General features: G+C 28.9%; 209 protein-coding genes and 4 tRNA genes (2 of these 213 cut by a window edge). 122 read left to right on the top strand and 91 right to left on the bottom strand.

Translation table 11 applies throughout. The features are described from left to right. The 17 genes from NAB20_RS10495 to NAB20_RS10575 form a co-directional block, all read right to left on the bottom strand. Positions 1–628, bottom strand: partial view of an aminopeptidase gene (locus tag NAB20_RS10495; RefSeq protein ID WP_375605104.1) — the 5' end (the start) only. It extends 2177 nt beyond the left edge of the window; only the first 628 of its 2805 coding nucleotides appear in the window; the start codon lies at positions 626–628; its stop codon lies off the left edge, out of view. A gap of 923 nt (positions 629–1551) precedes the next feature. After that, positions 1552–4359: an excinuclease ABC subunit UvrA gene (uvrA, locus tag NAB20_RS10500; protein WP_375605105.1), complete on the bottom strand. Its 2808-nt coding sequence runs from the start codon at positions 4357–4359 to the stop codon at positions 1552–1554. Between the two features lie 726 nt (positions 4360–5085). Next, positions 5086–5721, bottom strand: a complete 636-nt coding sequence (locus tag NAB20_RS10505; RefSeq protein WP_105196433.1) for a LysE family transporter — start codon at positions 5719–5721, stop codon at positions 5086–5088. Between the two features lie 32 nt (positions 5722–5753). Further along, positions 5754–6776: a D-alanine--D-alanine ligase gene (locus NAB20_RS10510; RefSeq protein ID WP_375605106.1), complete on the bottom strand. Its 1023-nt coding sequence runs from the start codon at positions 6774–6776 to the stop codon at positions 5754–5756. Then, a complete protein-coding gene (locus NAB20_RS10515) occupies positions 6776–7486 on the bottom strand; it encodes an NRDE family protein (protein ID WP_105196436.1) in 711 nt (236 codons plus the stop codon). The genes NAB20_RS10510 and NAB20_RS10515 overlap by 1 nt, the downstream gene beginning before the upstream one ends. Further along, complete coding sequence (locus NAB20_RS10520; RefSeq protein WP_105196437.1) at positions 7474–7962, bottom strand: hypothetical protein; 489 nt, start codon at positions 7960–7962, stop codon at positions 7474–7476. Before NAB20_RS10520 ends, NAB20_RS10515 begins: the two co-directional genes overlap by 13 nt. Next, a complete protein-coding gene (locus NAB20_RS10525) occupies positions 7959–8360 on the bottom strand; it encodes a DoxX family protein (protein ID WP_105196439.1) in 402 nt (133 codons plus the stop codon). Before NAB20_RS10525 ends, NAB20_RS10520 begins: the two co-directional genes overlap by 4 nt. 609 nt (positions 8361–8969) lie before the next feature. Then, a complete protein-coding gene (locus tag NAB20_RS10530) occupies positions 8970–9995 on the bottom strand; it encodes a YncE family protein (RefSeq protein ID WP_105196440.1) in 1026 nt (341 codons plus the stop codon). 198 nt (positions 9996–10193) lie between these two features. Then, the gene (locus NAB20_RS10535) at positions 10194–10589 is read right to left on the bottom strand and encodes a co-chaperone YbbN (RefSeq protein ID WP_105196441.1); all 396 of its coding nucleotides are present in this window, start codon (positions 10587–10589) and stop codon (positions 10194–10196) included. A 16-nt stretch (positions 10590–10605) separates the two neighbouring features. Then, positions 10606–11196: a peroxiredoxin-like family protein gene (locus tag NAB20_RS10540; RefSeq protein WP_127823120.1), complete on the bottom strand. Its 591-nt coding sequence runs from the start codon at positions 11194–11196 to the stop codon at positions 10606–10608. Positions 11197–11281: 85 nt separating this feature from the next. Next, positions 11282–11902 (bottom strand): Crp/Fnr family transcriptional regulator, encoded by a 621-nt coding sequence (locus NAB20_RS10545; protein ID WP_240668940.1) that lies wholly within the window; start codon positions 11900–11902, stop codon positions 11282–11284. 565 nt (positions 11903–12467) lie between these two features. Continuing rightward, the gene (locus NAB20_RS10550; RefSeq protein WP_127823119.1) at positions 12468–12989 is read right to left on the bottom strand and encodes a superoxide dismutase family protein; all 522 of its coding nucleotides are present in this window, start codon (positions 12987–12989) and stop codon (positions 12468–12470) included. Between the two features lie 174 nt (positions 12990–13163). Continuing rightward, positions 13164–13688, bottom strand: a complete 525-nt coding sequence (locus tag NAB20_RS10555) for a hypothetical protein (RefSeq protein WP_127823118.1) — start codon at positions 13686–13688, stop codon at positions 13164–13166. Positions 13689–14177: 489 nt separating this feature from the next. Beyond that, positions 14178–15974 carry an acyl-CoA dehydrogenase family protein gene (locus tag NAB20_RS10560; RefSeq protein ID WP_375605107.1) on the bottom strand — a complete coding sequence of 599 codons (1797 nt, stop codon included), beginning with the start codon at positions 15972–15974 and terminating at the stop codon, positions 14178–14180. Positions 15975–16184: 210 nt separating this feature from the next. Beyond that, on the bottom strand, positions 16185–17366 hold the full coding sequence (locus NAB20_RS10565; RefSeq protein ID WP_127823117.1) for an acetyl-CoA C-acyltransferase: 1182 nt from the start codon (positions 17364–17366) through the stop codon (positions 16185–16187). A 101-nt stretch (positions 17367–17467) separates the two neighbouring features. Next, positions 17468–19858: a 3-hydroxyacyl-CoA dehydrogenase/enoyl-CoA hydratase family protein gene (locus NAB20_RS10570; protein ID WP_088393783.1), complete on the bottom strand. Its 2391-nt coding sequence runs from the start codon at positions 19856–19858 to the stop codon at positions 17468–17470. Positions 19859–19865: 7 nt separating this feature from the next. Then, the gene (locus NAB20_RS10575; RefSeq protein WP_105196454.1) at positions 19866–20309 is read right to left on the bottom strand and encodes a MarR family winged helix-turn-helix transcriptional regulator; all 444 of its coding nucleotides are present in this window, start codon (positions 20307–20309) and stop codon (positions 19866–19868) included. A 160-nt stretch (positions 20310–20469) separates the two neighbouring features. Between NAB20_RS10575 and NAB20_RS10580 the strand changes: the two genes are divergently transcribed. The 7 genes from NAB20_RS10580 to NAB20_RS10610 all read left to right on the top strand — a co-directional run bounded on the left by NAB20_RS10580 (position 20470) and on the right by NAB20_RS10610 (position 27788). Beyond that, positions 20470–20760, top strand: coding sequence for a putative quinol monooxygenase (locus tag NAB20_RS10580; RefSeq protein WP_105196456.1), 291 nt, complete (start codon positions 20470–20472; stop codon positions 20758–20760). Between the two features lie 14 nt (positions 20761–20774). Continuing rightward, positions 20775–21563: an AraC family transcriptional regulator gene (locus tag NAB20_RS10585; RefSeq protein ID WP_105196457.1), complete on the top strand. Its 789-nt coding sequence runs from the start codon at positions 20775–20777 to the stop codon at positions 21561–21563. A 21-nt stretch (positions 21564–21584) separates the two neighbouring features. Continuing rightward, the gene (locus tag NAB20_RS10590) at positions 21585–22256 is read left to right on the top strand and encodes a type 1 glutamine amidotransferase domain-containing protein (RefSeq protein WP_105196459.1); all 672 of its coding nucleotides are present in this window, start codon (positions 21585–21587) and stop codon (positions 22254–22256) included. A gap of 245 nt (positions 22257–22501) precedes the next feature. Further along, positions 22502–23224 (top strand): toxin-antitoxin system YwqK family antitoxin, encoded by a 723-nt coding sequence (locus NAB20_RS10595; protein WP_105196461.1) that lies wholly within the window; start codon positions 22502–22504, stop codon positions 23222–23224. A gap of 28 nt (positions 23225–23252) precedes the next feature. Next, positions 23253–24443 (top strand): tRNA 2-thiouridine(34) synthase MnmA, encoded by a 1191-nt coding sequence (mnmA, locus tag NAB20_RS10600; RefSeq protein ID WP_105196463.1) that lies wholly within the window; start codon positions 23253–23255, stop codon positions 24441–24443. Between the two features lie 487 nt (positions 24444–24930). Further along, the gene (locus tag NAB20_RS10605; protein ID WP_375604946.1) at positions 24931–26256 is read left to right on the top strand and encodes an IS110 family transposase; all 1326 of its coding nucleotides are present in this window, start codon (positions 24931–24933) and stop codon (positions 26254–26256) included. Positions 26257–26849: 593 nt separating this feature from the next. Then, on the top strand, positions 26850–27788 hold the full coding sequence (locus NAB20_RS10610) for a nitronate monooxygenase family protein (RefSeq protein WP_088394720.1): 939 nt from the start codon (positions 26850–26852) through the stop codon (positions 27786–27788). A gap of 21 nt (positions 27789–27809) precedes the next feature. On the opposite strand, the gene NAB20_RS10615 is transcribed toward NAB20_RS10610, so the two are convergent. Continuing rightward, positions 27810–28493 (bottom strand): NAD-dependent deacylase, encoded by a 684-nt coding sequence (locus NAB20_RS10615; RefSeq protein ID WP_105196465.1) that lies wholly within the window; start codon positions 28491–28493, stop codon positions 27810–27812. A 114-nt stretch (positions 28494–28607) separates the two neighbouring features. Here NAB20_RS10615 and NAB20_RS10620 point away from each other — a divergent pair, with 114 nt between their 5' ends. From NAB20_RS10620 to NAB20_RS10635, 4 genes are all read left to right on the top strand, one after another. Next, complete coding sequence (locus tag NAB20_RS10620) at positions 28608–29285, top strand: RNA methyltransferase (protein ID WP_088394716.1); 678 nt, start codon at positions 28608–28610, stop codon at positions 29283–29285. A 223-nt stretch (positions 29286–29508) separates the two neighbouring features. Then, complete coding sequence (locus NAB20_RS10625) at positions 29509–30069, top strand: 1-acyl-sn-glycerol-3-phosphate acyltransferase (protein ID WP_164849076.1); 561 nt, start codon at positions 29509–29511, stop codon at positions 30067–30069. A gap of 178 nt (positions 30070–30247) precedes the next feature. After that, a complete protein-coding gene (locus tag NAB20_RS10630) occupies positions 30248–31393 on the top strand; it encodes a M14 metallopeptidase family protein (RefSeq protein WP_375605108.1) in 1146 nt (381 codons plus the stop codon). Between the two features lie 60 nt (positions 31394–31453). Next, positions 31454–31933, top strand: a complete 480-nt coding sequence (locus NAB20_RS10635) for an Lrp/AsnC family transcriptional regulator (RefSeq protein ID WP_014165284.1) — start codon at positions 31454–31456, stop codon at positions 31931–31933. A gap of 61 nt (positions 31934–31994) precedes the next feature. Here NAB20_RS10635 and NAB20_RS10640 read toward each other — a convergent pair whose 3' ends face one another. Next, positions 31995–32468 (bottom strand): DUF4348 domain-containing protein, encoded by a 474-nt coding sequence (locus NAB20_RS10640; RefSeq protein WP_375605109.1) that lies wholly within the window; start codon positions 32466–32468, stop codon positions 31995–31997. A gap of 300 nt (positions 32469–32768) precedes the next feature. On the opposite strand from NAB20_RS10640, the gene NAB20_RS10645 reads away from it, so the two are divergent. After that, complete coding sequence (locus tag NAB20_RS10645) at positions 32769–33899, top strand: hypothetical protein (RefSeq protein WP_375605110.1); 1131 nt, start codon at positions 32769–32771, stop codon at positions 33897–33899. Beyond that, on the top strand, positions 33877–35595 hold the full coding sequence (locus NAB20_RS10650; protein ID WP_375605111.1) for a hypothetical protein: 1719 nt from the start codon (positions 33877–33879) through the stop codon (positions 35593–35595). The genes NAB20_RS10645 and NAB20_RS10650 overlap by 23 nt, the downstream gene beginning before the upstream one ends. A gap of 46 nt (positions 35596–35641) precedes the next feature. On the opposite strand, the gene NAB20_RS10655 is transcribed toward NAB20_RS10650, so the two are convergent. Continuing rightward, positions 35642–39073, bottom strand: a complete 3432-nt coding sequence (locus NAB20_RS10655) for a methylmalonyl-CoA mutase family protein (RefSeq protein ID WP_375605112.1) — start codon at positions 39071–39073, stop codon at positions 35642–35644. 130 nt (positions 39074–39203) lie between these two features. Here NAB20_RS10655 and NAB20_RS10660 point away from each other — a divergent pair, with 130 nt between their 5' ends. From NAB20_RS10660 to NAB20_RS10720, 13 genes are all read left to right on the top strand, one after another. Next, a complete protein-coding gene (locus NAB20_RS10660; protein WP_088394123.1) occupies positions 39204–39926 on the top strand; it encodes a DUF4197 domain-containing protein in 723 nt (240 codons plus the stop codon). A gap of 361 nt (positions 39927–40287) precedes the next feature. Continuing rightward, entirely contained in the window at positions 40288–41658 is a 1371-nt protein-coding gene (locus NAB20_RS10665) for a hypothetical protein (RefSeq protein WP_375605113.1), read from the top strand. A 286-nt stretch (positions 41659–41944) separates the two neighbouring features. Continuing rightward, positions 41945–42082: a hypothetical protein gene (locus tag NAB20_RS10670; protein WP_164849063.1), complete on the top strand. Its 138-nt coding sequence runs from the start codon at positions 41945–41947 to the stop codon at positions 42080–42082. A gap of 841 nt (positions 42083–42923) precedes the next feature. Beyond that, complete coding sequence (guaA, locus tag NAB20_RS10675; protein ID WP_105196976.1) at positions 42924–44453, top strand: glutamine-hydrolyzing GMP synthase; 1530 nt, start codon at positions 42924–42926, stop codon at positions 44451–44453. Positions 44454–44549: 96 nt separating this feature from the next. Then, positions 44550–46436, top strand: a complete 1887-nt coding sequence (locus NAB20_RS10680) for a LysM peptidoglycan-binding domain-containing protein (RefSeq protein ID WP_375605114.1) — start codon at positions 44550–44552, stop codon at positions 46434–46436. Positions 46437–46827: 391 nt separating this feature from the next. Then, a complete protein-coding gene (locus tag NAB20_RS10685; RefSeq protein WP_375605115.1) occupies positions 46828–48744 on the top strand; it encodes a LysM peptidoglycan-binding domain-containing protein in 1917 nt (638 codons plus the stop codon). After that, positions 48744–49148 carry an OsmC family protein gene (locus NAB20_RS10690; RefSeq protein WP_088390919.1) on the top strand — a complete coding sequence of 135 codons (405 nt, stop codon included), beginning with the start codon at positions 48744–48746 and terminating at the stop codon, positions 49146–49148. Before NAB20_RS10685 ends, NAB20_RS10690 begins: the two co-directional genes overlap by 1 nt. A gap of 215 nt (positions 49149–49363) precedes the next feature. Continuing rightward, positions 49364–49588 (top strand): DUF3820 family protein, encoded by a 225-nt coding sequence (locus NAB20_RS10695; protein ID WP_088390917.1) that lies wholly within the window; start codon positions 49364–49366, stop codon positions 49586–49588. 141 nt (positions 49589–49729) lie between these two features. Continuing rightward, the gene (locus NAB20_RS10700) at positions 49730–51343 is read left to right on the top strand and encodes a CTP synthase (protein ID WP_088390915.1); all 1614 of its coding nucleotides are present in this window, start codon (positions 49730–49732) and stop codon (positions 51341–51343) included. Positions 51344–51414: 71 nt separating this feature from the next. Further along, positions 51415–53295: a membrane protein insertase YidC gene (gene yidC, locus NAB20_RS10705; RefSeq protein WP_105196972.1), complete on the top strand. Its 1881-nt coding sequence runs from the start codon at positions 51415–51417 to the stop codon at positions 53293–53295. A 203-nt stretch (positions 53296–53498) separates the two neighbouring features. Continuing rightward, the gene (locus NAB20_RS10710) at positions 53499–53807 is read left to right on the top strand and encodes a hypothetical protein (protein ID WP_123901236.1); all 309 of its coding nucleotides are present in this window, start codon (positions 53499–53501) and stop codon (positions 53805–53807) included. Beyond that, positions 53808–54140, top strand: a complete 333-nt coding sequence (locus NAB20_RS10715) for a hypothetical protein (protein ID WP_105196971.1) — start codon at positions 53808–53810, stop codon at positions 54138–54140. A 112-nt stretch (positions 54141–54252) separates the two neighbouring features. Further along, entirely contained in the window at positions 54253–55386 is a 1134-nt protein-coding gene (locus NAB20_RS10720) for a glutathionylspermidine synthase family protein (protein ID WP_105196977.1), read from the top strand. A 101-nt stretch (positions 55387–55487) separates the two neighbouring features. Here the strand turns inward: NAB20_RS10720 and NAB20_RS10725 are convergent, their stop codons facing one another. Next, on the bottom strand, positions 55488–56399 hold the full coding sequence (locus tag NAB20_RS10725) for a glycosyltransferase (RefSeq protein ID WP_088390907.1): 912 nt from the start codon (positions 56397–56399) through the stop codon (positions 55488–55490). Between the two features lie 3 nt (positions 56400–56402). Then, a complete protein-coding gene (locus tag NAB20_RS10730) occupies positions 56403–57233 on the bottom strand; it encodes a glycosyltransferase family A protein (protein WP_375605116.1) in 831 nt (276 codons plus the stop codon). A 105-nt stretch (positions 57234–57338) separates the two neighbouring features. Between NAB20_RS10730 and NAB20_RS10735 the strand changes: the two genes are divergently transcribed. After that, positions 57339–57743 carry an FdtA/QdtA family cupin domain-containing protein gene (locus tag NAB20_RS10735; RefSeq protein ID WP_105196970.1) on the top strand — a complete coding sequence of 135 codons (405 nt, stop codon included), beginning with the start codon at positions 57339–57341 and terminating at the stop codon, positions 57741–57743. Here NAB20_RS10735 and NAB20_RS10740 read toward each other — a convergent pair. Genes NAB20_RS10740 through rlmH form a run of 3 tightly spaced genes read right to left on the bottom strand, consistent with a single transcriptional unit; the run spans position 57727 to position 60019 of the window. Beyond that, positions 57727–58677 carry a glycosyltransferase family 2 protein gene (locus tag NAB20_RS10740; protein WP_127823101.1) on the bottom strand — a complete coding sequence of 317 codons (951 nt, stop codon included), beginning with the start codon at positions 58675–58677 and terminating at the stop codon, positions 57727–57729. The genes NAB20_RS10735 and NAB20_RS10740 overlap by 17 nt on opposite strands. Next, positions 58659–59546, bottom strand: a complete 888-nt coding sequence (locus NAB20_RS10745) for a glycosyltransferase (RefSeq protein WP_127823100.1) — start codon at positions 59544–59546, stop codon at positions 58659–58661. The genes NAB20_RS10740 and NAB20_RS10745 overlap by 19 nt, the downstream gene beginning before the upstream one ends. After that, complete coding sequence (gene rlmH, locus NAB20_RS10750; protein WP_375605117.1) at positions 59546–60019, bottom strand: 23S rRNA (pseudouridine(1915)-N(3))-methyltransferase RlmH; 474 nt, start codon at positions 60017–60019, stop codon at positions 59546–59548. The genes NAB20_RS10745 and rlmH overlap by 1 nt, the downstream gene beginning before the upstream one ends. A 94-nt stretch (positions 60020–60113) precedes the next feature. Between rlmH and NAB20_RS10755 the strand changes: the two genes are divergently transcribed. The 6 genes from NAB20_RS10755 (at position 60114) to NAB20_RS10780 (ending at position 68306) form a co-directional block, all read left to right on the top strand. After that, a complete protein-coding gene (locus NAB20_RS10755) occupies positions 60114–61157 on the top strand; it encodes a quinone-dependent dihydroorotate dehydrogenase (protein WP_375605118.1) in 1044 nt (347 codons plus the stop codon). 21 nt (positions 61158–61178) lie between these two features. Beyond that, complete coding sequence (locus tag NAB20_RS10760) at positions 61179–62048, top strand: hydroxymethylglutaryl-CoA lyase (RefSeq protein WP_088390927.1); 870 nt, start codon at positions 61179–61181, stop codon at positions 62046–62048. Between the two features lie 114 nt (positions 62049–62162). Then, a complete protein-coding gene (locus NAB20_RS10765) occupies positions 62163–63359 on the top strand; it encodes a DUF4856 domain-containing protein (protein WP_375605119.1) in 1197 nt (398 codons plus the stop codon). Positions 63360–63444: 85 nt separating this feature from the next. Further along, a complete protein-coding gene (locus NAB20_RS10770) occupies positions 63445–64557 on the top strand; it encodes an imelysin family protein (RefSeq protein WP_375605120.1) in 1113 nt (370 codons plus the stop codon). Next, on the top strand, positions 64547–65902 hold the full coding sequence (locus tag NAB20_RS10775) for an HTTM domain-containing protein (protein ID WP_105197119.1): 1356 nt from the start codon (positions 64547–64549) through the stop codon (positions 65900–65902). Before NAB20_RS10770 ends, NAB20_RS10775 begins: the two co-directional genes overlap by 11 nt. Then, the gene (locus NAB20_RS10780; protein ID WP_105197118.1) at positions 65883–68306 is read left to right on the top strand and encodes a TonB-dependent receptor domain-containing protein; all 2424 of its coding nucleotides are present in this window, start codon (positions 65883–65885) and stop codon (positions 68304–68306) included. The genes NAB20_RS10775 and NAB20_RS10780 overlap by 20 nt, the downstream gene beginning before the upstream one ends. Before the next feature lie 315 nt (positions 68307–68621). Here the strand turns inward: NAB20_RS10780 and NAB20_RS10785 are convergent, their stop codons facing one another. From NAB20_RS10785 to NAB20_RS10795, 3 genes are all read right to left on the bottom strand, one after another. Beyond that, entirely contained in the window at positions 68622–69512 is an 891-nt protein-coding gene (locus NAB20_RS10785) for a Ppx/GppA phosphatase family protein (protein ID WP_105197117.1), read from the bottom strand. 10 nt (positions 69513–69522) lie between these two features. Then, the gene (gene ppk1, locus NAB20_RS10790; RefSeq protein ID WP_105197116.1) at positions 69523–71637 is read right to left on the bottom strand and encodes a polyphosphate kinase 1; all 2115 of its coding nucleotides are present in this window, start codon (positions 71635–71637) and stop codon (positions 69523–69525) included. 376 nt (positions 71638–72013) lie between these two features. Continuing rightward, a complete protein-coding gene (locus tag NAB20_RS10795) occupies positions 72014–72799 on the bottom strand; it encodes an RNA methyltransferase (RefSeq protein WP_105197115.1) in 786 nt (261 codons plus the stop codon). A gap of 107 nt (positions 72800–72906) precedes the next feature. On the opposite strand from NAB20_RS10795, the gene NAB20_RS10800 reads away from it, so the two are divergent. The 4 genes from NAB20_RS10800 (at position 72907) to NAB20_RS10815 (ending at position 77448) form a co-directional block, all read left to right on the top strand. Beyond that, positions 72907–73845 carry a FemAB family protein gene (locus NAB20_RS10800; protein WP_105197114.1) on the top strand — a complete coding sequence of 313 codons (939 nt, stop codon included), beginning with the start codon at positions 72907–72909 and terminating at the stop codon, positions 73843–73845. Between the two features lie 48 nt (positions 73846–73893). Then, the gene (locus NAB20_RS10805) at positions 73894–75006 is read left to right on the top strand and encodes a DegT/DnrJ/EryC1/StrS family aminotransferase (protein WP_375605121.1); all 1113 of its coding nucleotides are present in this window, start codon (positions 73894–73896) and stop codon (positions 75004–75006) included. Positions 75007–75099: 93 nt separating this feature from the next. After that, positions 75100–76620, top strand: coding sequence for an oligosaccharide flippase family protein (locus tag NAB20_RS10810; RefSeq protein WP_375605122.1), 1521 nt, complete (start codon positions 75100–75102; stop codon positions 76618–76620). 333 nt (positions 76621–76953) lie between these two features. Next, on the top strand, positions 76954–77448 hold the full coding sequence (locus NAB20_RS10815) for a DUF7000 family protein (RefSeq protein ID WP_088394359.1): 495 nt from the start codon (positions 76954–76956) through the stop codon (positions 77446–77448). A 256-nt stretch (positions 77449–77704) separates the two neighbouring features. Here the strand turns inward: NAB20_RS10815 and NAB20_RS10820 are convergent, their stop codons facing one another. Continuing rightward, a complete protein-coding gene (locus tag NAB20_RS10820) occupies positions 77705–78898 on the bottom strand; it encodes a cytochrome-c peroxidase (protein ID WP_375605123.1) in 1194 nt (397 codons plus the stop codon). Between the two features lie 160 nt (positions 78899–79058). On the opposite strand from NAB20_RS10820, the gene fabG reads away from it, so the two are divergent. Together fabG and NAB20_RS10830 are read left to right on the top strand one after the other, a co-directional pair. Next, positions 79059–79805 carry a 3-oxoacyl-[acyl-carrier-protein] reductase gene (gene fabG, locus NAB20_RS10825; RefSeq protein WP_088394363.1) on the top strand — a complete coding sequence of 249 codons (747 nt, stop codon included), beginning with the start codon at positions 79059–79061 and terminating at the stop codon, positions 79803–79805. Between the two features lie 119 nt (positions 79806–79924). Beyond that, positions 79925–81952 carry a hypothetical protein gene (locus NAB20_RS10830; RefSeq protein ID WP_375605124.1) on the top strand — a complete coding sequence of 676 codons (2028 nt, stop codon included), beginning with the start codon at positions 79925–79927 and terminating at the stop codon, positions 81950–81952. A gap of 253 nt (positions 81953–82205) precedes the next feature. On the opposite strand, the gene yaaA is transcribed toward NAB20_RS10830, so the two are convergent. Beyond that, a complete protein-coding gene (gene yaaA / locus NAB20_RS10835; protein ID WP_088394613.1) occupies positions 82206–82964 on the bottom strand; it encodes a peroxide stress protein YaaA in 759 nt (252 codons plus the stop codon). A gap of 358 nt (positions 82965–83322) precedes the next feature. On the opposite strand from yaaA, the gene NAB20_RS10840 reads away from it, so the two are divergent. Further along, complete coding sequence (locus NAB20_RS10840) at positions 83323–84078, top strand: LytTR family DNA-binding domain-containing protein (RefSeq protein ID WP_105197091.1); 756 nt, start codon at positions 83323–83325, stop codon at positions 84076–84078. Between the two features lie 271 nt (positions 84079–84349). On the opposite strand, the gene NAB20_RS10845 is transcribed toward NAB20_RS10840, so the two are convergent. The 3 genes from NAB20_RS10845 to NAB20_RS10855 form a co-directional block, all read right to left on the bottom strand. Beyond that, on the bottom strand, positions 84350–85204 hold the full coding sequence (locus NAB20_RS10845) for an OmpA family protein (RefSeq protein ID WP_088394611.1): 855 nt from the start codon (positions 85202–85204) through the stop codon (positions 84350–84352). A 6-nt stretch (positions 85205–85210) separates the two neighbouring features. Then, positions 85211–86212, bottom strand: a complete 1002-nt coding sequence (locus NAB20_RS10850) for a glycosyltransferase family 2 protein (RefSeq protein WP_235877932.1) — start codon at positions 86210–86212, stop codon at positions 85211–85213. Positions 86213–86433: 221 nt separating this feature from the next. Then, positions 86434–86883: a type I restriction enzyme HsdR N-terminal domain-containing protein gene (locus tag NAB20_RS10855; RefSeq protein WP_105196921.1), complete on the bottom strand. Its 450-nt coding sequence runs from the start codon at positions 86881–86883 to the stop codon at positions 86434–86436. Between the two features lie 77 nt (positions 86884–86960). On the opposite strand from NAB20_RS10855, the gene holA reads away from it, so the two are divergent. The 3 genes from holA (at position 86961) to ettA (ending at position 89956) form a co-directional block, all read left to right on the top strand. Beyond that, positions 86961–87965 carry a DNA polymerase III subunit delta gene (gene holA, locus NAB20_RS10860; RefSeq protein WP_375605125.1) on the top strand — a complete coding sequence of 335 codons (1005 nt, stop codon included), beginning with the start codon at positions 86961–86963 and terminating at the stop codon, positions 87963–87965. Positions 87966–88025: 60 nt separating this feature from the next. Next, complete coding sequence (locus NAB20_RS10865) at positions 88026–88202, top strand: CAL67264 family membrane protein (RefSeq protein ID WP_014164682.1); 177 nt, start codon at positions 88026–88028, stop codon at positions 88200–88202. A 65-nt stretch (positions 88203–88267) separates the two neighbouring features. Continuing rightward, the gene (ettA, locus tag NAB20_RS10870) at positions 88268–89956 is read left to right on the top strand and encodes an energy-dependent translational throttle protein EttA (protein ID WP_105196923.1); all 1689 of its coding nucleotides are present in this window, start codon (positions 88268–88270) and stop codon (positions 89954–89956) included. Positions 89957–90644: 688 nt separating this feature from the next. Here ettA and NAB20_RS10875 read toward each other — a convergent pair. The 3 genes from NAB20_RS10875 to NAB20_RS10885 all read right to left on the bottom strand — a co-directional run bounded on the left by NAB20_RS10875 (position 90645) and on the right by NAB20_RS10885 (position 92689). After that, complete coding sequence (locus tag NAB20_RS10875) at positions 90645–91028, bottom strand: hypothetical protein (protein WP_105196924.1); 384 nt, start codon at positions 91026–91028, stop codon at positions 90645–90647. A 271-nt stretch (positions 91029–91299) separates the two neighbouring features. Further along, positions 91300–91635 (bottom strand): DUF4377 domain-containing protein, encoded by a 336-nt coding sequence (locus tag NAB20_RS10880; RefSeq protein WP_105196925.1) that lies wholly within the window; start codon positions 91633–91635, stop codon positions 91300–91302. 67 nt (positions 91636–91702) lie between these two features. Next, positions 91703–92689, bottom strand: a complete 987-nt coding sequence (locus NAB20_RS10885) for an endo alpha-1,4 polygalactosaminidase (RefSeq protein WP_105196926.1) — start codon at positions 92687–92689, stop codon at positions 91703–91705. Between the two features lie 548 nt (positions 92690–93237). Between NAB20_RS10885 and NAB20_RS10890 the strand changes: the two genes are divergently transcribed. Genes NAB20_RS10890 through NAB20_RS10900 form a run of 3 tightly spaced genes read left to right on the top strand, consistent with a single transcriptional unit; the run spans position 93238 to position 94912 of the window. After that, positions 93238–93810: a TetR/AcrR family transcriptional regulator gene (locus NAB20_RS10890; RefSeq protein WP_105196927.1), complete on the top strand. Its 573-nt coding sequence runs from the start codon at positions 93238–93240 to the stop codon at positions 93808–93810. A 46-nt stretch (positions 93811–93856) separates the two neighbouring features. Continuing rightward, positions 93857–94489 (top strand): NAD(P)H-dependent oxidoreductase, encoded by a 633-nt coding sequence (locus tag NAB20_RS10895; protein WP_105196928.1) that lies wholly within the window; start codon positions 93857–93859, stop codon positions 94487–94489. A gap of 6 nt (positions 94490–94495) precedes the next feature. Further along, positions 94496–94912: an organic hydroperoxide resistance protein gene (locus NAB20_RS10900; protein WP_088394890.1), complete on the top strand. Its 417-nt coding sequence runs from the start codon at positions 94496–94498 to the stop codon at positions 94910–94912. Positions 94913–95355: 443 nt separating this feature from the next. Here the strand turns inward: NAB20_RS10900 and NAB20_RS10905 are convergent, their stop codons facing one another. The 6 genes from NAB20_RS10905 to NAB20_RS10930 all read right to left on the bottom strand — a co-directional run bounded on the left by NAB20_RS10905 (position 95356) and on the right by NAB20_RS10930 (position 101752). Continuing rightward, on the bottom strand, positions 95356–95967 hold the full coding sequence (locus NAB20_RS10905) for an IS630 family transposase (protein WP_105196716.1): 612 nt from the start codon (positions 95965–95967) through the stop codon (positions 95356–95358). Further along, a complete protein-coding gene (locus tag NAB20_RS10910) occupies positions 95933–96457 on the bottom strand; it encodes a transposase (protein WP_375605126.1) in 525 nt (174 codons plus the stop codon). The genes NAB20_RS10905 and NAB20_RS10910 overlap by 35 nt, the downstream gene beginning before the upstream one ends. Positions 96458–97057: 600 nt before the next feature. Beyond that, positions 97058–97918 (bottom strand): hypothetical protein, encoded by an 861-nt coding sequence (locus NAB20_RS10915; protein ID WP_088391023.1) that lies wholly within the window; start codon positions 97916–97918, stop codon positions 97058–97060. A gap of 320 nt (positions 97919–98238) precedes the next feature. After that, positions 98239–98694, bottom strand: coding sequence for an ankyrin repeat domain-containing protein (locus NAB20_RS10920; protein ID WP_088391021.1), 456 nt, complete (start codon positions 98692–98694; stop codon positions 98239–98241). An 80-nt stretch (positions 98695–98774) separates the two neighbouring features. Further along, on the bottom strand, positions 98775–100268 hold the full coding sequence (locus tag NAB20_RS10925; protein ID WP_105196929.1) for a catalase: 1494 nt from the start codon (positions 100266–100268) through the stop codon (positions 98775–98777). Between the two features lie 14 nt (positions 100269–100282). Next, entirely contained in the window at positions 100283–101752 is a 1470-nt protein-coding gene (locus tag NAB20_RS10930) for a catalase (RefSeq protein ID WP_375605127.1), read from the bottom strand. 374 nt (positions 101753–102126) lie between these two features. Between NAB20_RS10930 and NAB20_RS10935 the strand changes: the two genes are divergently transcribed. From NAB20_RS10935 to NAB20_RS10945, 3 genes are all read left to right on the top strand, one after another. Continuing rightward, positions 102127–102762 carry a peroxiredoxin gene (locus NAB20_RS10935; protein WP_088391015.1) on the top strand — a complete coding sequence of 212 codons (636 nt, stop codon included), beginning with the start codon at positions 102127–102129 and terminating at the stop codon, positions 102760–102762. A gap of 221 nt (positions 102763–102983) precedes the next feature. After that, positions 102984–103292, top strand: coding sequence for a co-chaperone YbbN (locus tag NAB20_RS10940; RefSeq protein WP_088391013.1), 309 nt, complete (start codon positions 102984–102986; stop codon positions 103290–103292). 14 nt (positions 103293–103306) lie between these two features. Further along, entirely contained in the window at positions 103307–103564 is a 258-nt protein-coding gene (locus NAB20_RS10945) for a DUF6952 family protein (RefSeq protein WP_105196931.1), read from the top strand. Positions 103565–103902: 338 nt separating this feature from the next. Here NAB20_RS10945 and NAB20_RS10950 read toward each other — a convergent pair whose 3' ends face one another. Further along, a complete protein-coding gene (locus NAB20_RS10950) occupies positions 103903–104544 on the bottom strand; it encodes a class I SAM-dependent methyltransferase (RefSeq protein WP_127823087.1) in 642 nt (213 codons plus the stop codon). Between the two features lie 959 nt (positions 104545–105503). Between NAB20_RS10950 and tpx the strand changes: the two genes are divergently transcribed. From tpx to NAB20_RS10985, 7 genes are all read left to right on the top strand, one after another. Continuing rightward, positions 105504–106001: a thiol peroxidase gene (gene tpx / locus NAB20_RS10955; RefSeq protein ID WP_088391025.1), complete on the top strand. Its 498-nt coding sequence runs from the start codon at positions 105504–105506 to the stop codon at positions 105999–106001. After that, positions 106001–106375, top strand: a complete 375-nt coding sequence (locus tag NAB20_RS10960) for a diacylglycerol kinase family protein (RefSeq protein ID WP_375605128.1) — start codon at positions 106001–106003, stop codon at positions 106373–106375. Before tpx ends, NAB20_RS10960 begins: the two co-directional genes overlap by 1 nt. A gap of 39 nt (positions 106376–106414) precedes the next feature. Then, entirely contained in the window at positions 106415–108919 is a 2505-nt protein-coding gene (locus NAB20_RS10965; protein WP_105196622.1) for a DNA translocase FtsK, read from the top strand. Between the two features lie 5 nt (positions 108920–108924). Next, on the top strand, positions 108925–109563 hold the full coding sequence (locus tag NAB20_RS10970; protein WP_088391003.1) for an outer membrane lipoprotein carrier protein LolA: 639 nt from the start codon (positions 108925–108927) through the stop codon (positions 109561–109563). 8 nt (positions 109564–109571) lie between these two features. Next, the gene (locus tag NAB20_RS10975; protein ID WP_105196623.1) at positions 109572–111032 is read left to right on the top strand and encodes an LptF/LptG family permease; all 1461 of its coding nucleotides are present in this window, start codon (positions 109572–109574) and stop codon (positions 111030–111032) included. Then, complete coding sequence (ribB, locus tag NAB20_RS10980) at positions 111013–112146, top strand: 3,4-dihydroxy-2-butanone-4-phosphate synthase (RefSeq protein WP_375605129.1); 1134 nt, start codon at positions 111013–111015, stop codon at positions 112144–112146. The genes NAB20_RS10975 and ribB overlap by 20 nt, the downstream gene beginning before the upstream one ends. A gap of 92 nt (positions 112147–112238) precedes the next feature. Beyond that, a tRNA-Ser gene (locus NAB20_RS10985) sits at positions 112239–112323 on the top strand. A 202-nt stretch (positions 112324–112525) separates the two neighbouring features. Here NAB20_RS10985 and NAB20_RS10990 read toward each other — a convergent pair. The 3 genes from NAB20_RS10990 to NAB20_RS11000 form a co-directional block, all read right to left on the bottom strand. After that, positions 112526–112801, bottom strand: a complete 276-nt coding sequence (locus NAB20_RS10990; protein WP_375605130.1) for a hypothetical protein — start codon at positions 112799–112801, stop codon at positions 112526–112528. Positions 112802–112827: 26 nt separating this feature from the next. Beyond that, positions 112828–114516 (bottom strand): S8 family serine peptidase, encoded by a 1689-nt coding sequence (locus NAB20_RS10995; RefSeq protein WP_105196626.1) that lies wholly within the window; start codon positions 114514–114516, stop codon positions 112828–112830. Between the two features lie 310 nt (positions 114517–114826). Further along, a complete protein-coding gene (locus tag NAB20_RS11000; protein WP_375605131.1) occupies positions 114827–116596 on the bottom strand; it encodes a helix-turn-helix domain-containing protein in 1770 nt (589 codons plus the stop codon). Positions 116597–116792: 196 nt separating this feature from the next. Between NAB20_RS11000 and NAB20_RS11005 the strand changes: the two genes are divergently transcribed. The 5 genes from NAB20_RS11005 to NAB20_RS11025 all read left to right on the top strand — a co-directional run bounded on the left by NAB20_RS11005 (position 116793) and on the right by NAB20_RS11025 (position 118289). Continuing rightward, complete coding sequence (locus NAB20_RS11005) at positions 116793–116963, top strand: hypothetical protein (protein ID WP_235877923.1); 171 nt, start codon at positions 116793–116795, stop codon at positions 116961–116963. Between the two features lie 164 nt (positions 116964–117127). Further along, positions 117128–117460, top strand: coding sequence for a carboxypeptidase-like regulatory domain-containing protein (locus NAB20_RS11010; RefSeq protein ID WP_375605132.1), 333 nt, complete (start codon positions 117128–117130; stop codon positions 117458–117460). A gap of 75 nt (positions 117461–117535) precedes the next feature. After that, entirely contained in the window at positions 117536–117727 is a 192-nt protein-coding gene (locus NAB20_RS11015; protein WP_375605786.1) for a hypothetical protein, read from the top strand. 13 nt (positions 117728–117740) lie between these two features. After that, a complete protein-coding gene (locus NAB20_RS11020) occupies positions 117741–117968 on the top strand; it encodes a carboxypeptidase-like regulatory domain-containing protein (RefSeq protein WP_235877921.1) in 228 nt (75 codons plus the stop codon). A gap of 51 nt (positions 117969–118019) precedes the next feature. Continuing rightward, the gene (locus NAB20_RS11025) at positions 118020–118289 is read left to right on the top strand and encodes a hypothetical protein (protein ID WP_235877920.1); all 270 of its coding nucleotides are present in this window, start codon (positions 118020–118022) and stop codon (positions 118287–118289) included. Positions 118290–118496: 207 nt separating this feature from the next. Here NAB20_RS11025 and NAB20_RS11030 read toward each other — a convergent pair whose 3' ends face one another. Continuing rightward, a complete protein-coding gene (locus NAB20_RS11030; protein WP_258929345.1) occupies positions 118497–118826 on the bottom strand; it encodes a transposase in 330 nt (109 codons plus the stop codon). 391 nt (positions 118827–119217) lie between these two features. Between NAB20_RS11030 and NAB20_RS11035 the strand changes: the two genes are divergently transcribed. The 4 genes from NAB20_RS11035 (at position 119218) to NAB20_RS11050 (ending at position 121832) form a co-directional block, all read left to right on the top strand. Next, a complete protein-coding gene (locus tag NAB20_RS11035; RefSeq protein WP_375605133.1) occupies positions 119218–119730 on the top strand; it encodes a hypothetical protein in 513 nt (170 codons plus the stop codon). Position 119731: 1 nt separating this feature from the next. Then, a complete protein-coding gene (locus tag NAB20_RS11040) occupies positions 119732–120559 on the top strand; it encodes a deaminase domain-containing protein (protein ID WP_375605134.1) in 828 nt (275 codons plus the stop codon). A 24-nt stretch (positions 120560–120583) separates the two neighbouring features. Then, complete coding sequence (locus tag NAB20_RS11045; protein ID WP_375605135.1) at positions 120584–121033, top strand: SMI1/KNR4 family protein; 450 nt, start codon at positions 120584–120586, stop codon at positions 121031–121033. 217 nt (positions 121034–121250) lie between these two features. Beyond that, complete coding sequence (locus NAB20_RS11050) at positions 121251–121832, top strand: outer membrane beta-barrel family protein (protein ID WP_375605136.1); 582 nt, start codon at positions 121251–121253, stop codon at positions 121830–121832. A 618-nt stretch (positions 121833–122450) separates the two neighbouring features. On the opposite strand, the gene NAB20_RS11055 is transcribed toward NAB20_RS11050, so the two are convergent. Beyond that, positions 122451–125444: a M4 family metallopeptidase gene (locus NAB20_RS11055; protein ID WP_375605137.1), complete on the bottom strand. Its 2994-nt coding sequence runs from the start codon at positions 125442–125444 to the stop codon at positions 122451–122453. A 170-nt stretch (positions 125445–125614) separates the two neighbouring features. On the opposite strand from NAB20_RS11055, the gene NAB20_RS11060 reads away from it, so the two are divergent. The 16 genes from NAB20_RS11060 to NAB20_RS11135 all read left to right on the top strand — a co-directional run bounded on the left by NAB20_RS11060 (position 125615) and on the right by NAB20_RS11135 (position 141063). Continuing rightward, positions 125615–126796 (top strand): molybdopterin molybdotransferase MoeA, encoded by a 1182-nt coding sequence (locus NAB20_RS11060; RefSeq protein ID WP_105196637.1) that lies wholly within the window; start codon positions 125615–125617, stop codon positions 126794–126796. Between the two features lie 71 nt (positions 126797–126867). Continuing rightward, the gene (locus tag NAB20_RS11065; protein WP_375605138.1) at positions 126868–127605 is read left to right on the top strand and encodes a sulfite exporter TauE/SafE family protein; all 738 of its coding nucleotides are present in this window, start codon (positions 126868–126870) and stop codon (positions 127603–127605) included. After that, positions 127606–128190: a molybdenum cofactor guanylyltransferase gene (locus NAB20_RS11070; protein WP_127823077.1), complete on the top strand. Its 585-nt coding sequence runs from the start codon at positions 127606–127608 to the stop codon at positions 128188–128190. Then, positions 128180–128422, top strand: coding sequence for a MoaD/ThiS family protein (locus tag NAB20_RS11075; RefSeq protein WP_105196640.1), 243 nt, complete (start codon positions 128180–128182; stop codon positions 128420–128422). The genes NAB20_RS11070 and NAB20_RS11075 overlap by 11 nt, the downstream gene beginning before the upstream one ends. A 4-nt stretch (positions 128423–128426) precedes the next feature. Then, the gene (locus NAB20_RS11080; protein ID WP_127823076.1) at positions 128427–129518 is read left to right on the top strand and encodes a HesA/MoeB/ThiF family protein; all 1092 of its coding nucleotides are present in this window, start codon (positions 128427–128429) and stop codon (positions 129516–129518) included. Further along, positions 129499–129939, top strand: a complete 441-nt coding sequence (locus tag NAB20_RS11085; RefSeq protein WP_105196642.1) for a molybdenum cofactor biosynthesis protein MoaE — start codon at positions 129499–129501, stop codon at positions 129937–129939. Before NAB20_RS11080 ends, NAB20_RS11085 begins: the two co-directional genes overlap by 20 nt. A gap of 1 nt (position 129940) precedes the next feature. Further along, on the top strand, positions 129941–130849 hold the full coding sequence (gene moaCB / locus NAB20_RS11090) for a bifunctional molybdenum cofactor biosynthesis protein MoaC/MoaB (protein ID WP_375605139.1): 909 nt from the start codon (positions 129941–129943) through the stop codon (positions 130847–130849). Positions 130850–130855: 6 nt separating this feature from the next. Beyond that, positions 130856–131845, top strand: a complete 990-nt coding sequence (moaA, locus tag NAB20_RS11095; RefSeq protein ID WP_127823075.1) for a GTP 3',8-cyclase MoaA — start codon at positions 130856–130858, stop codon at positions 131843–131845. Positions 131846–131929: 84 nt separating this feature from the next. Further along, positions 131930–133402 carry a nitrate/nitrite transporter gene (locus NAB20_RS11100; RefSeq protein ID WP_375605140.1) on the top strand — a complete coding sequence of 491 codons (1473 nt, stop codon included), beginning with the start codon at positions 131930–131932 and terminating at the stop codon, positions 133400–133402. Positions 133403–133417: 15 nt separating this feature from the next. Beyond that, positions 133418–135010 (top strand): MFS transporter, encoded by a 1593-nt coding sequence (locus tag NAB20_RS11105; RefSeq protein ID WP_375605141.1) that lies wholly within the window; start codon positions 133418–133420, stop codon positions 135008–135010. A gap of 18 nt (positions 135011–135028) precedes the next feature. Beyond that, entirely contained in the window at positions 135029–136081 is a 1053-nt protein-coding gene (locus tag NAB20_RS11110; RefSeq protein WP_105196647.1) for an MFS transporter, read from the top strand. Between the two features lie 12 nt (positions 136082–136093). Further along, positions 136094–138310, top strand: a complete 2217-nt coding sequence (locus tag NAB20_RS11115) for a molybdopterin oxidoreductase family protein (protein ID WP_375605142.1) — start codon at positions 136094–136096, stop codon at positions 138308–138310. Positions 138311–138323: 13 nt separating this feature from the next. Beyond that, on the top strand, positions 138324–138896 hold the full coding sequence (locus NAB20_RS11120) for a 4Fe-4S dicluster domain-containing protein (protein ID WP_375605143.1): 573 nt from the start codon (positions 138324–138326) through the stop codon (positions 138894–138896). Between the two features lie 10 nt (positions 138897–138906). Continuing rightward, the gene (locus NAB20_RS11125) at positions 138907–139416 is read left to right on the top strand and encodes a ubiquinol-cytochrome c reductase iron-sulfur subunit (protein WP_105196650.1); all 510 of its coding nucleotides are present in this window, start codon (positions 138907–138909) and stop codon (positions 139414–139416) included. Between the two features lie 10 nt (positions 139417–139426). Then, the gene (locus NAB20_RS11130; RefSeq protein WP_105196651.1) at positions 139427–139684 is read left to right on the top strand and encodes a DUF6755 family protein; all 258 of its coding nucleotides are present in this window, start codon (positions 139427–139429) and stop codon (positions 139682–139684) included. Between the two features lie 533 nt (positions 139685–140217). Beyond that, the gene (locus tag NAB20_RS11135) at positions 140218–141063 is read left to right on the top strand and encodes a DUF2911 domain-containing protein (RefSeq protein ID WP_105196912.1); all 846 of its coding nucleotides are present in this window, start codon (positions 140218–140220) and stop codon (positions 141061–141063) included. A 368-nt stretch (positions 141064–141431) separates the two neighbouring features. Here the strand turns inward: NAB20_RS11135 and NAB20_RS11140 are convergent, their stop codons facing one another. The 10 genes from NAB20_RS11140 to NAB20_RS11185 all read right to left on the bottom strand — a co-directional run bounded on the left by NAB20_RS11140 (position 141432) and on the right by NAB20_RS11185 (position 150970). After that, complete coding sequence (locus tag NAB20_RS11140) at positions 141432–141677, bottom strand: cytochrome C oxidase subunit IV family protein (protein WP_105196772.1); 246 nt, start codon at positions 141675–141677, stop codon at positions 141432–141434. A 3-nt stretch (positions 141678–141680) separates the two neighbouring features. Continuing rightward, entirely contained in the window at positions 141681–142262 is a 582-nt protein-coding gene (locus tag NAB20_RS11145; RefSeq protein WP_105196771.1) for a cytochrome c oxidase subunit 3, read from the bottom strand. A gap of 38 nt (positions 142263–142300) precedes the next feature. Continuing rightward, positions 142301–144055 carry a nitric oxide reductase activation protein NorD gene (locus tag NAB20_RS11150; protein ID WP_375605144.1) on the bottom strand — a complete coding sequence of 585 codons (1755 nt, stop codon included), beginning with the start codon at positions 144053–144055 and terminating at the stop codon, positions 142301–142303. Position 144056: 1 nt separating this feature from the next. Further along, entirely contained in the window at positions 144057–144836 is a 780-nt protein-coding gene (locus NAB20_RS11155; protein WP_127823070.1) for a CbbQ/NirQ/NorQ/GpvN family protein, read from the bottom strand. A gap of 103 nt (positions 144837–144939) precedes the next feature. Next, positions 144940–145518, bottom strand: coding sequence for an SCO family protein (locus NAB20_RS11160; protein WP_105196768.1), 579 nt, complete (start codon positions 145516–145518; stop codon positions 144940–144942). Between the two features lie 4 nt (positions 145519–145522). Further along, positions 145523–146368, bottom strand: coding sequence for a formylglycine-generating enzyme family protein (locus NAB20_RS11165; RefSeq protein ID WP_375605145.1), 846 nt, complete (start codon positions 146366–146368; stop codon positions 145523–145525). Positions 146369–146396: 28 nt separating this feature from the next. After that, positions 146397–147836, bottom strand: coding sequence for a copper-containing nitrite reductase (gene nirK / locus NAB20_RS11170; protein WP_127823068.1), 1440 nt, complete (start codon positions 147834–147836; stop codon positions 146397–146399). 32 nt (positions 147837–147868) lie between these two features. Next, positions 147869–149125 carry an alginate export family protein gene (locus tag NAB20_RS11175; protein ID WP_375605146.1) on the bottom strand — a complete coding sequence of 419 codons (1257 nt, stop codon included), beginning with the start codon at positions 149123–149125 and terminating at the stop codon, positions 147869–147871. 73 nt (positions 149126–149198) lie between these two features. Next, entirely contained in the window at positions 149199–150521 is a 1323-nt protein-coding gene (locus tag NAB20_RS11180) for a cbb3-type cytochrome c oxidase subunit I (protein ID WP_105196764.1), read from the bottom strand. 14 nt (positions 150522–150535) lie between these two features. Further along, positions 150536–150970, bottom strand: coding sequence for a cytochrome c (locus NAB20_RS11185; protein ID WP_105196763.1), 435 nt, complete (start codon positions 150968–150970; stop codon positions 150536–150538). Between the two features lie 239 nt (positions 150971–151209). Here NAB20_RS11185 and NAB20_RS11190 point away from each other — a divergent pair, with 239 nt between their 5' ends. From NAB20_RS11190 to NAB20_RS11215, 6 genes are all read left to right on the top strand, one after another. Continuing rightward, positions 151210–151641 (top strand): DUF542 domain-containing protein, encoded by a 432-nt coding sequence (locus tag NAB20_RS11190; protein WP_375605147.1) that lies wholly within the window; start codon positions 151210–151212, stop codon positions 151639–151641. A gap of 148 nt (positions 151642–151789) precedes the next feature. Then, on the top strand, positions 151790–153487 hold the full coding sequence (locus NAB20_RS11195; RefSeq protein WP_105196762.1) for an OstA-like protein: 1698 nt from the start codon (positions 151790–151792) through the stop codon (positions 153485–153487). Between the two features lie 59 nt (positions 153488–153546). Then, positions 153547–154737: an aspartate aminotransferase family protein gene (locus NAB20_RS11200; protein ID WP_105196761.1), complete on the top strand. Its 1191-nt coding sequence runs from the start codon at positions 153547–153549 to the stop codon at positions 154735–154737. Between the two features lie 106 nt (positions 154738–154843). After that, complete coding sequence (locus NAB20_RS11205) at positions 154844–156241, top strand: tetratricopeptide repeat protein (RefSeq protein ID WP_127823038.1); 1398 nt, start codon at positions 154844–154846, stop codon at positions 156239–156241. Positions 156242–156253: 12 nt separating this feature from the next. Then, positions 156254–156991, top strand: a complete 738-nt coding sequence (locus tag NAB20_RS11210) for a shikimate dehydrogenase (protein ID WP_105197140.1) — start codon at positions 156254–156256, stop codon at positions 156989–156991. A 117-nt stretch (positions 156992–157108) separates the two neighbouring features. Further along, positions 157109–157666: a DUF4494 domain-containing protein gene (locus NAB20_RS11215; RefSeq protein ID WP_088395115.1), complete on the top strand. Its 558-nt coding sequence runs from the start codon at positions 157109–157111 to the stop codon at positions 157664–157666. A gap of 218 nt (positions 157667–157884) precedes the next feature. Here NAB20_RS11215 and NAB20_RS11220 read toward each other — a convergent pair whose 3' ends face one another. Then, on the bottom strand, positions 157885–158922 hold the full coding sequence (locus NAB20_RS11220) for a PLP-dependent cysteine synthase family protein (RefSeq protein ID WP_105197139.1): 1038 nt from the start codon (positions 158920–158922) through the stop codon (positions 157885–157887). A gap of 49 nt (positions 158923–158971) precedes the next feature. Then, a complete protein-coding gene (locus NAB20_RS11225) occupies positions 158972–161032 on the bottom strand; it encodes a S9 family peptidase (protein ID WP_127823062.1) in 2061 nt (686 codons plus the stop codon). Positions 161033–161112: 80 nt separating this feature from the next. Here NAB20_RS11225 and NAB20_RS11230 point away from each other — a divergent pair, with 80 nt between their 5' ends. Both NAB20_RS11230 and NAB20_RS11235 read left to right on the top strand, forming a co-directional pair. Beyond that, entirely contained in the window at positions 161113–161436 is a 324-nt protein-coding gene (locus NAB20_RS11230; RefSeq protein WP_105197137.1) for a YbaB/EbfC family nucleoid-associated protein, read from the top strand. 140 nt (positions 161437–161576) lie between these two features. After that, complete coding sequence (locus NAB20_RS11235) at positions 161577–163433, top strand: DUF349 domain-containing protein (protein WP_105197136.1); 1857 nt, start codon at positions 161577–161579, stop codon at positions 163431–163433. Between the two features lie 428 nt (positions 163434–163861). On the opposite strand, the gene NAB20_RS11240 is transcribed toward NAB20_RS11235, so the two are convergent. Together NAB20_RS11240 and NAB20_RS11245 are read right to left on the bottom strand one after the other, a co-directional pair. Then, positions 163862–163942: transfer RNA gene (locus NAB20_RS11240), tRNA-Tyr, on the bottom strand. Between the two features lie 387 nt (positions 163943–164329). Further along, on the bottom strand, positions 164330–164704 hold the full coding sequence (locus NAB20_RS11245) for a hypothetical protein (protein ID WP_127823061.1): 375 nt from the start codon (positions 164702–164704) through the stop codon (positions 164330–164332). Between the two features lie 4 nt (positions 164705–164708). Between NAB20_RS11245 and NAB20_RS11250 the strand changes: the two genes are divergently transcribed. Further along, positions 164709–165155 (top strand): helix-turn-helix transcriptional regulator, encoded by a 447-nt coding sequence (locus tag NAB20_RS11250; protein ID WP_375605148.1) that lies wholly within the window; start codon positions 164709–164711, stop codon positions 165153–165155. An 11-nt stretch (positions 165156–165166) separates the two neighbouring features. Here NAB20_RS11250 and recG read toward each other — a convergent pair whose 3' ends face one another. The 3 genes from recG to NAB20_RS11265 form a co-directional block, all read right to left on the bottom strand. Further along, the gene (gene recG, locus NAB20_RS11255) at positions 165167–167269 is read right to left on the bottom strand and encodes an ATP-dependent DNA helicase RecG (RefSeq protein WP_105197039.1); all 2103 of its coding nucleotides are present in this window, start codon (positions 167267–167269) and stop codon (positions 165167–165169) included. A 29-nt stretch (positions 167270–167298) separates the two neighbouring features. After that, on the bottom strand, positions 167299–168039 hold the full coding sequence (locus NAB20_RS11260) for a diphthine--ammonia ligase (protein ID WP_105197040.1): 741 nt from the start codon (positions 168037–168039) through the stop codon (positions 167299–167301). A gap of 635 nt (positions 168040–168674) precedes the next feature. Then, positions 168675–170294 carry an ABC-F family ATP-binding cassette domain-containing protein gene (locus tag NAB20_RS11265; protein ID WP_088394127.1) on the bottom strand — a complete coding sequence of 540 codons (1620 nt, stop codon included), beginning with the start codon at positions 170292–170294 and terminating at the stop codon, positions 168675–168677. Positions 170295–170396: 102 nt separating this feature from the next. On the opposite strand from NAB20_RS11265, the gene NAB20_RS11270 reads away from it, so the two are divergent. The 5 genes from NAB20_RS11270 (at position 170397) to NAB20_RS11290 (ending at position 176783) form a co-directional block, all read left to right on the top strand. After that, positions 170397–171122 (top strand): prolipoprotein diacylglyceryl transferase family protein, encoded by a 726-nt coding sequence (locus NAB20_RS11270; protein ID WP_375605149.1) that lies wholly within the window; start codon positions 170397–170399, stop codon positions 171120–171122. Further along, the gene (locus tag NAB20_RS11275) at positions 171112–172497 is read left to right on the top strand and encodes a radical SAM protein (protein WP_375605150.1); all 1386 of its coding nucleotides are present in this window, start codon (positions 171112–171114) and stop codon (positions 172495–172497) included. Before NAB20_RS11270 ends, NAB20_RS11275 begins: the two co-directional genes overlap by 11 nt. A gap of 84 nt (positions 172498–172581) precedes the next feature. Then, positions 172582–172812 carry a hypothetical protein gene (locus NAB20_RS11280; RefSeq protein ID WP_123901354.1) on the top strand — a complete coding sequence of 77 codons (231 nt, stop codon included), beginning with the start codon at positions 172582–172584 and terminating at the stop codon, positions 172810–172812. A gap of 278 nt (positions 172813–173090) precedes the next feature. Continuing rightward, positions 173091–174476, top strand: coding sequence for a thioredoxin-like domain-containing protein (locus NAB20_RS11285; protein WP_240668936.1), 1386 nt, complete (start codon positions 173091–173093; stop codon positions 174474–174476). A 192-nt stretch (positions 174477–174668) separates the two neighbouring features. After that, positions 174669–176783, top strand: coding sequence for a M1 family metallopeptidase (locus NAB20_RS11290; RefSeq protein ID WP_375605151.1), 2115 nt, complete (start codon positions 174669–174671; stop codon positions 176781–176783). 20 nt (positions 176784–176803) lie between these two features. On the opposite strand, the gene NAB20_RS11295 is transcribed toward NAB20_RS11290, so the two are convergent. Both NAB20_RS11295 and NAB20_RS11300 read right to left on the bottom strand, forming a co-directional pair. After that, complete coding sequence (locus NAB20_RS11295; RefSeq protein ID WP_088393467.1) at positions 176804–177664, bottom strand: bestrophin family protein; 861 nt, start codon at positions 177662–177664, stop codon at positions 176804–176806. A gap of 6 nt (positions 177665–177670) precedes the next feature. Continuing rightward, entirely contained in the window at positions 177671–179647 is a 1977-nt protein-coding gene (locus NAB20_RS11300; RefSeq protein WP_105197047.1) for a KUP/HAK/KT family potassium transporter, read from the bottom strand. A gap of 98 nt (positions 179648–179745) precedes the next feature. Here NAB20_RS11300 and NAB20_RS11305 point away from each other — a divergent pair, with 98 nt between their 5' ends. Beyond that, positions 179746–180795: a WD40/YVTN/BNR-like repeat-containing protein gene (locus tag NAB20_RS11305; RefSeq protein ID WP_375605152.1), complete on the top strand. Its 1050-nt coding sequence runs from the start codon at positions 179746–179748 to the stop codon at positions 180793–180795. Between the two features lie 4 nt (positions 180796–180799). Here the strand turns inward: NAB20_RS11305 and NAB20_RS11310 are convergent, their stop codons facing one another. Together NAB20_RS11310 and NAB20_RS11315 are read right to left on the bottom strand one after the other, a co-directional pair. Continuing rightward, positions 180800–181108 carry a DUF6787 family protein gene (locus NAB20_RS11310; RefSeq protein ID WP_375605153.1) on the bottom strand — a complete coding sequence of 103 codons (309 nt, stop codon included), beginning with the start codon at positions 181106–181108 and terminating at the stop codon, positions 180800–180802. Positions 181109–181517: 409 nt separating this feature from the next. Beyond that, positions 181518–181643: a hypothetical protein gene (locus NAB20_RS11315; protein ID WP_375605154.1), complete on the bottom strand. Its 126-nt coding sequence runs from the start codon at positions 181641–181643 to the stop codon at positions 181518–181520. A 62-nt stretch (positions 181644–181705) separates the two neighbouring features. Between NAB20_RS11315 and NAB20_RS11320 the strand changes: the two genes are divergently transcribed. Beyond that, positions 181706–183616 carry a DUF294 nucleotidyltransferase-like domain-containing protein gene (locus NAB20_RS11320; RefSeq protein ID WP_127823056.1) on the top strand — a complete coding sequence of 637 codons (1911 nt, stop codon included), beginning with the start codon at positions 181706–181708 and terminating at the stop codon, positions 183614–183616. Between the two features lies 1 nt (position 183617). After that, complete coding sequence (locus tag NAB20_RS11325; protein ID WP_105197051.1) at positions 183618–184181, top strand: exonuclease domain-containing protein; 564 nt, start codon at positions 183618–183620, stop codon at positions 184179–184181. 126 nt (positions 184182–184307) lie between these two features. Here the strand turns inward: NAB20_RS11325 and acs are convergent, their stop codons facing one another. Next, complete coding sequence (gene acs / locus NAB20_RS11330; protein ID WP_105197052.1) at positions 184308–186215, bottom strand: acetate--CoA ligase; 1908 nt, start codon at positions 186213–186215, stop codon at positions 184308–184310. Between the two features lie 297 nt (positions 186216–186512). On the opposite strand from acs, the gene NAB20_RS11335 reads away from it, so the two are divergent. Together NAB20_RS11335 and NAB20_RS11340 are read left to right on the top strand one after the other, a co-directional pair. Further along, the gene (locus NAB20_RS11335; RefSeq protein ID WP_375605155.1) at positions 186513–187946 is read left to right on the top strand and encodes an MBOAT family O-acyltransferase; all 1434 of its coding nucleotides are present in this window, start codon (positions 186513–186515) and stop codon (positions 187944–187946) included. After that, positions 187946–188821, top strand: coding sequence for a hypothetical protein (locus NAB20_RS11340; RefSeq protein ID WP_375605156.1), 876 nt, complete (start codon positions 187946–187948; stop codon positions 188819–188821). Before NAB20_RS11335 ends, NAB20_RS11340 begins: the two co-directional genes overlap by 1 nt. A gap of 341 nt (positions 188822–189162) precedes the next feature. Here the strand turns inward: NAB20_RS11340 and NAB20_RS11345 are convergent, their stop codons facing one another. Continuing rightward, positions 189163–189993, bottom strand: coding sequence for a universal stress protein (locus NAB20_RS11345; protein ID WP_105197055.1), 831 nt, complete (start codon positions 189991–189993; stop codon positions 189163–189165). A gap of 427 nt (positions 189994–190420) precedes the next feature. On the opposite strand from NAB20_RS11345, the gene NAB20_RS11350 reads away from it, so the two are divergent. Both NAB20_RS11350 and NAB20_RS11355 read left to right on the top strand, forming a co-directional pair. Next, a complete protein-coding gene (locus NAB20_RS11350; RefSeq protein ID WP_105197056.1) occupies positions 190421–191131 on the top strand; it encodes an AAA family ATPase in 711 nt (236 codons plus the stop codon). 5 nt (positions 191132–191136) lie between these two features. Continuing rightward, complete coding sequence (locus NAB20_RS11355) at positions 191137–191871, top strand: YggS family pyridoxal phosphate-dependent enzyme (protein WP_127823053.1); 735 nt, start codon at positions 191137–191139, stop codon at positions 191869–191871. Positions 191872–192268: 397 nt separating this feature from the next. On the opposite strand, the gene NAB20_RS11360 is transcribed toward NAB20_RS11355, so the two are convergent. Continuing rightward, positions 192269–192919 (bottom strand): HAD family phosphatase, encoded by a 651-nt coding sequence (locus NAB20_RS11360; RefSeq protein ID WP_088394373.1) that lies wholly within the window; start codon positions 192917–192919, stop codon positions 192269–192271. A gap of 96 nt (positions 192920–193015) precedes the next feature. Between NAB20_RS11360 and NAB20_RS11365 the strand changes: the two genes are divergently transcribed. The 4 genes from NAB20_RS11365 to NAB20_RS11380 all read left to right on the top strand — a co-directional run bounded on the left by NAB20_RS11365 (position 193016) and on the right by NAB20_RS11380 (position 196104). Next, on the top strand, positions 193016–193558 hold the full coding sequence (locus NAB20_RS11365; protein ID WP_235877889.1) for an RNA polymerase sigma factor: 543 nt from the start codon (positions 193016–193018) through the stop codon (positions 193556–193558). 30 nt (positions 193559–193588) lie between these two features. Continuing rightward, on the top strand, positions 193589–193975 hold the full coding sequence (locus tag NAB20_RS11370) for a hypothetical protein (protein WP_375605157.1): 387 nt from the start codon (positions 193589–193591) through the stop codon (positions 193973–193975). Between the two features lie 17 nt (positions 193976–193992). Next, on the top strand, positions 193993–194436 hold the full coding sequence (locus NAB20_RS11375) for a sensor of ECF-type sigma factor (protein WP_375605158.1): 444 nt from the start codon (positions 193993–193995) through the stop codon (positions 194434–194436). 183 nt (positions 194437–194619) lie between these two features. Next, positions 194620–196104 (top strand): aminotransferase class V-fold PLP-dependent enzyme, encoded by a 1485-nt coding sequence (locus NAB20_RS11380; protein WP_105197061.1) that lies wholly within the window; start codon positions 194620–194622, stop codon positions 196102–196104. A gap of 232 nt (positions 196105–196336) precedes the next feature. Here the strand turns inward: NAB20_RS11380 and NAB20_RS11385 are convergent, their stop codons facing one another. The 3 genes from NAB20_RS11385 to NAB20_RS11395 all read right to left on the bottom strand — a co-directional run bounded on the left by NAB20_RS11385 (position 196337) and on the right by NAB20_RS11395 (position 198643). Beyond that, positions 196337–197107, bottom strand: coding sequence for a patatin-like phospholipase family protein (locus NAB20_RS11385; RefSeq protein ID WP_105197062.1), 771 nt, complete (start codon positions 197105–197107; stop codon positions 196337–196339). Between the two features lie 138 nt (positions 197108–197245). Then, positions 197246–197944, bottom strand: a complete 699-nt coding sequence (locus NAB20_RS11390; RefSeq protein WP_105197063.1) for an SIMPL domain-containing protein — start codon at positions 197942–197944, stop codon at positions 197246–197248. A 57-nt stretch (positions 197945–198001) separates the two neighbouring features. Continuing rightward, positions 198002–198643, bottom strand: coding sequence for a rhomboid family intramembrane serine protease (locus NAB20_RS11395; RefSeq protein WP_105197064.1), 642 nt, complete (start codon positions 198641–198643; stop codon positions 198002–198004). Between the two features lie 106 nt (positions 198644–198749). On the opposite strand from NAB20_RS11395, the gene NAB20_RS11400 reads away from it, so the two are divergent. Beyond that, positions 198750–199619: a lysophospholipid acyltransferase family protein gene (locus NAB20_RS11400; RefSeq protein WP_105197065.1), complete on the top strand. Its 870-nt coding sequence runs from the start codon at positions 198750–198752 to the stop codon at positions 199617–199619. Between the two features lie 153 nt (positions 199620–199772). Here the strand turns inward: NAB20_RS11400 and NAB20_RS11405 are convergent, their stop codons facing one another. Further along, on the bottom strand, positions 199773–201233 hold the full coding sequence (locus NAB20_RS11405; protein WP_105197066.1) for an aminoacyl-histidine dipeptidase: 1461 nt from the start codon (positions 201231–201233) through the stop codon (positions 199773–199775). Positions 201234–201400: 167 nt separating this feature from the next. After that, on the bottom strand, positions 201401–203377 hold the full coding sequence (locus NAB20_RS11410; protein WP_375605159.1) for a thiamine pyrophosphate-dependent enzyme: 1977 nt from the start codon (positions 203375–203377) through the stop codon (positions 201401–201403). 172 nt (positions 203378–203549) lie between these two features. Here NAB20_RS11410 and NAB20_RS11415 point away from each other — a divergent pair, with 172 nt between their 5' ends. The 8 genes from NAB20_RS11415 to NAB20_RS11450 all read left to right on the top strand — a co-directional run bounded on the left by NAB20_RS11415 (position 203550) and on the right by NAB20_RS11450 (position 209467). After that, positions 203550–204503, top strand: coding sequence for an isopenicillin N synthase family oxygenase (locus NAB20_RS11415; RefSeq protein ID WP_105197068.1), 954 nt, complete (start codon positions 203550–203552; stop codon positions 204501–204503). A gap of 78 nt (positions 204504–204581) precedes the next feature. Beyond that, positions 204582–204911 carry a translation initiation factor gene (locus NAB20_RS11420; protein ID WP_105197069.1) on the top strand — a complete coding sequence of 110 codons (330 nt, stop codon included), beginning with the start codon at positions 204582–204584 and terminating at the stop codon, positions 204909–204911. A gap of 158 nt (positions 204912–205069) precedes the next feature. Further along, a complete protein-coding gene (locus NAB20_RS11425) occupies positions 205070–205936 on the top strand; it encodes a nucleoside phosphorylase (RefSeq protein ID WP_105197070.1) in 867 nt (288 codons plus the stop codon). A 16-nt stretch (positions 205937–205952) separates the two neighbouring features. Further along, complete coding sequence (locus tag NAB20_RS11430) at positions 205953–206477, top strand: GNAT family N-acetyltransferase (protein WP_105197071.1); 525 nt, start codon at positions 205953–205955, stop codon at positions 206475–206477. A 10-nt stretch (positions 206478–206487) separates the two neighbouring features. Beyond that, positions 206488–207090, top strand: a complete 603-nt coding sequence (locus NAB20_RS11435) for a GNAT family N-acetyltransferase (RefSeq protein ID WP_105197072.1) — start codon at positions 206488–206490, stop codon at positions 207088–207090. Further along, complete coding sequence (locus NAB20_RS11440) at positions 207083–207619, top strand: hypothetical protein (RefSeq protein WP_127823047.1); 537 nt, start codon at positions 207083–207085, stop codon at positions 207617–207619. Before NAB20_RS11435 ends, NAB20_RS11440 begins: the two co-directional genes overlap by 8 nt. 37 nt (positions 207620–207656) lie before the next feature. Further along, a complete protein-coding gene (locus tag NAB20_RS11445) occupies positions 207657–208502 on the top strand; it encodes a substrate-binding domain-containing protein (protein ID WP_105197074.1) in 846 nt (281 codons plus the stop codon). Between the two features lie 17 nt (positions 208503–208519). Next, the gene (locus NAB20_RS11450; protein WP_105197075.1) at positions 208520–209467 is read left to right on the top strand and encodes a transglutaminase; all 948 of its coding nucleotides are present in this window, start codon (positions 208520–208522) and stop codon (positions 209465–209467) included. 2 nt (positions 209468–209469) lie between these two features. On the opposite strand, the gene NAB20_RS11455 is transcribed toward NAB20_RS11450, so the two are convergent. Next, the gene (locus NAB20_RS11455; protein WP_105197076.1) at positions 209470–210135 is read right to left on the bottom strand and encodes a uracil-DNA glycosylase; all 666 of its coding nucleotides are present in this window, start codon (positions 210133–210135) and stop codon (positions 209470–209472) included. A gap of 88 nt (positions 210136–210223) precedes the next feature. Between NAB20_RS11455 and NAB20_RS11460 the strand changes: the two genes are divergently transcribed. Both NAB20_RS11460 and NAB20_RS11465 read left to right on the top strand, forming a co-directional pair. Beyond that, entirely contained in the window at positions 210224–211612 is a 1389-nt protein-coding gene (locus NAB20_RS11460) for a hypothetical protein (RefSeq protein WP_375605160.1), read from the top strand. A gap of 8 nt (positions 211613–211620) precedes the next feature. Beyond that, positions 211621–213102: an MBOAT family O-acyltransferase gene (locus NAB20_RS11465; protein ID WP_375605161.1), complete on the top strand. Its 1482-nt coding sequence runs from the start codon at positions 211621–211623 to the stop codon at positions 213100–213102. A gap of 327 nt (positions 213103–213429) precedes the next feature. Here NAB20_RS11465 and NAB20_RS11470 read toward each other — a convergent pair whose 3' ends face one another. Continuing rightward, a complete protein-coding gene (locus NAB20_RS11470; RefSeq protein ID WP_375605162.1) occupies positions 213430–214680 on the bottom strand; it encodes a GDSL-type esterase/lipase family protein in 1251 nt (416 codons plus the stop codon). 169 nt (positions 214681–214849) lie between these two features. On the opposite strand from NAB20_RS11470, the gene NAB20_RS11475 reads away from it, so the two are divergent. The 4 genes from NAB20_RS11475 (at position 214850) to NAB20_RS11490 (ending at position 219076) form a co-directional block, all read left to right on the top strand. Next, the gene (locus NAB20_RS11475) at positions 214850–215302 is read left to right on the top strand and encodes a glucosaminidase domain-containing protein (RefSeq protein WP_105197087.1); all 453 of its coding nucleotides are present in this window, start codon (positions 214850–214852) and stop codon (positions 215300–215302) included. 97 nt (positions 215303–215399) lie between these two features. After that, positions 215400–217568, top strand: a complete 2169-nt coding sequence (locus NAB20_RS11480) for a DNA mismatch repair protein MutS (protein WP_105197080.1) — start codon at positions 215400–215402, stop codon at positions 217566–217568. Between the two features lie 11 nt (positions 217569–217579). After that, the gene (locus NAB20_RS11485; RefSeq protein ID WP_088391090.1) at positions 217580–217993 is read left to right on the top strand and encodes a thiol-disulfide oxidoreductase DCC family protein; all 414 of its coding nucleotides are present in this window, start codon (positions 217580–217582) and stop codon (positions 217991–217993) included. Between the two features lie 9 nt (positions 217994–218002). Continuing rightward, positions 218003–219076, top strand: coding sequence for a DUF3810 domain-containing protein (locus tag NAB20_RS11490; protein ID WP_375605163.1), 1074 nt, complete (start codon positions 218003–218005; stop codon positions 219074–219076). A 430-nt stretch (positions 219077–219506) separates the two neighbouring features. Here the strand turns inward: NAB20_RS11490 and rpe are convergent, their stop codons facing one another. The 7 genes from rpe to NAB20_RS11525 form a co-directional block, all read right to left on the bottom strand. Continuing rightward, on the bottom strand, positions 219507–220169 hold the full coding sequence (gene rpe, locus NAB20_RS11495; RefSeq protein WP_088391094.1) for a ribulose-phosphate 3-epimerase: 663 nt from the start codon (positions 220167–220169) through the stop codon (positions 219507–219509). A 79-nt stretch (positions 220170–220248) separates the two neighbouring features. After that, positions 220249–221229: an acyl transferase gene (locus NAB20_RS11500; protein WP_105197083.1), complete on the bottom strand. Its 981-nt coding sequence runs from the start codon at positions 221227–221229 to the stop codon at positions 220249–220251. A 317-nt stretch (positions 221230–221546) separates the two neighbouring features. Next, positions 221547–221622, bottom strand: a tRNA-His gene (locus NAB20_RS11505). 36 nt (positions 221623–221658) lie between these two features. Further along, positions 221659–221734: transfer RNA gene (locus NAB20_RS11510), tRNA-His, on the bottom strand. Positions 221735–221819: 85 nt separating this feature from the next. Beyond that, entirely contained in the window at positions 221820–222536 is a 717-nt protein-coding gene (bshB1, locus tag NAB20_RS11515; protein ID WP_105197084.1) for a bacillithiol biosynthesis deacetylase BshB1, read from the bottom strand. Between the two features lie 30 nt (positions 222537–222566). Beyond that, on the bottom strand, positions 222567–223634 hold the full coding sequence (locus NAB20_RS11520) for an isochorismate synthase (RefSeq protein ID WP_235819711.1): 1068 nt from the start codon (positions 223632–223634) through the stop codon (positions 222567–222569). Between the two features lie 47 nt (positions 223635–223681). Further along, entirely contained in the window at positions 223682–224107 is a 426-nt protein-coding gene (locus NAB20_RS11525; protein WP_375605787.1) for a PaaI family thioesterase, read from the bottom strand. A gap of 118 nt (positions 224108–224225) precedes the next feature. Between NAB20_RS11525 and NAB20_RS11530 the strand changes: the two genes are divergently transcribed. After that, a complete protein-coding gene (locus NAB20_RS11530; RefSeq protein ID WP_127823044.1) occupies positions 224226–225758 on the top strand; it encodes a hypothetical protein in 1533 nt (510 codons plus the stop codon). Positions 225759–226089: 331 nt separating this feature from the next. On the opposite strand, the gene guaB is transcribed toward NAB20_RS11530, so the two are convergent. From guaB to NAB20_RS11555, 5 genes are all read right to left on the bottom strand, one after another. Then, the gene (guaB, locus tag NAB20_RS11535) at positions 226090–227562 is read right to left on the bottom strand and encodes an IMP dehydrogenase (protein ID WP_088393811.1); all 1473 of its coding nucleotides are present in this window, start codon (positions 227560–227562) and stop codon (positions 226090–226092) included. Between the two features lie 190 nt (positions 227563–227752). After that, positions 227753–227932: a hypothetical protein gene (locus NAB20_RS11540; protein ID WP_088393810.1), complete on the bottom strand. Its 180-nt coding sequence runs from the start codon at positions 227930–227932 to the stop codon at positions 227753–227755. Between the two features lie 199 nt (positions 227933–228131). Continuing rightward, complete coding sequence (gene trxA / locus NAB20_RS11545) at positions 228132–228437, bottom strand: thioredoxin (protein ID WP_375605164.1); 306 nt, start codon at positions 228435–228437, stop codon at positions 228132–228134. A 200-nt stretch (positions 228438–228637) separates the two neighbouring features. Continuing rightward, positions 228638–230050 (bottom strand): rhodanese-like domain-containing protein, encoded by a 1413-nt coding sequence (locus NAB20_RS11550; protein ID WP_127823042.1) that lies wholly within the window; start codon positions 230048–230050, stop codon positions 228638–228640. A gap of 146 nt (positions 230051–230196) precedes the next feature. Continuing rightward, positions 230197–230686 carry the 3' portion of a Crp/Fnr family transcriptional regulator gene (locus NAB20_RS11555; protein WP_105196935.1) on the bottom strand. The gene runs 137 nt beyond the window's last position, so 490 of the gene's 627 nt are visible here — the last part of the coding sequence; the start codon falls outside the window, past its right edge; the stop codon is at positions 230197–230199.

Consider the following 230686-nt stretch of genomic DNA (forward strand, 5'->3'; position numbering starts at 1 on the left):
AAGTAATGCTGTATTGATTGGGTATTTCAAATGAAAAAAGTAATTCGTTAACCGTTTCATAGGTTGCATCTTCTGTGTTTTCATTACTATATAAAATGCCTGTATGCCTGTCTATTTGTTTGTTGATTAGTAAAAAACAATCTTTTAGATAAAAATCTTCTTTGTTTGTTCCCCATCGGGTAAATTTACTATTAGGTATTTTTAGTTCATAGTCCAATTGAATTTTTATAGAATCTCCTGATTTTAAAAGAGGGATATCTATTGAAAATAAATCTATTTGATTGGGGATCCTTTCTGGTTTGATCTCTGTATTGTTTACTGTAATAGAATTTATATAGGTTTCACCTCTTTCATTTTTATTAGATAAGTGGAAATTCCGAACAAATTGATCCGATAGTTTTTTTCCAAGTGGTGTTTGCCTATTAGAAAAACTATTATTCCAATCATTAAAAATTAATCTATCAATAGAATAAGGGTATTGGTTTTTATATGTAATTTTTTGATGAACAATTATTTTTTTTGAATGAGGCTCTAAAGAGACTTTGCAATCTAATGATTGTTGACTGTATAGAGAGTTTACATTCGTTAATGTAAAAAATAAAATAATGAATAAGAGTTGTTTCTTCAAAGTTTTGGTTTTATTGCAATATAAATAAAGAATTTCAAATTATATAAATTATATAGATAGTTGAAATTAAATTTTAGTTATCTCTTGTTATTATAAAAGCTTTCTTGTTTTAAAAATATGAATTATTCCTGTTTTTGTGTGGATTTTAAGATGCTTTTATGATTTAAAATAGATGTTTTATAGCGTGTTTGTTTTAAAAGAGGAGATGAATAGTTATTTGAACGGAGAAATGAAAGTAAAAATCATGTAGAATGATATACATAGTAAAAAATTGCAAATAGAGATAAAACGACTATAAATCCAGATTATGTGTTAGAAATAAAAAGAACTTTGAATCTAAAAAAATACACTTTTATGTTCTTAATTAGGTTGTTTTAAAAGTTTGTAATCTTGTCATTTATAGAAAAAGAGAAATCATATAAATAATTAATAATGTGAGTTTTTGCTTTGATGGAAGTAAAGAAGTGACGCGTTAAATCAATGCTTTTTCCCTACATCTGCAAGAAGAAAAGGTTATGTATTTTTTACCTTTTTATCTTTATCATGAAGGCTAATGCGGAATTGGGATAATTAAGGGAGTATAAAAAGTGCAAAGGAAGACAAACTTTGTTTAATAGGGAGGACTTGGTTGTATTTGAGAATATTATATAAAGAATAATATTGTCTAAAAAATGTAATAAAGGTGTCCGAAAAGCAACAATCTAGTATTTAATTTATTGTTTTGATGCGATAGAAAATTTTACGATCAGGATTTTATGATTTATTTACCTGTTACACTTTCTTTTGATCAAAAGAACAAGATTGCTATTTTTTAGGACACCCTTTTATAAAAACAAAACCAACCTAATTAAATTTTATTATATCAGTATCCAACTTAATATGAATTAAAATCTTATGAATGGTTATCAAATAGTATGCCAAATCTATAATTTGCTTTTTAAATAATGTCCTGTAATTGATTTTTTGTTATTTGCAACTTCTTCAGGTGTGCCAAAGGCAAGTAATTGTCCTCCATTTTCGCCGCCCTCAGGTCCTAAATCTAGAATATAATCAGCACATTTAATCATATCAAGATTATGTTCAATAACTACAATAGAATGTCCTTTTTCGATTAGTGCATCAAATGATTTTAATAGTTTTTTGATATCATGAAAGTGGAGACCTGTTGTGGGTTCATCAAAAATAAAAAGAGCTTTGTCCTTGGTGGCTCCTTTAACTAAAAAAGAAGCCAATTTAATACGTTGTGCTTCACCTCCAGAAAGAGTAGATGAAGATTGTCCTAATTGAACATAACCTAAACCAACATCTTGTAAGGGTTGTAATTTTTGAATGATTTTATTTTGGTTTTTTGCTTTAAAAAAGTCTAACGCATCATCTATAGTTAGGTTTAATATATCATCTATGTTTTTACCTTCAAATTGAATTTCTAGAATTTCTTTTTTAAAACGTTTGCCATTGCAAGTTTCACAAGGTAACGAAACGTCTGCCATGAAAACCATTTCTACATTTATTGTACCTTCTCCTTTGCAGCTTTCACATCTACCTCCGTCTACGTTAAAAGAAAAATGTTTAGGTTGATATCCTCTTAGTTTAGAAATTTTTTCTTTAGCAAATAAATCACGAATGTCATCGTATGCTTTTATATATGTTACAGGATTAGAACGCGAACTGCGACCTATTGGATTTTGATCTACATATTCTACATGTTTGATATGAGAATAACTACCTGATATTTCTGTAAATTGTCCTGCTTTTTCACTTACACCTTCTAACTGTTTTTGTAATGCAGGGTATAATATTTTTTTTACTAATGTGCTTTTACCTGATCCTGATACTCCTGTAATGATTGTTAATACGTCAAGGGGAATTGTGATATCTAGATTTTGTAAATTATTTTCTCTAGCACCAATAATCTCTATATGATTTTTAAATTTTCTTCTTTTTTGAGGTATATCTATCGTTAATTTTCCATTTAAATATTGGGACGTGAGGGAATTGGATTTTAATATTTCTTTATATGTACCTTGTGCTACTAAATTACCTCCATAAGTTCCAGCTTCAGGGCCAATATCAATGATCATATCAGCTGATTTCATGATATCTTCATCATGTTCTACTACTATTACGGTATTGCCTAAATCACGTAATGATTCTAATACTTTGGTTAGTTTTTCAGTATCTTTTGGATGTAATCCTATACTGGGTTCATCCAGTATGTACATAGAGCCAACTAAACTACTTCCTAATGATGTAGCTAGGTTGATACGTTGTGACTCGCCGCCAGAAAGAGTAGCGGAATTTCTGTTGAGAGTTAGATAATCCAGTCCTACATTTTCTAAAAATGCCAAACGGCTATTGATTTCAATAAGTAGTCTTTTAGCTATTTTTGCGTCATATTCTGATAAATTTAATTCTTTAAAGAAAGGGATTAATTTACGGATAGGTAAGTCTACAAGTTCAGGTAACGTTTTGTGATTTATTTTTATATAACTTGCTTCAGGTCTTAGTCGTTTTCCTTTACAACTAGAACATTTTGTTTTACCTCTATAACGAGATAATAAGACTCGATTTTGAATTTTGTAGTTTTTTTCTTCTAATTCTTTGAAAAAACTATGAAGCCCTTCAAAGTATTGATTACCCTCCCAAATTAATTGTTTTTGTGATTCTTCTAATTGAAAATAAGGTTTGTGAATGGGAAAATCAAATTTATGTGAATTATTAACTAATTGATCACGATACCAACTCATACTTTCTCCTTTCCATGGAGCAATACAGTTTTCATATACTGATAATGCCGTATTAGGTATTACAAGATCCAAATCTATGCCTATTATATTGCCATATCCTTCACATACAGGACAAGCACCATAAGGATTATTAAAACTAAATAAATGAATATTAGGTTCTAAAAAGGAAAGACCGTCTAATTCAAAATTAGCACTAAATGTTGTTTTTTCATTCGTATTAAATTCTTGCAGATGACAAAACCCTTTTCCTTCATAAAAAGCTGTTTGAACAGCATCCGCTAATCTATTATAAAAATCTTCTTCATGGCGTATTACTAAACGGTCTATTATTAATGAAATTTCGCTATCAGCATAGTGTTTTTTTGCATTTGCTTCTTCGGATTCAATAAATTCATCTAAACGAATAGTTTCATTATTAATTAAGATTCTACTAAAACCTTGTTGTAAAAGTACTTTTAATTTGTTTTCTAAAGATCTTCCTTCTTCTAAATGAATAGGGGATAAAAGTAAATAACGACTTCCTTCATCTAATTTTTGAATGTGTTCTATCACATCTGTTACAGTGTGTTTTTTAACTTCTAAACCAGAAATAGGAGAATACGTTTTACCAATTCGGGCAAATAAAAGTTTTAGATAGTCATAAATTTCAGTAGAAGTGCCTACAGTAGATCTTGCATTGGTGGTATTTACTTTTTGTTCTATTGCTACGGCGGGAGCAATTCCTTTAATATAATCCACTTTTGGTTTATCTAGTCTACCCAAAAATTGTCGTGCATAGCTAGATAAACTTTCTACATATCTGCGTTGTCCTTCTGCATATAGTGTATCAAATGCCAAGCTTGATTTACCAGAGCCTGATAATCCAGTAATAACAACTAACTTGTTTCTGGGAATTGCAACATCTAAATTTTTTAGATTATGGATTTGCGCTCCTTTTATAAGTATATTTTTTTTAGGGTCTAGAGTTTGGATATCTTGTATCATTTTAAGAAAAACGAATTTTTACAAAGGTAAATAAATATAGTTTTAAAATAAGAATGTATAAAGTTTCATTTTAGTAACGTTTTAAAACTATAAAAGAGTATTAAACTTTTAGTTAAGATTAGTTGTCTTAATTTTTTATTAATAAGGGATTAATTTTTTAATAAGTATTGTTAATTCTTAATTCTTAATATGAAATGTATTTAACGGATTTTTTTAAGTTTAACCCAAATATGCGGTAGAAATTTATTACAATAAATAAGAACTTTAAATCTAAAAAGCGTACTTTTTTATTGCATTAGGGTTGTCTTAAAGGTTCACCATCTTGTCATTTATAGAATGGGAACGAAATCACATACTATAAATAATGTGACTTCTCCCTTGGGTCGAAGTGACAAACTACGACTAGATTACGGCTTTTGTTCCCTATCTACAAAAAAGAATTGTTCATTTTTTGTCTTTTCATCTCGAACATGAAGTCTAGTACAGAATTTAGGTTTAAAATATTTGTTGATTGAAAACTAAAATATTGTTGTATACTGGTTGATGAGTTGTTTTTTATAATGATTAATTAACTACTTTAATTTATGTGCTATATAATTTTTATTTTCAATTGTATAGCTATCGTTATTTCTATTTTTAAAATAGTATTTTATGACTTGTTGAATTTATCATTTAAAAGTAGTTAATTGATATTTTTAGTTGAGTTCATGCTTAGAATTAAAAAGTTTAGTGGATAAAATAATTTTTGTTTTTTATTAAAATAAAAGCTTGCCAAATGGCTAAACATACAAAGATTTTTGGGATATAATTTTGTAAGGGCAATTGAGTGTAATTTACAGTTTTATCTAAAAAAACAATCAAACTAAGCATACCTATAAAGGTTCCTAACGAAGCACCTATAGTATATGATAGTATTCCGTTTTGTTGAAAATTGGCATATTTTTCATTAAGTATATATAAATTCCAGCTAAGCCAAAAGGGGATTTGACTAAAGTTAAGACTACTTAAAATTATTCCAGTAATAAAAGGATAGTTTATTATTTGTATTACAAGAGGATTGTGGGATTCTTCTGGAGTAGCTGATTGTTTAGCTAAATAGGATAGAAGTAGTAAAAAAGCAATACTAAATAATGATATTTTGGTTTTTAAATGAGGGGTTAAATTAATTTTAGAAACGCCTTTGGCCGTAAAAAAAATAACTAAACTTTCTATGATTACAACACCTAATAAATAAAATAATGTAGAAGTTATAAGATCTTGTTTAAAATAATGTAATCCCATTATGTTTAGATAGCCAAGAGGTATGGAACCTATGAAACTTATAGAAAATCCTACAATGCTATTTTTAATTTTTAGATACATTTTTGTTATTTATAGTCAATAATTATTTGTAACTAAACTTGAGTTAGTCTGTAAAAATGTTCTTGATGTTTACGGTATTCATTCATACCTTCTTTATGATTGAGGTAAGGAATACCCTTTATATGATTTTGTTGGCTAATTTGAAACATATAACGAATATGTCGGGCAATTTCTTTCCAAGCAAAAAAAAGAGAATGATTGGGGTCATAAATGTGAGTAGGTTCACTTGCTGAACCGTTTAACTCTACAATCATAAAGTTTTTCCCTTCTTCTAACTCTTCCCAAGTATTATACATTAAATCCATACGACCATAATAAAAACCATCTATTTCTTGACACATAGTATCAATTACTTCTGTTAGCTTTTTAGAAATTTTATGACTTATATCTAAAAATTTTGTTCCTCTGGAATGGTTGCCAAAAGGGACAAGATTATAGTTTTTTCCCTTTGGTAAAATATCATGAATTTTGCTGCCCAATTCTTTTTGTAAAGCATTTAATTGTAACTCATAGCGTGGATTTTGTTTGATAAGATTTTCAATAGAGCTTTTTCCATCACCTGTAATAATCATAAATTCTTTTGATACAATTCCTGTAATACGTCCTTTTTTTTCATTAGGTAAACGAACGTAAAATATTCCCACTTCATTAGTATAAGGAATTAAATCTTGAATAAGATAATCAAATTCAACACTTTCGTGATAACTTTTTAGTTCTTCTAAAGAATGAACACGTTTTACAGCACTTCCGCGTAAACCTATGTCAGGTTTTACGATGAAGGGATAAGAAAGGGGGTACTCTTTAATACTTTTAATAGAATTTTTATGATTTATTAAATAAGTTTTAGGATAGTATTGCTGTGGAATTAAAAGGTATATATCATTTTTACTTTCATTAAAAAAACCACCGTTTTTAATGGTTGGGTTCACAGTATTAAAAAAGAATAAGGTACGTGAACGTAAAGCATAATAGAGCCACAAAAAATAGATAGGTATATAAACGATTTGAAATGGCCAATATTCCCAGTGCGTTAGTTTATGTATAAAAAGTTTCATTATAACATTAAAAAATTGTTGTCGTAAGTTTTATCATTAATCAAATCTTTATGGCTGAAAATCATTTTGTTTTGATTAATAACTGTTTGTGTAATACTTTGCGTGATTAAGGTGTTATTTCGGTTAATAATAAGTCCGTTTTCTTTGTCGTCTGAATTTGTATGTTCATGAAAATCTGCTATATCCTTGGCTTTAATTATATTTTTACTTTGAGTAAATGTCTTGAATAATAGTTCTCTTTCTGTTCTAATATTATTAGGATATAGGGTGGATGAAGACCAAATATAACTTTCTTGATTATTTAATTCTTTAGTATTCTTTGCATTTCCATCCCACCGTAATTGATAGAGCCTTTTATTTGCATAAGCAATTAGAGTAAAGGGTTCGATATCATCAAGATTTATTTCAAACCATTTATTTATACAATCACAATTATCAAATATTTCAAGTAAGATTAAACCTCTACTTTTTCGGTATTTTTCTTTTGGTGTGTGTTTTTCAAATGCACCATTTAGTAAAACCATAATGTTTCCTTTGTCATCTAATACATACCAGGTACCACCTGCTTTTGAATCTTTAGGAAAAAACATTTTCTTACGTTCCCCCATATACGATTTGGGAACCAATGCTTTAGGTCGTGCTATTTTTTCATCTCTATTTGAAGTAATAATGACCTTATTATTGCTAAAAACATAACTTACTGTACACATATTTTGCGAAATTCAATGGTAGATGGTGCCACACCAAAAGTTTCAGAAATTGAAATATATTTAAAATTTAATAAAGCAACTTTTATTAGAGCTTGATGATGAATACAATGTTCTAAATTGTAAAGTACTTCTCTAAAATAATTAGTTTCTATAAGAGTTGGGACTCTAGAAATAAAATGATTTATGACGAGATTTTTATTTTCTTTTTCAATTTGATTAATAATTATATCAATAGCAGAAATGGCTTGAGTTCTTATAGTTTGTATACTAATTTCTCTTTCTCTATTATCATAATTAATAATACCGTTATCATATCCTTTTAAAAGGGCTTGATATAATTCAATAATATGTCGAGAATGTTGTCCTATAGTGGCATTGCTTAAAGAAAGGATAGGCTTAATATAATCAGGATCATGTAATTGTGTAATAATTTCTTTTAGTTCTAAAAGGGTATTTTTAATTGCGGTAAAATTCATAAAAATGTTTTTTTAAATTGATTATAATCTTTTATTAAATCGTTTTTATATAAAAGAGAAAAATAGGCACTTATTGTAAAACAAATACAGGCTAAGATATAAAGAACTCCTCCGTCATTTATAATCACAATTCCTAAAATACATAAATGCGATAATAAAGCAATGGTCATATTTATTAAAATAAGTAAAGAAGCATAAAACTTTGTTCTATCAATAAACAATAGAAATGGGCAAATTAATTCTATGATTCCAGAAAAAATCCTTCCAAAGGGTTCTATATGTAGTTTTTTAAAGATATAAATAGATTGAGGACTAGCGGTCAGTTTGTAAAATAATGTTTGAATTAATATTATTGTTAAAACAAGTTTTAATATAAAATGTATTTTAGAAGAGTCCATTTGTAAAAAATCAAGTTAATATTGTTTTTTGTTTTTCAAAACTTTTTGTTGTTTGAATATGAAACGGATGTTAATATAAGAGAATACAATCTGATTTCTGTTTAAATTTTTGGATAAGAAATGAATAAGTTGCTATTTTTTTAATAAAAAAGTTTCGATTACAATGTGAGATAAACACTAATACTAAAAAAAATATCAAGTCTTACCACTAAAAAAATAAAAAGTTAACATATAAAAATGCTTAAAATAAGAAGGCTGTTCTAAAAGATTGTAATTTTGTAATCGATCGGAGGGAGGCTTCTAGGAAATGAATAGGTAAAGCAAATTGCATAGTGTTGAAATGTGATTTTTCTTTCATAAAAGTAAATGATAACCAAGATGTTAAGTGACTACTTTTTAGATGTTTATATTCATTTGATCCAATTCAATAAAAATGAGATATTTAGTAGATAGAGTTAAAAACAATAAAAAATTGTTTGTATTTTAATAAAAAATTTAACAGAGAGAAAAAGAAATAGTTTCTTTTCTCTCCATTAAAATGCTTAATAAAACGCTTGTTGAAAATTAATTAAAGTTTAGACTATTTGTTACTAAATCAAAACGACTTAATTATTTAATATTTCTTTTATAATAAGTTAAACCAAAAGGATTGTTTTCAACAGTAATATCTTGTTCATATACTAATTTATTCTGATTTACCTTATATGCTGATACAGTTGTTCCATTAGGTCCAGAATGCGTTGCGAAAACTTTACTTCCTTCTTTATTTAAAACTAAATTATGAGGTACAGGTTTATTAGTTGCAATAGGAGCATAATTTTCTGTTAGATCAGTTGTTTTAATAGAGTATATTTGTCCTCCCATTATATTAGTAACAAAGATATTATCTAAGTTAGGACTAGGGTATAATCCATGAGCACCAGGATATGATTTTTGAGAAATGATTTGTAATTTTTCGCTGTCAATATTGTATACTTCGCCAGATTGACAAGGTACAATTAGCTTATTGTTATTAGGTAAATGAAATAAATGAGGATCTTTGCCTACATTAACTTCTTTTAATTTTTCATAATTACTAATAGAATACATATATATTTTATCAGGCATTGTTGAATCAGAGTTAATAATTGAAACATAAGCTTTAGTTCCGTCTTTTGTTAAGAAAACATCATGTGGCTTCATGTCTAAATTAATCGTTTTTATAACAGAACTAGTAGCTAAATCAATAACAGAAATGGTATTGTCTATATCATTATTAACCCAAAGTTGCTTACCTAATTCATCAGCCCACATGTGGAATACTCCATTCCCTACGTTTATTGAGCTTTCTAATTTTTTTGTACTAGGGTTAATAATATGAACCTGTTTATTTTTTCTATCCCCAACGTATAGTTTGTCTTTAGAAGGAACAAATACTAGATACATAGGTTCTGAATTGGTAATTTTCAATGTGCTAGTAACAACATTCGTATTGGCATCAAAAAAGCTTATTGAAGAGGAATTTCTGTTTGCAACAGCAACTGTTTCCTCGTATAAGTTATTTTGATTGTTATCATCATTACTCTTTTCACAAGATAAAATAAAAAAGCTACTAAGGAAAGCTTTTAATGTTAGATTTAAGAATTTGTTTTTCATATTGATTAAAATTTATTTTCGGTGGTAATAAATGGATTATATTTAGTCCGTTAGATTTTTTATAGATTATCTTAATTATATACGAAGTGTCTGAAAAGTCAAAATTTAACGTCTAATCTGTTACTTCAAGGATAAGAGAAATCACAAGATTATAACCTTTTGGAATACCTTTATCTAAGGACTATTTTATACAATAAATTAATTTAGTTTTTTAATAAGTTCTGCCTCGGTTATGAAACCTAAATTTTCCCAAATTAATTTTCCATTCTTATAATAGTGTAGAGTAGGAAGTCCTTCAACATTTAATTTTTGAGCTAATTCAGGATTTTTATCAGTATCTATTTTAATTAGTTTTATTTTTTTCTCTTTTGAAACTTTTTCTAAAATAGGTGCTAACTTTTTGCAAGGACCACACCATTTTGCATTAAAGTCAACAATTATTATAGAATCTTTAGATAATAATTGATTATATTTTTCAATAGTTAATTTTTCTAATTTTATTTTTTCCTGTTTATCTGATACTAAATTTTTAGGAGTTTGTCCGAAAAATGAAAAGCTGATTAATAGTACAGCAATTGTGAAAGGTAATTTCATCTTTAATTTTTTTAATTTATAAGTTTTTTAATACGTTTAATAGTAATTTATCTGAAATACGATTTTTATAATCAGGCGCTATGTATTCAAAAATGACTTTGTTGTCTTCACCAATCACAAATAATGAAGATACAGGCAAGAAATTTTTGTTAACATTGTTAGAGCCTTTACTAATAATAGATTTGTATGTTAGAGGAGCCTCATAAGTAATTCCCATAGCAGTTAATAAATCTCCTTTACTATCAGAGTAAAGAGTATATTTTAATTTATCTTTATCAGAAGTTTTAACTAATGAACTAGGTGAATCAGGACTAATAGCAATTATTTGGTAGCCTAATTTAATAATATCATTTTCAATTGTTGCAACATTACTTAAATGCACATTACAATAAGGACACCATCCACCACGATATACAATTAATACGGTTTTCTTTTTATTTGTGATAGAATGCGTAGAAACAAAGCTACTATCTATTTTTTGAATTTGAGCATTAGGAATGGTTTCTCCTATTAAAATAGGATTGATCCCAGAAGAAGAAGAAGCTATATGTTTTTGTCCTAAAAGTGTTAAAGGAAAAAATAGTAAATAAAAAAATACATTTTTCATAATTCTCTTTATTTTTATTGTTACGATGTAAAATTAAGAGGAGTGAAAAATGTATTTTGTAAGATACTTTACAAAAGCCTAAAAATTATTGTAAAAGTTTAATATTTGAGATAATAATTTCTTTACGAGTATATTGAATAATTCCTTTTTCTTCTAATTCTATTAATAGTTTGGTAGCTGTAGGTCTAGAAGTACAAATAATTTGGGCAATATCTGTTTGAGTTAGATAATTTTCTAAAACAATGTTATTTCCTTCATTATTTCCTTCTCTTTCACACCAATCTAATAAAAATGTTTTAAGACGAGTTTTAGCATCCTTAGACATTAGGTTTGCATAATTATTTTTGATTCGCTTTAGTTTAAGCCCCACGAATTTCATATAACTTAATGCTAAATCAGGATGTTTGAGCATCAGATTTTCAAAATCAGATAATAAAAAGCTACATATAGACACTTCTTCTGTTAATGCAACAGCTAATTCATCAGATGTTTTATCGGGTTCTAAAGTTAATTCACCAAACAGATCTCCTTTTTGTATGATATCTTTTATGATTTCATTTCCGTCATGATCAATAGCAACAATTTTAATACTTCCTTTTTTTAATAAAAAAACCCGAGGACTTTCAGAATCAGAAAAATAAATAATTTCACCTTTTTTAGCCTTTTTAAAACCAACAATTATACACAGCTGTTTGAGCTGTGACATACTAAGAGTTTTGAAAAGTTTGTGATCTCTTAAATACCAATATTTTAGTTCTTCATACATAAATGTTAGATTGGAATTTAAAAATAATAAATTAGATTATCTTAAAATAAATGTTAACAAAATTTTATGTTTATTCTTGTTGATGTTAAAAAATATATTTTAATAAAAATAAATCAGAAATTACTAAAAGTTAAATAAAGAGTTTAACCTAGATTGTGCATTAGATTTCGTTGTTAAGAAAAAATTTTCAATAAATTCAAGTGCTCACAGAAAATTTTAGAAGATGAAATAATCAACTATTTCGATGAATAAAAATGGAGTGCGTGCTTAAATTGGAAGAAAAATAAAGAGGAATAGATTTAGGCTTTTCCAATTCACTTCGTTCGAATTTGGGTTAAACATTGATAGATGTAGAATAAAAGTAGCCTAATAATAGTTAATGGGATGTTTTTTTATATTTATAAAAGGAAATGAAACTATTAAAATATATATAGAGAGAAGAGGCAATAAAAAGAGGCTATTTTTATATCTGTCAGGTTTTATTAAAACCTGACAGATATAAGGATTATTTTAAGATACCAGCACAAGCAATTCTGCCTCCAGCATTACCTGTTGGTTGAGTAGTAAAATCGTCTACACCTTTATGAACAATTAGACCTTTACCAGTTATGTCCCTTGCGGAATCACCACAACCAATGCACCATTCATTAGTTGAAAATGTAACAACAGCATTTCCTTTATCATCTGCAGTAAAGTTACCAATATCCCCTCTATGGTATTCTGCTTGTCCCCATTTACCATGTTTTTTAAAAGTAGGATTCCAGTGTCCACCTGTTGAATTTCCATCGGGAGCAGAACAATCAGCCTTTTCATGCAAATGAATAGCATGTTCACCTGGTGTTAAACCACTCATATTCGCTACCATTGTTATAATGCCATTTTTTTCAGAAAATACAGCAGTTCCAGTTACCTGGCTATCACTTTTTGAAGAAAGAGCCACGTTGATTTCATTTTTTGTTACGTGTGAACTTTGACAGCTACCATATAACGCTAAAATAGAAAGACCAAAGACAATTTTTTTTTTCATTATTTTAAAGATGTTTAAGATTAAGACTTAAAAAGTCCTTTATTTAATCCTTTTTGATTGAAAATCCTATACTTAAATATAGAATTAGGATATAATGCAAATTTAAAATATTGAAACAAGCCTGATGTTATTAACGATAGTTAAAATTTATATAAATATAAGTTAAACAAAACCTTATTTTGATTTTTCACCTACAAATTGATCATTTTGTGATTTAAATAATACGTTAAATGTTGTTAGAGTTCCGTAAATACGAGTAATATATTGTTGTAACTCAATTTTTTCAAATTCTTCCAATTTACTAGCATTAATTTTTTGTTCCATTACACGTAATCGGTCTCGTAACATTACTATTTTGTGAAAAAAAGTGTCAATTGGTATTTCTTTAGTTTGTAAACCAGCTTGTCCAGGAATTAATTTTAAAGAACCACCTTTCCATTTGTCACCAATAGCTACTGGTTGACCTAGTCCGTTCCATTTTTTTAAAATAGAAAGTAAACTTTGTTCTACATCATAAAAACTGACAGTATCGACTTCGTTTCTTGTTTCTTCAATAACTTCAAATTTGCTATCAATTAAGATGGTTTCAAGTCCACCTTCAATAAATGTGACCCAATATTCTTTTGAAGACACATTAGTTACTACACCTTTTCCTAATTCGGGATGATTGATTCGGGATCCTATACCTAATAGATTCATTTGTATTTATTTTATTAATTAAAAAAACTATTTTGTAAGAAGTTACATTATTAATATTATCTAATTCTTTCCTTTAGTCAAAAAGATAAGACTAAGACCTTTTAGGACAGTCTCTAATTCTTTTTTATTTTCAAACTCAAATTCTATGAAAAAATTTCTTGCTTTTGAAAGATTGATAATTTTTTATTTCGACTTTTAAAATGGTCATTTTATTATTTTTAATTCCAGTATTTTATCTATAATAAAGTTGTTTAAAGAACGAAAATAGAATATGATGAAGCTGTTTTCTTTAAATAAGTTATAAAAATAATAAAAGAAGCTTATTTATTTTTAAGTGATATATTTTATTGTATAAGTAGAACGGAAAAGAAGGTAAATGCCCCATAAATTTTTATAATATCGTTTTTAGTTTTATGACTTTATTTATAAAAAAGGCCACTATTTAAAAAAATAGTGACCCTTTCAACCAAACTAATTAAAATTTAATTTTTAATAGCAATAGCTATTTTCTGCTACCATTTTTGCCGTAATTGTTTCGCGTAGTGCGACTACATTTGGCATATTGGTATATTTTGTAAAACGACGTAATCCCATTAGCATCATACGTTGTTCATCACCTTCAGCAAAAGAAACAATACCTTCCTTCCCTTTTTGAGAAACGATATCCACTGCTTGATATAAATACAATTGTGCCATTGCAATTTGCTCTTTTACATTTTCAGCTCCTTTGTTTTTTGCTAATTTTTCAGTACGTAAAATTCCAGATTCTGCCATGTATATTTCGATTAACATGTCAGAAGCACACATTAATAATTGTTGGTGTTTTTCTAAATCTGGACCAAATTTTTGTACAGCAGATCCTGCAACCATTAAGAATGCTTTTTTCAATTTGCCGATTAATTCTTTTTCTTCAGCAAATAATTCAGTGTAATCAGGAGTGTTGAAATCAGGAATACCCATTAATTCTTCGGCTACTTTCATAGCAGGGCCTAATAAATCTACTTGACCTTTCATGGCTTTTTTAACTAACATACCTACGGATAACATACGGTTAATTTCGTTTGTTCCTTCATAGATACGAGCAATACGAGCATCTCTCCAAGCTGATTCCATTGGTGTTTCTTCTGAGAATCCCATACCTCCAAAAATTTGGATACCTTCGTCAGTACAGCTTTGAACGTCTTCAGAAACCGCTACTTTAAGGATAGAACATTCGATAGCGAATTCTTCCACTCCTTTTAATTCTGCTTCTTGGTGTGTATTACCAGCTGCTTCACGTAATTCGATTCTTGTTTCGATATCTTTAGCTGCACGGTAAGATGCTGCTTCATCTACATAAGCATTAGTTGCCATATTAGCTAATTTTGCTTGTATAGCTCCAAAGTTAGCGATAGGTGTTTTAAACTGGATTCTTTCGTTAGCATATTTAACTGCTTCTGTAATAGTACGACGTTGTGCATCTAAACAAGCAGCTGCTAATTTGATACGACCTACGTTTAAGGCATTCATAGCAATTTTGAAACCTTCACCACGACCTGCTAACATATTTTCAACAGGAACAACAGTATCATTAAAGAAAACTTGACGTGTAGAACTTGCACGGATACCTAATTTGTGTTCTTCTTCACCTAAAGTAATTCCGTTAGGGTTTGCTGAGTCATATTCAACGATGAAACCAGTAATGTTTTTATCATCTTCAATACGGGCAAAAACAATCATTAAGTTACAGAAACCAGCATTAGAAATCCACATTTTCTGTCCATTAATTTTGTATGATTTTCCATCAGCAGATAATTCTGCCTTTGTTTTTCCTGAATTGGCATCAGAACCAGCTCCTGGCTCAGTCAAACAGTAAGCACCAAACCATTCGCCAGAAGCTAATTTGGGAACGTATTTTAATCTTTGTTCTTCTGTACCATATAAAGTGATGGGCATTGTACCAATACCTGTATGTGCTCCAAAAGCAGTAGAGAATGAGCCTGTCGCACCCGAAATATAATCACAAGTTAACATAGTGGAAACAAATCCCATGCCTAAACCACCGTAAGCTTCAGGAACTGCTACCCCTAAGAAGCCTAGTTCACCTGCTTTACGCATAGATTCTTCTGTATAAGCGTAATCTTTTTTCTCAAAACGAGGTTTTTGAGCCCATAATTCTTTATCTACGAATTCTTTGATAGAATCACGCATCATAATTTGTTCTTCTGAGAAATCCTCAGGAGTAAAAATATTTTCGCATTTCGTTTCTTTAACTAAAAACTGTCCGCCTCTTGTAATGTCTTCCATATTAGCCCCCTAACCCCCAAAGGGGGAATTCCTACTAGGGGTAAGTAGGGTTTTAGAATAGCCCTCTAACCCCCCCAAGGGGGAATTTAGAGGTTGTGTTAATAATGTTTTTAAGTTCCTTCTTATTCTATGTTAAGAATAAAGGTTTTAATTTATTTCTATATTAATGAACGTTTGGTGCTCCCCTCCTTTGGAGGGGTTGAGGGAGGCTTATAATAATTCAAATACCCCTGCAGTTCCTTGTCCAGTACCTACACACATAGTTACCATACCGTATTTGTTACCGCGACGTTTCATTTCATCAAATAGTTGAACAGATAATTTAGCACCTGTACATCCTAGAGGGTGTCCTAAAGCAATAGCACCACCGTTTACATTAATGATTTCCGGATTTAAATTTAATTCGCGAATTACAGCTAATGATTGTGCAGCAAAAGCTTCGTTTAATTCGAATAATTCAATGTCAGAAATTTTTAAACCTGCTTGTTGAACTACTTTAGGAATTGCTTTTACAGGACCTATTCCCATAATTCTTGGTTCTACACCAGCAGATGCAAAGTTTACTAAACGGGCAATAGGTTCAAGGTTTAATTCTTTTACCATTTCTTCGCTCATAATTAGTACAAATGCAGCACCATCACTCATTTGGGAAGAGTTACCTGCGGTAACCGAGCCATCAGCAGCAAATACAGGTTTTAATCCTGAAAGTGCTTCAACAGAAGTACCTGCACGAGGTCCTTCGTCTTTCGTTACTACGTATGATTTTGTTTCTTTTTTACCAGCTTCGTTAATAAATGTTTGTTCTACTGTTATAGGCGCAATTTGAGCATCAAATTTGCCTTCTGCTTGTGCTTTCAAGGCTTTCATGTGCGATTGGTACGCAAATTCATCTTGGTCTGCACGAGAGATGTTGAATTGTTTTGCAACAGCTTCAGCTGTTAATCCCATACCCCAGTAATAATCTTCGTTACCTGCGGCAGCTACTTTATAATCAGGAGTAGGTTTGTATCCGCCCATAGGAATATAACTCATGCTTTCAGCACCACCCGCAATGATACAGTGTGCCATACCTGCTTGTATTTTTGCAGTAGCCATACCAATGGTCTCTAAACCAGAGGCACAGTAACGATTAACTGTAACTCCAGGTACATCGGTTACTTTTAATCCCATTAGAGAGATTAAACGTCCTACATTTAATCCTTGTTCTGCTTCTGGCATAGCATTACCTACCATTACATCGTCAATTCTAGACTTGTCGAAGTTAGGTAATTGAGCCATCATGTGTTCGATGGTTTCAGCGGCTAATTCGTCAGGTCTTTTAAAACGGAACAGTCCTTTAGGTGCTTTACCTACAGCTGTTCTATATCCTTTTACTATATATGCTGTTTTCATTATCAGCCCCCTAACCCCCGAAGGGGAATACCTATTAGGGGTCAATAGGTTTTTAGTTATTATTATGCGTTCCAAGTTCCCCCTTTGGGGGATAGGGGGCTCTAATTACGTAGAGGTTTCCCTTTAGTTAACATAAACTGGATACGCTCCAATGTTTTTCTCTCTGTACAAAGTGATAAGAAAGCTTCTCTTTCTAAATCTAACAAATATTGTTCTGTAACTAATGTTGGTTCAGATAAATCACCGCCAGCCATTACATAAGCTAATTTGTTTGCAATTTTTTGGTCGTGTTCAGAAATGTATTGTCCTGCCACCATTTGGTCAGTACCTACTAAGAACATACCTAAAGCTTGTTTTCCTAATACTTTAATGTCTTTACGACGAGCTGGTTGTGTATAGCCCGCTTCTGCCATTAACAATGCGTGTTTTTTAGCTTCTGCAATTTGACGGTCTTTGTTTACCACAACGATGTCTTTTCCTTTTTGTAAGATGCCTAAATCGTAAGCTTCATAAGCAGAAGTAGCTACTTTTGCCATACCAACCGTTAAGAAATACTCTTGTAAAACATTTAATTCAACGTCGTTTTTACGGAAAGTGTCAGCAGCTCTTAATGCCATTTCTTTAGAACCACCACCGCCAGGAATAACACCTACACCAAATTCTACTAAACCGATGTAAGTTTCTGCGGCAGCCACTACTTTGTCAGCGTGCATAGTTAATTCGCAACCGCCACCCAATGTCATGCCATGTGGCGCTACAACTACAGGGATAGATGAATAACGAGCACGCATCATCGTGTCTTGGAACATTTTGATAGCCATGTTTAATTCATCATATTCTTGTTCAACAGCCATCATGAAAATCATACCAATATTGGCTCCTACAGAGAAATTTGTTCCTTGATTTCCAATAACTAATCCGTTGTATTCTTTTTCAGCTAAGTCGATAGCTTTGTTGATTCCTTGTAAAACACCACCTCCAATAGAGTTCATTTTTGAGTGGAATTCTAAATTTAAAATGCCATCGCCTAAATGCTGAATGGTACTATCAGCATTACCCCAAACTTTTTTGCTTTCACGAATATTATTTAGGATAATGAAGGCATCTTGACCTGGTACTTTTACTTGTGATTTTGAAGCCGTATTATAGTAATTTGTTGCGCCTTCTTTAACAGAGTAGAAAGATGTACTACCTGAAGCAACCATATCAGTAACCCAAGAAGCAGGTGTGTAGCCTTCTGCTTGCATCATTTCGATACCTTTTTGAACACCGATAGCATCCCAAATTTCGAATGGACCATTTTCCCAACCGAAACCAGCTTTCATAGCATCGTCAATTTTGTAAAAATCATCTGTAATTTCAGGCACTCTGTTAGAAACGTAAGCAAACATTGCTGAGAAGTTTTTACGGTAAAATTCACCTGCTTTATCCGTTCCTTTTACCAAAACTTTAAATCTATCAATTGGTTTTTCGATAGTTTTTGTCATTTCAAGAGTAGCAAATGACGCTTTTTTATTGGGACGATATTCCAAAGTATTTAGATCCAATGATAGAATATCTTTTCCTTCTTTTTTGTAGAAACCTTGTTTTGTTTTGCTTCCTAACCATTTGTTTTCCATCATTTTGTTGATGAAATCAGGCAACTTAAATAATTCGTGTGCTTCGTCATTAGGACAGTTGTCGTAAATTCCGTTGGCTACATGTACTAAAGTATCTAAACCTACCACGTCTACTGTACGGAAAGTAGCTGATTTTGGGCGACCGATTACAGGACCCGTTAATTTATCTACTTCTTCAATAGTTAGTCCCATTTCTTTTACTTGATGAAATAAACTTTGAATTCCGAAGATACCAATACGGTTACCAATAAATGCTGGTGTGTCTTTAGCAACTACAGATGTTTTTCCTAAAAATTGTTCGCCGTAGTTATTTAAAAAATCCAATACTTCTTGAGAAGTTTTAGGTCCTGGAATGATTTCAAATAATTTTAAATAACGAGCTGGGTTGAAGAAGTGAGTACCGCAAAAATGCTTTTGAAAATCTTCGCTACGACCTTCACTCATAAAGTGAATAGGAATACCAGAAGTGTTTGAAGTAACAAGAGTTCCAGGTTTTCTATGTGTGTCAATTTGTTCAAAAACTGATTTTTTAATATCTAATCTTTCAACAACTACTTCAATAATCCAATCTACATCTTTAATTTTTGTTATATCATCTGTTAAATTTCCTGTCGTGATACGATTAGCAAATTTTGTATGATAAATAGGTGAAGGTTTAGATTTTAACGCATTTGTTAAACTATCATTTACAATTCGGTTTCTTACTACTTTATTTTCTAGTGTTAAACCTTTTTTTTGTTCTGCTTCTGTAAGTTCGCGAGGTACAATATCAAGTAGTAAAACTTCTACTCCAATATTTGCAAAATGGCAGGCAATTCCTGAACCCATAATCCCTGAACCAACTACAGCAATTTTTTTAATTGTTCTTTTCATTTTGTAATTACTCTGGTTGATTGAATATTTTTTTATCTTGTATTAATTCATTTATTTTTTCTGTAACTTCTATAAAGTGCATTAGCTTTTCTTCGCTGATATGTTGTTTAATGACTTCATTAAACCTTAGAACTGTTTGTTTAGATAGTTCTCTCTTTAATTTTCCTTCTTTGGTAAGGTAAATTAAAACTCCTCTTCCATCTTTAGGATTTGGTTTTCTTTCAATTAATCCTTTTTCTTCTAATGATTTTAAGGTTCGTGTAAGGCTAGTTGCTTCCATTCCCATACGAGCACTTACACTTGTAGAAGGCGTTCCTTCTTCCTTATCGATACTTAAAAGAGCAAAACCAATTGCCATAGAACCTTCATATTTAGATCCTTCTTCATTATACATTCTAGAGACGGCTTGCCAAGTTGTTCTAAGTAAATAGTCTATTGTCTTATCTTTCATTTAGATTCTAAAATTCAAATATACAAAAAAAATAATATGCGCGCATATTATTTTTCTTTTTTCATGTCGCTTTTTTACAATTTTTAATCCTATAAAAGAAATAATTTTGTACTGTAAAATAAGTCTAGATTTATAATGTTTTGAAAATAAAATAATAAATATGAATAAAAATATAACCGTTACGATAAAACTGCAAAGTCAGTATGTATCATTTTTTTTAGAAATGGCTAAAGTAATGATAGAAAATACAAGAAAGGAAAAAGGTAATATTTCATATATGCTATATAATGAGTATAATGATGAATCAAGTTTTATCTTTGTTGAGAAGTTTTTAGACTCAGAAGCTTTTGAATTTCATCTAAACACAGATTATTATAAAGATTTTATTGAAAAATTAACTCCAATGTTAAGAGAGGATCCTGTTGTAAAATCGTATTTAGATAATAACTAAATAGAAAATAGTATATGGTTAAATGGTCAGTAAAACCTTCTATTCAATTACAACCTTATGTAGATAGGTATTTTTATGATGATTATACAGATCATAATGATACTTTTCCTTTCTTCTTGCCTGGTACGGGATTAGATCTTTTTTTTCATTTTGATGAAAGCGTTTTTAATTCTAAAACGGAGTTAGGCGACTCTTATTTGGTGTGTCCAAGAGATATATTGGATAAAAAAAGTATTCCAAAAGGAGAGTTTATAGGGGTTCGATTTAAATCAGGAATGTTTCGACATTTTTCTAATATACCGTATTGTAATATAATAAATCAATTTGTTACAGCAGAAGATGTTTGGGGGAATTATTTTAAAGAATTTCAAAAAATATTTTTAGAAGAAGTAACTGTATTGAATAAAATAGAACAGATTGAAAGTTTTTTAATTCAGTTGTTGTTTAAATTTAAAAAACAAGAATTGATTAATTGGGATTATTTTAATCAAAAGATTTATGATGAATATAGAGATTTAAGAATAGCTGATTTATCGGATTATTCAAAATTTTCTAAACGTACTTTTGAGCGAAATTTTAAAGAAACTTTTGGTATTACTCCAAAAGTTTTTCAAAAGTTAGTACGTCTTGAAAAAACAATTAAATCAATTCATCTTTCAGAAGGAAAATTATTAGATTCTTTAGAGTTTGGTTATTATGATCAAAGTCATTTTAATAAAGATTTTAAAGAATTTATTGGAATATCTCCTAAAGAATATTTTAATAAAAAGAATCCTCATTATTATTTTGAAAGTCTTAAGTAATATAAAATAAATATATAAACTATGAAAACAAAAATTTTATTTGTTTTAACAAGTCACAATGTTAAAGGGAGTACTGGTGAGCCAACAGGTTATTACTTATCAGAAGTAAGTCATTGTTGGGACGTTTTGGTTAATGCAGGCTATGAAGTAGATTTTGTAAGTCCTAAAGGAGGAGTTGCGCCAGTTGAAGGCTTTGATTTAGAAGATTCTATAAATGCTAAATTTTGGAATGATTCAACTTATAATCATAAAGTACATAATACCTTAAAACCTTCAGAAGTTAATATAAATGATTACTCTGCTATCGTTTATATTGGTGGTCATGGTACCATGTGGGATTTTGCAGATAATGTTGAACTAGCAGAAATAGCTGCAAAAATTTATGAAAATGAAGGTATTGTAGCAGGTATATGTCACGGTCCTTCAGGATTAGTAAATATTAAACTTAGTAATGGTAAATATTTGGTAGACGGGAAAAAAATAAACTCTTTTACAAATGATGAAGAAATTTCTATAAAATTAGAAAAGGTAGTTCCTTATATGCTTGAAACTAAATTAGTTGAAAGAGGTGCTATTTTTGAAAATTCTGGTTTATGGGAAAAACACATCACAGTAGATCAAAGAGTCGTTACAGGTCAAAATCCTGCATCTGCTAAAGGAGTAGCAGAAGCTATATTAGAATTATTACCTTAATCTTCATAATTACACTTACTGAATTACTTTAAGTGTGAGGTTGTCAGGAAATTAACAAATTTAACTTTTGATTGTTATTTTCTGACACCTCACACTTTTTGTGTTTTAATTGAAATATCTTTCTTGTTAAAATTATTTGGTTACTCTCAAATTATATGATCGGTTTTTCTGGATTAAAAGAGGTTTTTTATTTTTGTTTACGAAATAAAACTAATAATTTTGAGTTTTATTTTTAAAGTAAAAAGATGAAAATATATAAATTATTTAGTGTACTATTTTTAAGTTCAGCTAGCCTTTTTTCTCAGATAAAGAAAGAATTAGAAAATCAAACCAATGCCAAAGGCGAAAGGGTTGGTTTTTGGAAAGGGTACTATGAAGGATCAAACAGAATTCGTTATGAAGGAAATTTTAAAAACGGAGTAGAGGTTGGAGTGTTTAAATATTTTACAGATACAGATAAAAAAAAATTAAAGGCAACACGTGAGTTTGATGGTAAAGGAGGTGCTTATACCATTTTTTTAGATGAAAATGGATTAAAAGTAAGTGAAGGTAAAGTAGTTAATAAATTACGTCAAGGTACATGGAAATATTATCATAAAGGCTTGAATGTCATTATGTGTATAGAAAATTATATAGATGATAGGATAGAAGGGAATAAAAAAATATTTTTTACTGATGGTGTATTAGCGGAAGAGGCTATGTACAAAAATGGAGTTAAAAATGGAATTTCTAAAATATACTCCAAAGCAGGAACATTAAAAGAAGAAGCTGTTTTTTTACAAGGTTTTATGCACGGTGATTATAAAGTTTTTGAAGATAACGGAGTAGTTTTGATTCAAGGACAATACAAAGAAGGAAAGAAAAAAGGTCTTTGGAAATATTTTGATGCCAATAAAAATTTAGTAAAAGAAATAAATACCGATACAATTAACGGTTATAAGAAGCCTTCATTGATTAAAAAGAAATAATTACCTTTGTAGGCAAAAATAAAAATAAATGAAAAGAGTTGTTGTTGGTTTATCAGGAGGAGTAGATTCAAGTGTAGCCGCCTATTTATTAAAAGAACAAGGCTATGATGTAATTGGGCTATTTATGAAAAACTGGCACGATGACTCAGTAACTATTTCTAACGAATGTCCTTGGTTAGAAGATAGTAATGATGCGTTATTAGTAGCACAAAAATTAGGAATCCCTTTTCAAACAGTAGACTTAAGTGAACAGTACAAAGAAAAAATCGTTGATTATATGTTTGCAGAATATGAAAAAGGACGTACCCCAAATCCTGATGTATTATGTAATCGTGAAATTAAATTTGACGTTTTTCTTAAAATAGCAATGTCTTTAGGTGCTGATTATGTTGCTACAGGACACTACTGTCGTAAATCAGAAATGAAAGTAGAGGGAAAATCTATTTTTCAGTTACTAGCAGGGGTGGATGCTAATAAAGATCAATCTTATTTTCTTTGTCAATTATCTCAAGAACAATTGTCAAAAGCTTTATTCCCTATAGGTGAATTAACAAAACCCCAAGTACGTGAAATAGCTACTAAAATGGAATTGATTACAGCCGATAAAAAAGACTCCCAAGGGTTATGTTTTATCGGGAAAGTTCGTTTACCCGAGTTTTTACAACAACAATTACAACCTAAAGAAGGTTTCGTATACGAAATAGAGGCTAAAAATGAAATTTATAGTATACCAAATCCCGAATTTACTACAGAGGAAGAACGATTACAATCAGAAGCTTCATGTATACAATATACTCCAGAAATGGGAAAACTCGTAGGAAAACATCAAGGAGCCCATTATTATACTATTGGTCAACGTAAAGGACTTAATATAGGAGGAACTAAAGAACCTCTTTTTATAATAGCAACCGATATTCAGCATAATATTATTTATACAGGTCAAGGTAATATGCACCCAGGTCTGTTTAAAAAAACCTTATTTGTAGCGAAAGATGAAATTCATTGGATTAGAACTGATTTAGCTCTTAAAATAGGTCAGAAAATGGAAGTAAAAGCTCGTATTCGCTATCGACAAGAATTGAAAAAAGCTATTTTACATCAATTTGAATCCGGAATGTATGTAGAATTTGAAGAACCTATGTCAGCTATAACCCAAGGACAATTTGTTTCTTGGCATATAGGAGAAGAACTTATCGGTTCTGGTGTAATAGCTTACTAATAAGGCTTTTTTGTGTGTATTTGAAAGAAGAATACAAAAACATGATCTTAAAACTACTTTTTAGATTTTTATTAATTTCCAATGTTTTATTAATACAAGTAGAAGCATGGTTTTTTTAAGAAAGCCAATGCTTCTATTTTTTTTAATCTTTTATCAGCAGAACTTGTACAATGCTCATTAGTTAAAAAGAGTGTATAAGAAATTCGTTAGAGAATGAAGATGTGCCTTTACATAATGATAATTATCAGTTAAACCCAGATTTCAAGAAAGTATTGTTCTTTGACAAATGAGAGCTAACTTGCACTTGCGAGCGAAGCCTATGTATAAAATGGTGAATTTATCCCCTCCCAGATTTTGGCTGAAATGTAAAAAGGCTTCCATTTGGAAGCCCTTTGAGACAATCAATGATGAAACACCATGTTATCTCGTATAGAATAATTTAAGCAAAGATATTACATTTCCTCGCATTTTAATAAAAAGATATTTTATGAAAAGTTTCGAAAAAATGCAAATTGTAAATCCCAATGCTGCAGGAATTGATGTTGGGTCACGTTCTCATTTTGTAGCCATAGGACAGGATGAAAATCAAATCAGAGAATTTAATGTTTATCAATCAGGATTATGCGCTTTGGTAGCTTATCTTCAAGAGAACAAGATTCGTAGTGTTGCTTTGGAGTCCACAGGGAGTTATTGGCAATCTTTGTTTATGATCTTGCAGGGAAATGGTTTTGAAGTTCTTTTGGTTCAAGGGACTCAAACAAAAAACCTCAAAGCAAAGACAGATGTGAAAGATGCACAATGGATACAGAAACTTCATTCTTTAGGGTTATTACGAGGTTCTTTTTTGCCCTCTGAAAGCACTTTGCAGATAAGAACACTTCATAGACATCGTTCTAGTTTGATTGAACAAAGTTCAGGCTTTGTAAACAAAATGCAAAAAGCATTACCTTTAATGAACTTCAGACTCGACGTTGTGATAAGTGACATCACAGGAGTTTCTGGAATAAGAGTAATTGAGATGATACTATCAGGTGAAACTTCAGGTGAAAAATTAGCTGAATATTGCGACAAACGAGTTAAAAAAAGCAAAGAAGAAATAGCCGACGCTTTACAAGGTAAAATAAACAATGAATACCTACATGAGCTTTCCGATTGTTATGATATTTACAGACTTATTCAAGATAAAATAAAAAACACCGATACTCGTATTGATCAAGTGCTGAAAAATCAAACCAGAGAAATTGTTTTATCAGAAGATATCGAATTGGTAAAGAAACAGAATAAAGGGAAAAACCAACCCAAATTTGATGTACAGAAATATAGTTTAAAACTTTTTGGAGTAGATCTCTTTGCTATAGAATCAGTTTGCTCAGGAACCGTTACTAGTTTTTTAGCCGAAATAGGCACCGATATATATAAATTCAAGACCTCCAAGCAATTTGTGAATTGGCTCAGGTTAGCTCCAAATAATAAAATTAGTGGAGGTAAGGTTTTGAGTAGCAGAACTCCAAAAGGGAAAAATAAATTTGCATTGACATTAAGAAATGCGGCAAATACAATTGAAAGAAAAAAAGAAGGTTACCTCGTTATGTTCTTTAAAAGGATTTCTTTTAAAAAAGGAAGAGGTGCTGCAATTACAGCAACAGCAAGAAAAATAGCAGTTATAATTTGGAATATGATAGTCAAAAAACAACATTATATACCAATAAATACAGACCAATATATTCAAGAAATGAAGAATAAAAAAACGATACAAATTAAAAAAATGATTAAAAAATACGGAATCGAAACTACTTCTTTATCAATTCCTTAAATTAAGTTAGATAGAATTACGCATTAGACCCGAGGGTAGCGAATAGACGAAGTAAATCTATTCGATTTTATTTTTCTTCAAATTCAAGCACGTACTCAAATTTTAATCATCAAAATAGTTCACTATTTCTTCTTCTAAAATTTTCCGTGAGCACTTGAATTTATTGAAAAATTTTGTTTCAAAACGAAGTCTAATGCGTAATTCTATCTAACTTAGCTAAAATTATTCTATACGAGATAAGATGGTGTTTGATTATTGATTGTCTCAAAGAGCTTCCAAATGGAAGCCTTTTTATATTTCAGCCGAAATTGGGGAGGGGATAAATTCACCATTTTATAGATAGACTTCGCTCGCAAGTACAAGTTAGTTCTTATTTGTCAAAGAACAATACTTTCTTGAAATCTGGGTTAAATAAAAATTTTGCATTAGACTTCATGGTAAAGATATAAAGGCAAAGAAAATAAAAATACACGAAAATTTTTTCTTGCAGATGTGGGGACAAAAGCCGTAATTTAACGCGTAGTTTTTTATTTCAACCAAAGGGAGAACAACAACAAAGCAAACAAAAAGAAAATTAATTTAAAATAAATATTTTGAACAAAATAACATCACTTTTTAATATTAAATATCCAATTATTCAAGGAGGAATGATTTGGAATTCAGGTTATAAACTAGCAAGTGCGGTTAGTAATGCTGGCGGATTAGGATTGATAGGAGCAGGTTCTATGTATCCAGATGTTTTGCGAGAACATATTCAAAAATGCAAAAAAGCAACCAATAAACCTTTCGGAGTAAATGTTCCGATGCTCTATCCGAACATTGAGGAAATAATGCAAATAATTGTAGAAGAAGGTGTGAAAATCGTTTTTACTTCAGCTGGAAATCCTAAAACATGGACTTCCTTTTTAAAAGAAAAAGGAATTATAGTAGTGCATGTTGTGAGTAGTACAAAATTTGCATTAAAAGCGCAAGAAGCAGGTGTAGACGCTATTGTAGCAGAAGGTTTTGAAGCAGGAGGACATAATGGGCGTGAAGAGTCAACAACTCTAACATTAATTCCTATGATTAAAAAACAAATTACGATTCCATTGATTGCAGCAGGAGGTATTGCAACAGGTAGAGGAATGTTAGCAACTATGGTCTTAGGTGCAGATGGTGTACAATTAGGATCACGATTTGCAGCCTCTGTAGAAAGTTCAGCTCATGATAATTTTAAGAAAACAATACTTGCCACAGAAGAAGGAGGTACACAACTTACCTTAAAAGAATTAGCTCCAGTACGCTTAATTAAAAATAAATTTTACAATGATGTGCAAGACCTTTATACTAAATGTCCATCATTAGATGAATTAAAAACATTGTTAGGACGGGCTAGAGCAAAACGGGGTATGTTTGAAGGTGATTTGGAAGAAGGGGAGTTAGAAATTGGTCAAATAGCTGGTTTAATAGATAATATACAACCCGTTCAGGATATTGTAAACGATCTATTAAAAGAATTTGAACTGGCTAAAAATGAAATTTATAGTCTATAGATAAAACACCTAGAAAGAGGGTTATATCCCTCTTTCTATTAATTTTTTTATGCCTTCACTAGCACTTAAAGAAATTGTTTCAATAATATTTCGAGAATCCATTATTTTTGCAGGCTTGGGATCTATGTAATAAATAGGGACATGCTTTTTGGTATAGCGTATAAGACCAGCAGCAGGATAAACTTGTAACGAAGTCCCTATAATAATTAAAATATCTGTTTTTTCTAATAAAGGAATTGCTTCACTTATATTAGGAACAGCTTCGCCAAACCAAACAATATGAGGTCTTAGTTGCGATCCATCTGGAGCTGTATCACCTATATGTAAATCATCTGTCCAATCAATTACATAATGACTATTCTTTGTACTTCTTACTTTCGTTAGTTCTCCATGTAAATGAAGCACTTTTGAACTGCCAGCTCGTTCATGTAAATTATCAACATTTTGTGTTATGATTTGTACATCAAACTTTTCCTCTAATTCAGCTATTATTTCATGTCCTCTATTAGGATTAACTTCTTTAAGTTGAGCCCTTCGTTTGTTGTAAAAATCCAAAACCAAAGCAGGATTTTTTTGCCATCCTTCTGGAGAAGCAACTTCCATAATATCATGATTTTCCCATAATCCATTAGAATCTCTAAAGGTGCTAATACCACTTTCAGCACTCATGCCAGCTCCTGTTAAAATAACTAATTTTTTTTTCATTTATGATGATGTTTTTAGGATTATAAAAAAGGGATGTTTTTTATGAATAAATGAATTCATAAAAAACATTCATAACTTTAATTATTTTTGCCAATATAATTAAAAACATTTACAATGCAATCCTTATTTCAAGATGAAAAATATTTAAATTATTTAGAAACATTTATAACAGAAAATAGAAAAGAAGGTTTTAAAAAGATTTTAGCTAACAGAACCAAACACTTTACTGTAGTTTGCGAAGATGTATATCAGTTACATAATACAAGTGCTGTTATGAGAAGTTGTGAAGTTTTTGGTATTCAAGAACTAAATGTAGTAGAACAACGCTTTGGAAAAAAAATTGATAAAGAAATTGCCCTAGGAGCTGAAAAATGGGTAGATATTAAACGTTTTTCTAATAATCAAGATTGTATTAATGATTTAAGAACAAGAGGGTATCAAATTATAGCAACCACTCCACACGAAAAAGATAGCATGTTAGAAGATTTTGATATTACCAAGCCATCAGCTATTTATTTTGGTACGGAAAGGTTAGGTATATCGGAAGAAGTTATAAAAAATGCAGATGGATTCTTAAAAATTCCTATGGTAGGATTTACAGAAAGTTTAAATATTTCCGTATCAGCTGCTATTATTATACAAAGTTTGAGTAATAGATTACGCCATTCTAATATTAATTGGCATTTAACAGATGCAGAATTTTTAGAAAAACGAATTGATTGGACTCGTAAATCCATTAAAGATATTGATTTTATAACCCAAAGGTATCTAGAACAGATTGAAGTTAAATAGCTTTAACCTTAATTGCTTTAGGAATGTGAAAAAAACAAAAAATAAAATGTAGTTATTTTTAAGCAATACATGTTGTTTATTTGGTTTTTTTAAAAAAAATACAATAAAATAAATATAAAAAACAATAAAAGTGTTTTTTTATAACTTTTAAAGGCAACTTTTTTAGTATAAGATAAAAATTTTGAATTACTTTTGTATCAAATACATACGAAGCCTCAAAGAAATGAAAAAAAGATTATACCGTTTTATATTTTTTAAGTTAATGGGATGGAAAATAGTAGGAGACTACCAATCCTACATGATTGATATAAAAAAAAGTGTAATGCCTGTAGTTCCTCATACTAGTTGGCATGATTTTTATATAGGACTATTAACAAGAGGTTCTTTAGGTATTAATATAAATTTTGTTGCCAAAAAAGAACTCTTTAAATTTCCCTTTGGTTATTATTTTAAATGGGTAGGAGGAGAGCCTCTTAATCGCTTTAAAAATGAAAATAAAGTAGATGCAATCGCTAAAATTTTTTCTCAAAAAGAAGAGTTTAGACTGTCTATTTCACCAGAAGGAACTCGAAAAAAAGTTTCAGAGTGGAAAACGGGATTTTATTATATAGCCTTAAAAGCCAATGTTCCCATTGTAGCCATTGGTTTTGATTGGAAAAATAAACAAGTAATTGCTTTTCCTAAAATGATACCTTCTGGCGATAAAGAAAAAGATTTCGCAATCTTAGAAAGCTATTTTAATGGTCTAGTAGGAAAAGTACCTGAATACAGTTTTACCAAATAGTAATTTATTCTCCATACATAAAGGAAAAATTACATCTACTATTTTTGTTAATTTGATTTTCACATTGTCTTTATTCTTAATAAAGAAAAAAAGTATTTTTTAAATTTAATTTTTAAAGGTATTTTTTTTCGAGGAAAAACTATGCGATTATCTTAAATTATTAAAAAATCAGATAAAAATGGATTTTTATTTAAAATATAAAGAAAAAAGTATTTCAGGACGTTATCTTACCAATACTCACTTAGAAAGAGTATTAAAAGAATTGAGTCCTCGTTTCCAAAAAACAATTTTAGGTCAATCAGTAGAAGGACGTCCTATTTATTCCGTTACGTTTGGAACAGGAACCACCAAAATATTTATGTGGTCGCAAATGCACGGAAATGAATCCACAACCACCAAAGCATTATTTGATTTTTTTAAATTTTTAGATTCAAATGATTCATTGGCCAAAGCAATAGCGGAAGCATGCACCTTATTTATTATACCTATTGTTAATCCAGATGGAGCAGCTGCTTATACAAGAGTAAATGCTAATCAAATAGATTTAAATCGAGATTCAGTAGCCTTAACACAACCAGAATCACAAATTCTACGAAAAGTATTTCAAGAATTTAAACCTGATTTTTGTTTTAACCTTCATGATCAACGTACAATATTTGGAGTAGGTAATTTAGATAAGCCAGCAACAATTTCTTTTTTGGCACCTTCTTTTAATGAAGCTTGCGAATATAATGAATGCAGATTAAAAGCAGTAAGAGTAATTTTAGCAATGAATACTGAATTACAAAAGTATATACCTGATCAAATAGGAAGATTTGATGATACTTTTAATTTAAATTGCATTGGAGATTATTTTCAGTATTCAGGAGTACCTACTATTTTGTTCGAAGCTGGGCATTATCAAAATGATTATGAAAGAGAAGAAACCAGAAAATATATATATATAGCATATATAGCAGGATTAAAATCTATTATTTCCTTAAAAAAAGAAGAAGTAGATTTAAAAGAATATTTGAATATTCCGCAAAATAAAATCAATTTTTATGACTTTATTTACAAAAATGTTAGGTTAAAAGACGAATCTTTAGATATTATTACTAAATTTGCATCCCACTATAAAGAAGTCCTTTTTGAAGAAAAGGTATATTTTGAAGCCGAAATTGTGAAAATTGGTGACTTAGAAAGAAGTTTCGCACATCAGATTTATGACCTAGAAGGCGGGTTATATCAGGATGAATTTGGAAATTATCCCAAACCAGGAAGAAATATTAATTTTTCTGTAAATATTAACAATATTTTTGTAAATGGTGTACTTAAAAAGTGATATTTTTGAATTATTTTAAACAAAAACTAAAAAATAAAACACAAACAAAGAAATAATTATATGAGTAAGTTTAAACTAGATGAGGTTGATCATCAGATTTTGGATATGTTAATTGATAATACGAGGATACCATTTACAGATATTGCAAAAAAGCTTTTAATTTCAGCAGGGACTGTTCATGTACGTGTTAAAAAATTAGAAGATGCAGGTATTATTCAAGGATCTTCATTAACATTGGATTATGAAAAATTAGGATATTCATTTATTGCCTACGTTGGAGTATTTTTAAATAATACATCACAAACCAAGTTTGTTTTAGAAAGAATTAATGAAATACCTTTTGTAACAGTTGCTCACGTGACTACAGGAAAATTTAATATTTTCTGTAAGATTAGAGCAAAAGACACAAAACATGCTAAAGATGTAATCTATATGATTGACGATATTGATGGGGTGTATAGAACAGAAACTATGATTTCTTTAGAAGAAAGTATCAATGATAAGAAAAGATTAATGCACACAATCTTTAGAGAAATGTAAATTGTTAATACTGATAGTTTTAGAAAAAGAGTGTTGATTTTTTTCAATACTCTTTTTTTATTTATATCGATTGGTTATTACACGAAATCAATAGCCATTTCCCGTTTATTTTCTCAAAAATATAATCTGCATAAATGCCGTTATCAACCCCTCTAATTTCAACAACTGCTTTATTATCTTTGAACTTAACCGTTTGGGTATAACGATCATATTCTCTAGTTAAAGCATCTTTAGGATAGCGAAAATCAATAGTTTCATAAGCTTTTTTGTTTATTAATTTCTTTTCTGTGCCTGTTTCAGGATCTATCCATTCTTCAAGTACTAATGGAAACGTAACACGGCTTACTTGAAATACAGAATCTTTGCTAAAAACCTCAAGAAAAGACTTAAAATCATCATCTATAGATTTTGTATTAGCGTTTATTGATGTTGGCTGCATCTTTTTTACTACTTTTGGCACTTCGATGGTAGTGGTTTCTTTTTTGCAACTGATGGAAAGTATAGTTAGTAGTAAGATGAAATAAGTTTTTAGCATATTGTATTGGTTTATTCGCTTTAAGCAACTTTGCAAATATAATTTTTAACTAATAAAAAGATGCTCAATTCATTATTCCTTTTTCTCTTTACTGCATTTTTTAAAATTTGTCTAAAACTTTTTAATTGTAGTTTGTAAGATTTTATTTTAATATCCTTTTCTTTATATTTGGATAGGGCAATAGTAATGCGAAGTAAATATTTTTGATAAAAAAAAGCATTATGGTAAAAAATAATACTAAAATATTTTAAGATAAATTAATTCGTAAACTATCATATCCCCTTAAAAATATAAACATAGATGACAGATAAAACAATAAATTCAGGACCAGACGCACAAAACGGATTCGCTTTGCAGAGGAACACTGCGATTTTTTTGTTATTGGAGAATTATTTTAATAAGTTTCAAAATAAAAAGTATTTCGTCTGTCTTGAACATCACGAAGATTTTCTTTTTTGTTTTATTAATGATAATGAAGAAGTTTCCTTAATAGAAGCATATCAATCTAAAAAAAAATCACCTGATATTTGGCGATTAAATCCTGAACTATATGAAATATTAACCAAATTATTGAAAACTGGAAAAGGATTAATTCAGGATGGAATTTCTAAATCTTCTGCATATAATCATATTCTCTATTTTTCTTCTAATCAAACTATTGATTTAAAATATGATCCCAATCCAAAAGGCACAAAAAAAGATAAAAGGTTACCTGCAATTTCTGTTTCTATAAAAGCTGACAATCCAAATTCAATTTTTCCAATTTTACCACATGAAATTAAAGAAAAAATAAAATCAAATATTACTAAAATTGATTTACATAATGAATTGGACAATTTAAGTTTCATTTGGATTCCATTTACAACAACCGAAAAAGAGCAAGAAAATCAACTTGTTGGAAAAATAGATGAAGTATTTGGAAATAAAATTTTTGACAAACGAGCTGCAATTGACACTTTAATTAGTCTGTTTAGAAAAATTGAAACAACTTATAATAAAGGAAATACAGTAAAGTTATTAGACAAAACAAAAAGAGTGAGCAATTCAGAAGTTGAAAATGCTTTCAAAATTTTAACTACAAAAGCAAAGTGTTTTGATTATTGGCATAGAAAAAAAGCAGAAGTTTCTTCAAAATTAAAAATTAGAATTACTGAAAAAGAAATATTTGAATTAGCATTTGATAGTGCTTTTGATTTATTTAAAAGTATCAAAGAAGCCGAACATAAAAAGATTTTCAACTTTGTTAAAAAGCAAATTAATAATTTATCCTCATATTCAGAAGAAGATGGTGTATATGAACTATTTGAGTTATTTAAAAGTTCCGAGAGAACAAATTTTAATGACTTGCAACTAAAAGCAATTCTATTCGCAGCTTTATTTGAAGTATTACACCTAAAAGAAAACAACTATGAAATCTCAAGTGATTTATAAAAATTTTTTTATTTATTGTGAACAAAACAAAACAAGTTTCTACACGAATTTTATTAATGGAATAAATATTATTCACGGAAAAAACACATCAGGTAAAAGCACTATTATTCAAGCTATTCATTATACTTTTGGTATAAATGACGAAAAACATAAATTAACTGAAATTTTATCAGAAAAAGTAATCTTCAGATTAGATTTTATATTAAAAAGAGGGAATGAAGAATATATAACAATTATTCGTGATGATGATTTTATTTTTATTAAACGAGAAAATCATCCTATAGAAAAATTTTCAGGAATCAGTGGCAATTCATCTAAGGAACATATTAAATTAAAACATTATTTATCAGAATTATTTGATTTCAACTTACATTTAGAAACATCTGGTGAATATAAATTAGCTTCTATCGAAGCTATGTTTTTACCTTATTATGTTGCCCAAGATTACGGTTGGGTTTTGGCTTTAAAATCATTTCGCGGTTTAGATTTTTTTAGAAATTTCAAATATGATTATTATGATTATTATTTAGGTATCACCAACGAATTTGATAGATTAGAAAAACAAAAGCTTGAAAAAGAGAAAAAAGATTTAGATAATCAAATCAAATTCCTTACAAATATTGAAAAACAAGACGACGAATTAAATCTTTCAAAGTTAAAAGATGAATCATTTATTTCTAAATCGAATGAATATATAGATTCATACAAAAAGAACAAAGAAGAGTTAATACAAACAGAGAAAAAATATTTAATAAAATGTAACGAAATAACTTTTAATGAAGAAAGATTAAAAATTTTAAAAAAAATAAAGACTTCTTTAAAAAAAGAAAATCCAATCAAGGACGACTGCCCTACTTGTAATCAAAGTTTACCAAGTCTTTTAGAAAATATTTATGAATACTCACAAGATGTAAACAACACAAATTCAGAAATTGAAAGTATAAAAGAAAAACTTAAAGTTTTACAAAGTTCAAAAAACAGTATAGAAGAAAGCATTTCCAATCAAAAAGAATTAGTTTCAAAAGATTATTCAATGTTAATCAAATATAAAATTGAAGATTTAACTTTTGGAACTTGGTTAGATAATAAAACAAAAGTAAAGCTAACTGAAAATGTTTTAACCCAAATTGGAGAAACAACTATTTTGCTTAACGAGAAAATTGATGAACTAAAAAAATTCAAAACTGATGATGAAATAAAAAAAGATAGAAATTCAAGGGATTTTCAATTTAAAAATTACTTCGTTGATTATTTAGATAAATTGAAGGTAAAAAAATTCGATGACGATAAATACACATTGCTTTACTGGATGGGTATATTTCCTAAGCAAGGAGTGGAACTTTTAAAAACAATGTTAGCTTATTATTTTGCATTTAACAAAGTAATTAAAGAAACAGAATATGTACATAGATTTCCATTTTTATTAGACGCTATTTTTAAAGAAGATATAGATGAAGATAATAGAAAAATTATTCTAGAATTTATATATAAGAATAAACCTAAAGATGAACAAATAATTTTTTCTATAGCCGAATCGAAAGATAATAAAATAACAGTGAATAATTATAACAAAGAATCAATGAATAATGAAGCAAAATTAATTTTAACCGACTTGACAAATAAAAGGTCAATTTTAAAACCTTTTAATATGGAACAGAAAAGACATTTAGAGGAAACAATGAAATTAATTGAATAAAAAATGCCCCGTCAGGGGCATTTCAATTTCTATAAATTAATTCCTCTTACATATTACGTCGGTATTGCCCTCCCACTTCAAACAAGGCGCTAGTAATTTGACCTAACGAACATACCTTAGCGGCATCCATTAGTTTTTCAAAGATGTTGTGGTTTTGGATCGCGGCTTCTTGAATGATCGCGATTTGTCCTTCTACTTCTTTGGCTTTGGCTTTATGTAAGTTTTCTAGGGTTTTGATTTGGAATTGTTTTTCCTCTTCCGTCGCACGAATTACTTCCGCAGGCACTACCGTTGGTGATCCTTTTGAACTTAAGAAGGTATTTACCCCAATGATTGGGAATTCACCCGTATGTTTCAAGGTTTCGTAATACAGCGATTCTTCTTGGATTTTCGAACGTTGGTACATTGTTTCCATTGCCCCTAGTACTCCACCTCTTTCAGTGATACGGTCGAACTCGGCTAATACGGCTTCTTCTACTAAATCAGTTAACTCTTCAATGATAAACGAACCTTGGATAGGGTTTTCGTTTTTCGCTAATCCTAATTCTTTATTAATAATCAACTGGATTGCCATGGCACGACGAACTGATTCTTCTGTTGGTGTCGTAATCGCTTCGTCATACGCATTAGTATGCAACGAGTTACAGTTATCATAAATCGCATACAAGGCTTGTAAAGTCGTACGGATATCGTTAAAATCAATTTCTTGTGCGTGTAACGAACGTCCAGATGTTTGGATATGGTACTTCAACATTTGCGCTCTTTCATTAGCACCGTATTTATTCTTTAAGGCTTTTGCCCAAATTTTACGTGCTACACGTCCTATCACCGCATATTCTGGGTCGATACCATTAGAGAAGAAGAACGATAAGTTAGGACCAAAGTCGTTGATGTTCATTCCTCGGCTTAGGTAATATTCTACATACGTAAATCCGTTGGCTAAGGTAAATGCCAACTGTGTAATAGGATTGGCACCAGCCTCGGCAATATGATACCCTGAAATAGAAACCGAGTAGAAATTACGAACGTTTTGTGTGATGAAATATTCTTGAACATCACCCATTAAACGTAAGGCAAACTCGGTCGAGAATATACAGGTATTTTGGGCTTGGTCTTCTTTTAAAATATCGGCTTGAACGGTACCACGCACTTGCGCTAAGGTTTTTACTTTGATGTCTTGGTACACATCGGCAGGTAACACTTGGTCACCGGTTAGACCTAAAAGCATCAACCCTAATCCGTCGTTACCTTCTGGTAATTCGCCGTTATAGCGAGGACGTTCTAATCCTTTAGCATCATAAACCTCTTTGAATTTTTTCTCTACTTCGGCTTCAAGACCATTTTCTTTAATGTATTTTTCACAGTTTTGGTCAATGGCAGCATTCATAAAGAAGCCTAACAACATAGGTGCTGGTCCGTTTATCGTCATCGACACCGAAGTAGCAGGATGACTTAAATCGAAACCGGAGTATAATTTTTTAGCATCGTCTAAACAACAAATAGACACCCCTGCATTACCAATTTTACCGTAAATATCAGGTCGGTGGTCTGGATCGTTTCCGTATAAAGTAACCGAGTCGAATGCTGTTGATAAACGTTTAGCTGGCATTCCTAAGGATACATAGTGGAAACGGCGGTTGGTTCTTTCTGGACCTCCTTCACCCGCGAACATGCGCGTAGGATCTTCACCCTCACGCTTAAACGGATATAATCCCGATGCAAATGGGAATTCCCCTGGTACGTTTTCTTGTAAATTCCATTTTAAGATATCGCCCCACGCTTGGTATTTGGGAAGGGCTACTTTTGGAATTTGAGTATGTGACAGCGATTCCGTGTGTGTTTGAATCTTAATTTCTTTATCACGTACTTTAAAAGAATATATTGGATTTTTATACTTGTTTACTTTGTCGTCCCACGTTTGAATAATTTCCCAGTTGTACGGGTCTAAATTCATTTTTACGCGATCGAATTCTTTGATTAATAAACCTAAGAAATCTTTGTTACCTTCATTTATTTTCAACGAAGATTCAATGATTCCTGCTTTATCGATTTGTGGTAGATTCCCATTTACCGATTCGATAGTTTTGAAAATACCGTATAACTTTTGTGCTACTTCCACTTGCGATAAAGCGGTTTCGTCATATTTGCGATTATTTTCGGCAATTTCAGATAAATAACGTGTTCTATGGGGCGGAATCACGAAGATTTTCTCGCTCATTTCACGTGTAATTTCAAAAGTCGATTTTAGGTCGGCACCCGTTTTCTCCACGATTTTATCCATAATCGACTTATACAAAGTATTCATCCCTGGATCATTAAACTGTGAAGCAATGGTACCAAAAACCGGCATAGTATCAGGATCTACCTCCCATAAATTATGATTGCGTTGGTATTGCTTTTTCACATCGCGAATCGCATCAAGGGCACCTCGTTTATCAAATTTATTTAAAGCTACTAAATCGGCGAAATCTAACATATCTATTTTCTCCAACTGCGTAGCCGCACCAAACTCAGGTGTCATTACATACAACGATGCATCCGAATGGTCTAAAATTTCCGTATCCGACTGACCAATTCCCGAAGTTTCCAGAATAATCAAATCGTATTTAGCCGCTTTCAATACTTGAATGGCTTCGGCTACATATTTAGACAAAGCCAAATTCGATTGACGTGTCGCTAACGAACGCATATACACACGTGGGCTATTGATCGCATTCATACGAATACGGTCTCCTAATAAAGCGCCTCCTGTTTTACGTTTGGAAGGATCGACAGAGATTAAACCAATAGTTTTTTCAGGAAAATCGATTAAAAATCGACGTACTAATTCATCTACTAACGAAGATTTTCCTGCTCCACCTGTACCAGTTATACCTAGAACGGGGACAAGCCCCCCAGCCCCCGAAGGAGGTGCCTGAAATACTTTGTGAAAAGTATCGGGTTCGTTTTCTGCTAATGTTATAAGTCTTGATATGGTATTTACATCTTTTTCAGCCAATTTATCGTTTATCTCATTGGCTCCCCCTTCGGGCGCGGGGGGGGCTGGTTCTGCTAGTGTAACCAACTCGTTAATCATTCCTTGTAATCCTAAGGCACGACCATCGTCTGGAGAATAAATTTTTGTGATTCCGTAAGCGTGTAATTCTTCAATTTCAGAAGGAAGAATTACGCCTCCACCGCCACCAAAAATTTTGATATGACCTGCTCCTTTTTCTTTTAGCAAATCATACATATATTTAAAATATTCGTTATGACCACCTTGGTAAGAAGTCATGGCAATAGCATTAGCATCTTCTTGAATAGCCGTATTTACTACTTCTTCAACACTACGATCGTGTCCTAAGTGAATTACCTCTACTCCAGTAGCTTGGATAATTCGACGCATAATATTGATGGCCGCATCGTGTCCGTCAAATAAGGACGCTGCCGTTACTATTCTAATTTTATTTTGGGGTTGATACGGTTGTACTTGTTCCATTTTGATTTTTAGTTATCGGGTGCAATTTACTGATTTTGGGATAAAAAAAGAGGTGAAAAAAAAGAAAGAAAATAAAAAAAATAAATTAGGCATATAATTTGTATATTTTTGAGTAACATAATTTAAAAATATGAAAAGAATATTTATTCTCGCTTTTTTGATTCCAAGTATGAGTCAAGCTCAATTGAAAGACTTTATAAAAAAAACAACGGAATCTGTAATGACTAATACCACAAAAAAAAATGTTTTCGATATTTCGGAAGGATTGAAAGAGGCATTAAATAAAGGAGTTACAAATCAAGTATCTAAACTTACTGCGGTAGATGGTTTTTATGGTAATGAATTAGTTAAAATTGTACTTCCTGATGAGCTGCAAAAAGTAGATAGTATGTTGCGAAAAATAGGAATGGGGAATTTAGCTGATGATGGTATTAAATCACTAAATAGAGCAGCTGAAGATGCAGTTAAAGAATCAACGCCTATTTTTGTAAATGCTATTAAAAATATAACGATAACGGATGCAAAAAATATTTTGTTAGGACGAGAAGATGCTGCTACAGCATTTTTGCAAACAGGAACGCGAAAACCTCTTTACTTAAAATTTAATCCTGTTGTACAAAAGTCAATAGGAAAGGTAGGAGCTGATGCTGTTTGGAAAACAATTATAGATAAGTATAATAAGATTCCTTTTGTTTCTAAAGTTAATCCTGATATAACGGATTATGTAACAAATAAAGCACTTGATGGTGTTTTTACAATGATTGCACTAGAAGAAAAGGATATTCGAATTAATGTTAATTCTCGTACTAGCGATTTGTTAAAGCAAGTTTTTGCTTTACAGGATAAAAAATAAAAGTATTTAATAAGTGACTTAACATTCAGTTTGTTACCTAAACGACAGGAAAAGTTCTAGATTATCAGTTTTTTAGAATATCCTTATCTAAAAGAACTATTTGTTTTTGAGCGCGTATAAAAGGGAAAAGGAACGGATTGATTGCATATACAAATAAATTCTACTGAATTTAATGAGAATGTTATTTGTTTGAAAAAACTACTTATTTGTTTTCCAATTAAGACTTAATAGCTTTTTTGTGAATTATTTAGATTATTATTCTGTTTTAATCTTATTTTAATAGATTTATTTTCTTTTGTCTTATTTTTTGTTCTTTTGGCATGTATTTTGTTAGAAAGAGCGTGGTTAAATAATTGAAGAAATGAAGGAAAAAGTAATTTGGGGTCTTGCTATGGTATTGATTATGGCATGTAGTAAAGAAGAACAGGTGTTAACAAATGGAGAAGTTATAACAGATTCAGGAGTTGTTAAAAATGCAGAAATAGAAGAGGAGGATTTGTATCAATATTATGGCATTAAAAAAGACCAAAATGTTGGACAGGTTACGAGTCAAATTGAAACTATAAAAGGATTAAAAGAAATAAATGGTAAAAAAATTGAAGTAAAAGAAACAGTATTAGAGTCTAAAGATGAAGAAAAAGGGATTGTTATAGTTAAATTTTTAGGAAAGGTAAATGATAAGAATTTTTCTAAAATAGTAACTTTTCAAGATTTGGTTAAAAAACCGAGTCAAGTAGAAATTGCTAGAAATTTAAATGTAGAATGGAAAAAAGAGTACAAGGATAACCCAGAATCATTGCCTATAGCGTTTGATGAATTATATAGATTAAAAAAAACAGATAAGTTCACATTAGAGTATTTAAGTAAATGGATTGATTTTTATGTTGTTCCAAGGTCAGGAGCAAATTATTATTTAACTAATGAAGATTTAAAACAATCTACGATTTCGGAAGTGACGGGTTCTGATAGATTGATTAGTTTTAATTTTAGTTATAAGGGAACTAGAAATAACCCAGTTTCTGTTTCTTTTGATAAAAATAAGTATTATGAAAGATTCGTTTCCCTTAACAGAACTGAGACATCAAAATATTTTGCACAAGGTATTTTGACTGACTTTGGATCTTTCTTTAGAGGGTTTTTAAATTTAAAAGAGGAAGAACTGTTTGAATTAGATTTTGATCAAGGTTCAGAACGTTTAATAGATAGGAATGAGGATAAAATATCGTGTAAATTGATTTTAAAAGATAAAAAAAATAAAATAATTGCGGATTTTTATTTTGAATTTGAAGGTTTTAAATCTTTAAAAAGATTAAAAACAGATTGGTATGCAGAAAGTTCAGGTGAATTGAATTTTTTTATGGCTAATAGAATGAGAGGAGTTAATGATGGCGATGTAACTAGTTTATTAGAAAGAACAATTGCTAGATGGGTAACAATGGTAAAAATGGGGATTATTCGAGATGATATTAATACGAATATTTTAGATCCTCAAAGTTATATATTGGTTTCAAATGGAGTTTATGCTCTAAAAATGGTTAAAGAGGATGCAAGTACTACTTGGAAACCTTCAACTCGTCGTGCGTTATATCAAGATGCCTTATGGTTACTTCCTAGATTTAAATTAATTAAAGCAATCAAGAAAGAAAATACTATTACTGTAACACTATCGTTTGTGCATGTAAATGAAGTGTCACTTTCTAATGTTCAAACAACGTTTAATATTGTATACTAATAAAATTTTGTAAGTATAATAAAGAGGTGGGTGTTTGAAAAGTCAAAATTTAACCCAGATTTCAAGAAAGTATTATTCTTTGACAAATGAGAGCTAACTTGCACTTGCGAGCAAAGCCTATGTAAAAAATGATGAATTTATCCCCTCCAAATTTTGGCTGAAATGTAAAAAGGCTTCCAAATGGAAGCCCTTTGAGACAATCAATGATCAAACATCATGTTGTCTCGTATAGAATAATTTTAGCTAAGATATTACATTTCCTCGCATTTTAATAAAAAGAAAATTTATGAAAAGTTTCGAAAAAATGCGAATTGTAAATCCCAATGTGGCAGCAATTAATGTCGGATCACGTTCTCATTTTGTAGCCATAGGACAAGATAAAATCAAATTAGAGATTTTAATTTTTATCAATTACTTAAAATAAGTTAGATAGAATTCCGCATTAGACTTGGTTGTGAAACAAAATTTTTCAATAAATTCAAGTGCTCACGGAAAATTTTAGAAGAAGAAATAATGAACTATTTTGATGATTAAAATTTGAGTACGTGCTTGAATTGGAAGAAAAATAAAGTGGAATAGATTTACTTCGTCTATTCGCTACGCTCGGGTCTAATGCGTAATCTGGGTTTAACGTCTAATTCATCACTTAGACGATAGGAGAAGTCGCATTATCGTATATTGTGATTTATTTCAGCTATTAGAGTTTAGAGCTACGCTATTGGTTTTTTTATGCTTGAAATAAACAAGATGCTGTCCTTTTAGGTACCTTCTTTCTTTTTTTGATTGAAATGAAAGATTACGATCTTTTAGGACAGCCTCTTTTTTATATTTATGACAATAGATAAAAAAATCTTAACCCCAGATTTTGTAATGAAGATGAAAGTAAAGAAATAAAAATACACGCAAGTTTTTCTTTCAGATGTGGGGGGAAAAGTAGTAGCTTAATCTATTGTTTTTCATTTTGACTAAAAGGAAAAGTCAAATTACGCCTGTTATGTGATTTTTCCTTAAAATTTACACTGAATTTCTAAAGAATGATCTAGGTTAAAGCTAAAATATTTCTACGATTAAAATACTATTTAGGAAATCAAGCGCCTCGTTTTTAAGGTGTTGTAAGAAGAGTAGTTGGAGTTTATAATTTTATTCTTTTTGCTTTTAAATTGAGAACAGTCCCTTCACTATTATAATGATATGCTTTTTAAGATTGTATTTATTAAAAAGATCCTTTATCTGTGAAATTTTTCCGAAAATGTTTACTTTTGCACATGCAACACAATGTACTTATTTTAGATTTCGGTTCGCAATACACACAGCTTATTGCACGCCGCGTTCGCGAGTTAAATATTTTCTGCGAAATTTTTCCTTTTAATCATGTTCCATCGGATTTAAGCAGTTACAAGGCTGTAATCTTATCAGGTAGTCCCTTTTCAGTTCGTGCTGAGGATGCTCCTCATCCTGATTTATCTCAAATTAGAGGTAAAATGCCTTTGTTAGCGGTTTGTTATGGAGCACAATATCTTGCTCATTTTAATGGGGGAGAAGTAGCACCTTCTAATATTAGAGAATATGGAAGAGCTAATTTATCTTTTATAAAAGATGATGAAGCTTTCTTTGAAGAGGTAAATATTAATAGTCAGGTGTGGATGAGCCATAGTGACACGATTAAGCAATTACCACTAAATGGAGTACGCTTAGCCTCTACAAAAGATGTAGAAAATGCAGCTTATCGTATTGAAGGAGAGTTAACTTATGCAATTCAATTTCATCCAGAGGTTTACCATAGTGAGGATGGAAAACAGATGCTACAAAATTTTTTAGTTAAAATTGCTGAAGTACCACAAAATTTTACACCTAACTCATTTGTTGAGGATATTGTAGCGGAAATGAAAGATAAAATCCAAGATGATAAGGTAGTATTAGGGCTTTCAGGAGGTGTAGATTCAACAGTAGCAGCTGTATTGTTAAATAAAGCAATAGGGAAAAATTTATACTGTATTTTTGTTAATAATGGTTTGTTACGAAAAAATGAATTTGAAAACGTATTAAACCAATACAAAGGAATGGGATTAAATGTAAAAGGAGTAGATGCTTCAGAACGTTTTTTATCTGAATTAGCAGGAATTGAAGATCCTGAAACAAAACGCAAAATCATAGGGCGAGTATTCATTGAAGTATTTGATGATGAAGCACACCAAATAGAAAATGTGAAATGGTTGGCTCAAGGAACAATCTATCCAGATGTTATTGAATCAGTATCGGTTAAAGGACCTTCAGCTACTATAAAATCGCATCATAATGTAGGAGGTTTGCCTGATTTTATGAAATTAAAAATAGTAGAACCTCTGCGTATGCTATTTAAAGATGAAGTGCGTAGAGTAGGTAGAAGTTTAGGTATAGATGAAGAGTTATTAGGCCGCCATCCTTTTCCTGGCCCAGGTTTATCTATTCGTATTCTAGGGGATATAACCCCTGAAAAAGTAAGAATTTTACAAGAAGTAGATTTTATTTTTATACAAGGTCTAAAAGAACATGGTTTATACGATAAAGTATGGCAAGCAGGAGCAATATTATTACCAGTCAATAGTGTAGGAGTAATGGGGGATGAACGTACTTATGAAAAAGTAGTAGCCCTTCGTGCAGTAGAATCTACAGACGGTATGACGGCTGATTGGGTTCATTTACCGTATGAATTTTTAATGAAAATATCGAATGAAATTATTAATAAAGTAAAAGGGGTTAATAGAGTTGTTTATGATATTAGCTCTAAACCACCAGCAACTATAGAGTGGGAGTAATTCTTATAGATGATATGAAAATAAAATGCCATGTAAAATAAAAAATACATGGCATTTTTATTTAAATTGGTGTTCTCAAAATAAATTACTAAACTTATGCTTAAATACCTACTTTTTATTTTTTTCTTTTTATCTCAATTTTATTACGCCCAACAAGAAAGAACACTCAAACACCTGATTCAAAAAAATGAAACATTAGAATCTATTGCTTTAAAATATAAAGTCTTAAAAGCAGATATTATAAAACTTAATACAGGAGCTGAAAAAGGAATTCAAGAAAATACAATTTTGATGATACCGAATGTACATTCTATTTCTTATATGTTAAAGAAAAATGATGTAAGCGCCGTACGTTATGATAAACATGAAGTCTTAAATAAGGAAACCTTATATAGTATAGCAAAACAGTATCAACTTTCAGTTGAAGAGTTAAAAGAAGCCAATCCATTGCTTACTCAAAATCCAATAAAAGAAGGTATTGTCTTAAATATTCCTCAACAAAGAATTCCTTATGAAAGGAAGGTAGTTTTTGATGGTAAATTTCATGAAGTACAATCACAAGAAACATTGTTTAGCATTGCACGCTTGTATAATGTTTCTGTAAAAGATTTAGAAGAAAAAAATGAAACTTTATTAAAAGAAGGACTTCAAATAGGACAAAAAATAGAAATTCCTAATAAAAAAAAGACAGTAGATGGGAGAGTGAGAATTATTAATAACGAAACTTTTTTTCATACAGTAGAAGCTAAAGAAACTAAATATTCAATTGCAAAAAAATATGGCATAACGATTGATCAATTAGAAAAACAAAATCCAGAGATTATTAGTGGATTCGTAATAGGAAATAAATTAGCTATTAATAAAAGTATTATTAAAGCACAAAATGAAAATGAAGAGTTAATGATTGCATTAGCAGAAAAACAAGCTATTGTTGAAAAATCAAAATCACAGACCGTAAAAATTGAAGATCTAGAAGATCGGTTGAAAGTTCAAAAAGAACTCAATAAAAAAATGGTTACGCTCAATAAATTAAATATTAATTTAAATGCTATTGATGAAACTAAAAATGGCTCTGTAGAACGATTACGATTGATTTTAGATGCTAATAAAAAAATTCAAGAAGTTTTGATTGCTAAATTAGATTCTTTAGTTGTTACAATGGAATATGATTTGAAAGAATTAAAAACAAAAAACATAGAATCTTTAGAAGAGTCTAAACGATTACAAAAAGAATCAGAACAAAAGCGGAAAGAAACAACGGACTTAGTACAACAATTAAAACAAGATTTAACGGAAAATCGTCGAATAATTGTAGGTGTTATGCAAAAAGTTCAAAAAATAAATCAACAAGAAAATCAAGAGTATAAGAAGAAAATACGAGAACAACTATCAGATAAAGACCAAGTACGACTTAATGAAATAAAGAAAATAGATCAAGATTTGACAATAAAAGAAGGAAAAAAAGAAAACTTATTAGCTAAAATCAATGATTTAGAATCTGAGAAGAAAACAATTTTAAAACATAAAATAGCTAAAGCTACTTTTTATAGCATGGAAGCAAGAGAGTTTGATGATCGACTAGCATTATTAAAATTAGAACGAGCTCAAAAAAAAATTCCTGTAGCTCAAACTACTGATACCATAGTAACACTTGATCAGAAAAGAAAAACTTTAAGTGAAAATAATTCCAATGAAGAGTCTACTAAAATTGAAATAATTAATAATCTTCCCGAATTAGAAACAGGTTTTTATCTAGTAGCAAATACCTTTGCTGAATCAACAGAGCGTGATGCGTTTGCTCTTCGTTTAAGTTACTCAGGTGAGCGTCAGACAAAGTTTTTTTACAACATAAATAATTTGGACTATTATGTTTATACAAATAAATATCAAACATTAGAGGAAGCATTGTTTGAATATAAAGTAAAACCAAGATCTGATTTATTTAAAAAACTGTTCATTGTTCAAATCAAAAAAGAACTCTAAATTTGACCTTGCAAGTAGTCTTTTTAAAAAAGAGTCAAATAAGATGAAATATATTTATTATCAGTTATTTATGAGTATGATTAAGATTCTTTAAATTAAGAAAATTGAATAAGAGATAGTTCAAAACGAAGATTGGTAGTGAAATACTAATTCTAATAATAATTTGATTAAGTAAATGCGTTAGATTTTATAATAAATAGGAAAAGATATAGAAGATAAAAATAGAGGGAAATTTTTTGAAAATAGAGTTTCACTACATTAAGAACAAAATCGGTATATTTTTTTAGATTCAAAATCATTTTAGGAACAATGAATTGATTTTATCTATTCACTTTGTTAAGATCTGATATTTAATTTTTTTTTAAACTTGCACTAAATATAATTTACACACATGAAAAAAATTTTTGGGATTTTATTTATTTTAGGAGGACATTTTGTGTCAGCTCAAGTGGCTATGATCAAACACAAAGTGATAAAAGGAGAGAGTATTTCTCAAATAGCGCAGAAATACGGAGTATCAGCCTCTGAAATTTATGATTTAAACCCTGATGCACGTACAAAGATAACAGACAATACGATATTAGTTATAGCTGTTAAAAAGAAAAAGGAAACCATTAAAAAAGAGGTTTTTAAAACCATTAATCATACCGTAATTGAAGGAGAAACTTTATTTAGCATTGCAAAAAAATACCAAGTTACACTTAGCGAGATTGAAAAACTTAATCCTACAGTTGTAAATGGATTAAAGATGGATGAAGTTTTGAAAATTCCTGTAAAAGGAGAGCTGAAATCTGTATCTAAAAATGTAAATGCACAGCAAAAAATACTTATAGAACATACTGTTGTAGCTAAAGAAACAAAATTTGGAATAGCAAAACAATATGGTATTACAGTTGAGGAATTAGAAACTAAAAATCCCGATATTGCGCAAAAAGAGTTAATTATTGGTCAAATTTTATTGGTCAAAGGAAATAAAACAAAAGAAGTAATAAAATCCAAAATAGAAGAGCCTAATCAAACAAAAAAAATAGAAACTTCTAAAGGAGCCACTATAGCTTATACAGTAAAAGCACAAGAAACATTATATAGTTTAACGAATCAATTTGGATGCTCTCAAGAAGAACTAATACTGATGAATCCTGATTTAAAAGAAGGTTTAAAAGAAGGCATGATATTAAAAATTCCAGCTATTTCTAAGAAGAGAGAAGTAAAAAGAGAAATTTTTGATTTAACAAAAAATATTTCAGCAGTAACGGCTAAAAAAATGGCTCTTTTGTTACCTTTTAATATTGCAAAATTAGATCAAGATACTATTAACTCTACTAAATCAAGACTTAAAAAAGATAAATTTCTAAACATGACATTAGATTTTTATTCAGGAGCTCTAATAGCGATAGATTCTATTAATAAATTAGGCGCAAAAGTAGATGTAACCATTTTAGATTCAGATGAAACACGATCTTCTTCCAATATTCCTACTTTGGTAAATGAATATGATTTAAAAACATACGATGCTGTTGTAGGGCCTTTTTATCAAAATAATGTTGAAAAATTAGCCGCTATATTAGAAACAGTTCCTGTTATTTCGCCATTATCTAAAGATTATGATAAAAAATTCCCTAATCTTTATCAAGCCACTCCTTTGTCAGAAGATATTAAAAGAGCCATGTTTGATTTTATGCGATCAAAAAATGGAAATATTATAGCAATAGTAGATCCTAAAAAACAATCAGCAAAGCAATATATACAAGAAAATTATAAAGAAACTAAATTTGTAAATGTTTCAGATACAGGTGTTTTGGAAGTTTCTCATTTGAAGTCATTATTAGTTGCGGGCAAAACAAATTATGTAGTAATGGAGACAGAAAAAACAAATTTAATTTTATCTATTACAACTAATCTTTTAGCTTTACAAAAACAATTTGATATAAAATTGGTTATTTTAGGAGAAAATGAAGCCCTTGATTTTGAAGAAATTCAAATGAATAGATTAACGAAATTAAAAATGCACTATCCTTCTCAATATAGAGTAAATACCTCTAAAGAATATCAAAATTTCGAAAATCAATATAAAAGAAAAAATAAAATCAATCCCAATACATTTGCTATTAGAGGATTTGATGTAACATTTGATACACTTTTACGACTTATACAAGAAAAACCTTTTGCAGATACGGCTAATGATAATAGTACAGAACAAGCAGAAAGTAGATTTGATTACCAATCCAATCCAGAAGGAGGGTTTTATAATAAAGGAATTTATATTTTATATTACGATACCGATTTAACAATTAAGCAAGCAAATTAATGGCAACTTCTAAAGTAACTTATTTAGGGGAATTACGTACCTCTTCAATTCATTTAAATTCAGGTACTGAAATACTTTCAGATGCTCCAATAGATAATCATGGTAAGGGAGAAGCATTTTCTCCAACGGATATAGTAGCTAACGCTTTAGCTTCTTGTATACTTACTATTATGGCAATTAAAGCAAAAGAAATGACATTGGATCTATTAGATTCTACAGCAGAAGTAACGAAAATAATGGGAACAGAACCTAGACGTATTGCTGAAATACATATAGTTTTCTCAATGTCTATAAATCCAGATGAAAAAACAAAAACTATTTTGGAACGTACTGCCATGAATTGTCCTGTTTTTCATAGTTTACATCCCGATATTAAAAAAGAAATAGTTTTTAATTGGAAATAATTCAGTAAAAAAAGATATGCAATAAAAAGGGTTAAGAGTAACCCCCCAGATTTTTAAAAATTGGGGGTTATTGTTAACAAAAGATAAAAACAAGAATAGTTATAAATCAACCTTGTTTTTTATTTCGATTAGAAGATTAACAATAACATAACAATAAGATTTTTAATATTCTTTAGTTGTAAATGATAGGTTTTGATTGAAGAATTTGAAATTTAATGAACCAAGAACATCTTATAAAATTAGCCCATACTAAAATGCCTTTTGGGAAATATGAAGGGCGTTATCTGATTGATTTACCAGAACATTACATAGTATGGTATAAGCAAAAAGGTTTCCCTAATGGATTGTTAGGGCAACAGCTTGATTTAATATATGAACTGAAACTGAATGGGCTCGAAGAGTTGGTTCGTAATATTCAGCGAAATTTCCCTAAAAAATAAGTACCTGATTTTAGGAGTCTAAACGAATTTGCTTTTGAACACAATTGAAATTTATTTTTTTTGTGATTGCTAAATTGGAATTTCATACTAAATAATTGTATTTTTGCGCGGTTTTAAACAACAATACAACAACACAACACAATGAATCAAACAAAGTATATTTTTGTTACAGGAGGGGTAACTTCTTCTTTAGGTAAAGGAATTATTGCAGCTTCATTAGCAAAATTATTGCAAGCAAGAGGGTATAGAACCACTATTCAAAAATTTGATCCTTATATTAATGTGGATCCAGGGACATTAAATCCGTATGAACACGGTGAATGTTATGTAACTGATGATGGAGCTGAAACAGATTTAGATTTAGGTCATTATGAGCGTTTCTTAAATGTACCCACATCTCAAGCTAATAATGTGACCACAGGAAGAGTTTATCTTTCAGTAATTGAAAAAGAAAGAAGAGGTGAATTTTTAGGGAAAACAGTACAGGTCGTACCTCATATTACAAACGAAATTAAAGAACGTATGCAGTTGCTTGGTAAAAGTGGCGAATACGATATTGTTATTACCGAAATAGGAGGCACAGTGGGCGATATTGAATCTTTACCTTATATTGAGTCAGTTCGCCAGTTATTATGGGAATTAGGAGATGATAACGGAATTGTAGTGCACTTGACTTTAGTGCCATTTTTATCTGCTGCGGGTGAGCTAAAAACAAAACCGACTCAGCATTCTGTAAAAACATTAATGGAGAGTGGAATAAAAGCAGACATTTTGGTTTGTAGAACAGAACATGAGTTAACTTCTGATATGAGACAAAAATTGGCTTTATTCTGTAATGTGAAAAAAGAAGCTGTAATACAGTCAATAGATGCCTCTACTATTTATGATGTACCGAATCTTATGTTAGAAGAAGGTTTAGATCGTGTAGCACTAAAAAAATTAAGTTTACCAGAAAAAAATACTCCCGATTTAAAACAATGGAATGAATTTTTGCATCGTTTAAAAAATCCAAAATATGAAGTAAACATTGGTTTAGTAGGGAAATATGTAGAATTACAAGATTCATACAAATCAATTTTGGAGGCTTTTATTCATGCAGGAGCAAAAAATGAAACGAAAATAAATGTTATTTCTATTCATTCAGAATATTTAGATGCTAAATCGGTAGGTACTCAACTAAAAGGTTTAGATGGCATACTAGTAGCACCAGGATTTGGTGAACGAGGTATAGAAGGAAAAATAGAAACAGTTCGATATGCACGTGAAAATAAAATTCCTTTTTTCGGAATTTGTTTAGGAATGCAAATGGCTGTTATAGAATACGGTCGTAATGTATTAGGATTAAAAGATGCCAATTCTACAGAAATGAATAAGGGGACTTCGGCACCTGTTATAAACTTAATGGAAGAACAAAAGAGTATAACAGATAAAGGAGGAACGATGCGCTTAGGAGCATGGAAATGCCAGTTAAAAGAAGGGTCTTTAGCAAAATCTATTTATGGAGTAACAGATATTCTAGAGCGCCATCGTCATAGATATGAATTTAATGGAGATTATCTGGAAGTAATGGAAAATGCAGGTTTGAAAGCTTCTGGAGTAAATCCAGATACGGGGTTAGTAGAAGTAGTTGAATTAGAAAATCATCCCTTCTTTATAGGAGTACAATATCACCCAGAATATAAAAGTACAGTAGCTAATCCACATCCTATTTTTGTTAAGTTTGTGGAAGCTGCCGTAAAAAATAAAATTAATTAGTTTAAAGTAAAATGTTGAATGTATTTAAAATATTCAACTTTCCGAATTTTAAACGCTGAACTAAAAAGGAAATGGAAGAAAAAAAGTTAGACCTTAATTCGATTATCGGATTTACGTTAATTTTCGGTATTATGATGTGGATAATGTACAAAAATCAACCCACACAAGCGGAAATTGATGCTGAAAAAGCTAAAAAAGAAAAAATAGTAAAAACAAAACAAAAATTAGCTAAAACAACAGATTTAATTGCTGTAGGAGTTGACTCTACTAAAGTTACAGCAGCTTTAAAAGCGACATTGGGAAGCTTTGCTTATTCAGCAACCTTGCCTTCAGCAAAAGAAGCCTATACAACCTTAGAAAATGAATTAGTAAGTTTAAAAATTGCTAACAAAGGAGGATATATTGTAGATGCTACTTTAAAAAATTTCAAATCGATAGATGAAAAGGGGCCATTAGTGCAGTTAATAAAAAATAATAACGCACAACTTAACTTAACTTTTCAAACAAAAGAAGGTAAGAATTTGAATACAAAAGACTTGTTTTTTGAGCCTATTTTAACGAAAGTAGGGGCTAATCAAGTACTATCAATGCGTTTGAAAACATCTCAAGATGCTTATTTAGAGTATAAGTATGTTTTAAAACCTAACGATTATATGTTAGATTTTGATGTACATTCACAAGGTTTAGCGACTGTATTTAATACCTCAACTCCTGCTAACTTAATTTGGGATTTGAAAACTTATCGTAATGAAAAAAGCGTAAGTTACGAGAATCGTTATACAGAAGTAGTGTATGAATACGAATCAGGAAAAGATAATTATTTAAATCAATCGGATGAAGAAGAAAGTATTTCAGATTTAACCTATGTGGCTTTTAAGCAACATTTTTTCTCTTCTATATTATTAACTAGAACACCTATTAAAACAGCTAAATTATCAACCCAAAATTTAGTAAAAGATGCTGCGGTAGACACTACTTTTACTAAAAAGTTTGGAGCGGTGTTACCACTAGCTTATACAAATGGAGAGTTAGATTATAAAATGAACTGGTATTATGGTCCTTCAGATTATAAAATTTTAAATGCTTATGATCGTAATTTAGATGAAATTATACCATTAGGTTGGGGGATTTTTGGATGGATTAACAAATTTATATTTGTACCATTGTTTGGGTTAATGAGTACTTTCTTACCTTACGGTATTGCTATTATCCTATTTACAGTTTTGATTAAATTAACAATGTCTCCTTTTACTTATAAATCATTCTTGTCACAAGCCAAAATGAAAGTATTGCGACCAGAAATGAATGAGATAAATGAGAAGTTTTCTAAAGATCCAATGAAAAAGCAGCAGGAAACCATGAAACTGTATAATAAAGCAGGTGTAAACCCTATGGCAGGATGTATACCCGCTTTAATTCAATTGCCTTTCATGTACGCTTCTTTCCAGTTTTTTCCATCTGCTATTCAATTAAGGCAACAAGGGTTTTTATGGGCTAAAGATTTATCATCGTATGATTTAATAGCTAAGTTACCATTTAACGTTCCTTTGTATGGAGATCATATTAGTTTATTTCCAATTTTAGCGGCCATTGCTATTTTCTTTTATATGAAATATACAACAGGAGATCAAGCTATGTCAGCACCACCACAAGAAGGGATGCCTGATATGGCAGGAATCATGAAGATGATGATTTGGATTTCACCTATTATGATGTTGATATTTTTTAATAATTACGGTTCAGGTTTAAGTTTGTATAACTTATTTTCAAACTTAATGACTTTAGGTCTAATGTTTTATATTAAAAAATTCTTAGTAGATGATGCAAAAATTCATGCACAAATACAAGAAAATAAACAAAAAGAACCTAAAAAACCAGGTAAGTTCCAACAAAAATTACAAGAAGCGATGGAACAAGCTCAAAAACAACAAGAAGAAAAGAAAAGAAAATAAAAAAAATATTAGCTATAGTAAGCTTTTAAAATAAGCCGTTTCAATACTAAATTTGAGACGGTTTTTTTAGATTCATTTTTTTTCTAAATAGCTTAATGAATAATGACTAATTATTTCTTTCTTTCTTAGGAATCTTTTACTGTAACAAAAAAAGTACGCCTAATAGGGCATACTATAAGAATATAATAAAATTAATATTAAAAATGTATAAAAAAGTAATTGCTTTATTGGCATTAAGTTTTCTTATGTCTAATTGTTATGATTATAAAGAAGACGTAGTAACAGAAGTAGATAAAGAAGGATCTGTTGAAACAGAAATGACTATTGAACATATTGATAGCGAAAGAGATCTCGTTATTACTAAGCACAAAGTTTGGTCAAAAGGAAATTTGAGTAAAGAAATCGTTTATAAAGATACAGTACCAGCATTAGGAGAATATGAGGAAGAGGATGAAGAAGGTAAAATTGTAAAGGGAAAAAAAGAGTATGAAATATATTTTACAGCAAAATAAATGAAAAAGTCGAGTATTATTAATTTAGTATTGGTGGCAACTATTACAGCTGCCTGTGGTAAAAAAGAGGAAGAATGGGAAGGAGGAGGAACTGGAAGAAAAGTTTATTTACGTTCAGATACTACAGCAGTTTATACTAAAAGCGAACAGCCTCAACATTCCTATCATGCTTTTAGAGCTTATAGTTTATCAGGAGGCTCAGGTAAATATTCAAGACGAACTGGTTATTATTCAGATGGCATACATTATAGCTCAAATGTAGGACATAATAGTAGTAAAGGTAGTGTAAGCAGAGGAGGTTTTGGACATTCTAGTTTTCACGTATCATCTTAAAATTATATTTATTCAAATTTTAAGTTTACATATAACCACTTAAATTCTGTGTTACGATATTTTATTATAACGAATTAAAGAATTGCAAGAATTAAAAACAGAGCGAATTAAAATGAATAGAATAGCAATTTCTCCAAGAACTGATTGGAAAATAAAGGTAGAAAAATTGGGTTTTAATTTTCATTCTATAGGAGAAAAATATTGGGATGAATCTGTATTTTATGAATTTTCTATAGATGAAATTACCAGAATTGAAAGTGCTACAGCTCAATTATGGGAAATGTGTTTACACGTTGTAGAATACGTAATTGAACGTAATTTATTTCATAAATTTCATATTCCTAGTTGGTTTATACCACATATAAAAAGAACTTGGGAAAATGAAGATCCTTCCATTTACGGACGTTTTGATTTTTGTTATAAAAATGGTAAATTAAAAATGTTGGAGTTTAATGCCGATACACCTACATCTTTATTTGAAGCTAGTATTGTACAGTGGTTTTGGTTACAAGAATGTTATCCGTATTGTGATCAATTTAACTCTATTCATGAAAAACTAATTGCTTATTGGGACTATGTAAAACCTTATTTAAAAGGCTCTAAATTGCATTTTACCAGCGTACCTGATTCTTTAGAAGACATAACAACGGTACGTTATTTACAAGATTGTGCGATGCAAGCAGGGCTAGACACGCATTATACATCTATAGATCAGTTGGGATGGGATAGCTATAATCAAATTTTTGTTGATGATAAAGATAGTAGTATTGCTTCTATTTTTAAGTTATATCCTTATGAATGGATGGTTAATGAAGAATTTGGAAAAAATATAATAATAGATAAAAATAAAACATTTTGGATAGAACCCAGCTGGAAAATGCTATTGTCTAATAAAGCATTATTACCTATCTTATGGGAACTATATCCCAATCATGAATATTTGTTAGCTAGTTATTTTGATTCACCTAAAGAATTAACTTCTTGGTGCGAAAAACCTATTTTATCAAGAGAAGGCGCAAATGTAAAATTAATTAAAAACGGGATTTTGTTAACGAGTACACAAGGAGAATATGGAGAAGAAGGCTTTATATATCAAGAATTGGCAGAGCTACCTGATTTTTATGATAATTATCCTTTAATAGGCAGTTGGATTATAGGACAAGAACCAGCAGGTATTGGGATAAGAGAATCGAGATCTTTAATAACCGATAATACCTCTCGTTTTGTACCTCATTTGATAAGATAAAAAAGCTAGAAGTTCTGAATTGGATTTAATCAACTTTAGATAATATTTTTTAAATCAGATTAGGCGAATAGATTGACTTCACCAATTCATTTCGTTAGAGTTTAATGCCTAATTTGAGGTAAAAATTTTAAATGAATTTTTAGCTTTAAAATAAGTAGTTGAAAACAAAGAAAATAATTGCCATTTTTGAAATTTAAAACTATTTCATAATGAACTCTTTTTAACATAGCTGTATTTTCTTTTTTTGTTGTATTTTGTTTAAAAGCTTTAATTAAAATCTTATAGGTGGAATTGTTTAAACGTTTAGAAAAAGTATTGTGTTTTTTGAAAAAATATTGGTACATAGAATTATTTAATTCTCTTTTTTGTACCAGAATTTCATCAATAAATTCAAAGTCAAATTTTTTAGAAGCTCTTATCCATATATCAAAATCTTCATAAGCTAATGACTCATCGTAACCTCCTAATGATTTTAGTATATCTGATTTTATCATAGATGAAACAGAACACATTTTTTCCTCTCCAGCTAAAAGAGAAATATATATAAATCCTGAAGGAGGTTGTTTAATTACTTTTTTATAAGTATTTACAGGATAATAATAGCCCAAATGATTGTCCTTTTCGTCAATAATTTCTAAATTTCCATAAACTAATGCCAAATTCTTATAAGTTGTATTTGAAAAAGTTTCGACTTGTTTTTTTACACAATCTAAGGTTAAAACATCATCAGCTGCTAAATCAATAATGTATTTTCCTTTTGCTTGTTTAAAGAGATTATTAAAGGTTTTTGTATTTCCTAAGTTAGTTTTGTTAGCTATAAAAAATACCTGTGGATATTTGGTTATCCATTTTTTAATTACTTCTACTGAATCATCCTGACTGGCATCATCTGCAATTAGTAATTCAATATTTTTATAAGATTGATGAATGACAGAATCTAAGGCTTTACTTACAAAAGAAGCATGATTATAACATAAGCAAATAATAGTGACAAGAGGATTCTTTTCTTCCATTAATTAAAGGGAATTTAATTTTGATAATTCTAAATATTTTGTTTTGCCTTTTAATCCCATAAAAAAAGCTTTTTTAATATGATAAAATTTTAAGATACCTTGTTTTAAATCAAAAAAAAGTTTTAATAAAAGCCAAAAAATATATCTATTTTTAAAAATATGGGCATATACGGCACCATAAGCAAAATATTTTTCACTAAAATGAATTTTATCAGTAGTCGTTAAATTGGGATGCGTTACGATGGTTTCAGGAATAAAATCAATGCGATACCCCTTTTTCTTTAAATTGGATAAAAAAACAGGTTCTTCTCCGAGTCCAAACATAGCATTTAATCCAAACCAATCATTATATTTGAGATATGAAGGATTAATATTTTGTCTGTTAATAGTTATTTCTATATTGGCTACATTGAGTATATCTATAGCCTTAATATTTTCTTTTTTTTGAGAAGGATATTTTTTTAATAAAGTTTTATCATCTTTTTTTGCTTGAAAACAAATGACATGTGTATTAGGAAAATTATTATAATTCTTTAAAAGTATTTTTTCAAAATCTTTCTCAAAAACGATATCATCGTCAGCAATTACAAGAATAGTTCCGTAAGCATTTTGTAATGCTATGTTTCTACTTATAGATAAGCCAATAGTATAAGTGTTAATTACTCGTATATTTGGATGATTGCTGTGTAGAATATTTTTTGTTGTGGTTTGATTTATAATCAAGATATTAAAGCCAATATTGCTAAAATCAGCAAACATTTGATATAGAAAATTTAAAGAATTTCTATTCATTGTAGAAACTAATATTTCAATATCTTTCTTTTCTATCTCCATTTATAAAATTTTAAACAAACTTATAAATTATTATTATTTAAATCCAATAGGGCTAAATTTATATTTTATAAATTAAATGTATTTTTGTTTAGTAAATTAAGATAAATGAAAACAAGAATTATTTCAATACCCAAAGTAGAGGACATGCGTGGAAATCTTGGTATTATTGAAGGTAATACTTTACCTTTTCCTATAAAACGAGTTTATTATTTATTTGATGTACCCAGCAGTGCATCAAGAGGAGGTCATGCTCATAAAGAACAATTAGAGTTTTTAATTTCTATTTCAGGGAGTTTTGATGTCTTAATTGATGATGGAAGTAATAAAGAAAGAATAACTTTAAATAAACCAGATAAAGGATTGCTTATTCCTACTAAGATGTGGCGAGAACTAGATAACTTTTCATCAGGTGCCGTATGTTTAGTAATCTCTTCTGGTGAATTTGATGAAGATGATTACATTAGAAATTACGATAGTTTTATAAAATATACATCTAATTGTAAATACTAAAATCAAAACCTTTATTTCTTAAAAAACGTTTAGAAAATAATAAGCTTAGTAATATAATTCTAGGTAGGTGAAATAATATTCTAAATCTCCAACTAATATTACAGGAAGAGATTTTGTTGTAATAATTTTTAGCCTGATTATAATCTTTTGCCATTTTAAAATGTAAAGAATATTCTTTTCTATAGATATCTAAGAATTGCTTTAAAGAATTATTATCTTTTTCTGCTGTGTTAAATTGGTCTAAGTGACATAATTTTTTTTGAGTTATAGGCGTTTTAGATAGTTGATTATCAATTATAAAATTGTATTCCGTCGTGTAAGAACTCGTGATAGCTATCGGGTAGGAAATGGCTATTTGTGTAAATAATTCTAAATCCTGACCACTACTTACATCAATGTTAAAAGCAAAACCTAATTGGAATAAATAGTTAGGAATTACTACGGCAGATGGGAGTCCAACTCTGTATACAAGACTTGTTTTAAAATAATCTTTCAAAACACCTTTGTAATCATCGCTAATTTCATAAGAGTAACTAATAGGAATAATTTTATGCTTTGAAATTTTCATGAAATATCGACTACAATACATACCACAATTAGGATGTAATGTATAAAGTTGATATAATTCTTCTAAATGATTTTTTTTCCAAAGATCATCAGCGTCTAAAAAAGCTATTAATGTGCCCTTTGCATTTTTTATACCTAAATTCCGGGCACTAGAAACACCCTTATTTTGTTGATTAAAAATTCGTATTCTAGAATCATTAATATTTTGTATAATTTCCAAGCTTTTATCTGTACTTCCATCATTTACAATGATGATTTCAAAATTCGAATAACTTTGATCAATTACACTTGTTAGAGTGTTATATATATAATTTTCTTTATTATAAAGAGGTATGATTACAGAAAATGTTAGTTTATTTTTTTGCATAAATAACCTAATTTATATAAGTCTAATAAAAAAAGAAAAGGCCTTTTGGAAACTAAATTTTGTTTCATAGTAGGTTCTAAAAAATCAAAAAATAAAGCAAGAAAAAAATTCAGTTTATATTTTTTTATGATATAAAATACTTTTGTTAAATGAATATCTTTTTTGTTTACAAATGAGTTTTGAGTTGCATAATAAGCGTTAATACTTGCTTTTTTGCTTTTTTCTAAAAATAGAAGAGAATTTTCTTCATTTAAATGAGTTAGAGGATTATCTATATGATGAATAAAAATATGCTGTTTTTCTAGATTTTTTATAAAAATTAAATCTTCATAGCCATAATTTTTTATTTGTTTATGAAAAGAAATAGTTTTAAAAATTTCTCTCTTTATAATTAAGTTCCAACTAAAAGTAAAATCGTAAGGTTTTTTTAATCTATGTGAAATGGATTTGATTTCTCTTTCATTTCCGTATTTCCAACGCAAAATTTGATCATTGGTTTTAGGGTGTAAAGGATATTTAACACCTCCAAAAAGAACATCAACGGAATCGTCTAGATTTTCTAAAAAGATTTTAATATAGTTATTATTAAAAGGAAAAGAGTCTGCTTCAAGAATTAGAAGATATTTATATCGTGCAGCAAAAGCAAGGGTATTTAAATTTTGACCTCTTCCTAATCTTTTGCTTGAAATAGTAAACGAAGCATTTGTAAGTTTATTTATGGCTTCATTTTTTATATTTAAATTTGAATTAGAAAAATCATCTTGACAAAGTATCTCAAAAATAATATTTTCTTTACTACATTGTTTATGGATTTCTTGTACTAAAGGAAAAATATTATAGTTATATGTAGGAACTAAAATGGATAACATTATTGATGATGATAAGGTTCGTTTCGTAAAATAGTAAAACCTCTATAAATTTGTTCTATGAAAAATAGACGAACCATTTGATGAGAAAATGTCATAGGAGAAAGTGCTAATTTACCATTTGCTTTTTTATAAAGAGTATCACTAAAACCATAGGGACCACCAATTACAAAAACTAAAGTCTTGATTCCAGAGTTCATCTTTTTTTGAAGTTCTTCTGAAAAACCTATACTAGAAAATGATTTGCCATTTTCATCTAAAAGAATCAAATGGTCACTCGATGTTAATTTTGCTAAAATTAGTTCGCCTTCTTTTTCTTTTTGCTGTGATTCGGATAAATTTTTAACATTTTTTATATCCGGTATAATTTCCAAATCAAATTTTATATAAAAAGACAAACGTTTGATATAATCATCAATTAGTATTTGTAAATTTTTATTATCCGTTTTACCAATGGTTATTAATTTGATGTTCATAATAAAATTAAGAAATTATTAAGAGCAAAAATACAAACCAATTTTAAATTTTGCTGTTGAATTGTTATTTTTGCACAACAACACAACAAATTATATGTATAAACAACTTATTCGTCCGTTACTTTTTAAATTCGATCCTGAAGAAGTACATCATTTTACCTTTGCAACTATTCGTTTACTGAATAAAATACCAGGGGTTTCGTTTATTATAAAAAATAATTTTAAAATAGAAGATAAACGTTTAGAAAGAGAAGTTTTTGGATTAAAATTTAAGAACCCCGTAGGACTTGCGGCAGGTTTTGACAAAGATGCTAAATTATTTAATGAATTATCCGATTTTGGTTTTGGTTTTATTGAAATAGGAACTCTTACACCTAAAGCGCAAGAAGGGAATCCTAAGAAAAGATTATTTAGATTGTTAGAAGATTCCGCTATCATCAATAGAATGGGATTTAATAATGGAGGAATAGAAGAGGCTATTCAACGTTTGAAAAAAAATAAAGGCGTACTTATAGGTGGGAATATAGGTAAAAACAAAGTAACGCCTAATGAAAATGCAGTGGATGATTATACAATATGTTTTGAAGCCTTATATGATTATGTTGATTATTTTGTTGTTAATGTAAGTTCTCCTAATACACCCGGTTTACGAGAATTACAAGATAAAGAACCATTAACAAATCTTCTGCGATCACTTCAAGAACTCAATTTTAAAAAATATGTAGGAGTAGAGGAGATGCAAGGTGAAGTAAAACCTATTTTATTAAAAATTGCTCCCGATTTAACAAACAATCAATTGCTAGACATTATTGATATCGTTAAAGATTCAAAAATTGCAGGAGTTATAGCAACCAATACTACAATTTCTAGAGAAGGATTACAATCAGTTAATAAAAATGAAGTAGGCGGTCTCTCAGGTAAACCCTTAAAAGAGCGATCAACAGAAGTAATTCGTTTTTTGTCTGAAAATAGTAACCATGCGTTTCCTATTATTGGAGTAGGAGGTATTCATAGCGCACAGGATGCTATTGATAAATTAAATGCAGGAGCTAGTTTAGTACAGTTATATACGGGATTTATATATGAAGGACCTGCGCTAATTAAAGCAATCAATAAAAAAATTTTAGAACAAACCTAATTTTAGATAAAGACTCTTATGATGAATGCTGAAAAAATTAAGTTAATCGAATGTCCCCGTGATGCTATGCAAGGCATAAAAGATTTTATACCAACCGATAAAAAAGTACAGTATATACAATCCTTATTACGTGTTGGTTTTGACACGATTGATTTTGGAAGTTTTGTTTCAGCAAAAGCAATACCTCAAATGCAGGATACTGCTGAAGTATTAGCTCAGTTAGATTTGTCTAATACCAAAAGTAAATTATTAGCTATAGTTGCTAATACACAAGGAGCAAAAAATGCAGTACAGTATAAAGAAATAAACTATTTGGGTTTCCCTTTTTCTATTTCCGAAAATTTTCAGATGCGTAATACGCATAAAACGATAGCAGAGGCATTGGTAACATTACAAGAAATAATGGATATAGCAGAACAATCAGATAAAGAACTTGTTACCTATATATCTATGGGTTTTGGAAATCCCTATGGAGATCCTTGGAATGTAGAAATAGTAGGAGAGTGGACGGAAAGATTAGCCTCTATGGGAGTTAAGATTTTATCTTTATCTGATACTATCGGTTCTTCTACTCCAGATGTTATAAACTATTTATTTTCAAATCTTATTCCAAAATATCCTAATATTGAATTTGGAGCTCATTTGCATACAACTCCTGATAAATGGTTTGAAAAAATAGACAGTGCTTATAAAGCGGGTTGTAGACGTTTTGATGGCGCTATAAAAGGACATGGAGGATGTCCCATGGCAACAGATAAACTTACAGGAAATATGCCTACAGAAAAGATGATATCTTATTTTACTGCTCAAAAAGCAAATCATGATTTAAGTGCAATGAGTTTTGAAAGTGCTTATAATGAGGCATTAAAGATTTTTAATCATTATCATTAATTTTTATGCTATTGTTTTATTTAAAAATAATCTAAATAAACTTTGTTTTGTTTAGAATCAGTCTTTATATTTGTATCGACTTATTTTTAAATGATCTAAATAAAATATTAAAAAATGAATTTCAATAAATTTTTGCTGGCATCTTTACCAGTAGTTTCTTTAGTAGTTTCTTCTTGTTCTAAAGAAGAACAAGTAATAGCTAATGATAAAACGTATGTTACACCCCCTACTTATACCTTTGATCGTAATGGTGCTACAACAGTCGATTTTAGTGGTCAAAAATCTAGAATTTTAATGCTTCAGGAAATTGCAGATTATGTTAAAACTCAAGGAGCTGGTGGTCTTGCTGTAAGTGATGTTAAATTATTAGACATGTATGCTAATACTAATTCGCCATTTACAAATGCAGAGTTAAATACTTCCGTAACAAAACAATTAAAAGATAAAACAGCCGCTTCTGTAGATTATTTTTCATCTAATAGCATAGAGCAAGCTGAAGAAAGAACATTTTTTGAAAATCAATTAAGAATATTAGGAAGTGCTGGTACTGGTGCAGCGACTCAAGGGGTTGCAGGTATTTTTGAAAAAAGATATTATGCTGCTAATGGATTAGAGCCAGTTCAGGTAGTTTTAAAAGGCTTAATGGGAGCGTGTTTTATAGATCAAATTTGTAACAATTATTTAAGTACAAAAAAATTAGATGCGGCTACAAATAAAGAAGATAATACAAACAAAAAACTAAAGTCTGGTACGAATTATACAGAAATGGAACATGCTTGGGATGAAGCTTATGGTTATGTTTATGGAGCTGGTCGTGATGCAGATGGAAAAAATGCTAAATTTTGGGATAGTTATATAGATCAAGTAAATGCAGATAAAGATTTTAATACTTTAAAAGCAGATATTAATTTAGCTTTTAGAAAAGGTAGAGCAGCTATTGTAAATAATGACTATGTTACTCGTGATGCTCAAATTGCTATAATTAAAGAAAAATTAGCAAAAGTAGCCGCTGTACGTGCAGTATATTACTTAATGGAAGGAAAGAAAAGTTTAGTTAATGGAGCAGGAAAAACATTTCATGCTTTATCAGAAGGATATGGTTTTATTAAATGTTTGAGATATACAAATAAACCAGGTACTAACAATCCTTATCTTTCTAAAAACGAAGTAGATACTATTTTAAAGACTTTAACAGCCGGTAAAAATGGTTTTTGGGATGTTGATTATTCTAAAAATAATTTAGAGACTTTAGCGAAACAAATTGCGGATAAATTTGGTTTTACAGTAGCTCAAGCAGAAACAGTTGATTAGAAAAATAAAACATAAATAATATAAAATAAACCAAGTATTAATCTATGATTAGTACTTGGTTATATTTGCATTTATAAAGAAAATTATGAGAAAAATATTTTTTGTACTTTTTTTGTCTTTATTGACAAGTTGTTCAGATGATAAAAAAATTGATGAACCTCAAGTTACTATAGGAGACAATTATGATAAAAAGGCAATGCTTACCAATTGGGCAGAAAATATCATAATTCCGGCCTATAAAAATTATCAAATAGAAGTAAATAAACTGTATGAAGAAGCAAATTCTTTTAAACAAAATCCAACTACTGATAATTTAAATAAAGTAAGAACCTCTTGGTTTAATTCCTATAAAGCTTATCAACGTGTAGCTATGTTTAAAATAGGAAAATCAGAAGATTTATATTTTGTAAATCATGCGAATACATATCCTGTAAACGTTATTGAAATTAATAAAAATATAAATACAGAAGGATATAATCTTACTTCACTAACACAATTTGATAAACAAGGATATCCCGCCCTTGATTATATGCTTTATGGTTTGGCTGATACAGATAATGCTATTTTAATGTTCTATACAGGCGCAGAGGCACAAAAATATGCAACTTACCTAACTGCTTTAGTTACAGATTTAAAAAATACAGCAGATTCATTACTAAATGATTGGAATACTTATAAAAATACATTTATTTCTAATACAAATAATACGAGCTCTGGTTCTGTAAATTTAATAGTAAATGCGTATATAGAATATTTTGAAAAACATATTCGATTAGGTAAAGTAGGGTATCCAGCAGGAAAATTTTCGAGTGGCGTTCAACCAAATAAAGTAGAAGGTTATTTTAAAAAAGATATATCTAAAATTTTATTGAATGAAGCGGTAAAAGCAAGTGCGGATTTTTTTAATGGAAAATATTTTGCTAGTAATCAAACAGGGCCATCATTAAAAAGTTATTTGGATCATCTAAATGTACAAAGAAATAATAAATTATTAAGTACCATTATTAATGATCAATTTTCATTAATACAAATAAAAAATAATGCCCTTGATAATAATTTTGTTAATCAAATAAGTACAGATAACAATAAAATGTTAGAAGCTTATGATGCCATGCAAATTAATGTGTCTTATTTCAAAGTAGATATGTTAACAGCGCTTAATATTGCAGTAGGTTATGTTGACTCAGATGGGGATTAATATTGATAACTATTTAAAAAAAGCATCATTTTCCGAAACGCTAGCTTTTTATAGAATAGCGTTTGGATGTATGATGCTTTTTAGTATTATTCGTTTTTGGAGTTACGGATGGATAGACTCTTTGTATATAGCTCCAAAATATCATTTTACTTATTTTGGTTTTGAATGGGTTAAACCAATAGGTGTTTATACTTATTTACTGTTTTTTATTTGCGGCTTATCAGCTTTATTTATCACACTAGGCTATCGTTATAAAATAGCTATTATATCCTTTTTTATTAGTTTTACTTACATAGAGCTAATGGATAAAACTACTTATTTAAATCATTATTATTTTATTTCTGTAATTAGTTTTATTCTTATTTTTCTTCCCGCAAATTGTAATTATTCCTTAGATGTTTATTTCAATAAATTCAAGTTGCGTTCACACGTTTCACAATGGAATATTGATATCTTAAAATTAATGTTAGGAATAGTCTATTTTTATGCAGGATTAATAAAGTTAAATTCCGATTGGTTATTACAAGCACAGCCTCTTAAAACATGGCTTCCTATGAATTCAGGACTACCAATTATAGGACCATTATTACTTAAAAATGAGGTTCATTATATCATGAGTTGGGCAGGTGCTATTTATGATTTATCCATTCCTTTTTTATTGTTAAATAAAAGAACCAGAATAGTTGGGTTTATATTAGTAGTTATATTTCATATATTTACTAAAATATTATTTCCTATAGGCGTTTTTCCTTATGTGATGATTATAAGTACTTTGATATATTTTTCAGCTGATTTCCATAAAAAAGTACTACAAAAACTATTTGAAATTCTTAGAATTTCAAATTCTAGATTTCAAACAACATCTTATTCTAAAGCTATTACCTCTAAATTTTCAATAATTTTTTTGAGTTTTTTTATGTTGTTTCAGTTTGTTTTTCCTTTTCGATATTTATTATATCCCCAAGAATTATTTTGGACAGAAGAAGGTTTTCGCTTTTCTTGGCGTGTAATGCTAATGGAAAAAGCAGGCTATACACAATTTAGAATTGTAGATCAAACAGGTAAGGTAGCATTAGTAGATAATCGTCATTTTTTAACAGCATTTCAGGAAAAACAAATGTCATTTCAACCTGATTTTATATTAGAATACGCACATATTCTTAAAAAATATTATACTGATAATGGCTTTGTAAATCCTAAAATATATGTAGAAAGTTTTGTGGCACTTAACGGACGATTAAGTCAACCTTATATAGACCCTACTATAGATTTAGGATCACAAAAAGAATCATTCAAACATAAAACATGGATTTTACCATTTAAAGATGAAATTAAAGGATTTTAAATTTTTACTACTTTTATTTGTAGTTACAAAAATGTTTTCGCAAAATACCATAATAGGTAAAGTTCTGTTTAATGGAGTAGGCGTTCCACAAGTTGAAATTTTAGATAAAGAACTAGGTGTAAATTACTTTACTGATTCCAACGGGAATTTTACTATAAAAAATAAAAAATCAACAAACCTAGTTTTTTATAAAGAAGGTTATGAAATTATTGAAAGAAAAATTACACCATCCGCTCAATTACAAATAATTACAATTGAACAATTAAGAAAACTTTCCGAAGTAAAAATTGTAAGCCAACGCCAAAAAATAAGTGCGATCAGAACATTAAAAGATGTTGAAGAAACGGCGATATATGCTGGAAAAAAAACAGAAGTAGTTGTTTTAAATAATTTGACAGCTAATAAAGCGGTAAATAATGCACGTCAGATTTTTTCACAAGTTGTAGGTATTACAATGAATGAAAGTATTGATGGAGGATTACAATTGTCAATAGGAGGTCGCGGTTTAGATCCCAATAGGACAGCTAATTTTAATACACGTCAGAATGATTATGATATTAGCGCAGATGTTTTAGGTTATCCAGAAAGTTATTATGCTACTCCAACAGAAGCAATAGAAGAAATCCAGATAGTAAGAGGTGCTGCCTCTCTTCAGTATGGAACACAATTTGGAGGAATGATTAATTTTAAGATAAAAAAACCTAGTACAAAACCTCTAGAAGCTATTACTCGTTTTACAGCAGGTTCATTTAATACAATTGCTAATTTTACTAGTTTAAGTGGAACAAAAGAGAAATGGAGTTATTATACATTTTATAATTACAAGAAAGGTGATGGATTTAGACCTAATTCAAATTTTGAATCAAAAAATTATTTCGTAAACTTAAATTATAAGTTATCTGATAAGACTTCTTTACACTTAGATTATACACATTTCAATTATTTAGCTAAACAACCTGGAGGTTTGACTAATGGAATGTTTGCAAGCAATCCTTTTCAAAGTAATAGATCACGTAATTGGTTTTCTGTTAATTGGAATTTATTTGCTTTGCGCTTAAAGCATAAGTTTAATAATGATGCTGATTTTTCATTGCAATTATTTGGATTAGATGCTTATAGGAAAGCATTAGGATATCGTTCTAATAGAGTATCCAATCCTGATGTGCCAAATACGGAAAGAGATTTAATTATAGGAGAATTTATAAATTGGGGGGCGGAAGCACGATATTTGAATAAATACACCTTATGGAATAAGCGTAACGCGTTTTTAATAGGAGCGAAGTATTATCAATCTAAAAATACAGGGACACAAGGACCAGGAAGTGCTACATCAGAGGCTGATTTTAAGATTGCAGATAAAGAATTTCCATACTATCAAAATCAGTCATCTTATAGTTATCCTAATTTAAACGTTTCCCTATTTGGTGAAAATATTTTCAAAATAACAGATCACTTTTCTATTACTCCTGGTTTTAGATATGAATATATAAAAACACAAGCTGTTGGTTTTTTTAGAGTAATTAATAGAGATTTAGCAGGAAACATTAATCTTGATAAAACAGAATTTGAAGACAGAGTTTTTGAAAGAAAATTTGCCTTATTAGGACTAGGATTTAGTTATAAACCTCAATCTACTTTAGAAGTATATGCTAATATAACACAAAATTACCGTTCTGTAACCTTTAATGATATCAGAACCGCCAGTCCAAGTATAGTAGTGGCAGATGATATAACAGATGAGAAAGGATATGGTTCGGATATTGGTATTCGAGGAAAAATAGGAAGTATCCTAAACTATGATATTAACGGATTTGGTTTGTTATATGATAATAAGATAGGTGAATATAGCGCTCGTGATCCAAAAGGATTAAAACCAGATGTGCGTTTGAGAGATAATATTGGTACAGGCATTACTTATGGTTTAGAGTCATTAGTAAATATTAATTTCCTAAAAATAATTTTACCAGATAATTTAAATTTTAAATTCGATGGATTTACTAATATATCTATCACAAAATCAAAATATATAAAGTCTGATATTCCTAATATAAAAGATAATCATGTTGAATTTGTGCCTTTGTATAATTTAAAGTCAGGGTTGAGTTTAGGCTATAAAAATATATTACTTAGTACACAATATACTAATGTATCATCTCAATTTACCGATGCTTCTAATAGAGTTTCGGATCAGAATGATTTATCAGGTATATTTGGAGGAATTCCTTCCTACAATGTGTTAGACTTATCTGCCTCATACAAAATAAATCGGTTTAAAATTGAAGCCAGTGTTAATAATTTAACAAATAACAAATATTTTACTAAAAGAGCAACAGGTTACCCAGGTCCAGGTATTATCCCATCAGAACCTCGTGTATATTATTTAACTTTAGAAATAAAGTTGTAACCCAATCTTGATTGAATCCAAAATATTCGATCGTTATTTTTATTTGTAATAAATTGCTAACGCGTAATTTGAGCCAAACAGATTACGCGTTAGATTTTGTGATGAAGACGATGAATGAAAAACGAATAAAATTTTTCTTACAGATATGAGGGGTTAAAAGAGCAGGCTTAACGTATTGTTTGTCACTTTGACCAAAGAATAACTCATATTTATAAACACTAAAAAAGGGAAGAATTTCATTTTATGGATTAAAAATTTTTCTTTTTATAGCGGATCTTTAAGTAATATCTTTTTCTAATAAAAGGATGCTGATTTTTAGATCTTTTCATGGTACATTGCCTTGATAATACCGTCTGAAAGGCCTATTTTTGGAACATAAATTTTATTAGCTTTACTCCACTTCATAGCGTTTAAATAAATTCTAAGAGCATGTATAATTACATCAGCTCGGTCTGTATTTAATCCCAATTCAGCAATTCTTTCCTCATAAGATAATGAAGAGAGGTATTGGTATTGTGTATTTAAATAAATATACGATAAAGGTTTGTCTTGTTGTTTGCCAGATAATTTAAAAATTTTATTAATATTTCCTCCAGACCCAATTAGAGTAATTTCTTCATAAGGTTCTGTTACATTCTTTATCCATTTTTCAATTTCTTCCCAAACCACGTTATTTACCATTTCATTAAGTAATCGAACAGTTCCATTTTTAAATGATTTAGAGGCTATCATTTTTCCTTCGCTGAACAAAGAAAATTCAGTACTTCCTCCGCCTACATCAACATATAAATAGGTTTGTTCTGTTTTAATAAATGAATGTAAATCAGAGGCGGCAATGATTGCGGCTTCTTTTTTACCATCAATAATATCAATTTTAATTTCGGCTTTCTTTTTTACTAATTCTACTACTTCTTTGGCATTATATGCTTCCCTCATAGCAGAAGTTGCACAGGCTTTATATTTTTCGACTTTATAAACGCCCATTAATAATTTATAGGCTTTCATAGCATCTATCATCCGATTAATATTTTCCTGCGTAATTTCTCCCACTGTAAAAGCATCTTGTCCTAGACGTATAGGTACTCTGAATAAAGCACTTTTATTAAATTGAGTTTCTTTACCTTCTTGTTCTACTACATTCATGATAAGTAATCTTACAGCATTAGATCCTATATCAATTGCGGCATATTTTTTTATATTAATCATTCGGATTGATTTAAATTATTTCTTCTATAACTTCTATTTTATTTCGATAGTATTGATAGGTTTCTAATTGTGCTCTAAAAATGGGATTATCTGCTCTTAATCGGTATTTATTATCTAATTTTTCAGAGTGAAAGCGTGCCTTAACATTCCCTTTCCAACCTATATCAAAAGTGCTTATTAATTCTTCTTTTATATCGTCATCATAAATAGGACAAGAAACCTCTACACGAGCATCTAAGTTTCTAGTCATAAAGTCGGCTGATGAAATAAATACATCAGGATTATTGTCATTGCAAAAAATATAAACTCTGGAATGTTCTAAATAGGCATCTACTATAGAAATGGCTTCTATATTTTCACTCATTCCTTTAATACCTGGTATTAGAGAACAAATTCCTCTAACAATCAATTGAATTTTTACACCAGCTCTACTAGCGTCATATAATTTATCTATCATTTTGTAATCAGATAAACTATTCATTTTAAGTTTTATGTAAGCTGCTTTTCCTAATGACGCGTTAAGTATTTCACGATCAATTAATTTGCAAAATTTAGATCGAGTATAATGAGGCGATAAAATCAAATGTTTATAGCGATGTACTTTATAATTAATTTGAAAGAACTCAAAAACTTTAACCATGTCTTTCAATATTTTTTGATGGGCTGTGAATAATGTTACATCAGTATATACTTTAGCACTAGATTCGTTAAAATTACCTGTTGATATAATGCCATAGCGTTTTAATTTTCTTTTTTCGTCGATTCGTTCTACATAGCATATTTTGCTATGAACTTTTAGACCTTTTACACCAAAAATCAATTCGATACCTTCTGTTTGCATTATTTCTGCGTAAGAAATATTACTTGCTTCATCAAATCGAGCTTGTAACTCTATTTGAACAATAACTTTTTTACCATTTTTAGCAGCATTAATTAATGAACTTACAATTTGTGAGTTTTTGGCTAAACGATATAAGGTAATTTTTATAGTTGTTACGTATGGATCTAAGGCTGCTTCTCTAAGAAATCGAATGATATAGGAAAAAGATTGATAAGGAGCATTTATTAAAAAATCTTTGTATTCAATTTGTTTTAATATACTTCCTTCTAGGCTTAAACCTTTTACTATTAATGGTACGTTTGATTTATATAATAAGTCAAATCTGCCTAAATTAGGAAAATCCATATAATCCCTACGATTATGATATCGACCACCAGGAATTAAACTATCCTTAGAATTTATTCCCATTTTATGTAAAAAAAATTTCAAAGTATCTTTGTCTATTGTTTGATCGTATACAAAGCGTACAGGTTCACCTATTCTTCGATCTTTTACACCTAGTGAAATTTTTTCTAAAAAACTTTTGTTTAAATCTGTATCAAGTTCTAATTCTGCATCACGAGTAATTTTTATCATGTGAGCAGTTATGCTATCATAATCAAAAATGGTAAATATTTGATGAATGTTATAACGTATTACATCATCTAGCATGATAACATATTGTTTATCATTATTAGAAGGTAAAACAACAAAACGATTAATGGTTTTAGGAATTTCAATTACAGCATATCGAACTTCTTTTTTTAATTTTATTTTTTCAAAAAGGCTACTTTCTTCATTTGGTTTCATAACCATTTTAATAGCCAAATATCCTGAGGTATCTTTTAATAAAGGAAATTCGTCTAAATCATTAAGTATAATCGTTACCAGTTCAGGACTTACTTTTTGAATAAAAAAATCTCTAATAAAATTTTGTTGTTCTTTATTTATTTCGGTTTCATTAATAATAAAAATACCTTCTTTTCCTAATTCTTTTTCAATAAGACTCAATATTCGAAGGCTTTCAGATTGTTGCTCTATAACAGTATCCGTTATGTCTTTAATTAACTGTTGTAATGATATTCCACCTAAAATTTCTTCCCCTGTTTTTCCTTCCAGAGCTAACCTTCTGATAGCAGCATATCGAACTCTAAAAAATTCATCAAGATTATTTGAAAAAATTCCTAAAAATCGCAAACGATCTAATAAAGGAACTTTTTCATCAGCTGCTTCTTGTAATACTCTAAAATTAAAAGCTAACCAGCTTTTTTCTCGGTCTATATATCTATTTTGATTATTTGGCATATATACAGTCTATTCTTTTGAAAATAGTTATCGCTTAATCCTTAGTTTTATTCGTTTTTAATATATTCAATACAAAAGCATAGGAAGGTTATAACTAAAATATCATTATATAATACCATCAAATTTATTGACAAAATTTGTAATGACATCATGATATCTTAAAAGAATTAATTCTTTAACAGTATTTTTACATTAAAGATATAGTAAAAGCCAAAATATAAAATTAAATATTTTGGAATCAATAAGATATGATGTTTTTGTAACGAATTGTTAATTAAGAGGTTGTTTTAGAAACAGAATAAGGAATGATGATTTTTTGTGTTCAGATTGGTTTTAGTTTTTGTTTGTTGAAATGTAAAAAATGTTATTTGTTAAATTACTTAAAATCACGTTGTCTTTTAGCTTCAAAAATTAAGATAGCAGCGGCAACAGATACATTCATACTATCTATAGCTCCTTGCATAGGAATTATTATATTTTGAGTAGCCTCAGTTCGCCATTTTTCACTTAGTCCTATGGCTTCAGTACCCACAACCAGTGCTGTTGGTTGAGTGTAATCTTGGGTATGATAATTTGTAGAATTTTGTAATGTAGCCGCATAAAAATTAATTTGATTGATTTTTAGGAAATCTATAATTTCATCAGTAGTACCAGTTGCAATTTGATTAGTAAATAAACAACCTACACTAGATCTAACAATATTTGGGTTGTATAAATCACTTTTGGGATTTGCAATAATTACCGCATCCAAATTGGCAGCATCTGCTGTACGAAGTATAGCTCCAATATTACCAGGTTTTTCAGGAGCTTCTGCAACTAATATTAAAGGGGTTTTAGGTAATTTTAAATCGGTTAAATTAAAAGATTTAGTTTTTGCAACAGCCAGAATTCCTTCCGTTGTATCACGATAAGCCAACTTGTGATATACTTCTTTTGATATTTCGATAATTTGATTGGATTCAAATACAGTGACATCAAATGCAGAAAGTATTTCTGTGCAGATTAAAATACTATCTATATGATAGCCTCCTTTTTTAGCTAATTCTATTTCACGTATTCCTTCAATTAAAAAGGTTCCTGTTTTCTTTCTTTCTTTGGCTTTTTCTTGTAATAAATTTAATGATTTGATATAAGGATTATGAATTGAGCTAATTTGTTTCATTGTATTTAAATAAGAAACCAAAATTATCTAAAAAATCTGAGATCTTAAAATTTGTATAGGCATATTAAAATGTGTATTTTTCGACTTTTAATATTTAAAAATAGAGTTTGTTTAAAATAATACAATATAATTCAACTTACTATACAATTTGGAATGCGTTTGTTGAAGAATCTAAAAGGACGACTTTTTTATTTCATCGTGATTATATGGAATATCATAAAGAACACTTTGAAGATTTTTCATTAATGATTTTTGATGATAAAAGACTAGTAGCTATTCTACCAGCTAATAGGATAGGACAAGTTGTATATTCACATCAAGGATTAACTTATGGCGGTTTTTATTTTTTATCAAAAATGGCTCTGAACAAAATAGAAATAATTTTTGAAAGTATTTTTAAATTTTTAAAAGAAAAAAAAATAAAAAAGCTTATCTTAAAACAAATGCCTGATTTGTATTTAAATGATAATCAAGGTGTCGATTCTCTCTTGTTTAATCGTTACAAATGCTCGTTGATTAAACGAGAAATGAGTTTAATGATTGATTATAAAAAAACTGTTTCCATTTCTAAAAGTAAAATGAAACACTTTAATAAAATTAATAAATTAGGTTTAGAAATACGAGAAGAATCTAATTTTAAACCCTTTTGGACACAAGTTTTAGAGCCTAGATTGTTAAATCGTTATAATACAAAACCTGTACATTCATTAGCTGAAATACAAAAATTACGGAATTTATTTCCTGATAATATTATACAGTACTCCGTTTATTTTCAAAATGAAATTATGGCAGGAATTACGCTTTTTGTATCAAAAAAAGGAATAAAATCCCAATATGGAGCTACCACTACATTAGGCGAAAAATATAGAGCACTTGATTTTTTATTTATTAAATTGATTCAAAAATATGAAAATTCATTTCAGTTTTTTGATATGGGAACCGTTAGTGATGATAGTTCTCTAGGATATAATGTAGGTTTGTTACAACAAAAAATAGAGTTAGGCTGTTCAATTTATAATTTTGATATATATGAAATAGAAATATAAAATCAAATTAATAAAAGAACATAGAAAAAAATAGAATCTAATAAATTTATGACAGATATTATATTAAACCCTGACTTTATGAATGTATCTTTTTTAAACTTAAAAAAGATAAATGAACCTTATGAAATTCTTTTTCAAGATAAGTTACAAGAAATATTAAGATCAGGATGGTATATTTTAGGAAAAGAAGTAAGGCTATTTGAAAAACAATTTGCAAATTATTGTTTATCTAATTATTGCGTTGGAGTAGGAAATGGATTAGATGCCATAACACTTACCCTTTTAGCTTATTTAGAAAAAGGGAATTTAAAAAAAGGAGATGAAATTATAGTTCCAGCCAATACTTATATAGCGTCTATTTTAGGAATTATACAAGCAGGACTTACTCCTATATTAGTTGAGCCAGATTTAGAAACCTATACTATAAATTCTTCTAAAATAAAAGAAAAGATAACGTTTAAAACAAAAGGAATTCTAGTGGTTCATTTGTATGGTCAATTAGCTGATATGGATGCTATAATAGAAATAGGTGCAAAATACGATTTGTTAATTATAGAAGACTGTGCACAAGCCCATGGTTTAAAGTTTAAAGGAAATCATACCCGTACATTCAGTTTTTATCCAGGTAAGAATTTAGGTGCTCTGGGAGATGGAGGCGCTGTAGTAACAAATGATAAAGAAATAGCTGACCTTGTACAGAAATTACGTAATTATGGTTCATTAAGCAAATATTATAATGAATTGAAAGGATTTAATTCAAGATTAGATGAATTACAAGCGGCTTTTTTAAATATTAAACTTCCTAAATTAGATGCGGATAATAAAAAAAGAAAGGTAATTGCGGATTGTTATTTAAAAAAAATTAAAAATCCTCAAATCATTCTTCCTCAAATTAAAACGTTAGAGGAACATGTATTTCATGTTTTTGTGGTTAGGTGTAAAAAACGTAATGAACTACAAAAATTTTTAGAAATTAACGGGATTCAAACACTTATTCATTATCCTGTTGCGCCACATAAGCAAAAAGCAATGTATGAATGGAATGATTTAAACTTTCCAGTTACAGAAAAGATCCATAATGAAGTACTTAGTTTGCCTATAAGTCCAGTTATGACTAAAGAAGAAGTAGATTATGTAATAAAAATAATCAATACTTTTTAATGCTTTTATCGATATCTAAAATACCAGATGTTAGCCTAATTAGATGTTGTTAATTTAGATGTAAAGAAACTTGTTTCTGAATTTTTAGTTATTATGCAAGAAGACACCTCCAATATTAAAAGTTATAAAAAAAGCCTGAGTAATACTTTAAGCTTTGGATTAGTTCAGTTTGTAAATATTATAATAGCTCTATTTAAGGGGAAGATTATGGCTGTTTTTTTAGGTCCTTCTGGTATTGCTTTAAATAATCTTTTTAATTCTACTCTAAACATTATATCCACTTTTAGTTTATTTGGCTTAGAGTTAAGTGTGGTAAGAGAGTTATCAGATACCTTAGAGGAAGACGATCAGCAAGCAATAGAAAAAAGAACCCATATTTCAATATTATTATTTTTATTTTCAGCTCTTTTAGGAACCTTTTTAACTGTTGTCTTTGCCCAACAATTAAGTCTGTTTACATTTAAAACATCCAATCATTACCAAGATTTTATCCTTTTATCTTTATTTATTTTCTTTACAACTTTAGCAAAAGGAATACAAACTATTTTTAAGTCTTTACAAATGATACACGATATCATTGTTTCAAGTATATACATATCTATTATTAGCTTTGTACTATCCAGTTTATTATTTTATAACTATAAACAAGGAGGTATAGTTCCTTCAATTTTAAGTTCAGCTTTTATTAGTTTTATAATTTCACTCCTTTATTTTATAAAAAGTAACATTAAAATACGTTTTGAATTAAATAATACAATTATTATATATGCCAAAAAAATTATACAATTAGGTTTAGTTCTGATTATAACAACTCTTTTAGGATTAATTACAAACCAATTCATCAATACTTTTATAGAAGAAAGAGGAGGTTTAAATGATTTAGGATTATATTCAGCAGCTATTTCATTAACAACTCAATATATAGGTTTTTTATTAACAGCATTAGCTACTGATTTTTTTCCAAGATTGTCTATGGTTTCTAAAGATAACAAAAAGATAAAACAATTAGTTAATGAACAAACGGACGTAGTCGTTTTGTTAGTTTCACCATTATTGATTTTATTAATTATTATAGCACCTTTTGTAGTAAAATTATTTTTATCTAAAGAATTTTTAAATTCGGTTTTATTAATTCGATTCATTTCTTTTGCAACTTTTTTTCAATTAGTTTCATACTGTATGGGATATATTTCCTTTGCAAAAAGTGATAAAATATTATATCTTTTTTTTGAAGGAATATACGGAAATCTAATTAAATTAATTCTTTATATATATTTTTATATGTATTATGGAATCAATGGATTAGGTGTTGCTTATTTAATTCATTTCTTTCAATACAATATTTTTATTTATTTGATTACAAAAAGACGTTATTCATTTGTATTTGAAAAACAAATTTTAAAAAATAGTATCATTATGCTATCTTTATTAAGTCTTGTTATTTTGTTATTTATTTATCAAAATACAAGCAGTTTAACTTATATCATGTCAATACTTATTTTCTTATTTAGTTTAAAATATTCGTATAATCAATTAAATAAAAAGACATCAGGAAATATACCAGTATTAAGTAAAATTCAAAATGAAATAAATAAGTATTTTAAAAGACAATAGATTTAATCTTAATTACACTGTAAAAATTATCAAACATAGTCGCTAAAAAGTACATGTTTTTGTCTTTTAATTTAGTAAAACGATATTTATAGAAAAAAATCTACTATAATCCCAGATTACGCATTAGACCCGAGCGTAGCGAATAGACGAAGTAAATCTATTCCACTTTATTTTTCTTTAAATATCAAGCACGTACCTACTAAAACCGAAAATATTCTTTTTGAACAAACTATTTTGGTTATATTTGGAGGTAGTTGTGCGTTTTTTTATATACCAGCTTAGGCATAAGTTAACTCGACTAACTAACAAAACAAATAATAATATGAAATAAGAATGAAAGATTTGAACTATTTTGTTGACAAATACAAAGAGCAACTAGACAAAGGCGATATTCAAGAAGGCTATGTTGGACTCGTTAAATATCTAACAAGACTTAGTACAAATTTATCAAAGAACCTTATAGAAACATATTCATTCGGAAGTCTTTTTCAAGGTTATATGGACTATACATATTTTTATTATACAAACGACTTTTTAAAAAAAAGAAAGCTAAAAATGGGACTCGTATTGAATCATACAAAAATGCAATTTGAAATTTGGCTTTTAGGTCAAACAATTCCAATTCAAGAAAAATATTGGGAATACTTTAAATTAACTAAATGGAATAAAGACAGAACAACTAGACCTCAATATTCAATTCTTGAAACAGTACTAATTGATAAGCCAAACTTTAACGACTTGGAAGAACTAACAAGACAAATAGAAAATAAATTAGTTTCCATTACGAGTGAAATAATTGAAGAAATAAAAAGGAGTAAATTAACATAAAAATACAAAACCGTTTATATAATACAATAAACTGCCTTCCTAATAAAGGCAGTATGTTTCTCAAATACTTACTTCAGGAAGTCTAATAACAATAACCGAGATTCCGAATTAGACTTCGTTGTGAAACAAAATTTCCAATAAATTCAAGTACTTACTCAAATTGGAAGAAAAATAAAGCGGAATAGATGTTTAATGCGGAATTTGGGATTATCCTTTACAAAAAAATATGACTAGAGAACGATTTCTAACGATATTTTTAGGATTTAAAAGGTGTAGACCATTTAGGATCCGTATAGAGAGCGGTACCAGATAATGTTTTTAGAAAAGCAATAACAGCATTTACTTCCGTTGAAGTGAGGTGGAGTTGTTGTCCAAAACCATTAGGTTTTAATTTATTATCTAAATTAGGATTATTTGCAGCAGCATTTGTTAGATTTCCATAATGACCAATAGCAGCCTGTAATGTTGTAATAACTCCTGTGTGCATCATAGGACCATTTAGAGTACCATCTGCTTTAACTAAATCTCTTAAACTTGGCGCTTTTGTAATAGTAAAATCAGGACCACCATTAAGAGATCCTGCTATACCATTATTTCTACTGTTAGGATTTATGTCAAATTCAGGAGCAGCATGACATCCTGCACAGCCTAATCCACCACTTATTCTGTTTCCTGTTGTATCGAATATAGGAGGTGTTAGAAATAAATTTTTACCTGTGTTTTCTTGAGCTGTAAAATTAGAGAAAGATTGGTTATCATTTGTTGCAAGTGCTCTACCTACATCATATTTAGAATCAAAAGATTGAATGCTTTTTACAAATTGAGCTAAAGCAAGTTGAATTTTTGCTTCTGTAATTTCCTCGGAACCATATACAAACTTAAAAAACTCTTTATAATAAGATATTCCACTTAATTTAGTTATTAAACTATTAAAATCTAAATCTCCGTTTGTACCACTAAATCCCATTTCAGTATGATTTCGAATGGGTTGCGTAACTTGAAATTCTAGACTAGATGCACGTTCATCCCAGAAAAATTTGGTTTCATTGGCAAAACGATTGTTTACTAGTCGCATAGAGTGTCTATCTGTAGTACCGTTTACACCTTTACTAGCCACTTCTGTATCACCAAAAGCATTAGATTGTTGATGACAGTTGGCACATGAAATAGTATTACTAGATGAAAGATTTTTGTCATAAAATAAAACTCTTCCTAAGGTAGCTCCTTTATTAGTTATAAGATTCGTGCCAGTATTAAATTTAGTAACATAATCAGGTACTGTTTGATTTGCATAATTATAAAGATTTTTTAAATCTATTTTATTACCAAAAGTAGCTGTAATATTAGGAAATTCGTCTGAAGTTTGATTAATTGGAATATATGAATCATCACGAGATTGACAGGCGGTATTCAAAATTATTAATAATGATAAGTAGATTAGTTTTTTCATAAGGCTTGATTTTTAAATAGATGAATAGCTATAAATATACTTTATAGGACTAATGAAAAATAGAAAGGTTTAATTTTAAATTTAAAATGTTATAGAAAATATTAAAGTATTTTTATATTTGTTCGACCAAACAAGTTGTTATACATATTAAAAAAATAAAATGAAATTATTAGAAGGAAAAATTGCTATTATTACAGGAGCTAGTCGTGGTATTGGTAAAGGTATAGCAGAAGTATTTGCGAAAAATGGAGCTAATATAGCTTTTACTTATAGTTCATCAGCAGAAAGTGCTTTAGCGTTAGAAAATGAATTGATAGCTTTAGGAGTTAAAGCAAAAGGATATAAATCAAATGCAGCCGATTTTAATGAAGCGCAAAAGTTAGTAGATGATGTTTTAGCAGAATTTGGAACTATAGATATTCTGATTAATAATGCAGGAGTTACTAAAGATAATTTATTAATGAGAATGTCAGAAGAAGATTTTGATGCGGTACTAAATATCAACTTGAAATCAGTATTTAACATGACCAAAGCGGTACAAAAAACAATGTTAAAAAACCGTGCAGGATCTATTATTAATATGAGTAGTGTAGTAGGGGTAAAAGGAAATGCAGGTCAGGCCAATTATGCCGCATCTAAAGCAGGTATGATTGGATTTACTAAATCGATTGCATTAGAGTTAGGATCACGTAATATTCGTTGCAATGCCATAGCACCTGGTTTTATAGAAACAGAAATGACAGCTAAATTAAATGAAGACGTAGTACAAGGTTGGAGAGATACAATTCCTTTAAAACGTGGTGGTAAACCAGAGGATATTGCGAATGCTTGTGTATTCTTAGCTTCTGATATGAGTGCTTATGTTACAGGACAAGTATTGAATGTAGATGGAGGAATGCTTACCTAATTTATAGATTCCGTCTTATAAAAAAAAACTATACTAACGTGTTGATTAGTAGAGGGCTAATTATGTTCAAGTTTTCATGATTAACTCTTTACTAATTGCTTTTTACTAATTATAAAAAAATGGCGATAAAGACAATTTTACTTTTACTTTTAGCAATAATAGTTTCTGCAGGAATTGCTTTTTATCACTATTTATATAAAGTTAATAACAAATCACGTCTTCAATTATTTTTAGCTTTTTTACGTTTTTCGTCTCTATTTTTTGTTTTATTATTACTAATTAATCCAATTATTACCAAAAGTACTTACGAAATAACGAAAACTCCTTTACCCATAGTTGTTGATAATTCAGAATCAATTGAGTTTTTAAAACAAAGTAAAATAACAAAAGAATTATCTAAAAAAATTTCTGAAAATTCAAAACTTCAGGAAAAATACCAAATACAACTATTTTCCTTTGATCAAGATCTCAATACAGATCAACCACTTAATTTTAAAGGCAAACAATCCAATATCTACAAAGCATTTGAAAAATTAAAACAATTGTATCGTACACAAAACCATCCTGTAGTTTTATTAACTGATGGAAATCAAACACAAGGAAATGATTACGTTTTTAATATTCAACAAAATGCGAATGTTTTTCCCGTAGTTTTAGGTGATACAATAGAATATTTAGATTTAAAAATCAATCAATTAAATGCTAATAAATATGCTTTTTTAAAGAATAAGTTTCCCGTAGAAATATTTTTAAATTATACGGGAAATAAATCAGTTACCGCTAATTTGGCTATACAAACCTCTGATAAAACAATTTACAAACAAAATATTTCTTTTTCTGCAAATAAAAAATCAGAAACATTATCTATTTTATTAAATGCCGATAAAGTAGGAGTACATACTTATAAAGCGGTTATTACTTCCTCCGAAAATGAAAAAAATAAGTTTAATAATGTCAAAAATTTTGCTGTAGAAGTAATAGATCAACACACAGAAATTGCTTTAATATCCTCGATTGTGCATCCCGATTTAAGTACAATCAAAAGAGCAATAGAATCGAATGAACAACGAAAAGTAACTTTATTAAAACCAAGAGATATTAAGAACTTAGATGATTTTAGTATTTTGTTTTTTTATCAGCCCAATTCTGAATTTAAACCTATTCTAGAAAAAAATAAAAATCGTAAAATTAACACTTTTGTTATTACAGGACTAAATACTGATTTTAATCTATTATCACAGTACTATAATCAATTCGAATTTAAAACATCAGCCCAAAAGGAAGATTATTCAGCTAATTTTAATCATAATTTTAATTCTTTTTCTATTGATAATTTTGGTTTTGAACAATTTCCTCCCTTAGAAAATCCATTCGGAACCATCATTCCAAAATCCAATATCAATGTACTACTTACCGCACGTATACGTATGGTAGATAGCGAAAGTCCTTTATTAGCCTTTAGCGAAAATGGTATTAATAGAAATGCCTTTTTATTTGGAGAAAATATTTGGAAATGGCGATTAGAAAGTTATTTAAAAGAAAAATCTTTTGAAAAATTTGATCTTTTTTTTGATAAAATGATACAATACTTAGCTTCTAATAACAAAAAGAAAAATTTAGTAGTTAATCATGAAAACTTTTATAATTCCGGTGAAACCGTTACAATATCAGCTCAATATTTTAATAAAAATTACGAGTTTGATGAAAATGCACAGCTTACTATCCAGTTAAAAAATAATGATACCAAACAATCCAAAATATACGATTTTTTAAAAGGTAATAATGATTTTTCAGTAGCCTTTGATAATTTAGAAGCAGGTAATTACGACTTTATAGTTAAGGAAAAACAATCAGGAACACAGTATTTAGCTAAATTTCAGATGTTATATTTTGATGCAGAAAAACAATTCGTTAATGCCGATATCATCCGATTGAAACAATTAGCAGAAAATACCGAAGGTAAATTATATCTTCCTAAAGACACAGATCAACTGATGCTTTATTTAGAAAATGTAGAAAAATATAAACCCATACAAAAAGAAGTAGTTAAAAAATCGCCACTTATAGACTGGGTTTATGGATTAGTAATACTAGTGTTACTCTTAGCTGTTGAGTGGTTTGTGAGAAAATATAATGGGTTGCTATAACCTTAATGCTATTAGATTAAACTAGATGTTGTTAATCAAGAATTTTTTTGTTTTTTCTTCTCCTATTATTTTATCAATTAAAATGATCCGATTTCTTTTAATCTGATGCTTTGAAAATAAAATTAACTTTGTTTTCTTTTTATTTCTTAGCTCAAAATAAGAATCTATTTGATAAAAAACCCCGTTTTAATTCATTTCACTGAATAATTACGAGGTTTTTCTTTATTTAGTAAGGGACTTAAATATATAAAATTTATCTCGTAAATACTAATTTATTATTAGTAGAAAGCGATTCGTCAAAACAATATCCCTCATAATTAAACCCTTTTATCCCATCAATTGTTTCAATATTATGATCAATAATATAACGAACCATCAATCCGCGAGCTTTTTTAGCAAAAAAAGAAATTATTTTTAATTGTCCGTTTTTGTAATCTTTAAATTCGGGTGTAATAACAGGAACATTTAATTTCTTAAGATGAATAGCCGAGGAATATTCATTACTAGCAAGATTAATAAAAAAAGTATCATTTTTTAATTCTTGATTTAGTGATTCTGTTAAGGTTTCTTTCCAATATTCATAAAGATTTTTTTTATTACCAATAGCTAACTTTGTTCCCATTTCTAAGCGATAAGGTTGAATTAAATCTAATGGTTTTAATAAGCCATATTGACCTGAAAGTATACGTAGTTTGTTTTGTAAAAGATCTATTTTTTGATCGGACATTGTATAAACATCTAAACCTTGGTATACATCACCATTAAAAGCATAAACAGCGGGACGAGCATTTTCAGGTGTAAAAGGCATTTTAAAGCGTTGATTTCTTTCCCAATTTAATTCTCCCAAAGCAGGGGATATTTTCATTAAACTAGATAAATCATTTGGCGATAATTGTTTAACTACTTCAATTATTTCTTTGGATTTATCTAAAAAAGAAGATTGAGTGAATTTATCAGTAGGTAATTTTTTTTCAAAATCTAGAGATTTAGCAGGGGATATAATAATTTTCATTATAATTTTTATTTAATGCCTTGATCACAAAAATACTTCTAAATATATTCAACAAACAATTTTAAAATTGTTTTTTTTTATCCTATAATAAATAAAAAACCTTTATGTTGATATTGAATATTATAAAGCTACTCCTTGATGATATAAACCAATACCTTTTTTGTTATTATAAAAATATATTATCAGGAAGTAATCCAAAAACGAAATATGTTTTTATATTAGTATTTTTTATATATAAGTTTATCTAATCATAGTTATCTGTATTTTTGTTACTATAATTTTACTAAATAAGATTAAAAAAATAACATTGCTAAAGTAAGACCTTTAGTTTGTTAAAAAATAATAAATATTCTAATATATGAATGTTATCATTATTGAAGATGAAAAACCATCAGCGCGATTATTGCAACGTAAAGTAGAAAAATTAGGACTTATTGTAAGCCAGTCATTACATTCTGTTGAAGAAGCAAGATATTGGTTTCAAAATAATATACACCCTGATTTGATTTTTTTAGATATTCAGTTATCTGACGGATTATCATTTGAAATTTTTGAAGAAATAGACATAAAAAGTGCTGTTATTTTTACAACAGCTTATGATGAATATGCCTTACGAGCTTTTAAATTAAATAGTATTGATTACTTATTAAAACCTATCGATGAGGAGGATTTAAAAATGGCTGTTAATAAATTTAAATCTCGAACATCAACGGTGCAAAATCTTTCGCTAGATTTTGATATGATTAAACGAATGCTAGTGAATCCTATTGAAAAAGAATATAAAAAACGTTTTGCAGTAAAGATAGGACAACAATTAAAATTAATTGAAATTAAAGAAATAGAATGTTTTTACAGTCAAGATAAAGGAACCTATTTACATACTTTAGATAACCGTGATTATTTAATAGAAGGAACTTTGGAACAATTGGAAAATGAGCTTAATCCAGAAGATTTCTATCGCATATCCAGAAAATTTATAGTATCCTTAAAATCAATTAAAGAAATTCAAATACATAGTAATTCAAGATTAAAGTTAGTATTGCCTTCTTACAAAGATGATGAAATAATAGTGGCTCGTGAAAGAGTAAATGATTTTAAAAAATGGATAAGTTAACGTATCGATATTGTTTGCCTCAGATTTCGTATTAGCTTCGTTACGAAACAAAAATTTCAATAAATTTAGGTACCTGCTCACGTAAAATTTTAGAAGAAGAAAGAGGAAACTATTTTGCGATTAAAATGAAAGTGCGTGCTTGAATTGAGAGAAAAATAAAGTAAAAATAAATTTGCTTTTATTTTGTTAGTTTACTTCGTTCAGGTCTTACTTTGATGAAAGTAAAATGATTGAACGAAGTAAAAAGAACAAGGTCGTATTTTTTTTAAAATTATTTACTTAAATTTTTCATTTCTTTTTCGATCATTTCATAAAATTGATCAATTTTAGGCATGATAATAATTCTAGTACGTCTGTTTTTAGAACGATTTTCAGGAGTATCATTATCCACTAAAGGAATGTGAAAACTTCTACCAGCTGGGATTAATTGCTTAGGATTTACTCCTAAATCTTTTTCTAATACACGAACGATAGAGGTCGCTCTTTTTACAGAAAGATCCCAATTGTCTAATAAAACGCTATTTTTGATAGGTAAATTATCCGTATGACCTTCTACCATACATTCAAAATCAGGTTTGCTATTAACAACTTTTGCAACTTTTGCTAATACACCTTTAGCTTTATCACTTACATCATAGCTACCAGATTTAAATAATAAATTATCTGCTATAGAAATCATGACAACCCCTTTTTCAACATTTATATTAATGTCTGGATCATCTATACCAACTTCACGTTTTAAGCTTGTAACAAGAGCCAATGTTACAGAATCTTTTTTAGTTAAAGCATCTTGTAAACGATTAATTTTTAAATCTTTTTCCTTGATTGCCTCTAACGCTTTTTCTATATTTTGAGCTCCTTTTTGAGTTAAAACAGTCATTTCTTTAGAACTATTAATCAAATCAGAATTATTTCTTCTTAAATTTTGATTTTCATTCTGCAAAGCGGTTAAACTCGCGTTAAGCCCTGATTTTTCTTCTAAACAAGAATTTAATTTAATAGTTGCGGTATTTAACAAGTCTTGCGTTTCTTTGTTTTTAGTTTCTAATTCAGCATATTTCTTTTTAGAAACACAAGAAGTTGTTAAAAGACCTAAAATAGATAATGTTAAAAATGTTTTATTCATTCTAATTTAATTTTTATATTGATAATCAAAAATTTTGCCATTTTTAATAAAATAACGATAAACGATAGAATTTATTTTATAATAATTTCCCTTTTGATTTGTACTTCTCTTTTTGAACTGTTTAGAAAAATTGGTATAAAAATAATAATGAGACCTTAAAATAGCCCAAAAATGTTTGGGTTTTAATTCTACTAAAAATTTAATTCCAGCCATACCATCCAATAACATTCGTACAAATAAAATAGGAATTAATTGAGAGGTAGGAAGATTTTTAGTCATCATCCATAATGAATTTCTGAAATTTAAAAATGTTTTTTCTGGTGATCCTGTCTTTAATGTAGCACCTCCAACATGATAAACAGTAGAAAAACCACAATATTTAATCATGTATCCTTTGTTAAAAGCGCGCCAACATAAGTCAATTTCTTCTTGATGTGCAAAAAAATCAGCATCCAATCCATTTAATTCTCTAAATATTTCTTTTCGTATAAAAAAACAAGCACCAGTTGCCCAAAAAATATCAATAACATCATCGTATTGACCATTATCTTGTTCTAAGGTTTCAAAGATTCTACCTCTACAAAAAGGAAAACCATAACGATCTATAAAACCGCCTGCTGCGCCTGCATATTCAAACATTACTTTGTTTTTATAATCTAATATTTTCGGTTGAGCAATCGCAATCTTTGGGTTTTCATCAAATAATTTCTCAATAGGTTGTAACCAATTTTTAGTTACCTCGATATCGGAGTTTACTAACGCATAAATGTCTTCTTCAACATGTTTTAATGCTTCATTATATCCTTTTGCATAACCAAAGTTATCTTTGTTTTTTATTATTTTAATATGGGGAAATTGTTCTTTAACAAACGATATTGAATTGTCATTAGAATTATTGTCAGCAACATATATAGTTGCTTCTGGAGAATACTGAATAACAGATGGGAGGAACTGTTCTAATAATTTTTGTCCATTCCAATTAAGTATGACTACAGCAATTTTTTTCATATTTGAGTAGCTTAATTTAATAAGCTTTTAATTTTTATAATAAGTAAAAACATATTTTATGACCACAAAAATAAGTCTAATTAAAGGGATTGGAGTAAAAAAAATAAAATTTTACTAAAAGTTTTTAATAAAGTAAGGTGATAATAGACTTTGATATAAAAAGTATTAACGGATAAAAAATATAAAAAACATACTATATACTTTTAGGGTATCAAAGAAGATCAATAAGGAGTGTAATCAGGTAATTTATTTAAAAAAACATATTGCTCATTTTTAAAATCCATTGTGCAAAAATAATGGTTGAATCCATTTGTTACCATCAAATGCTGTGCATTTAATACCAAATTATACCGAGCTATTTGATCAAATGTTTTTTGTGTAATTTGTACTTCAGGAGCCTTACATTCTATTAGTAAAAAAATAGATCCATTAGGTTGAAAAACAGCAATATCATATCGTTTACTTAAATTATTAATTTTAATTAATTTTTCTACATTAATACATGATTTGGGATATTTTTTTTCTTCTAATAGAAAGCGAACTACATTTTGTCTAACCCATTCTTCAGGAGTAAGAACAACAAACTTTTTACGGATTTCATCAAAAATAGATACTTTATTTTCGCTACTTTTGAACCGAAATTGATAGGAAGGGAAATTTAACTTTATCATTTTCCAAAAGTAGTTTTTTAATTTCAGGTTTCAAGTTATTTCAAAACGGAAAACTTAAAGTTTAAAACCTTAAAAAAATGGACGAAGCACTAAAAATTATAAAAGATATAAAAGCAGGAATTATCAAACCTATTTATTTTTTAATGGGGGAAGAGCCTTATTATATTGATAAATTGTCAGAGTACATAGAACAAAATATTTTACAAGAACACGAAAGAGATTTTAATCAAACAATACTCTATGGTCGAGATGTTACAATAGAAGATATTGTTGGAAATGCTAAGCGTTATCCTATGATGGCAGATAAACAAGTGGTCATTGTAAAAGAGGCGCAAGAACTATCTCGTACTATTGATAAATTGGAAACTTATGCTGAAAATCCTCAAATTACAACGGTTTTAGTACTTTGTTATAAGTATAAAACTTTGGATAAACGAAAAAAAATTACCAAAGTTTTAGAAAAAAAGGGAGTAGTTTTTGAAAGTAAAAAATTATACGAAAATCAAGTAGGAACTTGGTTAACACGTGTTTTGCAGGGCAAAAAACTACAGATTGAACCCAAAGCAATACAGATGTTTGTAGATTTTTTAGGGACTGATTTAAGCAGAATTGCAAATGAAATAGATAAGCTTTCTATAATATTAAAGCAAGGAGATCTTATTACCCCTGCAATTATTGAAGAAAATATTGGTTTTAGTAAAGAATTCAATCCATTTGAATTAAGAAAAGCAATAGGTGAACGAAATCAGCTTCAAGCTTATAAAATAGCAGATCATTTTGCTCAAAACCCGAAAGATAATCCAATAGTTTTAACAATAGGGTTGGTATTTAGCTTTTTTTTACAATTATTGCTATATCACGGATTAAAAGATAAAAATCCTAAAAACGTTGCATCAGTATTAAGAGTAAATCCTTTTTTTGTAAAAGATTATGAATTAGCGGCTCGAAATTATCCCATGAAAAAAGTAAGTGGGATTGTAGCAACCTTAAAAGAGGTCGATTTAAAAAGTAAAGGAGTAGGAGCCATAAATCTTTCACAAGATGATTTATTAAAAGAAATGTTAGTTAAAATTTTTAACTAAATTTACGATATTTGCAACTTTAAAGTAATATAAAATATTGAATTTAAAATGAGTGTAGGAATGAATAAAAATACAGTTCTAGCATGGGCAACATTTATAATGATTGTTATGGGAATAATTTTAATAGGCTTAGGTATTTATCGTTATGCAGATGTAGCAGGATGGGGATTTAGTGCCGTAGGAATCGGTTTTTTTGCTAATGCGTGGGTTTTTAATGCTTTAAAAGGAAGAGTGTAAATAGAGTCCGTTATGGTTCTTAGTCTTCAATCTTTATTCTAAATTCTAAAATTTTAAATCATATTATGTCAGACGATAAGAAAGTAATATTTTCAATGTCGAAGGTAAGTAAAACTTATTCTTCAACTAATAAACAAGTACTAAAAGATATTTATTTAAGCTTTTTTTACGGAGCTAAAATTGGTATTCTAGGTTTAAACGGTTCAGGTAAATCTTCTTTATTAAAGATTATAGCTGGAATTGATAAAAATCATCAAGGCGATGTTGTTTTTGCACCAGGTTATACAGTAGGTTATTTAGAACAAGAACCTCAATTAGATGAAGAAAAGACCGTAATAGAAATTGTTCGTGAAGGCGCAGCAGAAGCAGTTAAATTACTGGAAGAATTCAATACAATCAACGATCAATTTGGTTTGCCAGAAGTTTATGAGAACGCTGATAAAATGCAAAAACTAATGGATCGTCAAGCAGAATTACAAGATAAAATAGATGCTTGTGGTGCTTGGGAATTAGATAATAAACTAGAAGTAGCAATGGATGCACTTCGTTGTCCAGATGCTGATACACCTATAAAAATATTATCAGGAGGAGAGCGCCGTCGTGTCGCTTTATGTCGCTTATTATTACAAGAACCGGATGTTTTGTTATTAGATGAGCCGACTAACCACTTAGATGCGGAATCAGTACATTGGTTAGAACAACATTTACAACAATATAAAGGAACGATTATTGCAGTAACCCACGACCGTTATTTCCTAGATAATGTAGCAGGCTGGATACTTGAATTAGATAGAGGAGAAGGTATTCCGTGGAAAGGAAATTACTCTTCTTGGTTAGATCAAAAAGCAAAACGTTTAGAGCAAGAAGAAAAAACAGAATCAAAACGTCGTAAAATTTTAGAACGTGAGTTAGATTGGGTGCGTCAAGGTGCAAAAGGACGTCAAACAAAACAAAAAGCACGTCTCCAAAATTATGATCGCTTATTAAATGAAGATTCTAAACAATTAGAAGAAAAATTAGAATTATATATTCCTAATGGACCTCGTTTAGGAACTAATGTAATCGAGGCTAAAAATGTAGCCAAAGCATTTGGTGACAAATTATTATATGATAATTTGAATTTTACTTTGCCACAAGCAGGTATTGTAGGAATTATTGGTCCAAATGGTGCTGGTAAATCAACTATTTTCCGTATGATAATGGGAGAGCAACAAGCAGATGCTGGCTCATTTGAAATAGGAGAAACAGTTAAAATAGCATACGTTGATCAAACACATAAAAATATTGATCCAGAAAAATCTATTTGGGAAAACTTTTGTGATGGTCAAGAATTGATCATGATGGGGGGACGACAGGTAAATTCACGTGCCTATTTATCTAAATTTAATTTTTCAGGTAGTGAGCAAAACAAAAAAGTAGCAACACTATCAGGAGGAGAACGTAATCGTTTGCACTTAGCTATGACTTTAAGAGAAGAAGGAAACGTATTATTATTAGATGAACCTACTAATGATCTAGATGTAAATACACTTCGTGCATTAGAGGAAGGATTAGAAAATTTTGCAGGTTGCGCCGTAATTATTTCTCACGATCGTTGGTTTTTAGACCGTGTATGTACTCATATTTTAGCTTTTGAAGGAGATTCACAAGTATATTATTTTGAAGGAGGATTTACAGATTATGAAGAAAATCGTAAAAAGCGTTTAGGTGATTTAGTGCCAACAAGAATCAAATATAAAAAATTAGTGCGATAATAATCAAACACTGATTTTATAAATTAGAGGTTGTCCGAAAAGTAAATTTTAAAATTTATTTTATCATTTTTCAATGGTAATTTTTGGACAATCTCTTTTTTTATTTTTCTAACTTTAAAATTATAGTTTACCCCATATTATGCGTTAGAAATTTATTATAAATAGATTAGAACTTTTGAATCTAAAAGAGTATACTTTATGTCCTCAATTAGGTTGTGTTAAAATTTTGGAATCTTCTCATTAATACAAAAGTAGAGATGATATAATATAATATGGACAACTTATTTCTTCGGTCGAAGTGACAAACGCCCTGTTAAATTATGCTTTTGATCTCACAACATTTTTGTTTTTTTTCCTTTTCATCTTTACTACTAAGTTTAATATGTAATCTATACTTAGAGAAAAAATAGTCGTATTAACGAACTTAATAATGAGCAGAATAAATTATAGACTAAAAATTAAATTACTTCATAGTTTTAAATTTGAGCTCAAAAGAATATGTAAGTTGCTTAAAATTAGTTTATTAATAAGATTAGTAATGCATCTCAAAAATGAGTAAAACTTTTACTTAATCTACTTTTAGTCTATTAAGTAAAAAAAAATCCTTTTTTAAGTTATTTTATTAATTTGGAGATAAAATTTAAACTATAATTTGACTTGAATGGATCTTTTAAAATATAGATTTGCTTTATTCATAGTTTTGATATAGTTTTTCAGTTCTATTAGTATGAATTATTTTTTTTGTTATGTCTGATATTACTACTATTTGAGTAATAACCATCGTACAGCCATTCGTTTTTTTGCAATCTCCTTTTTGTGTAGTCTTATAGTCAGTTGAAATAACAGTCCAATTGTTTTTCTTTGGGTCAAAAGTTATTTTAGGTGTTAAGGAAGGAATTGTATTTATTTCTTTTTTGCTGAGTCCTTTGGGGATTAATAAAAGCCCTTTTTTTTCAACAAGTTTTATTATACCTAGAGTATCTAACTTTTGTTTATTTGTTTGTGATTGCGAAAAGCAATAAAGAGTTGTTATTAGAAAAAATAAGTTTATATGATACCGATATGATCTCATTTATTAAAGAAAAGGTGTTTGTAAAAATAGTCAGTCAATTATTTATAGAATAAATACAATATCATTTTTTATAGAGTCAAAAAGACTAAAAAAGATAGAGATCATTTAAATTATTTTCCCCCACTTTTAGGCTTTGTTAAAAATGAGGGAAACTAATTTGTTAATTTTATTTCAATACATAATTTTTATTTAAAATATTTTTAAAAATGAAAGATCAAAATTTCATTTTTTAAGAGTTATGTATCTTGTTTACAATTTGTATAAGATTATTTTATTTCGTTACCAGTAATCTTTTTTTACTTACTTCTTTTATTAATGTGTATTTTACATTTGATCCATCAGCTGGAGGATTTTCTACTTTTTCTTCTTTAATAACAAGCTCGTACTCATTACCTTTTTCGTATTTAAATCCTTGAATAGTGTTGTAAAAAAAATCCCATTCTTTTTGATTTTTACTCCATTTTATTTGCAAACATTCTGTTTCCATTACCCCCGCGTTGCAAGGTGTGGTGTTTGCTCCAATATAAACAGTTTTTTCGTCTTTATTAGTGTTACAAGATATTAATGTTAAGCCTAAGCTAAAAATTGATAAAATTAATCGTACCATTTTTTTATTTTAATAATTTTAGTGTTATTACTTATTTTATATTGACTATAAAATTAAGAAGAAATTATTAATTAGTGTAATAATCAAAAGCATCAATTATGTCTAAATATACTCCGTCAAAGTTAGCATCTAATATTTTTTTTAAGTAAGAGTTGTTGTTTCCATAAATTATGCTTTGCCAGTTTTCATCCCAATATTTGACTTTAAAATTACCTTTCCAATCAGTGTTTTCCTCATCTAACCAACTGGGTTTGTTTGTATACCAATTTTTGTCCCAATAATAACGATAGCTTTCAGCTTCTCCAATTGACATGTATGAAATAACAAGTCTTTTTCCTCCATTTTCTTTATTTTTTAGTCGATTTACTTCAGAAGCAGTAAAAGGGGTTCCTCTAAAAAACAAATCCATTATTATTAAATCATAATTTGTTTTATTTACGGCTGTAATAAAATCATCTTTAGATTTAAATTGTGTAGGATTTATTATGTATAAGAAGTTTTTAGCATCATTAATACCGTTAATATTTAAATCATTTTCTTGATTGATAGGGTTAGGTAAAGGGGGGATAGAGTTTAAGCCTATTTCAGTTGTAGCAAAGGAAGTGTAGTTGTTATTATTATTTTTTGAATACGAGTCCGAAATGTCATTGCCAGTTGAGCAAAAATCAATTACCAATATTTTGTTTCCAGAATTTTTAGAAATATTAAGTAATTTTTTTAGATACTCTGTTCGATCATCAGGGGTAGGCTGATTATCATTTTCAGAACTATAGAATAAATCTTCTTGACCATTGGCATCAATAGCATCAAGATAAGAAGAAACAGGAGCTCCTAGACCATCATTTGTTGTTGAGACTAATTCAATTCCATTTTGTGGGATTATTGAAAAATTAGGATTGATGGATTTAGAATATTGGCTAATACCAATTACAAATTCTCGCATTTTTTGCTTGAAATCAATAGATTCTTCTACTTTCAAATTAGTGTCATCATTGTCCTTGTTACAAGAGAAAAAGAACAGTATTGCTATAATAGTTAAATATTTAATTTTCATTTTATTAGTTTAGTTTATAAATACAAATAAGAATTTTTTATTGACTATTTTGTCGAAACATTGAAATTTTTTATTTCCTCTCTTTAGTTTATTTTGTTTGTTAAAATATCTTTTCGTTATAACTTTAACGTTAAATATTTATTTTTATTATTTTATGAGATGAATTGATGGTATTTTGCTAATATGATATTCTGTTTTTTTTTGAAAATATATCATCTTTTTTAGGTTAATATAATTTGTAATTGATTGATAAATAGTTTGATAATAATTTTAATTTTCTCTTTCATTTCTAAATTGGATAGGTTGGTTATTGAGGGCCAAGATAAAAAAAGAAATAAACAAATTATTACGGAAAATCCGTATATATTCCTTTTTTTTTATGGCATGTTTAATTTTGTAGGTTGTTATAGAGAGAGTTTTTATAAAACAGAATTTATCTTTCTTTTTTAGATTTTATTGAAGAAATTGTTTTTATAATTTTTTTAAAAACTAAAGAATGAACGTTCGTTCTTTTTTTGTATATTTGTAATCATAAAAAAAGAATAGAGATGAGACCTCAATTAAAAGATAAAGAAAAAGCAATATTAGAGGCAACTTTAGAATTAGTGAATAATAATGGGTTTCATGCTTCTTCAATGTCTAAAATAGCACAAAAAGCAAATGTGGCACCTGCTACTATTTATATTTATTTTGAAAATAAGCAAGATCTTATAGATAAACTTTATCTTCATTTAAAGGAAGAAATTAGTGATTGTATTTTTAAAGATTATCATGAAGGAATGTCAGTAGAAGAAGGCTTTAAAGTAATTTGGTATGCTATAGCAAATTATAAGCGAAATCATATTAAAGAAGCTCTTTTTCAATCTTTATGCGATATAACACCTATGATTAATGAGGAAACTCGTAGTAAAGGAATTTCGTATTTAAAAAAGTTTATGGATTTATGTAAAAGAGGGCAAGAGGAAGGAATTGTAAAAGATTGTTCGCTTTATTTGATTTATGGATTTGCAGTAAATCCGTTGTCGTTTTTAGTAGCTAAACATCAAACAGGAGAACTCTTTTTTGATGAAAATGTATTAGAAAACGCATATAAATTGGCATGGTATAGTATAAAAAAGTAATAAAATTAAATCTTTAAAATAATAAATTATATAACACGAAGAGAATATGGATTTTTTAGAATTATTGAATAATCGTTATGCTTGTAAAGCAATGACAGGAGAAACGATTCCAGATGAAAAAATAGAAAATATTTTAGAGGCTATTCGATTGACTCCAACTTCTAGTGGATTACAGCCTTTTGAAGTATTTGTAATTACCAATCCAGCTATCAAGGCTGAAATTAGAAAAATAGCATGGAATCAATCACAAGTTACAGATTGTTCTCATTTGCTGGTTTTTGCAGCTTGGGATACTTATACGGCAGAAAGGATAAATCACATGTTTGATTTAACGAATGAAATTAGAGGTATTAAAAATGAAGGTTGGGAAGCATATCGTCAAAAACTTTTATCTTTTTACCCTGAACAAAATTCAGAAGAAAACCACAATCATGCTGCCAAACAAACTTATATAGCACTTATGTCTGCCATGACTCAAGCGGAGTATGAGGGAATTGATAGTACGCCAATGGAAGGTTTTGATCGTGATGAACTAGATAAAATTCTTAATTTAAGAGAAAAGAATTTAAGAAGTACATTAATCCTTCCTTTGGGATATAAAAATGCTCCTAATGACTGGTTGGTAAATCTTAAAAAAGTACGTAAACCTATGAGTGAATTAGTAACATTAATAGATTAAATAAAAATGAAAACATTGTATTCTACAAAGGTAACCGCAACAGGAGGTAGAGAAGGTAGTATAAAATCTGAAGATGGTGTTTTGGATTTTAAAATAGAAATGCCAAAAGAATTAGGAGGTAAAGGAGGTGCTTTTACTAATCCAGAACAATTATTTGCCGCAGGTTATGCAGCTTGTTTTGATAGTGCGCTAAATTTAGTTGCTCGCAATTTAAAAATAAAATTAGAAGGATCTAGTATAACAGCAGAAGTAGGGATTGGACCTAATGGAAATGGTGGGTTTGATTTATCTGTAAGTTTAGTAGCTCAAATAGATGGGGTAGAGAGAGAAGTTGCTGAGGATTTATTAGCTAAAACACATCAAATTTGCCCTTATTCTAATGCAACTAGAGGTAATATTCAGGTAGAGATATCATTAAAATAAGAATAATTATAATCTTTAATCACATTTTACCATCATAATGGTTATTCGTTTGATTGGTATTGTGATAAAAAAATCTCTAGTAGAGATTAAAAATTTATACGATAACCCTAAAAGCAATGGAGGGTGTCTGAAAAGTCAAAATTCAACGTAATCTATCACTTCGATAAAAGGAGAAGTCGCATTATCAGTATATTGTGATTTGCTTCGTCTATTCGAGTAAAGCTCTCGGATCTCCTTATGGTCGAAATGACAAGATTGTGACCTTTTAGGACACTTTCTCATTGCTTTTATTTTATAATTCACTTATGGATAGGTAGCTGTGTATGCAATGTGAATGTCTGAAAGATAGAATGACGCAGTATTTATTTTGTTACTTCAATGCTGTAAAAAAGGAGTCTGTCTTTTTGTTCTTTATATTTTCATTGCAAAGCTTATAATACCGTTTAAACTTTGAAAACACTGTAAAAAGCATTCATGTAAAACGGATAGCCTGTTATTGATTTAATTGTTTTATCATCAGATATTTTAATCAATTCTTCCATTTTTTGGTTTAAGTCGTCTAAAGTATCATAAATTTTCATTGCAATTTTATCTTTCATCCATTGCCACATTTTCTCAGCAGGGTTAAGTTCTGGGCAATATGGTGGAATTGGCAAAAGAAATATATTGTCAGGAATTATCACATCCTTTGTGGAATGAAATGCGGCATTATCAATTATCATAATCTTTAACTCTGTTGGCTTGTGATTGCTGAAATCTTCCAGATATTTTACAAATAATTCTTTGCAAACACTTTGTGTTGTCATACAAAAACTCTCACCTGTTATGGGGGAAAAACTTCCCCAGAGCCAATTATAAAGATAGCTATGTTTATAAGTACCGATGGCTTTTATTCCTTTTGCGGTAATAACTCTTTTCTGTTTTGTAATCAAACCGAAACGACTTTCATCCTGAAAATAGAGGTTTACAGATTCAAAGTTATTTTTATTAAGAATAATTCTACACTCTTCAAATTTGTTTTCAAGGTTTTTTAAAAAACGCCTCTGCGTTTTCATCCTTTTTATAGTGGGATTTTCTTGCAACTTTCAATTTTGATTGATGCTTGCGTTTGCAATGAGCATATAAAGCACCATAATTAACCGATTCGTTAAGCTCTTTTTCGAGAATCTTCAACAATTCAACATACGATGTTATTGTTGTTTTTGGATCATTCAATTTCTGCTCAATAGCATTGGCCATTTTCTCAGATATTTTCTTTGTATTATTTCCTCCACTTCTAACACTTAACATTTCAGAAATACCGCTTTTCAGATACTCCTGTGCCCAACCTCGTACAGTCTTCTCGGTTCTCCCTAATTTTTTAGCAATGGAACTATAAAAAACATATTTTCCTTTCTTAATTAGAATCAAAGTCTTTATTCTGTCTTTTTTCAAAGATCCAGATGTCTTTACTAGTAATTTATCTAAAAAATCAACATCTTCTTTTATTGCTATTTGGATTTTCTTTGGCATGCCTAAAGGTAAGTAATATCCCAGTAAATTCAAAATTTAAATAGTATAACTTAATGATTTAAACTATCTATTTATAGAAAATTTTAAAAGGAAATAAGGAGGCAAAAGCATAATCCCTGATTAAACGTTAGATATTTTAAAAAAACATTTTAGTGATTATCAGTACTTAACAAAATTAAAAAACAGAATCACTAAAAATGTAATTTCTTTTAAGTCAGTAAGTTATGAGATTTGTTTTTTCTAATGCGTAATTAGGGTTTAACCTAGATTATGCGACTCCTTCTTTAGTAGAAGTGACATACAGAACGCTGATTCATTTATTCTAAAAAATGATTCGGATTCTTGTCATACTATGTTTGTCTAGGTAAGTTCTTTGAATATTTATAAATTTATTTCAACAGAAGAAAGAGAAAGATAAAAGCTAAATTTTCATCCCGACGCTAGGAGGGATCACATAAAATGAGTAAGACATAGCTTTTAAAATGTAACCTAAGAAAGTCTACCGTGTAATCTAGAATTAAAAAACTATACTTTAAGAATTAAAAAACTGCCCTTTTTTTACACTGCCCCCAAATAGTATCTAACTTTTTGGGGGCAGTGTATTTTGAGCAGTTTTAGTAAAAAATATAATAATTATAATTTATAAGTAACACCAAAAGCAATAATACGTTGTAAAAACCAAAAATGTTGACTTGCTCTATCAGCCGAATCATAAGAGGTGCGAATATCAGGCATATTGATATAGCCTCCTTTAAGCTCTCCTTGAACAAAAAAATGTTTTAAGAAAGTTAAATTTAAACCAGCTTTAGCTGCTAATCCATAACCTGCTAAATGAAATTCGTCATAACGTTCCTTATGAAAAAGCTTAGTATTTGTTTTAGGTAACAGCACACCGCCTCCAATTCCTTCCGTTAAGTTTAATTGTACTTTATCTGTGTTTAGAGTTGGCATGATGTATTTAGTTAAATCATCTACTCGGCTGATTTCAGCATTAATGTAATTAAGCCCATCAGTATGCTCAAAGGTTAAAAAATCTTCAGTTAAATTTATTTGATTTGAATTAATTGGTTGACCTAATTCATTTCTATTTTCACCATATAAGCCTCTGTTTGGGTAATTACCACTATAGTTTACGACCTTATCTTGATACATGACATATTTCATGTGATCTAATCCCAAGGAAATATTATAATGATCGTTGATAAAATATCCTAATCGGAAGTTTGTTTGTGGGATGGTCATTCTAAGAGGATTTATATAATCTATATGCCATCCTTTAGGTTTGTCATGAGCGGGTACATCATAAACAGTGAAGTTATAATCATTTCCTTTAAAAGTAATATCAGAATTACTAAAAGTTTCACGATTTCCACCCCAATAAATATAAAATTTTCCTTTATTGTGTGCTGTATAACGTTCTGAAACCGTTTCTTGAGCTAATGAAAAAAGTGAAAATAAAGAGCTGAAAACGGATAAAAAAATTTTTCTTTTCATTTTTTAAAATATGATTCTTTGTGTTAAAAATTATAAACAAAGATAACTTACATTTTTAACGTTTTTGAGATATTTTTAGATTAAATTCGATATAATAATGAAATTGTAAATAAAAACGTGTTTTAAGATTTATTATTTAATCAATATCTCAAAATTGTTTATGGCTGATCTTGTATATTATCAACTTTTAGAATTAATTGCATTGATGACTAATGGTGTTGTGAGAAGATTAAATTAATGAAAAAGAGTTGTTGTTGAATTAAAAAGGGGAATATCTATTTAACAGTAATTTAAATACATTATAATAAAAGGAAATGTACTTATTTTATATTTTTTGTAGATAAAAATTTAATTATTTCAGTTCTTCCAAAACGTTGTGCATATTCAAGGGTTCTTTTATTTGTTTCTTCATCACATTTTTCGTTGCTTATTATAAATTTAGCAATATCATCTTCACCAGCTACAATAGCTCCCATTAAAGCAGTATTGTTTCTTTTATCTTTTATACATAAATCAGCTCCTTTAGAATGTAAAAATTCAACGGCTTTTTTTTGCCCATTATATGCTGCAATCATAATTGCGGTATAACCATTTTCTCCCTGATAGTTTACATTTATACCTGTTTTAATAAATTCATTCAATATTTCTATGTTAGAGGTTCTAGCTCCATAAAAAAATGATTTTTCAAGTTCTTGTTGTGCGTTAGGGTTTTGCGCGTAGGAAACAAAAAAAACGTTTAATACTAAAATAAATATATAAAATCTTTTTGTGTACATAATTTTAATTTTAAGAAAGAATGCTATAGATACCAGATGATTAAAACTAATATTATAGCATTCTAACGTGTTAATAGAATTTATTTATTATAACTATCTTTAGATAAACCTAGAGCATTACCAACTCTTGTTCCGTATTCTTGATCAGCTTTATATAAAAAGCTAACAATAGTAGCCTGAATCTTTTTATCTTTAACTTTACTTAAATTGTTAGTCCAGTTTTTGATTAAGTTATCTTTTTCTTGTTTAGAATAACCACGGTATAAGATACCTGCTTGATAAAAGTCTTTAGAATCTTTTATTTCTTCGCGTACCATGTAACCATCCAATAGTCTTTTATCATCTGCTTTGAATTCTGTATAAGTAGGATTATTATGACTAGGGAAGTAGTTTGTATCTCCTGTTCTTTCTTCAAAATTCATAGCTCCATCTATATGGTAATTATTTACTTTTACCAAAGGTCTGTTAGCAGGTAATAATTGGTGGTTTTTGCCCAATCTATACATTTGCGCATCAGCATAAGAAAAATTTCGACCCTGAAGCATTTTATCAGGAGAAAAACCAATTCCAGGTACGACTCTAGAAGGAGCAAAGGCTGCGCTTTCAGTGTATTGGAAGAAGTTAGCTGGTATACGATCTAGAACAAGAGTACCTACTTTTGTTTCTTCTACATTAAACCATTGTTTAGTATCATCAAAAATATTAAAGTCATATTTATTAATGTCTTTGTTAGGAATTATTTGTACATACAAATCCCATTTAGGATAATTGCCAGCAGCAATATTATCATACAAATCTCTAGTCATGTGACTAAAATCTTTACCTTGTACCTGAACGACTTCTTCTGCTGTTAAATTTTTGATTCCTTGTAATGATTTGAAATGAAATTTAACCCAAGAAATATCTCCTTTATCATTGATAAATTTGAAAGTATTTACTCCAAAACCATCCATTTCTCTATACGATTTAGGAGTCCCATTATCAGACATTAACCAAGTTAATGTTTGAGTAGCTTCGGGTGTTTTTGAAAAGTAATCAAAAATTCTGTTTTCATCCTGAAGATCAGTAATTGGAGATGGTTTATTAGCATGTGTAAAATCAGGAAATTTAATAGCATCTCTTATAAAGAATGTAGGTATATGATTTCCAACCAAATCCCAGTTACCTTCTTCGGTATAAAATTTTACAGCAAACCCTCTTGGATCTCTTGCTGTTTCTGGAGATCCTTTAGAGTGTATAACACTTGAAAAACGGACTAGAACAGGTGTTTTTTTATCTACTTCAGTAAAAATTTTAGCTTTTGTAAGATCACTTATGTTTTTGGTTAAAATAAAATAACCTTGAGCACCAGTACCTCTTGGGTGCATAACACGTTCTGGGATTCTTTCTCTGCTAAAATGTTGTAGTTTTTCAATTAAATGAACATCTTCTAATAAAACAGGGCCATTTGGACCTAAAGTTAAGGACTGTAAATCTCCATTTACAGGAGCTCCAGCACTGGTTGTAAGTGGAGTTTGGGCAAATGCACTTATAGAGATTATAAGTGATGCACAGGTTAAAAATGATTTTCTCATTACTATTTAAATATTTATATTAAATCTAAATCGGTTAAGCTAATACCTAAAGCCACTGCAACTCCTTTACCATAATTAGGGTCTGCTTTGTAACAATTAATAATATGACGCTCTTGTATAAATTTTTCTGCTCCGCCTACAGAACGTGCCGTATTTTCAAATAATACTTGTTGTTGTTCAGGAGTCATGATTCGAAACAGATTACCTGGTTGTGTGTAATAATCATTGTCATCCTCTCTAAAGTCCCAATGATCAACAGCTCCTTCTAGTGCTAAAGCAGGTTCTCTATATTCTTTTTGTTCTTGCCATTTTCCATAACTATTAGGTTCATAGTGTACGGAGTTTCCCCCGTTACCGTCAATACGCATAGCACCATCTTTGTGATGATTATGAAATGGACATCTAGGAGCATTTACAGGGATTTGATAATGATTGACCCCCAATCTATAACGTTGTGTATCACCGTAAGAAAATAATCTGCCTTGTAGCATTCTATCAGGAGAAAAACCGATACCTGGTACAATATTTGCTGGATTAAAAGCTGACTGTTCTACGTCTGCAAAATAATTTTCAGGATTTTTGTTTAATTCTAATACTCCAACGTCTATCAGAGGATAGTCATTATGAGGCCAAACTTTTGTTAAATCAAAAGGATTAAAAGGATAATTTTTAGCATCTTCTTCAGGCATTATTTGTACTTTTAGATGCCATTTAGGGAAATTCCCTTCTTTTATATTATTGTATAAATCTCTTTGATGACTTTCTCTATCCTTACCGATTATTACTTCGGATTCTTGATCAGTTAAACATTCAATTCCCTGAGCTGTTTTAAAATGAAATTTTACCCAAAAACGTTCGTTATTAGCATTTATAAAGCTAAAAGTATGACTACCATAACCATTCATGTGACGGTAACTTTTTGGAATACCACGTTCGCTCATTGTCATGGTAATTTGATGTAAAGATTCAGGTAATAAAGTCCAGTAATCCCAGTTGTTATTAGCACTTCTCAAGTTAGTTCCAGGATCTCTTTTCACTGCTTTGTTTAAGTCAGGGAATTTATAAGGATCGCGAATAAAAAATACAGGGGTATTATTTCCAACTAAATCCCAGTTTCCTTCTTCTGTATAAAATTTTACAGCAAAACCGCGAATATCTCTTTCTGCATCAGCTGCACCTCGTTCTCCAGCTACTGTTGAAAATCTTAGGAATAAATCCGTTTTTTTACCAATTTCAGAAAATATTTTAGCTTTTGTGTATTTCGTGATATCATGGGTAACGGTAAAAGTTCCAAAAGCAGCAGAACCTTTTGCGTGCATACGTCTCTCAGGGATTACTTCTCTATCAAAGTGCGCTAACTTTTCTAAAAACCAAATATCTTGTAAAAGCATTGGCCCTCTTTTGCCAGCAGTTAAAGAGTTCTGATTATCAGCTATAGGTCTTCCTGATACTGATGTCATTTTGTTTTGTTGATTATGACTCATTTTAATTGTTTTTTATTTATTAAACTTTAGTGTTTTTTTTAAATATTTTAGAAATACTATTTGTACTATAACTTTATATAAAACATTTTATATTATTTATTTTTAATACTATATATAGTATTTATAATAGTTTTTTTGTGTGTTTTTTAATCTTATTTCACTGGCAAATCTAAAGTGGTTTTGTTTATTAATTTTATTTGTTTAATAAATAATATCTATAATACTATTGCTTCATTTTAAAGATTGTAAATATCTTTTTATGCTATAAAGAATATTTATATTTGAATAGAAAATTAATAGTATAGGAGCGTGAGAAGGAAAGATTGTATTTCTAAATTTGCAACCAGAAACAATAAATTTAACACTTATATATTATGGCTTTAGTAGGAAAAAAATTTCCAAATATTACAGTAGATGCAATTTCAGAAATGGGAGATAATTTAAGAATTAATATTCTTGAAGAAGCTACAAAAAATAACAAAAAAGTATTATTATTTTGGTATCCAAAAGATTTTACATTTGTTTGCCCAACGGAATTACATGCTTTTCAGGCTGCTTTGCCAGAATTTGAGAAAAGAAATACAGTTGTAATAGGCGCTTCTTGCGATACAAATGAAGTTCATTTTGCGTGGTTAAATACACCTAAAAATAATGGTGGTATTGAAGGTGTTACGTATCCACTATTAGCTGATACTACTCGTAATTTATCAAAAGCATTAGGTATTTTAGATGCAGAAGAAGTATACGATGAAGAATCTGATGATATTTTATTAGATGGTTCGAATGTAACTTTCCGTGCTACTTATTTGATTGATGAAACGGGTAAAATTTTTCATGAGAGTGTAAATGATATGCCATTAGGAAGAAATGTAACAGAATATTTACGTTTAGTAGATGCTTATACACACGTTCAAACAAAAGGAGAGGTTTGTCCTGCAAACTGGGAAGAAGGTAAAGAAGCAATGAACGCAGATAGATTAAGTACAGCAGCTTACTTAAGTCAAAACTAATCAGTAATTCTCCCAATAATGCAATAATCAATGGCAATGTCTTATAAAATAATTAGATATTGCTATTGTTATTGCAACTTTTTTAAAAATCTTGATAAATCTTAATGATATATTGATATTATTAAGTAAATTTCCTTATCTAAAATAATAACCACGAAACAAAAATTAATGACAATATCTTATTAAAAAGTATTGGCATTACTGTTCCAATTTATATAAATATGTTAATAGAATTAAACGAAGATACATTACAAAATGTAATTAATGAAAATGACAAAGTAGTAGTACAATTTTCTGCCTCATGGTGTGGTAATTGTAGAATCATGAAACCAAAATTTAAAAAGTTATCTACAGAAAATGAAAGTCTTACTTTTGTAATAATAGATGCTGAAAATTCACCTGAGTCTAGAAAATTAGCTAACGTTTCTAATTTACCTACATTTGCAACTTTTGTTAATGGGAAATTAGTTAAAGAGACACAAACCAATAAAGCAGAGGTATTAAGTGACTTAGTTAGTGAAATACTTTAATTAAATTATAGATTATGAAATTACCTGTTATAAAGCACCTAACTCAATTTATAGAAGAAAATGATAGCGATTATTTAGTAGAAACAATTGCTGTATTAGAAAATCTTACAGAATTAGAATCTCTAAAAGATGAGGAGATAGATGTTATTGGAGAACTAATTTCTAATCTTTATGGTGCTTTAGAAGTTCAAAAGCTAATTAAAGAAGGAAAAGAAAAGAAAGTAGCATTAAATGAATTTATGAAACGCGTGCTAGGATCTATTGATAAATAAGTAATAAGAGGTATTCTAAAAGTAAAAAAATATTTAAAGTTAGAGAAAATGCGAAATTTGGGTTTAATATTTTACTTTTAGAACACCCTCTTATCTTAATTTATTTTATTTAAAGATATTTTAAACTCATAAAAATTTACGCAATAGACTCTTGTGATAAAATAAAAGAGCTATGCAGAGAAAAAGGGAAAGAAATTTTTTCTCCCAGATCTGATTTGAATCTTCCTCTTTTTTAATGAAGAGAAAAAGACAATTTTTTTATAAATGAATAGAAAATTAATAAAACCTTTTTATTTAATTTTCAACAACTAGAAAAAGAAAGAGATATTCTTCTTTTTTCAAGATTTTTCAATAGATTTATTAGTGTCAGAATTTCTTTTAAAAGAACAAAATATAAAATTTTGAATTGTGTTGAATGGCGTTTTGTGTTCTATTTCTTGATCTTCAATCATTTCGAAATCAGGATAAAAAACCGCCTTTAATGTAGTGCTAGAGTATTGATTTACGGGGAGTCCACTGCATTTTATAGGGCCTTTTTTTGAAAATGTCCCTATAATAAGATTTCCGTTTTCTTTAATACTTCCAGCCGCTATTTTTTTATAAAGATCTATATCCACTGGATTTGTAAAAAAATGAAAAGAAGCTCTATCATGCCATACATCAAACTTTTCTTCTGAAACAAAATCTATGACATCATGGGTTATGAAATTAACCTTTCGAGAATCTTTTCCTAGTCTTTTTTGTATCCGTTCAATAGCATTTTTTGAAATATCGAGTAAATATAAATGGATATAACCTAAATTTAAAAGATGGTCTATTAAATAACTATCTCCCCCGCCTACATCTATTATTTTAGCATCTTTAGGTAAGTTCAGTTTTTCAATAAAATATATAGAGGATTCTGGATTTTTTTGATACCAACTAACTTCATCTTCTTTTTTTGTTGAAAAAACATGCTCCCAATGTGCTTTCTTATCCATAATTTTAATAATAACCTAATAATAAGGAAAAATAAAAATAATAACTTTTATTTAAAAGATTTCTAATAAGATAAATTTTAACAAAAAATAATTAAAATAAGTGCTGTTTTAATCCAGATTCCGCATTAGACTTCGTTGTGAAACAAAATTTTTCAATAAATTCAAGTGCTCACGGAAAATTTTAGAAGAAGAAATAGTGAACTATTTTGATGATTAAAATTTGAGTACGTGCTTGAATTTGAAGAAAAATAAAGTGGAATAGATTTACTTCGTCTATTCGCTACGCTCGGGTCTAATGTGTAATCTGGGTTTAACCAAAATTCCGAATTAGTTTTTATTGTAAAAAATGAATAAATTCAAATGCTTACCGGAATTTGAGAAGAAAAATAGAAAACTATTTTGATGATTAATAAGGAATACTTACTGAAACGCTGATTATACGTTAGCGATTTATCACAAATAAAAAAGATTTTGAATCTAAAAAAAATACTCTTTTTCTCTTTCAATTAGGTTTTCTTAAAAGTTCGTAATCTTGCTATTTGTACAACAAGAGAAATTACATAATATTGATAATTTGACTTCTCATACTTTAGTCGAAGTGGTAAATTACGTGTTAAGTTATAGTTTTTGACTCCCAAATTCGCAAGAAAAATTTTCATGTATTTTTTTTGCCTTTCTATTTTCAACATGAAGTATAAGGGAATTTGAGTTTAATTCATGTTTACATAATTAATGGGCTTTATGAAACATTTTGGTAATAGATCAAATAGAATATTTTTAGAGCTGGAAGTACTATTTAATTCATTATATAAATAATTGAAGAGGCTGATTTTGAGGCTTCCATATTTTTGTTTTCTATACAAAATAAGATTTATATATTAATTCTCAATATTTACGTTTTTATTAAGAAAAAATATTTGAAAAATATCCTTATTTTTGGAGCTTTAAAAAATGAAATTATGGCACAAATAACATTTAAAGGAAATACAATAAATACAGTTGGAGAATTGCCTGTAGTAGGATCAAAGGCTAATTCTTTTGAATTAGTAGCAACTGATTTATCTATTAAAAAATTAGAGGATTTTAAAGGACAAAAAATAGTATTAAATATTTTTCCTAGTATAGATACAGGAATTTGTGCTGCTTCTGTTCGAAAATTTAATGAAACGGCATCAAAATTAGAAAACACAAAAGTGTTGTGTATTTCTAGAGATTTACCATTTGCACAAACTCGTTTTTGTGGAGCAGAAGGATTGGAAAATGTTATTAATTTATCGGATTTTAAAACAGGTAGTTTTGGTGCTGATTATGGATTGACTATAGTAGAAGGACCGTTAGCAGGTTTACATTCTCGTTGTGTAATTGTATTAGATGAAAACGGAATTATAAAATATACAGAGCAAGTTGCGGAAATTGCCCAAGAACCTAATTATGAATCTGCTTTAGCTTCTTTATAATGAAATTTGAAAAAGACGAAACGTTATTTACAGGTCGATTAAAAAGTATACGATTTGCTGCTAAAGGAGCATTTAAATTAATTACGACAGAGCATAGCGTAATGGTGCAATCTTTATTAGCTGTATTAATGTCATTAGCAGGATATTATTTTGAAATTACTCGAGAAGAGTGGATGTTTCAAATATTTGCTTTTGGATTAGTTTTAAGTGTTGAAGGCTTGAATACAGCGGTTGAGAAATTAGCTGATTTTGTACATCCCGATTTTCATGAAAAAATTGGATTCATAAAAGATATTGCTGCTGGTGCTGTTTTTTTTGCAGCTATGACCGCCTTTGTTATAGGAAGTTTTATCTATTTGCCTAAAATAGTATAAGTCTAATTGTTATAAATCGACCTATTTTTTAAAAATATAATGGCTAAATCAAAAAAGAAAGAAAATACATCTGCCGAAGTAGAATCTGAAAATTCACAAAGACGATTTGGAGTAAGCCGTCAACAAAAAATAACATTTGGAATTTTACTTATATTGTTTTCTATTGCATTAGCAATTTCCTTTATTTCCTATTTTGTTAATGGTAAACTGGATCAAAGTGAAATTAATGAATTTGGTAATAGAGAATCACAAGTTCAAAACTGGTTAGGGAAATTAGGCGTATTTTTAGCTCATTTTTTTGTCTACCAAGGGTTTGGTGTTGCCGCATTTTTCTTTGTAAGATTGTTGTTTTTAACAGGATCTTACTTAGTACTTGATTTAGCAGTTTCTAAATTAAAGAAAACGTGGTTTTGGGATATTTTTGTCATTATAATTCTTTCTATTCTTTTTGGATTTTTTAGTACTTCTCTTCCTGAATTAGGAGGGGTCATAGGATTTGAAATGAATTCTTTTTTACAAGATTATTTAGGAAAAGCAGGTACTTTACTTACCTTACTTTTTGGAATAGTTATTTATCTTATTTTTAAGATAAAAATATCGCCAGAAGCTATTAAAGCAGCTTTTGAGAAAACAAAAACTGAATTAAAAGAAGATTTTAAAAATCCATTATCTAAAGAAAGTACAACAGTTTATAATTTAGAGGAATTTGCCGTTCAAGAAGAAGAAGTTCAACCTCTATTAAAAGAGAAAGAAAAAAATACTAAAGCTCTAACTGAAATATTAGAAGAAGATTACGATGATGAGGAGTTAGAAGGTATTGTATTAAAAACAATTCCTTCCCAGTTTGAAAAGAATAAAGAAATTTTAAAACCTACTATAGAAAATTCTTCTGAATTGACTTTAGATCTTAATCCTACTTCTAAACCATTAAGCGAATTAGAACATAATTCAGATGAATTAGTAATTCAAAAAGTAGAAGAAGAAGATATTATTGAAGAAAATCTAGCAGAGCGTTTAGTGGCTCATTTTGGCGAATTTGACCCCACATTAGATCTTTCCAACTATAAATTTCCAACTATAGATTTATTAAAGGAATATGGTTCGGGAGGTATTACAATTAATCAAGAAGAACTAGAAGAAAATAAAAATCGTATTGTAGAAACACTTCGTAACTACAAGATTGATATTGCTCAAATAAAGGCTACTGTTGGACCTTCTGTAACATTGTATGAGATAGTGCCAGAAGCAGGTGTTCGCATATCTAAAATAAAAAGTTTAGAAGATGATATTGCACTTTCGTTGGCAGCATTAGGAATTCGTATTATAGCTCCGATGCCAGGTAAAGGAACCATTGGTATTGAAGTGCCTAATAAAAATCCAACCTTAGTACCTATGAAAGGTGTTATAGCATCAGCAAAATTTCAAGAAGCAGAAATGGAGTTGCCAATTGCTCTAGGGAAAACTATTTCTAATGAAACATTTGTGGTTGATTTAGCTAAAATGCCTCACTTATTAATGGCGGGGGCAACGGGACAAGGTAAATCAGTAGGATTAAATGCTGTACTTACTTCTTTATTATATAAGAAACATCCAGCTGAAGTTAAATTTGTGTTAGTTGATCCTAAAAAAGTAGAATTAACCCTTTTTAATAAAATAGAAAGGCATTATTTAGCAAAATTACCAGATACAGAAGATGCTATTATAACCGATAATTCAAAAGTAATAACCACGCTGAATTCATTGTGTGTAGAAATGGATAATCGTTATTCTTTATTAAAAGATGCGATGGTACGTAATATTAAGGAATACAACGAAAAATTCAAACAAAGAAAATTAAATCCAGAGTTAGGACATCGCTTTTTACCTTATATTGTGCTAGTAGTAGATGAGTTTGCTGATTTAATCATGACAGCAGGTAAAGAGGTTGAAACACCTATTGCCCGTTTGGCACAATTAGCCAGAGCAATTGGAATTCATTTAATAATAGCAACACAGCGTCCTTCAGTAAACGTGATTACAGGTATTATTAAGGCTAATTTCCCTGCGCGTATTGCTTTTAGAGTTACATCTAAGATAGATTCTAGAACCATTTTAGATCAACAAGGTGCTGATCAATTAATAGGTAGAGGAGACTTATTATATACCAATGGTAATGATTTAGTGCGTGTACAATGTGCCTTTGTAGATACCCCAGAAGTAGAAAAGATTACAGAATTTATAGGGGCTCAAAAAGCTTATCCTAATGCTTATTTGCTTCCTGAATTTGTAGGTGAAGATGGGGGAGGGACAAGTCTTGATATTGATATTTCAGAACGAGATTCTCTTTTTAGAGATGCAGCAGAGGTAATCGTTACAGCTCAGCAAGGTTCAGCTTCTCTAATTCAACGAAAATTAAAATTAGGATATAATCGTGCAGGTCGACTAATAGATCAGTTAGAAGCGGCCGGTATAGTAGGTCCTTTCGAAGGAAGTAAAGCGCGTACTGTAAATATACCTGATTTGGTTGCTCTTGAACATTTTTTAAATAATGAAAAAAATAATTAAATAAAATGAAAAGAATAATTGTATTATTATTAGCCTTAACTTCTATTAATTTACAAGCCCAAAATGATGCAAAAGCAAAAGCTTTATTAGATAAAGTGGCGGCAAAGGTTAAGTCTTTTAAAACTATTCAAGTAGATTTTAAATATAATTTACAAAACGCTAAAGAAGGAATTAATCAAGATAGTAAAGGAAATGTTACCTTGTCTGACAATAAATATCTTTTGAATTTTATGGGCGTTACTAAAATTTGTGATGGAGCAAAAGTATATACAATATCAAAAGAAGATGAAGAAGTTTCAATTGCAAAAGTGAGAAATGAAGAAGAAGCAGATACTCCAGCAAAAATGTTGACCTTCTTTAATAATGGTTTTAAATATAATTGGGACATAAATCAAAGTATTAAAGGTAAAAAAATTCAATATATAAAGTTGACACCAATAGGATCTAAAGATGATCGTAAACAAATTTTAGTGGGAGTTGATATAGCAACTCAACTAATTTATAATACGATTACTTTAAATAAAAATGGAACAAAAGTAACGTTAACAGTTAATTCTCTAAAAACAAATGGAGCTTTACCTAAAAACTATTTTACCTTTGTGAAAGCAAAATACCCCAATTATTACATCAATAACCTGGATTAATCTTACGAATGAAAATCCTAGACCGATATTTACTTAAGTCCTTCTTGATTACATTTACTTCCGTATTTGTAATCTTGTTTTTTATATTTATTTTACAAACTGTTTGGTTATTTATATCTGAATTAGCAGGTAAAGACCTTGATTTTTTTATGATAACCAAGTTTTTAATTTTTGCAACCCCTAAGCTGATGCCTATGGTAATACCTTTAACAGTATTGTTGGCTTCTATTATGACATTTGGGGATTTAGCAGAACATTATGAATTTGCTGCTATGAAATCAGCAGGCGTTTCCTTCTTTAGAAGTTTAAAAATTTTATTAGTATTCATTTTTGGTTTAAGTATAATAGCTTTCTTTTTTGCTAATAATGTTATACCTTATTCAGAATATAAGTTTACCAATTTTAGACGAAATTTAGCACAAGTAAAGCCAGCATTAGCTATTGCTGAAGGTCAATTTTGTGATATAGGAGAATTTAATATAAAAGTCGAAAAAAAGGAAGGAGAAAAAGGAGAAAAACTTAAAAACGTTACGATACATAAAAAGTCAAATCAAGGAGAAGGAGCAAAAACAGTAATCAAATCAAAAGAAGGTCTTTTGTTATCATCAGAGTCTAATGATTTGCTACAATTAATCTTAAAAGAAGGCTACTATTATGAGGACGTTAGTCCTGTTGATTATGAGCAACGCCGGAAGCTACCCTTCGTAAAAGTTTTTTTTAAAAAGTATACAATCAATATTGATTTATCTAAACTAAATACTAATGAAGCCTTGAAAGATGAATTAAAAAATTCTGATGCAATGCTTAAAATTAATGATTTAAAATATACGGCAGATTCCTTAAGAGCTAATTATAATAAAGAACTCATTGCACTTGCAGATAATAATTATCAACGTCTTGGAATTACAAATGATTATAATGTAGATACATTAAAAATTAAGAACACAAAGAAAACAGATTTATTACGCATTGTTAAAAATAATTCATCTAAAATTAATGTATTAAATGTAGCTGAAAGTGATTTAATAAGTACTAAAAGTAATTTAGAGATGTATGAATTTGCAATGCTCTCAAAAGAAAAAGAAATAAATGGTTATTTAAATGCCATTTTTGAAAAGTTTACTTTTAGTTATGCCTGTATACTTATGTTTTTTATAGGGGCACCATTAGGAGCCATTATTCGTAAAGGAGGATTAGGATTACCTATTGTATTTGCTATGCTTATTTTTATTTCGTTTCATTTTATGAATACATTTAGTAAAAAAATGGCACAAGAATCCCAAATACCCGTTTTTTTAGGAGCTTCTCTAGCTTCTCTAATATTAACTCCTTTAGCTATTTATTTAACTAAAAAAGCAGTTAATGATAACGGAGACGTTAATTTTGATTTTATTACAGAACCATTTAAGATTATATATACAAAACTAACACAACTCAAAAAAAATAAAAATGGAAACACAAACCATTAAATTAAATACCATTGAAGAAGCAATAGAAGATATTCGCCAAGGAAAAGTAATTATTGTCGTTGATGATGAAGATAGAGAAAACGAAGGCGATTTTCTTGCCGCAGCCGAAAAGATTACACCTGAAATGGTAAATTTCATGGCTACCTATGGTAGAGGACTTATTTGCGCACCACTAACAGAAACACGTTGCAAAGAATTAGGACTTAATCCCATGGTAACGAATAATACAGATCACATGGAAACGGCTTTTACTGTTTCTGTAGACTTAAAAGGACATGGCGTTACTACAGGTATATCAGCTTCTGATAGAGCTAAAACAGTTCAAGCATTAGTAAATCCTGATACGAAGCCTTTTGATTTAGCCCGTCCAGGTCATATTTTTCCTTTAATAGCAAAAAAAGGAGGTGTCTTACGTCGTACAGGACATACAGAAGCAGCCATAGATTTTGCTCGTTTAGCGGGTTTAAAACCTGCTGGCGTTATTGTTGAAATTATGAATGAAGATGGTACTATGGCTAGATTACCTCAACTAGTAGAAGTAGCTCAAAAATTTAATTTAAAATTAGTTTCTATAGAGGATTTGGTGGCTTACAGAATGCAACATGATAGTTTGATTGTAAAAAAGGAAGATTTTGATATACAAACTCGATTTGGCATTTTCCGCTTAAGAGCTTACGAACAAATTACTAATAAGCAAATTCATATTGCCTTAACGAAAGGAAATTGGAATTCAGGAGAAGCTGTTCTAACCAGAATTAATTCATCTCAAGTTAATAATGATCTATTAGGAACATTGACAAATAATGTTGATAAACAATTAGATGATATGTTCCGAGTTATTAATGAACAAGGTAAAGGAGCTGTTATTTTTATTAACCAAGATATACAAACAATAAGTCTTTTAAATCGTATTACAGAATTAAAAGAATTACAACAACAAGGAGAAATGAAAGCACCTAAAATAGTAATTGATAGTAAAGACTATGGGATAGGAGCTCAAATCCTTCATGATATAGATATAACAAAAATTCGTTTAGTATCTAATACAGAAGTAGGAAAACGAGTAGGAATGATAGGTTATGGATTGGAAATAATAGAATATGTAAAATATTAAAAATTTATATATTTTTTTAAAATAAAAGTTTGTATAAATAAAAAACTATCTTATATTTGCACTCGCAATACAGAAGTATAGCGAGTTTTACTGGAGAAATGGCAGAGTGGTCGAATGCGGCAGTCTTGAAAACTGTTGACTGTAACAGGTCCGGGGGTTCGAATCCCTCTTTCTCCGCAGGTTTAACACCCTAACCCTTCTAAACAAAGGAGTTAGGGTTTTTTGTTTTCCAAATATCCCCACAATTTTAAAATTTTAGATCTAATAGCCACTATTTGACCTGACGAGTATCTGTAATTTCTATGTATTTCATCTTCTGGGAATAAGCTTAATGTTCTTCCTGTAGTATTTGGAGGCTTTGAGATTTTTTGTCTAACAATTATAATTCTTCTGTTTTTATCCCAATAATTACACTTATCCATAAATCTTGCTTGTTAATAAGGTTTTGAATAGGGTGTGTAAAGCGTACAGCAACAATGTAATTAAGTGCTTTTTGTTCTAAATAATCCAAAATATCTTTTTGAAAAAATCCGCTATCCAATCGAACTAAACCTACTTTTTTAGTTCCAAAATTAGACATTGTATCTTCTAAAAAACCAACAAAATTATTGGCAGAACTACTATCACCGCTTCTAAGCCAAAAATTAGTAACCATTTTTAGATAATGTACTATGGGGAGTATTAATTTTTTTTAAAAACATTTGACTGTTTTATTCTCTTATTTTTCTCCTTAGCCATTAGCATAGCATTATAGGCATTTACCACGCCGCCAGATTTAGATAATTCACTGAAGGGTTTCAAAACGCCTTCTTTTTCACCAGGAACTTGAACCATAAGATCAAGTTTAATAGCAGAGTCCATGATAATCTTTTTCACTACCTCTGCAGTAAGTTTTGGGTAATGCGATCGAATTAATGCAGCAAGACCTGAGGTTATAGCAGCTGAATAAGAAGTACCTTCTCCGATATGTTCTCCAGAGAATACTTCAATGGTTTTTATTTCAGATGCTGGAGCAAAAACATCTACATTTCTTTTACCATAATTACTAGACTCATATACTAAATTTTGATTAGCATGTGGTGTGTTTCCAGCTACTACAATAAGATTTTTTACGTATTCTTTCCCTTTTATAAAGTTTTCAAAATCATAATCATTAGGATATTGTGCGAGTAAATCTATATTTTTACGATCATTACCTGCGGATACCACTAAAAGGACATCTTTCTTTGCAGCATATATAATTGCTTGTTTTATCCATTCTGGATATATAGGGTGTAATTTACCAAAACTCATATTTATTACCTTTGCTCCATTATCAACGGCATATTTTATAGCATAATGCAAGTCTTTGTCTGTCATCGATCCTTCATCCGGCATTATTGTTATGGGTATTATTTTAATTTTGGTATCCATTATACCTTTTGCTCCTAAAGTATTATTTCTGTTACCTGCAATAACACCTGTCATATAAGTATTGTGTGCGTAGAGTTCTGGAAGTTTCCAAGTAAAAGGATTACCGTAATTATGATCATTTATATCGTTTTCATTATCACCTATTATTTTACGATCGTTGTAATTAGGATTGAGTAATGTATTTTTTAAATAGTCTGCTTTAATGGCAAATTTTTTAAAATAGCTAACGTCTAGATTATAAGCTTTAATGTTTTTTATAAAATATAAATCATCCTGTATTGCAGTATCTTTAGAATCTTTATATATTACTGATAAGCTGTCTATTTCTTTAAGAGTGTAATTTCCATTAGGAAAAAATTCTTGTATTCTTTTCATTGCAGCTGGATAGGCAGTACTATAGTAATCTTGAGCATTCACTATTTGTTTATGTTCAGCGATTTGATTTTTTTGCGAAGCTAGGGCTTTGGAGTAACGAATGGAATCGTTTTTATTTTTTTTTATAGAGACACTATCTTTATATTTTGCATATAAAAGTTTTAATCTTCTTTGTGAATCAGTATTTAGATAAGCTACACAATCACCTTTTCTATTTCCCATGAAATTCCAACCTTGTATGTCATCAATATACCCGTTATCATCATCATCAATGCCATTGTTAGGAATTTCTTTGGTATTTTTCCAAATTTGATGTATAATATCAGGATTTGAACTATCAATGTAGCTATCAATAACAGCAACTATAATAGGAGTTGCTTTACTTTTTTTTAAGATTTTACTATAAGTTTTATCTAGGCTAATCCCCATAATTCCGTTTGCTTCTAAATCAAGATGCTGCCAGTTGTTAACATCAAATATGGGTGTATTGATAGAATTTTTAGTTTCTTGTCCATTGATAATAGTACTATTTAGACAAATAAAGATAACAGAAAAATATACCTTTAAAGAATTAACAAGCATTGGAATATTTGGTTTAAAAAAATTAGCTCAATTTTAGATTGGTTGAGAGTTACAGACAACCCGACACATAAAGTCGGGTTCGTTTTAACGTGGTCTACTAATAGCAATAATTGGTTTTTCATGTCTTCCTCCATCACTATCGGTATATAAGGTGTTTGTTCCTCCACTAATTACTTATTTCTCAACATTGATTAATGCTTTGAAATTTAAATTCTTTGATTTCTTTTTTTGTTTTTCATTGTAATAAAACTTTTATTTTTTACAAAGTTCTGTTAAGTCTATATTCTTTCAAAGTATTAATATATTCAATTTATAAATTATCAAGCAATTTATCTTCTTTGTAAGCTTTTATGTACATTGAGGGTGTCATCCCTGCTTTGGTATTGAAAATTCTAGTAAAAGTGGAATGGTTTTTATAGCCTATTTCTTGAGCTAAAGCCTGTATGGAATAATTTTGGAATTTTTTGTCTTTTTTTAATAATTGAATAAAGTAATTAATTCGTAAATCGTGAATATAATTCGAAAAGTTTGTCTTCTTATATTTATTTATAACATGAGAAAGATATGTTGTATTAGTTTTTAAATCATTCGCTAATGAATCAAGGGAGCATTCTGGGTTAGTGTAGAAGTGATTTTCTTCAAATAGGCTAAGTCCTTCTAATAGATTTTTAATAAGTAGTTCGTCTAGTAAAGACTTATCTTTCAATTCTAAAATTGTTTCACTTCTTTTATTTTTTTCAACATTCGCAACTTTTAAATGTTCCAAAGAATCGAGCTTATTTTCAAGCGTTTCCTTTTCGGATAGTAATTTTTGAAATTTACGATATTGTTCTATAAGTTGCGTTTTTTTCTTTTTTCTATGTTCATTGAAAATATATGCTAATACAGATGTAATGAAAAGTATACATATAATAATAGTTGTAAGACTGATTTTAATTTTAGAAAATTCTTTTTCTTTTTTCTCCTCCATTTCTGGAATATCAAATTTTGTATGAGTTTTATCAACTATGTACTCATAATTTCTTTGTAATATACTATCAGCTTTAATAAGTTGTTTACTAAAATAATAGGATGTATTGAAGTTTCTATTTTTTTCAAAATATTTTATAAGTATTGGGTAAATGTTTTTCAGTCCGGAATAAGCATATTTTTTTTGATTTAATATCGAATCTACTTTTATGTAATAATTTATTGCTAATTTTTTATTATTGCTGAATTCATTTATTTTCCCAATATAAAAGCAGCATTCTGCATAATTAATATAATCGTCATTTTTTAAAAATACAGGAAGGATAGTGTAAAATTGCGTCAACGCTTCTCTATATTGTTTTAAATTATAGTTGTTTTTTGCTTGTGCAAAAACAAAATAATTATAACTATTGCGGTCATTATTACTTTTTGTAAGTGCTAGTCCTTTTGCTATTATTTTTTTATTTTTAATAGTTAATTGAAGTTTATTGTAACATTCGGTGATCGAAAAAAGACAATCGGTATATAAATTTTCATTTGAAGTACCTATAGTTTTCTTCAGATATTTTTCGTTTTCGAGATAAATTTTTAATGCTTCATTTGTTCTTCCTTGAATATTTTTTATTCTGGCAATGGCATCCTTAATACCTATATGTAAATCAGTTGTTTCTAATTTTAGTTTTCTAAAATAATCATTCGCCTTTATATATTCATCTAGAGCCTCTCTATAATATCTGTTTTGATAAAAAAAAGCACCTCGATTACTTAATTTTAAAAGTGTACAATTTTCATCATTTTTACATTCTATTGTATTTAAGCTATCTATAAAAATTTTTCCTTTTTTAAAATCAAGACTATTGGCAATAAGAGTATAACCTGTAATAAGGTATTTAGGGGCTTTGCTTTTTTTTGCTAAAGTCAGGTATCTATTAGCAATCATTAATTGTTGTTTTCTATCAGAACTTAAAATATAATATTTATCAAAGAGAATATTCAAATCAATAGTTATATCGGTCTTTTCATTATGTGACGGATCCGTATTTATACTTTTTGATTGTAATGTATGAACAAACAGAAAAAAAGATAATATAATTATATTTTTTTTAAACATCTGAAATACAAATCTTTATAAGTTTAATTTTTTTTCAATTTATAAATTGATAACACTTGCATTTGCACAACCCAATCTCCTCCCATTACTTTGCATCGCAATTTTAAGCAAAGATATAAAAGCAAGAAAGCCTTTTAATCTTTTTTCAGCATTGTTTGTTGATTGGGTAGGGGATAATCAAAAACAAATATAAACTATGGGGACAAAAAATCAAATCAGTCTTGAAATACCACAAAGTGTTTTAGACGAAGTGCAAACTAAACTGAAAGAATGCAAAAGGTTATTAGCTCCTTTTTTGCAAGGGCTTACTCCTACGGAGCGCATGGAAATTTTTAAAATGGGGGATAAAACAGTGGCAACTGCCTAACTAGCTTTGAGCTTCTAAAGAATACCTTTTAGGATTAAAATAGTATATTTTTAAAATTAATAAATGAAATAGACAAGTATCTAAGATTTATGTATTAATTTTAGATAATCATGAACAAAATTATATTTTAATTTCAACTTTATCTCTACAAAATAAATAAACTAATGAAAACAATCAAACAAAATTTAATACTAGCAATATTACCAACCATATCAGTAGCACAAATTGAAATTTCAGGAAAAATTGTAGATAAAAATAATGTCCCTCTTCAAATGACAGAAGTTTATCTAACAGCTTCAGATAATACGTCATTAAAAAATACCTACACAAATGAAGATGGTTTCTTTGCAATAACAGAACAGAAAGGAAAGTTTGATTTAGAAGTTGTAAAAGATGAAAAGGTTTTATTGAAGAAAAAGCTAATCTTGAATGAAAATGTAAATATAGGAACTCTTGATCTAAACAACATTGAGAATATATCTCAAGAAAAAATATGAATTTCTAAAGAAAGTTGGTATGTAATAAAAGGAAGAATTATTGATAAAAATAATCAACCTTTACCATCCTTAAAAATTGAATTAACATCAACGACTTCTTCCAAAAAAGTCTATTCAAATGATCTAGGTGAGTTTGAATTGATTGAAAAGAAAGGAAATTATACTTTAAAGATTCAACAAAATAGTAAAACAATTTTCAAGAGAAAAATTGTCGTAGAAGGAAATCTCTTGTTAGGTGATATAAGTATTGAAGTAAATAAGATGTAGTTAATATAGAGTCATGCAAAAAATAAAATTATTTCTTCTACTTACATTGTTTCCTGTTACATTATTTGCTCAAATTGAAATTAAAGGGAGGATTATTGATAAAAATAATTCACCAGTTCAACTAGCAGAAGTGATTATGCTCAATCTTGATAGTAAAGCTGTAGGCACTACTTTGACGAATGAAGAAGGTTTTTTTAAAATCAAACTTGTAAGTGGATACTACAGTTTAAAAGTGAAGTAGTTAAATAATACACTAGTAGAAAAGAAATTTTCATTTACTAGGTCTATAAATTTGGAAGTTTTAAAAGTAGAAGATTCTAGACAACTGGAGGAGGTAGTAATCAAAGCTAAAAAGAAATTGATTGACCGTAAAGTAGATAGAGTTGTTTTTAATGTTGAGAATAGTATAACTGCGACAGGAGGGGATGCTACTGACGCACTTAAGGTAACACCGAGTGTAAGGATTAACAATAATACTATTACTATAGTAGGAAGAAGTAATGTAGCTATTTTAGTTAACGATAAATTAGTTCAGTTTTCAGGAGAGGATTTAATTAATTAATTCAAGTTGCTAGTTGATTATTTTGTTTAATTGAAGTCCAAAGACAAATAATGTTAGCTTTATTAAAAATCCTTCCAATGTTACAGCATGTATGGTTCTAGAGAACATTTTTTTAATATCCCTTATTGTTGTTTCTATTCTTTTTCTCATTTTAAGTTTTTCATTTTTCTGTTCCAAAGTATCTATTCTTTTAGCATTTGATTTACGTTAAATTTTCAATGAAATACATTTTCTTTCTAAGGCAATATCTTCTATAGCATAGTCGGTATAAGCGCTATCGCCGTATAATGAAGCTTTTACAGGTAACTTGTCAATCATTTTTCCTATTGCTTTGGCATCTCCAGTTTTTCTAGGTGTAAAATGAAAAGCTATTGGAATCCCATCTTTTGTAGTAAGCAATTGCACTTTAATACCATAAAAATAGTTTCCCATACTTGCTGTATAGCCTCTATATTTTTCTTCCTTTAGAATTTTACAGTTCATAATTCTCATATTATTGCATACTGGAACAGGAAATGAATCAATGATATACTGCATTTCACAACAAAATTCTTTAAAATAGAAACTTACAATCTCAAATAACTCATAAAGCAAATTCGCTATTTTGTGTAATCGTCTATTAAATCTACTCGCATCCACCATTTCTGGGATAAATCCATATTGTTTGACAAACCTAATAGCTGAACAATGATTACCATAAAAACTTGTTGATGATAAAATTGCTGCTAAAATAATTTCACTATCACTAACACGTCTTCTAATGTCTTCTTTATGGTCAATTCCATGTAAAATATCATCTATTAAACAAAAAAATGATATAATTTTGTCTTTACTAAGCGTCGGTTTTGTTTATTGGTTCGCAAAACAAATTTACTTAACCTTTGCTTTTCTTTTTTTCCTCTTTTAAACTAGCAACTTGAATTAATTAATGAAAAAAATTGAAGAATTTTATTGTATTCAAACAAATGATGCACATTCCTCTGTTGAAAACCAAATTAGAGGGTTTTGTACTATAAAACAGGAATTGATTAGACCAGAAATATTTATTGATAATTATTCTTTGTATGAGAATGCAAAAAAGCAAAGATCTAAGTTATTAACGTTTAATCCTAGTGGGAATTTGAAATTAAATTTTACAGAAGAAGAGTTAGTTTATCTGTCTAATATTTTCAGTTTTGAAATTATTAAAAGAGAATCTTCAGGATATAAACTCGCTAAAATTTCAAATGATGATAGATTTTCAATTGTATATTTATCATGGGTGCTGTCAAATTTAGAAAAGGAATACATTATTATTAAGTCAAAACGTTGGCAATTTGATTATCAACCACGTAGTGCAGGAGAAGATGCGAGAGGGGAAGATGTAACCTATATTCATGGAATTTGGGAAAACCCTGAATTACCTGAAAATATTATGAAAAAAATAAAAGGAGAATTTTAAAATGAAATATTTAAAAAATATTATATTATTATTTGTTTTCTTAAATTCTTTTTATGGCTTTACTCAATGTGAAACAGTAAAAAGTCTTTTTGAAAATGATTTGTATGCCTCAAAAGAGTTGCGAGATTATGCTTCAAAGGCTGATGATCCTGATAAAGTTTTTGATGCTTGGCACTTGCTTTTAGAAGAGAAATCATTAGAAAAAACTAATGCGAAAGTTTTAAAAGAAGTAGAAGATAATTATCAGGCTATAAAAAATGCTGGGGGATATAGCAAATGGAAAAATGTTAACGGAGGGAAGGTTGATGACCTATTTGCAAGTATTTTAAATCAAGGAGATTTTCAAGGCTTCAGAAACCTTTGCAAGAACAATCCTAAAGTTACAGTGGAGCTTGTTGATGATAGTTGGCACACTTTCACTTCAGAAACTAAATCTACTTACGGCATTGGTAGTAAAAGAAATTTAGCGACTATTGAGTTTGATGGGCAAAAAAAAATAATAGCAAGTGGCGAAGGTTACAATAGTCAAATGGCAAATAGCGGTCAATTTATTCCTGAGGAATTTATTATAAAGGTAAAAAATGGTGAAAGAGTATTTGAACCAACTATTGTCACAAGACATCTTGATACTGAATTAATCGGATTAGAGTATTTTGCTAAACAAAAGGGTGCTGTTAAAGGGAAAAGATATCCAGAAGTCACAGGAGAGATAAAAGTTACAAGTGATTTATGTCCTTGTCCTTCATGCTCAGCTATATTTCAACAGTTTAGTGATATGTTCCCAAATGTCAATATCAAAGTAGTAACTAGTCCCAAATTAAATTATTAAGATTATATGCAATATTTATCATTTTTGAATGAACACAGTCTTGAGATAGGTAATTCAAGAGGAGTTGAAAGTAATAAAATTAACGAAATTGAGATTCACTTTCACTTAGTATTACCAATAGCATACAAGGAATATCTATTAAAATTTGGAGAAAGTTGTGATAATTTGTTTGGGAGCTACTATATGACATATCCATCGCTAATGGATAATAAAAGCGATGCTATTGCAATGGTGAATTTTGATGATAGAAAACATGAATGTGATAAGCCTTCAATTAAGGATAGTTATTATTTTTTTGGTCAATGGCAAGGTTATATATTTTATTTTTTTGATTGTGCTGAGAGTAATGAAAATCCTGCTGTGTACATATTAACTGATAGTCTTAAAATTGAAAAATATAAGAATAGTTTTGCCGAGTTTATTTATGATGAAGGGTTAAAGCCTTTATTACAAAGTGAAAGTCCTCAAATCTGAGGGCTTTTTGTATTACATCGAGAACACTTTTTTAAGAGCTCCTTTAATATCCCCTTGATAGTCCGAGCATTAAGTAATCTTAGGCTAGTGCGTGTTTCAAGCCCGTACCCTTACCAAATTAAGAACCACAATCAGTAGAAAGCTTGTGGTTTTTGTTTGCCTAAAATCCAATGAGTCGGGAATATAAATTCGACATTGCTCGCGCGAATCCTTTCTCGTGGCAGTAATAAATGATAAAAATAATCAACTAGCAACTGGAATTAATTATAGCAATGAAAGTTACATAATACATATTAACCGAAGTAATTCATTTATATATGATGAAAGTATTCAAGCCTTATACTTTTCAATTAATAAGACCTTTTTCGAGAAACTAGAAGCTCAAATAGGATTGCGTGGAGAAAATACTATCACAAAAGGTTATTCAAAAACATTAGATCAAACAAATAAAAGGAACTATTTTAATTTATTCCCTTACATATTTTTAAACTACACCTTTAATAGCTATAAATCTTTATCTGTTAATTATAACAGAAGAATTGACAGACCTAGTTATGGTGACTTAAATCCATTTAGATTTTATAGCACTTCTTATAATTATTCTGAAGGGAATCCATTTTTGAATTCTTACCTTACTGATAATATTGAAATAGCCTATACTTATAAAAATTTATATACATCAATATATTGGAATCATATTTCCAATGGTTTTAATGAAGTAACTTATGTCGAACCTAATTCAATTATTCAAAGAGTAATTCCTAATAACTTTTTTAATCAACAAGATTTAGGCTTTTAGAATCTTATTCTTTTAAGTTTAAAAATATTGAAAGTAGTAATGATGTATCAATATTTTATAGTGAAACAACCTCTCAAATTCCTAATCTAGACTAATAAGAAGAAAGAAATTTTTAGTTTGATAATAATCTTAATGAGAAGGTAAAAGCCTTATTCAAAAAATTTAAAGATACTGATATAAAAGATTGTTTGAATAAAAACTCCTTCAATTTAGAATCTATTATGGGTTTGGTTAAACTGGTGTGTAAATAATTTATAAATAAAGATTGTTTGAGTTTAACATACAATTTGTTACTCCGACGTAAGGAGGAGTCTCATAATCCTAATGAATTATACCATTTAAGGTTTAAATTTACTCTAATAATATTACGTAATATCTCTTGATTCGTGTATTCTGTAGTGCGTTTTGGTTTAGGTAATTTCAAAACTAAAATGGTATACAATTTTTTTTGAAAAATAGAGTTAAAGACTCCTACCAAAAGTAATTTACGTTTAAAATATAACCCCCATTTTTAAAGTAAAAGCCTTCAAAATGGGGGTGAATTAAAAAATAAGCAGATCTTAAAGTATTTTCTATATTTTATTTTTGAATTTAGCTAAAAGGATAAAAGAAAATAAATTAATTGATAATAATTCTTCTTGATTCTTTTTTATTTTTACTTTCTATATTGAGTATGTAAACTCCAGAAGAAATATTTGATAAATCAATTTCGTTATTAAATTCGGATCCTTTTACTTCATATTTTTTTTCAAACATATTTCTACCACCTAAATCAAAAAGTTGAATTTTTACTTCCTCATCTGTAGATAAGATAATATTAAATTTACCATTAGATGGATTAGGGAATATTTCAAATTTTTCAAAATTATTTACTTCATTACCTAAAGTTCCTTGTATAATAAAATTGTCAATGAATACACCTTCTTGGTTAGAAGCATCATCAGAAATAAAAGTAAATCTAAAAATAGCATTTGATGCGGGACCTACTTCATTTAGGCTTTGGCTATAATTTCTCTTATTACCATTGTTGCCATTACCACCTACTGGTGCTACATCATAATCTCCAGTCCATTGTTTCCCAATACAATTAAAGCAGTCTCTACCATCAGGTATTCTAGAACTATTATACCATGTATTGCCCATATTACCAAGAGGAGTCCAAGTTGCACCATTATTGGTAGAATATTCAAAATAAACAATATCCCAGTTAGATTCAAGATCAAATGCCATATCAAAACTTACTTTTGCATTGGTTAAGTTAGATAAATTGTAACATTGAGAAACTAAATAAGAAGTTGTTTTATCAGGATAATTGCCGACTAATTTTGTAATGTAACCAGGTGAATTATCAGTAGCTAGAGCTGATAATTTTGTTTTGTTTACAAAACCTCTTTCCCAAACGGTGTTGCTTTTATCTCCTTTATCTACTGATACTAAAACATCATTAACGGTATTAAATGTGTTTACGGCACCTACATTTCCAGAGTCATTTACTAATATCACCATAGATTTAGTATTATTGGTTGCCAAACCATCATTTGTTATATTAGTAGTAACGTTTAATATGTGATAACCTCTAGTTAAACTATTTATATTTAAAACTTGTGTTGCTTGTTCACATTTTGCCAAATTTCCAGTCCAATTTATGATAGAATCGGCTCCGCCATCTAGATTATAAGTAATGGTAACGGCATTGATGCTGTTAGATCCTCCATTTTCAAAAGTGACTGTAGGATTGTAAGGCGCACCACAATTTATATTTGTATTACCTCCTTGTAATGATTTTAATGTAACATCATTAGGGAAAGCAGTATATGCGTTTCCAACATTAACAGCGTACCAAGCATCTGTAACAGATTGAACTTCTTGACTAGATGCGCAATATAATGAATTGGCAACGGCTATGGTTGCATTTCTACAATCCATAAAGGTAGCATTAGGAGTTAAATAATCTCTTTCGGCATAATAGGCTATTTGAGCTGCTTTTGCCATGCCTATTCCTTGAACATTATAAACATCTTGTCCGCCATTAGCTAGACTTGCATTATTGGTGCCTGATTTACCAGCAGTTAATATATAAAACCAATGATTTAATACACCACTATTCGTATGTACGCCGCATTCATCATTTCCGTCATTTGGATCAGTACATTCAGGAGTAATTCCAGTGTCATCTTGTGTATCCACGTAATATAAACCTAAAAATGTATCGGGATCTCTTTTTGTATTTGGATAACTCATAGATCGTAAAGCTATTCCAATATCTTCACCCATTTTCCAAATATTGGATGTGCCAGGACTGGCAGTATCAGCTGCTGCATTTAAATTACCGTTTCTTGCATATTGTTCAATACATACTCCCCAAATATCTGAAAAAGCCTCATTCATAGCTCCTGATTGATTTTTATATGCTAAATTAGCTGTATATTGACATATTGCATGTCCTATTTCATGACCACAAATATCAACAGCTGTTAAAGCATCAAAATTAGTACCTTTTCCATAAGTCATAATTTGACCATTCCAAAACGCATTATCACTAGAACTATTGGTTGGATCAATTGCCTTTAAATCAGCATTAACATAACTTTTTATAATAGTTCCTTTGTCATCAAAACTATTTCTATTAAAAATATTTTTCCAAAAATCATAGGTTTTTTCAGCTCCCCAGTGTGCATCTAAACCAGCATCATCTTTAGCTGCATTATGAAATTCTGCAGCGGTCCAGTTATTATCGTTGTCAGAAAAGGGAGTATTAGCATAGTTCCCACCTGCACAATTGTAAGTAATAATACCCTTTCCTCTTGTAACATCTGATGAAATATATCTATTGGTACTCACATCCAAAGTGGTTTCTATACTTCTATTGCCACTATAGCGTGTGGCTGCATTTCCAGCAACGAATGCGGTGGCTGAAGAAAGAATAATATTTTCTATTTGTTTATTTTGTTTTTGTTGGAGTTGATCTGAAGCTTGATTTTTATGTAAATGTTTTATTAATGGATTAGCATATAAAAGAGCTCCTGTATTGGCATTAATATAATATTCTTTTCTAGAAATAGGTTTTGTAGAATAGATGTCATATTTGTAGGCTAAATATATTTTTCCTGAATTAGTATCAGGAAAAATAACCAATTCTCCTTTAGGTTTTTGATATTCGATAATTTTAGATTGTTCGGAATCTTCCCATAAATATTTTTTTGCATTTGCATAGTCTAAAGCATATTGGAAACACCTTTCGGATGAAAGTTGAGGATTTAAATCTAATGATTTAGCATTATATAACTCTGTATTTATGGATTCTATCATCCCATTTTTTTCATGAGTAATAAAAGTTCCAAATTCAACTTTTAATCCTTTATAATATTGTTGGTGTCTTTGATGTGTAAGTCCTGTAATATCAGAGGTTGTAGAACTAATCTTGTATTGATTGTTTTTATCTAGGCCGTATGATTTTTCTATAGTTTCTAGGGCTTTTTCACGAGAAACGCCTTTATCCATTCTAAATGTTTTCTGATATTCTTTCTTTGATTCAAACTTTACATTTTCTTGAGCTTGCGTGTTCAAAATCGTAGAAAACATAGAAAATAATAAAAAATATTTTTTTTTCATATTTGTTTTTTTTGATTATTATGTAATATTAGTGTTTTTTTCTTAAAATATAAAAAAATATGTTAATATTTTATCTGTAAAACATAAAGTTGTTTGTTTTGAAACAAGAAAATATATTTTCTTGCTTTTAGATAATTGATGGAATTAATTCTTAAATTACATTCAACTTTATGCAAATTATAAAAACGATGGTATCTGTTCTAGAGGCATTAAAAACAATAGAAGAAATAGAAGTTGAACTTTTAACAAAAGAAATTTTATTAAAGGAATCAAAAGGATGTATACTAGCTTCAAATATGATTTCTCCTATCAATATGCCACCATTTAGACAATCTGCAATGGATGGTTTTGCTATAAATGGCTTAGATTCTTTGACGTTTCAAATAGTAGGTGAAATGAAGGCAGGTGATGAGATTCAAATTGATCTTAAAAAATTTGAAGCTATTAAAATCTTTACAGGGGCAGCTGTTCCTGATCAGGCTATGGCAGTAATTCCTATAGAGAAGTGCAAAATTGAAAATGGTAGATTAATCTTATTAGAATTACCAAAATGGAATGATAATATAAGACCTATAGGAGAACAAATACAAATAGGGGATATAGCGATGCAAAAAGGAGATGAACTGAATCCAGCAGCTATAGGTTTTTTATCTTGCTTAGGAATTACACATGTAACAGTATATAAAAAACCTTCTGTAGGTATTGTTATAACAGGAAATGAGTTAGTAAATCCTGGAGTTAAACTGACTTTTGGGAAAGTTTATGAAAGTAATGGTATTATGTTACAATCTGCTTTAGATAATGATGCGGAAGAAATTAATATTTATAGAGTAAAAGACGATCAAGAGCTTACTACTACTACAATTAAAAAAGCTTTATCTGAAAACGACATTATTCTGATATCAGGAGGGATATCTGTAGGAGATTATGATTTTGTATACGATGCGTTGCAAAAGTTAAATATAAAAACCCTTTTTTATAAAGTAAATCAAAAACCAGGAAAACCTTTATATCTAGGATTAAAAGATTCTAAAATAGTTTATGCTCTACCAGGAAATCCAGCTGCTTCACTTAGTTGTTTCTATATTTATGTATTACCTATTATCAAAAAAATGATAGGACAATCCTTAGATACATTCAAAAGAGTACCCATTTCACACGATTATATAGTTAAAAATTCAAGAACTCAATTTTTAAAAGGCTATTTAGATAAAGAAAAGGTAACCATTCTTAGTCATCAAAATTCTAATATGCTCAATACTTTTGCTTTTGCGAATGTACTTGTAAAGGTAGAAGCAGGTGAATATATAATTAAATCAAATACTACAGTTGATATTTATCATATAAATTGAAATACAAAAAAGATAAATTTGTCTTATTAAGATAACAAATATTTCTGAAATTTTGTAAAATTTTAATTAAGATGACCGTCGAATCAAACATATTTTTACTTCTCATAACCGTTATTGGGTTTTTATATGCAAGCGTAGGACATGGTGGAGCAAGTGGATATTTAGCTCTAATGAGTTTATTTTCATTTTCACCTGAAATGATGAAACCTTCAGCATTAGTATTAAATATATTAGTATCGTCTGTTGCTTTTTTGTTTTTTTATAGATCCAATCAGTTTCGATGGGATTTATTTTATCCGTTTGCTATTACCTCAATTCCATTATCTTTTATTGGTGGTTTTTTTAAAATAGAAACGCACGTATATAAAATAATTTTAGGAATTATTTTATTATTTGCAGCAATAAGGATAATAAGTGCCTTTAGACGAAAAGAAAATCAAGCAATAAAGGCCATTCAATTTAAAAAAGCTCTTTTAATAGGGGCTATAGTGGGTTTTATATCAGGTATTTTAGGAATAGGAGGAGGTATTATTTTAGGACCTATTATTTTATTGTTAGGTTGGGGAAATATGAAAGAAACCGCAGCTGTTTCTGCCTTGTTTATACTTGTAAATTCTATATCTGGTATTTTAGGTTTTTTAGCAAATAACGGAATATTTCCGACACAGATGGCTCGAGTAATTTTGGTTGTATTTATGGGAGGTACATTAGGCGCTTTTTATGGCAGTACAAAATTTAATAATACAACCTTAAAATATATTTTATCATTTGTTTTAGTTATTGCTTCAGCTAAATTAATAATGTTTTAAATGGAAATAGAAGGCTATATATTGGCAGGTGGTAAAAGTAGCCGGATGGGTACTGATAAAGGACTTCTTTTATTAAACAATATTCCTTTTGTAACGCACATACAAAATGTTTTAAAAACTATTTGTAAAACGATTCAAATTGTTACAAATAATTTAGAATATAAAAAAACAGGATATAACATTATTAAAGATATAATAATAGAAAAAGGGCCTGTGGGAGGAATTTATACCGCTTTAAGTCATTCAAAAACGACATATACTCTTATCGTAAGTGTAGATAGTCCTTTGATTACTGAAAAATTAATTAAGGAATTAATTGTAAATCATATTAGCCAAAATGCCAGTGTTACAATTTTTGGAACTGAAAAAATTGAAATCCCTCTTATTGGTGTTTATAATACTGATTTGAAATTTTTTTTTGAAGAAGCTACTATTCATAACAGATTAAAATTAAGGGAATTATTAAAAGAAATAAAAACCCAGAAAATAACTATTTCAAAAGAGTTTGAATCACAATTACAAAATATTAATACCAAAGAAGATTATAAAACGATTATAAATCAATTTAATAAGAATGCAAATTAAAATAAAATATTTTGGTCAATTGATGGATATTACGCATCTAAAAGAAGAAATTATTTTAATAAATAAAGATCAAATTTCTTGTACTGAAATCATTCAAATGATATCATTCAAATATAAGGGACTGGAAGATATTTCATTTGAAATAGCAGTTAATAAACAAATTCAGAAATTAGATTATATAGTAAATCAAGAAGATGAAATAGCATTACTTCCACCATTTGCAGGAGGGTGAAAATATGAAAGTAAATACTTTAAAACGTTATAGCCGTCAAATAATATTAGAAGAAATAGGCGCAATAGGTCAACAAAAATTACAATCAGCAAAAGTTCTTGTAATAGGAGCAGGTGGGTTGGGCTGCCCTGTATTACAGAATTTAGCTGCTGTGGGTATTGGTACATTAGGTATTATAGATGGCGATGTAATCGATGAAACAAATTTGCATAGGCAGACCTTATATACTTTAAATGATTGCGGAAAAAGTAAATCAGTAATAGCTAAAAAAGCATTAAAAAAGCAAAATTCTTTTACAAAGATTCATACCTACACTGTTTTTTTAGATGAAACAAACGCATACGAATTAATCGAACAATATGATATTGTAGTTGATTGTACAGACGAAATTAAAATTCGTTACTTAATTAATGATGTATGCTTAATTACAAAAAAATCTTTTGTATACGCATCTATTCATAAATTTCAAGGACAATTGAGTGTTTTTAATTATCACAACGGGCCTAGTTATAGATGTCTATTCCCCGAAAAAGAAAATAATAAAATACTGAACTGTGAGGCAGCTGGCGTTTTAGGTGTTTTACCTAATATTATGGGTACGATGCAAGCAGCAGAAGTAATTAAAGTAATACTTCAAATAGGTACAGTAGTTTCAGGAAAAGTACTTTTATATGATTTATTACTACAAAATACTACCGAAATTGAATTTTTAAAAAATGATAAGCAAATAAAAATCGGCTATGAAAAAGGTTTGAAATTAAAAGAAACTAAAAAAGAATTGCTTTCAGATATGAATGGTGTTGAATTTCTTCAAAAATGTCATACAAATCAATACAAAATTATTGACTTACGCGAAATATTTGAAAAACCTAAATTACCCTTTCAACATATAGAATCAATCCCTATAAATGAATTGTACAAAACATGTCATAGTTGGGATAAAAATGAAAATATAATTCTCATTTGTCAGAGTGGAATAAGAAGTTCTGAAGCTAAAAATAAACTTAAAGCCATTGGTTTTAGAAATATAGGCCAATTAAAAAACGGAATTAATTCAATTCTTAATTTACTAGAAAATGAATACACGGAATCATAAATTTTTTATTGAAGGAGCTATTGAACCTGATTTTATAACCACTTCAATTATAAAACACCAAACTAAAACCAGTATAGGAGCTCATCAAATATTTTTAGGACAAGTGCGCGCAGATCTTATTAAGAACCAACAGGTAATAGCTATAGATTATTCTGTGTATGAAGAAATGGCTGTTCAGAAAATAAATGAAATAAGAGAAAATACATTTAGAAAATTTGATATCACTTGCTTGCACATTCACCATAGTATAGGAATAGTGAAAACAGGAGAAATATGTTTGTTTGTATTTGTTTCAGCCCCTAGACGCAAAATTACCTATGAAGCTTTAGAATACATAGTGGAAAACATAAAGAAAGAAGTTCCCATTTTTGGAAAAGAAATTTTAGAAGATTACACTTATACATGGAAAAAAAATCAATAACATGGTAGATATAACACACAAAAGTAATTCTTTACGAACCGCTGTAGCACAAGCTATTGTTACAGTAGGTAATTCAGAAACTATAGCAGCTATTATAGAAAAAAGAGTTCCTAAAGGAGATGTTTTAGAAGCTTCCAAAATAGCAGGTTTATTTGCCGTAAAAAATACAGCAAATGCCATTCCTGATTGCCATCCATTACCAATAGAATTTACTTCGATATCGCATACTATTCAAGACTTAAATATTCAAATAACCGTTACAGTCAAAACAATTTATAAAACAGGAGTCCAAGTAGAAGCCATGTATGGTGCTTCTGTAGTAGCACTTACCTTATATGATATGCTTAAACCTATAGACCCATCTATAGAAATACACAGTATTAAACTAATTGAAAAAAAAGGAGGTAAATCAGATACAAAAAACGTTAATGATCAATTAAAAATTGGCGTCATTGTTTGTTCTGATAGTATCTCAATAGGAAAAAAAATAGATTCAGCAGGAAAAACTATTATTGAAAAAATTAAAAAATTAGGACTACATTCTTCTTTTTATAAAATAATTCCAGATGAAATCTTAGATATTCAACTAGAAGTAACCAATCTATTTACAGACCAATATGATTTAGTAATCCTAACAGGAGGTACAGGATTATCCCCTCGTGATATTACCCCAGAAGCTATAATACCTTTACTAGATAAACGTATACCTGGAATTGAAGAAACGATTAGACATTACGGACAACAACGTACTCCTTATGCTATGCTATCAAGAAGTGTAGTAGGTTTTAAAGGAAATACACTTATTATGGCATTGCCAGGATCTACTAACGGGGCAGCAGAATCTATAGAGGCTGTATTTCCTTCAGTATTACATCTTTTTAAAATTATTAAAGGGTTTAATCATAATTAATAAAATATGCTTACAGACAATTTTGGTCGATTTCATAATTATTTACGCATTTCAATTACTGAACATTGTAATTTGAGATGTACTTATTGTATGCCAGCAGAAGGAATTAAGTTAACACCTAAAAAGCATATAATGACAGCTGATGAAATTATCCAAATAGCACAAACCTTTGTAGATTTTGGTATAAACAAAATAAGATTAACAGGAGGAGAACCTTTAGTAAGAAAAGATGCCAAAATAATTATAGAATCCCTTTCAAAATTAGGAGTAGAATTAAGAATTACAACCAATGGTATTTTAGTAGATCAATATCTCGAAACTTTTAAAAAAGTAGGAATACAATCAATCAATATTAGTTTAGATAGTCTTAAACCAACCAAGTTTTTATCTATAACACGGAGAGATGAATTTAAAAAAGTGCTTAAAAACATTTACTTACTAATTAAAAATAATTTGAATGTAAAGCTAAATGTTGTAGTTATAAAAGGATTTAATGATGATGAAATTCTAGATTTTATACATTTTACAAAAGACATAAAAATAGAAGTACGTTTTATAGAATTTATGCCTTTTGACGGAAATAAATGGAATAAAGAAAAATGGGTTAGTTATCATGAAATTTTAGAAAGAATAAGTACGTATTACAAACCAATTGATATTATAAAACAAAAAGATGCCCCTCATGATACAGCTAAACACTATAAAATAGCCAATTTTAAAGGAAGTTTTGCCATAATCAGTACTGTTAGTAATCCTTTTTGTGATACCTGTAATAGAATACGATTAACAGCCGATGGAAAAATAAAGAATTGTTTGTTTTCAAAATTAGAAACTCCCTTACTAGAAGCGTTAAGAATAGGAGAGTCTATAATACCCTTAATACATAGTAATATAGTATCAAAATATAAAATAAGAGGAGGATTTGATACAAATGAATCTTTTACTAATCCATTGAATTTTAATACTAATCGAAGTATGATTACCATCGGAGGTTAGCGTAATTATTTATTAATTTAAACTGATAAAAATCATACAAACTCAAATAGGACATTTTTATCTTTATATTAAATTAAAAATGTTATGAGTCATTTAAAAGAATCTCACAAAATTTTATTTTTAAATACGCTAGCCTTCACAATATGTTTTGCTTGTTGGACTTTAAATGGTGTATTAGTTACATATCTTGTAGACAAAGGTATTTTTGATTGGAATATAGTTCAAGTAGGTTGGTTATTAGGTTTACCTATTTTATCAGGTTCAATTTTTAGATTACCTATAGGTATTTTAACAGATAAGTATGGGGGAAAAGTTATTTTTTCATCGCTTTTGTTTCTATGCGCCTTTCCTTTATTTGCTTTAACCACAGCTACTACATTTTCAACATTTGCCCTATTAAGTTTTTTATTTGGGTTAGTAGGAACCAGCTTTTCAGTAGGAATAGGATATACCTCCGTATGGTATCCCAAAGAATGGCAGGGAAGGGCATTAGGAATTTTTGGAATGGGAAATGCAGGTGCCGCAATAACTACTTTTATAGCTCCAACCATATTAAATAAATTTTCTGAAACAGATGTGGAAAACGGATGGAAAATGTTGCCCATTTTATATGCTATTACATTAATAATTATCGGTTTAGCTTTTTTGATGTTTGCTAAAAACAAAATAATCGAAACAGAATCAAAAACATTAATACAACAATTACAACCATTAAAAAAAGTACGCGTTTGGCGTTTTGGAGTCTACTATTTTTTAGTTTTTGGTTGTTTTGTAGCTTACTCGCAATGGTTGTTACCTAATTTTATGAATGTATATCATACCAGTTTAGTAACAGGAGGACTATTTGCTACAATGTTTAGTTTACCATCAGGTGTAATTAGAGCTTTTGGAGGATACTTATCTGATAAATTGGGAGCTAGAACAGTCATGTATTGGGTTTTAGGATCATCAGTAATTATAAGCTTTTTACTTATTTTTCCTAAAATGGAAATTATGACCGATGGACCAGGAGTTCTAGCTACTACAAATGGAATTGTTCAAATTAATGATAACATTATTCAAATTAATGATAGAATACATAAAGTAAATCTTAAGAAAGAAAATGATCTAAAAGAAAGTATTCTATTACCCGTAAAGTCCTCTTGGCAAGAAATTATAGTACAACAAAACCAAGAAGTAAAGAAAAAAGAATTATTAGCAAAAGGGATGACACAAATTAAGTTTAGTGCTAATATGTGGATCTATCTCATATTAGTCATTCTAATAGGTATTGCTTGGGGAATAGGGAAAGCAGCAGTATATAAACATATTCCAGAATACTTTCCTAATCAGGTAGGCTTAGTAGGGGGTATGGTGGGACTAATAGGAGGATTAGGAGGATTTTTAGGACCTATTATTTTTGGTTATCTACTCAATACTACAGGCTTATGGACTAGTTCATGGCTATTTATCTTTATTATTTCAAGTATTTGTTTAATATGGATGCACAACACTATTATTAAAATTTTAAGAATAAAAACACCAGAATTTTCAAGAGATATAGAACACGATCATTAATAAAAAATATAAAATATGAAAACTTGGTTGAATCAATGGGAACCAGAAGATGAGAAATTCTGGGAACAAACAGGAAGTAAGATAGCTTGGAAAACCTTAATTATTACTACTTTATCTTTAATATTGTCTTTTGCCTCATGGTTTATGATGAGTGTAATAGTGGTTAAACTACCTGGATTGGGTTTTTCTTTTAATAAAGACCAATTATTTTGGCTTGCAGCCATACCAGGTATCGCGGCCGGAGTTTTACGTATTATACACACTTTTATACTTCCCATTTTTGGTACAAGACACGTAGTAGCTTTTGCTACATTTATAAAACTGATTCCTGTGGTAGGTATTGGTTTAGCTGTTATGAATGTCAATACACCTTTTTGGGTATTCATGATATTAGCTTTTACGACAGGTTTTGGAGGTGGCGATTTTTCATCCTATATGCCTAGTACCAACATGTTTTTTCCCAAACGCTTAAAAGGAACTGCTTTGGGTATCCAAGCTGGTATAGGAAACTTTGGCGTATCATTAGCTCAATTTGTAACTCCAATGGTTTTAAGTATAGGATTATATGGAGTCCCTTCTTTGTTTACCAATATAGATACAAAAGAAGCTAAAGAAATAGTACAAAATACGACACTTGAGCAACAAACCTATTTGTTTCAAAAAATAGGATCTAAAAAACAAGAAGCATTATTAAATGGTATAAAACCAAAAGTTTTAGATTCTGTTAAGGCCATAACTAACTCAATAGATAATACATTTATATTTAAGGCTTTACCTTTAAAAGTAAGAGCAAAAGCTATTGCAAATGCTAATCCCAAATTAGCTGAAGAAATACTTAATAAATTACAACCCAACAACAAGGCTATTACACATAAAGAAATTTATATTCAATCAGCTGCCTTTTGGTATATTCCATTATTAATTTTATTATCAATCATAAGTTGGCTGTATTTAAGAAGTATCCCTATGAAGGCTTCAATTAAAGAACAAATGGATATTTTTAATAATAAACATACTTGGTTTTGTACTATTACTTATGTAATGACATTTGGAACTTTTGCAGGATTATCAGCTGCTTTTCCATTAATGATTAAATTTTTATATGGCGATTTTCCCAATGCTCCAGATCCTCTGACTTATGCTTTTTACGGTCCTCTTATTGGTTCCGCAACACGTGTACTTTTTGGTTTTGTTGCAGATAAAGTAGGAGGTGCAATTCTAACGACACTTACAGGAATAGGAATTCTATTAGGGTGTATTGTTTTAGTAGCCCAAGGCCTTTTAGCCCCAACTAATATAGAACAGTTTCCCACGTTTGTTGGAATTATCTTAATCATGTTCTTTTTTACAGGTATGGGAAATGCAGGAACTTTTAGACAATATCCTATTATTTTTTCAGATAACCAACGTCAGGCAGCTGGAGTTATTGGCTGGACAGCTGCTATTGCGGCATTTGGACCTTTTATTTTTTCTAAATTAATAGGAAATAATATTACAAGTAATGGAACAGCTAATGAATTTTTTATAGGCGTAATTGTATTCACAACATTAGCAACTATTATTAATTGGTATTACTATAATAAAAAAGGTTGCGAAAGACCAAGTTAATCCAATAAAACAATCAAAATGAAGTTAAAAAACTTAAATTTTAATGCACTCCTTATAGCTATATTATCTTCTGTAATAATGATAGTATTGGTTTATATAGGTTCAAGAAACTTGCAAAATTTTGATGCCGCATTAGTTACCTATTTATTCGGAACCCTATTTGCTTTTTTCGGAATTGTATACCGTACCTCAGTATGGTTACAAAGACCGCCTACTTGGATGTATTTTAAACGTGGAATACACTTTTTGTTAACAGGTAAAATATTCAAACATTTCGTATTTGTTACTAAAGAAATTATAAGTAATATTATAGTACAAAAATTTATCTATCCAAGAGGAGCCTATCGTTGGTTAGCTCATTTTATGATAGCTATAGGTTGTATTTCAGCATTTATGATTACCATTCCATTAACCTTTGGCTGGATTCATTTTACCTTAGCATCGGGAACAATAGATTTATACCAAGCTCATTTTTTTGGATTTGAAGTGTTTTCTTTCAAACTAGGTTCTGTTATTGCTTTTTTAACCTTTCATGCGTTGAACTGGTCTTCTTGGTTCGTTATTCTTGGTTCATTATATTATTTAAGAAGGCGCTTAACAAACCCAGGATTAATAGCTGTTCAAACATTCGAAGGTGATTTATTGCCCCTTATCCTTTTAATCGCTATTTCTGCTACAGGATTAGGATTAACTTACTCCTATCAGTTTATGAAAGGTTTCGCCTTTGACTTTTTAGCCGTATTACATGCAGTAACCGTTATTTTATTTTTAATATGGATTCCGTTTGGTAAATTTTTTCATATCATTCAAAGACCTGCTCAAATTGGAGCCCATATTTACAAAATAGAAGGTAAAGAACAAAACGGAATGGCGGTGTGTCCACATACTGGAAAAGAATTTACAACTCAATTACATGTAAATGATTTAAAAATAGTAACTCGAAAATTAGGATTTGACTTCTCTAAATCCGATGGAACTTCCCATTTAGACTTAAGTCCTGAAGGAAAACGCTCTATAATAGCACAAGCACACCTAAAGGCAAGACAACAAGGAGGCAATTTATTTGGATAAAAAATAAGCAATATGGCAAAATTACCCGTATCAATAGAAAAAATTATAGAGGATTTTGGACCTCACTTAAACTATGCTCCTAAAGAAGGTTATATAGGACGAGATGAGCCTGATGATGTAGTAGAAACACATTGCTGCTTTTGTGGTATGCAATGTGGAATAAAACTTTTAGTGAAAGAAAATAAAGTTGTAGGTTTTGATCCTTGGAAAGAATTTCCATTTAATGAAGGGCGATTGTGTCCAAAAGGAGTACAACGATACCTACAAAATAATCATCCAGATCGTTTACTGAATCCCATGGTTCGAGTAGAAGGGAAAGGCTTTGCAAATACTACTTGGGAAGAAGCAATGAACAAAACAGTATCAGAAATCAAAAGAATTCAGCAAACGTATGGTCATGACGCTTTTTCCATGCTTTCAGGTGTTTCCTTAACAAATGAAAAAAGTTATTTAGTTGGTAAGTTTGCACGTATAGCGTTAAAAACCAAAAACTTAGATTATAATGGTCGTTTGTGTATGGTAAGTGCTGGTGCAGGTAATAAAAAGGCCTTTGGTTTAGACAGGGGGTCTAATAACTATTCCGATTTAGAAAGAGCTGAGGTAATAATTGTGGCTGGAGCCAATGTAAGTGAAACATTTCCGACTTTAACCCACTGGATATGGAAAGCACGAGACAATGGGGCAAAATTAATCGTTATTGACCCTAGAGTAATTCCCCTAGCTCGTACTGCTGATATTCATCTAGATGTATTACCTGGAACAGATTCAGCTTTATATGGAGCTATGCTAAAATATTTAGTAGATCATGATATGCTCGATCATGATTTTATTAACAACTATACTTCGGGTTTTCAAGAAACTCTAGACGCTATAAAAGATTATACTCTAGAATGGGCAGAACAAATTACAGGCATTAAAAAAGAAAAAATAGAAGAAGCCGCTAAACTTTGGGGAAAAGCTAAAACTTCCTTTTTATTGCATGCTAGAGGAATTGAGCACCATTCGAAAGGAGTTGATAACGTTTTAGGCTGTATTAATCTTGTTTTAGCTACTGGTAGAATAGGAAAACCGTATTGTGGATATACTACCATTACAGGTCAAGGAAACGGACAAGGAGGACGCGAACACGGACATAAATGCGATCAATTACCAGGTAATAGAGATATAGAAAACCCAGAACATCGAAAATATATTTCGGAAGTTTGGGGAATTAATGAAGCCGATTTACCAGGTAAAGGATTATCTGCTTACGAAATTATAGAAGCGATTCACCAAGGTCAAATAAAAGGATTACTTTCCATTTGTTTCAATCCATTAGTTTCTTTGCCTAATAGTAATTACGTTCGAGAAGCACTAGAAAAACTAGAGTTTTATGTTTGTATTGATTTCTTTTTAAATGAAACAGCAAGACATGCAGATGTTATTTTGGCAGGGTCATTACAAGAAGAAGAAGATGGTACAACCACTTCTGCAGAAGGAAGAGTTATCAGAATTAAACAAGCGGTAACCCCCCCAGGAAATGCTCGTAAAGATTCTGAAATACTATTAGAATTAGCTAAACGTTTAGGAGTTGAAGATAAATTTACCTTTGAGAATAGCGAAGCTATATTTAATGAACTAAGAATTGCTTCAAAAGGAGGAACAGCTGATTATTATGGAATTAGTTATAAAAAGATTGAAGACAATATGGGAGTATTTTGGCCTTGTCCTTCAGAGGATCATCCTGGTACACCAAGACTTTGGGAAGATAAAAAATTTAGAACAGCAGATGGTAAAGCCCATTTTAATCCAGCACCATACAAATTACCAGGCGAGGTAACGGATAATGAATATCCAATTACGCTAACAACAGGTAGAGTTGTTTCTCAATATTTAAGTGGTACACAAACTCGGAGAATAGGTAAGTTAGTAGATCAATATCCAGAACCATTATTAGAAATTCATCCAGAATTAGCTCAAAAATATAATATTCAACAAGGAGAATTAATAAAGGTTTCCACCCGTCGTGGTGAAGGGACATTTCCAGCTAATATTGTGGAAACGATTCGAAAAGATACTGTATTTATACCTTATCATTGGCCTGGAGAAAAATCAGCTAATTTACTTACACCAGGAACGCTAGATCCCCTATCAAAAATTCCTGAATTTAAAGTCTCCGCTTGCAAATTAGAGCCATTAAAAATAATGGCACCTAATCCGTCTGTTACAAAAGCTTATGCCAGTAAATAAATGATACAAGACTATGAGTAATTACACCTCGTTTAATAAAAATGAAGAATTTTTTGTAGATATGCAACGTTGCATAGGCTGTAAAGCTTGTGAAATGGCCTGTGCCGAATGTGAAACAAATGGTCATGACTCTATGATACATGTTAATTATGTAGAAAGAGTCACTACCATACAAACTACTGTACAAGTGTGTATGCACTGCGAAGATCCTGTTTGCGCCAATGTATGCCCTGCAGATGCTATTTCTAAAGATGAATTTGGAATCGTACATACCGCTAATACAGAACGCTGTATAGGTTGCTCTAACTGTGTGATGGCCTGTCCTTTTGGGGTGCCTAAAAAAATGGAATCCTATGATCTAATGATAAAATGTACTATGTGCTATGATCGAACTAGTATAGGACAAAAGCCTATGTGTGCTACCGTATGTCCTAGCGGTGCCTTATTTTATGGAACAAAAGAAGAAATAAAACAAATGAGACCTAATAGCGCACCTGTTAATAAGTTTGTTTTTGGAAATGAAATAGTACGCACAAAAGTAAATATCATGATGCCTAAAGAAAGTACTGAATTAATTATCTACTAAAAATTAAACAATGTCAAAAGAAAATAATATCAATAAAAATTGGAAAAAAGATTTTCCTATACAAAAAGAAGAAGCAATACAAGTTAGCCGACGTGATTTTGCTAAATTTTTAACACTCGTTTCTGGAGGACTCATGATAGGTAGCGGATTAGTAGCAGCAAAAGCTTATTTATTCCCTAAGGAAGAAGTGGAAGGAGAACAATATGTATGTAACAAAGGAGATATTCCTATAGGAGGTACTAAAGCTTTTCAAATAAAAGGAAGTAATATTCCTTATATTCTTATACACCTTGAAGATGGAACCTTTAGAGCTTATGAACAAAAATGTACCCATTTATCTTGTGCCGTTTATTACAAGCCAGGTTCAGGTCAAATTATTTGTCCTTGTCATGAAGGCCATTTTGATGCTAAGACAGGAGAGGTATTAGCAGGTCCACCACCTAGACCTCTACCTCAATTAGCTGTAATAGAAAAACAAGAAAATTTATATGTAAAAGCCATAACATCACAAATAACTTAATTTTTTGTTTATGAGTACCTTTAGAACAGGACAAAATATAGCCAACACTCGAAAGTTAAATGCAGTACTTTCCACTATAATATTAATATTAATATTAAATGTAACCATCCAAATTTGGTTGCTATACGCCGCATTAAATAATGCTTTAGATAATCATAAAGAAATTTTAATTCCAGCTTTTATAGCTTCTGCTATTTTATTTATAATAGGACTAGGTTTATTATATTTTTTACCATCAGGAAATAAAAAAAATCCAAATAGAAAATGATTTAATTCAAATTCATTTTATCAAATATGACGTTATTTCTCCTGTTGCATAAATGCCAAGATTACAAACTTTTAAGAAAACCTAGTAGAGGACAAAAAAGAGTACTTTTTTAGATTTAAAAGTTCTTATTTACTGATATAAGAATCTGAATTTAAACATAATATGACATTATAAAAAAAATATTTTTGAATGAATGACTATTTAAAATAAACTATTGATGAAGTGGTTTAATTTTTTTTTGATAAAAGGAAAATAAGGGTTTTTGCTTTAAATTTCAATTTTTTACAAGAACTACGGAGCAAAAAATAACGACGAAAGTCTATGTGAAATTTTATTTTAATCAATTAGAAAAGCTTAAATGATTTCCATTTTTACTATAATTAAACTATTTTTTATAAAAATATTTAATACCTTTTATCTTTAATTTTAAGGAACAATTTATAGATTTTTTACATCTAAATATAAAATATTTTTTATATTTTTATTAACAAAATTTTAAAAATCAGAAGCTTATCTTTGAAAAAACGATTCAAATGATACGATTTATAATAACAGCTACTGCTTTTCTAGTTTCTTTAATAACACAAGCTCAAATAAAAGTTCCTCAAGCAAGTCCCAAAGGGATTTTAACACAAACGGTTGGTTTAACAGAAATAGAAATAGAGTATTCACGTCCTAGTGTAAAAGGAAGAACGATTTTTGGGGATTTAGTCCCTTTTGGTAAAATATGGCGTGCAGGCGCAAATGCTAATACTACAATTGAATTTTCAGATGACATAATGATTAATGGTGCAGCTTTAAAAAAAGGAAAATATGCTCTATATGTAATGCCTAAAGCTGATGAATGGGAAATTTATTTTTATAATGACACGAATAATTGGGGAACGCCTGAAAAATGGGATGAAACCAAAATAGCTTTAAAAGCATCTGCTAAAACAGAGATATTGCATAGGCTAGTAGAAACATTTACAATACAAATTGCTAATACGGATCTTAATGCTGCCAATCTTGAATTTTTATGGGAAAAAACATCTGTATCATTACGTTTTGAAGTACCTACCAACAAGACAACAATAGCTTCGATTGATAAAACACTAAATGGACCTACTTCAGGTGATTATTTTGCGGCTTCTCAATATTATTACAATGCTAATGTAGACCTTAATAAAGCTTTACAATATGTTAATAAAGCTTATGAAATGAATGAAAAAAGACCCTTTTGGTATACACGCCTTAAATCACAAATTCAGGCTAAATTAGGGGATTATAAAGGTGCTATTGAAACAGCAAAAAATTCATTAGAAGGAGCCAAATCAGCTAATAATCTTGATTATATAAAGATGAATGAAGAAAGTATTAGGGAATGGACTAAAAAATAATTAATTAATTCGTATAATGTAAAAGAAAGCTGTACAATAAGCTTTACTACCCCAAAAAGAGTTAGATATTTTTTGGGGTATTTTTATGAAAAAAATGGAGTTAACCTTTAGTTTATCCTAGATTTTGGATTAGATTTAGTCGTGAAACAAGATTTTTAATAAATTCAAGTATTCATGGAAAGCTTTAGAAGAATAAATTGTTATTTATAAAAAGGAGAAATCTCATAATACGGATAATGTGGTTTCTTCTTTTGGTTGAAGTGACAAACTATAGATTAAATTATTCCTTTTTGAATACCCATATTATAGGAGAGTAATTTTCCATATATTTTTCTTTTCATCACAAAATCTAATGTAAAATTCTGAGTTTAAACATTCATTAATACAGTAGGAATTATAATTAGAAAGAGAAGACTCATTAAAATAAATTTCCAAGCAATATTAGCTTTTTTTAATTCCATAAAATTAAAGGCTACTAATATAAATTTTAATGAAAAAATAAACATAATAAAACAAATTCTAATATTTGAATTTATTTTTATAGAGGGCAATAAGATTGCTAAAATGGTTAGTATTAATAAAATACTATATGTTTTAATTAATTTTTTTTCCATGGTTTAAAAAATTAAGTAGAGGGTAGGGAATACTATTAACCAAATTAAATCACACATGTGCCAAAAAGTTGCTGATGCCTCTATGTCAAAGAGGTTTTGATTTAAAGGAATTTTATTTCTTTTAGCATAAATGCCTAAAAGAATGAATAGACCAATTAATACATGTAGGAAATGAAATCCTGTGAGTAACCCATAATATGTAAAGAATAAGTTAGTATCTAGACTAATGTTATCATTTAATTTTTCAAAATATTCATAGCTTTTTAAAATTAAAAAAAGGAATCCTAATAAGAGGGTTATTTTTAGATAAAGACTAAACTTTTTGTTATTGTTTTTTTTAGCTTGATTAACAACTTCTGCCATAAAAAAACCACTTGTCAATAGTATGACAGTATTAATGAGTCCTATTTGATTATTTAATTTTAAACGTGATTCACTAAATATTTCAATTTCTTCTTGTGCACTATAATTCATAGCTATAATTGCAATTCCAAAGGTTAGGATTTCTAAAATGATTATGATCCATAATAAAATACCTCCGGGAGGATAATAGAAATTTGTATAGTCTGTTTTAGATTCTTTCATTTTGTTAAAATAAGATTAACTAATTTTTTAATATTGTATTATTGTCTTTTAATTTTGTCAAACAAAAGAACTAAAGCATTTAGTAATTCAATAGGATTTTTAAGGATTTGAAAATGGTTTTGACCAAACATTTGGGGTAAATAATATTTAGCTTGTGCTTCTATGGTAAGCGCATACGAATTTATTTGAGTTCTATACAATTCTTTTAAAGCTTGTTTCACATCATTTATACCATATTTTCCCTCATATTTATCGTAATCATTTGGTTTTCCATCAGAAATCAAGATAATCCATTTGTTTTTACTATTACGCGTTTTTAATCTATTTCCTGCATGTCTAATAGACCCGCCTATGCGTGTATAACCTCCAGGTTTGGTGTAACCAATTCTATTCTTTCCTATTTCCCAATTTTCATTAAAGTCTTTCAAGGTTACATAATTAATTTGATTTCTAGTTTTTGAAGAGAAACTATCTATTGAAAAATCAATATTAAATTCATTTAAAATTTCACCAAATAATATAGACACTTCTTTTTCTACATCTAAGACTCGGTTGCCATCTACATAGCTATCGCTAGATAAACTTATATCTAGTAATAGTAAGATGGAAATATCTTTTTCTTTTTTTCTACTGGAAAAATAGATGTTTTCTGAAGGTGTTTTTTTTGTGTGTATGTCTGTATACAAGTCTGTTAAAGCATCAATATCAAATTCATTACCTTGTGTTTGTTTTTTTTGTTTTAATAATTTATTGTTTACGTTACTTAATGATTTTCGTAATCCGTTTAAGACTAAAGAGTAATTTTTTATTGTTTTATGATAATATTCGGTATCTGTTTTTATTTGTAGTTTAGGGTATACTTTACAAAAATTTGGTCGATATTTTAGTTTAGAATAATCCCATTCGTCATAATATAAGTAAGTCCCTTTTGTATCTTTTTGAGTGGACTCGGCTACTGTTAAATTTTCAACAAAATCGGATTGATAAATAGAATGGGCAGTATCATCTACACGAACAGTAAAGCGCATTTTTATTTCTTCTAAAGCATCATGATGTTCTTCTAATTCATCTTTTCCATCAAAATTTTTCCAATTTCCACAAAATTGATCTACTGTTTCTACTTTTTCAAAGCTATGGTGGAGTACATCATCTTCTTGTTGTTTTGTGTCTATCTGAAGTGATTTTATTTCTTCAACACCAACTGTTTTTAAAGTTGTTTTTATTTCATTATTCTGTGTAATTCTAGTTGTGTCAGGAGTATTTTGTTCTTCTATTATTTCTTCTTTTTCGGCAAACATAAATTTGCCATAAAGCCAATATAAATCGGGATTTTCGGGTTTTACATAATTTAAATAATCGAATAATAACTTATATATATACTTCGTTTTAGGAAAATTTTGAAAAAGGATAGGGAGTATTTTTTCGGATGCTATTTGTGCTTCATTTTGTGATTTTTTTAGATCATTTTCTGGTTGATTCCAGTTTAATTGTAAAGATTGTTGTGTTGAAAGATATAGGGTTCTAAAAAAATAGAATGAAAGGTTTTTTTCATAAGAATCAAATAGATTAAAATATTCAGGTAAAAAAAAGTTATTATTCTTATAGCCACCTTCTTTTTCAGCAGGATAAATATTAATAGATTTTCCGCTAACAGCATTGGCTATAAGACCTAATCGAGGTGTAATATTTTTTAAAAAAACAGCGTTAGTATTGGATTCTAAAGATTTTTTTTTTGATTTTTTTAAATACTTTGCTACCAATCCAAATACTATTTCATCTAAATCTAATCCCATATTATATCATTAAATCACACAAATCTTTTAAGGATTGAATAGTTTGTAAATCGTCTGTTAATGGTTCTACTACAGCGGTGTGCATAGATAACCTTTTAGGTAATCCTGTCTGAATAAGTTTGGCTGCATTAATGAGTAATCTTGTTGAAACGGTTTCTGTTAAACCAAGTTCTGTTAGGTTTCTAATTTTGTTGCCAATGGTTACTATTTTTTTAGCAAGATCAGTATTAATTCCTGTTTCCATAGTAATAATTTCTGTTTCAATCTTGCTCTCGGGATATTGAAAAGATAAAGCAATAAAACGTTGTTTAGTGGAAGGTTTTAGTTCTTTAAATCCTCTTTGATAGCCTGGGTTAAAGGAAGCAACAAGCATAAAGTTATCATCTGCCTTATAAGTTTGGCCTAATTTATCTATAAAAAGTTCTCTTCTGTGATCAGTTAATGAATGTATGGCAACTATAACATCTGGTCGTGCTTCAGCAATTTCATCTAAATATAATAGGTAGCCCTTTTTTAAAGCGGTAGTAAGAGGACCATCTATCCAGACGGTTTCGGCTCCTTTAATAATAAACCGACCTATTAAGTCTGTTGAAGAGGTTTCTTCATGACAACTAACAGTTAAGAGCTTTTTTTTAAGTTTATGAGCCATATATTCTACAAATCTAGATTTTCCTGTACCAGTAGGTCCTTTAAGTAAAATAGGAATTTTATTTTCGTAAGCATGAGTAAAAATCTCTTCTTCTTTAGCTAGTGTAAAATAATAGGGTTTTAAATTTTCCATAATAGTAATAAAATGAAGTAAACGGAATCTTATCTCCAATTTGTAAAATAAGGTATGAGCGTATGTAGTGAATATAAAGATTCCGTTTGGTTGTTTTTGGAAATTAATTTTTTAAGGTTTCAACAATTTTATTTATTGTTTTTTCATTATTTACTCCTAATCCTTCTTGTTGATGAACAAGTTCGCCCTCTTTATTAAAAACACTAATAATGTTTGAGTGCGAAAAATCCATAGGAGAAATTTTTTTGTATTTAACAGCAAGAACATTAGCAAATTCTTGAATAGTATTGATATTTCCTTGTAAGAAAGTCCAATGTGAGGCATCCATGAGGTTGTCTTTTGCAAACTTTTTTAATCTTTTTGGTGTATCTGTTTCTGGGTCTATACTTATTAGAACAAAATTTAAATGGGTTAATTCATTTTTAGGCATTTTTGACTCAATGTTGCGCATATCAGCTACTAATCTAGGACAAGCCGCTTTACAACTGGTATAAATCATAACCATAACTATTACTTTTCCTTTTAAATCTTTAAGCTGAATAGTTTTATTATCTTGAGTTTTCCATTGGCTAGTTAGATTAAAGATGGATTCTTCTGATATTGAATTGTTTTCGTTTTTTATTTCTGTTTTTTTACATCCAAGAAATGAGAGAAAACTTATTATGAATATTAACTTTTTCATTTTCTTAATTTTTAATTTTTAAAGAATCTTTTACACATCTAAATCCAAGATTTTGTATGGCATAACGAGCTTTTACGCTACTTCTAAAAGCGTATCGCATAAAGGCTGCATAATTCATTAAGTCTGATGCGTTTAATGAACCACTACCACAAAATAAGTTTTTATCGGTGTTAACATCATTTCTGGATTCTCCCGTTAGAAGAATAGAACTAAAATCAGAGGTCCATTCCCAAACTAGTCCGTGTAAATCGTATACACCATAGTAATTTTTAAATGTTTTTCCTACTTCATTATTAAATGCTTGGGGCTTTTCATACCAATCTAAAATTAATTGATTGTATGATTTTTGTTTTCGTGCATCAGGTAGTTTATCATTTGCCATAGCTACGTATTCCCATTCATCAACTGTTGCTAAACGTTTACCTTGACATTGGCAATAAGCATTTGCAGCATACCAGGAAACATTCGTAACAGGATAATTTGATTTCTTTTTATCTTCAATTTCCGTATTTGATTTCCAATTTTTTAGATAATTATCGTCAGCAAAAATTTTTTTAACGTTTAATTTTTGCCATTTTTTATTTGTTTTTACAAAGGATAAAAAATCTTTATTAGTTACGGGATAGACATCCATATAAAAATGGGTAACATTAACTTCTTTATTACTTTTGCCATAAAGAGGTATATAGGATCCTCCTTTTATGTATACCATCGGAGTTTCTACTCCAAAAGACTTGTCTTTTAGAGTAGAAAAAGATGGTTTGTTTATATTTCTATTGGTTTTTAGGTCTGTCTTTTTTTGACAGGAAATGAAAAGAATTAAGATTAAAAGGAAATATAAACGTTGCATTAGAATTAATAATTAAAGTATTAGAATATTATTTTTTAGAACGAACAGCAGCAACCATAGCGGGTGTAACTTCTTTTTTAGTATTTCCCCACTGGCTATATACATACGTAAGTACGTTGGCTACTTCTTCATTAGTAAGTGCTTGAGCAGTCATTACACTATTAAATTTTTTACCATTTACTAGTATTTCACCTGTTTTACCTTTTAAAATAATCTCAATGGCTCTGTTAATATCGGCATTTAAGAAATCGGATTTAGCAAGGGGAGGAAAAGTATTAGGTAATCCTTCTCCATTAGCTTGATGACACGCAAAGCAGGTTTTTCCATAAATTGATTTACCATCATTAATACGTTCTACAAGTGTTATAGCTTTTGTAGGTTTTATTATTTTATCATTAGGCATAGACTGAATGGTACCGCCTTCAGGAAGATAGACTTGATCGTATTGAGTTCCAGAATAAATTTTTTTATTGTCTTCACCAGTAACATTAATCATGCCTAGACTGCCTTTATTAAAGGTTCTAAATATAGAGTGATCTACTAAAATTAAAGTACCTGGGATTTCTACTTTAAAATCGACTATGGCAGCTCCACCAGCAGGTACTAATGTAGTTTGCACATCATGATTAATTGTTTTTCCACCTTCAATATGTACATTATCAAAAATTTCACCTATTACATGGAATGAAGAAACGAGATTAGGTCCACCGTTACCTACAAATAGTCGAATTCTTTCTCCTACTTTAGCCGTTAAAGCATTGTCACCTATTAGAGAACCAGTTCTTCCATTAAATACAACATAATCAGGTTCTTCTTTAATTGCTTTTCCCATATCAAAAGGTTGTAATCCTTTTTCACCATTGGCTCCTTTTGTATAAAAGTCACCTTGCATTACGTAGTATTCTTTATCAACTGGAGGTAAACCACCTTCTGGCTCAACAAGTATTAAACCATACATCCCGTTTGCTATGTGCATACCAACAGGGGCAGTGGCACAATGATATACATATAAACCTTGATTTAATACTTTAAATGAAAATGTTACTTCATGTCCAGGCGCTACAAAGGAAGATTTAGCTCCACCGCCTGGTCCTGTTACAGCATGTAAATCTATATTATGAGGAAGCTTATTGTTAGGGTGATTTTTTAAATGAAATTCTACTTCATCTCCAATTCTAGTTCTAATAAAGCTTCCAGGTACAGATCCTCCATAAGTCCAGTACATATATTTTACACCATCTGCCATTTCTCCTTCTTTTTCAATAATTTCCATATTCACAATAAGTTTTTTGGCAGGTCTGTCTCCTATAGGTTTGGGTACTAATGGGGGAGCCGTTAATTCTGCTTGAATTGGATCGCCTTCTACTTCAATAGAGATTGGGTCAATAGAGTATGAATCTGATTCTTTTTTGCACCCAATGAATAATAAGCTGACTAAAGAGGCCGAGAACATTATACGCTTAATCATAATCTAAATTTTAAAATGTTATTGTATTTGTGTTAGGGATAATTTTTTGAAGTTGAATTAAATAGATTGGGATTTATTTTTACAGCTAAAAAAAACCAGTTATTGCCATTATTCTTATTACCTGCTTTTAGAATTTCCATAGATTTTGTAGCAAACATTTGCGAAAAACCTCCGTCTATAGTTACATTTTCAAATAATTTATAAGAAGCTGTAAAATCAATTTCAGTACCTAAATAAGGATCTTTCTTTTCTCCTAATTGATAAATATTAGCACTTGATAAAAAATAATGAGGAGAAAAACGTACTGAAAATTTATCTTTTTCATATTGAAAATTTAAATATAAATCTGTAAGTCCTACATTATTAAGATGATTTCCTACATAAAAATAATCCATATATCCATTAAATTTATGATTTGTACCATATAATGGATTAAATGATTTTATATCAGAGCTGGTATCGTCTTGATTTTTACCTGATAAATATTCAAAACCTAAACCAGCTAAAAATGATTGAATAAATTTGTAATTTAGGTTTGCAGAAAAGTAACTAGACATTATATGATTTGTATTAATCTTTCCCGTTTGAAAATAAGTAGCGCCATCAATACTCAAATGGTCTTTTTTAAATATAAATCTAGGTCCAAATGTTTGACTATAATCTATTTTTTCTTCTCCATTGATCCAATAAGGCATGCCGTTATTTAATATTAATAAACTTAAATTTAAATTATTAAAAGTACCATTATACCAAGCATATTGGAGAGATTTATATTGTGAAGGAATATAGTTTTCTTTAAAATTACTTTCTTTATTTGCATTATATGCAATACCTAAATGTATTATTTGTTTAGTGGTAGGAGTTATTTTAAAGAGAAGGGCATCATGACTTTTAGCTTGCATTGTCCAATCTATACTACCAAAAATTCTATGGTCATCATAAGCTATTTCTTGTCTTCCTAATTTAAATGAGAGCTTTTCACTTAATTTTATCTCGCCATAAGCTTCATGAAAATTTATACCCGTGTCACTTTTTGAATTAGTTAAGACATCTCCCCAAGTTCTAACATTTTGAGGCGAAGCAACTAATTTTATATGATTGTAATTATAATCAAAAATAATACGAGTTCTTTGCGAAATAAAAGAAGCGGCTTTTTGATTATAAGGTTTTAGTGTAGCATAACCATTCCTATTTTCTAATCGTGCTCTTAAATCAGCGTTAACATTAAATTGTTGGGAAAATACCAAAGAAGAGAACAGTCCCGCAATCGTTAAATATACAGGTTTCATACTATTTAAATTTAATTAGTTAATTAATGATTTTTACTATTGTCAATGTTTTATAAACTATTTGTTTATTGATTTATGCTTCATCGTTTGTTTTACCATGTTTAATGAAATCATAGATATAGAATGATATTCCTATGGTAAATAATGTTGCGCATAGTAACAATACGATGAAATGAATACTTATTTCATTTTGAACTGCCATAAATTCCATTTTGAATTTTCTTTCAAGATATACTTGAGCTACTCCAGCTACTCCAAAAGCGGTTGTCATACCTAACATTCCAATATTAGATAACCAAAAAGCCATTCTACCTATAACAGAATCGTATCTTTTTCTTCCTGTAAGATTAGGCATTGCATAACTAATAATGGCTAGTACAATCATGGCGTAAGCTCCCCAAAAAGCTAAATGTCCGTGCATTGCAGTAACTAAAGTTCCATGTGTATATACATTGGTTTGAGGTAAGGTATGAGCAAATCCTAATAAGCCAGCACCTATAAAAGAAACAATTGATGATCCTAATGTCCAATATAAAGCCAATTTATTAGGATGTCTTTTTTCTCCTTTTCTATACATATTTACAGCAAAAAGAGCCATACCCAAGAATGCTAGAGGTTCCAAAGCAGAAAAGATACCACCTATAATTAACCAAATTTTGTTTACACCTATATAATAATAATGATGACCTGTACCAAGAATACCTGATAAAAATGTTAGACCTACAATTACGTATAACCATTTTTCAATAACTTCACGATCAACACCCGTTAATTTTATTAATAAAAAGGATAGTATACCTCCCATAATTAACTCCCAAACACCTTCTACCCATAAATGTACTACCCACCAACGAAAAAATGAATCCATTACTTGGCTATCAAACCAAATCATACCAGGTAAGTATAATAATGCAGCAAATAATAATCCCATAGATAATACTAAAGCAGTTGTTGTTTTTCTTTCTGCTTTAAATAATGTGCTTACTATTAATCCTAAAAATAAGAGCACATTTATAACCACTAAATAATCTAATTCTCTTGGGATCTCTAAAAATTTTCTGCCTTCCCAATGATTAAAATGATAGCCTATAACAGCTACAACACCTACAATAGCTAATGAAATTAATTGTACATAAGCTAATTTTACATTAACTAATTCTCGTTGAGCTTCTTCTGGAATAATATAATAAGCAGCTCCCATAAAGCCTGTTAATAACCAAACTACTAATAAATTAGTGTGTACAGCTCTGGCAGTATTAAAGGGAATTATATCATGTAATCCATCTAATCCAATTCGAGCAAAACCCATGATAAAACCATAAATTATTTGGAGTGCTAGTAATAGCATACATAGGGCAAAAAACCAATAAGCTACTTTTTGTGATTTATATTTCATTTTAACTATTTTTATTAATTATTAATTTTTGATAGGGGAGAAACCACTTTATCAAATCCATTTAAATCAATACCTCCAATCCATTTAAGATAAGCTACCATAGCATCAGCGTCTTCAGAACTCATTTTATAAGCTACCATTTTTCTTTTGTTAGGAGCCCAAGGAATAGGAGACATTAAGACTGCTTTTACATAATTTTCACCTCGTCTATCAATAACCTTTGTTAATTCTGGAGCATAATAAGCTCCTTCGCCTAAAATCGTATGACATCCCATACAATTATTAGATTCCCAAATTTCTTTACCACGTATTACTTTTGAATCAATTTTAGTGTAATTTGTTTGATCATTTTTTGGAGAAAATGAATAAATCGTTAATCCGATAAAAATTAGAAACGTTACTAATGTACCTCCTAAAAAAAACATTCTTGCCTGCGATTTAGATAGCATAACTATTCTTTTTTAAAAATTATTACTAATGAGATATTTTTGTCTTATTTAAATAACAAATTTCATTAACATTTCATTAACCTTATATGATATTTGTCATACTAAAGCTTTTTTAGTAAAGGTTTAATTCTATATGATTCTAATCATAAAAAGAAAAATAGTTAGCAAATAATTTAGTACAGCTAATTACAAAAGTTACAAAATGAATACAATAGAAAATAAATTAAGTAGGAGAGTATGTGGCAGATGACTACAGAACGACTCAAGTTTTTTCAAAATATGGAATAGATTTTTGTTGTAAAGGAAATAGAACCATTACAGAGGTATGCCATGCAATAGGTATTCATGAAGAGATAATAATAGCTGAATTAAAATCTTTTGATACTAATTTAAATAATTTCAAAGCAATGTCTTTAGATGCACTAATTGATTATATTGTAACAAGACATTATACTTATATAAAAGAAAAAATTCCAATTATAAAACAGTTTCTTAATAAAATTTGTGAAGTTAATGGAACTAAAAACCCTGAACTTATAGAAATAAGAAAACTTTTTATAGCAAGTGCAAATGATTTAGTTCAACATATTAATAAAGAAGAATTAATTCTTTTTCCCCATATCAAAACAATAGTAAATAATATAAAAATTTCTACACCAATGTATAGATAAACCTTTCTAGAAGGCTGTTACGAAATTATATTATAAAGATTTTAAACGTTCAGCTAGGAAAAGCTTAAAAATAAATACCATCTTAAATTTTATGATTATATTATTACTCAAATGGTCATAATTAATTAATTTTGGCAGAAAAAAAATTTTGAACTCTATACTATCCAAAATATTTATTGTAATTGCTTTTTTAAATATTCAAATTACAACTGCTCAAATTAGTAGTCCTATAGAAACTTTACCACTAGAAACGGGTAAGCAAATTATAATTGAAGGAGCTGACTTTTTAGATAAATCCGAAACAGAAGTACCAGGAGCAATCGTTTTTACAGGAAATGTTCGTATTTTACACCAAGGAGTTCGTATGTCTTGTAATAAAGCATACCATTTTACAAAACAAAATTATGTAAAAGCTTTTGGAAACGTTAATTTAGTACAAGGAGATACGCTTACTATGTCTAGTCGTTACGCCGAATATAATGGAAATACTAAATTTGCTTTTGCAACGGGAAATGTGGTTATGACAGATCCTAAGATGACTGTAACGACAGATACTATTAATTTTGATCGTAAAAGTCAACAAGCCTATTACAATACCTATGGTACAATTCGAGATGCCGAAAACACACTTACAAGTAAATCAGGACGCTATCATTTAAATCAAAAAAAATTTGAATTTAAAACAGCTGTTACCGTAAATAATCCAACACATACCATTCGTACTAATCATCTTGATTATTATACTAATTCAGGTCATGCTTATGTTTTTGGACCATCAACTATTGCATCTGCTAATAATACAATTTATACGACCAAAGGTTTTTATGATACCAAAAAAGATGAAGGAAAATTACAACGAGGATCTAAAATAAAGTATAGAGATAGAATAATTGAAGGAGAAGATTTGTATTATGATCGGAAAAATGATTTTGCACGCGCTCGTAATAATGTTAAAGTAACGGATACAATTAATAAAACAATAATAAAAGGACATTATGCAGAAGTATATAAGAAAAAAGACTCTATGTACATTACTAAAAAAGCATTAGTATCAGGTCTTTTTGAAAAAGATTCTGTTTGGTTTCATGCAAAACGAATAGTCGTTACTGGAAAAACTAAAAATCGAATCATAAGAGGCTATAATAATGCTCGTTTCTTTAAAAAAGATATGAGTGGTAAATGTGATTCTATTCATTTTAATGAAAAAAAAGGGATTACACAAATGATTGGAAAACCTATATTTTGGAATGGAAAAAAACAACTTACGGGTGATCTTATACATCTCATTTCAGATACAATTGCTAAAAAAGTAGATTCTTTAAAAGTATTTAACAATGCCTTTATTATTTCAAAAGACACCATTGGTGATGGATTTAATCAAGTAAAAGGAGTTAACTTATATGGTAAATTTATAAATAACAAGTTAAAAGAAGTTGATTTGATTAAAAATACAGAAGTTATTTACTATGTACGTAATGATAAGCAAGAATTAGTAGGTATAAACAAAAACGTAAGTAGTAAAATAAATATGTTAATGGGAGAAGGGAATACTATAGATAGTATTACCTTTTTTACTAAACCAGATGGGGAAATTTATCCAGAAGATGAACTTTCTGAAAATGATAGAAAATTAAAAGGTTTTATTTGGCGAGAAAACGAACAAATTTTAAAATTAGAAGATATTTTTCCAAAAGAAGAACTAGAACTAGATACAAAAGCTAAAGCAGAAGTTAAGAAAAAACTACAAGAACCTAATACGCCATTAGCTCCTACTAAAGAAACATTAGAGTTTGATAAAAATAACAAAGAAAAAAAAGGAACGAAAAAATCAAATACTAAAAAATAATTGACTTTAATTGAAATGTATTTATTTGATTTTTATTTTAAAATATTTAGATTACGCACATGTTAAAAGATTTCTATAAATACCAAGCACAAACTTCTCCATATCCATTAGCAATGGAAGTATCTCATGCTATAGGCTCTTATATATATGATACCAAAGGGAAAAAATATCTTGATTTTGTAGCTGGAGTTTCAGCTTGCACTTTAGGACATCAGCATCCAAGAGTTAAACAAGCTGTTATAGATCAAATGGATAAATACGCACACGTAATGGTTTATGGTGAATATGCACAAGATCCAGCGATAGAATTTTGTAAATTACTTGCTCAAAATATGCCTCCTCAATTAAATAAAACGTATCTGGTAAATTCAGGAACGGAAGCAACAGAAGGAGCGTTAAAATTAGCTAGAAGAGTAACAGGACGTAGTCAATTAATTTCCTGTTATAATGCCTATCATGGAAATACTATGGGATCTATGAGTGTTATGGGATTTGAAGAACGTAAACAAGCTTTTCGTCCATTAATTCCAGATGTAGATTTTATAACATTCAATAATGAAGAAGATTTACAAAAAATAACAACTCGAACAGCAGGTATTATATTAGAAACAATTCAAGGAGGTGCAGGGTTTATACAACCTCAAAACGATTTTTTAAAAAAAGTAAGACAACGTTGTAATGAAGTTGGTGCTCTTATGATTTTAGACGAAATTCAACCTGGTTTTGGACGTACAGGTAAGTTATTTGGTTTTATGAATTATGATATTATTCCCGATATTGTTGTAATGGGGAAGGGGATGGGAGGCGGAATGCCTGTTGGTGCCTTTACCGCCAATGAACAACACATGGATTTATTAATTCAAAATCCAAAATTAGGACATATTACCACTTTTGGAGGACATCCTGTAATTGCAGCAGCCAGTTTAGCCACATTAAAAGAGTTATTAGAAACAAATTTAATGCCTCAATGCTTGGAAAAGGAACAATTATTTCGTAACTTGTTAGTACATCCCTTAATAAAGGAAATTCGTGGCGAAGGATTAATGCTTGCTATTATGACAGATAGTCCCGAAATTACAAATCAAGTTATTTTGAAATGCCAAGAAAAAGGATTGATACTTTTTTGGTTATTATTTGAAGGAAATGCAATACGCATAACACCGCCTCTGACATTATCAGATGAAGAAATAAAAGAGGGATGCAGTATTATTATTGAGGCAATGAATGAAATAGCAATCCCAAAACAATAATTAAAAGCAAACCCATTTTGTTTGCTAAATCGTTCAAAAAAATATTATTTAATCTATTATAAACAGCCACTTTACTATTTTTAGTAAGGATATAAAACTTAGGAGTATGTATTTGAGTCACGATGAAGAAGATTACAGTTTATCCTTATCAAAATTTGAATCCATGTTAAAAACCAATAAGGTTTTGTTTTTTGATTCAGAAGAATTTGAGGATATCATCCTCCATTATATGGATATAGGCAAAACTAGTTTAGCTAAAAAAGCACTAAAACTAGGACTAGAACAACACCCTAAATCATTTGGATTAAAATTAGTTCAAGTTGAAATGCTCATTTTTGAAGACAAACTAGAACAAGCCGAAAAACTTCTTAATGACTTATACGCCATAGAACCCACAAACGAAGAAATCTTTATACAAAAAGCCAATATTTGCTCTAAAAGAGATGATCATAAACAAGCTGTTGAATTTCTTAAAATAGCTTTGCAGTATACAGATGACTACGCAGATGTGCATAACCTCTTAGGGATGGAATATTTGTTTATGGATGAACTAGAACAAGCAAAAAAACATTTTATTGCTTGTTTAGAAGAAGAACCAGAAGAACAATCAGGACTCTATAATGTCATTTATTGTTTTGAATTTTTAGAACAATACCCTGAAGCCATTTCATTTTTAAAAAACTATATTGACCTTAATCCATATAGCGAAATTGCTTGGCATCAATTAGGACGACTAAACTTTAGTATACAACAATATCAAGAGGCCTACATAGCCTTTGATTATGCAAGTCTAATTGACGACCGATTCATGGGGGCATTTATGGAAAAAGCTAAAGCACTCGAACATTTAGAACGCTATGAAGAAGCTATTTGGAATTACCAAGAAACCATTCGACTAGAAGACCCCACATCGTATGCTTTATTACGAATAGGTAAATGCTTTGAAAAAATGGGCAATGAATCTGAAGCTTTAAACTATTACAACAAAACAGTTCATGAAGATCCTCTTTTAGACAAAGGATGGATTGCTATAACCGATTTTTATATACGTCAAAAAAACTTTCAAAAAGCACTCTATTATGTAAATAAAGCAATCGGTATAGATGCTGAAAATTCTTTATATTGGAAACGATATGCTACAATAAATAAAGAGCTCGAATTATTTGAGGAAGCACAAGAAGGATATCAAAAAGCTGTAGAATTAGGAGATAACGAATTAGAAACCATCTTATTTTGGTCTGATACACAACTTTTTATAGGAGAATATCAAGCCTCTATTGAAACCTTAATTAAAGCAAACCTTCTTTTTGCAGATCATTACCAAATAGAATATAGATTAGCAGGTTTGTATTACACAACTCATAATCTAACAAAAGGATTGTATCATTTAACCAATGCCTTACATCATAACTCTAAAATGCTTTCGATACTAGAAGATTTATTTCCTTCAGTATTTAATCTAGAAATCGTTCAAAACACAATTAAAAAATATAATGATTTGTAAACAGTAAAGCGAATGAAAAAATTAGGATTACTTGGTAAAAATATTTCATACTCTTTTTCTAGAAACTATTTTACAAATAAATTTAAAAAAGAATCTTTGGCCTCTATTTTTTCATATAACAATTATGATATTCAAAAAATAGATGAGTTTAAAAGTATAATCAATAAAGAACCTAATTTAATAGGTTTAAATGTTACAATACCTTATAAAGAAGAAATTATTCCTTATTTAGACGAGCTTTCAGAAACGGCAAAATACATTGGAGCGGTTAATACTATTAAAATTACAACAGATAAAAAATTAATTGGAGATAATACTGATTTTTATGGTTTTCAAAAATCACTTAGTCCATTGCTTCTTAATCATCATAAAAAAGCATTAATATTAGGTACTGGAGGAGCATCTAAAGCAGTTGCTTATGCTTTAAAAAATTTAGGAATTAATTTTTTATTTGTATCAAGAAAGCCATCTATTAATACAATTACCTATAATGATTTAGAGGCTACTATTTTAGCAGAATATACTATAATTATTAATTGCACTCCATTAGGTACCGCGCCTAATATTCAAAATAGTCCTTCAATTCCCTATGAGTTTATAACATCTAATCATTTAGTGTACGACTTAATATATAATCCAGAAAAAACAACTTTCCTTATAAAAGCTGAAAAAAGAGGAGCTATCATTAAAAATGGTTACGAAATGTTAGTATTGCAAGCTGAAAAAGCTTGGGAAATTTGGAATAAATAAAAAAAGAAATATTTAATTTTTAAAAATTCTTTATGGAATAAGAATATATATCTTTCCAAACTTCTTATAATTTAAAATTAAAAAAAGTACATTTGCCTCCTTAAAATATGAAATTATATGAGTGCAACTTGGTATGAATGCAAAGTTAAATTTAGAAAAACAGATGAAAATGGTGTACAAAAAGTTACAACAGAACCTTATCTAGTAGACGCACTATCTTATACCGAAGCTGAGTCTAGAATTACACAAGAAATGATGTCTTATCTTAGTGAAGAATTTAAAATAACAAATATTAAAGTAGCAAACTATGCCGAAATTCATCCTTTTGAAAATACAGACAGATGGTTTCGTTCTAAAGTCTCTTTAATTGCTTATGATGAAGAAAGCGGTAAAGAAAGAAAAACCAATTTATACTTACTAATACAAGCAAATGATGTGCGTGAAGCTTATGATAATACAGAAATAGCAATGAGAAATACAATGGGTGATTATACCATTCCAGCTATTTCAGAATCCCCTATAATTGACGTTTTTCCTTATTTTAGCGGCGATGAAAATGATTTAGAAGAAATAGAAAAGTTTAATAAATTAAAAGCATCTAAATTAGAAGTTACCCCTGAAATTACAGATCACATGGAATTTGAAAATGAAATTATAACAGAATATCAAGAATAATTTACTTTTAAAAAATCATTTATAAGTTTTCCTTTTATTCTTGTGGAGTCATAATAGTATAAATTCTATTAAATAATTATAAACAATTTTATCTGCTTTGCTTTACCTTAATTTAAAGCAAAGCAGATAAAAAAACTAGTTATCTTCATAACGTATTAATTAGTTCTTTAGGAATAGAAATACTACATTTAGGTAGGAGTTATTTATGAATAACCCTTTTATTTAATAAATTCTACCTTTTGATCTTCTGCATTTACACTATCAAAAAAGCCCTGAGAACGCATCCATTCATCATTGTATACTTTACTCATATAACGAGATCCATGATCAGGTAATATAGCTACTACGACACTATCTTTATTAAATTCACCCTCTTCATCATATAATCTAATAGCTTCTAAAACGGCTCCAGAAGTATAACCTGCAAAAATACCTTCCGTTTTTGCTAATTTTCTAGACATGTGAGCACTTTCCTCATCTGTAACTTTAATAAAACGATCTATGATATCAAAATCAGTAGCAGTAGGAATCAAATTTTTACCTAATCCTTCTATTTGATAAGGATAAATTTCATCTGAGTCAAACTCTTTTGTTTCATGGTATTTTTTTAATACAGAGCCGTAAGCATCTACTCCTAAAATTCGAATAGTAGGATTTTTTTCTTTTAAAAATTTTGCTGTACCAGATAATGTACCTCCTGTTCCTGAACAAGCAATAATATGAGTTACTTGGCCATTTGTTTGCTCCCAAATTTCAGGACCTGTAGTTTTATAATGCGCTTCAACATTTAATTCATTAAAATATTGATTAATATAAATAGATCCTTTTGTTTCTTCATGTAAGCGTTTTGCTACATTATAGTAAGAACGTTCATCGTCTGCAGAAACGTGTGCTGGACAGACATAGACTTTTGCGCCCATACTTTTAAGCATATCAATTTTATCAGGTGAAGATTTTGAGCTAACTGCCAAAACACAATTATAACCTTTTATAATACTTACCATAGCAAGACTAAAACCAGTATTACCAGAAGTGGTTTCAACTATTGTGTCTCCTGGCTTTAAAATTCCTCTACGTTCAGCTTCTTCAATGATGTATAAAGCAATTCTATCTTTTGTAGAATGACCTGGATTAAAAGCTTCTACTTTAGCATAAAAATTTCCCTTAAAGAAATTCGTTATCTTATTTAATTTAATTAAAGGCGTGTTTCCTATTAATTCTAAAATAGAGCTGTAAGCCTTAATTTCTGTCTTCATACAGTTTATTAATTTTTTCTGGATAATGAATTACAAAGCTATTAATTTTTTATCGTTTGATTCCTTCTAGTTGAAACAAAAACGAAAATTCTTTAGCAATTTCTTTTAAAGCTTCAAATCTCCCCGAAGCGCCACCATGTCCTGTATCCATATTAGTTTCTAAAAGTAATAAATTTTTATCAGTTTTTGTTGCACGTAATTTAGCAACCCATTTAGCAGGTTCCCAATATTGAACTTGCGAATCATGTAAACCTGTTGTGACTAGCATATTAGGATATTCTTTTGCCTCTACGTTGTCATAAGGTGAATAAGATTTCATATAATCATAATATATTTTATCATTTGGATTACCCCATTCATCATATTCACCCGTAGTTAAAGGAATAGAATCGTCTAACATAGTAGTTACTACATCTACAAATGGTACAGCTGAAATGATCCCATTATACAATTCAGGATTCATATTAATAATTGCTCCCATTAGCAAACCTCCTGCAGATCCTCCTTCAGCATATAAATGTTTTGTTGAAGTATATTTATTTTCAATCAAATATCTTGAACAATCTATAAAATCTGTAAAAGTATTTTTCTTTTTTAATAATTTTCCATCCTCATACCAAGGGCGACCTAAATCCTCTCCTCCACGAATATGAGCTATTGCATAAATAAATCCACGATCTAACAAACTTAAACGGGTTGTTGAAAAAGTACAATCCATTGAATAACCATAAGAACCATAAGCATATTGTAATAATGGATTTTTACCATTAAAATCCAGTCCTTTTTTGTATACTAATGAAATAGGGACTTTTACACCATCACGAGCTGTTGCCCACACTCTTTTTTCTTCATAATTATTTTTATCAAACGCCCCCCCTAAGACCTCTTGTTCTTTTTTAATTTCTTTTGCTTGTGTACGCATATTAAAATCAATTATTGAAGAAGGTGTTTTTAATGATTGATAACCATATCGTAAAATTTCTGTATCAAAATCAACATTGGTAGCTGTATAAGCAGTATAAGTTTCACTATCAAAAGGAAGATAATACTCTCCATCTCCGCTCCATGGCATAATACGCAATTGTGTTAAACCATTAAAACGCTCTTCAACTACTAAGTAATCCTTAAAAATTTCAATATCTTCTAATAAAACATCTTTACGGTGTGGCAAAACATCTACCCAATTTTCTTTTGAAGTAGTTGTTTCTAATGTTTTCATTAATTTAAAATTAATTGCTTTATCCTTGTTGGTCAATATATAAAAATAATCTCCAAAATGAGAAATAGAATATTCCAAACCGCGTATACGCTCTTGAAAAATGATAAAAGATTCGTCAGGTGTATTAGCATTTAAATATCGATACTCAGTAGTCATAGTACTTTGAGAACCAATTACTAAATATTTTTTCGATTTTTCTTTATAAATATATAGGCTAAAAGTTTCATCTTTTTCCTCAAAAACTAAAACATCTTCCGAAACATCTGTTCCTATTTTATGTTTATAAACTTTATTAGAACGAAGCGTTATAGGATCTTTAGTAGTATAAAAAATAGTTTGATTATCATTAGCCCAAACAGATCCACCTGTACAATTTTCTATTTTATCAGTTAAAATTTCGTTAGTCTCTAAATTCTTAATTTGAATAGTATAAATACGACGACTTACCGTATCTACCCCAAAACTAGCAAATTTATTATTAGGGCTAACACTTACACCTCCTAGCTGAAAATAAGAAAAACTTTTTGCCATTTCATTACAATTAAAAAGAATTTCCTCTACAGCTTCTAAGCTTTCTTTTCTACGAGAATAAATAGGGTAATCTCCTCCTTTTTCAAAACGTGTAATATACCAATACCCATTATAAAAATACGGTACAGATGATTCATCTTCTTTTATGCGCAACTTCATTTCCTCAAACAATTCATTTTGAAAATCTTTTGTATGCGCAGTCATTTTTTCATAATAGGCATTTTCAGCATTCAAATAATCAATTACTTCTTGATTTTCGCGATTATTTAACCAAAAATAATCATCTATACGCACATCATCATGAATTTGTAATTTTCGTGGTATAATTTTAGCCACAGGAGGTATAATGGTATCTGACATTTTATTATTTTTTGAATTGCAAATTTACACTTTCATAAATGAAATTAGTAAATTTGTGACGAAATTAAAACTAAAAAAATATGTTTGGAGATATTATGGGTATGATGGGGAAATTAAAAGAAACCCAACAAAAAATAGAAGAAACTAAAAAACGTTTAGATACCGTTTTAGTAGATGAAAAAAGTACCGATGGATTATTAGAAGTGACTTTAACAGCTAATCGTCAAATAAGAAGTATCAATATAAATGATCAATTGTTAGAAGATAAAGAACAGTTAGAAGATTATCTAGTAATGATATTAAACAAAGCTATTGAAAAAGCAACAGCTATAAACGAAGCAGAATTAGGTGCGGTTGCAAAAAGTGGCATGCCAAATATTCCAGGTATGGATGGATTATTTTAACAAAACCTTTAGAATCCTTTTTTAGTCTAAAAATATTTCTAACTAATTAAAAAATATTAGATTAAAAAAGGTTTTATTTTTTATTTAATTTTGATTTTATTAACTTGGGCAAATATTATTAACTGTAAATATCCTGCACCATGCAAGAAGAAATGAATGATAACCTGCTACAAGCAGATGGAAATGATCAAAATCTATCCCAATCACATACTCAATTGGCGATAGAAACCATCGAAAATTTAAATGCAGAAGTAAGCGAAGATAATACATTGGAAGAGGAACATGAAATTCCGATGAAAGATTATCATACTATGAGTATGGATTTATTGATTACAGAATTTGAGCAATTAATTTCTATTAATAAGATTATGGCCATTCGTAATCATATAGAAGAAATAAAATCTGCCTTTTTATCTAAATACAATCTTTTTATTGAAGAAAAAAGAGAAGAATTTCTTCAAGAAAATCCTGCGGAAGATTTTGAATACTACTATCCGACAAAAGCTAAATTTGATTCTTTATATAATGATTATAAAAACAAGAAAAATATTCATTTTAAAAATCTTGAAGCTAAATTAAAATCAAACCTTCAAAATAGATTATATTTAATAGAAGAACTTAAAACACTATTAGCATCCAATGCTGAAATAAAAGATTTACTAAAACAATTTAATGATATCCGTGATCGTTGGAAAAATGCAGGAGCAATTCCTAAAGATAAATACAATCATGTTTGGAATAATTATCATTTTCATGTAGAAAATTTCTATGATTTATTACATTTAGATAGAGAAGCACGCGATTTAGAATTTAAACATAATTTAGATAAAAAACTTAAGATTATTGAAAGAGCTAAAGCTCTTTTAAATGAACTAGATGTTTTTAAAGCCTTTAGAGAATTACAGTTATTACATAAAGTTTGGAAAGAAGAGATAGGTCCTGTGTCTAAAGAACATAGAGAAGAAATATGGAAAGCATTTAGTGAAGTAACAAAACAAATGCACGAAAAACGTGAAAATTTATTTGAACAACAACGTCTAAAGGAAGAAGAAAATTTAGTTATAAAAAAAGATATTATAAATCAAATTAATCAAGTTGCCGAAGAAAAAATAGCCATACATTCTTCTTGGCAAGGACAGATTAATAAAATAGAAAAGTTAAGAAAAGCTTTTTTTGAAGCAGGTAAAGTACCCAGTGAAGTAAATGAAGAAACTTGGGCCGATTTTAAAAATGCTGTTCGAAATTTTAATGCAAACAAAAACTCTTTTTATAAAGAAATTAAAAAAGAGCAGCAGTCTAATTTAGACAAGAAAAATGCTTTAGTTGCTAAAGCAAAAGAATTAATGAATAATGATAATTTTGAAGCAACAACACCTATTATGAAAAAAATCCAAGAAGATTGGAAATTAATAGGTCATGTTCCGAAAAAGTTTTCAGACAGTGTTTGGGCAGAGTTTAAAGAAGCTTGTAACCATTATTTTGATCGTTTAACAGCCTTTAGAAATCAAAACGAAGCAATTGAAATTATATCCTTTGATAAGAAAAAAGATTATTTAGAAGCTATTAAATCATTTACGCTAACAGGAGATCATAAAAATGATTTAGAAGCTATAAAGAAACATATTGAAACTTGGAAATCATTTGGTAAAGTTCCTTTTTCTAGACGTCATATAGAAGGGAAATTTAATAAAGTACTAGATGGATTATTTGAAAATTTAACTTCAAGTAAGCGTGAAGCAGAAATGATGCGTTTCAATAGCCGTTTAGAACAATTAACCCAAGAAGGAAAGAACAAAATTGATGGCGAAAAGATTTTCATTCAACGAAAAATAGAAGAAGTTCAAAATGAAATTTTTCAACTAGAAAATAATATCCAATTCTTTTCAAATGCAAAAAAAGATAATCCTATGATTATTGAGGTTAAGAAAAATATTGAACGAAATAAAGAAGAATTAGCTATGTGGAAGGAAAAGTTAAAACAAATTTTCAGCCTTTAATTTAATAGATAATATATAAAATATTATCTCAAACCCATTTATAGCCACATTCAGAAATAAAATATTTCAATAAAATTAAAGATTAAGATCTTCTTGCTTCTGAATTTAAACCCCATTTTTAAGACTTTTCTTCTAAAATGGGGTTTAATGTTTTAACCTATATTAATATTACAATAAAAGATCCGAGAGCTTTGTTAAAATAAATAAATTAGATGATATTTATTTGTGTTTAGCACCATTTATTTACTTCTTTAGAACTATCTTTTGTAGAAAATAAGATTATAATCTTTTAGATCAACCTGATTGAGGATAAAAAATATTTTTTTAGATTATCTTTTTGCTTAATCCCTTTACCCTCCTTATCCAGAAAAGCTGAGTATCAATATATAAAAAAAACCGATAAATTTAATTTATCGGTTTTTATTTCGTGGGGAGAGCAGGATTCGAACCTGCGAAGGTTTCCCAACGGATTTACAGTCCGTCCTCGTTGGCCGCTTGAGTATCTCCCCCTCACTAACTGTGATTGCTTGATTGCGATGCAAAAATACAGTTGTTTTTTAAATTAACAAGCTTTTTTTTATCTTTTTTTATATTTTTTTTTCAAATACTTGTTATTGAGTTTTTTAGTTATTGTTTTAGTATGCCAAATTATGCTATTTTATATTATGTTTTTATTAGATCGTATAAAAAATGAATCTTATACTAACTAAAAATGGTTGTTCGAAAAAAACGCCCCTGTTATGCTTGCAAAAGAATAGAAAATCCCCACAATTATAATGATCAACATAACTATTTGTAAGGTAGCCTTAAATAAATTAAAGACTGAGTTTTTACCTTCGAACAACCTTTGATTAATTCTTATTTTAAAAATAATTAAATAAGATATTTTTTAAAAGTCAAATTTTTCCCTTAATTTCTTTTTTATATTTGTTTAACAATGCTTTTGTCATTCCTAAATTAGCTTTTGTAGAATCAACAGCTAAATAAATAAAATATTCATTATTTTCAGAAATATCTATAATATGAATTTGAGATTTTAAATTAATTAAGATATCTTCAATAGATTCGTTTAATCCTAAAGCATTGATAGCATTCAATTTAGCTTTTACAACTTCAAGGTTAAATGCAGATCCTAATTCAGGATCAAAATTAGGATTAACTGATAGGGTAAAGTAAGAAATTCCACTCTTAATTTCAGAAACAGCAACAGCTATAAAACCAGGGACGTTGTTTCTTAAGTCCTCACCAAATTGTTTTAAAAAATTTGACATACGTTTGATTATTAAGTTAAAAATTAATTTTATTTTTGGGGATTTAAACATTGATTATTTTAATCATGACAAATATAAACAAAATTTTGAACAATCATACAATATGATGAATGAATTTGAAGATTTAGGTATACGTTTTAATAGATATTTAATATCAAAAGGATTAGGTGTTAATCAAATTGCTAGAATGTTAGAGCTATCCGGTAGTCAAATTAGCAATATTAAAAATGGAAAGGTTTTTGGAACAGATAAAATGTTCAAAATATTGAATACTTTTACTGATTTAGATGCTAATTGGTTATTTCGTGGCGAATCTATGGAACATCCTGAAGTTGATATTAACAGATTGGAATATATCATTGAATTACAAAAAGAGCGTATTATAGACCTTAAAAAAGAAAACGCAGAATTGAAGAAGTTATTAAAAACGAATACCTCTAAAATGAACTAGATGGTATTAGTTTAACTAATATAATTCCATATATTTTTTTTCTTATTTAAAGCTATAAATATTTGTTTTAGTTTTTGATGAGCTGGTTTGTCCATAGTAGGATCCTCTTTTAGTAATCGAATAGCATGATGTCTTGCTAACTGTAAAATATCACGATCTTTTACCAAATCAGCAATTTGTAAGTTTAGTACACCGCTTTGCTGAGTTCCCATGATATCACCTGGACCGCGGAGTTTTAAGTCAACTTCTGAAATTTCGAAACCATCGTTAGTTTTGCACATGGTTTCCATTCTTATTTTACTTTCATTACTAAGTTTAAGACCTGTCATTAAGATACAATAGCTTTGTTCAGCTCCTCGCCCTACACGACCTCTTAATTGATGTAATTGGGAGAGGCCAAAACGTTCTGCGCTTTCTATAATCATAACGGAAGCATTAGGGACATTTACACCTACTTCAATTACAGTGGTTGCCACCATAATGTTTGTTTTTCCTTCTGCAAAACGATTCATTTCTTCTTCTTTTTCTGTTGCTTTCATTTTGCCATGTACTATTGAAATAGCATATTTAGGCAAAGGAAAATCTCTAGAAATACTTTCGTAACCATCCATTAAATCTTTATAATCCATAGATTCTGATTCTTGAATTAGAGGATATACTATATAAACTTGTCTTCCTTTATCAATTTCATCTCGCATGAATTTCCAAACTTTTAGTCTATTACTATCATAACGATGTACGGTTTGTATAGGTTTTCTACCAGGTGGAAGCTCGTCAATTACAGAAACGTCTAAATCACCATATAAACTCATAGCTAAGGTTCTGGGAATAGGAGTAGCAGTCATGACTAATATATGCGGTGGAAGTTCTGCTTTTTTCCATAATTTACTACGTTGTTCTACTCCAAAACGATGCTGTTCGTCTATAATGGCTAGTCCTAGATTTTTAAATTGTACTTTGTCTTCTAATATGGCATGGGTACCTATTAATATATGTAAACTTCCATTTTGTAGTTCTTCATGGATTATTTTTCGATCTGAATTTTTAGTGGAACCAGTAAGCAATTTTATATTTATATTAAGAGGCTTAGCTAATTCAGTAATTCCGTTAAAATGTTGAGTGGCTAAGATTTCTGTAGGTGCCATAATACAAGCTTGAAATCCGTTATCTAAAGCTAACAGCATGCTCATTAAGGCTACAATTGTTTTACCGGAGCCTACATCTCCTTGTAATAAGCGATTCATTTGGGCTGGATTTCCTAAATCATTTCGAATTTCTTTTAATACTTTTTTTTGAGCATTAGTTAAGTCAAAGGGGAGGTATTGAGTATACATTTCATTAAAATAATGACCTACTTTTTCAAATGGATATCCTTTAATTTTGTGTTTTCGTACTAAATTTTTGGAGATTAATTGTAATTGAATAAAAAAAAGTTCTTCAAATTTTAATCTAAATTGTGCTTTTTGTAATAATTCTTGACTTTTAGGAAAATGAATATTGAATAATGCGCTGTTTTTAGGAATCAGTTGTAATTCTTCTAAAAGATAAGGAGGGAGGGTTTCAATAAATAAAGTATGGGTTTCAATAAAAAGTTGTTGCATCATTTTATTGATAACTTTATTAGAAATTCCTTTATTCTGTAATTTTTCAGTTGAAGGATAAACGGCTTGCATTGCTGTACGCAAATTGGCTTTGTGTTCGTCTAGCAATTCCATTTCAGGATGTGGCATTGAGAATTGATTATTAAAGGCATTTGTCTTACCAAATATTACGTAAGGCGTATTTATTTTTATATTTTCACGTATCCATTTAACACCTTGAAACCAAACTAATTCTATTTCACCTGTATCGTCTATGAATGAGGCTACTAAACGTTTTTTCCCTTTACCAAATTCAACTGTTTTTAAATGAATAATTTTGCCTATAATCTGAACTTCGCTATTGCTAGGCATTAATTCATTAATTTTATAATAACGCGTTCTATCTATATACCGATTGGGATAAAGATTAACCAAGTCGGCATATTTATATATATTAAGTTCTTTTCGTAATAACTCCCCGCGTTGTGGACCAACACCTTTTAGATATTCTATAGGAGTTTCTAATAATGACATTTTTAATACAATCTGGTTAATTTAACAATTTAATTTTTTTTTAATAGATCTACATACCAAAAACCATAATGAAGGGGAGTTTGATTTGAATTTGTATTACAAACTTGATTTGAGTTATCTGATTGAGGCTGTTTATAAGATCTGTATACTATTTCTCCTATCTCAAATTCAATGGGTTTTGAGAAAATAGGACCATCAAAGGTAAATGTATGAAATTCGCCGTTTTCACCACAAACATCTACATTCTCAGGTAGATCATTTAAAAATTGAGAATCTATAATCCGCCCTACAAAACTTTTATCTAAATATTCTTCATTAACACAGGTTACAATAGTTTTAAAACCTAGGTCTAAAAAGGTGTGAATTAATTGTGTTGTATCTATTTTCCATAGAGGAAAAACGGCTGTAATATTCAATTCTTTTAGTTTATTTTCACGATAACTGCGTAAGTTTTCTAAAAAAATATCGCCAAAAATGGAATATGAAACACCTTTATTCTTAAAGTCAGATAAGGTAGTCTGCATGATTTTTTCATAAATTTCCATTGTAGGCATTTCAGGAATTTCCATTTTATGTAATGGTATTTTTATACTTTTTGCCTGTTCTTCTAAAAGTTCAGTACGAACGCCGTGCATAGAAATACGGTTGTAATGCTTATTAACACTTGTTAATAGACTGACTATTTCATATTCATTTGTTTGCAAAATTGTATATAACGCTAGTGCTGAATCTTTTCCGCTACTCCAATTAAAAATGGCTTTTGACTTCAATTTTTGATATTTTAGGGTAAACTTACAAAAACATTGTATTTTTAGAAAGTAAATTAGTAATTCTAATTGATAAAGGAGAATTTTTAATTATTATAATCGTATTAAACCCTGATTACGCATTAGAAATTTATTAAAAATAAAAAGGATACTTTTTTGACCTCAATTAAGTTTTACTAAATACTAAATCAGAGTTTAAAGAATATTAAAAGTAGGGGAGAGGGAATAATATAAAGGAAAGTTTCTTTAACGACTTGTAAATTAAACCTAAATAGTAGAAAATTAAACTAACAGGTTTATTATATTCAATTTCTTAAGTATATATTGTTTTTATTATTTATAAAAAAAGAATACTATTTGTTCTGCTGCAATTTTCTGTAGATACTTTAATTTTTTTGTATAGTAGGCTCTAATATAAAAACGAATTTGAAATAGTTTTTTATTAAAGTTTTAGATGATTAAAATTTATAATAAAAGAGGCTGTCTGAAAAAAAACTTGTTTTGTCATTTTTAAACTAAGGAAAAGAAATTATATAATCTTTTTACAAGTTTAAATAATGTCCTAATTCTTATTTTCAGACAGCCTAAATAGTATAATTTATAAGAGAATTTTATTTGTTTTAGATGTGTACTTAATGTTATATAGTATACATTTTTTTTCTCATTTCTTGAATTTTATCATCTTCAAGGTATTCATCAAAAGTCATGTAGCGATCAATAACCCCGTTAGGTGTTAATTCTAAAATACGATTTCCAACTGTTTGTGCAAATTCGTGGTCATGTGTTGTGAATAACACAGATCCTTTGAAATTTTTTAATGAATTATTAAAAGCGGTAATAGATTCAAGGTCTAGATGGTTCGTAGGTTCGTCTAACATTAATACATTGGCACGTAACATCATCATTCTAGAAATCATACAACGTACTTTTTCACCTCCTGATAATACACGTCCTGTTTTTAGTGCTTCTTCACCTGAAAAAATCATTTTACCTAAGAAACCACGTACATAAACTTCATCACGTTCTTCTTCTGTTTTAGCCCACTGACGCAACCAATCTACTAATGTATAATCATTTTGAAAAAAGTTGTGGTTATCAGCAGGTAGATAGGATTGATTGGTGGTAACTCCCCAGTCAAATGTACCTGAATCAGCTGTTAAATTACCGTTTATAATTTCATAAAAAGCAGTGGTTGCACGAGAGTCTTTAGAAAATACAACAATTTTATCTCCTTTAGCCATATTTAGGTCGACATTTTTGAATAAAACTTCGCCATCTAAAGAAGCGGATAGATTTTGAATATTCAAAATTTGATCACCTGCTTCGCGTTCTTGATCAAATATAATAGCAGGATAGCGACGGCTAGAAGGTTTAATGTCGGAAATATTTAATTTTTCGATCATTTTCTTACGAGATGTTGCTTGTTTAGATTTTGCAACGTTTGCAGAAAATCGACGAATAAATTCTTCTAATTCCGCTTTTTTCTCTTCTGCTTTTTTGTTTTGTTGTGCACGTTGTTTAGCAGCTAATTGTGATGATTCATACCAAAATGTATAGTTACCTGAATAGTGGGTTATTTTACCAAAATCAATATCAGATACATGTGTACATACTGCGTCTAAAAAGTGACGGTCGTGCGAAACTACTAATACGGTATTTTCATAATTAGCTAAGAAGTTTTCTAACCAACCAATAGTTTCAAAGTCAAGATCATTAGTAGGCTCGTCCATAATAAGCACATCTGGATTACCAAATAAAGCTTGTGCTAATAAAACACGTACTTTTAATTTTCCTTCCATTTCGCTCATTAAGGTATAATGATAATCAGATCCAATACCTAAATTAGATAATAGGGTAGCAGCATCAGAGTCTGCATTCCAACCATTCATTTCTTCAAATTGAATCTGTAATTCTCCTATTCTGTCAGCATTGGAATCGTTATAGTCTAAATATAACGCATCCATTTCTTTTTTAACAGCATATAAGACTTTATTTCCCATTAATACAGTTTCTAAAACTGTATGTTCATCAAACATGTTGTGATTTTGGTTTAAAACAGACATACGTTTACCAGGCTCTAAAATTACATGTCCAGAAGTAGGATCAATATCGCCTGATAATATTTTTAAAAATGTTGATTTTCCCGCACCGTTTGCCCCAATAATACCATAACAGTTACCTTGTGTAAAAGTTACGTTTACTTCGTCAAACAAAATTCGTTTACCAAATTGTACTGATAAATTTGAAACTGTTAGCATTTTTTATTTTTTTAAAGCGTTGCAAAAGTACTAATTAGTAATCAGTAATTAGTAATTAGTTGTTAGTTTTTTATAAATTGCGTAAAATTCTAAATATAAAGAATGAAAATACCGTTTGATAATGCTCCTTTTTATCATTATTTATTAGAAATATTTGCATTTTTTATAGGCATGCGCCTTTATTCTTTTCTTAAGAAAAAAAATAAAATTATATCGGATGAAAATAGACTTTGGATTTTATTAGGTGCTATGATAGGGGCTCTAATAGGATCAAGAGTTATTGCAGTTTTAGAAACGCCTAGTTTAATTCCTAATATGTCCTTTTTTTCTTTTTTTCAAAATAAAACAGTTGCAGGTGGTTTTTTAGGTGGTTTACTTGGGGTAGAAATAATAAAAAAAATTATTGGGGAAACAAAAGCTTCCGGTGACTTATATGTATACCCTATTTTAATAGCTCTTATAATAGGTAGGATAGGATGTTTGGGCATGGGAATTATGGAACCGACTTACGGAATAGAAACTTCCTTTTTTACAGGAATAGATTTAGGTGATGGTAAATTGAGGCATCCCGTAGCTTTATACGAAATTGTTTTTTTATTAGGATTGATTTTTTTGTTCTACAAACTTGAAAAAGTCGATTTTATAAACGGAGATCGTTTTAAACTTTTTTTCTTGCTTTATTTTTTATATCGTTTTTTTATTGAATTTTTAAAACCTTATGAATCTTTGTTTTTTCAATTAAGTATTATTCATTTCATTTCTATTTTTGTTTTTTTTCACTATTATTGTTTTATAATTAGAATTATTAAAAAAATAAATGCCTACTAGAGATTATATATATTACGATGCCACACAAAGTATTTGTCCAAAATGTTTACATCTTTGTAATGCTAAAATTGTTTTTGAAAACGAAAAAGTTTGGATGTTAAAACATTGTAAGACACATGGTGATTCAAAAGTTATGATTGCGGATGATGTTGAATATTATCGTCAGATAAGAAATTATAATAAGCAATCAGAAGTGCCTTTAAAGTTTAATACAAAGGTGCATTATGGTTGTCCTTATGATTGTGGATTATGTCCTGATCATGAGCAACATTCCTGTCTATCAATTGTAGAAGTTACAGATCGTTGCAACTTAGCCTGTCCTACTTGTTATGCTAGTTCAGCCCCTAATTATGGGAATCATAGAACATTAGACGAAATTGAAAGAATGTTAGATGCTATTGTAGCTAATGAAGGGGAACCTGATGTAGTTCAGCTTTCAGGAGGAGAGCCTACTGTACATCCTCAATTTTTTGAAATTTTAGATTTAGCTAAATCAAAACCTATTAAACATTTAATGGTTAATACTAATGGTATAAGAATAGCTAAAGATATTTCTTTTGTAGAAAAATTAGCTTCTTATATGCCCGATTTTGAAATTTATCTTCAATTTGACAGTTTTAAATCAGAAGTTTTAGAAAAAATGAGAGGAGAAGATTTAAGTCAAATTAGAAAAAAGGCTATTGATAACTTAAATCGATTTAATTTATCCACCACTTTAGTTGTTACTCTACAAAAAGGTGAAAATGATGACGAAATTGGTGAAATTTTACAATATGCCTTACAACAAAAATGCGTTAGAGGAGTAACTTTTCAGCCAACTCAAGTTGCGGGAAGAAATGAAAATTATGATGATAGTGAAGGTCGAATAACACTAACAGAAGTACGTAGAAAAATTTATGAGCAATATCCTATTTTTACACCGCAAGATCTAATTCCTGTTCCTTGTAATCCTGATGCTTTATGTATGGCTTACGCTTTAAAAATGAATGGAGAAGTTTTTCCTATGACAAATCTTATTAATCCAGAAGATCTTTTAAACAATTCTAAAAATACAATTGTTTTTGAAAGTGATGAAAAACTTAAAAATCATTTACTTACCTTATTTAGTACAGGTATTTCTGTAGATTGTGCAGAAGAAAAATTAGGCGAATTAATGTGTTGTCTACCTAGGGTAAAATCAGATCATTTACAATATGAAAATTTGTTTAGAATTATTATTATGAATTTTATGGATGCACATGATTTTGATATAAGAGCTGTCAAAAAATCATGTGTACATATAGTTGATAAAAAGGGAAAATTAATTCCTTTTGAAACAATGAATTTATTTTATAGAGATGAATCGATAAAAGAAATTAGAAAACAACTAAACTAAAAAAATGCAAAGATTTAGTTTTTAAGGAAAGAAAGATTAAATGACATGAAGAATAAGAAAATGTTTTTTTTATCAACTTTCATAATGATATTATGTATTCTATTTGTAGAGCCTATTCGTACTATTCTAAAATTAGGCCTACTAACTATTGCCGGATTGGCTGTTATAATATCCCCTTTTCCTCTTATCATAGGATTATTACGTTTGTTTTTTATAACGGATGATAAGAAGTTTACATTACAATTAGTTACGTATTCAACTATTATATTAATAATAGGCTATAGTACTTGTGGTATATTAACCTTTGTAAAATAAATAATATGTTAAATAATCTTTTTTTTGTTTTAATTATTGTTGTAGAACTGGTAAGTCTAATAGCTTTTCTTGTAGGTCTGATATTAGGCATTTTTTTTAGAAAAGATAGGTATAAATTAATAACTAAAAAACTATTAATTTACTCTGTCATTTCATTTATAATAGGATTTGGATGCTGTGTAGGTCGTATTGTGTTATCACCTAAATGATTAATTTTAACGCTATATTAACATTTTTTTATAAATTATAAAAATACATTTGCTATAGGTAAATATTAAATGATGATTGCTTATTATAAAAAAATATTTTTTTATACACTATTTTTTATCCCTTTTTTTCTCATTTCTTGCAAAGAAGAACAAGAAGATAAGGTTTATTTTGGTGGTGAGATAATAAATCCTAATTCTAAATTTCTTTATTTATGTAAAGAAGACAAGGTGATTGATACTATAGAATTAGATAACAATAATCGTTTTTTAGTAAAATATGATACGTTAAGTTCTGGTATGTATACTTTTAGGCATGAACCTGAATATCAATATATGTATATAGAAAAAGGGGACAGTTTAATGGTAAGGCTAAATGCACAAGAATTTGATAATTCATTAACATTTTGTGGGCGAGGAGATGAGAAAAATAATTTTCTAATTGAATTATTTTTGAGAAATGAAGAAGATAAAAATTCTAGTTTTGATATTTATGATGAACCCTTAAAAAAGTTTGAATATAGGCTCAATAAAGAATATGAAAAAAGGAAAGCCTTTTATGATGAAAAAAAAGAAGAAATAAATTGGAATGATGATTTTGATTTGTATGCTAATTCTATGTTGGAAATGCCTTACTTAACAAAAAAAGAGCTTTATCCTTTAGTATATCAATTTAGAACCAACAAAAAAGTTTGTGGTTTACTTCCAAAAGATTATTATGATTACCGAAAAAAAATTGATTTTAATAATCAAAAATTAACTGATTTCTCTCCTTTTGTAGCCTATTTAACAGCTATGTTAAACAACATTACCTGTCATAATAGAAAAGAAACTGTTATTGTACAAAATAATATAGATAGATTAAAAGTAGCCGATTCTATATTTACCAATAAATCTATTAAAAACTCTGTATTACATAACATTGCTTTTATGTATCTTTTAGAAGATCAAAATACTTCTAATAATAAAGCTTTTTTGTCTCAATATTATAAACTTTCTACTGATTCGTGTAGTCGAAATGCTATTAAAGATATAGCTAATGCTATTCAGTCTTTAGCTAAAAATAAATATCTACCAACAATTGAACTAATTGATTTACAAGGAAAAAGGATAAGTTCTATACCAACAAATTCTAAAAAAACGGTTGTGTTTTTTTGGAGTTCAGAGGCAAAATCTCATTTAAAATTAGCTCATAAAAAAGCGATTGAAATTATGAAACGAAATCCTTCTATAAACTTTGTAGCAGTTAATATAGATAAGGATCCGACTCAATGGAAAAAAGTCTTAGAGCATCATCATTTTGGAATTCCTCAATTTCATGCTAAAGATTTTGAAGATATACAAGATAAATGGGTAATAACCAAAATACACAGAGCAATATTATTAAATGAAGATAAAACAATCAAAAATGCTTTTATAAATATTTTTGATGCAGAATTTGATAATTATCTAAAATAGTGATATTGTTTTTGATTAAATATTGTCTGAAAAAGATTACAATATTATTTATTTCATTGTTTATATTTAATAAGAGTATTTTTAGTAAGATTAGAAATTATACAATATTTTACATAAGGTGTATAAACTAAATATTTAAATATTACTTTTTTAGAAAACTTCCTTTTTTATATACGCTAACTAAACGTTTTTATGCCTCTTCTTTTTTTACTTTTTTCTATCACTTTATGGGGACAATCAAGGCCTAATGTAGATTTTATTTCATTAAATGCAGAACTTTCACCCGCTTTTGAAACAAAATCAATATCAGGAACTTGTGAATATCTTTTACAAGTAAATAGAAAAGTAGATTCTATTAAAATAGATGCAATAAACATGGCTTTTGAAGAGGTTCAAATAAATGAAAAAACTGTAAAATACAAAAATACAAATAAATCAATTGTTTTTTTTGAAGGCTACAAAATAGGTAAAAATATAATTAGATTTAAGTATCAAGCCACTCCCAAACAGACTATGTATTTTGTCGATATGGGAAAAGATTCTAACGGCCTATCTTCTAATTATCATCAAGATAATGAATATAGAAATTATCAAATATGGACACAAGGTCAAGGAAAGTATACTTCTCACTGGCTACCTAGTTTTGATAATGTAAATGAAAAATTAATTTTCAATTTAAGTATTTGTGCACAACCATTTTATGAAGTCATTTCAAATGGTATATTAAAAAAAGTGATACAGCCTGGTTTAAAAGCAAATAAAAAATGGGAATATAAAATGAAAAAACCAATGTCTTCTTATTTAGTTATGCTTGCTATAGGAGGATTTGGTCATAAAAAAATAAAATCAAAAAAAGGTAAAAATATTTTTTTATATTATAAAAATGAAGATCAAAACAAATTGGATTATACATACAAATATTCAAAGGAAATTTTTGATTTTTTAGAAAAAGAAATTGGACTAGAATATCCGTGGGATATTTATAAACAAGTTCCTGTAGAAGATTTTTTATATGCTGGAATGGAAAATACTACTGCTACATTATTTAGTCAGGATTTTGTAGTAGATAAAATAGGTTTTAATGATAAAAGTTATCTAAATGTCAATGCTCATGAATTAGCACATCATTGGTTTGGAGATCTGGTTACTGCCAAAGAAGGAAAACATCATTGGTTGCAAGAAGGTTTTGCAACCTATTATGCACTATTAACTGAAAAACATTTGTTAGGGGATACTCATTTTCATTTTGAATTGCTAAAATATGCTGAAGAAATACAAGCCAATTCTAAAAAGGATACAATTCCTATTTTAAATGAAAAAGCAAGTGTTTTAAGTTTTTATAAAAAAGGAGCTTGGGCATTACACTATTTAAAAGAATTAATAGGCGATAATAATTTTAATAAAACGATCAAAACCTATCTAAAAAAATATCAATATAAAAATGTTGAAACAGATGATTTTCTAAATGAAATTAAGAAAGTAGCACCTGATTTTAATATTTCTCAATTTAAAAAAGAATGGTTAGAATCATCTTATTTTCCTATTGAAAAAGTAATTCAAATTTTGAGTAAAAATGAGAAGGTGAAAAAATATTTTGAATTACAAAAAATGGAACCTATTCCTTTTAATGAGAAAAAAACTTTTTTTAAAAATATTTTATTATTAAATGAATCTGAAGCATTATCACAAGAAGTAATTTACCAACTAATTAATATTCCTTACGAAGAAAAATCGGAACTATTAAAATTAGCAATGGATACAAAGAATATAGTTATCAGACAAACAGTAGCAGAAACAATGCAAACAATTCCTTTAGAATTTAAATCAAATTACGAAGGTCTTTTAACTGATGATTCCTATGTGACTCAAGAAATTGCATTAACTCAGCTATGTAAACAATTTCCTGAAAATTGTCCTTTTTATTTAGATAATACCAAAGAAATAACGGGTTTAAATGATAAAAGCTTTAGAATTAATTGGTTAGGACTAGCTCTTAATTCAAAAATATATAATAAAGAAATATATGATTTGCTTTTGTCAGAACTTTTAAATTATACAACAATTCAATTTAGTTCAACTATAAGACAAAACGCATTAGAAGTAGCTCTAAAAATTAATCCAACACATCCAATTGTTTTAGAATCATTAGTAAATGCTACTCAGCATCATAAGTGGCAATTTGTTCGTTTTTCAAAAAATACAATTAGGGCAATGCTAAAAAAAGTATATTTTAAAAAAGCTTTTGAATCTATTTTGCCTAAATTATCTGAAAAAGAACAAGTTTTTTTAAAGAATGAATTAAAATAGATAATAGGGTAGAGGCTTAATTATAAAATTTCTTCTATATTTTTTTTTATATTTTCTGCTATTTTATTAGTAGGTAAATCATTTTCATCATTTCCAAAAGGATCTTCAATTTCTTCTGCTATAAGTTCTAGACTGGCCAAAACATAAAATATAAAAATAACAACAGGTATTGTCAAATAACCTAAACTAAAAACATAGCCAAAAGGTAAGGTCATGACATAAAAAAAGATGAACTTTTTTAGGAATACACTATAAGAAAAGGGAATAGGTGTATTTTTTATCCTTTCACAAGCTCCACAAATATCTAAAAAAGAGATTAATTCATTATTGATGAATAGTAAATTTTCATCTGAAAGTTTGTTTTGATTTTTAAGCTCAATTATTTTTTTAGTCATTAGTTTAACAATTTGATTGGGCTTATGTTTTTTATGACGTACGTCTACATTTAGTTCTTCAAATAACTCTTGACTAATTTCTTCATTCTTTAAATGTAAATTAAGAGTTTGTGCAAAATGGGGTATTGATTTTTTAAATAAAATCCGATCTTCTTTGTTGAGTAATGCAGAAAGTTTTATTGCTAGGTTTCTACTATTATTAACTAAAGATCCCCATTGTTTCCTTCCTTCCCACCATCTATCATAAGCGGTATTTGTTCTAAAAACTAAAAGTAATGAAATAACAAAACCCAACATGCTGTGCATGATGGGTATGTTTTTTAAGTTATGATTTTCTGATAATTTAAAATATTCGAGTTCTAAATAGGCAATGATTCCAGCATATATTCCAATACTAACTATTAAAGGTAATAATTGTCTAAAAGTATCTGCTTTGTGAAATCTAAAAATAAAAGTAAACCAATCTTTTGTATTATAAGAAATCATTATGTTTTATTCTTTTTCTTTGTGAATTCTATCTAATTTAATTTTTTCTGGAGCATGAAGTACCATTGGGAATTTTTCAATTTTCACAGAACTTATATCCAATCCAAAAGCACTTTCTTCTGATAAAGAGAACTTTTTAAGAAAGAAATAGGTATTCATTATTATTTTTTCAGCAAAATCTAAGAAACTGTCATTTGAAAGATATTTTTCAGAAAGTATAAATTTAAAGTCGCCTAAAATTTTATTTTTATGTAAAGATTCGTAACGACTTGTAATATCTACTTCTCCTTTTTCTACCATGTCCTTAATTACTTCTTTAAACATTAGATTAATTTTGGTAGGTTCTCTAAATCCTAAATTAAAATCAATACGGTATAAATCATCTTTAATAATCTCAGTTACTCTATATTCTTTTTTGTATGGTTCATTCGTAACATTAACATGTATAAACCAATAAATATCAGCACGTTTTGGTCTTTTTTGTAAAATAGAATACATTACTTTTTCTTCAATTTCATCTACGCGACCTGCGTTGGTCATATAAACTAAATGAGTAGCATATTTTGGAATAGATAAATCAACGCTTAATTCGGCTAAAACTTTTTTGTAGTGGTCAACTTTTACAAATTTAGTATAATTTTTACCAATTTGTTTCGCTCTATACCAAACAGCCATGACAAATATTAATAAACAGGCAATAATAAGTGTTACGTATCCGCCATGTGCAAATTTATCCAAACAAGCTATTAGAAAACTAAATTCAATAGCTAAATAAAATAGAATTACAGGTATTATTATATAGACAGCAATACGCTTCATAACCATATAATACATCAATAAAATAGTCGTCATGATCATACATAAAACAATAGCAAGACCATAGGCAGCTTCCATTTTTCCTGATTCTTTAAAGTACAAAACAATACCAATACAACCTGCTAATAATAACCAATTGATAGAAGGGATATACAATTGACCTTTTAGTACTGTTGGATATTTAATTTTTACTTTAGGCCAAAAATTTAATCGTACTGCTTCATTAATTAATGTAAAAGAACCAGATATTAAGGCTTGAGAAGCAATAACAGCAGCTAAAGTAGCTATTAAAATTCCAAAAGGTTGAAACCAATCCGGCATTACCAAATAAAAAGGATTGATATTATTAGGATTAATACTACGTAAAGTTTCTCCTTGATGTTTGATTAAATAAGCTCCTTGGCCAAAATAATTTAATAAAAGAGCTATTTTTACAAAAATCCAACTGATTCTAATATTTTGTCTACCACAGTGTCCCATATCGGAATATAAAGCCTCAGCACCTGTAGTACATAAGAATACAAAACCCAATACATAAAATCCTTCTGGGTGAATTTTTAATAAATGAATAGCATAATAAGGGTTAACAGCTTTTAAAACATCAAAATTTTGTGAAATTTGAATAATTCCTAAAATGGCTAACATTCCAAACCAAATGGTCATCATAGGAGCAAAAAATTTACCCACTAAGCTCGTTCCAAATTGTTGAATTAAAAATAATAATACTAAAATAGTAATTACAATAGGAACCGTATTTATTTCAGGAAAATATAATTTTAATCCCTCAACAGCAGAAGAAACAGATATAGGAGGTGTAATAATTCCATCTGCTAACAAAGCAGATCCACCTACAATAGCTGGTATAATGAGCCATCTGACTTTCGTTCGTTTAACCAATGCGTATAATGCAAAAATACCACCTTCGCCATTATTATCGGCAGATAGTGTCATAATTACATACTTTAAAGTAGTTTGAAGGGTAAGCGTCCATAAAATGGCCGAAATTCCTCCTAAAATTACATCGGGGCTAATAGCATGATTGCCAATAATAGCTTTCATTACATACAAAGGAGATGTACCGATGTCACCATAAATAATTCCTAAAGTAACAAGAATTCCACCTAGAGTAAATTTACTGTGGAGATCTTGATGATGCGTTGCGCTCATATTTGAAGTTAATAAAATAAAACACAAAATTAAATATTTACAATTAAATGTTTGTATTTTTAGTCTTTTTTTTTAAAAGAAATAGAAAGTTTTAAACTATGAAAGAAATATTTATAACATTTGTTATTTCGTTTTCACTATTAGCTTGCAAAACAAGCCAAAAGAATACTCTTAATTTTATAGATTCTATAAAAATAGATACTCTCTTAATCGAGCAAATGAGCAGTCGCGCTTTATTAATAGATAAAGACCATTTGTGGTTTGGAACCAATCAAGGTAAATTTGGTTGTATCCATCTAAAAAATAAATCTACCTATATATCTAATGTAATAGAAAAAAATAAAAAGTTCGATTTTAGAAGTATTGCTCAAACTAATAAGGATGTATTTATATTAAGTATTGCTAATCCTGCTATACTTTATAAAATAAATAAAAAGACAAAAATAGTAGAAAAGGTATATGAAGAACATCATGAAAATGTTTTTTATGATGCCATGTTATTTATTAATAATAAAGTAGGATTTGCCATTGGAGATCCAATAAATGGATATCCTTGTATCATTAAAACAGAAAATGGAGGACTTAGTTGGAAAAAAATAGAAGCAATTCATTTACCAACATTTATATCAGGAGAATCTTTTTTTGCAGCCAGTAATACCAATTTAAATTATAAAAATGGAACTCTTTTTATGGTTTCTGGTGGAAGATCAGCAAATCTCTACACATCTATGAACAAAGGGTTAAAATGGAATAAAAAACCAACTCCAATTATTCAAGGTGAAAGTATGACCGGAATTTTTACATCTGATTTTTTTAATGATAAAATAGGAATAATAGCAGGAGGTAATTATGAAAATTTGAATGACAACACACAAAATAAGGCTATTACTCTTGATGGAGGAAAGAGTTGGCAATTATTAGCCCAAAATGAAGCTTTTGGATACGCATCTTGTATACAATTTGTGCCTAATAGTAAAGGAAAATCGTTATTAGCCACAACAGCAACAGGTGTTTTTTATTCCCAAAACAGAGGAAAAAATTGGAAGAAATTATTATCAGATAATGATTTTATTGCCTTTCGATTTTTAAATTCCAAAACTGCAATAGCTTCTGGCAAAAATAAAATTGTTCGTTTTAATTTAGAGTAAAAAATTACCTTTCTTTAAAAATAAATCCAAGTCCCATTGATTTTAGCATTTTTTTACTAAAAGGGAAAAAAAAATGAGATTGACCAAAAAGCCAACCAAAAAACATTAACATAAAAGGGTAGAGAGGCAATACTAAAATTAATAATAAAAAGTAATAAATACTCCAATGCATACTTTCCTTTGTTAATCCTAGAAATTGCATAAAATAGGCGGAAATTCTAGCTGATAAAGAACCATTTATAGCAAATACAAGGAAAATAACAGCTAATTGATAATTCGATTTAATTCCCCAATGCTTTTTAAGTCTATTCATTTTCTTTTATTTTCACAAATATAATTAACGTATGGGAAACCTGCTAAATAATTGTTTATTATTATATTTTGTTTCATAAAAATAATCATAATTTATGAGTATTTATACAAATTGAACTGTAATTTATTAGATTCTTAAATCTGTAAATTTTCTTAGAAACATACTAGAATTTAACAGCTAATTAGTTAAACTAGATCATATACTTATAATTGATAATTTCATAAAATATTTTTAAATTAATATCGTATAAAATTTAAAAACAATTGAATTTAACCCAAATTACTTTTAGATATTTTAAAAAAACATTTTACTTATTTTAGTATTATAAAATTAAGAACTAGAATTACCAAAACTATATTTGAGTTTAAGTTTTTAATATTCATTAAAATCTAAAATAACGACTCTCTCTTTATACATTATTAAAAGACCTATAATTTATATTATGTAAAATAGAAAAATTAAACATTTCCTTTGCTCCTATAAAAAATGTTTCTAATTTTACTTTGAAAACATTTACATTTGATAAAGTCTTCATTTGTTACTTAATTATTTTAATGATTATAAATGCTTTCTAAAAATAGATTTTATAAAAATTATATGAAAAATTCTATAGCTACTAATATTGCCAATTTTTTAAAGGATTTTAAACCCTTTAGTTTTTTATCTTTTGAAGATCTAGAACAAATTGCGCATTATATCAAAGTTATTCATTTAGATAAAAAACAAAAACTTTTTCAAATAAATGATCCTTTACATGAAAGTTTTTATGTCGTAAATTCTGGTGTTATTCATTTAACTGTTGTATCAGATGCCGAAGAAACGCTATTAAACAAATGCTATGCAGGAGATATTTTTGGATTAAGACCTTTTTTTGCTAAAAACAACTATCAAATGACCGCAAAAGCAAATGAAGAAGCTATTTTATTTGCTATACCTATTGATAAAATCAGACCATTTGTAATACAAAATTCACAAGTTTTAAATTTCTTACTAGAAAGTTTTGCTTTAAATTCAAACAATCCAACAGATCAAGATAAAAAACAATTAATTGCTGATAATGTTCAACTTTCAGAATTTCAAAATGATTTTTCATTTATACAAACATTAGCTTATAACCACTCCCCTTTGTTCGTTAAACGAGATCAAAGTATTAAAGAAGTAGCTTTGCTAATGACTGATAAAATGCTCGATAACGCATTTATAATAGAAGATAATAAACTTATAGGGATCGTTACCGATTCAGATTTTAAATATAAAGTTGCTACTGGTAAAAATGCTATTCAGTCGCATATTGATAAAATAATGACTTATCCAGTTATAACAGTTACTGAAAACATTTCATTATCAGAGGCACAATTAGTAATGTTATCACATAAAGTACACCATTTATGTGTTACTATAGATGGGACTCCACATAGCGATGTAAAAGGTGTTATTACACAACAAGATTTAGTACAAGCGCAAGCTAATTCCCCTGGTGTATTAATAAAAGAAGCTAAAAGAGCCAACTCTTCATTAGAATTAAGAGCCGTTTATAAATCCATGGCATCTATGATGCAACAAGCACTTACAAAAAATATACCATTGCAACATCTTTATAATGTAGCTGGTGAAATTATATTAGCAATTATTCATCGTTCTGTAGAATTAGCTATTTTAGATTTAGGTTCTCCTCCTGTACCTTTTGCATTTTTAAGCATCGGAAGTCAGGGAAGAAAAGAACAATTATTATTAACAGACCATGATAACATGTTAATATATGCAGATGTAGAGATACAACAAGCTAGAAATGCTCGTTTTTATTTTAGCCAATTAGCTAAAAAAGTTGCTGAAACACTTGAAAAGTTAGGCTATAAACATTGTGAGTTCGGAAATTCTATAACAAATGAAAAATGGTGTAAACCCTTAGGAGAATGGATTATGCAATATGAAAATTGGATTAAATCTCCAGGGGAATTTACTAATGAACATTGTGCCATTTTTTTTGATTATGAATTTGTATATGGAGATCAGAGTTTTGAAACTGCTATTACCGATACGATTAATAAAATGAAGAATAAAGTTTTATTTTTAGACTATTTAGGAAATGATGCACTAAAAAAACCAGCGCCCTTAAATTTCTTCAAAAAATTTAATGAGGAAGATACAGGGCCATATTATGGTAAATTCAATATTAAAGAAAAAGCGCTTAATCAAATGGTAGATATAGCCCGTTTGTTATCCATACAATTTGAATTAAAAGGAATAAATAACACTTATTCTAGATATAAAGAATTGGCTATAAAAAATGCGGAAAATGAGAACATTTATCGTCAGGCATCCGAAACATTTTTGTTATTATCGAAATATAGAATTTTAGAAGGTTATAAAAACGATAATACGGGTGAGTATATAGATGTAGAACATTTACCTAAAATAGAAAAAGAACGCTTGAAAGAATCTCTTTCTGTATTAAAAGATTTAGAAGAAATAGTAAAAGACACCTTTCAATTAACACAATTTTCATAAAATGCTCGATTGGTTAAAACATTTAGGAAAAGAATATCCAGATTTTTGGAAAAATTATTTAGTTCAATTAGAAACACCTTCTATAAGAAAAGTTGCTTTGCATATTGAAACAACAGGATTAAATCCTTTAAAAGATAAAATTATATCTATAGGGGCTGTTGTCATTCAACATAATCAAATTATCGTTGAACAAAGTTTAGAAATTGAATTAGAAAAGGATAAAATAATGAATGCTAAAGAGTTGACTTATGAAGAAGCTCAAGCCATTGAAGCCTTTATCCATTTTATAGGTAATGCTACACTTGTTGGACATAGAATACATTATGATATTGATATTTTAAATGAATATCTTTCAAAGTTACATAGCGGTCGTATCAAAAATAATTTATTAGATGTAGAAGTCATGGAAACTAGAATTTTGGATCTAAATTCTAAAAATTTTTCACTAGAAGAACTATTTTCTACGTACAAAATAAAAAATCCTGAAATACAAACTTCAGCGAATTTAGCATTTAATATTGGTTTGTTGTTTTTAAAAATGAGAGGGAAACTAAAAATTAATTAAACCCAGATTACGCAAAAGTTTCTATCTATTTCAAAAACTAAATCAAAAAAGGAGGAATTATATATCATATAATTCCTCCTTTTTTTGAGAGTTATAAACTTAAATGATGATTTAATACAATTTATTTTAGACACTCTCTTTTTTTATTTCTTCAACTATTTCTGGATTTAATAATGTAGAAATATCTCCAAAGTTTTCCAAATCACCAGAAGCTATTTTTCTTAAAATTCTACGCATAATTTTACCTGAACGAGTTTTAGGTAAACCGCTAACAAACTGGATTTTATCTAATTTAGCAATTGGACCTACTTGATCTGAAATAATTTGGTTAATTTCAATTTTTAAATTTTCACGATCACGATGTTCTCCTGTTTCTTTTAAAATGACAAAACCATACAAAGCATTTCCTTTTATATCATGAGGAAATCCAACGATAGCACTTTCTGCCACAGCAGGATGCTCATCAATAGAATCTTCAATAGGTGCTGTTCCTAAATTATGTCCTGAAACAATAATAACATCATCTACTCTACCTGTAATTCTATAATATCCTACTTCATCACGTAATGCACCATCTCCTGTGAAATATTTACCAGGAAATTGTGAAAAGTAGGTTTCTTTATAGCGTTCATGATCTCCCCAAATAGTTCTAGCAATACTTGGCCAAGGAAATTTAATACACAAACTTCCTACTACTTGATTCCCTTCTATTTCATTTCTTAATTCATCCATTAAAACAGGTTGTACACCAGGTAAAGGCAGTGTTGCATAAGTAGGTTTAGTAGGAGTTACAAATGGTATTGGTGCTATCATAATTCCGCCTGTTTCCGTTTGCCACCAAGTATCTACCAAAGGACAGCGTTTTCCTCCTACATGATCATTATACCAATGCCACGCTTCTTCATTAATAGGCTCACCTACTGAACCAATTACTTTTAATGATTTTAAAGGAAATTTTTGTACGTAATTTAAATTTTCTTTAGCTAAAGAACGAATTGCTGTAGGAGCTGTGTAAAATTGCGTTATTTTATGTTTTTCTATTATTTGCCAATAGCGTGAAAAATCAGGGTAAGATAATATTCCTTCACTTATGACTGTTGTTGCACCGTTTAGAAGTGGTCCGTATAAAGAATAAGAATGTCCTGTAATCCAACCTATATCTGCTGTACACCAAAAAATATCGCCATCATTATAATTAAAAACATTTTTAAAAGTATAAGCGGTATAAACCATATAGCCAGCCGTAGTATGTACCATTCCTTTAGGCTTACCAGTAGAACCTGAAGTATATAAAATAAACAAAGGATCTTCAGCATCCATAATTTCGGCTACGCTAGTATCTAAAGCATTATCTAATAAAGGTTGTAACCAATGATCACGCCCTGCTTTCATGTCTATCGTATCTTTAGTCCTTTCTACAACTAAAACTGTTTTAACAGCATGACAGCGCTCTAATGCTTCATCTACAATACCTTTTAAATTAATTTTTTTATCACCTCTATAGGCACCATCTGATGTAATTACCATTTTTGCTTGACAATCATTTATACGAGCTTCTAAAGCGCCTGCTGAGAAACCTGCAAAAATAACGGAATGAACAGCTCCTATTCTAGCACAAGCCAAAATAGCAATTGCTAATTCTGGTATCATAGGTAAATAGATACAAACTCTATCGCCTTTTTCTATTCCTTGTTCAAGTAAAACATTGGCCATTTTTGAGACTTTTTGATAAAGCTCATTGTAACTAATCTTTTGTGATGTTTCCTCTGGATTATTGGGTTCAAAAATGATAGCTGTTTTATCGCCACGTCTAGCTAAATGACGATCAATACAATTCTTTGTTATATTAACTTTTGCATCAATAAACCATTTAAATTCAGCTTTTTGCATGTCAAAGTCAAAAACTTTATCCCACTTCTGATACCAAATAAAATTTTCATCGGCTATTTTATCCCAAAATTTTTTGGGTTCACGTACCGATTTTTTATACATTTTAAAATAGTTTTCTAAATCCTTTATGGTATAATAACTCATGATTTGCCTTTTTATAAAATGGTTTATGACTCGTTAAAATTCTAAAAAGCGAAAATACCATATTTATAATGAGTTCGCAATTTATAAATGATTAAATATTCGCAAAAAGTAAAAAAAAAATCTACTTACTATATTTAAAAAAATCTATTTTTCTATTTTAATTGAAAAGAATAAAACAAAACAATATCCAAACAAGTATAATTTAAATTATTTTTGCACATTCAAAATCGTTAAAAAATAGGTATAAGTGGTTTATTCATTTTTATGAGTTTGTGTTTTTTAATAAAATAAGATAAAATGTTTTTTAATTCCTTAGAATTTGCAATTTTTTTACCTGTCATCTTTTTTCTCTATTGGTTTGTTTTTAATAAATCGAAAAGAAGTCAAAATACCATATTAATTATAGCTAGTTATTATTTTTATGCTTGTTGGGATTGGCGTTTTTTATTTTTATTAATTTTTTCAACACTTTTAGATTATATATCAGGTATCCAGATTGAAAATAGTAAAAATGAAAGAATTTCTAAATTTTGGTTTTGGCTTAGTATTGGAATAAACTTAGGTTTTTTGGGCCTTTTTAAGTATTATAACTTTTTTGTACAGTCTTTTGCTGATTTATGTGACAAGATAGGATTTGAAATACATCCTTATATGTTAAAATGGATCTTACCTGTAGGTATTTCATTTTACACTTTTCATGGTTTATCTTATGTTATTGATATCTATAAAAAAAGAATTAAAGCAGAATATAATTTTATTGATTATTCTTTATTTGTTAGCTATTTTCCTTTATTAGTAGCGGGGCCTATTGAAAGAGCCACTCATTTACTCCCACAAGTAAAAGTTAAAAGAATATTTCATTTTGAAAAAGCAAAAGAAGGATCTTATCAAATTATATGGGGCTTGGTTAAAAAAGTGGTAATTGCGGACTCTTGTGCTTTATATGCTAATGCTATTTTTGATCATTCAGACACTATGAATAGTTATTCACTACTATTAGGAGCTATTTATTTTGCCTTTCAAATATATGGTGATTTTAGTGGTTATTCTGACATTGCCTTGGGTACTTCAAAATTATTTGGAATAGATTTATTAAAAAACTTTGATTATCCTTATTTTTCTAGAGATATTGCTGAATTTTGGCGTCGTTGGCATATTTCCTTATCCTCTTGGTTTCGTGATTATTTATATATTCCTCTAGGAGGAAGCCAAGGTGGAAAATGGATGCAAGTTCGTAACACATTCATAATCTTTTTAGTTAGCGGATTTTGGCATGGAGCTAATTGGACTTTTATTATGTGGGGACTTATAAATGCTATTTATTTTTTACCATTGTTGATATTAAATAAAAATAGGAATAATGTTGGAAACATAGATTTTAAATGGAATTTTTCTGGAATTAAAACCTTACTAAATATACTAAATACTTTTGTTCTTTCTACTTTAGCTTGGATATTTTTTAGAGCTAAAACGATAACAAATGCTTATAATTATATTTATAGATTATTTACTAATAGAGATTTCACTACACAATATTTAGATAATGAACGTTATTCTCATGAATTAATCCCTTTAGTAGTATTATTTATCATTTTTGAGTGGTTTAATAGAGGCAAAACGGAACCTATTTCGGGAAGATTTGCTTTTATAAAATTATTTATTTTGATTTTAACTTTAATTGCTCTAGGTGTTTATTCTGATTATAAAGAATTTATATATTTTCAATTCTAATGAAAAAATTTTTAAAACATAGTTTAGTACTATTATGTATTGTTATATTAGGTAGTATTTTTCTTGATCTAACTTATACCTTTATTCTTTCTTCTTCTAATAAAAGAAATAAAATTGAATATGTATTGCATATAAAACCCCAAAAATATGATGTCGTTATTATGGGAACATCTCGTGCTAATAATCATTTTATTCCTTCTCTTTTTGAAAAAAAAGGTTACAAAACGTTTAATTTTGGTATCAGTGGTTCTCATCTTTTTGAAACTAATTTATTATTAAAAATAATGCTTCAACGAAAGGTTAAAATCAAAAATTTATTACTAGAAGCTGATTTAAGCGTTTGCAATGAAAAAAGAGATGAGGGAACAACAGCACGTTTTATGCCCTATTTGCATACTAATTCAATTATAAAAGATCATTTTAAATCAGAAGCAGATTTCTTACAACTTTATTATATTCCTTTTTATCGCTATATAAAATTTGATAGCAAAATTGGTTTTAGAGAAGTAAAAAATGCTTTTTCAAAAGAAAAAACAAACTTATTAGATAATAAAGGTTACTATCCTCTAGAAGGTACTAATTGGCGGAGAATGAAAAATAATATTGCTGGATTAAAACCTATTCGAAATCATTATTTAGATGATATCAAAGAAATATGCAGAAAAAATAATATTCGTTTAATTTTAGTCATGACTCCTATGTGTAAGTGTACCAAAGGCATGAATTATTTTTCTAATGTAAATAAAATTTACCCCGAAATTTATAATTTTGAAAACGCGGTAACGGAAGATTATTATTTTTCATCCTGCGGTCATTTAAATAACAAAGGAGCTATTAAATTTACCAACTATATACTAAATCATCTTACATTTTGATTGGAAATAATTAATATTTTTTTAAATAAAATTAATTATCGATTTCCTTGTTCAAGTCATTTTGTAATTGATATAATTAAAAAAGAAGGTGTCCTTTAGGACACCTTTCTGCCATTTTCGACCATAGGAAAAAGAGATGATACTCATGATATGTCTTGTTTCGCCTGTTTGAGTAAAGTTTTCAAGTTTCTTATTGTCCAAATGACAGATTAGACGTTGAATTTTAACTTTTCAGCCCCCTCCTTTTTAATTATTTATATTTAAAGTCATTTACTTTTTTATACAGTATAGCAAGTTACAGCTAATTAAAAAAATTGAATTACTCCTTATTAATAAGATGATTAAGCATGATGTACTAGTATCGGAATATGTACTCTATGTGTCATTTTTTGAGTGAGTCTTTTAGTAAATAATTCTGTAAAAAAATCTCTTTTATAGGTAACCATACCTAACAAATGTATTTGATGATTATCAATAAAATTCTCAATTCCATCCATTACATTTTCTGATGTATCAAAGACAAAATGAACCTTATCACTTTCAAAATTTTCTTTCCAAGAATTTATTATTTCATCAGATACTTTATCTGCTGAATTTACAACATGTAAACATTTGATGGTACAACCTAATTTATTAGCTAAATCTATTGTATTTACAAAAGCTTCTTTATCCGTTTCCTTAAATCGGGTGGTAAAACCTATAGTTTCCCAATCTTCTGTATTACATCCGTCAGGTAAGACTAATGTAGGTACATTACCTGTTAAAATAACGGAATCAGTATTTGTTCCCATAACTCTAGAAAACCAATCATCATCTCCAGAAGTTGACATTACGATAAAATCTACTAGTTCTTCTTTTACACATTGATTTATACTTACATTTAACTCACCCAAAACAATTTTATGACTTATTTCTACATCTTCTAGTCCTTTTGAATAAGCTAATTCACTTAATTTTTTATTATTTTCTTTAAATAGTTCAAATTCATCTAAATCAACACTTGAATACAACATATTAGCACTCAAAACACTTGATTGCACATCTATAATGGGCAAATTATAGCTATGTAATAAAAGCACTTTTGCTTGGTTTTTTTTTGCTAATTTTAATGCAAAAAGACTGGCTTTATTAGCTGCATCTGAAAAATCGGTAGGAACTAAAATGGTTTTCATATATATTAAGTTTTAGTTATGATAGTTTATTTCTTAAAATTTTTAGCTTTAAAAGAAGGACTTAGTAATTCACTATTTTTTTAAAATATTGCGACTTAAATTTAGTGAAAAATCTAAATGAAAGTCAATCGGAAAGATCTCTGTTCTCCCCTATTTTATGCCTGATTAAATTGCTCTTCCTAATTTGTAATCTAATTTAGATCTAAATAATAATAAAAATGATGATAATTGTCATTTGATATATTTAAATAGAGGCAATCTAAAAGATACAAGACTTTTTATTTCTCTTTTTATCTTCACTATCAAGTCTAATGCAGAATTTTGGATAAAGATAAAAATTAAGCTAAATTTTCACTTGTTTTTGTTAGGCTTCCTAATTATATTTGAAAAATAAAATAATTCTTTTAACTCAGATTCTGAACTATTTATGAATTTACAGAACCTTATAATAACAGACAAAGAACAGATCGCTCTAAATGACGTATTTCTAGATGAAATCAGTAAAAAAAACATAAATCAGCTTATAAAAGAGCATATTTATTTTGATGAATTAAATAAATATGGACTGCCTGTAAATAATAAAATTTTATTACATGGCAATTCAGGTTGTGGAAAAACAATGACAGCTAAAGCTATTGCAAAAGAATTAGATAAAAATATTTTAATACTCAACTTAAGTAATATAGTATGCTCACGTATAGGAGAAACATCTCAAAATATTAAACAAATTTTTGATAAAGCCAGTCGAGATCATGCTATTTTATTCTTAGATGAATTTGATCAAATTGGAAAAGCAAGAGGAAATGATGATAAAGACGTAGGTGAAATGAGAAGATTAGTAAATACCATTATACAACTTATAGATTATTTTCCAAATAAAGCTTTATTAATATGTGCCACAAATCATCCTGAAATTATTGATATCGCTTTATTAAGACGTTTTCAATTACAAATTAATTTCAAAATACCTCAAAAAGAAATCTTAGATCAATATTATGATACTCTTTTATCAAAATTTCCTGAAAATTGTCAAAACATAGAACGTAAATATGACATATCCTTTGCTGAAGCTAAAGATTACATATATACCGTTATAAAATCAATAATAATTGCATCCTTGGAAAAAAACAAGAAATAAATCTTATGGAAGAAAAAATTATACAAAATATAAAAATTATAGAAGAACGTATAAATAATGCTTGTAAAAAAAGTAATAGAAATCCAAATGAAATAAAATTACTATTAGCAACTAAAACCGTTTCCGCTGAACGCATCAAAATAGCCTTAAATAATGGAAACAAATTAATAGCGGAAAACAAAGTACAAGAATTAAAAGAAAAATATGAATTATTAAAAGAAATTCCTCATACAAATCATTTTATAGGACATTTACAAACCAATAAAATAAAAGAGATTTTAAAATATGATGTTTCTTGTATTCAATCTCTTGATCGTTTGGATTTGGCAGAAAAATTACATCAAAGATTACAATTTGAAAATAAAACAATAGAAGTTTTAATACAAATAAATACCTCCAATGAAAATAGCAAATTTGGTATAGCGCCTGATGAAGTTTTTCATTTTATACAAAAAATAGCCCAGTTTAGTACCCTAAAAATAAAAGGTCTTATGACAATAGGATTATTTAGTAATGAAAAAGATAAGATACGTGAATGTTTTCGATTACTAAAAAATATTCAAGAAAAAATAATAGCTCTTGATATTCCAAATGTAGAAATGCAAGAACTTTCAATGGGCATGAGTGGAGATTTAGAAATTGCAATAGCAGAGGGAGCAACGATCATAAGAGTTGGTACTGCAATATTTGGACAAAGAATTTATCCTGATAGTTATTATTGGGATGAAAATAAAATTTAATTTTTTAGATGTAAGGAAAAATTAACAGACACTTCAAAATAATATTTTAAACCCAGATTCCGTATTAAACTTTCTTATAAAACAAAATTTTCAATAAATTCAACTGCTTACGGAAAATTTTATAAGAAAAAATAGGAACTATTTTCATACTTAAAGGGAAGCAAGTGCTTAAATTGTAATGAATAACCTGAAATAAATTGGCTTCGGCAATTCATTTTCTTCGAGTATAATAGGGAATTTGGGTTAAATGTATTGTCAGGAATACTAACAAATAATAAAAAAACTAATAATTCTTATTTTTGTAGTATAATGATTTATTAATTGTATATCCATCTTGAAAGGTTATAATCACTCATTAACTCATTACTCTCTCATTAATATATTTAAAACAAATCATTTAAATTATACTTTTTAAAAAATTGAATTCATCAAAATGATGAATAATTTCATTAGCCAAAGACAAATCTTGTAATTTAGAATTAATACTATTATAACCCACACAATAAATTCCTGCTGCATGAGCCGCTCGAACCCCATTAGTACTATCTTCAATAATAATACAGTTTTCTTTAGGAGCTATTGAAAGTGAAGCAGCATGTAAAAATATAGCGGGATCTGGTTTTGATTTTGGAAAATCTTCTCCACTTACTTTATGTGTAAAATATTGATTTAAATCAAACCGATTAAATACCCGATTTATCGTACTTTTTGAAGCAGATGAAGCTAAAATGAGTTGAATATCTTCAGCATGCAATTTTTTAATCAAATCCAATACACCTTCAATTAATTCTAAATCAGGTTTCGTATCAAAAGCCTCATTAAAAAGTGCCCTCTTTCTCAATATAAGTGCCTCCACCTCTTCTTTTAAATTAAAATTTTCTTTTAATTTTTGAAAAACATTTCGTGTAGAATTACCAGTAAAAGAAGTATACATAATCTCAGGAACCGTTATAGACAACTCTTTAAAATGTTCATAATAAGCATACTTATGAACAGGTTCTGTATCTACAATAACCCCATCCATATCAAAAATGACAGTTTTAATCATAAAATTTAATTTTAAACCCAAAGATACAAAGGCTTTTTATATTTAAAATTAAACCTTTTTAAATATCTTTAGTCTTATACTGAAAGCCTAACTATCTTGCAAGACGAAATTCTTTTTTTAGCAGAACTTTTAAATTCTAAAACTCAAAATGAAGCTTTTAGGAAGTTAATTCGTATGTATCAAAAACCATTGTATTATCATATACGAAATATAGTAATAGATCATGATGACACAGACGATATTTTGCAAAATACATTTATAAAAGTATTTCAAAATCTTCAAAATTTTAAAGGGGAAAGCAAACTTTATTCATGGATCTATCGTATTGCTACAAATGAAGCTATCAGTTTTTTAAATAGTAAAGCCAAGAAAAAAGGTTTATCTAATGACGAATTAAAAGCAAAAATGATACAAAAATTAGAAGCCGATATTTATTTTGATGGAAACGAAATTCAACTAAAATTACAAAGAGCCATAGCTTCACTACCGGAAAAACAACAACAAGTATTTAAAATGAAATATTTTGAAGAATTAAAATATGAAGAAATTAGTCAAATATTAAAAACTTCTGTGGGAGGATTAAAAGCCTCCTACTTTCATGCTGTCAAAAAAATTGAAGATTTTTTAAACTCAAATTAAACCTTTCCTTCTCAATGATGTCCTATTAATATGAATCAAATTAATATAAATACAGACCCTAAAATTAATGCTGGTTATCAAGTACCTGATGATTATTTTTTAAATTTTGAAGATCGTCTAATGTCAAAAATAAACCAGAAAACAAAAACAGCTAAAGTATTTTCTATTGGACAGAAAAAAAACATTTGGATATATGGAGTTGCTGCCGTAATAGTTCTATCTATTTTTACTTGGATTTATTTTTATCAAACGAATACTTCTACCTTGGTCTCTACACAAGAATATTTAGCATATTCAGACGATATAATGACTGAAGATTTAGTTGATTATTTAACAAATGAAGATTTAACAGATTTAGAAAAGGAACTTACTTCTATAGATCATCAAACGTCTATTTATTTGAATGAATACTTATAACTAATTATTAAAATACTATGAAAAAAATAATTATACTCTTTATATTTCTATCATTTCAACTTAGTTCTGGACAAGAAAAAACAGAAAAGATAGAGAAAATAAAAGCATTACGTATCGCTTTTATATCTGATAAATTAGAATTAACTCCTGAAGAAGCTGAAAAATTTTGGCCTGTATTTAATCAATTTGATAGTAAACATTTTGAACTTCAAAGACAAAAAAAGAAACTAATGCAAGAACTAAATGTTAATGAAGTTACTTCTTTATCTGATAAAGAAGTGCAAAATTTAATGGATCAAGAAGAAAAAATAGAAACTGAAATTAGACAAAATAAACGATCATTAGTTAAAAGTTTACAAGGAGTTATTCCAAATCAAAAAATTATTAAATTAAGACAAATAGAGATAGAATTTAAACAAAAATTACTTAATCAAATAAAAAAAAGAAAATTTGAAAAATAAATTAGTTTAGGCTTAAAATCAAATTAATTCATTTTTTATTATTTTTTAATAATAAATGAAATCTAAAATTTCCTCTAAACGAAATCATTATAAAAAATAAATAGTACAAATTATTCATCATTTTTTTAAAAATCTATTCCAAAATAAGTAAATAATGTATATTTGGATCCAAATAAGAAACAAATGATTACAACTGAAAAATCTACAACATTAGAACAATATTTTTTAAAATTTAGAGAAAATATTGTAGGAATTAATCAAGAATTTGATTCACCTTTTGGAAGAAAAAAAATCATTTACACAGATTGGACTGCCTCAGGGAGGTTATACAGACCAATTGAGGAAAAAATATTAAACGATTTTGGTCCTTTTGTGGCAAATACTCATACTGAAACGACTGTATCTGGGACAGCTATGACCATGGCTTATCATCAAGCTCGAAAAATTATTAAAAACCATGTAAATGCTGACGAAAATGATGTTTTAATTACAGATGGTACAGGTATGACGGGAGTAGTTAATAAATTTCAAAGAATTCTCGGTTTAAGAATATCTGAGAACTTAAAAAGTTATACTAATATCCCCAAAGAATTAAAACCCATTGTATTTATTTCTCACATGGAGCATCACTCTAATCAAACCTCTTGGTTAGAAACTATTGCCGATGTAGTAATAATTCCAGCCAATGAAGAAGGTCTTTTTTGTTTAGAAAATTTTAAAAAAATAATAGCGCAATATAGCGATAGAAGCTTTAAAATAGCATCTATCACATCTTGTTCGAATGTTACAGGCATTAAAACGCCTTACCATGAAGTAGCAAAAATCATGCACCAAAATGGAGGTGTATGCTTTGTAGATTTTGCTTGCTCAGGACCTTATGTAACAATTAATATACATCCTGAAGATCCTGAAGCCTATTTAGATGCCATTTTCTTTTCTCCCCATAAATTTTTAGGAGGGCCAGGAACTTCTGGAGTGCTCATCTTTAATAAAAATTTATACAAAAATAACGTGCCTGATTGCCCAGGAGGAGGTACTGTATCATGGACCAATCCTTGGGGAGAACATAAATATATTGACAATATAGAAGATCGTGAAGATGGTGGTACTCCTGGTTTTCTTCAAGTTATAAAAACAGCATTAGCCATTCAGTTAAAAGAAAAAATGGGTGTAGCAAATATTTTAAAACGTGAAAAAGAAATTGTTGATTACATATTTAATGAATTAAAAAAAGAACCGAATTTAACGATATTATCCGAACAACATCAAAACCGATTAGGCGTTATTTCATTTTATATAGATAATTTACATTATAATTTAGGTGTTAAGATATTAAATGATCGTTTTGGTATTCAAACTCGTGGTGGATGTAGTTGTGCAGGTACTTATGGTCATTATTTATTACATGTTGATCAAGACAAATCAAATGCTATCACTTGTAATATAGATTCTGGTGATTTAACTGTTAAACCTGGATGGATACGAATGTCTATACACCCTACTACAACTAATCATGAAATTGAATTAGTTTGCAAAGCCATCTGTTCCTTAGCTCAAAATCATCAAGAATGGTCTAATGATTATTTATACAACACTAAAACCAATGAATATACTCATAAAAATGCACAATCTATTGATAATTTAATTAAACATTGGTTCGACATTTAAGTCAATACAAAATAGAGATTAACTTAATATTTCCTTCGAATCGAAGAGCCAATAATAAATACAATCACTGAAGATCTATGAAAAAAGGAAACTTAGTGAGGTGAACCTGTGTTGAGCTCTTCGATAAAATCAGAGTTTGTTTCCTGATTATGACTATATTCCATTTTATTTATAATACGAAATTTTGTTTTTTTTAAAACAAACTATTTTAGCTAAGTAAACAAGGAATATATTAATTTATTTTTAAAAAAGTTTTTTGTGCTTCCTTATATCCTATTGAAAAAATTTCATCCATTTTTAATTTATTAGTCTCAAAAGTACCAAATTTAGACAATTCTTCTGGCTGAATTAGCCAATTACAATTTGTAAATTTATGTGCACTAGAATTAGCAAAAAGTAAATCAAAAGCGCGAGCTGTTACAGATCTAATAGAAGTAAGATTCTTGGATTGTATTTTTTGTATAGGGCTTACATAAACACCTATACAATAATGACATCTTCCTTGTAATAAATCTGTTGGAAAATGATTTAAAATTCCGCCATCACTATACAAATTTCCTTCAAATTCATAGGGAGAAAAAACACCAGGAAAAGATGATGAAGCCAAAATAGCATCTACTACACGTGTTTCTTCATCAAAAATCTTTAGTTCCCCTTTTACTAAATCGGTTGCAGTTATATGAATTTGAATAGGCAAATCTCCTATTTTCAAATCTTTAAAAATTTTATAAAAATAAGGCTCGAAAGCATTTCCATCTATTAAACCTGCTTTAGAAAATGTGAAATGCCTCCAATGGAAAAAATAAATAGATCTAAAAAATTCTAAAATTTCAAGAGGTGATTTACCTACTGCATATAAAGCTGCTATAATAGCTCCTACACTCGTCCCTGAAATAATTTTAGGATTTATTTTGTTTTCATTTAAAAAATGTAATACTCCCGCATGAGCTAAACCTTTACTTCCTCCACCAGAAAGCACTATTCCTATATTATCTAATTTCATTTTTATAAAAAACGGTAAAAAAATTATTTTATTTTAGCGCCCTTTTACCTTCATAACAAAATCTAGTACCTAGATATTTATTGATAAAAGGAAAAATATTGTTTACAATATTTTTCCTTAAAAATAACAATTTATTTTTTATTCAATAACAAACCCAACTTGTACGTTTACTACTACAGCTATTTCACCTATTGCTAAAATTTCTTTGTTCCCTGAATCACCCAAAGCCTCTCGCATTCCAGCTGATTTATACATCATAGGTTGTTGAGGATAATAACTTGATGAATTATCAGTTACTAAAAGCAGTTTTCCTACTTTTTGTCCTAAAACAGATACAAAATCTTCTGCTTTTTGTTTAGCATTTAACATTGCTTTTTTACGAGCTTCTTTTTCTAATTCTTCCAATTTTGAAGTTTTAAAATCTACACCTCTTATATTCGTTATACCTGTATCGGTAATTCCTAACATAAAATCATTATATTTCTTAATATCTTTTAATAAGATGCTAATGGTCTGACTAGCGTAAAAATTATACTTCTTTTTTTCATAATCATAATTTTTATTAAGATTTACATCTGTTGTTTGATAATCAGAAGCTGGAATATTATACTCTTTTATATATTGAATGAGTTTATGTATTATATCATCATTCATTTTTTTTGCAGTGGTTGCATCTTTTGCTGTATTTTCAACTCCTAAAGTAATTAAACATTGATCTGGAATTACTTTTACTTTTCCTTCTCCAGAAACACTCACTTGTGGAATTTGTTGTTTTAATTCTTGTGCTTGCATTATAAAAGACATTAAAAAGAATAAGGATGTGATTAATTTTTTCATTGATATATAATTTTAATTCTACATTTATTTTTTAGAAATGTTACAAAATGTATGCCATTATATTTTTTTTATCTTAGTTAAGAAAAAAAGTATTATTATAGGAATAAGTAATAAAATAATCATTTTAAAACTACTAATTAAAATAGTCGGGTTTATTAATATTGTAGAGACTAAACCTCCTAATGCTCCTCCAAAATGTGCTTCATGCCCTATATTATCATTTTGAGCTTTTATTCCATAAATAGAATATAACAAATATCCTATACCAAATATATAGGCTGAAATTGGAATTGGAATTAAAAAAAGATATAAATTCATTTCAGGATTCAACAAAATAGCAGCATATAATATACCTACTACTGCACCAGAAGCTCCTCTTGCTCTATAACTGTAATCATTTTTATGATAAACCATAGATAAAAAACTTCCTGATAATAAACTAACTAAGTAAATAATTAAAAACAGATAGGAACCAAAATTATAAATTACAATGTCTGCAAACATATATAAAGTGAACATATTAAAAAATAAATGTCCCCAATCACCATGCAAAAAACCTGATGTTAACATTCTTATTTGTTCTCCTGAACGAATTTTTCTTACATTAAATTCATATTGATTAGAAAAATTGTAATCTGTAAAACCTTTATAACTTACAAAAACTGTAATTCCTATTAGTGCTAATAATACTAAATTCATTGCCTCCTTTTTTTACGAGCAATATACTACATTTTAGACGAACAGTATGCAATGAAATTCTTTATTAAATAAATTTAATGAGTTATATTTGCCTTAAAATATTAAAATGCAATTAGTCGTTTATATACTAGTATACCCTATAATTTGGTTCATATCAATACTTCCTTTTAAATTATTATATATTTTATCTGATAGTGTTTATTTTATTATTTATTATATAGTAGGCTATAGAAAAAAAACGGTACGTCATAACTTAATGATTGCGTTTCCTAATTTATCTTCAAAAGAACGATTGTCTATAGAAAAAAAATCATATAGGCATCTTTGTGATATGTTTCTAGAAATGATAAAAACACTAAGTATTTCAGAAAAAGAAATGGATAAAAGGTATCAGTTTACCAATTTAGAAATTTATAATAAATTGGAAATGCAACAAAAAAGTGTCATTATCATGTTAGCTCATTATGCAAGTTATGAATGGATAATAGCCATGAATAAATATATTAAGTTTGAAGGTTTTGGTGTATATAAAAAAATTAAAAATCGTTATTTTGATAAGTTAGTAAAAAAAATTCGTTCTAAATTTAATGCAACATTAATTAGTACAAAAGAAACCTCTAAAGTTATAGAAAAGAATAACCATAATAATATTTTATCAGTATATGCTTTTATTAGTGATCAAACACCTAAGCCTTCAAGTAATATGCATTGGTATCAATTTATGGGAAAAGAAACGCCTATACATGTTGGAGCGGAGCTATTAGCTAAACGTTTTGACATGAGCTTAATATTTTTGAAAGTAAAAAAGATAAAAAGAGGTTTTTATCAAGCTACTTTTGAGATTTTAGCAGATGAAGTAAAATCTATTCCTAATTTTCAAATTTCGGAAAAGTTTATTCAAAAAGTAGAACAACAAATTTATGAGGCTCCTGAGTATTATATGTGGACTCATAAGAGATGGAAACATACTCGATAAGTAATAAAGAAGTTTTTAAAAAATTCAAATTCAACATATAATCTGTCACTTTCAAGAAAGGTGAAGTCGTATTATCAGTATCTTATCATTTCGCCCTGTGAACGAAATGATAAGATTGTGACTCTTAGGAGATCCTTCTTTCTATATATTTTATTATTTAAGAGGAATATTTTGTAAGATCTCTAAAACAAATTTCCAATATTTTTGAGCAGAAGAAATACTAGCTCTTTCATCAGGACTATGTGCTCCTTTAATTGTAGGTCCAAAAGAAATCATATCCATACCTGGATAATTAGTTCCTAAAATACCACATTCTAAACCTGCATGACAAGCTACTACATGTGGTTTTAAACCATTTTGTTTTTCATATATAGAGGTTAATACATCTAATATTTCGGAATTAACATTTGGTGTCCATCCTGGATACGAGCCTGAAAAATGAACTTCGCAACCAAATAATTCGAAAGCTGAGCGCAACGCATTAGCTAAATCAAATTTAGAACTTTCTACTGAAGAACGGGTTAAATTTTGAATAGATATTTGTCCTTCTTTTACAATTACTCTGGCAATATTATTTGATGTTTCTACTAAATCAAGCATATCAGGGCTCATACGATATACTCCATTGTGAGCTGTATAAATAGCACGTAACAAACCTTCTTGTACTCCTAAATCCATTACATTGGCTGGCAAATCTGACTTTTCAATCATAATTTGCAGATTAGGTTCCATTGTTTTATACTCTGCTTTGATATCATTTATTACCTCTTGCATATCAAAAACAAAAGCTTCATCATACATTCCAGCAATAATAACTTTAGCTACACTCTCGCGTGGAATTGCATTTCGTAAACTTCCGCCATTGATTTCTGCAACTTGAAGACCAAAATTTTCAAAACCATCAAATAATAAACGGTTCATAATCTTATTGGCATTACCTAAGCCTTTATGGATATCCATTCCTGAATGTCCTCCTTGTAATCCTTTTACAGTAATAACATAACCTACTGAACCTGCAGGTGTTTCTTCCTCATTATACGTACGTTCAGCTGTTACATCTACTCCCCCTGCACATCCTATATCAATTTCATCATCTTCTTCTGTATCTAGATTTAAAAGGATTTGACCAGATAATAATCCTCCTTTTAGCCCTAAAGCTCCTGTCATTCCCGTTTCTTCGTCAATTGTAAATAAAGCCTCAATAGCAGGATGTATAATATCTGTACTTTCAAGTATTGCCATAATCGTTGCTACACCTAAACCATTATCTGCTCCAAGTGTGGTTCCTTTAGCTCGAACCCAATCACCATCAACATACATTTCAATACCTTGTGTATCAAAATCAAAAACAGTATCATTGTTTTTTTGACAAACCATATCTAAATGCGATTGCATTACAATGGTTTTTCTATCTTCCATTCCTACAGTAGCAGGTTTTTTAATAATGACATTACCTACTTCATCTTTTATTGTCTCTAGACCTAATTTTTGTCCAAATTCCATCATAAAAGCAATCACTCGTTCTTCTTTTTTAGACGGGCGAGGCACCGAGTTTAGATCGGCAAACTTGTTCCAAAGAGCTTTGGGTTCAAGGTTTCTTATTTCTTGACTCATTTTGTTAGAATAATTTTAAAGTGTCAAATTTACAAATAATGGTTTTTCTATGATATAAAAAGATTATAATTTATAAACTTCATTTCATCATATAGAATAACCTTAAAATATATTATTTTTATGCTTTACTTATTTTATTTTTAAATATTAATCTTTTTCTCAAAAAACTAATAATTCAAAAGTTTTTTTAATTCTATTTCAAAACGCATTTTCGGCAAATATTGATCTTCTAATGATTTCATAAAAGGAATAGCAGTTTCTAAACTACCGACTCTACAAACAGGGGCATCTAAAAACTCAAAGCAATTTTCCATAATGAATGCCGAAATATCACTAGCTATACCTCCAAAAAGTGTATCTTCTTGTAGTACAATGGCTCTATTCGTTTTCTTTACAGATTTATAAATTGATACTACATCTAATGGCTGGAGTGTTCTCAAATCGATTAGATCAGCTGATATGTTTGGATTATCATTCAAAGTTTCTAAAGCCCAATGTACACCGGCTCCAAAAGTGATGATAGTAACGCTATTTCCTTCCTTTATAAGCGAAGCTTTACCAAATGGTAGTGTGTAATAATCTTTTGGTACATTCTGATAAATGGAACGATAAAGCATTTTATGTTCAAAAAAGACAACGGGATTAGGATCATTAATAGCCGTATTCAATAAACCCTTTGCATCATAAGGAAATGCTGGATAAACGACTTTTAAACCAGGTGTTTTAGTAAACCATGCTTCATTAGTTTGAGAGTGAAAGGGGCCTGCTTGTGTACCACCGCCACAAGGCATACGAACTACTACATCCGATTTTTCACCCCAACGATAATGTTGTTTGGCAAACAAATTAACAATAGGATTAAAACCTGTAGAAACAAAATCAGCAAATTGCATTTCTACAACCGCTTTGTAGCCATTAATAGATAATCCGTTTGCAGCTGAAAGAATTATACTTTCACAAATAGGTGTATTCCTTACCCTCTCTTTTCCAAATTCCGTAACAAATCCTTCTGTAATTTTAAAAGCTCCTCCATATTCAGCTATATCTTGTCCCATAAGAACTAAATTAGAGTGTTTTTGCATAGACTGTCTTAATGATTCTGAAATAGCGTCTATAAAACGAATATTCTCTACTTCTGTACTGGGATCTATTTTTTCAAAATTATAAGGAGCGTATACATCTTTTAATTCTTCTTCTAAATTGGCTATAATAGCCGGTTCTTCTTGTACTTTTAGCCAATTTAAATCGATTTCTTCTTTAATTTCTTTATGAATTAAATCATCTTCTTCATCTGAAAGTACCATTGTAATTTTCAAATATCTCCTATAATTTTCAATCGGATCTTTTTCTGCCCAGTTTTTAATTAATTCTTCAGGTACATATTTCGTACCGCTTGCTTCCTCATGCCCTCGCATTCTAAAAGTTTTACATTCTATTAAAACAGGTCTAGGAGAATTAATCATTGATTCTTTTAAGTCGGATATTAAATTATAAATTTCAAGAATATTATTCCCGTCTATTATATAACTTTCCATTCCGTAAGCTTTACCTCTATCTGCTAAATTTTCACATTTATATTGCTCATTTGTAGGAGTAGAAAGACCATATCCGTTATTTTCTATAATAAAAAAAACAGGTAAATTCCAAACGGATGCTACATTTAAAGCCTCATGAAAATCACCTTCTGAAGTAGCGCCTTCTCCAGTAAATACTGCTGTAACTTTATTATTTTTAGATAGTTTATTAGCTAATGCAATACCATCAGCTACTCCCATTTGTGGTCCTAAATGAGAAATCATACCTATTATTTTATACTCTTGAGTTCCAAAATGAAATGATCTATCTCTACCTTTTGTAAAACCATTTATCTTTCCTTGCCATTGCGAAAAAAGTTTTTCTAATGGTATATTTCTAGCTGTAAAGACACCTAAATTACGATGCATTGGCAATATGTATTCATCATCATTAAGAGCAGCTGTAACACCTACTGCTATCGCTTCTTGACCAATACCAGAAAACCATTTTGATACTTTTCCTTGACGGATTAAAATCAACATTTTTTCTTCTACTAATCGAGGTTTCAAAAGCTTTTTATAAAGAGCTAATAAAGCTTTGTTTGTTAAATCTTTTCTTTCAAAATTCATAATTAATTCAGTTAGCTATATCAAAAATAGAGATTAAAATTTCAGTAAAACTGACAAAAGTTAGTTTTTTTATAATTGTTAATAACTTTTATTGAAGAATAAAACATTTTATCTCTACATTTGTTCTATCAAGGTATTATACCAATTGAAGTTATTAACAAAAACTAAGACAATGCAAAAAATTCCTAGTGTTGACTTACGTGATTTCCTATCGGATGACCCGGTACGTAAACAAAAATTTGTAAATGAAATCGGAAAAGCCTACGAAGAAATTGGTTTCGTAGCATTAAAAGGTCACTTTTTAGATGACAAATTAGTTGAAAATTTGTACAGTGAAGTACGTAACTTCTTCAGTTTACCATTAGAAGTGAAATCAAAGTATGAAATCCCTGGTATTGGAGGACAAAGAGGATATGTATCTTTTGGAAAAGAGCATGCTAAAGGTCGTTCTGCTGGTGACTTAAAAGAATTTTGGCACTTTGGTCAGTACGTATCAGAAGGTTCTAAATGGGCTGGAGAATACCCTGACAATGTAATGGTAAATGAATTACCTAAATTTAATGAAGTAGGTAAAGAAGCTTTTCAAATGTTAGAAAAAACAGGTGTTTACGTGTTGAGAGCTCTAGCATTATATGTAGGTTTAGACGAATTGTATTTTGATAATTTTATCAAAGACGGGAATTCAATTTTACGACCTATACATTATCCACCTATTACAGATGAGCCTAAAGATGGTGCAGTACGTGCAGCAGCTCATGGTGATATTAACTTAATCACATTGTTAATGGGAGCTCAAGGTAAAGGGTTACAAGTACAAAATCATGCAGGCGAATGGATTGATGCTATAGCACAAGATGATGAATTAATGATTAATGTAGGCGATATGTTATCCCGTCATACTAATAATAAGTTAAAATCAACTATTCATCAAGTGGTAAATCCTCCAAGAGAATTATGGGGAACTTCACGTTTTTCAATTCCTTTCTTCATGCACCCTGTAAGCAACATGTCTTTAAATTGTTTACCAGAATGTATAGATGAAAAGAATCCTAAATTATTTGAAGATATTACAGCTGGCGAATATCTAAATGAGCGTTTAGTTGAATTAGGATTATTAAAAAAATAATTTAACCATTAAATATTTAAAATTGAGAGTTAAGGATTTTAATTAATTTTTAATTCTCAATTTTTGATTTTCATCAAAATGGATTTACAAGATCAATTACAAAAACTTTTCCCTGATCATACACCTTCTAATGATCCTATTGAAGAAGAAAAATCACATGAGCTCTTCGTTCAAAAAGAACCTATGATTTGCAAATATGAAAGAAGAAAAGGAAAGCCCATCACCATCATAGCAGGCTATGAAGGTGAAGATGAAGATTTTAAACTTTTAGCTAAAGAAATAAAAAATAAATTAGCAGTTGGAGGAAGTTTTAAAGAGGGAGAAATCATTATTCAAGGAGATTATCGTGATAAAATCATGAATATTTTAAAGGATAAAGGTTTTAAAGTTAAACGTGTTGGAGGTTAAATTTAACTCTAAAAAAATCAAAATTAACTTTTAAACGTTTTGTTTATCAATTCTACCATTTAGAACAATCAGAGCCTCAAAATTAAATTGATTAACTAAAGGAGATAAAATAATTAGATTCTTTTAAACAAACTCTTTCATTTAATAATTTTAAATTTATGATTAAAAATTCAGAACTTATATTAAACCCTGATGGTAGTGTTTATCATCTTAACTTAAAACCGTCAGATATTGCAAAAGATATTATTATAGTTGGTGACCAATACCGTGTTGAAAAGATCACAAAACATTTTGATTCAATTGAGTTTTCAACACAAAAAAGAGAATTCAAAACTCAAACAGGAATCTATAAAGGTAAACGTATTACTGTATTATCTACAGGAATTGGCCCTGATAATATTGATATCGTAATGAATGAACTAGATGCTTTGGTAAATATTGATCTAGAAACAAGAAAAATTAAAGAAAATTTAACTTCTCTAAACATCATTCGTATTGGAACTTCTGGTTCTTTACAAGCAGATATACCTGTTGATAGTTTTGTTTTATCTAAATACGGACTAGGCTTAGACAATATGCTACGCTCCTATTTAATTGATCACATTACTGAAAACGAAATAGAAGAAGCTTTTATTTCCCAAACAAATTGGGATATGCGTAAAGGAAAACCTTACGTTATTGCAGGAAGCGAAACGTTAGAAAAACGTTTGGAAAGTGATAAAATTTTTAAAGGTTTTACAGGAACAGCAGGCGGTTTTTATGGTCCTCAAGGACGTGTCTTACGTTTAAACATTCAAGATCCACTATTAAATAGCAAAATGGATTCTTTTAATTTTAACGGAACCCGCATGACCAATCTTGAAATGGAAACCTCTGCTATTTATGGTTTAGGAAAACTTTTAGGTCATAATTGTTTATCTCTAAATGCTGTAATTGCAAATCGAGCTAACGGTACTTTTAGTGAAGATCCTTATAAAGCTGTAGACGCACTCATCATATACACACTTGATAAATTAGTTGAATAACTATTATCCTAAATAAATGATGCTACAACTGGAAAGCAAAAAACTAATTTTTAAACCATTTGAAATGACTGATGCGCAATCATTGTTTGAAATGGATAGAAATCCTAATGTTCATAAATATTTATGGCAACAGCCCATCCAAGATATTGAAGATGTTAAAATTGGTATTAAAAAGGTATTAGAACAATATGAAAAAAATAAAATAGGACGATATAGCACTATTTTAAAAAAAACAGGCGAATTTATTGGATGGACTGGTATTAAATTTATAAATGATCACAAAGAAAATGGTAATACCAATTTTTATGATTATGGATACAGACTAGATGAACGTTTTTGGGGGCAAGGATATGCAACTGAAGCTACATTTTTTTGGTTAGAATATGCTTTTTATCAAATGAAAATAAAAGAGTTAAACGCATATACTCATTTTGAAAATAAAGCTTCCAATCATATATTAAAAAAATGTGGATTCCAGTTTATAGAAACATATATTGCATCAGATAATGTATCATGGAATTGGTGGAAAATTATTAAATAGTTAGTCTATTATGAATTTTATTTTAGAAACACCTAGGTTAATCATGCGGCCTTTGACAATAGAGGATGTAGAAATATTGCATAAAATAGATTCTAACCCTAATGTTCATGAGTATTTATGGAACGCTCCTGCAACTGATATTAATCAAACAAAATTTGTTATAAACGCTATTTTAAGTCAATATATTAAACATAAAATAGGACGTTATGGTATTATTCTAAAAGAAACGAATGAATTTATAGGCTGGGGTGGTCTTAAATTTAATGAAAATACAGTCAATAATCATCAAGATTTTTATGATATAGGCATTTGTATAACACAAGAATATTGGAATAAAAAATTAGGCTTTGAAGTTTTTCATGCTTGGATTAAATACGCATTTAAACACTTAAATTTACCAAAGTTATACGCCTATACACAAACAAAAAATTATAGTAGCAATAAAATGGCCGAAAAAATTCACATGCGCCTGACAAATGAATTTATTTATGATGATCAAAATTGGAATTGGTACGAATTAGGTATACTAAAATACGACATGATTATTAGTAAAAAAATAATACATGATATAGAAATTAATATTTCACCTATTCTAACAAACAATAATGAATAATCTATCTAATTGGTTAACTAATAGAGGCATCTCTACTTGGGAGGAACTGACTAAATACGTACAAAAAATTCCGTATGGAAGAAATAGTTTGCGTAATGATTTTTCCCTTGTATTAACTGAACATAGAGGAAGCTGTAGTTCTAAACACGCATTGTTAAAATCCTTGGCATCTGATTTTAATCAAGAAAATACGGAACTCATTTTAGGCATTTTTAAAATGAATGCAAAAAATACCCCTTCCTTAAAAGAAATATTAGAAAGCAATTCTATTGATTATATACCAGAGGCACATTGCTATTTAAAAATAAATGATCAATATAAGGATTATACAAGTAAAAATAGTCTTTATTCTAGAATAAAAGAAGATATACTTTTTGAAATCATAATTAATCCTGATCAAGTAATACAATATAAAATAGATTACCATCAAACATTTTTAAAAAATTGGATTTTCGAAACCAAACAAAATAAGACCTTTGAAGAAATTTGGGATATTCGTGAAAAATGTATTGCCCAATTATCTAAATAATTTAATTTTCTAAAAATCATTTTCTTTAATTTAAAATATGAAAACAGTACGAATTGTTGGAGTGCCAGAACATTTTAATCTTCCTTGGCAATTATGTATAGAAAACGGAGAATATGATCAAGTAGGAATTGACCTACAATGGACTGATATTCCTGAAGGAACTGGCAAAATGTGTCAAATGTTACGTAACAATGAAACAGATCTTGCTGTAATTCTAACAGAAGGAATAATAAAAGATATTGCTTCAGGAAATGATAGTTCTATCATACAATTATACGTTCAGTCTCCATTAATCTGGGGAGTACATGTTAATTCCAATTCTCACTATCAATATATGTCTGATTTAGAGAATACTAAAAGTGCTATTTCAAGAATAGGTTCAGGTTCTCATTTAATGAGTTTTGTTAATGCAAAACAACAAAATTGGGATCTTAACACATTAAATTTTGAAATTGTTGATACGATAGAAGGAGCCGTTAAAGCTATACAAAATGGAAAAGCAGACTATTTTCTATGGGAACGTTTTATGACACAACCCTTAGTTGATCAAGGTATTTTTAAAAGAATAAGTGAATGTCCGACTCCTTGGCCTTCTTTTGTAATTGCTGTTCGAAATGAATTTATTCAAAATAATTCAGCTACATTGGAGTTAATTTTAGAAATTATTAATAATACAACTATTGAGTTTAAAGATATACCTAGTATAGACAGAACATTAGCTGCTCGTTACAATCAAAAAATAGAAGACATACAACTATGGCTTAAACAAACAAAATGGTCACAAAAGAAAATGGATCAAAAAACGTTTGATAAAATTCAAAAACAATTGCTAGAATTTAATTTAATAGAAAATAAATTATCTTTTGACATGATCGTAAAATAAATTTTGCGTGATATAAAATGACTACAACCTCTATAAAAGATCTTTATCATCAATACAAGGATCGGCTTTCATCAGTAAAGCCTTGGAGTCGTGTAGTCATTTTAATTTTATGCTTATTACTCACGCTACCCACTTTTATAATTGCACATCATAACTTAAAAGAAACGAATTGGAAAATTCCTTTTGATCGTTTTTTATTATTCATTTGCATTACTATAATTTATTATTTATTATTTCAAAAAATAAAAAAAATAATTATTGTTTCTATTGTCATCTATATACTTATTTTATCATACGGAACTTTTTTTGGAAATTATGGTTTTTATAATTTGTATGATGATTACAGATCTATGATGTACACAATGGATGAAAATCCATATCCACAAGATATTATTATCAACAAACTACTCCCCTTCCCTAATAAATCTAAAGTTCTAAAAGCAATTGATTTTAACAATCCAAAAGTGCGCAATTTTGCTGTTTGGTCTACCACTCAAAATTTTAAAAATGTATCCCATTTAAAAGATTTTTTTGAATACCGAACCACTATACAATGTTTTGCTGTTTTTAAAGAAATCAAAAAGAAATGGAATTATGTAAATGACCCACAAGGAAATAATTATATTGCCGATGCCTCTGAATCAATTGAACATTTTTCAGGTGATTGTGATGATCACGCTATATTAATGGCAGCCGGTATTAAGGCCGTCGGAGGTATTCCACGTTTGATACACACAGATGCCCATATTTATCCCGAAATGCTTATTGGCACTAAGCGAGATCTTGAAAAAGTAAATTACTTAATACATAAAGTATTATTTATTCAAGAAAGCAAAAACAAACCCTTACACTATCATATAGATGAAAGGGGTTATATTTGGCTTAATTTGGATTATACTGCTAATTATCCAGGAGGAAAATTTATGAGTGAGACCATCTTAGGTCAATTAACACTTAGTAATTAAACTTACCATTTTATTTCTTCTTTATCAATAGATTTCAAATATTCATTCGTTTTACTAAAATGTTTATTACCAAACCATAAACCACGATTGGCACTTAAGGGTGATGGATGTCCCGTTTCTAAAACATAATGTTTATCTCTATTTATCTTAGCTCCTTTTTTCTTAGCAAATCCTCCCCAAAGTAAAAAAACAACATTTTCTTTTTTATCTGAAATTTGCTGGATAACAGCATCTGTAAATATTTCCCATCCTTTGTTCTGATGACTCCCCGCGTTATTTTCTCTAACTGTTAAAGTTGCATTTAAAAGCAAGACCCCTTGTTCAGCCCAACGTTCTAAATTGCCTGATACTGGCATGGGCATTTTTAAATCGGACTCAATCTCTTTAAAAATATTAAGTAATGAAGGAGGAAATGCAATACCTTCATTAACAGAAAAACATAATCCATTAGCCTGTCCCAGACCATGATAAGGGTCTTGTCCTATTATCACGACTTTTACATCATTAAAATGACAATGATCAAATGCAGAAAAAATAAGATTCCCTTTGGGAAAGCAACGACCTATTTGATATTCATTCTTTACAAAGTCAATCAAATTTTTAAAATATATATTTTCGAATTCTTCTTTTAGAATATCTTTCCAAGAATCATGAATTTTTACTTCCATTTTTTTTCTTACAAAAATATTAAAACTTATAAACTTATGATAACTTTTCCATACTTTTGCCGGTTTCAAAGAATATCAAATAACACTAATGAACAGCAACAATAAAGTATTAGTATTTGTTTTATCAGTTACATCTGTATATCTTGGACTTTCATTTTTTTCAAAAAACATAATTGAATATTATCCTAGTTTCAAAAATGTTAATCTATTTGCTGATATACAAAACGATAAATCGGTTAAGACTGATAAAGAAAATACTAAAAAGAAAACAAATAGTTTAGTTAATAAAACTCAAAAACTAGATAGCACATTTACTATTTTTGATAGCTATCAAACAACCAATATAACAGATTTTGATAATGATAGCAAAAATTTTGTATTCCAAAATTTATCTAGTAAACTAGATGAACTATATCAAAATAAAAAAACAAAAATTAGAATTGCTTGGTTTGGTGATAGTCAAATAGAAGGAGATCTAATGACTCAAGACATTCGAGAAATGTTACAAAATTATTTTAATAAAAAAAAGGGCGTTGGTTTTGTTCCTATTAATTCAATTTCATCTGATTTTAGGCAAACAGCCACTTCCAAAACATCTGGATCTTTTGAAACCTTTAATTTTAAACAAAACCCTGAAAAAAATGTTTTCTTATCAGGTTATTCATTCCTTAGTTCGGATTTAGATATTACTTTACGAAATAATATAAAAAAAGACAGTACACAAATTCTTGAAAAATGGTTATTATTTGGTAAAGGAAATGATATTACGATAACTCAAAATGGTGTTCAAACAAACTACCATGCTAGTGAAGCTTTTAACAGAGTTTTATTAGATAGGTCTACAGTAAATAGCATACACTTTAAGGCTCAGTTTGCCAACACTCCTATTTACGGTATAAGTTTTGAACCCGAAAACGGTATTGTACTAGATAATTTTTCTTTTAGAGGTATCACAGGAATTGAGCTCAACAAAATTAGTATAGAACTCTTACAAAAATTGAATCAAGAAAATTATTATGATTTAGTTGTATTTCAATACGGAGTTAATCTGATGTTTAGACCTAATGACTTAAATTATGACTATTATTATGAAAAAATGTCTCCTATCATTAAAAAATTTAAAAAAGAAATGCCTAAAACCGATTTCTTAATTTTTAGTTGTTCAGATAGAGCTTTTAAATATGATAATGAATGGAAAACGGCAATAGGAATAGATAGTTTAATAAAAGTACAAGCTCGATTATCGTATGATAATAAAGTCCCTTTTTATAACCTTTTTAATTCTATAGGAGGAAAAGGAATTATGAAAAAATGGGTTGATACTATTCCTAGAATGGCTAGTAAAGACTATATCCATTTCAATAATAGAGGGTCTAAAGTAGTGGCTAAAACAATATTTCAATCTATTCAAAAAGAATTTGAAAAAATAAAAAACAAACCGAAAAAGCAAATAAAAAAACAAAATAATAAAAACTAATTTTCAAAATGTTAACTTTCGATTTCAACAAAATAATCGATCAGCTATTTTATGATCCTAAAAACCCATTACTTTTTAATAGTGGCTTCTTTGTTTACTTTTTTTTAGTTTTCATTATTTGCTATTATATGGTAAGAAAAAATTACTTAAGAAGAGCCTATATCTTAAGTTTTTTTTCGCTTTATTTTTTTTACAAAGCGAGTGGAAATTTTGTTTTTTTAGTAATAGGATCAGCCGTTGTTGATTATTTACTCTCTATTGCTATATACAAAGCAAGAGCAAAAGCCGGATTAAGAAAATTTTTATTAATTTTTTGTATTATTTTTAACTTGGGCTTACTTTTTTATTTTAAATATACTAACTTTTTTATAGAAATAATAAACAGCTTAAATATAACAAAATTAGATCCTATCCACATTTTATTACCTATTGGTATTTCATTTTATACATTTGAAAATATTAGTTATGCAGTAGATGTCTACAAAGGAGAAATAAAACCAGAAAGAAATATTGCAAACTATATTTTATTTTTATCCTTTTTCCCTAAATTAGTTATGGGACCTATTGTTAGGGCTAAAGACTTTATACCTCAATTAAAAAAAGATTATTACGTAAGCTCTGAAGATTTTTCAAAAGGGTTCTACCTCATAATAAGTGGATTAATAAAAAAATTAATCATTTCAGATTATATAACACTAAACCTAGTAAACTATATTTTTGATGGTCCTCATTTACATAATGGTTTTGAATGTCTTATAGCTCTATATGGATACGCCATTGTGATTTATTGCGATTTTAGTGGATACAGTGATGTGGCTATTGGGATTTCTAAATGGCTAGGAATTACGATCCCTCCCAATTTTGAATCACCGTACCAAAGTACTTCTCTTACTGAATTTTGGAGAAAATGGCATATTTCCTTATCTTCTTGGTTACGTGATTATTTATATATAGCCATGGGAGGAAATAAAAAAGGTAAATTAAGAACTAATATTAATTTATTTTTAACGATGCTTATTGGTGGATTTTGGCATGGAGCAAGTTGGAATTTTATTATCTGGGGATCTTTACATGGTTTTGGCTTGATTTTAAATAAAGTTTGGACCAATTTTACGTCCAAAATAAATTTTTTACCTCGATTTATTTCAAATCTTATTTTTGGACTTATAACATTCCATTTCGTCTGTTTTTGTTGGATTTTTTTCAAAGCAGAAAATTTAGAAACGTCCTTGACTTTTATCAATCAAATTATCAATCAATTTAGTCTTGAAGGAGCTGAAGATTTTGTAACAAATTACAAACACCCTTTAATAATGATTATAATAGGATATTTAATACATTTAATACCAAATAATTGGAGTGAAAAATACATTGCAATACAAAAAAAGCTCCCTTTATTATTTAATATCATCGTTATGATTTTCTTTATATTCTTATATTCTTATTTTAAAAGTACTGAAGCTGTAATGCCTATTTACTTACAATTTTAATACTAGTAAAAGAGGCAGAATTGCAATAAATTATTATTTTAAAAATTTTATATAATACCCCTATTTTTGAGTTAATTATTCAAAAATGGGGTTTTTTATATTAATGCCTATTTTTGTCTTTTCATCTAGATCATGAAGTCTAATGCGGAATTTAGGCTAAAAAATGGTTATTCTATTAAATTCAATGTATTTAATCTAAGGAATAAGATGAAGTCTTTTTTAGTAGAAGTCTCGTTTACTATATAAAAAAATAAAACACTTTTATATACTTAACACATAAATTCATCATTTATAAAAAATGATCCAGCCTAATATTATTTAGAAGATTTAATTTCTTACTTCTGAATTTGTTTTAGTAACAGTAGAGGAAAGTGAATTTAAAAAGTTATTCCAACTTTTAGCAAATGCTTCGGTAAATAAATAACCTTGCAACTCATATCCCTTTTTAGAATAATGAACAAGATCATTTGTTAAAAATTGATTTCTTGCTAATTCACAACCTCCTTCTAATCCTTTTGAAATTTCAAACAAATCCCAAAGAGCAATCTGATTTTCAAGGCAATATTCCCTAATTGCTTCAGAAAAATCCTTTAATTTTTTATTAGGAACTACTTTCTTATAAAAAGAAACAGGAGGAGTTGACAATATAAAAACGGCTTCTGGATTAAATATTCTTATTTTTTCAATTGTTTCTTTTATAGATTCGATAAAATTTTCAGGGGTTAAAGCAATATTTTGTGCTTCATTTGTTCCCATAGACAATATATAACAATCTGACTTAATATTTTTAATTTGATTCCAAAATAAATTTTCGGAGTTATAATCCGAAAATTTAGCTCCATTTACTCCTATAGCACTATAAATAATTCCTCTATCAATAGAATTTTCTAAAAATACACCATAGAGCTTTGTACAAATAGAATCATTACATACAATATTGAAATCAGAACGAAGACTACTAAATTTAAAATCTAAAACTCCTTTTGTTTTAATATTACATTTTATTGTATCCGCTACTAAATTTATATTTTTAATTTCATCATTCGTAAATAAAGTAAGTTTATCAAACTTATGAATTGTTTCCAATGCTCTAAATTTGAAACTAACAAAAGAATTTGGTTCTGTAGATTCTATGGCAAAACCACTTAGACCACAGGGTATATCTGGATTTTTCTTAATCAATCTACTCCCTTTCCAATCCGAATTAGAACTAAAAATTATATCTGAAGGAGCATTACTTTTAGCTAGTTGATAGGGAAATATTAAACCTCTACCAGCATTACCAAAATAACGTTGTAATTCAGTACGTACTATTTTAGTAGACATATCAGCCTGTATATGCGAATCTCCTATATGAACAAATGAAACTCGTTTTCCATCATTTTCTTTTAACCTTAAGAGTTTAAAGAAAAGAGGTTTTAAATGATTCTCATTTATAATGCTATTTTTTTCAAAATCTAAATTTATCTTAGGATATAAAGAATCTGTTTTTTTATACTGAAATATGGCTACATTTTGCCCTAAAAGTGGTTGCAAAACAAAATAAATAAATAAAAAAACAACTTTATTAAAAGACATAAAATATTAATTCTAAGTTAATTTGTTGATAAAAAGCACATTTAAAAAAACTTTTTTCTTAAATTTGCTCCCTACTTCTTAAAAAAGAAGAAATAGAATTATTAATCATTTGGCAAATTTGGTCATTATTTTAAGTAATACCAACTTAATTATAAAGAAATTTATGCTTATGAAAAATCTAAAATTTTACTTTTTATTTGTTTTCACCTTCCTTAGCTTTTGTAATAGCTATTCACAAACTGAATCATACATTAAGGAATATGGTGAAATGGCAGATAAGTTATCTTTTGAATTTGGAATACCAAGATCTATAATTTTAAGTATTGCTATAGTAGAGTCAGGCTATGGTAATAGTAAAGTTGCAAAAAGGTTAAACAATCACTTTGGTATAAAAGGAAAAAATCAGGTAACTTGGTCTAGTTTCAAACAATATTCAAGTGTTGAAGATTCGTTTAGAGATTTTTGTTTAAAAATGGCATCAAAAAAATTCTATATGAATTTAAAAGGAAGTGATGACTACCTACTTTGGTTAAAAAAAATAAGTTTAACAGGATATTCAACAAAACCAACTCTTTGGCGAAATAAGATAAAAAAAACAATTTTAAAGCATAATCTACATTAAAAGTTACTTTTAATAGATTAAATTTAAAAGGGGATTGAATTTTCAGTCCCCTTTTTTTGATTTAAATTGTAAATTTGTGACTACATTAAAAAACAAAATGATTTCGATAAATAATAAAACCTTACAAGATTTAGAGTTTCAAACTGTTTTAGAAACTATTTCAGAATACTGTACAACTGAAATAGGTACTGAAAAAACATTGCATATAACCCCCTATAGTAACAAAGATGAATTAATAGAAATTTTATTACAAACTTCAGAATATCGTTCTTCTTTTGATAACAATAATGCTTTGCCCAGTCATAATTTTGATCCTATAATAAATGAACTAAAATTTTTAGCAATTGAGGATAGTTTTTTAGAAGCTTTAAGTTTTAAAAAAATTCATTCGCTCGCTGAAAATGCCAATATTTTACTACTTTTTTTAAAAAAATTTGAAGATTATTATCCAGCTCTACATCGCAAAGCTATTGAGATAACTATTACAAAAGAAATTAGCAAATCTATTGAAACTGTTTTTGATAAATACGGTGAAATAAAAGATGAGGCCACTCCCACTCTACTAGAAATCCGCAGAAATATGAACCTAGTTCGTGGTAAAGTGAATCAAAGTTTTGGAATGGCACTAAGCCAATACAATTCATTAGGTTATTTAGATGAAATTCGTGAAACCGTAGTAGAAAATCGTCGAGTATTGGCTGTACAAGCAATGTACCGTCGTAAAGTAAAAGGATCTATATTAGGCAGTTCTAAAACTGGAAGTATTGCTTATATTGAACCCGAATCTACACTTCGTTACTCTCGTGAATTAGCTAATTTAGAATATGAAGAACGAGAAGAAATTATCAAAATTTTAAAACAATTAACTAATAAAATTCGTCCTTTTCACGGGTTATTGACACAATATCAAGATTTTTTAAGTGATATAGATGTCATTTCAGCTAAAGCCAAATATGCTTTTAAAATAAATGGATTACTTCCTAAAATAAATGAAGAAAGAAAAGTCTTTTTGCGAGAAGCTTTTCACCCCATTTTATTTTTAACCAATAAAGAAAGAGGAAAAACAACCTATCCACAAACTTTTGATTTTGATGAAGATAAACGTATTATAGTCATATCAGGTCCTAATGCTGGTGGTAAAACGATTTCTATGAAAACAGTTGGCTTGTTATTAGTAATGTTACAATCAGGTATGTTAATTCCTGTTCATGAACGTAGTGAAACTTGTTTTTTTGATCGAATTCTAACAGATATTGGCGACAACCAATCTATTGAAAATCACTTAAGTACCTATAGTTATCGTTTAAAAAACATGAACTACTTTTTAAAAAAATGCAATGCTAAAACCTTATTCTTAATTGATGAATTTGGTACCGGTTCCGATCCCGAGTTAGGAGGAGCATTAGCTGAAGTATTTTTAGAAGAATTTTATCATCGTGAAGCCTTTGGCATCATTACAACACACTATGCTAATCTAAAAATGTTAGCTAATGAATTACCGAGTGCTACCAATGCTAATATGCTTTTTGATGAAAAATCATTAGAGCCGATGTATAAGCTAATTATTGGACAAGCAGGTAGCTCATTTACATTTGAAGTAGCTCAAAAAAATGGTATTCCATACGGATTAATAAATCGTGCTAAAAAGAAAATAGAAGGTAGTAAAGTACGATTTGACAAAACAATTTCATCACTTCAAAAAGAACGTTCTAAACTAGAAAAAACTTCACAAAATTTAAAACAGGAGGAAAATAAAGCTCGTGAAGAAAGCAAAAAAATGGAAAGCATTAATCTTAAAATTCAAGATAAATTAGAACGTTATCAAGAGTTATACGATAGTAACCAGCGTTTGATTTACATGGGACAAAAAATTGATGATATTTCAGAAAAATATTTTAACGATAAAAGTAAAAAAGATCTAATTGGTGAATTTTTAAAAATGGTAGAAATTGAAAATTCAAAACGTAAAAAAATTACTATAAAAGAAAAAAAAGCGAAAGAAAAAATTGAAAAAGAAGTACTTGCTGAAGTAAAAGAGAAAGTAGATGAAATTCGAAAAGAAAAAAAGGAAAAGAAAGAAATTGCTAAAAAAATAGAAGAAAACAAGCCTAAAGTAATACTTAAAGTAGGCGATCGTGTTCGTATGATTGATGGCAAGTCTATAGGAACAATTGATAAAATTGAAAAGAATAATGCAATTGTGAATTATGGTATTTTTACTTCAAAAGTAAGCTTAGACCAATTAGAATATATTCAGCCTAAATAAATATTAAATTAATGGAACATTTAGCAAAAGATAAAAAAATAATCCTTTTTGATGGAGTTTGTAACCTTTGCAATTACTGGGTGCAATATATTATTCAAAAAGATAAAAATGATATTTTCCGTTTTGTAGCTTTAGAATCTAAATTAGGCCAAGAAATCCTTTTATATTTAGGAATTAGTAACCGGAATATTGATAGTATTATACTTTATATTCCAAAACAAGCTTATTTTTATAAATCTGATGCTATTTTAGAAATTGCTAAAAATCTGCCTTATTTAAATTGGCTTTATTTTTTTAAGATAGTTCCTGGAATATTACGTGATCCTCTTTATGATTTTATAGCTAAAAATCGCTATAAATGGTATGGTAAAAAAGAAAGTTGTATGATTCCTACTCCAGAATTAAAAGCAAAGTTTATTGATTAATACAAAAATATGATCCCTTTAAGAATAAATAAGATACTTATTTCAAAGAATACTTTTTTTTTATTATTCTTTTTACTTCAAATTGTATTATTAGAAATATTAACGAGATTTCCTTTTATTACAGAACAATACTATAGCAATGGCTTTTACCCCGTCATTTCAAAACTAAATAGAATCATTTTTGGATGGATTCCATTTTCTATAGGTGATCTTATTTATACTTTATTAATACTGTATTTTATTTACTGGTTTTATAAAAATCAAAAAATAAGCTGGATTCAAAAAATCAAACAAACTTTTAATATTTTTGTCATAACCTACTTTATATTCCATTTACTTTGGGCCTTTAATTATTATCGAATGCCTCTTTATCAGAAAATGAATCTAAAAACAGATTATACTCAAAAAGAACTTTTTCAATTTACCAAAAAACTTATTAATACAAGTAATCAAATTCATTTTAAACTGACACATAATACAAATGAAAAGGTCATTATTCCTTATAAAACAGTCCAAATATTTCAATTAGCACCATTAGGATATGTAGATTTACAAAAAAAACATCCTTATTTTGAATATAAAAATCCTAGTATAAAAAAATCATTATTTAGTATACCACTAACTTATATGGGATTTGGGGGTTATTTAAATCCTTTTACAAATGAAGCACAAGTAAATAATGAACCACCATCTTATAGTTTACCTATTGTCGTTTGCCATGAAATGGCACATCAAATGGGATATTCTAGTGAAAGTGAATGCAACTTTATTGGTTATTTAGCCTCAACACATAACAAAAACTTATTCTTTCAATATGCGGGTCATACTTATGCTTTACGTTATTGTTTGTCAAACATTGCCTCTAAAAATAAAAAGGAACTAGAAAACATAATTAAAACAATAAATCCAGGTATTTTAAAAAATTTTAAAGAAACTGATCTCTTTTGGTCAAAACATGAATCAATCCTTAATAAAGGATTTGAATTATTTTACGATCATTTCTTAAAACTAAATCAACAAGAAGAAGGTATAAAGAGTTATAGTAAATTTATTGATTTATTAATTAATTATTCCGATCAATAATTTTTAAAAGCCACACAGAGTACTTGAATTTAAAGAAAAATATTTACTTCGCAATTTATTTCGTTCGAATCTAATGCGAGATTTGGTTTAAAATTTAGAGGCTGGTGAAAAATTGGACGCTTTATAAAATTAAGAACTCCAAATTCCAATTTTATTATTAAGTGCAAGGTTTTTAGACTATTGTATTCAAAACCTTGCATCTAATATTCTGATTTCTACAATTTATATATTCAAAGTTCTATTTTACAAATTATATAAGAATTAAAATTTTCTAAAAAATATTAAAAATGAAGATTTTAAGTAAAAATAATGCCAATTAACGTTGAATTAATTTTTTAGCAGTCTTATTTACTTATAAATTTTATTTAATCCATTTTTCTTAACTATTTAAAAAAGAAAGACTTTTATCTTTTTAAATAGAATTAAATTCCTACGCATTAACTACTTTTTTAAGTTCAATAATTGTTTTTTCTGGATCGTTTGAATGAAACACAAAACTACCTGCAACTAAAACATCTGCTCCTGCTTCGACTAATTTTTTTGCATTTTGAGAAGAAACACCTCCATCAATTTCGATAAGAGTAGAAGCTCCTTTTCTTTCAATTAATGCTTTTAATTTTTCTACTTTTGAATATGTATTTTCTATGAATGACTGTCCTCCAAAACCAGGATTAACGCTCATAATACAAACTAAGTCTATATCTTGAATTACATCTTCTAGTACTGAAATATTTGTATGAGGATTTAGAGCTACACCTGCTTTCATTCCTTCTGCTTTTATTGCCTGAAGGGTTCTATGTAAATGCACACAGGCTTCAAAATGAACTGTTAAAATATCGGCTCCTATTTTTTTAAAAGTTGAGATATAACGATCTGGTTCTACAATCATTAAATGCACATCTATTGTCTTTTTTGCATGCTTTTTTATTGCTTCTAATACAGGCATACCAAAAGATATATTCGGAACAAAAACGCCGTCCATAATATCTATATGAAACCAATCCGCTTGACTATTGTTTATCATTTCAATATCTCTTTGTAAGTTAGCAAAATCAGCTGCCAGAACAGATGGAGCAATAAGTGTATTTTTCATTTTATAAAATATTAGGGTGTTGTTTTAGAAATTATTTTATTTTTTATAGATTAATTCTATTTGCCTTTATATTGGGATTTCATACTACCATTAGATTACAACCTCTTATATCTGAATTATCAAATCGTCCTAAAATTTCAAAAGAATTATTATCTATTATTTTTCCCAAATCTTGGGTGGCTATGAAGGAACATGAATTAACATTAGCTAAATCAATTATATTTACTCCTCCTACCTTTCCTTCTGGAAGTAAAGTTAAGGCATCCTCTGAATCACGAATAATAATTTTCATCCAAGCTGGGCATTCAAAAATTCCATTTCCTAAAGAATAAGCTTGAGATAATAATTCCGTCATTCCATATTCAGAATGTATTTCAGATACGCCAAAACCACCTGACAATATTTCATGCAACTCTTCCCTGATGATTTCTTTTCTACGCCCTTTCATACCACCTGTTTCCATTATAATAGTGTTTTTCAAATTAAATTGTTGTCTTTCAACTAAATCTAATAAAGCATAAGTAACACCTATTAATAGTATATTATGTCCTTCAGCATCTAATCTGATTAATTTTTCTATTAATTCATCATAATTATTTAGATAAAAACCACTTTCTGAATTATTAGATAATTGAATTAAATCATTGACCATATAGATTAATGATGATCCTTCACGTTCTAAATAAGATGGCAATAATGCTAAAACGATATAATTTTCAACATTTCCATAAAACTGTTTAAAAGCTTGTTTGTAACTTTCTTCATAAAAGGCTAAATCTGTAACAGAATGCTTACTTGTCATCATCCCTGTCGTTCCACTACTTGTAAAAGTCATTTGTATTTTTTCTGTAGAGCTTAAAATAGTGTGTGATTTAAAAAATTGAACGGGTAAAAAAGGGATGTCTTGGATTCTTTTTACATTTGTTTCATTTTTTTTTAAAAGGGAACAAAATCGTTGATAAACTAAATTATTATTATATTGAAAACGAAAAATTTTTAGTGTAAGTTTTTCGAACTCCTTTTTAGAACTAATTTCAAATATATCGCTCGGTGTATACATGTCTCCAAAATTACATAAATAAAAGAGTTTACCCTAAATCTAATGTGTAAAATCTTTAATAATCTAAACTTAAATTCAATATTTTTTTGTACAATTATAATATCTAATTTTATCCTAGATTCACGTTTAAAAATTTATCATAAATAAAAATGACTTTAAACCTAGATTTGTCATTGTACTTCGTTGTGATATAATTTTTTTGAATAAATTCAAATGTTCACAGAAAATTTAGTAGAAAGAATAGGGAACTTGATTTAAAATATAATTTTCTTTTATACAAGTAAAAAGTCTCGGCAAAAACCGAGACTTTTAATTTAGGGTGAATGATGGGTCTCGAACCCACGACCTTCGGAACCACAATCCGACGCTCTAACCAACTGAGCTACAATCACCATTATGTTTTTTTAAAAAAAGCGTTAACCGCTATTAGGGTGAATGATGGGTCTCGAACCCACGACCTTCGGAACCACAATCCGACGCTCTAACCAACTGAGCTACAATCACCATTTCAACGCTATACTAATTACTTCCGTATTGCGAGTGCAAATATACTACAAAAGTTTAGTCTTGCAAACAATTCTATAAAAAAATTACAATAAATTATCTAAAGTATTGACTGCCAAACACCTTTCTACTGTAAATCCTTCTGCAAAATCTGTTCCTATTAATCTACCGAGATCTTGTGCTCTGTATTGAACGCTATCTAAAAAATTTTTTGATGTAATTGGTGTTTCAGGTTCTAACGAGTTAGGATCATAAAACTGAGAAGAGTAAGCCAAAATGGATTGCATTTTCAATTCCATAAATCCAGAAATATCAACGGCAAAATCTGGTTTTATATTCATCCATTGTATATAATGATAAACTTTTTTAGGACGCCAAGATTCCTGAAATGTGTCTTTTAAACTAGTTTCTATTTTTTTTAATCCTGATAAAAAACAAGCATCTGATACTAAATTACTTCCTTTAGAATGATCTATATGTCTATCTTGAATAGCATTGCATAATACTATTTCAGGTTTGTATTTACGAATCATTTTTATAATTTCTTTTTGATGGTCTTCATCATTTTTAAAAAATCCATCTCGAAATTCTAAATTTTCTCGTATTGAAACTTTTAATATTTGAGCTGATTTCTGAGCTTCTAGATCTCTAATTTCGGGAGTACCACGAGTTCCTAATTCTCCTCTTGTTAAATCTATTATTCCTACTTTTTTACCCAAACTAATCTCTTTTGCTAATGTTCCTCCGCAGCCCAACTCTACATCATCAGGGTGAGCACCAAATGCTAATATATCTAATTTCATTTTTCTATATTGTTGTTTAGTCTTTGATTTTTATTCAGAATAATTTATAATCATTCGCATGGTTTTACTTTTATTAATTGTTTCATACCATTCTGATTCCGAATTACTGTTTTTTGTAACTCCACAACCCATAAATAAATTTATTTTATCTTTTGAAATTTTCATACATCTCAAATTAACGTATAGATCTGTTGATTTTTCATTTGTTGCAAAATCAAAATTTAATTCACCTAAAAATCCTGTGTAAAATTCTCTATCATAACCTTCCGATTTTTCTATAAAAGCTTTCGTTAAATTCTTAGGTGTTCCACAAACAGCTGGTGTTGGATGTAAAACAGCAATAATTTTTTTTAAAAGAGTGCTTTCTTTAATTGTTCCTCTTATATCTGTTCTTAAATGAAATAAATTTCCTGCTCTACTCGTATAAGCCTCTGATACTTGAAGATCAGAAACTATTTCTTTTAGTTCATTCTTTATAAAATCTGTTACAAATTGTTGTTCTTTTTTTTCTTTATTTCGCCATAAAATAGATTTCTCATTTTGAGCAACTTGAGTACCTGCTAGAGCCATTGTTTCAAACTTATTTTCTTTTATAGCAAATAATTTTTCTGGAGTAGCTCCCATCCAGAATCCAATTTTTGGATGATACCAAGCATAACATAAAGCAGATGGGTACTTAAAGAGCATTTGCTCAAAGCTTGTAAATAGATCAAAACCCTTATTTTGAATTTCTTCAGTTCTTGAAAGTACTACTTTATCAAAAATACCGGCTTCTATAGTTTGTACTCCATTTTGAACTAATTCAATAAATTTTTGTTTTTCTAATTCATTTTCTACAATATTTATTTCTAATTCTTTTATTTTATGATCAAAATAAACAGAATTATAGCTTATTTCCGATTTTTCTAATGGAAAAATTATGGGGATTCCACTAAAAGGAGCAAAAACAAAAGATTTTTCTGTAAAATTTTCTGTAAAGTAAATATGATCATTTTGCTGAAAAATCCCAATTAATGTTTTCTTATTAGGTTTACGATAGACAACAAATGGTAAATTCATTTTTTGTTGAATTCTTACCTTTTCAAATATGCTTTTCATTTAATTTCATTTCTTCTTTGAAGATATTAGCTCATATAAAAGACCTTTTATTGTTCTCTTTTTGGCAATACCATATTGGTTAGTTTACATAATGAAATCAACGATTTATTTTCATCTTCAATTCTTATTTCCCATAAATGTAAGGATCTTCCTTTATGAATCAACCTGGCTGTTGCGGTTATTATTCCTGTTCTTTTACTTTTTAAATGATTGGCTGATATTTCAATACCTCTAACTTCTTGCTTATCTATATTTACGAACATAAGTGAAGCTGCACTTCCTACACTTTCTGCTAAAGCTACAGTTGCTCCTCCATGTAATAAGCCCATCGGTTGATGTACCGCACTATCAACAGGCATTTGGGCTATTAAATAATCTTCTCCTGCTTCTATAAACTCTATTCTTAAAGTTTTCATTAATGTATTATTACTCAATACATTACAGTTTTCAACAAATTTTTTTCTATCAAACATCGTATTAATAAAATATCCAATCAAAAGTACAAAATTTAGTATTAAAACATATTGGTAACATAAAAAAACGATATTTTACATTTTATTTTCAGTATTTTTATACCAAATTACAAATACAATGCGTCAATACTTATTTTTTTTAATCAGTATCATTTCGATATTTATTTCTTGCCGAAAAGATTTTGAAACAGAACCAAGCAGCGGACAATTATCATTTTCTAAAAATACAGTGTATCTGGATACTGTATTTTCAGGTATTTCTTCTAGTACCTACTCCTTAAAAGTATATAACAGGAGTAATCAGGATATACGCATCCCTACTATTTCATTAGCAAAAGGCACTTCATCTAAATATAGATTGATGATTGATGGTACAACAGGAATAAGTAATAAAGGAAAAATTTTTAATAATATAGAATTATTAGCTCATGATAGTTTGTATATTTTTATTGAAGAAACAGCCGATATTAAAGATGTTAACTCAACTGATTATCTCTATACAGATCAAATTTTATTTGACATAGGAATAAATCAACAAAAAGTTGACTTGATTACACTTATACAAGATGCTGTTTTTTTATATCCTGAAAAAAAGGAAAAGTTAATCCTTGATAATTTAACCCCAAATAATACAGTTTATGGATTTGAATTAAACGAAAAAGATGCTGTTAATGGTAATGAGCTTCATTTTACAAATAAAAAACCCTATGTTATTTATGGATATGCTGGTGTACCTGCTGGCAAAACACTAATAATAGACCCAGGAGCTAGGATATATTGTCACAGTCAATCTGGAATTTTTGTAAAAAAATCAGGTAGTATTAAGATAAATGGAGAATTATCTAATGATCAAAAAAAATTAGAAAATGAAGTAATATTAGAAGGTGATCGACTAGAATCTAAATACGCTGAAATACCAGGGCAATGGGGAGGAATTTATTTAGCAGATGGAAGTACAAATAATGAATTTAAAAATTTAACGATTAAAAATAGTTCATTTGGAATTTTTATAGATCGAAATGATGGCACTACAACTCGTATTTTTAACACACAAATATATAATTCAAGTGATTTTGGATTAGTTGCTAGAAAAGGAAAAATTTATGGTGAAAATATTACGATTAACAAATGCGGACAAGCTAGCCTAGCCTGTACATTAGGAGGTGAATATCATTTTAATTCTTGTACTTTTGCCAATTATTGGAATAATAGTAATCGCCAAACACCATGTGTGTATATAGACAATAGTTATAAACAAAAAGATGTTTTATTTCTTTCTGACCTTATCTTAGCTCGTTTTATAAATTGTATAATATATGGCAATAATAATATTGAGTTAGGCCTTAAAAAAAATGATTCTGCAGCTTTTAATATTGATTTTAGCTACTGCTTAATAAAATTTAACGATACAAATAATCAGTATAATAGTTCTTTATATGACTTTATTAAAAGCTATAATAATATTATAGATACAAGACAGAGCAATTTTAATCCTAAATTTAAGGATCCTTTCAATAACAATCTAAGAATTCTCAAAAATTCAGCAGCTATTGCTAAGGGAAATAAATCTTTCTTAATTCCTAAGGACTTAGATGGTAAAAATAGAACCTCTCCTCCTGATTTAGGAGCTTATCAACATTTAGATGAATAAATTCAAAAAGAAAGAAAAAATCTTGATCATATTCGGAGTTACTTAAAGGGTAGATTTAATAACAAAATATGTCAATAAAATTAAGTTTTAACTTCGTTATTCGTTAGAAATTTATTACAAATGAAAAACTTTTAAAAGTTAAAGATTCAAAAATAAAACATATTCATAAAACCCAAAGTTTTAAAACCTTTTTACATCTAAATTTAACCTCATTTATAGAATCAAAGTTTCAAAATGGGGTTATTCCGAAAAATACACTGCCCCCAAATAATATCTAATTTTTGGGGGCAGTCTAGGAAAGCTAACTTTTTTTGACTTTTAACAAATTCTATTAACGTGAATAGTTAGGTGCTTCTTTTGTAATTGTTACATTATGTGGATGACTTTCGCTAATACCACTTGATGTAATTCTAATAAATCTTCCTTTTTCTTGTAATTCTGCTACTGTAGCGGCACCACAATATCCCATTCCTGCTCTTAATCCACCTATAAATTGAAGCATGCTTTCATTTAATTCTCCTTTATAAGGCACACGACCTACAATTCCTTCTGGAACTAACTTTTTAACATCATCTTCAACATCTTGAAAATAACGGTCTTTAGATCCTTCTTTCATTGCTTCTACCGATCCCATCCCTCTATAAGATTTAAATTTTCTCCCTTCAAATATAATAGTTTCTCCTGGCGATTCTTTAGTTCCAGCTAGTAAAGATCCTAGCATAACTGTAGAAGCACCTGCTGCTATAGCTTTAGGTATATCGCCTGTATAACGAACACCTCCATCTGCTATAACGGGAACCCCCGTACCCTTTAATGCTGCTGACACTTCTAATACCGCAGAAAATTGAGGAAATCCAACACCTGCCACTACACGAGTAGTACAAATGGATCCTGGGCCAATACCTACTTTAACTGCATCGGCTCCATTTTCTACTAGATATAACGCTGCTTCTGGTGTTGCTATATTTCCAACTATTACATCTAAATTTGGAAATTTATTTTTTACTTGTTTTAAAACTTCAACTACTCCTTTGGTATGACCATGTGCTGTATCAATAATAACAGCATCAACACCCGCTTTTACTAAAGCTTCTGCGCGTTCTACAGCATCTGCTGTAACACCTAAAGCTGCCGCTACACGCAAACGCCCATATTGATCTTTATTAGCATTTGGTTTTTGGGTAAGTTTAGTAATATCTCGGAAAGTAATAAGTCCTATTAGTTTATTTTCTGAATTTACAACGGGCAATTTTTCTATCTTATTTCCTTTTAAGATTTCTTCTGCTTTTTCTAATGTTGTCCCTTCAGGAGCCGTAACCAAATTAGTTGAAGTCATTACCTCTATAATCCCTCTTTGATTATTTTTTTCAAAACGCAAATCTCTATTGGTAACGATTCCTATTAATTTTCTATCTTCGTCAACTACTGGTATACCTCCTATTCCATATTCTCTCATTGCGCTTTTAGCATCTCCTACTGTTGCTCCAAGATTTAATATTACAGGATCTATAATCATTCCACTTTCTGCTCTTTTTACTTTACGTACTTCTGCTGCTTGTTGTTGGATTGACATGTTTTTATGCAAAACACCTATTCCTCCTTCTTGCGCCATAGCAATAGCCATAGCACTTTCTGTAACTGTATCCATTGCAGCTGATACAATAGGTACATTCAATGTAATATTCTTAGTAAATTTTGTTTGGATACTTACTTCTCGTGGAAGTACTTGTGAATAGTTTGGAATAAGCAATACATCATCATAAGTTAATCCTTCACCGATGATTTTAGTTGTGTGTGCGTTCATTGCAATTTACGATTAAATTGCGAACAAATATAAGAAATTAACTGTAAATTTTACTAAATAATTAACTTTTCTAAGTTATAAATTAAGGAATTATTTAATTATTACTTATGATATATTAAAAAAGGACTCGGATTTAATCCGAGTCCTTTAAGCTTATATCCTTCTTGTATAATTTAAGGAAACTAATTTATTAAGCTTTTTTCTCTGCTTTTTTTGTACAACAAGCCTTTTTTTCAGTACAAGCTTTTTTGTCTCCTTTAGAGCAAGTTTTTTCAGTTTTTGCTTTCTTTTCTTCTTTCACTTCTTGTGCAAATACACTAGATGAAAATAAAAATGTTACTACCGCTACTGACGCAATTAATTTTTTCATAATAAATTTTTTTAAAGTTATTTATTTAAACAAACTACCTACTAAAGACTCCAAATAACATCTTATAAAGTAGTATTAAGAGACCTAGAGATAATAGCGCGATTTCCAATAAAGACCATTTCTGACCCTGATAAATAAATCCGCTACAAGACCAAATATACTACCTTAAATAGTAAGAAAATGCTTCTTTAACATAACTTTATAAGATTCTTTCATTTATTATTTTTACAATTTCATCTTTTTGAATTAATCCTGAATGATGCCATATAGCTTGTCCTTTTTGGAAAAGAATTAGAGAGGGAACTCCTCTTACTTTATACCTAGTAGCTAATTCTTTATTTTTCTCTACATCTATTTTTATAATGCTAACTTTATCTTTTAATATTGCTTTTACTTCTATCAGAACAGAACTCAACATTTGACAAGGACCACACCAAGTTGCAAAAAAATCAATTAACACTGGTTCATCCTTGTTTATAATATTCATAAATGAATCATTCATCATTTTTATCTTTTAGCTGAATTTGACAGGTATTAGACTGACAACCTAAATTAAAAAATACTTGGAACAAAAAGAATATTGCAAATCCTAAAAAAAACCACTGATGAGTTTCAAATGCTTGAAATATCAAAAAAATACCCAATGCTAATCGAAAAAAACGGATTATATGCCAATTTAAAAAAAATCGTTTCATGGTATTAGAGTTAGTATACTTTGCTTTGACAAATGAAATCTGTTTTAGGTAAATTAGTTTTAGATATAGCCGAAAACCCTCCTTCTATTTCTGTGAATTTTCGATAACCTCTCGCTTGAAGTATTGATGCAGCAATCATGCTACGATAGCCTCCTGCACAGTGCAAATAAAAATGTTCTTTAGGATTAATTGTATTTATCCAATCATTTATATAGGCTAATGGTTTGTTGTAAGAATTTTCTAAATGTTCTGTCTGATATTCATTTTCTTTTCGAACATCAATTATTTTATCCGTTTTTAAATTTACTTGAAGAGCAAATTCATCTGTCGTTATTCTATTAATTCTATCTGTTTCTCTACCTGATTCTTTCCACGCTTTAACACCTCCTTCTAAATGACCTAAAATCTTATCAAAACCTACCCTACTAAGCCTAATAATTGTTTCTTCTTCTTTTCCTTCTTCACAAACTATAAGAATTGGTTGATTTACATCAGCAATAAGGGCACCAACCCAAGGAGCAAAATCACCTATTATTCCTATATTAATAGATTGTGGGATATGCTCTAAACAAAATACAGAAGCGGGTCTTGTATCTAAAATAACTGTTCCTTCCCTACCTGCTAAATCATTAAAATCTTTTGCAGATAATGATCTTAAACCATTATCCAGTACTTTATTAAAAGAAGTGTATCCTTTTTTATTCATAGCCACGTTCATTCTAAAATATGCAGGAGGAGGAGTTAATCCATGCAATACTTCAGCTACAAATTCAGATTCTTCCATGTCAAGACGAAGGGCATAATTATCTATTTTTTGTTGGCCTATGGTAGAAATAGTTTCTTTGCTCATATTTTTACCACAAGCACTACCCGCTCCATGTGCTGGATAAACTATTACATCATCAGAAAGAGGCATAATCTTATTTCTTAATGAATGAAATAAGGTAGCGGCCAATTTTTCTTGAGTCATATTAGATGCTTTTTGTGCCAAGTCTGGCCTTCCTACATCTCCAATAAAAAGAGTATCACCAGAAAAAATAGCATAATCTTTACCTTCTTCGTCTATTAAAAGATAAGTTGTACTTTCCATTGTGTGACCTGGAGTGTGTAAAGCTTTAATAGAGACATCGCCTACTCTAAATATCTGTTCATCTTCTGCTATAATTGCATCAAATTCAGGACGAGCAGTTGGACCATATACTATAGGAGCACCTGTAGACTTACTTAAATCTAGATGTCCTGAAACAAAATCAGCATGAAAATGTGTTTCAAAAATATATTTTAAAACTACATTATCTCTTTTAAGACGATCTAAATAAGGTTGTATTTCTCTTAAAGGATCTACTATTAATGCTTCTCCTTTTGAAGTAATATAATAAGCTCCTTGAGCTAAACAACCTGTATAAATTTGTTCTATCTTCATTATTATCAATTTGGTTTACAAAAGTACTATTTATTTTTATAACAAATAGTGACAATGATCACAAACCTTTATTCTAATAAATAAATTATAACATATAGGCAAAGATAAAATACAATTTTAAAAAAAAAGCTGACTTTTGTCAGCTCTTAAAAATTGATTTCGATATGGCTCCTATACAATTTAACTAAACCTCTTTGTTCCATTTTTTTTAGCAAACGGGACACAACTTCTCTAGAGGTATTTAATTCAGATGCTATTTCTTGATGAGATAATTTTATATCATTACAATTACAAGTATCTCGATGTCTTTTCAAATAAAACTCTAAACGTTCATCCATAGCTTTAAAAGCTATATTATCTATAACTGTTAACACTTCTTCAAAACGACTTCTATAGGTTTCTATAACAAATTCATACCAAGAACGATGTCTACTCATCCATTTTTCCATTAATGCAAGAGGAATCATTATAAGTTCTGCGTCTTCTACTACTTTAGCCATTAATGCACTTGTTTCTTCTTTCGTAGCACAAATCATAGAAATAGCACAAGCTTGCCCTGGCTGAAGGTAGTACATAAAAAACTCATTTCCTTCATCATCTTCTCTATATAATTTTATTTTTCCTTTTACAACTAAA

The sequence above is a fragment of the Flavobacterium davisii genome, assembly GCF_042182265.1.
In the GTDB taxonomy this organism is placed as follows: Bacteria; Bacteroidota; Bacteroidia; order Flavobacteriales; family Flavobacteriaceae; genus Flavobacterium; species Flavobacterium davisii.

Coding starts and splice junctions, on each gene's coding strand:
- uvrA (WP_375605105.1), bottom strand. CDS start 4,359: ATGATACAAGATATCCAAACTCTAGACCCTAAAAAAAATATACTTATA.
- NAB20_RS10505 (WP_105196433.1), bottom strand. CDS start 5,721: ATGTATCTAAAAATTAAAAATAGCATTGTAGGATTTTCTATAAGTTTC.
- NAB20_RS10510 (WP_375605106.1), bottom strand. CDS start 6,776: ATGAAACTTTTTATACATAAACTAACGCACTGGGAATATTGGCCATTT.
- NAB20_RS10515 (WP_105196436.1), bottom strand. CDS start 7,486: ATGTGTACAGTAAGTTATGTTTTTAGCAATAATAAGGTCATTATTACT.
- NAB20_RS10520 (WP_105196437.1), bottom strand. CDS start 7,962: ATGAATTTTACCGCAATTAAAAATACCCTTTTAGAACTAAAAGAAATT.
- NAB20_RS10525 (WP_105196439.1), bottom strand. CDS start 8,360: ATGGACTCTTCTAAAATACATTTTATATTAAAACTTGTTTTAACAATA.
- NAB20_RS10530 (WP_105196440.1), bottom strand. CDS start 9,995: ATGAAAAACAAATTCTTAAATCTAACATTAAAAGCTTTCCTTAGTAGC.
- NAB20_RS10535 (WP_105196441.1), bottom strand. CDS start 10,589: ATGAAATTACCTTTCACAATTGCTGTACTATTAATCAGCTTTTCATTT.
- NAB20_RS10540 (WP_127823120.1), bottom strand. CDS start 11,196: ATGAAAAATGTATTTTTTTATTTACTATTTTTTCCTTTAACACTTTTA.
- NAB20_RS10545 (WP_240668940.1), bottom strand. CDS start 11,902: ATGTCACAGCTCAAACAGCTGTGTATAATTGTTGGTTTTAAAAAGGCT.
- NAB20_RS10550 (WP_127823119.1), bottom strand. CDS start 12,989: ATGAAAAAAAAAATTGTCTTTGGTCTTTCTATTTTAGCGTTATATGGT.
- NAB20_RS10555 (WP_127823118.1), bottom strand. CDS start 13,688: ATGAATCTATTAGGTATAGGATCCCGAATCAATCATCCCGAATTAGGA.
- NAB20_RS10560 (WP_375605107.1), bottom strand. CDS start 15,974: ATGGAAGACATTACAAGAGGCGGACAGTTTTTAGTTAAAGAAACGAAA.
- NAB20_RS10565 (WP_127823117.1), bottom strand. CDS start 17,366: ATGAAAACAGCATATATAGTAAAAGGATATAGAACAGCTGTAGGTAAA.
- NAB20_RS10570 (WP_088393783.1), bottom strand. CDS start 19,858: ATGAAAAGAACAATTAAAAAAATTGCTGTAGTTGGTTCAGGGATTATG.
- NAB20_RS10575 (WP_105196454.1), bottom strand. CDS start 20,309: ATGAAAGATAAGACAATAGACTATTTACTTAGAACAACTTGGCAAGCC.
- NAB20_RS10580 (WP_105196456.1), top strand. CDS start 20,470: ATGAATAAAAATATAACCGTTACGATAAAACTGCAAAGTCAGTATGTA.
- NAB20_RS10585 (WP_105196457.1), top strand. CDS start 20,775: ATGGTTAAATGGTCAGTAAAACCTTCTATTCAATTACAACCTTATGTA.
- NAB20_RS10590 (WP_105196459.1), top strand. CDS start 21,585: ATGAAAACAAAAATTTTATTTGTTTTAACAAGTCACAATGTTAAAGGG.
- NAB20_RS10595 (WP_105196461.1), top strand. CDS start 22,502: ATGAAAATATATAAATTATTTAGTGTACTATTTTTAAGTTCAGCTAGC.
- mnmA (WP_105196463.1), top strand. CDS start 23,253: ATGAAAAGAGTTGTTGTTGGTTTATCAGGAGGAGTAGATTCAAGTGTA.
- NAB20_RS10605 (WP_375604946.1), top strand. CDS start 24,931: ATGAAAAGTTTCGAAAAAATGCAAATTGTAAATCCCAATGCTGCAGGA.
- NAB20_RS10615 (WP_105196465.1), bottom strand. CDS start 28,493: ATGAAAAAAAAATTAGTTATTTTAACAGGAGCTGGCATGAGTGCTGAA.
- NAB20_RS10620 (WP_088394716.1), top strand. CDS start 28,608: ATGCAATCCTTATTTCAAGATGAAAAATATTTAAATTATTTAGAAACA.
- NAB20_RS10625 (WP_164849076.1), top strand. CDS start 29,509: ATGAAAAAAAGATTATACCGTTTTATATTTTTTAAGTTAATGGGATGG.
- NAB20_RS10630 (WP_375605108.1), top strand. CDS start 30,248: ATGGATTTTTATTTAAAATATAAAGAAAAAAGTATTTCAGGACGTTAT.
- NAB20_RS10635 (WP_014165284.1), top strand. CDS start 31,454: ATGAGTAAGTTTAAACTAGATGAGGTTGATCATCAGATTTTGGATATG.
- NAB20_RS10640 (WP_375605109.1), bottom strand. CDS start 32,468: ATGCTAAAAACTTATTTCATCTTACTACTAACTATACTTTCCATCAGT.
- NAB20_RS10645 (WP_375605110.1), top strand. CDS start 32,769: ATGACAGATAAAACAATAAATTCAGGACCAGACGCACAAAACGGATTC.
- NAB20_RS10650 (WP_375605111.1), top strand. CDS start 33,877: ATGAAATCTCAAGTGATTTATAAAAATTTTTTTATTTATTGTGAACAA.
- NAB20_RS10655 (WP_375605112.1), bottom strand. CDS start 39,073: ATGGAACAAGTACAACCGTATCAACCCCAAAATAAAATTAGAATAGTA.
- NAB20_RS10660 (WP_088394123.1), top strand. CDS start 39,204: ATGAAAAGAATATTTATTCTCGCTTTTTTGATTCCAAGTATGAGTCAA.
- NAB20_RS10665 (WP_375605113.1), top strand. CDS start 40,288: ATGAAGGAAAAAGTAATTTGGGGTCTTGCTATGGTATTGATTATGGCA.
- NAB20_RS10670 (WP_164849063.1), top strand. CDS start 41,945: ATGAAAAGTTTCGAAAAAATGCGAATTGTAAATCCCAATGTGGCAGCA.
- guaA (WP_105196976.1), top strand. CDS start 42,924: ATGCAACACAATGTACTTATTTTAGATTTCGGTTCGCAATACACACAG.
- NAB20_RS10680 (WP_375605114.1), top strand. CDS start 44,550: ATGCTTAAATACCTACTTTTTATTTTTTTCTTTTTATCTCAATTTTAT.
- NAB20_RS10685 (WP_375605115.1), top strand. CDS start 46,828: ATGAAAAAAATTTTTGGGATTTTATTTATTTTAGGAGGACATTTTGTG.
- NAB20_RS10690 (WP_088390919.1), top strand. CDS start 48,744: ATGGCAACTTCTAAAGTAACTTATTTAGGGGAATTACGTACCTCTTCA.
- NAB20_RS10695 (WP_088390917.1), top strand. CDS start 49,364: ATGAACCAAGAACATCTTATAAAATTAGCCCATACTAAAATGCCTTTT.
- NAB20_RS10700 (WP_088390915.1), top strand. CDS start 49,730: ATGAATCAAACAAAGTATATTTTTGTTACAGGAGGGGTAACTTCTTCT.
- yidC (WP_105196972.1), top strand. CDS start 51,415: ATGGAAGAAAAAAAGTTAGACCTTAATTCGATTATCGGATTTACGTTA.
- NAB20_RS10710 (WP_123901236.1), top strand. CDS start 53,499: ATGTATAAAAAAGTAATTGCTTTATTGGCATTAAGTTTTCTTATGTCT.
- NAB20_RS10715 (WP_105196971.1), top strand. CDS start 53,808: ATGAAAAAGTCGAGTATTATTAATTTAGTATTGGTGGCAACTATTACA.
- NAB20_RS10720 (WP_105196977.1), top strand. CDS start 54,253: ATGAATAGAATAGCAATTTCTCCAAGAACTGATTGGAAAATAAAGGTA.
- NAB20_RS10725 (WP_088390907.1), bottom strand. CDS start 56,399: ATGGAAGAAAAGAATCCTCTTGTCACTATTATTTGCTTATGTTATAAT.
- NAB20_RS10730 (WP_375605116.1), bottom strand. CDS start 57,233: ATGGAGATAGAAAAGAAAGATATTGAAATATTAGTTTCTACAATGAAT.
- NAB20_RS10735 (WP_105196970.1), top strand. CDS start 57,339: ATGAAAACAAGAATTATTTCAATACCCAAAGTAGAGGACATGCGTGGA.
- NAB20_RS10740 (WP_127823101.1), bottom strand. CDS start 58,677: ATGCAAAAAAATAAACTAACATTTTCTGTAATCATACCTCTTTATAAT.
- NAB20_RS10745 (WP_127823100.1), bottom strand. CDS start 59,546: ATGTTATCCATTTTAGTTCCTACATATAACTATAATATTTTTCCTTTA.
- rlmH (WP_375605117.1), bottom strand. CDS start 60,019: ATGAACATCAAATTAATAACCATTGGTAAAACGGATAATAAAAATTTA.
- NAB20_RS10755 (WP_375605118.1), top strand. CDS start 60,114: ATGTATAAACAACTTATTCGTCCGTTACTTTTTAAATTCGATCCTGAA.
- NAB20_RS10760 (WP_088390927.1), top strand. CDS start 61,179: ATGAATGCTGAAAAAATTAAGTTAATCGAATGTCCCCGTGATGCTATG.
- NAB20_RS10765 (WP_375605119.1), top strand. CDS start 62,163: ATGAATTTCAATAAATTTTTGCTGGCATCTTTACCAGTAGTTTCTTTA.
- NAB20_RS10770 (WP_375605120.1), top strand. CDS start 63,445: ATGAGAAAAATATTTTTTGTACTTTTTTTGTCTTTATTGACAAGTTGT.
- NAB20_RS10775 (WP_105197119.1), top strand. CDS start 64,547: ATGGGGATTAATATTGATAACTATTTAAAAAAAGCATCATTTTCCGAA.
- NAB20_RS10780 (WP_105197118.1), top strand. CDS start 65,883: ATGAAATTAAAGGATTTTAAATTTTTACTACTTTTATTTGTAGTTACA.
- NAB20_RS10785 (WP_105197117.1), bottom strand. CDS start 69,512: ATGATTAATATAAAAAAATATGCCGCAATTGATATAGGATCTAATGCT.
- ppk1 (WP_105197116.1), bottom strand. CDS start 71,637: ATGCCAAATAATCAAAATAGATATATAGACCGAGAAAAAAGCTGGTTA.
- NAB20_RS10795 (WP_105197115.1), bottom strand. CDS start 72,799: ATGAAACAAATTAGCTCAATTCATAATCCTTATATCAAATCATTAAAT.
- NAB20_RS10805 (WP_375605121.1), top strand. CDS start 73,894: ATGACAGATATTATATTAAACCCTGACTTTATGAATGTATCTTTTTTA.
- NAB20_RS10810 (WP_375605122.1), top strand. CDS start 75,100: ATGCAAGAAGACACCTCCAATATTAAAAGTTATAAAAAAAGCCTGAGT.
- NAB20_RS10815 (WP_088394359.1), top strand. CDS start 76,954: ATGAAAGATTTGAACTATTTTGTTGACAAATACAAAGAGCAACTAGAC.
- NAB20_RS10820 (WP_375605123.1), bottom strand. CDS start 78,898: ATGAAAAAACTAATCTACTTATCATTATTAATAATTTTGAATACCGCC.
- fabG (WP_088394363.1), top strand. CDS start 79,059: ATGAAATTATTAGAAGGAAAAATTGCTATTATTACAGGAGCTAGTCGT.
- NAB20_RS10830 (WP_375605124.1), top strand. CDS start 79,925: ATGGCGATAAAGACAATTTTACTTTTACTTTTAGCAATAATAGTTTCT.
- yaaA (WP_088394613.1), bottom strand. CDS start 82,964: ATGAAAATTATTATATCCCCTGCTAAATCTCTAGATTTTGAAAAAAAA.
- NAB20_RS10840 (WP_105197091.1), top strand. CDS start 83,323: ATGAATGTTATCATTATTGAAGATGAAAAACCATCAGCGCGATTATTG.
- NAB20_RS10845 (WP_088394611.1), bottom strand. CDS start 85,204: ATGAATAAAACATTTTTAACATTATCTATTTTAGGTCTTTTAACAACT.
- NAB20_RS10850 (WP_235877932.1), bottom strand. CDS start 86,212: ATGAAAAAAATTGCTGTAGTCATACTTAATTGGAATGGACAAAAATTA.
- NAB20_RS10855 (WP_105196921.1), bottom strand. CDS start 86,883: ATGATAAAGTTAAATTTCCCTTCCTATCAATTTCGGTTCAAAAGTAGC.
- holA (WP_375605125.1), top strand. CDS start 86,961: ATGGACGAAGCACTAAAAATTATAAAAGATATAAAAGCAGGAATTATC.
- NAB20_RS10865 (WP_014164682.1), top strand. CDS start 88,026: ATGAATAAAAATACAGTTCTAGCATGGGCAACATTTATAATGATTGTT.
- ettA (WP_105196923.1), top strand. CDS start 88,268: ATGTCAGACGATAAGAAAGTAATATTTTCAATGTCGAAGGTAAGTAAA.
- NAB20_RS10875 (WP_105196924.1), bottom strand. CDS start 91,028: ATGAGATCATATCGGTATCATATAAACTTATTTTTTCTAATAACAACT.
- NAB20_RS10880 (WP_105196925.1), bottom strand. CDS start 91,635: ATGGTACGATTAATTTTATCAATTTTTAGCTTAGGCTTAACATTAATA.
- NAB20_RS10885 (WP_105196926.1), bottom strand. CDS start 92,689: ATGAAAATTAAATATTTAACTATTATAGCAATACTGTTCTTTTTCTCT.
- NAB20_RS10890 (WP_105196927.1), top strand. CDS start 93,238: ATGAGACCTCAATTAAAAGATAAAGAAAAAGCAATATTAGAGGCAACT.
- NAB20_RS10895 (WP_105196928.1), top strand. CDS start 93,857: ATGGATTTTTTAGAATTATTGAATAATCGTTATGCTTGTAAAGCAATG.
- NAB20_RS10900 (WP_088394890.1), top strand. CDS start 94,496: ATGAAAACATTGTATTCTACAAAGGTAACCGCAACAGGAGGTAGAGAA.
- NAB20_RS10905 (WP_105196716.1), bottom strand. CDS start 95,967: ATGAAAACGCAGAGGCGTTTTTTAAAAAACCTTGAAAACAAATTTGAA.
- NAB20_RS10915 (WP_088391023.1), bottom strand. CDS start 97,918: ATGAAAAGAAAAATTTTTTTATCCGTTTTCAGCTCTTTATTTTCACTT.
- NAB20_RS10920 (WP_088391021.1), bottom strand. CDS start 98,694: ATGTACACAAAAAGATTTTATATATTTATTTTAGTATTAAACGTTTTT.
- NAB20_RS10925 (WP_105196929.1), bottom strand. CDS start 100,268: ATGAGAAAATCATTTTTAACCTGTGCATCACTTATAATCTCTATAAGT.
- NAB20_RS10930 (WP_375605127.1), bottom strand. CDS start 101,752: ATGAGTCATAATCAACAAAACAAAATGACATCAGTATCAGGAAGACCT.
- NAB20_RS10935 (WP_088391015.1), top strand. CDS start 102,127: ATGGCTTTAGTAGGAAAAAAATTTCCAAATATTACAGTAGATGCAATT.
- NAB20_RS10940 (WP_088391013.1), top strand. CDS start 102,984: ATGTTAATAGAATTAAACGAAGATACATTACAAAATGTAATTAATGAA.
- NAB20_RS10945 (WP_105196931.1), top strand. CDS start 103,307: ATGAAATTACCTGTTATAAAGCACCTAACTCAATTTATAGAAGAAAAT.
- NAB20_RS10950 (WP_127823087.1), bottom strand. CDS start 104,544: ATGGATAAGAAAGCACATTGGGAGCATGTTTTTTCAACAAAAAAAGAA.
- tpx (WP_088391025.1), top strand. CDS start 105,504: ATGGCACAAATAACATTTAAAGGAAATACAATAAATACAGTTGGAGAA.
- NAB20_RS10960 (WP_375605128.1), top strand. CDS start 106,001: ATGAAATTTGAAAAAGACGAAACGTTATTTACAGGTCGATTAAAAAGT.
- NAB20_RS10965 (WP_105196622.1), top strand. CDS start 106,415: ATGGCTAAATCAAAAAAGAAAGAAAATACATCTGCCGAAGTAGAATCT.
- NAB20_RS10970 (WP_088391003.1), top strand. CDS start 108,925: ATGAAAAGAATAATTGTATTATTATTAGCCTTAACTTCTATTAATTTA.
- NAB20_RS10975 (WP_105196623.1), top strand. CDS start 109,572: ATGAAAATCCTAGACCGATATTTACTTAAGTCCTTCTTGATTACATTT.
- ribB (WP_375605129.1), top strand. CDS start 111,013: ATGGAAACACAAACCATTAAATTAAATACCATTGAAGAAGCAATAGAA.
- NAB20_RS10990 (WP_375605130.1), bottom strand. CDS start 112,801: ATGGTTACTAATTTTTGGCTTAGAAGCGGTGATAGTAGTTCTGCCAAT.
- NAB20_RS10995 (WP_105196626.1), bottom strand. CDS start 114,516: ATGCTTGTTAATTCTTTAAAGGTATATTTTTCTGTTATCTTTATTTGT.
- NAB20_RS11000 (WP_375605131.1), bottom strand. CDS start 116,596: ATGTTTAAAAAAAATATAATTATATTATCTTTTTTTCTGTTTGTTCAT.
- NAB20_RS11005 (WP_235877923.1), top strand. CDS start 116,793: ATGGGGACAAAAAATCAAATCAGTCTTGAAATACCACAAAGTGTTTTA.
- NAB20_RS11010 (WP_375605132.1), top strand. CDS start 117,128: ATGAAAACAATCAAACAAAATTTAATACTAGCAATATTACCAACCATA.
- NAB20_RS11020 (WP_235877921.1), top strand. CDS start 117,741: ATGCAAAAAATAAAATTATTTCTTCTACTTACATTGTTTCCTGTTACA.
- NAB20_RS11030 (WP_258929345.1), bottom strand. CDS start 118,826: ATGCAGTATATCATTGATTCATTTCCTGTTCCAGTATGCAATAATATG.
- NAB20_RS11035 (WP_375605133.1), top strand. CDS start 119,218: ATGAAAAAAATTGAAGAATTTTATTGTATTCAAACAAATGATGCACAT.
- NAB20_RS11040 (WP_375605134.1), top strand. CDS start 119,732: ATGAAATATTTAAAAAATATTATATTATTATTTGTTTTCTTAAATTCT.
- NAB20_RS11055 (WP_375605137.1), bottom strand. CDS start 125,444: ATGAAAAAAAAATATTTTTTATTATTTTCTATGTTTTCTACGATTTTG.
- NAB20_RS11060 (WP_105196637.1), top strand. CDS start 125,615: ATGCAAATTATAAAAACGATGGTATCTGTTCTAGAGGCATTAAAAACA.
- NAB20_RS11065 (WP_375605138.1), top strand. CDS start 126,868: ATGACCGTCGAATCAAACATATTTTTACTTCTCATAACCGTTATTGGG.
- NAB20_RS11070 (WP_127823077.1), top strand. CDS start 127,606: ATGGAAATAGAAGGCTATATATTGGCAGGTGGTAAAAGTAGCCGGATG.
- NAB20_RS11075 (WP_105196640.1), top strand. CDS start 128,180: ATGCAAATTAAAATAAAATATTTTGGTCAATTGATGGATATTACGCAT.
- NAB20_RS11080 (WP_127823076.1), top strand. CDS start 128,427: ATGAAAGTAAATACTTTAAAACGTTATAGCCGTCAAATAATATTAGAA.
- NAB20_RS11085 (WP_105196642.1), top strand. CDS start 129,499: ATGAATACACGGAATCATAAATTTTTTATTGAAGGAGCTATTGAACCT.
- moaCB (WP_375605139.1), top strand. CDS start 129,941: ATGGTAGATATAACACACAAAAGTAATTCTTTACGAACCGCTGTAGCA.
- moaA (WP_127823075.1), top strand. CDS start 130,856: ATGCTTACAGACAATTTTGGTCGATTTCATAATTATTTACGCATTTCA.
- NAB20_RS11100 (WP_375605140.1), top strand. CDS start 131,930: ATGAGTCATTTAAAAGAATCTCACAAAATTTTATTTTTAAATACGCTA.
- NAB20_RS11105 (WP_375605141.1), top strand. CDS start 133,418: ATGAAAACTTGGTTGAATCAATGGGAACCAGAAGATGAGAAATTCTGG.
- NAB20_RS11110 (WP_105196647.1), top strand. CDS start 135,029: ATGAAGTTAAAAAACTTAAATTTTAATGCACTCCTTATAGCTATATTA.
- NAB20_RS11115 (WP_375605142.1), top strand. CDS start 136,094: ATGGCAAAATTACCCGTATCAATAGAAAAAATTATAGAGGATTTTGGA.
- NAB20_RS11120 (WP_375605143.1), top strand. CDS start 138,324: ATGAGTAATTACACCTCGTTTAATAAAAATGAAGAATTTTTTGTAGAT.
- NAB20_RS11125 (WP_105196650.1), top strand. CDS start 138,907: ATGTCAAAAGAAAATAATATCAATAAAAATTGGAAAAAAGATTTTCCT.
- NAB20_RS11130 (WP_105196651.1), top strand. CDS start 139,427: ATGAGTACCTTTAGAACAGGACAAAATATAGCCAACACTCGAAAGTTA.
- NAB20_RS11135 (WP_105196912.1), top strand. CDS start 140,218: ATGATACGATTTATAATAACAGCTACTGCTTTTCTAGTTTCTTTAATA.
- NAB20_RS11140 (WP_105196772.1), bottom strand. CDS start 141,677: ATGGAAAAAAAATTAATTAAAACATATAGTATTTTATTAATACTAACC.
- NAB20_RS11145 (WP_105196771.1), bottom strand. CDS start 142,262: ATGAAAGAATCTAAAACAGACTATACAAATTTCTATTATCCTCCCGGA.
- NAB20_RS11150 (WP_375605144.1), bottom strand. CDS start 144,055: ATGGGATTAGATTTAGATGAAATAGTATTTGGATTGGTAGCAAAGTAT.
- NAB20_RS11155 (WP_127823070.1), bottom strand. CDS start 144,836: ATGGAAAATTTAAAACCCTATTATTTTACACTAGCTAAAGAAGAAGAG.
- NAB20_RS11160 (WP_105196768.1), bottom strand. CDS start 145,518: ATGAAAAAGTTAATATTCATAATAAGTTTTCTCTCATTTCTTGGATGT.
- NAB20_RS11165 (WP_375605145.1), bottom strand. CDS start 146,368: ATGCAACGTTTATATTTCCTTTTAATCTTAATTCTTTTCATTTCCTGT.
- nirK (WP_127823068.1), bottom strand. CDS start 147,836: ATGATTAAGCGTATAATGTTCTCGGCCTCTTTAGTCAGCTTATTATTC.
- NAB20_RS11175 (WP_375605146.1), bottom strand. CDS start 149,125: ATGAAACCTGTATATTTAACGATTGCGGGACTGTTCTCTTCTTTGGTA.
- NAB20_RS11180 (WP_105196764.1), bottom strand. CDS start 150,521: ATGAAATATAAATCACAAAAAGTAGCTTATTGGTTTTTTGCCCTATGT.
- NAB20_RS11185 (WP_105196763.1), bottom strand. CDS start 150,970: ATGCTATCTAAATCGCAGGCAAGAATGTTTTTTTTAGGAGGTACATTA.
- NAB20_RS11200 (WP_105196761.1), top strand. CDS start 153,547: ATGTTAAAAGATTTCTATAAATACCAAGCACAAACTTCTCCATATCCA.
- NAB20_RS11205 (WP_127823038.1), top strand. CDS start 154,844: ATGTATTTGAGTCACGATGAAGAAGATTACAGTTTATCCTTATCAAAA.
- NAB20_RS11210 (WP_105197140.1), top strand. CDS start 156,254: ATGAAAAAATTAGGATTACTTGGTAAAAATATTTCATACTCTTTTTCT.
- NAB20_RS11215 (WP_088395115.1), top strand. CDS start 157,109: ATGAGTGCAACTTGGTATGAATGCAAAGTTAAATTTAGAAAAACAGAT.
- NAB20_RS11220 (WP_105197139.1), bottom strand. CDS start 158,922: ATGAAGACAGAAATTAAGGCTTACAGCTCTATTTTAGAATTAATAGGA.
- NAB20_RS11225 (WP_127823062.1), bottom strand. CDS start 161,032: ATGTCAGATACCATTATACCTCCTGTGGCTAAAATTATACCACGAAAA.
- NAB20_RS11230 (WP_105197137.1), top strand. CDS start 161,113: ATGTTTGGAGATATTATGGGTATGATGGGGAAATTAAAAGAAACCCAA.
- NAB20_RS11235 (WP_105197136.1), top strand. CDS start 161,577: ATGCAAGAAGAAATGAATGATAACCTGCTACAAGCAGATGGAAATGAT.
- NAB20_RS11245 (WP_127823061.1), bottom strand. CDS start 164,704: ATGTCAAATTTTTTAAAACAATTTGGTGAGGACTTAAGAAACAACGTC.
- recG (WP_105197039.1), bottom strand. CDS start 167,269: ATGTCATTATTAGAAACTCCTATAGAATATCTAAAAGGTGTTGGTCCA.
- NAB20_RS11265 (WP_088394127.1), bottom strand. CDS start 170,294: ATGCTAACAGTTTCAAATTTATCAGTACAATTTGGTAAACGAATTTTG.
- NAB20_RS11270 (WP_375605149.1), top strand. CDS start 170,397: ATGAAAATACCGTTTGATAATGCTCCTTTTTATCATTATTTATTAGAA.
- NAB20_RS11275 (WP_375605150.1), top strand. CDS start 171,112: ATGCCTACTAGAGATTATATATATTACGATGCCACACAAAGTATTTGT.
- NAB20_RS11280 (WP_123901354.1), top strand. CDS start 172,582: ATGATATTATGTATTCTATTTGTAGAGCCTATTCGTACTATTCTAAAA.
- NAB20_RS11285 (WP_240668936.1), top strand. CDS start 173,091: ATGATGATTGCTTATTATAAAAAAATATTTTTTTATACACTATTTTTT.
- NAB20_RS11290 (WP_375605151.1), top strand. CDS start 174,669: ATGCCTCTTCTTTTTTTACTTTTTTCTATCACTTTATGGGGACAATCA.
- NAB20_RS11295 (WP_088393467.1), bottom strand. CDS start 177,664: ATGATTTCTTATAATACAAAAGATTGGTTTACTTTTATTTTTAGATTT.
- NAB20_RS11300 (WP_105197047.1), bottom strand. CDS start 179,647: ATGAGCGCAACGCATCATCAAGATCTCCACAGTAAATTTACTCTAGGT.
- NAB20_RS11305 (WP_375605152.1), top strand. CDS start 179,746: ATGAAAGAAATATTTATAACATTTGTTATTTCGTTTTCACTATTAGCT.
- NAB20_RS11310 (WP_375605153.1), bottom strand. CDS start 181,108: ATGAATAGACTTAAAAAGCATTGGGGAATTAAATCGAATTATCAATTA.
- NAB20_RS11315 (WP_375605154.1), bottom strand. CDS start 181,643: ATGAAGACTTTATCAAATGTAAATGTTTTCAAAGTAAAATTAGAAACA.
- NAB20_RS11320 (WP_127823056.1), top strand. CDS start 181,706: ATGAAAAATTCTATAGCTACTAATATTGCCAATTTTTTAAAGGATTTT.
- NAB20_RS11325 (WP_105197051.1), top strand. CDS start 183,618: ATGCTCGATTGGTTAAAACATTTAGGAAAAGAATATCCAGATTTTTGG.
- acs (WP_105197052.1), bottom strand. CDS start 186,215: ATGAGTTATTATACCATAAAGGATTTAGAAAACTATTTTAAAATGTAT.
- NAB20_RS11335 (WP_375605155.1), top strand. CDS start 186,513: ATGTTTTTTAATTCCTTAGAATTTGCAATTTTTTTACCTGTCATCTTT.
- NAB20_RS11340 (WP_375605156.1), top strand. CDS start 187,946: ATGAAAAAATTTTTAAAACATAGTTTAGTACTATTATGTATTGTTATA.
- NAB20_RS11345 (WP_105197055.1), bottom strand. CDS start 189,993: ATGAAAACCATTTTAGTTCCTACCGATTTTTCAGATGCAGCTAATAAA.
- NAB20_RS11350 (WP_105197056.1), top strand. CDS start 190,421: ATGAATTTACAGAACCTTATAATAACAGACAAAGAACAGATCGCTCTA.
- NAB20_RS11355 (WP_127823053.1), top strand. CDS start 191,137: ATGGAAGAAAAAATTATACAAAATATAAAAATTATAGAAGAACGTATA.
- NAB20_RS11360 (WP_088394373.1), bottom strand. CDS start 192,919: ATGATTAAAACTGTCATTTTTGATATGGATGGGGTTATTGTAGATACA.
- NAB20_RS11370 (WP_375605157.1), top strand. CDS start 193,589: ATGAATCAAATTAATATAAATACAGACCCTAAAATTAATGCTGGTTAT.
- NAB20_RS11375 (WP_375605158.1), top strand. CDS start 193,993: ATGAAAAAAATAATTATACTCTTTATATTTCTATCATTTCAACTTAGT.
- NAB20_RS11380 (WP_105197061.1), top strand. CDS start 194,620: ATGATTACAACTGAAAAATCTACAACATTAGAACAATATTTTTTAAAA.
- NAB20_RS11385 (WP_105197062.1), bottom strand. CDS start 197,107: ATGAAATTAGATAATATAGGAATAGTGCTTTCTGGTGGAGGAAGTAAA.
- NAB20_RS11390 (WP_105197063.1), bottom strand. CDS start 197,944: ATGAAAAAATTAATCACATCCTTATTCTTTTTAATGTCTTTTATAATG.
- NAB20_RS11395 (WP_105197064.1), bottom strand. CDS start 198,643: ATGAATTTAGTATTATTAGCACTAATAGGAATTACAGTTTTTGTAAGT.
- NAB20_RS11400 (WP_105197065.1), top strand. CDS start 198,750: ATGCAATTAGTCGTTTATATACTAGTATACCCTATAATTTGGTTCATA.
- NAB20_RS11405 (WP_105197066.1), bottom strand. CDS start 201,233: ATGAGTCAAGAAATAAGAAACCTTGAACCCAAAGCTCTTTGGAACAAG.
- NAB20_RS11410 (WP_375605159.1), bottom strand. CDS start 203,377: ATGAATTTTGAAAGAAAAGATTTAACAAACAAAGCTTTATTAGCTCTT.
- NAB20_RS11415 (WP_105197068.1), top strand. CDS start 203,550: ATGCAAAAAATTCCTAGTGTTGACTTACGTGATTTCCTATCGGATGAC.
- NAB20_RS11420 (WP_105197069.1), top strand. CDS start 204,582: ATGGATTTACAAGATCAATTACAAAAACTTTTCCCTGATCATACACCT.
- NAB20_RS11425 (WP_105197070.1), top strand. CDS start 205,070: ATGATTAAAAATTCAGAACTTATATTAAACCCTGATGGTAGTGTTTAT.
- NAB20_RS11430 (WP_105197071.1), top strand. CDS start 205,953: ATGATGCTACAACTGGAAAGCAAAAAACTAATTTTTAAACCATTTGAA.
- NAB20_RS11435 (WP_105197072.1), top strand. CDS start 206,488: ATGAATTTTATTTTAGAAACACCTAGGTTAATCATGCGGCCTTTGACA.
- NAB20_RS11440 (WP_127823047.1), top strand. CDS start 207,083: ATGAATAATCTATCTAATTGGTTAACTAATAGAGGCATCTCTACTTGG.
- NAB20_RS11445 (WP_105197074.1), top strand. CDS start 207,657: ATGAAAACAGTACGAATTGTTGGAGTGCCAGAACATTTTAATCTTCCT.
- NAB20_RS11450 (WP_105197075.1), top strand. CDS start 208,520: ATGACTACAACCTCTATAAAAGATCTTTATCATCAATACAAGGATCGG.
- NAB20_RS11455 (WP_105197076.1), bottom strand. CDS start 210,135: ATGGAAGTAAAAATTCATGATTCTTGGAAAGATATTCTAAAAGAAGAA.
- NAB20_RS11460 (WP_375605160.1), top strand. CDS start 210,224: ATGAACAGCAACAATAAAGTATTAGTATTTGTTTTATCAGTTACATCT.
- NAB20_RS11465 (WP_375605161.1), top strand. CDS start 211,621: ATGTTAACTTTCGATTTCAACAAAATAATCGATCAGCTATTTTATGAT.
- NAB20_RS11470 (WP_375605162.1), bottom strand. CDS start 214,680: ATGTCTTTTAATAAAGTTGTTTTTTTATTTATTTATTTTGTTTTGCAA.
- NAB20_RS11475 (WP_105197087.1), top strand. CDS start 214,850: ATGAAAAATCTAAAATTTTACTTTTTATTTGTTTTCACCTTCCTTAGC.
- NAB20_RS11480 (WP_105197080.1), top strand. CDS start 215,400: ATGATTTCGATAAATAATAAAACCTTACAAGATTTAGAGTTTCAAACT.
- NAB20_RS11485 (WP_088391090.1), top strand. CDS start 217,580: ATGGAACATTTAGCAAAAGATAAAAAAATAATCCTTTTTGATGGAGTT.
- NAB20_RS11490 (WP_375605163.1), top strand. CDS start 218,003: ATGATCCCTTTAAGAATAAATAAGATACTTATTTCAAAGAATACTTTT.
- rpe (WP_088391094.1), bottom strand. CDS start 220,169: ATGAAAAATACACTTATTGCTCCATCTGTTCTGGCAGCTGATTTTGCT.
- NAB20_RS11500 (WP_105197083.1), bottom strand. CDS start 221,229: ATGTATACACCGAGCGATATATTTGAAATTAGTTCTAAAAAGGAGTTC.
- bshB1 (WP_105197084.1), bottom strand. CDS start 222,536: ATGAAATTAGATATATTAGCATTTGGTGCTCACCCTGATGATGTAGAG.
- NAB20_RS11520 (WP_235819711.1), bottom strand. CDS start 223,634: ATGAAAAGCATATTTGAAAAGGTAAGAATTCAACAAAAAATGAATTTA.
- NAB20_RS11525 (WP_375605787.1), bottom strand. CDS start 224,107: ATGTTTGATAGAAAAAAATTTGTTGAAAACTGTAATGTATTGAGTAAT.
- NAB20_RS11530 (WP_127823044.1), top strand. CDS start 224,226: ATGCGTCAATACTTATTTTTTTTAATCAGTATCATTTCGATATTTATT.
- guaB (WP_088393811.1), bottom strand. CDS start 227,562: ATGAACGCACACACAACTAAAATCATCGGTGAAGGATTAACTTATGAT.
- NAB20_RS11540 (WP_088393810.1), bottom strand. CDS start 227,932: ATGAAAAAATTAATTGCGTCAGTAGCGGTAGTAACATTTTTATTTTCA.
- trxA (WP_375605164.1), bottom strand. CDS start 228,437: ATGATGAATGATTCATTTATGAATATTATAAACAAGGATGAACCAGTG.
- NAB20_RS11550 (WP_127823042.1), bottom strand. CDS start 230,050: ATGAAGATAGAACAAATTTATACAGGTTGTTTAGCTCAAGGAGCTTAT.